224 protein-coding genes, 4 riboswitches and 3 other annotated features (2 of these 231 cut by a window edge) are annotated in these 230,686 nt (G+C 36.8%); of the genes, 149 read left to right on the top strand and 75 right to left on the bottom strand.

All coding sequences use genetic code 11. The features are described from left to right. The 7 genes in view from priA to AAG186_RS05290 are tightly spaced (at most 31 nt apart) and all read left to right on the top strand, a layout consistent with a single transcriptional unit that may run on beyond the window. A protein-coding gene (priA, locus tag AAG186_RS05320) for a primosomal protein N' (protein ID WP_342621357.1) crosses the window boundary here: on the top strand, positions 1–871 show its 3' portion. 1,280 nt of this gene lie to the left of the window's left edge; only the last 871 of its 2,151 coding nucleotides appear in the window; its start codon lies beyond the left edge, outside the window; the stop codon is at positions 869–871. A gap of 2 nt (positions 872–873) precedes the next feature. Beyond that, the gene (locus AAG186_RS05315) at positions 874–2,088 is read left to right on the top strand and encodes a transcription antitermination factor NusB (RefSeq protein ID WP_125164370.1); all 1,215 of its coding nucleotides are present in this window, start codon (positions 874–876) and stop codon (positions 2,086–2,088) included. Between the two features lie 31 nt (positions 2,089–2,119). Beyond that, positions 2,120–2,851 carry a protein phosphatase 2C domain-containing protein gene (locus AAG186_RS05310; RefSeq protein WP_200549032.1) on the top strand — a complete coding sequence of 244 codons (732 nt, stop codon included), beginning with the start codon at positions 2,120–2,122 and terminating at the stop codon, positions 2,849–2,851. Continuing rightward, positions 2,844–4,595, top strand: a complete 1,752-nt coding sequence (gene pknB, locus AAG186_RS05305; RefSeq protein ID WP_200549034.1) for a Stk1 family PASTA domain-containing Ser/Thr kinase — start codon at positions 2,844–2,846, stop codon at positions 4,593–4,595. The genes AAG186_RS05310 and pknB overlap by 8 nt, the downstream gene beginning before the upstream one ends. Further along, a complete protein-coding gene (gene rsgA, locus AAG186_RS05300; protein ID WP_125164373.1) occupies positions 4,595–5,449 on the top strand; it encodes a ribosome small subunit-dependent GTPase A in 855 nt (284 codons plus the stop codon). The genes pknB and rsgA overlap by 1 nt, the downstream gene beginning before the upstream one ends. Further along, positions 5,446–6,096: a ribulose-phosphate 3-epimerase gene (gene rpe / locus AAG186_RS05295; RefSeq protein WP_125164374.1), complete on the top strand. Its 651-nt coding sequence runs from the start codon at positions 5,446–5,448 to the stop codon at positions 6,094–6,096. Before rsgA ends, rpe begins: the two co-directional genes overlap by 4 nt. Further along, entirely contained in the window at positions 6,093–6,686 is a 594-nt protein-coding gene (locus tag AAG186_RS05290) for a thiamine diphosphokinase (protein WP_161637515.1), read from the top strand. Before rpe ends, AAG186_RS05290 begins: the two co-directional genes overlap by 4 nt. A 30-nt stretch (positions 6,687–6,716) precedes the next feature. On the opposite strand, the gene rpmB is transcribed toward AAG186_RS05290, so the two are convergent. After that, positions 6,717–6,908 carry a 50S ribosomal protein L28 gene (gene rpmB / locus AAG186_RS05285; protein ID WP_013853067.1) on the bottom strand — a complete coding sequence of 64 codons (192 nt, stop codon included), beginning with the start codon at positions 6,906–6,908 and terminating at the stop codon, positions 6,717–6,719. A 202-nt stretch (positions 6,909–7,110) separates the two neighbouring features. Between rpmB and AAG186_RS05280 the strand changes: the two genes are divergently transcribed. From AAG186_RS05280 to AAG186_RS05175, 22 genes are all read left to right on the top strand, one after another. Continuing rightward, positions 7,111–8,346, top strand: coding sequence for a cell division protein FtsA (locus AAG186_RS05280; protein ID WP_161637516.1), 1,236 nt, complete (start codon positions 7,111–7,113; stop codon positions 8,344–8,346). An 18-nt stretch (positions 8,347–8,364) separates the two neighbouring features. Then, the gene (gene ftsZ / locus AAG186_RS05275) at positions 8,365–9,441 is read left to right on the top strand and encodes a cell division protein FtsZ (RefSeq protein ID WP_161637517.1); all 1,077 of its coding nucleotides are present in this window, start codon (positions 8,365–8,367) and stop codon (positions 9,439–9,441) included. A gap of 198 nt (positions 9,442–9,639) precedes the next feature. Next, a complete protein-coding gene (radC, locus tag AAG186_RS05270; RefSeq protein WP_342621352.1) occupies positions 9,640–10,347 on the top strand; it encodes a DNA repair protein RadC in 708 nt (235 codons plus the stop codon). A 68-nt stretch (positions 10,348–10,415) separates the two neighbouring features. Beyond that, positions 10,416–11,255, top strand: a complete 840-nt coding sequence (gene mreC / locus AAG186_RS05265) for a rod shape-determining protein MreC (protein ID WP_161637519.1) — start codon at positions 10,416–10,418, stop codon at positions 11,253–11,255. A gap of 14 nt (positions 11,256–11,269) precedes the next feature. Then, a complete protein-coding gene (locus AAG186_RS05260) occupies positions 11,270–11,782 on the top strand; it encodes a hypothetical protein (protein ID WP_228410222.1) in 513 nt (170 codons plus the stop codon). A 25-nt stretch (positions 11,783–11,807) separates the two neighbouring features. Continuing rightward, positions 11,808–12,902, top strand: coding sequence for an AI-2E family transporter (locus AAG186_RS05255; protein ID WP_125164381.1), 1,095 nt, complete (start codon positions 11,808–11,810; stop codon positions 12,900–12,902). Between the two features lie 30 nt (positions 12,903–12,932). After that, positions 12,933–13,895, top strand: coding sequence for a zinc ABC transporter substrate-binding protein (locus tag AAG186_RS05250; protein WP_161637520.1), 963 nt, complete (start codon positions 12,933–12,935; stop codon positions 13,893–13,895). Between the two features lie 36 nt (positions 13,896–13,931). Further along, positions 13,932–16,433 (top strand): DNA polymerase I, encoded by a 2,502-nt coding sequence (gene polA / locus AAG186_RS05245; RefSeq protein ID WP_342621350.1) that lies wholly within the window; start codon positions 13,932–13,934, stop codon positions 16,431–16,433. Positions 16,434–16,435: 2 nt separating this feature from the next. Next, the gene (mutM, locus tag AAG186_RS05240; protein ID WP_342621349.1) at positions 16,436–17,257 is read left to right on the top strand and encodes a bifunctional DNA-formamidopyrimidine glycosylase/DNA-(apurinic or apyrimidinic site) lyase; all 822 of its coding nucleotides are present in this window, start codon (positions 16,436–16,438) and stop codon (positions 17,255–17,257) included. Next, entirely contained in the window at positions 17,254–17,859 is a 606-nt protein-coding gene (gene coaE / locus AAG186_RS05235) for a dephospho-CoA kinase (RefSeq protein WP_161637522.1), read from the top strand. The genes mutM and coaE overlap by 4 nt, the downstream gene beginning before the upstream one ends. After that, positions 17,840–19,000, top strand: coding sequence for a DnaD domain protein (locus AAG186_RS05230; RefSeq protein ID WP_161637523.1), 1,161 nt, complete (start codon positions 17,840–17,842; stop codon positions 18,998–19,000). Before coaE ends, AAG186_RS05230 begins: the two co-directional genes overlap by 20 nt. Next, positions 19,001–19,921 (top strand): ATP-binding protein, encoded by a 921-nt coding sequence (locus AAG186_RS05225; RefSeq protein WP_161637524.1) that lies wholly within the window; start codon positions 19,001–19,003, stop codon positions 19,919–19,921. Positions 19,922–19,984: 63 nt separating this feature from the next. Next, positions 19,985–20,944, top strand: coding sequence for a 6-phosphofructokinase (gene pfkA, locus AAG186_RS05220; RefSeq protein ID WP_123171370.1), 960 nt, complete (start codon positions 19,985–19,987; stop codon positions 20,942–20,944). 13 nt (positions 20,945–20,957) lie between these two features. Beyond that, positions 20,958–22,385, top strand: a complete 1,428-nt coding sequence (pyk, locus tag AAG186_RS05215; protein WP_161637525.1) for a pyruvate kinase — start codon at positions 20,958–20,960, stop codon at positions 22,383–22,385. Positions 22,386–22,395: 10 nt separating this feature from the next. Continuing rightward, positions 22,396–23,310 (top strand): ROK family protein, encoded by a 915-nt coding sequence (locus AAG186_RS05210; RefSeq protein WP_125164389.1) that lies wholly within the window; start codon positions 22,396–22,398, stop codon positions 23,308–23,310. Continuing rightward, entirely contained in the window at positions 23,310–24,539 is a 1,230-nt protein-coding gene (locus AAG186_RS05205) for an aminopeptidase (RefSeq protein ID WP_161637526.1), read from the top strand. Before AAG186_RS05210 ends, AAG186_RS05205 begins: the two co-directional genes overlap by 1 nt. A 33-nt stretch (positions 24,540–24,572) precedes the next feature. Further along, positions 24,573–24,770 (top strand) — a binding site (T-box leader). A gap of 39 nt (positions 24,771–24,809) precedes the next feature. After that, a complete protein-coding gene (gene thrS / locus AAG186_RS05200; RefSeq protein WP_342621348.1) occupies positions 24,810–26,564 on the top strand; it encodes a threonine--tRNA ligase in 1,755 nt (584 codons plus the stop codon). A gap of 210 nt (positions 26,565–26,774) precedes the next feature. After that, positions 26,775–27,875, top strand: a complete 1,101-nt coding sequence (locus AAG186_RS05195; RefSeq protein ID WP_125164391.1) for a BMP family ABC transporter substrate-binding protein — start codon at positions 26,775–26,777, stop codon at positions 27,873–27,875. Between the two features lie 105 nt (positions 27,876–27,980). Further along, on the top strand, positions 27,981–29,072 hold the full coding sequence (locus tag AAG186_RS05190) for a BMP family ABC transporter substrate-binding protein (protein ID WP_342621347.1): 1,092 nt from the start codon (positions 27,981–27,983) through the stop codon (positions 29,070–29,072). Between the two features lie 337 nt (positions 29,073–29,409). Then, positions 29,410–30,945: an ABC transporter ATP-binding protein gene (locus AAG186_RS05185; RefSeq protein ID WP_200542826.1), complete on the top strand. Its 1,536-nt coding sequence runs from the start codon at positions 29,410–29,412 to the stop codon at positions 30,943–30,945. After that, positions 30,932–32,038 (top strand): ABC transporter permease, encoded by a 1,107-nt coding sequence (locus tag AAG186_RS05180; protein WP_342621346.1) that lies wholly within the window; start codon positions 30,932–30,934, stop codon positions 32,036–32,038. The genes AAG186_RS05185 and AAG186_RS05180 overlap by 14 nt, the downstream gene beginning before the upstream one ends. Then, positions 32,038–32,991, top strand: coding sequence for an ABC transporter permease (locus AAG186_RS05175; protein ID WP_125164394.1), 954 nt, complete (start codon positions 32,038–32,040; stop codon positions 32,989–32,991). The genes AAG186_RS05180 and AAG186_RS05175 overlap by 1 nt, the downstream gene beginning before the upstream one ends. A 102-nt stretch (positions 32,992–33,093) precedes the next feature. Here the strand turns inward: AAG186_RS05175 and AAG186_RS05170 are convergent, their stop codons facing one another. Next, positions 33,094–34,542 (bottom strand): nicotinate phosphoribosyltransferase, encoded by a 1,449-nt coding sequence (locus tag AAG186_RS05170; protein WP_161636356.1) that lies wholly within the window; start codon positions 34,540–34,542, stop codon positions 33,094–33,096. 77 nt (positions 34,543–34,619) lie between these two features. On the opposite strand from AAG186_RS05170, the gene AAG186_RS05165 reads away from it, so the two are divergent. The 13 genes from AAG186_RS05165 to deoC all read left to right on the top strand — a co-directional run bounded on the left by AAG186_RS05165 (position 34,620) and on the right by deoC (position 45,740). Further along, a complete protein-coding gene (locus AAG186_RS05165; protein ID WP_342621345.1) occupies positions 34,620–35,846 on the top strand; it encodes an insulinase family protein in 1,227 nt (408 codons plus the stop codon). Then, positions 35,833–37,089 (top strand): pitrilysin family protein, encoded by a 1,257-nt coding sequence (locus AAG186_RS05160; RefSeq protein ID WP_342621344.1) that lies wholly within the window; start codon positions 35,833–35,835, stop codon positions 37,087–37,089. Before AAG186_RS05165 ends, AAG186_RS05160 begins: the two co-directional genes overlap by 14 nt. A 121-nt stretch (positions 37,090–37,210) precedes the next feature. Continuing rightward, a complete protein-coding gene (locus AAG186_RS05155) occupies positions 37,211–37,516 on the top strand; it encodes a single-stranded DNA-binding protein (protein WP_125164397.1) in 306 nt (101 codons plus the stop codon). Between the two features lie 31 nt (positions 37,517–37,547). Then, on the top strand, positions 37,548–38,417 hold the full coding sequence (thyA, locus tag AAG186_RS05150) for a thymidylate synthase (RefSeq protein WP_342621343.1): 870 nt from the start codon (positions 37,548–37,550) through the stop codon (positions 38,415–38,417). Then, the gene (locus AAG186_RS05145) at positions 38,417–38,869 is read left to right on the top strand and encodes a dihydrofolate reductase (RefSeq protein WP_125164399.1); all 453 of its coding nucleotides are present in this window, start codon (positions 38,417–38,419) and stop codon (positions 38,867–38,869) included. The genes thyA and AAG186_RS05145 overlap by 1 nt, the downstream gene beginning before the upstream one ends. A 2-nt stretch (positions 38,870–38,871) precedes the next feature. Then, the gene (locus AAG186_RS05140; protein ID WP_161636360.1) at positions 38,872–40,170 is read left to right on the top strand and encodes a pyrimidine-nucleoside phosphorylase; all 1,299 of its coding nucleotides are present in this window, start codon (positions 38,872–38,874) and stop codon (positions 40,168–40,170) included. A 22-nt stretch (positions 40,171–40,192) separates the two neighbouring features. Beyond that, positions 40,193–40,918 (top strand): segregation/condensation protein A, encoded by a 726-nt coding sequence (locus AAG186_RS05135; RefSeq protein ID WP_342621342.1) that lies wholly within the window; start codon positions 40,193–40,195, stop codon positions 40,916–40,918. Beyond that, a complete protein-coding gene (scpB, locus tag AAG186_RS05130; protein WP_125164401.1) occupies positions 40,918–41,454 on the top strand; it encodes an SMC-Scp complex subunit ScpB in 537 nt (178 codons plus the stop codon). Before AAG186_RS05135 ends, scpB begins: the two co-directional genes overlap by 1 nt. Further along, complete coding sequence (locus tag AAG186_RS05125; RefSeq protein WP_161636362.1) at positions 41,438–42,178, top strand: pseudouridine synthase; 741 nt, start codon at positions 41,438–41,440, stop codon at positions 42,176–42,178. The genes scpB and AAG186_RS05125 overlap by 17 nt, the downstream gene beginning before the upstream one ends. After that, positions 42,178–42,879, top strand: coding sequence for an RsmE family RNA methyltransferase (locus AAG186_RS05120; RefSeq protein ID WP_342621341.1), 702 nt, complete (start codon positions 42,178–42,180; stop codon positions 42,877–42,879). Before AAG186_RS05125 ends, AAG186_RS05120 begins: the two co-directional genes overlap by 1 nt. Then, positions 42,876–43,622, top strand: a complete 747-nt coding sequence (locus tag AAG186_RS05115; protein ID WP_161636364.1) for a hypothetical protein — start codon at positions 42,876–42,878, stop codon at positions 43,620–43,622. Before AAG186_RS05120 ends, AAG186_RS05115 begins: the two co-directional genes overlap by 4 nt. Before the next feature lie 2 nt (positions 43,623–43,624). Then, entirely contained in the window at positions 43,625–45,091 is a 1,467-nt protein-coding gene (locus AAG186_RS05110; protein ID WP_161636365.1) for a UDP-N-acetylmuramoyl-L-alanyl-D-glutamate--2,6-diaminopimelate ligase, read from the top strand. Next, a complete protein-coding gene (gene deoC, locus AAG186_RS05105) occupies positions 45,078–45,740 on the top strand; it encodes a deoxyribose-phosphate aldolase (RefSeq protein ID WP_342621340.1) in 663 nt (220 codons plus the stop codon). The genes AAG186_RS05110 and deoC overlap by 14 nt, the downstream gene beginning before the upstream one ends. Before the next feature lie 63 nt (positions 45,741–45,803). Here the strand turns inward: deoC and AAG186_RS05100 are convergent, their stop codons facing one another. Both AAG186_RS05100 and AAG186_RS05095 read right to left on the bottom strand, forming a co-directional pair. After that, the gene (locus AAG186_RS05100) at positions 45,804–46,586 is read right to left on the bottom strand and encodes an ABC transporter permease (protein WP_125164406.1); all 783 of its coding nucleotides are present in this window, start codon (positions 46,584–46,586) and stop codon (positions 45,804–45,806) included. Then, entirely contained in the window at positions 46,579–47,214 is a 636-nt protein-coding gene (locus AAG186_RS05095) for an ATP-binding cassette domain-containing protein (RefSeq protein WP_342621339.1), read from the bottom strand. The genes AAG186_RS05100 and AAG186_RS05095 overlap by 8 nt, the downstream gene beginning before the upstream one ends. Positions 47,215–47,378: 164 nt before the next feature. Between AAG186_RS05095 and AAG186_RS05090 the strand changes: the two genes are divergently transcribed. The 38 genes from AAG186_RS05090 (at position 47,379) to AAG186_RS04905 (ending at position 79,804) form a co-directional block, all read left to right on the top strand. Continuing rightward, on the top strand, positions 47,379–48,809 hold the full coding sequence (locus AAG186_RS05090) for a DEAD/DEAH box helicase (protein WP_342621338.1): 1,431 nt from the start codon (positions 47,379–47,381) through the stop codon (positions 48,807–48,809). Positions 48,810–48,994: 185 nt separating this feature from the next. Next, the gene (gene rpsU / locus AAG186_RS05085; RefSeq protein ID WP_003773874.1) at positions 48,995–49,180 is read left to right on the top strand and encodes a 30S ribosomal protein S21; all 186 of its coding nucleotides are present in this window, start codon (positions 48,995–48,997) and stop codon (positions 49,178–49,180) included. A gap of 83 nt (positions 49,181–49,263) precedes the next feature. Next, positions 49,264–50,247: a PhoH family protein gene (locus tag AAG186_RS05080; RefSeq protein WP_125164409.1), complete on the top strand. Its 984-nt coding sequence runs from the start codon at positions 49,264–49,266 to the stop codon at positions 50,245–50,247. Next, a complete protein-coding gene (locus AAG186_RS05075; protein ID WP_161636370.1) occupies positions 50,216–50,890 on the top strand; it encodes a response regulator transcription factor in 675 nt (224 codons plus the stop codon). Before AAG186_RS05080 ends, AAG186_RS05075 begins: the two co-directional genes overlap by 32 nt. Next, complete coding sequence (locus tag AAG186_RS05070; RefSeq protein ID WP_125164411.1) at positions 50,871–52,082, top strand: ATP-binding protein; 1,212 nt, start codon at positions 50,871–50,873, stop codon at positions 52,080–52,082. The genes AAG186_RS05075 and AAG186_RS05070 overlap by 20 nt, the downstream gene beginning before the upstream one ends. A gap of 73 nt (positions 52,083–52,155) precedes the next feature. Further along, entirely contained in the window at positions 52,156–53,058 is a 903-nt protein-coding gene (locus tag AAG186_RS05065) for a substrate-binding domain-containing protein (protein WP_342621337.1), read from the top strand. Then, complete coding sequence (gene pstC / locus AAG186_RS05060) at positions 53,055–54,008, top strand: phosphate ABC transporter permease subunit PstC (protein WP_342621336.1); 954 nt, start codon at positions 53,055–53,057, stop codon at positions 54,006–54,008. The genes AAG186_RS05065 and pstC overlap by 4 nt, the downstream gene beginning before the upstream one ends. After that, the gene (gene pstA / locus AAG186_RS05055) at positions 54,005–55,228 is read left to right on the top strand and encodes a phosphate ABC transporter permease PstA (RefSeq protein ID WP_342621335.1); all 1,224 of its coding nucleotides are present in this window, start codon (positions 54,005–54,007) and stop codon (positions 55,226–55,228) included. The genes pstC and pstA overlap by 4 nt, the downstream gene beginning before the upstream one ends. Positions 55,229–55,230: 2 nt before the next feature. Next, the gene (gene pstB, locus AAG186_RS05050; protein ID WP_125164415.1) at positions 55,231–55,983 is read left to right on the top strand and encodes a phosphate ABC transporter ATP-binding protein PstB; all 753 of its coding nucleotides are present in this window, start codon (positions 55,231–55,233) and stop codon (positions 55,981–55,983) included. 8 nt (positions 55,984–55,991) lie between these two features. Continuing rightward, a complete protein-coding gene (gene phoU, locus AAG186_RS05045) occupies positions 55,992–56,624 on the top strand; it encodes a phosphate signaling complex protein PhoU (RefSeq protein ID WP_161636374.1) in 633 nt (210 codons plus the stop codon). Positions 56,625–56,688: 64 nt separating this feature from the next. After that, a complete protein-coding gene (gene ybeY / locus AAG186_RS05040) occupies positions 56,689–57,132 on the top strand; it encodes an rRNA maturation RNase YbeY (RefSeq protein ID WP_125164417.1) in 444 nt (147 codons plus the stop codon). Next, the gene (locus AAG186_RS05035) at positions 57,107–57,475 is read left to right on the top strand and encodes a diacylglycerol kinase family protein (RefSeq protein WP_125164418.1); all 369 of its coding nucleotides are present in this window, start codon (positions 57,107–57,109) and stop codon (positions 57,473–57,475) included. The genes ybeY and AAG186_RS05035 overlap by 26 nt, the downstream gene beginning before the upstream one ends. Further along, positions 57,472–57,873: a cytidine deaminase gene (gene cdd / locus AAG186_RS05030; RefSeq protein WP_125164419.1), complete on the top strand. Its 402-nt coding sequence runs from the start codon at positions 57,472–57,474 to the stop codon at positions 57,871–57,873. The genes AAG186_RS05035 and cdd overlap by 4 nt, the downstream gene beginning before the upstream one ends. Continuing rightward, positions 57,863–58,759 (top strand): GTPase Era, encoded by an 897-nt coding sequence (gene era, locus AAG186_RS05025; protein WP_161636375.1) that lies wholly within the window; start codon positions 57,863–57,865, stop codon positions 58,757–58,759. The genes cdd and era overlap by 11 nt, the downstream gene beginning before the upstream one ends. Further along, positions 58,749–59,447, top strand: a complete 699-nt coding sequence (gene recO, locus AAG186_RS05020) for a DNA repair protein RecO (protein WP_342621331.1) — start codon at positions 58,749–58,751, stop codon at positions 59,445–59,447. The genes era and recO overlap by 11 nt, the downstream gene beginning before the upstream one ends. A gap of 29 nt (positions 59,448–59,476) precedes the next feature. Next, positions 59,477–60,850 carry a glycine--tRNA ligase gene (locus AAG186_RS05015; RefSeq protein ID WP_161636376.1) on the top strand — a complete coding sequence of 458 codons (1,374 nt, stop codon included), beginning with the start codon at positions 59,477–59,479 and terminating at the stop codon, positions 60,848–60,850. 18 nt (positions 60,851–60,868) lie between these two features. Further along, positions 60,869–62,632, top strand: coding sequence for a DNA primase (dnaG, locus tag AAG186_RS05010; RefSeq protein WP_342621330.1), 1,764 nt, complete (start codon positions 60,869–60,871; stop codon positions 62,630–62,632). Further along, positions 62,632–64,014, top strand: coding sequence for an RNA polymerase sigma factor RpoD (rpoD, locus tag AAG186_RS05005; RefSeq protein WP_125164423.1), 1,383 nt, complete (start codon positions 62,632–62,634; stop codon positions 64,012–64,014). The genes dnaG and rpoD overlap by 1 nt, the downstream gene beginning before the upstream one ends. A gap of 1 nt (position 64,015) precedes the next feature. Then, positions 64,016–64,669: a class I SAM-dependent methyltransferase gene (locus tag AAG186_RS05000; protein ID WP_342621329.1), complete on the top strand. Its 654-nt coding sequence runs from the start codon at positions 64,016–64,018 to the stop codon at positions 64,667–64,669. Between the two features lies 1 nt (position 64,670). Next, positions 64,671–66,011: a DEAD/DEAH box helicase gene (locus AAG186_RS04995; protein ID WP_161636380.1), complete on the top strand. Its 1,341-nt coding sequence runs from the start codon at positions 64,671–64,673 to the stop codon at positions 66,009–66,011. Between the two features lie 20 nt (positions 66,012–66,031). Beyond that, positions 66,032–68,068, top strand: a complete 2,037-nt coding sequence (locus AAG186_RS04990; protein ID WP_342621328.1) for a penicillin-binding protein 2 — start codon at positions 66,032–66,034, stop codon at positions 68,066–68,068. A 60-nt stretch (positions 68,069–68,128) separates the two neighbouring features. Then, positions 68,129–68,278, top strand: coding sequence for a 50S ribosomal protein L33 (gene rpmG / locus AAG186_RS04985; protein ID WP_125164426.1), 150 nt, complete (start codon positions 68,129–68,131; stop codon positions 68,276–68,278). A gap of 33 nt (positions 68,279–68,311) precedes the next feature. Continuing rightward, positions 68,312–68,941 carry an MBL fold metallo-hydrolase gene (locus AAG186_RS04980; protein ID WP_161636382.1) on the top strand — a complete coding sequence of 210 codons (630 nt, stop codon included), beginning with the start codon at positions 68,312–68,314 and terminating at the stop codon, positions 68,939–68,941. Between the two features lie 36 nt (positions 68,942–68,977). Next, positions 68,978–69,883 (top strand): ATPase, T2SS/T4P/T4SS family, encoded by a 906-nt coding sequence (locus AAG186_RS04975; RefSeq protein ID WP_342621327.1) that lies wholly within the window; start codon positions 68,978–68,980, stop codon positions 69,881–69,883. Then, complete coding sequence (locus AAG186_RS04970) at positions 69,807–70,787, top strand: hypothetical protein (protein WP_342621326.1); 981 nt, start codon at positions 69,807–69,809, stop codon at positions 70,785–70,787. The genes AAG186_RS04975 and AAG186_RS04970 overlap by 77 nt, the downstream gene beginning before the upstream one ends. After that, entirely contained in the window at positions 70,784–71,071 is a 288-nt protein-coding gene (gene comGC / locus AAG186_RS04965; protein ID WP_125164428.1) for a competence type IV pilus major pilin ComGC, read from the top strand. Before AAG186_RS04970 ends, comGC begins: the two co-directional genes overlap by 4 nt. Before the next feature lie 31 nt (positions 71,072–71,102). Beyond that, on the top strand, positions 71,103–71,339 hold the full coding sequence (locus AAG186_RS04960; RefSeq protein WP_342621325.1) for a competence protein ComGD: 237 nt from the start codon (positions 71,103–71,105) through the stop codon (positions 71,337–71,339). Positions 71,340–71,413: 74 nt separating this feature from the next. Further along, complete coding sequence (locus tag AAG186_RS04955; RefSeq protein WP_342621324.1) at positions 71,414–71,785, top strand: hypothetical protein; 372 nt, start codon at positions 71,414–71,416, stop codon at positions 71,783–71,785. Continuing rightward, positions 71,751–72,101: a hypothetical protein gene (locus AAG186_RS04950; RefSeq protein WP_342621323.1), complete on the top strand. Its 351-nt coding sequence runs from the start codon at positions 71,751–71,753 to the stop codon at positions 72,099–72,101. Before AAG186_RS04955 ends, AAG186_RS04950 begins: the two co-directional genes overlap by 35 nt. Before the next feature lie 2 nt (positions 72,102–72,103). Continuing rightward, entirely contained in the window at positions 72,104–72,661 is a 558-nt protein-coding gene (gene efp / locus AAG186_RS04945) for an elongation factor P (protein ID WP_161636386.1), read from the top strand. A gap of 108 nt (positions 72,662–72,769) precedes the next feature. After that, a riboswitch (FMN riboswitch) is annotated at positions 72,770–72,884 on the top strand. Positions 72,885–72,928: 44 nt separating this feature from the next. Continuing rightward, on the top strand, positions 72,929–73,456 hold the full coding sequence (locus AAG186_RS04940) for an ECF transporter S component (protein ID WP_161636387.1): 528 nt from the start codon (positions 72,929–72,931) through the stop codon (positions 73,454–73,456). Positions 73,457–73,491: 35 nt separating this feature from the next. Further along, complete coding sequence (locus AAG186_RS04935) at positions 73,492–74,469, top strand: hypothetical protein (RefSeq protein WP_125164434.1); 978 nt, start codon at positions 73,492–73,494, stop codon at positions 74,467–74,469. A 10-nt stretch (positions 74,470–74,479) separates the two neighbouring features. Then, complete coding sequence (gene cmk, locus AAG186_RS04930) at positions 74,480–75,142, top strand: (d)CMP kinase (RefSeq protein WP_342621322.1); 663 nt, start codon at positions 74,480–74,482, stop codon at positions 75,140–75,142. Continuing rightward, a complete protein-coding gene (gene der / locus AAG186_RS04925) occupies positions 75,135–76,445 on the top strand; it encodes a ribosome biogenesis GTPase Der (protein ID WP_200542814.1) in 1,311 nt (436 codons plus the stop codon). The genes cmk and der overlap by 8 nt, the downstream gene beginning before the upstream one ends. Then, positions 76,445–77,443: an NAD(P)H-dependent glycerol-3-phosphate dehydrogenase gene (locus AAG186_RS04920; RefSeq protein WP_161636391.1), complete on the top strand. Its 999-nt coding sequence runs from the start codon at positions 76,445–76,447 to the stop codon at positions 77,441–77,443. Before der ends, AAG186_RS04920 begins: the two co-directional genes overlap by 1 nt. 55 nt (positions 77,444–77,498) lie before the next feature. Beyond that, the gene (locus tag AAG186_RS04915) at positions 77,499–77,783 is read left to right on the top strand and encodes an HU family DNA-binding protein (protein ID WP_003773810.1); all 285 of its coding nucleotides are present in this window, start codon (positions 77,499–77,501) and stop codon (positions 77,781–77,783) included. A 52-nt stretch (positions 77,784–77,835) separates the two neighbouring features. Further along, the gene (locus AAG186_RS04910) at positions 77,836–78,519 is read left to right on the top strand and encodes a zinc metallopeptidase (RefSeq protein WP_200549057.1); all 684 of its coding nucleotides are present in this window, start codon (positions 77,836–77,838) and stop codon (positions 78,517–78,519) included. Positions 78,520–78,586: 67 nt separating this feature from the next. Continuing rightward, complete coding sequence (locus AAG186_RS04905) at positions 78,587–79,804, top strand: DUF5011 domain-containing protein (protein WP_244660803.1); 1,218 nt, start codon at positions 78,587–78,589, stop codon at positions 79,802–79,804. 36 nt (positions 79,805–79,840) lie between these two features. Here AAG186_RS04905 and AAG186_RS04900 read toward each other — a convergent pair whose 3' ends face one another. Then, complete coding sequence (locus AAG186_RS04900) at positions 79,841–81,190, bottom strand: FAD-dependent oxidoreductase (RefSeq protein WP_161636393.1); 1,350 nt, start codon at positions 81,188–81,190, stop codon at positions 79,841–79,843. A gap of 198 nt (positions 81,191–81,388) precedes the next feature. Here AAG186_RS04900 and AAG186_RS04895 point away from each other — a divergent pair, with 198 nt between their 5' ends. The 6 genes from AAG186_RS04895 to AAG186_RS04870 all read left to right on the top strand — a co-directional run bounded on the left by AAG186_RS04895 (position 81,389) and on the right by AAG186_RS04870 (position 87,739). Continuing rightward, positions 81,389–82,066 (top strand): metal ABC transporter ATP-binding protein, encoded by a 678-nt coding sequence (locus AAG186_RS04895; protein ID WP_161636394.1) that lies wholly within the window; start codon positions 81,389–81,391, stop codon positions 82,064–82,066. Continuing rightward, positions 82,059–82,856 carry a metal ABC transporter permease gene (locus tag AAG186_RS04890; protein ID WP_342621321.1) on the top strand — a complete coding sequence of 266 codons (798 nt, stop codon included), beginning with the start codon at positions 82,059–82,061 and terminating at the stop codon, positions 82,854–82,856. The genes AAG186_RS04895 and AAG186_RS04890 overlap by 8 nt, the downstream gene beginning before the upstream one ends. A 39-nt stretch (positions 82,857–82,895) precedes the next feature. Next, positions 82,896–83,091, top strand: a binding site (T-box leader). A gap of 34 nt (positions 83,092–83,125) precedes the next feature. Then, positions 83,126–84,157: a phenylalanine--tRNA ligase subunit alpha gene (gene pheS, locus AAG186_RS04885; protein ID WP_342621320.1), complete on the top strand. Its 1,032-nt coding sequence runs from the start codon at positions 83,126–83,128 to the stop codon at positions 84,155–84,157. A gap of 9 nt (positions 84,158–84,166) precedes the next feature. Next, on the top strand, positions 84,167–86,542 hold the full coding sequence (pheT, locus tag AAG186_RS04880) for a phenylalanine--tRNA ligase subunit beta (RefSeq protein WP_342621319.1): 2,376 nt from the start codon (positions 84,167–84,169) through the stop codon (positions 86,540–86,542). An 18-nt stretch (positions 86,543–86,560) separates the two neighbouring features. Further along, positions 86,561–87,283, top strand: a complete 723-nt coding sequence (locus tag AAG186_RS04875; RefSeq protein ID WP_161636397.1) for a YebC/PmpR family DNA-binding transcriptional regulator — start codon at positions 86,561–86,563, stop codon at positions 87,281–87,283. A 138-nt stretch (positions 87,284–87,421) separates the two neighbouring features. Further along, the gene (locus tag AAG186_RS04870) at positions 87,422–87,739 is read left to right on the top strand and encodes a YtxH domain-containing protein (protein ID WP_161636398.1); all 318 of its coding nucleotides are present in this window, start codon (positions 87,422–87,424) and stop codon (positions 87,737–87,739) included. Positions 87,740–87,831: 92 nt separating this feature from the next. Here the strand turns inward: AAG186_RS04870 and AAG186_RS04865 are convergent, their stop codons facing one another. From AAG186_RS04865 to plsY, 3 genes are all read right to left on the bottom strand, one after another. After that, on the bottom strand, positions 87,832–89,529 hold the full coding sequence (locus tag AAG186_RS04865; protein WP_342621318.1) for a hypothetical protein: 1,698 nt from the start codon (positions 89,527–89,529) through the stop codon (positions 87,832–87,834). After that, positions 89,526–90,242 carry an ABC transporter ATP-binding protein gene (locus tag AAG186_RS04860; RefSeq protein ID WP_161636400.1) on the bottom strand — a complete coding sequence of 239 codons (717 nt, stop codon included), beginning with the start codon at positions 90,240–90,242 and terminating at the stop codon, positions 89,526–89,528. The genes AAG186_RS04865 and AAG186_RS04860 overlap by 4 nt, the downstream gene beginning before the upstream one ends. A gap of 98 nt (positions 90,243–90,340) precedes the next feature. Beyond that, positions 90,341–90,943: a glycerol-3-phosphate 1-O-acyltransferase PlsY gene (plsY, locus tag AAG186_RS04855; RefSeq protein ID WP_342621317.1), complete on the bottom strand. Its 603-nt coding sequence runs from the start codon at positions 90,941–90,943 to the stop codon at positions 90,341–90,343. 130 nt (positions 90,944–91,073) lie between these two features. Between plsY and parE the strand changes: the two genes are divergently transcribed. The 9 genes from parE (at position 91,074) to AAG186_RS04810 (ending at position 100,807) form a co-directional block, all read left to right on the top strand. Continuing rightward, positions 91,074–92,984 carry a DNA topoisomerase IV subunit B gene (gene parE / locus AAG186_RS04850; protein WP_125164448.1) on the top strand — a complete coding sequence of 637 codons (1,911 nt, stop codon included), beginning with the start codon at positions 91,074–91,076 and terminating at the stop codon, positions 92,982–92,984. Continuing rightward, positions 92,974–95,442 (top strand): DNA topoisomerase IV subunit A, encoded by a 2,469-nt coding sequence (parC, locus tag AAG186_RS04845; protein ID WP_342621316.1) that lies wholly within the window; start codon positions 92,974–92,976, stop codon positions 95,440–95,442. The genes parE and parC overlap by 11 nt, the downstream gene beginning before the upstream one ends. A gap of 100 nt (positions 95,443–95,542) precedes the next feature. Further along, the gene (gene purB, locus AAG186_RS04840; RefSeq protein WP_342621315.1) at positions 95,543–96,847 is read left to right on the top strand and encodes an adenylosuccinate lyase; all 1,305 of its coding nucleotides are present in this window, start codon (positions 95,543–95,545) and stop codon (positions 96,845–96,847) included. Beyond that, a complete protein-coding gene (locus AAG186_RS04835) occupies positions 96,837–97,859 on the top strand; it encodes a GTPase (protein WP_342621314.1) in 1,023 nt (340 codons plus the stop codon). Before purB ends, AAG186_RS04835 begins: the two co-directional genes overlap by 11 nt. Continuing rightward, on the top strand, positions 97,859–98,143 hold the full coding sequence (locus AAG186_RS04830; RefSeq protein ID WP_125164452.1) for a YhbY family RNA-binding protein: 285 nt from the start codon (positions 97,859–97,861) through the stop codon (positions 98,141–98,143). The genes AAG186_RS04835 and AAG186_RS04830 overlap by 1 nt, the downstream gene beginning before the upstream one ends. Further along, the gene (gene nadD / locus AAG186_RS04825) at positions 98,140–99,150 is read left to right on the top strand and encodes a nicotinate (nicotinamide) nucleotide adenylyltransferase (RefSeq protein ID WP_161636405.1); all 1,011 of its coding nucleotides are present in this window, start codon (positions 98,140–98,142) and stop codon (positions 99,148–99,150) included. Before AAG186_RS04830 ends, nadD begins: the two co-directional genes overlap by 4 nt. Then, positions 99,143–99,481, top strand: a complete 339-nt coding sequence (gene rsfS / locus AAG186_RS04820; RefSeq protein WP_161636406.1) for a ribosome silencing factor — start codon at positions 99,143–99,145, stop codon at positions 99,479–99,481. Before nadD ends, rsfS begins: the two co-directional genes overlap by 8 nt. Further along, on the top strand, positions 99,462–100,133 hold the full coding sequence (locus AAG186_RS04815; RefSeq protein WP_125164455.1) for a class I SAM-dependent methyltransferase: 672 nt from the start codon (positions 99,462–99,464) through the stop codon (positions 100,131–100,133). Before rsfS ends, AAG186_RS04815 begins: the two co-directional genes overlap by 20 nt. After that, positions 100,130–100,807 carry a 5'-methylthioadenosine/adenosylhomocysteine nucleosidase gene (locus AAG186_RS04810; protein WP_161636407.1) on the top strand — a complete coding sequence of 226 codons (678 nt, stop codon included), beginning with the start codon at positions 100,130–100,132 and terminating at the stop codon, positions 100,805–100,807. Before AAG186_RS04815 ends, AAG186_RS04810 begins: the two co-directional genes overlap by 4 nt. 52 nt (positions 100,808–100,859) lie before the next feature. On the opposite strand, the gene AAG186_RS04805 is transcribed toward AAG186_RS04810, so the two are convergent. Beyond that, complete coding sequence (locus AAG186_RS04805) at positions 100,860–101,384, bottom strand: hypothetical protein (protein ID WP_342621313.1); 525 nt, start codon at positions 101,382–101,384, stop codon at positions 100,860–100,862. Positions 101,385–101,508: 124 nt separating this feature from the next. Here AAG186_RS04805 and AAG186_RS04800 point away from each other — a divergent pair, with 124 nt between their 5' ends. The 8 genes from AAG186_RS04800 (at position 101,509) to AAG186_RS04765 (ending at position 112,988) form a co-directional block, all read left to right on the top strand. Continuing rightward, entirely contained in the window at positions 101,509–104,433 is a 2,925-nt protein-coding gene (locus AAG186_RS04800; RefSeq protein WP_161636409.1) for an AAA family ATPase, read from the top strand. Then, a complete protein-coding gene (ftsY, locus tag AAG186_RS04795) occupies positions 104,433–105,392 on the top strand; it encodes a signal recognition particle-docking protein FtsY (protein ID WP_161636410.1) in 960 nt (319 codons plus the stop codon). Before AAG186_RS04800 ends, ftsY begins: the two co-directional genes overlap by 1 nt. After that, positions 105,373–105,699, top strand: a complete 327-nt coding sequence (gene ylxM / locus AAG186_RS04790) for a YlxM family DNA-binding protein (RefSeq protein WP_342621312.1) — start codon at positions 105,373–105,375, stop codon at positions 105,697–105,699. The genes ftsY and ylxM overlap by 20 nt, the downstream gene beginning before the upstream one ends. Next, positions 105,692–106,894 carry an acetate kinase gene (locus AAG186_RS04785; protein ID WP_161636411.1) on the top strand — a complete coding sequence of 401 codons (1,203 nt, stop codon included), beginning with the start codon at positions 105,692–105,694 and terminating at the stop codon, positions 106,892–106,894. The genes ylxM and AAG186_RS04785 overlap by 8 nt, the downstream gene beginning before the upstream one ends. After that, a complete protein-coding gene (locus AAG186_RS04780) occupies positions 106,881–107,804 on the top strand; it encodes a bifunctional oligoribonuclease/PAP phosphatase NrnA (RefSeq protein ID WP_342621311.1) in 924 nt (307 codons plus the stop codon). The genes AAG186_RS04785 and AAG186_RS04780 overlap by 14 nt, the downstream gene beginning before the upstream one ends. Before the next feature lie 39 nt (positions 107,805–107,843). Continuing rightward, on the top strand, positions 107,844–110,909 hold the full coding sequence (locus AAG186_RS04775) for a DNA polymerase III subunit alpha (protein ID WP_342621310.1): 3,066 nt from the start codon (positions 107,844–107,846) through the stop codon (positions 110,907–110,909). A 20-nt stretch (positions 110,910–110,929) separates the two neighbouring features. Then, positions 110,930–111,598 (top strand): response regulator transcription factor, encoded by a 669-nt coding sequence (locus AAG186_RS04770; protein ID WP_003773749.1) that lies wholly within the window; start codon positions 110,930–110,932, stop codon positions 111,596–111,598. A 127-nt stretch (positions 111,599–111,725) separates the two neighbouring features. After that, entirely contained in the window at positions 111,726–112,988 is a 1,263-nt protein-coding gene (locus tag AAG186_RS04765) for a HAMP domain-containing sensor histidine kinase (RefSeq protein ID WP_244660359.1), read from the top strand. Between the two features lie 37 nt (positions 112,989–113,025). On the opposite strand, the gene AAG186_RS04760 is transcribed toward AAG186_RS04765, so the two are convergent. Beyond that, positions 113,026–114,396 (bottom strand): polysaccharide deacetylase family protein, encoded by a 1,371-nt coding sequence (locus tag AAG186_RS04760; protein WP_342621309.1) that lies wholly within the window; start codon positions 114,394–114,396, stop codon positions 113,026–113,028. A 369-nt stretch (positions 114,397–114,765) separates the two neighbouring features. Beyond that, positions 114,766–114,836 (top strand) — a sequence feature (ribosomal protein L21 leader region). A gap of 18 nt (positions 114,837–114,854) precedes the next feature. Here AAG186_RS04760 and rplU point away from each other — a divergent pair. The 19 genes from rplU (at position 114,855) to rbfA (ending at position 134,597) form a co-directional block, all read left to right on the top strand. Further along, the gene (gene rplU / locus AAG186_RS04755; protein ID WP_125164464.1) at positions 114,855–115,169 is read left to right on the top strand and encodes a 50S ribosomal protein L21; all 315 of its coding nucleotides are present in this window, start codon (positions 114,855–114,857) and stop codon (positions 115,167–115,169) included. A gap of 4 nt (positions 115,170–115,173) precedes the next feature. Then, a complete protein-coding gene (locus AAG186_RS04750) occupies positions 115,174–115,494 on the top strand; it encodes a ribosomal-processing cysteine protease Prp (RefSeq protein WP_125164465.1) in 321 nt (106 codons plus the stop codon). After that, entirely contained in the window at positions 115,491–115,775 is a 285-nt protein-coding gene (rpmA, locus tag AAG186_RS04745) for a 50S ribosomal protein L27 (protein WP_003773744.1), read from the top strand. The genes AAG186_RS04750 and rpmA overlap by 4 nt, the downstream gene beginning before the upstream one ends. A gap of 53 nt (positions 115,776–115,828) precedes the next feature. Beyond that, complete coding sequence (gene obgE, locus AAG186_RS04740; protein WP_342621306.1) at positions 115,829–117,112, top strand: GTPase ObgE; 1,284 nt, start codon at positions 115,829–115,831, stop codon at positions 117,110–117,112. A gap of 14 nt (positions 117,113–117,126) precedes the next feature. Continuing rightward, entirely contained in the window at positions 117,127–117,714 is a 588-nt protein-coding gene (gene ruvA / locus AAG186_RS04735; RefSeq protein ID WP_200549476.1) for a Holliday junction branch migration protein RuvA, read from the top strand. Then, the gene (gene ruvB, locus AAG186_RS04730) at positions 117,715–118,725 is read left to right on the top strand and encodes a Holliday junction branch migration DNA helicase RuvB (RefSeq protein WP_161636417.1); all 1,011 of its coding nucleotides are present in this window, start codon (positions 117,715–117,717) and stop codon (positions 118,723–118,725) included. Between the two features lie 9 nt (positions 118,726–118,734). After that, complete coding sequence (gene murG, locus AAG186_RS04725) at positions 118,735–119,826, top strand: undecaprenyldiphospho-muramoylpentapeptide beta-N-acetylglucosaminyltransferase (protein ID WP_342621305.1); 1,092 nt, start codon at positions 118,735–118,737, stop codon at positions 119,824–119,826. Beyond that, complete coding sequence (locus AAG186_RS04720; RefSeq protein ID WP_161636419.1) at positions 119,810–120,622, top strand: cell division protein DivIB; 813 nt, start codon at positions 119,810–119,812, stop codon at positions 120,620–120,622. Before murG ends, AAG186_RS04720 begins: the two co-directional genes overlap by 17 nt. 32 nt (positions 120,623–120,654) lie before the next feature. Continuing rightward, positions 120,655–121,014: an Asp23/Gls24 family envelope stress response protein gene (locus tag AAG186_RS04715; RefSeq protein ID WP_016357183.1), complete on the top strand. Its 360-nt coding sequence runs from the start codon at positions 120,655–120,657 to the stop codon at positions 121,012–121,014. Continuing rightward, complete coding sequence (locus AAG186_RS04710; protein WP_342621304.1) at positions 121,014–122,639, top strand: DAK2 domain-containing protein; 1,626 nt, start codon at positions 121,014–121,016, stop codon at positions 122,637–122,639. Before AAG186_RS04715 ends, AAG186_RS04710 begins: the two co-directional genes overlap by 1 nt. Before the next feature lie 25 nt (positions 122,640–122,664). Then, the gene (locus AAG186_RS04705; protein ID WP_342621303.1) at positions 122,665–124,623 is read left to right on the top strand and encodes an ATP-dependent DNA helicase RecG; all 1,959 of its coding nucleotides are present in this window, start codon (positions 122,665–122,667) and stop codon (positions 124,621–124,623) included. 27 nt (positions 124,624–124,650) lie between these two features. Continuing rightward, entirely contained in the window at positions 124,651–125,331 is a 681-nt protein-coding gene (rnc, locus tag AAG186_RS04700) for a ribonuclease III (protein ID WP_003773729.1), read from the top strand. A gap of 16 nt (positions 125,332–125,347) precedes the next feature. Then, positions 125,348–129,649, top strand: coding sequence for a PolC-type DNA polymerase III (locus AAG186_RS04695; protein ID WP_342621302.1), 4,302 nt, complete (start codon positions 125,348–125,350; stop codon positions 129,647–129,649). A 149-nt stretch (positions 129,650–129,798) separates the two neighbouring features. After that, a complete protein-coding gene (locus AAG186_RS04690) occupies positions 129,799–130,230 on the top strand; it encodes a ribosome assembly cofactor RimP (RefSeq protein ID WP_125164473.1) in 432 nt (143 codons plus the stop codon). Between the two features lie 12 nt (positions 130,231–130,242). Then, positions 130,243–131,808, top strand: a complete 1,566-nt coding sequence (nusA, locus tag AAG186_RS04685) for a transcription termination factor NusA (RefSeq protein ID WP_342621301.1) — start codon at positions 130,243–130,245, stop codon at positions 131,806–131,808. A 16-nt stretch (positions 131,809–131,824) separates the two neighbouring features. Continuing rightward, positions 131,825–132,079, top strand: a complete 255-nt coding sequence (locus AAG186_RS04680; RefSeq protein ID WP_125164475.1) for a YlxR family protein — start codon at positions 131,825–131,827, stop codon at positions 132,077–132,079. Further along, entirely contained in the window at positions 132,069–132,395 is a 327-nt protein-coding gene (locus AAG186_RS04675) for a ribosomal L7Ae/L30e/S12e/Gadd45 family protein (RefSeq protein ID WP_125164476.1), read from the top strand. The genes AAG186_RS04680 and AAG186_RS04675 overlap by 11 nt, the downstream gene beginning before the upstream one ends. Then, positions 132,388–134,244: a translation initiation factor IF-2 gene (gene infB / locus AAG186_RS04670; RefSeq protein WP_342621300.1), complete on the top strand. Its 1,857-nt coding sequence runs from the start codon at positions 132,388–132,390 to the stop codon at positions 134,242–134,244. The genes AAG186_RS04675 and infB overlap by 8 nt, the downstream gene beginning before the upstream one ends. Before the next feature lie 17 nt (positions 134,245–134,261). Further along, entirely contained in the window at positions 134,262–134,597 is a 336-nt protein-coding gene (gene rbfA / locus AAG186_RS04665) for a 30S ribosome-binding factor RbfA (protein ID WP_125164478.1), read from the top strand. 85 nt (positions 134,598–134,682) lie between these two features. Here rbfA and AAG186_RS04660 read toward each other — a convergent pair whose 3' ends face one another. Together AAG186_RS04660 and AAG186_RS04655 are read right to left on the bottom strand one after the other, a co-directional pair. Next, the gene (locus AAG186_RS04660) at positions 134,683–135,417 is read right to left on the bottom strand and encodes an amino acid ABC transporter ATP-binding protein (RefSeq protein ID WP_125164479.1); all 735 of its coding nucleotides are present in this window, start codon (positions 135,415–135,417) and stop codon (positions 134,683–134,685) included. A 2-nt stretch (positions 135,418–135,419) separates the two neighbouring features. Beyond that, positions 135,420–137,033, bottom strand: coding sequence for an ABC transporter permease subunit (locus tag AAG186_RS04655; protein ID WP_342621299.1), 1,614 nt, complete (start codon positions 137,031–137,033; stop codon positions 135,420–135,422). Between the two features lie 61 nt (positions 137,034–137,094). After that, positions 137,095–137,261: riboswitch (Lysine riboswitch) on the bottom strand. Between the two features lie 100 nt (positions 137,262–137,361). Here AAG186_RS04655 and truB point away from each other — a divergent pair. The 20 genes from truB to AAG186_RS04555 all read left to right on the top strand — a co-directional run bounded on the left by truB (position 137,362) and on the right by AAG186_RS04555 (position 157,669). Beyond that, complete coding sequence (gene truB, locus AAG186_RS04650; protein ID WP_342621298.1) at positions 137,362–138,195, top strand: tRNA pseudouridine(55) synthase TruB; 834 nt, start codon at positions 137,362–137,364, stop codon at positions 138,193–138,195. Next, positions 138,195–139,133 (top strand): bifunctional riboflavin kinase/FAD synthetase, encoded by a 939-nt coding sequence (locus AAG186_RS04645; protein ID WP_342621297.1) that lies wholly within the window; start codon positions 138,195–138,197, stop codon positions 139,131–139,133. The genes truB and AAG186_RS04645 overlap by 1 nt, the downstream gene beginning before the upstream one ends. Further along, complete coding sequence (locus tag AAG186_RS04640; RefSeq protein WP_342621296.1) at positions 139,117–140,412, top strand: RsmF rRNA methyltransferase first C-terminal domain-containing protein; 1,296 nt, start codon at positions 139,117–139,119, stop codon at positions 140,410–140,412. Before AAG186_RS04645 ends, AAG186_RS04640 begins: the two co-directional genes overlap by 17 nt. Before the next feature lie 15 nt (positions 140,413–140,427). Further along, on the top strand, positions 140,428–140,946 hold the full coding sequence (locus AAG186_RS04635) for a DUF4303 domain-containing protein (RefSeq protein WP_342621294.1): 519 nt from the start codon (positions 140,428–140,430) through the stop codon (positions 140,944–140,946). Between the two features lie 90 nt (positions 140,947–141,036). Continuing rightward, a complete protein-coding gene (locus AAG186_RS04630) occupies positions 141,037–141,366 on the top strand; it encodes an Asp23/Gls24 family envelope stress response protein (RefSeq protein ID WP_003773701.1) in 330 nt (109 codons plus the stop codon). Positions 141,367–141,404: 38 nt separating this feature from the next. Further along, the gene (locus tag AAG186_RS04625; RefSeq protein ID WP_125164486.1) at positions 141,405–141,809 is read left to right on the top strand and encodes a transcription antitermination protein NusB; all 405 of its coding nucleotides are present in this window, start codon (positions 141,405–141,407) and stop codon (positions 141,807–141,809) included. After that, the gene (gene xseA, locus AAG186_RS04620) at positions 141,806–143,296 is read left to right on the top strand and encodes an exodeoxyribonuclease VII large subunit (RefSeq protein WP_331835959.1); all 1,491 of its coding nucleotides are present in this window, start codon (positions 141,806–141,808) and stop codon (positions 143,294–143,296) included. The genes AAG186_RS04625 and xseA overlap by 4 nt, the downstream gene beginning before the upstream one ends. Further along, a complete protein-coding gene (gene xseB / locus AAG186_RS04615; protein ID WP_123171450.1) occupies positions 143,289–143,498 on the top strand; it encodes an exodeoxyribonuclease VII small subunit in 210 nt (69 codons plus the stop codon). The genes xseA and xseB overlap by 8 nt, the downstream gene beginning before the upstream one ends. Beyond that, positions 143,491–144,330 carry a polyprenyl synthetase family protein gene (locus tag AAG186_RS04610; RefSeq protein ID WP_200549125.1) on the top strand — a complete coding sequence of 280 codons (840 nt, stop codon included), beginning with the start codon at positions 143,491–143,493 and terminating at the stop codon, positions 144,328–144,330. Before xseB ends, AAG186_RS04610 begins: the two co-directional genes overlap by 8 nt. 12 nt (positions 144,331–144,342) lie before the next feature. Next, positions 144,343–146,121, top strand: a complete 1,779-nt coding sequence (locus AAG186_RS04605) for a 1-deoxy-D-xylulose-5-phosphate synthase N-terminal domain-containing protein (RefSeq protein ID WP_342621293.1) — start codon at positions 144,343–144,345, stop codon at positions 146,119–146,121. 15 nt (positions 146,122–146,136) lie between these two features. Next, positions 146,137–147,792: a DNA repair protein RecN gene (gene recN / locus AAG186_RS04600; protein ID WP_342621292.1), complete on the top strand. Its 1,656-nt coding sequence runs from the start codon at positions 146,137–146,139 to the stop codon at positions 147,790–147,792. Beyond that, positions 147,780–148,961 carry a DNA polymerase IV gene (dinB, locus tag AAG186_RS04595; protein WP_342621291.1) on the top strand — a complete coding sequence of 394 codons (1,182 nt, stop codon included), beginning with the start codon at positions 147,780–147,782 and terminating at the stop codon, positions 148,959–148,961. The genes recN and dinB overlap by 13 nt, the downstream gene beginning before the upstream one ends. Next, positions 148,942–149,856 (top strand): tyrosine-type recombinase/integrase, encoded by a 915-nt coding sequence (locus tag AAG186_RS04590; protein ID WP_161636437.1) that lies wholly within the window; start codon positions 148,942–148,944, stop codon positions 149,854–149,856. Before dinB ends, AAG186_RS04590 begins: the two co-directional genes overlap by 20 nt. Beyond that, positions 149,843–151,030 carry a phosphopentomutase gene (locus AAG186_RS04585; protein ID WP_161636438.1) on the top strand — a complete coding sequence of 396 codons (1,188 nt, stop codon included), beginning with the start codon at positions 149,843–149,845 and terminating at the stop codon, positions 151,028–151,030. Before AAG186_RS04590 ends, AAG186_RS04585 begins: the two co-directional genes overlap by 14 nt. A gap of 42 nt (positions 151,031–151,072) precedes the next feature. Then, complete coding sequence (locus AAG186_RS04580; protein WP_161636439.1) at positions 151,073–151,984, top strand: tetratricopeptide repeat protein; 912 nt, start codon at positions 151,073–151,075, stop codon at positions 151,982–151,984. Between the two features lie 67 nt (positions 151,985–152,051). Beyond that, positions 152,052–152,154: riboswitch (purine riboswitch) on the top strand. Between the two features lie 25 nt (positions 152,155–152,179). Then, a riboswitch (purine riboswitch) is annotated at positions 152,180–152,277 on the top strand. Positions 152,278–152,327: 50 nt separating this feature from the next. After that, on the top strand, positions 152,328–153,161 hold the full coding sequence (locus tag AAG186_RS04575) for an ABC transporter permease (protein ID WP_342621290.1): 834 nt from the start codon (positions 152,328–152,330) through the stop codon (positions 153,159–153,161). Beyond that, a complete protein-coding gene (locus AAG186_RS04570) occupies positions 153,154–153,936 on the top strand; it encodes an ABC transporter permease (RefSeq protein WP_200542424.1) in 783 nt (260 codons plus the stop codon). The genes AAG186_RS04575 and AAG186_RS04570 overlap by 8 nt, the downstream gene beginning before the upstream one ends. Beyond that, a complete protein-coding gene (locus AAG186_RS04565; RefSeq protein ID WP_161636442.1) occupies positions 153,936–154,940 on the top strand; it encodes an ABC transporter ATP-binding protein in 1,005 nt (334 codons plus the stop codon). Before AAG186_RS04570 ends, AAG186_RS04565 begins: the two co-directional genes overlap by 1 nt. A 9-nt stretch (positions 154,941–154,949) precedes the next feature. Continuing rightward, the gene (locus AAG186_RS04560; protein ID WP_161636443.1) at positions 154,950–155,978 is read left to right on the top strand and encodes an ABC transporter substrate-binding protein; all 1,029 of its coding nucleotides are present in this window, start codon (positions 154,950–154,952) and stop codon (positions 155,976–155,978) included. Next, complete coding sequence (locus tag AAG186_RS04555) at positions 155,978–157,669, top strand: adenine deaminase C-terminal domain-containing protein (protein ID WP_342621289.1); 1,692 nt, start codon at positions 155,978–155,980, stop codon at positions 157,667–157,669. The genes AAG186_RS04560 and AAG186_RS04555 overlap by 1 nt, the downstream gene beginning before the upstream one ends. Before the next feature lie 74 nt (positions 157,670–157,743). Here AAG186_RS04555 and AAG186_RS04550 read toward each other — a convergent pair whose 3' ends face one another. From AAG186_RS04550 to AAG186_RS04445, 22 genes are all read right to left on the bottom strand, one after another. Beyond that, complete coding sequence (locus tag AAG186_RS04550; protein WP_342621288.1) at positions 157,744–158,061, bottom strand: DsrE family protein; 318 nt, start codon at positions 158,059–158,061, stop codon at positions 157,744–157,746. A 10-nt stretch (positions 158,062–158,071) separates the two neighbouring features. Then, positions 158,072–158,437, bottom strand: a complete 366-nt coding sequence (locus AAG186_RS04545) for a PaaI family thioesterase (RefSeq protein ID WP_342621287.1) — start codon at positions 158,435–158,437, stop codon at positions 158,072–158,074. 12 nt (positions 158,438–158,449) lie between these two features. Beyond that, complete coding sequence (locus AAG186_RS04540; protein ID WP_342621286.1) at positions 158,450–159,808, bottom strand: PFL family protein; 1,359 nt, start codon at positions 159,806–159,808, stop codon at positions 158,450–158,452. Positions 159,809–159,816: 8 nt separating this feature from the next. Then, positions 159,817–160,086, bottom strand: a complete 270-nt coding sequence (locus AAG186_RS04535; RefSeq protein ID WP_161636448.1) for an ACT domain-containing protein — start codon at positions 160,084–160,086, stop codon at positions 159,817–159,819. A gap of 130 nt (positions 160,087–160,216) precedes the next feature. After that, the gene (gene eutH, locus AAG186_RS04530) at positions 160,217–161,410 is read right to left on the bottom strand and encodes an ethanolamine utilization protein EutH (RefSeq protein WP_342621285.1); all 1,194 of its coding nucleotides are present in this window, start codon (positions 161,408–161,410) and stop codon (positions 160,217–160,219) included. Continuing rightward, on the bottom strand, positions 161,397–163,154 hold the full coding sequence (locus AAG186_RS04525; RefSeq protein WP_331835976.1) for a phosphotransferase: 1,758 nt from the start codon (positions 163,152–163,154) through the stop codon (positions 161,397–161,399). Before AAG186_RS04525 ends, eutH begins: the two co-directional genes overlap by 14 nt. Before the next feature lie 112 nt (positions 163,155–163,266). Further along, positions 163,267–164,205: a DMT family transporter gene (locus tag AAG186_RS04520; protein WP_342621284.1), complete on the bottom strand. Its 939-nt coding sequence runs from the start codon at positions 164,203–164,205 to the stop codon at positions 163,267–163,269. Beyond that, positions 164,195–165,031 carry a LicD family protein gene (locus AAG186_RS04515; protein ID WP_161636452.1) on the bottom strand — a complete coding sequence of 279 codons (837 nt, stop codon included), beginning with the start codon at positions 165,029–165,031 and terminating at the stop codon, positions 164,195–164,197. The genes AAG186_RS04520 and AAG186_RS04515 overlap by 11 nt, the downstream gene beginning before the upstream one ends. Then, positions 165,032–166,777, bottom strand: a complete 1,746-nt coding sequence (locus tag AAG186_RS04510) for an NTP transferase domain-containing protein (protein WP_342621282.1) — start codon at positions 166,775–166,777, stop codon at positions 165,032–165,034. Positions 166,778–166,835: 58 nt separating this feature from the next. Further along, positions 166,836–168,008: a glycosyltransferase gene (locus AAG186_RS04505; RefSeq protein ID WP_342621281.1), complete on the bottom strand. Its 1,173-nt coding sequence runs from the start codon at positions 168,006–168,008 to the stop codon at positions 166,836–166,838. After that, on the bottom strand, positions 168,008–169,132 hold the full coding sequence (gene wecB / locus AAG186_RS04500; RefSeq protein WP_200542414.1) for a UDP-N-acetylglucosamine 2-epimerase (non-hydrolyzing): 1,125 nt from the start codon (positions 169,130–169,132) through the stop codon (positions 168,008–168,010). The genes AAG186_RS04505 and wecB overlap by 1 nt, the downstream gene beginning before the upstream one ends. Next, a complete protein-coding gene (locus tag AAG186_RS04495; RefSeq protein ID WP_342621280.1) occupies positions 169,133–170,242 on the bottom strand; it encodes an NAD-dependent epimerase/dehydratase family protein in 1,110 nt (369 codons plus the stop codon). Beyond that, positions 170,243–171,256: a polysaccharide biosynthesis protein gene (locus tag AAG186_RS04490; protein WP_125164503.1), complete on the bottom strand. Its 1,014-nt coding sequence runs from the start codon at positions 171,254–171,256 to the stop codon at positions 170,243–170,245. A 5-nt stretch (positions 171,257–171,261) separates the two neighbouring features. Then, entirely contained in the window at positions 171,262–172,467 is a 1,206-nt protein-coding gene (locus tag AAG186_RS04485; RefSeq protein ID WP_342621279.1) for a glycosyltransferase family 4 protein, read from the bottom strand. Positions 172,468–172,476: 9 nt separating this feature from the next. Further along, complete coding sequence (locus tag AAG186_RS04480; RefSeq protein ID WP_342621278.1) at positions 172,477–174,249, bottom strand: EpsG family protein; 1,773 nt, start codon at positions 174,247–174,249, stop codon at positions 172,477–172,479. Between the two features lie 51 nt (positions 174,250–174,300). Further along, positions 174,301–175,647 (bottom strand): exopolysaccharide biosynthesis polyprenyl glycosylphosphotransferase, encoded by a 1,347-nt coding sequence (locus AAG186_RS04475; protein ID WP_342621277.1) that lies wholly within the window; start codon positions 175,645–175,647, stop codon positions 174,301–174,303. Between the two features lie 274 nt (positions 175,648–175,921). Next, positions 175,922–177,088 carry an anhydro-N-acetylmuramic acid kinase AnmK gene (anmK, locus tag AAG186_RS04470; RefSeq protein ID WP_342621276.1) on the bottom strand — a complete coding sequence of 389 codons (1,167 nt, stop codon included), beginning with the start codon at positions 177,086–177,088 and terminating at the stop codon, positions 175,922–175,924. Between the two features lie 10 nt (positions 177,089–177,098). Then, positions 177,099–178,001 carry an N-acetylmuramic acid 6-phosphate etherase gene (gene murQ / locus AAG186_RS04465; RefSeq protein WP_342621275.1) on the bottom strand — a complete coding sequence of 301 codons (903 nt, stop codon included), beginning with the start codon at positions 177,999–178,001 and terminating at the stop codon, positions 177,099–177,101. A gap of 84 nt (positions 178,002–178,085) precedes the next feature. Then, complete coding sequence (locus AAG186_RS04460) at positions 178,086–178,928, bottom strand: MurR/RpiR family transcriptional regulator (protein ID WP_342621274.1); 843 nt, start codon at positions 178,926–178,928, stop codon at positions 178,086–178,088. 21 nt (positions 178,929–178,949) lie between these two features. Continuing rightward, complete coding sequence (locus tag AAG186_RS04455) at positions 178,950–180,122, bottom strand: PTS transporter subunit EIIC (protein WP_342621273.1); 1,173 nt, start codon at positions 180,120–180,122, stop codon at positions 178,950–178,952. A gap of 67 nt (positions 180,123–180,189) precedes the next feature. Then, positions 180,190–181,227 carry a MupG family TIM beta-alpha barrel fold protein gene (locus AAG186_RS04450; RefSeq protein WP_200549107.1) on the bottom strand — a complete coding sequence of 346 codons (1,038 nt, stop codon included), beginning with the start codon at positions 181,225–181,227 and terminating at the stop codon, positions 180,190–180,192. Positions 181,228–181,230: 3 nt separating this feature from the next. Beyond that, positions 181,231–182,532: a PTS transporter subunit EIIC gene (locus AAG186_RS04445; protein WP_342621272.1), complete on the bottom strand. Its 1,302-nt coding sequence runs from the start codon at positions 182,530–182,532 to the stop codon at positions 181,231–181,233. Between the two features lie 171 nt (positions 182,533–182,703). Here AAG186_RS04445 and AAG186_RS04440 point away from each other — a divergent pair, with 171 nt between their 5' ends. Beyond that, positions 182,704–182,934: a hypothetical protein gene (locus tag AAG186_RS04440; RefSeq protein ID WP_125164513.1), complete on the top strand. Its 231-nt coding sequence runs from the start codon at positions 182,704–182,706 to the stop codon at positions 182,932–182,934. 73 nt (positions 182,935–183,007) lie between these two features. Here AAG186_RS04440 and AAG186_RS04435 read toward each other — a convergent pair whose 3' ends face one another. From AAG186_RS04435 to AAG186_RS04425, 3 genes are all read right to left on the bottom strand, one after another. Continuing rightward, on the bottom strand, positions 183,008–184,171 hold the full coding sequence (locus AAG186_RS04435; protein WP_342621271.1) for a VanZ family protein: 1,164 nt from the start codon (positions 184,169–184,171) through the stop codon (positions 183,008–183,010). Positions 184,172–184,185: 14 nt separating this feature from the next. After that, positions 184,186–185,769, bottom strand: coding sequence for an ATP-binding cassette domain-containing protein (locus AAG186_RS04430; protein WP_161636463.1), 1,584 nt, complete (start codon positions 185,767–185,769; stop codon positions 184,186–184,188). A gap of 158 nt (positions 185,770–185,927) precedes the next feature. After that, positions 185,928–186,473: a carbonic anhydrase gene (locus AAG186_RS04425; RefSeq protein WP_342621270.1), complete on the bottom strand. Its 546-nt coding sequence runs from the start codon at positions 186,471–186,473 to the stop codon at positions 185,928–185,930. A gap of 173 nt (positions 186,474–186,646) precedes the next feature. Between AAG186_RS04425 and AAG186_RS04420 the strand changes: the two genes are divergently transcribed. The 3 genes from AAG186_RS04420 to brnQ all read left to right on the top strand — a co-directional run bounded on the left by AAG186_RS04420 (position 186,647) and on the right by brnQ (position 190,087). Continuing rightward, a complete protein-coding gene (locus AAG186_RS04420) occupies positions 186,647–187,894 on the top strand; it encodes a competence/damage-inducible protein A (protein WP_161636464.1) in 1,248 nt (415 codons plus the stop codon). A 324-nt stretch (positions 187,895–188,218) separates the two neighbouring features. Continuing rightward, positions 188,219–188,731, top strand: coding sequence for a hypothetical protein (locus tag AAG186_RS04415; protein ID WP_342621268.1), 513 nt, complete (start codon positions 188,219–188,221; stop codon positions 188,729–188,731). A 63-nt stretch (positions 188,732–188,794) separates the two neighbouring features. After that, positions 188,795–190,087, top strand: a complete 1,293-nt coding sequence (gene brnQ / locus AAG186_RS04410; protein WP_342621266.1) for a branched-chain amino acid transport system II carrier protein — start codon at positions 188,795–188,797, stop codon at positions 190,085–190,087. A gap of 24 nt (positions 190,088–190,111) precedes the next feature. On the opposite strand, the gene AAG186_RS04405 is transcribed toward brnQ, so the two are convergent. From AAG186_RS04405 to AAG186_RS04390, 4 genes are all read right to left on the bottom strand, one after another. Further along, on the bottom strand, positions 190,112–192,256 hold the full coding sequence (locus AAG186_RS04405; protein ID WP_342621265.1) for a hypothetical protein: 2,145 nt from the start codon (positions 192,254–192,256) through the stop codon (positions 190,112–190,114). After that, positions 192,246–194,354 carry an MMPL family transporter gene (locus AAG186_RS04400; RefSeq protein ID WP_161636468.1) on the bottom strand — a complete coding sequence of 703 codons (2,109 nt, stop codon included), beginning with the start codon at positions 194,352–194,354 and terminating at the stop codon, positions 192,246–192,248. Before AAG186_RS04400 ends, AAG186_RS04405 begins: the two co-directional genes overlap by 11 nt. A 4-nt stretch (positions 194,355–194,358) precedes the next feature. Further along, positions 194,359–194,946, bottom strand: coding sequence for a TetR/AcrR family transcriptional regulator (locus AAG186_RS04395; protein ID WP_161636469.1), 588 nt, complete (start codon positions 194,944–194,946; stop codon positions 194,359–194,361). Positions 194,947–195,113: 167 nt separating this feature from the next. Next, positions 195,114–195,491 carry a cytidine deaminase gene (locus AAG186_RS04390; protein ID WP_125164520.1) on the bottom strand — a complete coding sequence of 126 codons (378 nt, stop codon included), beginning with the start codon at positions 195,489–195,491 and terminating at the stop codon, positions 195,114–195,116. A 279-nt stretch (positions 195,492–195,770) separates the two neighbouring features. Between AAG186_RS04390 and AAG186_RS04385 the strand changes: the two genes are divergently transcribed. Next, positions 195,771–197,843, top strand: coding sequence for a glutamine synthetase III (locus AAG186_RS04385; RefSeq protein ID WP_342621264.1), 2,073 nt, complete (start codon positions 195,771–195,773; stop codon positions 197,841–197,843). A 36-nt stretch (positions 197,844–197,879) separates the two neighbouring features. On the opposite strand, the gene AAG186_RS04380 is transcribed toward AAG186_RS04385, so the two are convergent. The 16 genes from AAG186_RS04380 to AAG186_RS04305 all read right to left on the bottom strand — a co-directional run bounded on the left by AAG186_RS04380 (position 197,880) and on the right by AAG186_RS04305 (position 212,649). Then, positions 197,880–199,712, bottom strand: coding sequence for a hypothetical protein (locus AAG186_RS04380; protein ID WP_342621263.1), 1,833 nt, complete (start codon positions 199,710–199,712; stop codon positions 197,880–197,882). 1 nt (position 199,713) lies between these two features. Then, positions 199,714–200,025 (bottom strand): DUF192 domain-containing protein, encoded by a 312-nt coding sequence (locus tag AAG186_RS04375; RefSeq protein WP_125164523.1) that lies wholly within the window; start codon positions 200,023–200,025, stop codon positions 199,714–199,716. Then, on the bottom strand, positions 200,025–200,945 hold the full coding sequence (locus AAG186_RS04370; protein WP_161636472.1) for a type II secretion system F family protein: 921 nt from the start codon (positions 200,943–200,945) through the stop codon (positions 200,025–200,027). Before AAG186_RS04370 ends, AAG186_RS04375 begins: the two co-directional genes overlap by 1 nt. 9 nt (positions 200,946–200,954) lie before the next feature. Then, the gene (locus tag AAG186_RS04365; protein ID WP_228410252.1) at positions 200,955–201,890 is read right to left on the bottom strand and encodes a type II secretion system F family protein; all 936 of its coding nucleotides are present in this window, start codon (positions 201,888–201,890) and stop codon (positions 200,955–200,957) included. Next, a complete protein-coding gene (locus tag AAG186_RS04360) occupies positions 201,890–203,254 on the bottom strand; it encodes a CpaF family protein (protein ID WP_161636473.1) in 1,365 nt (454 codons plus the stop codon). The genes AAG186_RS04365 and AAG186_RS04360 overlap by 1 nt, the downstream gene beginning before the upstream one ends. Continuing rightward, on the bottom strand, positions 203,254–204,492 hold the full coding sequence (locus AAG186_RS04355; RefSeq protein WP_161636474.1) for a P-loop NTPase: 1,239 nt from the start codon (positions 204,490–204,492) through the stop codon (positions 203,254–203,256). Before AAG186_RS04355 ends, AAG186_RS04360 begins: the two co-directional genes overlap by 1 nt. Before the next feature lie 14 nt (positions 204,493–204,506). Beyond that, complete coding sequence (gene cpaB / locus AAG186_RS04350) at positions 204,507–205,316, bottom strand: Flp pilus assembly protein CpaB (protein WP_125164526.1); 810 nt, start codon at positions 205,314–205,316, stop codon at positions 204,507–204,509. 21 nt (positions 205,317–205,337) lie between these two features. Further along, on the bottom strand, positions 205,338–205,826 hold the full coding sequence (tadF, locus tag AAG186_RS04345; RefSeq protein ID WP_003773572.1) for a tight adherence pilus pseudopilin TadF: 489 nt from the start codon (positions 205,824–205,826) through the stop codon (positions 205,338–205,340). Next, on the bottom strand, positions 205,820–206,389 hold the full coding sequence (locus AAG186_RS04340) for a pilus assembly protein (RefSeq protein WP_275163591.1): 570 nt from the start codon (positions 206,387–206,389) through the stop codon (positions 205,820–205,822). The genes tadF and AAG186_RS04340 overlap by 7 nt, the downstream gene beginning before the upstream one ends. Beyond that, entirely contained in the window at positions 206,370–206,909 is a 540-nt protein-coding gene (locus AAG186_RS04335; RefSeq protein WP_161636476.1) for a TadE/TadG family type IV pilus assembly protein, read from the bottom strand. Before AAG186_RS04335 ends, AAG186_RS04340 begins: the two co-directional genes overlap by 20 nt. A 140-nt stretch (positions 206,910–207,049) precedes the next feature. Next, positions 207,050–207,220 carry a Flp family type IVb pilin gene (locus tag AAG186_RS04330; protein WP_018579164.1) on the bottom strand — a complete coding sequence of 57 codons (171 nt, stop codon included), beginning with the start codon at positions 207,218–207,220 and terminating at the stop codon, positions 207,050–207,052. A 23-nt stretch (positions 207,221–207,243) separates the two neighbouring features. Continuing rightward, positions 207,244–207,417, bottom strand: coding sequence for a Flp family type IVb pilin (locus AAG186_RS04325; protein WP_125164531.1), 174 nt, complete (start codon positions 207,415–207,417; stop codon positions 207,244–207,246). Between the two features lie 9 nt (positions 207,418–207,426). Next, entirely contained in the window at positions 207,427–208,122 is a 696-nt protein-coding gene (locus AAG186_RS04320) for a prepilin peptidase (protein ID WP_161636477.1), read from the bottom strand. Positions 208,123–208,321: 199 nt separating this feature from the next. Then, on the bottom strand, positions 208,322–210,724 hold the full coding sequence (locus AAG186_RS04315) for a helix-turn-helix domain-containing protein (RefSeq protein WP_161636478.1): 2,403 nt from the start codon (positions 210,722–210,724) through the stop codon (positions 208,322–208,324). 284 nt (positions 210,725–211,008) lie between these two features. Beyond that, the gene (locus AAG186_RS04310) at positions 211,009–212,064 is read right to left on the bottom strand and encodes a VanZ family protein (RefSeq protein ID WP_342622097.1); all 1,056 of its coding nucleotides are present in this window, start codon (positions 212,062–212,064) and stop codon (positions 211,009–211,011) included. A gap of 39 nt (positions 212,065–212,103) precedes the next feature. Further along, a complete protein-coding gene (locus tag AAG186_RS04305; protein ID WP_342622096.1) occupies positions 212,104–212,649 on the bottom strand; it encodes a hypothetical protein in 546 nt (181 codons plus the stop codon). A gap of 178 nt (positions 212,650–212,827) precedes the next feature. Between AAG186_RS04305 and AAG186_RS04300 the strand changes: the two genes are divergently transcribed. Further along, entirely contained in the window at positions 212,828–214,351 is a 1,524-nt protein-coding gene (locus tag AAG186_RS04300) for an ABC-F family ATP-binding cassette domain-containing protein (protein ID WP_342622095.1), read from the top strand. 34 nt (positions 214,352–214,385) lie between these two features. Here the strand turns inward: AAG186_RS04300 and AAG186_RS04295 are convergent, their stop codons facing one another. The 9 genes from AAG186_RS04295 to AAG186_RS04255 all read right to left on the bottom strand — a co-directional run bounded on the left by AAG186_RS04295 (position 214,386) and on the right by AAG186_RS04255 (position 222,000). Continuing rightward, entirely contained in the window at positions 214,386–215,324 is a 939-nt protein-coding gene (locus tag AAG186_RS04295; protein ID WP_342621592.1) for an IS30-like element ISErh4 family transposase, read from the bottom strand. A gap of 117 nt (positions 215,325–215,441) precedes the next feature. Continuing rightward, a complete protein-coding gene (locus AAG186_RS04290) occupies positions 215,442–216,101 on the bottom strand; it encodes a GntR family transcriptional regulator (RefSeq protein WP_161636482.1) in 660 nt (219 codons plus the stop codon). A 54-nt stretch (positions 216,102–216,155) separates the two neighbouring features. Further along, entirely contained in the window at positions 216,156–217,244 is a 1,089-nt protein-coding gene (locus AAG186_RS04285) for a MupG family TIM beta-alpha barrel fold protein (RefSeq protein ID WP_342622094.1), read from the bottom strand. A gap of 14 nt (positions 217,245–217,258) precedes the next feature. Next, the gene (locus AAG186_RS04280) at positions 217,259–217,708 is read right to left on the bottom strand and encodes a DUF3284 domain-containing protein (protein ID WP_342622093.1); all 450 of its coding nucleotides are present in this window, start codon (positions 217,706–217,708) and stop codon (positions 217,259–217,261) included. Continuing rightward, a complete protein-coding gene (locus AAG186_RS04275; RefSeq protein WP_200542402.1) occupies positions 217,708–217,857 on the bottom strand; it encodes a hypothetical protein in 150 nt (49 codons plus the stop codon). Before AAG186_RS04275 ends, AAG186_RS04280 begins: the two co-directional genes overlap by 1 nt. A gap of 60 nt (positions 217,858–217,917) precedes the next feature. Next, positions 217,918–219,240 (bottom strand): PTS sugar transporter subunit IIC, encoded by a 1,323-nt coding sequence (locus AAG186_RS04270; protein ID WP_200542401.1) that lies wholly within the window; start codon positions 219,238–219,240, stop codon positions 217,918–217,920. 182 nt (positions 219,241–219,422) lie between these two features. Further along, complete coding sequence (locus tag AAG186_RS04265; protein WP_342622092.1) at positions 219,423–220,091, bottom strand: P-II family nitrogen regulator; 669 nt, start codon at positions 220,089–220,091, stop codon at positions 219,423–219,425. A gap of 3 nt (positions 220,092–220,094) precedes the next feature. Beyond that, a complete protein-coding gene (locus AAG186_RS04260) occupies positions 220,095–221,567 on the bottom strand; it encodes a DUF1538 domain-containing protein (RefSeq protein WP_161636487.1) in 1,473 nt (490 codons plus the stop codon). Positions 221,568–221,670: 103 nt separating this feature from the next. Further along, positions 221,671–222,000 carry a hypothetical protein gene (locus AAG186_RS04255; RefSeq protein WP_125164541.1) on the bottom strand — a complete coding sequence of 110 codons (330 nt, stop codon included), beginning with the start codon at positions 221,998–222,000 and terminating at the stop codon, positions 221,671–221,673. 183 nt (positions 222,001–222,183) lie between these two features. On the opposite strand from AAG186_RS04255, the gene AAG186_RS04250 reads away from it, so the two are divergent. Beyond that, positions 222,184–222,375, top strand: coding sequence for a helix-turn-helix transcriptional regulator (locus AAG186_RS04250; protein ID WP_125164542.1), 192 nt, complete (start codon positions 222,184–222,186; stop codon positions 222,373–222,375). 48 nt (positions 222,376–222,423) lie between these two features. Here the strand turns inward: AAG186_RS04250 and AAG186_RS04245 are convergent, their stop codons facing one another. From AAG186_RS04245 to AAG186_RS04205, 9 genes are all read right to left on the bottom strand, one after another. Beyond that, complete coding sequence (locus AAG186_RS04245) at positions 222,424–222,582, bottom strand: hypothetical protein (protein ID WP_200549079.1); 159 nt, start codon at positions 222,580–222,582, stop codon at positions 222,424–222,426. 10 nt (positions 222,583–222,592) lie between these two features. Further along, positions 222,593–224,131 carry a putative ABC exporter domain-containing protein gene (locus tag AAG186_RS04240; protein ID WP_342622091.1) on the bottom strand — a complete coding sequence of 513 codons (1,539 nt, stop codon included), beginning with the start codon at positions 224,129–224,131 and terminating at the stop codon, positions 222,593–222,595. A 1-nt stretch (position 224,132) separates the two neighbouring features. Continuing rightward, complete coding sequence (locus tag AAG186_RS04235; RefSeq protein WP_342622090.1) at positions 224,133–224,828, bottom strand: ABC transporter ATP-binding protein; 696 nt, start codon at positions 224,826–224,828, stop codon at positions 224,133–224,135. Positions 224,829–224,935: 107 nt separating this feature from the next. Then, positions 224,936–225,664 (bottom strand): LytTR family DNA-binding domain-containing protein, encoded by a 729-nt coding sequence (locus tag AAG186_RS04230; RefSeq protein ID WP_342622089.1) that lies wholly within the window; start codon positions 225,662–225,664, stop codon positions 224,936–224,938. Between the two features lies 1 nt (position 225,665). Continuing rightward, positions 225,666–227,483 carry a GHKL domain-containing protein gene (locus AAG186_RS04225; protein WP_342622088.1) on the bottom strand — a complete coding sequence of 606 codons (1,818 nt, stop codon included), beginning with the start codon at positions 227,481–227,483 and terminating at the stop codon, positions 225,666–225,668. A 36-nt stretch (positions 227,484–227,519) separates the two neighbouring features. Further along, positions 227,520–227,771 carry a penicillinase repressor gene (locus AAG186_RS04220; protein ID WP_161636493.1) on the bottom strand — a complete coding sequence of 84 codons (252 nt, stop codon included), beginning with the start codon at positions 227,769–227,771 and terminating at the stop codon, positions 227,520–227,522. Next, entirely contained in the window at positions 227,764–228,663 is a 900-nt protein-coding gene (locus AAG186_RS04215; protein WP_161636494.1) for a YegS/Rv2252/BmrU family lipid kinase, read from the bottom strand. The genes AAG186_RS04220 and AAG186_RS04215 overlap by 8 nt, the downstream gene beginning before the upstream one ends. A gap of 120 nt (positions 228,664–228,783) precedes the next feature. Continuing rightward, positions 228,784–229,638 carry a DegV family protein gene (locus AAG186_RS04210; protein WP_125164547.1) on the bottom strand — a complete coding sequence of 285 codons (855 nt, stop codon included), beginning with the start codon at positions 229,636–229,638 and terminating at the stop codon, positions 228,784–228,786. A gap of 143 nt (positions 229,639–229,781) precedes the next feature. Further along, on the bottom strand, positions 229,782–230,686 hold the 3' portion of the coding sequence (locus tag AAG186_RS04205) for a nucleoid-associated protein (RefSeq protein WP_342622087.1). It continues 64 nt past the right edge of the window; 905 of the gene's 969 nt are visible here — the last part of the coding sequence; its start codon lies beyond the right edge, outside the window — the gene reads right to left on this strand; its stop codon occupies positions 229,782–229,784.

The following is a 230,686-nucleotide window of genomic DNA, read 5'->3' as shown; positions in this document are numbered from 1 at the left end:
TCTGAAAAACGCTAATACAGATGAGGTATTGCTTTGCGAACATTGTGATGTTGCTTTAAATTATCATAAAGATGACCAAACAATTCGCTGTCATATGTGCGGAGAAATCTACCACCAATTACCACTGGTTGATGGAAGACCACCCAAAATAATCGGAAGTGGTGTTGGAACACAACGCTTGGTTGAGGAGTTGGAAAGTATTTTTCCTCAAGCACGCATTGCGCGGATGGATGCTGATACGACTTCAAAGAAAAATGCGCATCAACGCATCCTCAATGATTTTATTGATCATCAATCGGATATTCTTGTAGGAACACAGATGATTGCTAAGGGATTGGATGTCGAAAATGTAACGTTAGTCGGAATCGTTAATGCCGATGCAACACTTGCGTACGCTGACTATCGCTCAGTTGAGTTGACCTTCAATATGTTGTTACAAGCTTCAGGCCGAAGTGGTAGGGGTCAGTACCCAGGGGAAGTCATAATTCAAACAAGTAATCCAGATCATTATGCAATTGTGTGTGCAGTAAACCAAAAATATAAACATTTTTTCAAACAAGAAATGGAATACCGAAAAATTGCGGGCTACCCACCTTACAATTACTTAATTTCACTTGTTTTTTTAGATGAGGATCCTTTGAAATCGTGGCAAGCTGCCGAAGATTTCCAAAAATTATTAAGTGACCAAAAATTTCAAATATTAGGTCCAACTGAACTTCGAAAGCTTCAACGAAAATATCGAACGCGCATGATCCTAAAAGGAAAAGATTTAGATTCAATGATTAACATCTGTAATCAAGCATTGCAGTTATACCGAAAAATTAATGGAACAGGAGTTGTCGTGGACGTTAATCCCATGACGTTAGAATAAGTATGAGAAGATTAGAGACTTATAAAGTACTAAGTGAAGTGTATTTCAAAGGCAGACACGCACACCTTGTGCTCAAAGAACTGGATTTGCCAGTGCAAGATCAAGCATTTGTGAGTGCTTTTGTTTACGCTACGCTGCAGAATAGCTTATTTTTAGATTATCAATACGAAGATTTGGTGGATGCAAAGTTGCCTAAAGAAGTACGCCTTGTAATTAAAATGGGATGTGCTCAATATTTCAAAATGGATAAAATCCCTGATTACGCATTAGTGAGCGAGACGGTTGATCTTTGTAAAACCATTGGGAAACACCGTTACGCTGGTGTTGTTAATGCGGTTTTGAAAAAAGTGATTGCACGTAATGAACGCCCTTTATTGGGCAATGACCTTGAAGTCGCATCGATTCAATACAGTATGCCACTTTGGATCATGAAACTTCTCTCAAAACAATACAGTGAATCGTTTTCAATAGACTATGCGAAGTACTGTCAGGCGATAAAGCCAACCTACGTTCGTTTTAACACTTTAAAACCAACAACTGATGATTTATCAAATTATATCCTAAAGGATAATGAAACCATACAAGCAAAGCCAGCACTGTTTAAAAGTGAATATTTACAGGAAGGTTATGTTCTTGTTCAAGATCGAAACAGTCAAGAAGTGGTGCGTTGGATGGATTTAGAACCTTCGTTATCGGTACTTGATTGCTGTTGTGGTCCTGGAACGAAAACCGTTCAAATTGCTAATTATCTTGAGAATACAGGGTCAATTACAGGTGTTGAGCTTCATGAATCACGTGCGCAAGCAACAAAGTCTCTTTTAGAACGCTGTAATGTAATCAATACACAAGTTGTAACAAGTGATGTACTTGAATTTCAAACAAATCAAGAATATGATCGCATTCTTGTTGATGCACCTTGCTCAGGTTTAGGTGTTTTATCGCATAAGCATGACTTGCGCTATCATATATTTCCACAAGACTTGGATGAATTGGTTAAAATCCAACAAAAAATGTTAATTCATACGTCGCAATTCGTAAAAAAACAGGGACTTCTTGTCTATTCCACGTGCACCCTGAATCGAAAAGAAAATGAGAAACAAGTCCAAACATTCTTAGAAAATCACTCAAATTTTGAACTTGTTCAAGAAGTCACCCTTAACCCGGTTGAGACAAAGGGTGATGGGTTTTATATCGCCAAATTGAAGAGAACATGTTAATATAAATAAATAGAATAAGTGAGGTTTTCGCGTGAAGTATACAAGTATCAGTGAAATCGGATTAATCCGCAAAGAAAATCAAGACTACGTTGCTGTAGTTGAAAATGACAATGCACTTTTAGCTGTTGTATGTGATGGTATTGGGGGCGCGAATGCAGGATCTGTTGCAAGTCAAATGGTTGTAAAACTACTTCGTGAAGCTTTTATTGATAAGCGTGAATTTTCAAATCTAAAGGATATTCGTGCTTGGTTTGATAAATCAATTACATCCATTAATCGTGCGACATACCATGAATCTTTAGTCGTGCGCGAGTATTCGGGCATGGGAACGACACTTGTTGCAGTTGTTGTCTTGGGTGATGATGTGATTGGTTTCAATATTGGTGATAGCAGAATTTATAGTGTGAACCAAAATCAATTAACATGTTTGAGTCATGATCAAACGTATGCATATGAAATGTATAAACGTAATGAAATTTCGAAAGAAGAAATGTATAACCATCCTAAACGTAATATTTTAATGAATGCCGTTGGAATTGATGAAAATGTTGATTTTGAAGTCATTGACATAACGTCACAATGGGAATATTTATTGCTTTGTTCGGATGGACTTCATGGTTATGTTCCGCAAGAACACATTGAAGCAACCTTTAAAATTAATGGCCTTCTTGCTCAGCGGAATCATTTAATGGAAATGGCATATAAAGCGGGAGGATATGATAATATTTCAATTATTCTCCTCGAGGCAGATCGTCATGAATAGTAGTATTATTGGATCACGTTATCGTATTGTTAAGAAGATTGGTACCGGAGGGATGGCGGATGTCTACTTAGCACTCGATACTGTTTTAAATCGTGAGGTCGCACTCAAAGTTTTAAGAGGTGATTTATCACATGACCCGGTAGCGCTTTTGAGATTTCAACGAGAGGCAAATGCAGCCTCTGGATTGAATCATCCAAGTATTGTTGAGGTATATGATGTCGGTGAGGATGAAGGTCAACATTACATCGTCATGGAGATGATTCGAGGAACTACACTTAAACAACTCGTTCATCGCCGAGGTGCTTTAGATAAATATGAATCGGTAGCAATTATGCAACAACTCGCATCTGCATTACAACATGCTCATGCAGCACAGGTAATCCACCGAGATATTAAACCGCAAAATATTCTCGTTAAGGATGATGGAACGGTAAAAATTACGGATTTTGGTATCGCACTTGCCGGTGACGCAATCCAATTAACCAAATCAGATTCCGTATTAGGTTCAGTGCATTATATGGCTCCAGAGTGTTCTCGGGGTGAAGGTGCAGGAGAACAATCGGATGTGTATTCTCTTGGTGTTGTTTTTTATGAATTACTCACAGGGGATGTTCCTTATCGGGGAGAGACACCGGTTGAAATTGCTATGAAACATATGAGGGAACCATTTCCTTCTGTAATGAAGTTTAATCCTACACTGCCCAATTCAATTGCGAATATTATTGCACGTGCTACGCATAAAAACCGTACGCATCGTTATGCAAACATGAAAGAGTTTGTAGAGGATTTAGACACATGTCTCCTTGAATCTCGTGCGGATGAACCTTTATGGGAAGCAACGATGGAAAGTGATGATGGAACGAAATTAATTGAGAAACTTAATGGGGTAACGGAAACGGTCCCCAATCAAGACAAACCTAAAAAGAAAAAAACGATGATTATTGGTGCAAGTTTACTGGCAATTATTATTGTAATTTTTGGTATTTGGATGATCTTCGCCCCGAAAAAACCGAATGATGTAGAAATTCCAGACTTAGCAGGACTAAGTGTATCAGAAGCGAAAGAACATCTTGCAAGTTTAGGTCTTAATTATTCCCCGTCATATTTATACGAGATTTCCGATAAATATGAAGATGGCAAATTAATTGGTACAAAACCCGAAAAGGGAACGAGAGTTCTTAAAGGAGACCAAATTAAACTTATCGTATCGCAAGGAAAGATTTACACTGTAGAAGATTTTTCTGGGAAATCCGTAAATGATGTTAAGGCAATTTTATCTGATAAAAATATAAATATTAAAACGACTTCAGAATATTCAGCATCAGTTCCAACGGGTCATATTATCCGTCAGGAAGGATTGATGCCAGGTGATAAAATTAAGCCAGAACAACGTTATGATATTATTTTGGTTGTTAGTTCCGACAAAGAACTTGTGTTACCTGGGGACTTAATTGGTAAATCCATTGATGAAGCGAAAGCACAATTAGAAGAATTGGGTGTTGAGGTGACCACTTCAGAATTACCAACGCAAAACCTTAGTATTTCAGAGTTAAACAGTCTGAGCTTTGGCACGGTAATTCGGTCAAATCCAATGCCTGGAAGTTATTATATCCAAAATTCAGGGAATTCTGTGACATTGTATTACTATAGTGAGAGCAGTCGTCCCAAAGAAGAAGACGAAAAAGAAGAAAAGCCAAGTGATTCTGATGAGCAATCTGAAGGGAATCACGACAGGGAGGCATAATGAAAGAAGCTGTTATCACACGAATTGTATCCAACCGATATTCCGTTTATTTTGAAGGGGAGTTTATTATCGCGACTGCAATGGGGAAATTGAGGCTCGGTGATAAGCCGATTGTCGGAGATCATGTACATATCGAGGAGTTAGAGGGGAAATGGGTCATCCAACGCGTTCTTCCCCGCCGAAATCAATTGATTCGTCCACTTGTGGCAAATGTTGATCAAGCTCTTATTGTGATGTCTGCGAAAGAACCTGATTTTTCCTTTACTCTGGTCAATCGTCTTATTTTTCTTGTATCCCTTCAAAACATTAATCCTATTATTATAGTCTCAAAGAGTGATTTAGCGGATGAAGCACTCAAACAAAATATTCTTGATGAATATGAAAAATATGGTTATCAAGTCATCATGAGTGGAAGTAATTTACCAACCGATCCGCTTGAAGCGATTATGAAGGGAAAAATATCTGTCTTAGCAGGTCAAAGTGGTGTTGGGAAGTCAAGTATTCTCAATCGCATTAGCGACGATCTAGAACTTAATACACAAGAAATATCTAAGGCATTAGGACGGGGTAGACATACGACGCGCCACAATCAAATTTATCCTTTATGCGGTGGATGGATTGCGGACACACCGGGCTTTTCTTCATTAGATTTTAGTACTGTAGATCCGCTCGAGTTATCGCAAGCAATCCCTGATTTTGCGCCTTATATCGGAAATTGTAAGTACCGTGATTGTATGCATATAAAAGAACCGGGTTGCATTATTAAAGAAAACGTTGAAAGTGGAGCAATCTCAAAACAACGATATCAAGATTATCTTGATTGCTTAACATTAATTAAGGAGGAGTCACGATGAGTAAAATCGTATCACCATCTTTATTATCCTTGGATTTTAAAGATATGAAAACACAATTGAAACGTGTAGAAGTAGCAGGTGCAACGTGGTTGCATTACGATGTAATGGATGGAGTTTTTGTGGACAATATAAGTTTTGGTCCAGCAATCATGAAACAAATTGGTCAAGTTTCAGATTTATTGATGGATGTCCACCTTATGATTGTAAATCCTGAAAAGTACTTTGATATGTTTATTGAAAATGGCGCTGATGCAATAACCTTTCATACAGAATGTTATGGTGACCCAACTCAAGGCATTGAAGCTGTTAAGTATTTGAAGAAAAAGGGGATTAAGTCGGGTATTACATTAAGACCAGGAACAGATCTTGATAAAATTGTCCCTTACTTAAAACATGTAGATCTGGTTTTAGTGATGAGTGTTGAACCGGGATTTGGAGGACAAGCGTTTATGCCTGAAATGCTTGAACGAATCAAGCAACTTGATGAAATGCGAAAACTAAATAATTATGAATATCTTATTTCGGTAGATGGGGGCATTAATGGTGAAACCGGTCCTCGTGCACGTCTTGCGGGCGCAGATATCCTTGTTGCGGGTAGCTATGTATTTGGGGATGATATTGAAAAGGCGGTTTCGTCTTTACTATGAAAACCGTCACAATCGTTTTAGGAGAGCATCACGAAACTATTATAGGAGATGTCATTGGTGTGGATTTTGGTGCTTATGTATGTGCTCGCGATGGTGTAGCGATGACATTAGCCTGTGGCGATTTTGATTCTGTAACAACAGTGCAATTCAAGGAGATTGAGTTGCACTGTTCGCATATTCATAAATTAAACCCCATCAAAGATGAGACTGATTTTAAGTATGCATATTCTCTTTGTGATGATTATGATATTATTCGCGTTCTTGGCGGTTTGGGACGTCGAAAGGATCACGAGTTCATAAATATTATGACAGCGATGAAGGACTCAAGAATCGAGTTATATGATGGCTTAAACAAAATAAAACGATATGACTCAGGGAGCCATATCGTAGATAAGTTAAATTATAAGTATTTTTCGGTTGTTGTACTTAAACAAGGTTATATTACCCTGAAGGGTTTTAAATATCCTCTTACTCGACGAGAAATATTTCCTTTTGATGATTATCTCACTTCAAATGAAATGATTCATGATAAAGGAGAAATAATCCTCGAAGATGCAAGTGTTCTCGTTATTCAAGCATGCGATTCATAATAAAAAAAACGGTGTGAACCGTATTTTTTATTATTTTGCTTGTTGTGCTTTCAATGATTTTAGTGCACGGGCGGAAATACGGACACGAGTTGGTTTTCCATCCACCATAATTGTTGCATTTTGCAAGTTTACATTCCATTTACGACGAGTCGCACGAAGTGAATGTGAACGTTTGTTTCCTGATAGTGTTTTTTTACCGGATACGGAACATACTCTAGGCATACCGTAACCCCCTTTCTTATCTATTTCATAACGCTTGACTATAATATCATATAGATTTTGTTTAATCAAGTATCTCAGGGAAAAATTATCACCAAAAATTCTTGTGTGAAATAACAAGCAAAAATGCACTTAACACACCATCTATCACTTTGCTATTGGACTTTATTATGATATTATGATAATAGCACAAGGAGGTTCGCTGATGGAGAAACAAATAGTTGCAGCTTTAGAAATCGCGGATCATGAAGTGCGCTTATTAGTTGGACAATTTTTCAATGGCCGATTAAATATATTAAAGGTTGAACGAGTCCCACATTTAGGTGTGGCGGGCTATTCGATTATGAGCGAAACGCATGTGGTCGATTCAATTAAAAAAGCGATTGAAAATGCATCGCGTAATTTGGGGGTTGTAATAAAACAAGTACTATTACTTGTTCCTGGCGTCCATATGAAGCGAATCAATAAACAATTGCGCGTACCAATCACTGGGCGTATTTCTGAGAATGATGTAAAAAGAGCATATAAAGAATTATTAAACGTAAAAGCTCCTGAAGGACATATATTAACGAACGTATTAATGAGTAAGTATTTTGTGAACGGAAGTTCGACCCGTAAATTACCATTAAATGAACGATGTGAAAGTTTAACGATAGAAGCAGATTGCTACTTCGGGAAACAATCCATCATTTTCCCATATGTGTCATGTGTTGAAAAATCAGGATTAAAGATTATTGATATTGTTTTAGATGATATTGGTTTTGCAAAAGAGGCTTCATTATTTGAAGCGTCAATTGATAAACCAATTGTTTCTTTAACATTAGGTGAAAAACTAACAAAATTATCACTATTTAGTAAAGGTATTCTCTTATCTAATGATTATATCGATCGTGGATTTGATGTCTTTATGAAGAAAATCGAACGTACATTAAAAGTGCCAACGGATGTTGTGCATCGATTATTGTATTTTAATATCGATTTAAATAATGAAAATCCGAAAGATGACCCTATATTCATATGGTCAACTAAATCAACATCCCATACCTTATCTCAGGTAGATCTTATGGATTTAGTTGCAGAGGATATTCATAAATTTATTGTTGAAATATGTAATAGTTGTGAACCGATTTTTGAAAGTCTTGGGGAACCTCGTTTTATTATTAGTGGAGAAGCCGCAGAGATTTCAGGAATTACAAATTGTATTGAAAAAATAACAGAAGCGGAGGCGGTTACATACCGTTCTACAACATTTGGTGTAAAAGATTATGGTCTAACATCTCTTGTAGGGGCATTTTACTTTTATAAAGACCAAAGTATATTCCGTGATGTAACACTCTCAAGCGTTGATGAAGATGAGTTTAAGCGAGTTGTGTTACAATATGAAAAAGACGAAGATGACTCGATTACTCAAAAACTGAAGAGCATGTTCTTTGAACGTTAGATGGAGGAGTGAACAAATATGGATGCGAATTTTGAACAAGTAGCAAGAATTAAAGTAATAGGTGTCGGTGGCGCTGGATGTAATGCGGTTAATCGAATGGTTGATGAAGGCATGAAAGGTGTAGAATTTTATGTCGCAAATACAGATTTACAAGTGCTTAACTGTTCGCCTGTAGTTAATCGTATAGAATTAGGCCGTGAGGTGACGAAGGGTCTTGGGGCAGGTGCGAATCCAGAAATGGGACGTAAAGCTGCCGTTGAGAGTGAAAATGAAATTCGAGAAGCTGTAAAAGATGCTGATATGGTCTTTGTTACAGCTGGTTTAGGCGGTGGAACTGGTACAGGAGCATCACCACTTGTTGCGAAAATCGCGCAAGAAGAAGGTGCACTTGTTGTAGGGATCGTTACAAAACCATTTACATTCGAAGGACGTCGTCGTTCAAATCAGGCAATGTCTGGATTGGAAGAATTGAAGTCTTATGTTGACTCATTAATTATTGTAAGTAATAATCAATTACTTGAAGTGATTGGACGTATTCCATTCCAAGAAGCATTTAAAGAGGCAGATAATGTACTAAGACAAGGTGTTCAAACAATTACTGATCTGATTGCTGTTCCTGCAATGATTAACCTTGACTTTGCGGATGTTCGATCCGTTATGGCAGGACAGGGAAGTGCTTTAATTGGAATTGGTATGTCACAAGGTGAAAATAAATCAATTGAAGCGGCTCAAAAAGCGATTACTTCTCCACTTTTAGAAGCACAAATTGATGGTGCTCGTAATGCGATTGTAAACGTTACAGGTGGCGATTCAATTTCGATTCAAGATGCATCAGAGGCAGTAGATTATATTCGTGATGCAGCGGGAAATGATATTGATATTATCTTTGGAGTTGCGATTAATGAAAATATTGGTGATTCCATTATTGTAACCGTAATTGCGACTGGTTTTGATGGTGCGGAAGAACCTGCACCTGAAGTCCATGCTACGCGTACTGCGGCTGAAGCAAGACCCGCTTATCAAACGTCACATAACAATCAGGAAGAACGTCGTACTGAAAACAATGATATCCCTGAGTTCTTTAAAACGCGATAAGTCACATTGTTTGATCTTTTAAAAGATTAGAAGTAAAGAAAGAACACGTTTCTTTCTTTTTTTATGAAATTATTTCTGAAGTACATACATAGTAACGGAGGTGATTTATGCTTTCGTTATATATAACTGGATTGATTGTATTAATCGGATTGGCGGCGGTATACAAAATCCTAACAAGTAGTAGCGGCAGTTTATCTTATGGTAAAGCCAAAATTCAGTGGGGACGATGATGGTCGACAATATCACCTAATGCCGCGTGAGAAACTTTTAGCGCTCGGTCCTGAAAAACTTTCGGATGCGGAACTGATTGCAATCTTATTACGGACAGGAACACGCAATAAAAGTGTTACAGTCCTTGCTTCTGAAGTCATACAATCGATTGGCGGAATTCAGAATCTGATTACGATTCAATATGGGGAATTATCAAATATCAAGGGTATGAAAAAAGCTAAATGTTCAACTCTCATTGCGTTACATGAGTTGCTTCGAAGAATTGTCAAGCCAGTGCCTGGGGAAAAGATTCAACTAAGTTCGTGTCAACATATAGTGAGGTGGTTAAATCTTGAGATTGGGTTTGAGGAACAAGAACGCTTTCTTGTGCTTTTTCTTTCCACTCAGAACAGACTGATTCGCTACTTAAGTTTATTTAAAGGTACGGTTGATCAGAGTTTAGTTCATCCACGTGATGTCTTTAGAGAAGCGGTACGATGCAATGCATCTCGAATCGTACTCGTACACAATCATCCTGGAGGATCGCTCGCTGCCAGCGAAGCAGACATAGAGATGACTCAAGTTTTGATTAACTCTGGTTATATGATTGGAATTGAGGTGCTCGATCACATTATCGTCACCTCAACAGAGTCTGTTTCATTACGTAAATTGCAACCGGTTTTATTTGGAGAATAGGGGTTAAAACCCTTATTCTTTCATTTGTAAAAAGTTGGATTTGTAAGTATAATAAAGAAGGTGATTAAATGAAACGAAAGAATAATTTTAGACGTGTACTTATTTATTTATTAACAACAGTTATTGTTTGTCTTTTTGGAATGGGATTTGTAAAAAAATCGTCATTTTATGAATCATCAGATCGTAATTTCTTTAGTTTCATTTCGATGGTACGTTATGGGTTAATTGATTATCCAATTGAAACAATGAGCAATGTCGTAAAAGACACATCGACGATGTGGGATGTGCGTCATGAAAACGATAAGTTAAGAACACAATTAGAAACATCTCATCATTGGCAAACGCGATTAAATGAATTAGAGAGTGAAGTGGCTGAACTTAAAGCGCTGAATGAACTTAATTCAGTCTATTCAGAATTTACACAAGTTAACGCAACTGTAAAAAACCGTTCATCTGAAAAATGGGATTCCGTTATCACAATTGATAAAGGAAGTGAAGATGGTGTTGCTGTTGGCGACGGTGTTGTGGCTCCGAAAGGAATTATTGGTAAAGTATTAAGTGTTGATAAAAATCAATCATTGGTAGCACTTCTAATTGCTAATGATGAAAATTCGAATGCTACGGTGCAAATAGAGGTATCGAAAGGGAATTATGTTCAAGGAATTTTAAATTCGTATGATCATGAGAAGAAATTGTTTTCTGTCGTACTTCTTGAGTCTACTTCAACCATTGCCGCAGATATGCCTGTATCAACTGCAAGCATAAGTAGTGTCTATCCAAGTGGTTTGTTTGTTGGGAAAGTCGACTCTGTTAAAAATGTTGCAGATAGTGTTGGCGTGCTTGTGTATGTAAAACCTTCTGTAGATTATAATAATATTAAGTATGTTTCGGTGGTGAAAAAATCATGAGAATGATTCGCTGGATGCATTTTCTATATATTTTGGTTTTATTGGTTTTAGATTCAATTTTTAATGCTCTGTTTACGCAACTTGGTTTGAGTTCGATAACGTTTGTAAGCAGTTTGCATTTTCTTGGACTAATGCTATTAACGCAAAATGATTCTCAGACTGAATCGATTGTCAAAGCGATTCTTTTAGGGATATGGATGGATTTAAACCATATTGGATCGTTTCCAATGTTCTTTGTTAGTTATTCCGTCACAATAGCGATTTTAAGAGTTTGGGATCGTTATATTGGGACATCAACATTTGAGTTTCTAGTTCTAGCAGTTATTGGGTTGTTTATCAAAGAAATGTTAATTTTTGGAATGTTACCTCTTGTTAAAGGGGTATCGTATGGTTTAATTACTTTTATAAGTACTCGAACTTTATGGGTAATTATCGGTAATTTAATTCTGCTACCAATCGCTATGACGTTATATAAATTAATGCATCGTATGATTATGCAACGTGTTCAAAATTTATATATGCGTTAATAAAAACAGAGGGAGATATTGATTTATGAACATATTTCAACGCATTCAAAAATTTTTTGATGATCATTTCAGTTGGAAGCAACTTGTTCCTTTTATGTTATTTTTATTAAGTGTATTTTTATTGATGCAAACATGGGCTGTTTGGCAACATGCAATTGAGTTAGCAAAACGCATTCTACTACCATTTGTTATCGGTTTTGCGCTCGCATATATTGTTAGACCCATTGCTGTTTTCTTTGAAAAATACAATATTAAGCGGGCTATTAGTGTTCCCATCACGCTTGTATTGTTTGTGGTACTGATTGTACTTCTTTTTTCATCAATTTTACCATCACTCTATACAGATATATCACAATTAATTGGTAATAGTATGGATGGGATTCAACAGCTTTACAATTACTATAAAGAGATTAATCATAATAATCCTTCACCTTGGGCAGATGATATATTTAAGCAAGTTATGGGGATGCTCAATGGAATTGTCGGTCAGATACCAACATTGCCTGCTGCAGCATCACAGTTTTTATCAAAGATTTTTTCAACAATCACGACTGGAATTTTTTCATTTATTATTGGGATGTATTTTGTTTTTGATTATGAAAATTTCACGGGAAGTGTTTTACGAATTGCAAATAACATTTCACCTAAATTGGGGAACTCTATCATTGTTATTGATCATGCAGTTAGCCGTTATTTAGGGACGCTTGTAGTTATTATGACCATTACATGCATTGAGTACAGTTTGCTTTATCTAGCTGTCGGCCATAATTATGCATTTGTTCTCGGGGTGTTGACCGCATTTGGATTATTAATTCCATATATTGGACCAACTGTTGTGCATGTACTGGGGATTTTAACGGCATTAACGTTACCGTTACCACGTGTGCTTATTCTTACTATTGGTTTAGTTGTTTTGTCAAATGTAGATGGTTATGTGGTGTCACCGATGGTTTATTCAAAACGCGACAAAATCGAACCCCTATGGTCGTTATTCGCATTTTTTGCGTCGAGTGTTTTATTTGGATTTGTAGGGATTTTAATTTCCATGCCATTATACTTCTCGATACGTGCCTTATTTAACTTGAGAAAGAATAATTGGGTTATCCCTGAAGAAAATTAGTGTATAATAAAATGTGAAAAGAGGTTGTGTATGAAACGATTGATGAGTAAATTACTAGTGTTGGTTATCATACTGGGGACATTGTCGGGATGCGTTCCTAGAAGTCGGAATGTAATCGTTACAAATTATCCAATTCAGTTCTTAGTTGAGCGTCTTGCTGGTGAGCGTGTAAACGTTCAACGGATTGACACCGGTTTAATACCTCAACAGGCGACAGTCAAAGATGATTTTCAAGAAATCATCAAAAAAGCAGATACAATTTTTTATATTAATGAATTACAGCCCTACTGGCAACTTTACCTCGATGATCTTCAAAATTCTAAATTGCAGATGATCGATTTGTCGGAGCGATCAATGTTGTATCCATTTAAACGATATACAAATGTAGTAGTTGATGGCCAGTCCCATGCGATTGAATCTGCATATTATGAATCAGAAGCTTTTGCCGCTGTGGATCAATACGACAAAGATCCATTTTTATGGATGGATCCTTTAGCGATGACGTCCATGGCACGTACAATAAAAGATTGGTTGGTTCAAACGTATCCAGATGAGGAAGCTTATTTTACAGAACAGTTTGAAGTCTTAGAAGTTGAATTAACAGGACTTCAAGCGCAGTACCAGTTGTTGCGAGATTCAGAAAAAGGGATTAAGTTTGTTTCAATGACACCATCTTTTGGTAACTGGCAAAAGAGTTATAATATTGGTGTTTATCCCGCAACCTTGTCAAAATATGGAGTGTTGCCGGATGAAGAAATGTTGAATGCAATTAGATCACGCATTGCAAAAGATGGTGTTCAATATATTGCGTATGAAGAGAATATGCCAGAAGAATATGTAAAATTATTTAATCAATTAAAAACAGAGTTTAATTTAACACAAATTGAATTAAGCAATCTTTATAATCTATCAGATAAAGATATCGAAGCGAATTATGATTACATCGCGAAAATGAGACTTAATCTAGAAACCCTTGAGACGATTGCTAAGTAATCCCAAGGGTTTTACTTATTTAGAAAGTAGGAAAACATGAATAAATTATTATTAATCGATGGGAATTCAATGCTTTTTAGAGCATATTATGGAACACTTTCAAGGGGTTATATGAAATCCAGTTCAGGTGTAGTGACAAATGCAGTATATGGCTTCTCAACGATGCTTGCAAAGGCTATAGAAATTATCAATCCAACACATGTGCTCGTTGCATTTGATACAAAGGATAAGACGTTCCGTCATGATATGTTTGAAGCCTATAAAGGAACACGTAAAGACGTTGATGAAGAATTGGTGTCACAATTTGCTCTTGTACGTGAATTTTTAGATGCATATCCTATACAACGGTTTGAATTAAGTGGGTATGAAGCAGATGATATCATTGGAACGATGTCAAAAATGTATCCTGATTCGAAAGTTGAAATTCTGACAAGTGATCGTGATATGCTTCAATTAATTGATGATAATGTTGATGTTTTGTTAATGAAAAAGGGTCTTACAGACTTGCGTTTAATGGATAAAATGAGTCTTTTGGATGAGATGGGTATTGAACCAAAACAAATTGTCGATATGAAAGCTCTCATGGGTGACGCAAGCGATAATATTCCCGGTGTTCCTTCGATTGGAGAGAAAACAGCGCTTAAACTTCTCGGCCAATATGGTAGCTTTGAAAATCTTTATGAACACAAAGATGAAATCAAGGGGAAAATGGGCGAAAAAATTCGGGAATTTGAGGACCAAGCGAGAATGTCATATCAGTTGGCTGAAATCTATACTTCTGTACCACTTGATATTGATCTATCTTCCATTAAGTATGAAATTCCAAATGAATCTTTAAATGCATTCTACCGTAAGTATGATATGAATTCGCTTATTACAGATCATTATGATGTCGAAACAATTGAAAAAGAGAATATAAAGTTTATTCATTTGGATTCATCCTGGCAAAGATCAGCCATTGCAATTTCGATGGAGCTTGATAAAAAGGGAAATCTTCAGGGGTGTTTTATTTCTGATGGGAAGGAAAATATTTACCTCACACTTGGGGAAATGGTTGAAAACCCTGAATTTAGAGCTCTGATTGAGTCCGATATTTCAATTGTAGTAGATTCATCAAAATCGCTTTATCGTTTTTGTCTTGAGAACCATTTTGAAATTCAGCATCAGTTCGATGACCTTTTATTGCTTGCATTTATTGTAAACTCATCGATTACAACTATGGCACGATTAAAAGATGAATTTGCGCTATGGTTTCATGAATACGAAGGGATGGAGAAGGGTGCGGCTTTCACTCAAGCTATTCTTTCTCAATTTAAAACTTTAAGTGATGAAGCAAAACAAATTGATGTGCTTTCTGTCTATGAAGATATTGAAAAACCTCTTGTCCCTATCTTATCAAAATGTGAATTTAGGGGGATTAATGTCGATCGAAGCGTTCTTGATGATATTGCAAGTGCGACACACCAAAAAATTGAGACGTTGAGTAAACATGTTTATGACCTTGCAGGCATGGAATTTAATTTAAATTCACCGAAACAGTTAGCGGAGGTCTTGTTTGATCATTTAAAACTCCCAACGAAAAAGAAACGTTCAACTGCTGTAGATGTGCTTGAAGGTTTGATTGATGAGCATGAGATTATTGCACCTATTTTGGAGTATCGTAAGTATCAAAAACTCTATAGTACCTATGCCGTAGGATTGACCAAACATATTCACGCCGATGGGAAAATACATACTTCTTTTAACCAACACGCAACACAAACCGGTCGTTTATCGTCAAGTGATCCAAATTTACAAAATATCTCTGTTCGTGATGAAGAAACACGAATGATTCGAAAGGCTTTTGTAGCATCAGAAGGATGTACGTTAATGTCAATTGATTATTCTCAAATTGAACTTCGTGTCCTTTCTTATCTTGCTGATGAGAAGCGTATGATGGCGGCATTTAATGGTGGCCATGATATTCATGCTGAAACGGCGAAGGCAATTTTTGGAGTGGATGAAATTACCGATACCATGCGACGTCAAGCAAAAAGTGTTAACTTTGGAATTGTTTATGGTATGTCCGAATATGGATTGTCTAAACAGTTGGATATAACCATACCTGAGGCGCGTCATTTTATAACACGATATAATGAAATATATCCGAACATTACGAAGTATATGGATTCCGTAGTAGAAGATTGTACGCGTGATGGTTATGTTAAAACCCTATTTAATCGACGTCGATATATACCTGAAATCTATGATGCAAATCGAGCGGTAAAAGACTTCGGTAAGCGTGCTGCGATGAATGCACCCATTCAAGGGACTGCAGCAGACATCATTAAGATAGCTATGATCAAAGCAGATGAATTGCTTGTATCCAACAATTACAAATCTGCTATGATTTTGCAAGTTCATGATGAGCTTGTATTTGATGTTTATGATGATGAGCTTGAAGCGATTCAAAATCTTATGGTATCAGTTATGGAACACATTGTTTCTTGGCCGATTGATCTGAACGTTTCTGTGGATACCGGTAAGGATTGGTATTAATAATGCCTGAGTTACCAGAAGTTGAGACGATTGTACGGACCCTAGAGAAGTCACTGAAAGGAAAACGTATAATTTCAATTAATTTTATTTATCCAAAGCTACTTGAAACGCAATCAGAGTATCCACTGGAGGCATTAGAAGGAACATATTTTAAGGATTTCCATCGTCGAGGAAAATATTTGTGGTTTGAGATGTCGAATGGTTTACATTGGATTCTGCATTTGAGAATGGAAGGCAAATTTCACCTATACGACGAGGTAAAAGTGCCATCTAAACATACTCATTGCGTTATTAATTTTGATGGAGGAACGATTCACTATCTGGACACGCGGAAATTTTCGCGAATGGCTGTCGTATCGGATCCAATTCGATATTTAGAAACCAAAAATTTAGGATTTGAACCATTTGACCCTAATTTAAGTGGTGACTATCTATATCAGAAAATTCATCAATCCAATCGTGTTATGAAAACGATCTTACTAGACCAAAGTATTATTGCGGGAATTGGCAATATCTATGCAGATGAGATACTTTTTGAAGCACAAATTCATCCACTTACCACCGGATCAAAAATATCAAAAAAACAGTGTGATATGATTGTTGAGACGGCACAAGTTATTTTGATGAACGCAATCAAGGCGGGTGGAACAACTATTCGTTCTTACACGTCCTCGCTTAATGTTACTGGTCGTTTCCAAGTTAATTTGAATGCCTATGGGAAAGCGGGGGAACCGTGTTCACGATGTGGGAAGACCTTGGAGCGCATTGTAGTATCAGGACGATCAACTGTTTTTTGCAGAAAATGTCAGAAGGTGAGACGATGAAAATTGGAATAACAGGAACAATTGGGGCAGGTAAATCGAGTGTAAGTCAATATATAAGAGACTCCGGCTATCACGTTTATGATATGGATCGTTTGACGCATTCATTTTACGAACCCAATGGTATTTTATATGATTATATTATCGCGCTACTTGGTTCGCAAATTTTAGAATCAGATGGAACCGTGAATCGTCAGAAAATGTCTACCATTCTATTCAAAAATCCGGAAATGCTGGCGGAACTCGAACGAAACGTTTTTTCGGAAGTCAGAGTATTTATTGAGGAGATTATCGATAATGAAAAATCAATAATTTTCTTTGAAGTCCCACTTCTTTTTGAGGCAAATATGGAAGACTTGTTTGACAGCATCATCATGGTGAGTGCAGATTATAATACACGAATTCAAAGACTGTTGGCTCGAGGCATGAAAATGGAAGATATCAACCTTAGAATGAATCGACAGTATTCGGAAATAATCAAGGAAGAAAAATCAGATTATATTTTATATAATAATGGTACACTTTCCGAATTAAATTACGACACTGAGATATTGATACAAAGAATTAAAATGGAGGGTTTAAAAGATGCAAGAAGTCGTTTATAAAACAAATGTAGATTTTAAAATCGCGCCGGATCAGATGGAAGCGTTGGTACTTTTATATCAGCCACTGTTTTCTTATCCTGCATTAAGTCTTTATCTAACCCTTTATGAGTTTGGGCAATATGAATGCGAAGTACCGATTCAGACCTTAACGCATATGCTACAACTTGGAATTTCAGAAATAAACGATTATCGAAAAGAACTGGAACGGTTTGCACTTGTGCGAACCTTTGATACAGGCGTTTTAACGCTTGTCCTTGTACCGCCAATGAATCCACATGATTTTCTCCAACATCCTACTTTTGGAAGACTCTACGCGATTGTGAGAGGGAGCGAGTCATTCATCGAAGTTTGCACACGCTATCGTAAAGACGTTTGTGTCGAGGTGGATAATGAAATATCGGCGAGTTTCGATTTAACACGGCTATCGTCTTGGGATGAATCACTTGAGGAATCCTATACATCGAAGCGAACTGAAGGAGCGGACCTGAGCCGTAAGCACAAATTTGACGTTGAAGGGTTCTTTAAGTCTATTAGTAATGCGATGTATCCCCAAGCATTTCGAACGGATGATGTCCGAGAAAAAGTAGGTGTTTTTGGATCGTTTTATAACTTAAGTTATTTAGATATGAAATCGGTATTAATGGCATCTACAAATTTTGAAACAGGGACATTTGATTCAAAAAGGTTCCAACATCTTATTGAAAAAAATCATGGAACACAAAGTGTTGCGAGTGTTTCAGATCCATATGAACTTGATCCGATTAGTTTCCTCGCTTACAAACAAGAAGATACTTATATTATCGATGCCGATCGTAAGCTCTTAAAATCTTTGGAGCATAATTTTGGCTTTGATAATAAAGTTATAAATGTCCTCATAGAGTACATATTAGAAACAAATGATAAGAATTTAAATCGAGGGTTTGTTGAAAAGGTTGCATCATCATGGAAACGTCGTGGTGTGAAGACGCTCGAGGATGCCCTCAAAGAAAAAGAAACGCCAAGTCACACAAGCAATAAACGCATTGCGAAACCCAAAGTAGAAGTGGTGAGTCCGACATATTCGACTGATACTACCATTGATAAAGATGTTGATGCCCTGAAATCGCGATTAAAAGGGATGTTAAGTAAAGGAGAAATCTAGATGAGTATGCGCAATCTAAAATTCGAGTTAACTGATGAACAAGTTCAAAAACGTTTGGAGACGTTTGAGCGTTTACGTACATTGCCAGAAATAATTGATTTCATGGAACGTTTCGAATGCCCTGACGCTATCATTGAAGCAAATGCATTTCAATTTAAAAATTGGGTATTAAATAAACGGAAAGCAGAATCGTATACGCCTCAAGAACTTGAAAATGATCCGAGTTTAGGTCAATATGTAGACCTAATTTATGATCAATCAACAGGTATTTTGTCGGAACAGATTTATGAACTTCCAATTGTTCGTGAAATTGCTGAAGAAAATGCATATCTTAATCAATATGTCATTTTTGATTTGCCATTGAGTTTACATAATGCACTTTTTTCGAAAATTTCCATTGAACATGAGAATCCAAATTATTTAAATGTACTTGAAGATATGATTAATTTTGTTGAAAATGATAAGCCGGGATATTATCTCTATGGTAATTTAGGAATTGGAAAGAGTTACTTAAGTGCATGTGTTTCCAATGATTTTGCCAAGAGTGGACGTAATGTGGCGTTTATTCATGTTCCAAAACTCATGAGTCATTTAAAGCAATTATTTACACATCCGTCAGAGATGGAATATACGTTGAGGAAACTTAGAAAAGTACCTTTGCTCGTTTTAGATGATTTAGGAGCAGAACCGATAACGTCATGGAGTCGTGATGAAATTTTATTATCAATACTCAATGAACGCCTTGAGAATAAGAAGAAGACCATTATAACAAGTAATTACAGTCCGGATATGCTTGTAGACTTGTATAAACTTGATAATAAGGGAACTTCTGATGAGATTCGAGCTAAAAGATTGGTAGATCGTATCCATGCTTTAACAATCCCATATGAAATGGTGGGTCAAAATCGACGAAACAAGTAATTTCTCAACATTTTGTAGAGAAATAGCAATAAAATAGTGGTATGATTACAAGAGAGGTGAATTATGAAGAAGATTGGCATATTAACTTCAGGTGGTGATGCTCCGGGCATGAATGCAGCGATTCGTGCCGTTGTCCGTTCTGGTATTTCAGCAGGACTTGAAGTATTTGGTGTTTTTGACGGATACGAGGGCCTAGTTAACGATAATATTCGTAAACTAAGTCGTGGTGATGTTAGTGACATTATTATTCAAGGTGGAACAATTTTAGGGAGTGCACGTCTTGAGGACTTTAAGCTTCTTGAAGTTCGTGAAAAAGCTGTAGCGAACTTAGAGAAACACGGTATTGAAGGTTTGGTTGTCATAGGCGGTGATGGTAGTTACCGTGGTGCGATGGCACTTACAGAGATGGGGATTAACTGTATTGGAATTCCAGGTACCATTGACAATGATATTGCATCTACTGATTACACGATTGGTTTTGATACAGCATTAAACACAGTTATTCTTAATGTTGATAAACTCCGTGATACTTCGAGTTCACACCATCGTTGTTCAGTTGTAGAGGTTATGGGAAATCGATGTGGTGATTTAGCCCTCTATGCTGGATTAACAACAGGTGCTGAAGTAATTATTACAAAAGAAACAGGATATGATGAATCAGAAGTATTAGAACGCTTAAGCAGAATTGAAGAAGTGAAGAAAAAACGTCATGCTATTGTTATTATTAGCGAAAAAATAACGGATGTAGAGCTTCTAGCGCAAAAGATTTCAAGACATACTGGTTTTTCTGGCCGTTCAACTGTTTTAGGTCATATTCAACGTGGTGGATCACCGACGGCACGTGACCGTATTTTAGCAACACAATTCGGTGATAAAGCAGTAAGACTGCTTATCGCAGGTGATGGCGGTAAATGCGTCAGCATCTTAAACGAAGAAATAGTAGCAATTGATATTGATGAAGCATTGAAAATGCCTAAAAAATCAAGTAGAGCGCTGTTTGAATTACATGACAGATTGGTATAGGAGGATAAACAATATGCATGAAATGAAAAAAACTAAGATTATTTGTACTATCGGACCCGCTTCCGAATCACCAGAGATGATCGAAAAACTCGCAAATGAAGGAATGAATATCGTTCGTTTTAACTTCTCACATGATGTTCAAGAAAATCATTTACGTCGTATGAAAGTTGTTCGTGAGGTGAGTGATCGAATTGGTATTAACTTGGGAATTCTTTTAGATACAAAAGGACCTGAAATTCGTTGTGGCGATATGGAAAATGGCGCACTTGAATTTGCAGAAGGTGATATCGTTCGTGTAGGGTTTGATGCAGATTACGTAGGAAATAATGAGCGTTTTACTTTATTAGTACCAGAAGTTTACGAAGACGTTAAAGTAGATGACTACTTACTTATTGATGATGGTAAAATGAAACTAACCGTTATTGATAAAAAAGATGGAGATCTCGTTTGTCGTGTCGATAATCCAGGTCTAATCAAAACACGTAAAGGTGTTAACGTACCGAATGTTGTGTTAAGTATGCCATTCCTTTCAGAAAAAGATCGTGCAGATATCACATTTGGGGCAGTAAATGGAATTGATTATATTGCAGCATCTTTTGTAAGACGTGCACAAGATGTTTTAGATATTCGTGAAGTGATTGAAGCAGCTGGAAAACCAGACATCCAAATCATCGTTAAGATTGAAAACCAAGAAGGATTCGATAATATTGAAAGTATTCTTGAAGTTGCAGATGGCGTGATGGTTGCTCGTGGTGACTTAGGTGTTGAAGTAAGTACACATTTAGTTCCTATTTACCAAAAACAAATCATTAAGACAGCAAATAGAATGGGTAAACCAGTTGTAACAGCTACACATATGCTTGAATCAATGCAACAAAACCCACGTCCTACTCGTGCTGAAGCAAGTGATGTTGCGAATGCAATCTTAGATGGTACTGATGCAATTATGCTTTCAGGGGAATCAGCTGTTGGTGCCTATCCAGTAGAAGCTGTTCGTACAATGGCTGAAATTGCAATTGCTATGGAAGAAATTATTCCTTACCGCGATCGTTTGCGTCATTCAATTGAATCATCAAAACGTACAATTCAAGATTCAATCGGAATTTCTATTGCTGAAACAGCCTTAAACCTTGATGATGTAGCCGCAGTTATTGCATTTACTCAAAGTGGTTCAACAGCAAAACGTATTTCAAAATACCGTCCAAATGTTCCGGTAATCGCTGTTACTTTCACAAAAGAAGTTCAAAATCGTCTAGAAATCGTTTGGGGTGTAAAACCTGTGGTTTCCGATATTCGAAACGAAATGACAAATGATGATGAAATCGCAAATACAATTGCGAAAAACTTTGGTATTGAACCAGGTAAAAAAGTTATTATTGCAGCTGGATACCCAACAGGTACCGGTAATACAAATACAATGAAAATTATTGAAATTAAATAAGGAGATTGTTATGAATAAATATATCGGAGTTGATTTAGGCGGTACGAATGTACGTGTAGCTGTTATTGATGAAGATGGAAAGATTCATGAGCAAGTTAAAAGCGAATCATACGCACTTGAGGGACCGGAAGTTGTTTTAGATAACATCATCTCGATGATAAAAAATCTAAAACAATTTGATGAATGTGTTGGCATTGGACTGGGTTTACCCGGTCCAGTTAACACAGAACTCGGGTGCGTAACCTTATCTACAAACATGAAAGGGTTTACGGAATATCCGGTAATCGACTATCTCAAAAAACATATAGATTTACCAATCTATATGGATAATGATGCAAATGTAGCAGGTCTTGCGGAAGCACTTGTTGGTGCAGGTAAAGGCAATAATGTAGTCTATTATTTAACGCATTCCACTGGTATTGGAGGGGCACTTGTATTTAATGGACAAGTCCTTTCAGGTCATAAGGGTTATGCAGGAGAAGTAGGAAATATCGTAATTGACCGTGAACGCGTTCGTCGTTCGGACATCAACACACTTAATGCAGGTGCAGTTGAAAATGAAGCGAGCGGTTCAGCATTAGTTCGCAAAGCTCAAGAATTGATTGATCCAAAGATTCAGTCTGCTGAAGAAATCTTTACGCTCATGGAACAAGGAAATGAAAAAGCGATTCAACTTATTGATGAGATGTCATATGATTTCGCAATGATGCTCTCTTCAATTGCACATGTATGTAATCCACATATTTTTGTAATTGGTGGTGGTGTTACGAAGTCCAAAAACTTATATTGGGATCGCATGATTGGTTATTATCAGGATTTAGTTCACGAACAAATGAGAGATACTCAATTTGTAGAGGCTGAATTGGATGAACCCGGTGTAATTGGTGCTGCGATGTTGTGTTACTCGAAAGAAGGTCACAGATAATGAATGATTTATTAAAAAAATATGCTAAATTAGCGGTGCGTTCAGGTGTTAATGTTCAAGAAGGACAAACAGTTTTAGTAAATGTTAAAGCTGAACATTATGAATTTGCACGTTTAATTGTTGATGAAGCCTATGCAGCAGGGGCAAAAAAGGTTGTTGTTAAATTTGGTGATGACCACATTGCTAAAATGCATGTACAAAACCAAGATATGGATACTTTAACAGATATTCCTCAATGGCTTATTGATGAATATGACAGTTATTTGGAAGAAGATTTATGTCGTTTATCCATTTATGCACCATCACCAGGTCTTATGGCTGATGTTGATGGCGATAAACTTGCTGCACAAGCAAAGGCACAAGGACAAGCTCTAAAACGTATGCGTGAATATACAATGGCAAATCGAGGACAATGGTCACTTGTTTCACTTCCAACAAAAGAATGGGCACATGTTGTGTTCCCAAATTTAGAAATTGATGAAGCTTATGATAAATTGTTGGAAGCAATTCTCTATGCTGTTCGTATTAATGAAAATGATGATCCTGTGTTAGCATGGGAAAAACATAATGAAAAACTATCACATCAAAACAAAATTCTAAATGATTACAACTTCAAATCCTTGCACTTTAAAAATGGCAAGGGAACAGATATTGTCGTAGGTCTCGTGGATAATCATGTTTGGGCTGGCGGCGAAGAAGTCTCTGAACGCGGTTATACTTTTAATCCAAATATGCCAACAGAGGAATCATTTACGATGCCAGATCGCCTTAATGTGAATGGTATTGTCTATAGTACAAAACCTTTAAATTACAATGGTAAACTTATTGATGAATTTTGGTTGAAGTTTGTTGATGGAAAAGTTGTTGAGTTTGATGCGAAACAAGAACGTGAAACACTTGAACAGCTTTTAAACACGGATGAAGGAAGTCGACACATTGGTGAAATCGCATTGATTTCTCACAAATCACCAATTTCGGATTTAAATATCCTATTCTATAATACACTCTTTGATGAAAACGCATCTTGCCATATGGCTTTAGGACGTGCCTATCCAATGAATATCAAAGGTGGAACAGAAATGACCGACGAGGAATTACTTGCACATAATGCTAACGACTCATTAAATCATGAAGACTTTATGTTTGGTAGTGAAGATATGAGTGTTGTCGGAACAACACACGACGGCGAATCAATTATTGTGTTTAATGAAGGTAATTTTGTAATTTAGTTGATATTTCTTTACTATTGATGTATAAATAATATATAAACAGTGAAGAGGACAAAAATACGTTGTTTTGAACTAGAGAGTGAAGTGGTTGGTGAAAACTTCTCGTAGAATATGCGTATTTACCACCTCAGAGTTGGATTTTAGAAAAAATCCCGTATTCTGGCGTTAACAGTTTAAGTGCACAATTTAAATTGTGAATTAAAGGTGGTACCGCGTAAATTCGTCCTTTTGGATGGATTTACGTTTTTCTTTTTTATAGAGGAGGTTATTATGGTAAATATTAGAGAAGATGAACGTCTTAATATCTTGAATCACTCATCAGCACACTTACTTGCTCATGCTGTGAAACGTCTTTATCCTGAAGCAAAGTTCTGGGTAGGACCTGTAATTGAAGATGGTTTTTATTATGACATGGATTTAGGAGATCAAGTACTTACAGAAGAGGATCTACCTAAAATTGAATCAATGATGCGAAAAATTGCTAAAGAAGACAAGCGCATTACACGAGAAGTGTTAACAAAACAAGAAGCGTTAGAAATCTTTAAAGATGATTCGTATAAAATCGATATTATTAACAATCTTGAAGATGATGCAACAATAACTGCATATCGTCAAGCTGAATTCATCGATTTATGTCGTGGTCCCCATGTTGAGACGACAAAGAAAATGAAATATTTCAAATTATTAAAAGTTTCTGGAGCGTATTGGAAAGGGGATTCCAAGAATAAAATGCTTCAACGTGTATATGGAATTACATTTGAAACTGAAGAAGACCTTAATCAATACCTTGAATGGTTAGAAGCTGCGAAAGCACGCGACCACAAAAAACTTGGTAAAGAACTTGAACTCTTTATGATGAGTGAATTTGGGCCAGGATTCCCATTTTGGTTACCAAATGGTATGACATTACGTCATGCTTTAGATGAATACTACTATAACGCGCATATTAAACGTGGTTATGTGTTTACACAAACACCAACAATGCTGAATAAAGAGTTATGGGAAGTTTCAGGACACTGGGAAAACTACCGTGAAAACATGTATACCTCAACAATCGATGATCGCGAATTCGCAATCAAGCCGATGAATTGCCCAGGTGGAATGCTTGTCTATAAAAACGGCTTACATTCATACCGCGATTTACCGATTCGTCTTGCTGAAATGGGTCATGTGCATCGTCATGAAGCCAGTGGTGCGCTAAATGGTTTATTCCGTGTGCGTTCCTTTACACAAGATGATGCCCATCTATTTATGAGAGAAGATCAATTACAAGATGAAATCGTAGAAATATTAGATTTTATTGACGAGATTTATTCTACATTTGGTCTTTCATACTCAATCGAATTATCGACACGTCCTGAGGACAAGTATATTGGTGACATTGCGGTTTGGGACCGATCTGAACAAGCCCTCAAAGAGGCTTGTATGGCTGCTGGTGTCGACTTTAAAATTAATGAGGGAGATGGTGCGTTCTACGGTCCGAAACTCGACTTTAAAGTGCGAGATTCATTGAATCGTGTATGGCAATGCGGTACGGTTCAATTAGATATGAATCTTCCTGAACGTTTTGATCTTACATATGTCGCAGAAGATGGTAAGAAAAAACGACCTATTATGCTTCATCGTGCAATTTTCGGTTCAATTGAACGCTTTATCGGTATTCTTATTGAACACTTTGCAGGGGGATTCCCATTATGGATGGCTCCAAAACAGATCGAAATTATTCCTGTTAATACAGAGTTCCATATGGACTATGCCAATGAAGTTTGCGATCTTCTTTTAAATAAAGGAATTCGTGCACATGTCGATGGACGTAATGAAAAATTAGGCTATCGCTTACGTGAAGCGCAAAAGAATAAAATTCCACTTCAATTAATCATTGGAGATAAAGAAATCGAAGATCGTAGTGTCAATGTTCGCCGTTATGGTGAGCGTACACAAAACCCATTTGAACTTGATGCATTTATGCAATTAGTGGAAGCAGAAATTAAATCCCGTTATATTCATAAAATTGAGAAAGACTAGTTTTTAAGGCATTAAATCGATCATAAATCGAGCGTAAATACACCATTGTATTTACGCTCTTTTTCGATATGTCAGTCCTCAAAGTGAAGTTGAGGGGCACTTATCCCTACATATATGATACCGGTTACATTTATTTGTGACATTTCTATTGATTATCAATATAAAATTCGATACGATATAGATACAAGGAAACTTGTATGGAGGAAACAGATGAAAAAACTATTTTCTAGTGTTTTAGTTGTCTTGTTAGCTCTTTCTCTAACCGCTTGTTCAGGTGGCGAAAAAGCACAAGATGGTAAAGGCGCAGAAATCGCTTTGATTACTGACGTTGGTACAATTGATGACCGCTCATTTAACCAAGGTTCATATGAAGGCGTTAAACAGTATGGGGACGAAAATAAAGTCACATATACATACTATCGTCCCGTTGCAAAAGATGACGAGGCATACTTTAACGAAATCGAAAAAGCGATTACTGAAGGGGGCGCTAAGGTTGTCGTTATGCCAGGATTTTTATTCGCGAACGCAGCTTTTAGAGCACAAAAGGAATTCCCAGATGTTAACTTTATTTTTGTAGATGGTGCTCCTTCGGAAACACCACAGTCAGAGCCTGTAATTGGTCCTAATATGTATTCTGTTGTTTGGGAAGAACAACAAGCTGGATTCTTAGCAGGATACGCTGCAGTCAAAGATGGCTATACAAAACTAGGTTATATTGGTGGTATGAAAGTTCCAGCTGTTGAAAAATTCGGTTTAGGTTATGTTTACGGAGCGAATCATGCAGCTGAAGAATTAGGTATTACTGTTGATATGATGTACAAGTATTCAGGAACATTTGAAGCATCTCAAGAAGTTCAGATGTTAGCTTCAGGTTGGTATGCAGGGGGAACTGAAGTAATCTTTGTTTCTGCTGGTGGTGCTGGTCCTTCAGTATTTAAAGCTGCAGAGGATAAAGAAGCTAAGGTTATTGGTGTTGACGTTGACCAATCAGGCGAAAGTGAAACAATCATCACTTCTGCTTTAAAAGAACTCCAACTTGCTGTTTATGAAGGATTAAAAGCACACTATGATGGCAAATTCCCAGGTGGTACGCAACATGCTTACAATATCAATGACGACGGTGTCGGATTACCTAAGAATTTCGACCGTTTCAAAACCTTTAAACAAGAAGATTTAGAAAAAGTTATCGCTGATATGAAAGCGGATAAAGATGGTGTTACTTCAACGATTAAAAAACAACATGCTGATGACTTTACAGATGTTATCAGTGATCCAATCTTGAAAAATATCAACATCACATTTATTAAATAGTAATGTAAAACGGCTAATTAGCCGTTTTCTTTTGCATAAGTGGAAAAAGAAGTGTTTGAATCAACGTCCTTCACTTGATAAAGTAAAAGTGCAGGAGGGATGATTATGAAATCTAAATGGTTTATGATGCTTTTAAGTTTTGTGCTGCTTGGTGGATGTTCGACACAATCATCGCAGGAGCAAACAAAATCTGAAGTCGCACTGATTACAGATATCGGAACGATTGATGACCACTCATTTAATCAAGAGTCGTGGGAAGGGATTATCGATTTTTGTAAGGATCACAATGTCTCGTATAAGTATTACCGTCCTGAGAATAAAGATGATATTGCATTCTATAATGAAATTCAAAAAGCGATTGAAGAAGGGGGCGCAAAAGTTGTTGTATTACCAGGATTCTATTTTGAATCGACTGCAGCAAAAATTCAAGATGACTTCCCTAATGTCAAGTTCATATTGATCGATGCACTTCCAAAGGCCAATGAGGCCGGTGAGGTTGTGATTCGCGACAATCTTGTTCCCGTACTTTTTAGAGAAGAACAAGCAGCATATCTTGCAGGCTTTGTCACCGCACTTGAAGGATATACTAACGTAGGGTTTGTTGGCGGCGCAAAAATTCCAGCTGTAGAACGCTATGGAATGGGATTTGTGAAAGGTTTACAAGATGGTGCGAAAAGTAAGGATAAAGTTATTCATTTAAAGTATAAGTATTCAGGAACATTTGAACCATCCACGGAGATACAAATGTTAGGATCGAGTTGGTATAATGAGGGAACAGAAATTATTTTTGCCTCTGCAGGTGGTGCAGGACAATCAATTATTAAGGCAGCAGAAGATGCTGACAAGCGATTTATTGGGGTTGATGTGGACCAGTCATATATGAGCGATAAGGTTGCGTTTTCTGCAACAAAAGGGATTCGAAAAACGGTTAAAAATCTTCTCGAGGCAAACTATAAACAAGAATTTCCGGGTGGAAAACGTTTAATCGTAGATCTCTTGCATGATGGTGTTGGTCTCGCTTATAAAGAAGATCGATTGAAAGAAATCAATAAAAACCAGGTTGATACACTTTTTGAAAATACGATGCAATTGATCGAGTCCAAAGAACTGATTATCCAAGCGGAACATGATGAAAGCGGGGCTATTTTTTCAGATAAAAGTCAATTTTCAAATTTACAAATCGAATACTATCGCTGAGCATGAAGCTCAGCGATTCGTATGTATCCCATTATTGAAAGCGCTTGCTAAACTGTGTTGAAAATGCTAAAATTTAGGTGAACATCAATCATATTCTACCAAGGGGATCATTGAAGTTAGAACCCATCACAAAGGGTTAATTACCACACAAATGATACAATCTATGCGCTTCAATTGAGTAAAATATGATGGTTTAAAGTAAAAAAATAATATGGGGATGATGCTTATGAAAAATCGACAATCAAATATCAAGTCTGCTTGATATTTTTATTATTTAAATTTTACTGTTTTATAGGTCTTTTTTTGTGTATGATATGTTTAAGGAGTGTAAGGGAATATGAAAAATATTGTTGAAATGAATCATATCACCAAGACGTTTCCAGGCATTAGAGCCAATGATGACGTCACAATTTCACTTCGTGAAGGGGAAATTCTAGCGCTACTGGGTGAGAATGGCGCTGGTAAGTCAACGTTGATGTCTGTGTTGTTTGGAATGTATCAACCAGATTCAGGGGAGATTGTCATTCGTGACAAAGTAACCCAAATCAATAACCCTCATGAGGCTACCTACCATAAAATTGGAATGGTACATCAGCATTTTAAATTAGTAGATAACTTTACGGTTACAGAAAATATTATTTTAGGCGTTGAAACCGTTGAGCGCGGCATGGTCCGTCTTGCGGAAGCTCGAAAAGACATCATTGAGTTAAGTAATCGATACAATTTAAATGTTGATCCGGATGCGAAAATATCTGATATATCTGTTGGAATGCAACAACGTGTTGAAATTTTAAAATTACTTTACCGTGAGAGTGATGTCATGATTTTCGATGAACCAACGGCTGTTTTGACACCTCAAGAGATTCAAGAGTTAATGGCAATTATGAAACAACTTCGATCGGAAGGCAAATCAATTATTTTTATTACGCATAAATTAAATGAGATTAAAGAAGTTGCCGATCGTGTGTCAGTTTTACGTAAAGGAAAATTTATTGGGACTGTTAATGTTAAAGATGTGACCGTCGATGAAATGTCCGAAATGATGGTTGGTCGAAAAATAGATTTAAATATTGATATGAAACCACAAGAACGTGGTGAAGTTGTTTTAGAAGTTACAAATATTAATGTAGCTTCATCCCATGGAAATCATGATGCTGTAAAAGCAGCTTCTTTTGCATTGCATGAGGGTGAAATTGTAAGTATTGCAGGGATTGAAGGGAATGGGCAACATGAGTTGGTTTATGCAATTGCAGGGATGCTACCCATAACTCAAGGAGAGATTGTGCTCAAAGGGGAAAGTATTGAAGATAAATCGATACGATACCGAAATACACATGGTATCTCGCATATCCCTGAGGACCGTCACAAAGATGGCTTAGTCCTTGATTATAAATTAGATTATAATCTCGTCTTAAAACAATATTTTACAGATCGATTCCAAAAAAACGGGATGCTCCGATTTGATAAAATTGAAACATACGCTCGTAAAATGATTGAGAAATTTGATATTCGTAGCTCAAAAGGACCAAGTTCTGTTGTGCGCAGTATGTCGGGTGGAAATCAACAGAAAGCAATTCTTGCCCGTGAAATTGATATGGGTTCTGAGGTTCTGATGGCAGTTCAACCAACGCGAGGTTTGGATGTAGGAGCAATTGAATATATTCATAATCAGCTTGTGGCTCAACGTGATGCTGGAAAGTCAGTGCTTTTAGTATCTTATGAGTTATCTGAAATTATGAACATTAGTGACCGGATCCTCGTAATGTATAACGGAGAGTTTGTAGGTGAATTTAAGCCGGAAGATATTACGCAACAAGAACTGGGCTTATATATGGCTGGAGCAAAGCGGGGTACTCTAAATGGAAAAAACTAGTTTAATTGGAAAAAAAATTAAAGATTTTTTCGCAAATGAAGGCAATCATGCAGTAATTGCATCTTTTCTTGCAATCATCATTGGTTTGTTTGTTGGATTTTTAGTGATCCTTTTGACAACGCCACAATATTCACTCAGTGCATTTTGGATTATTCTTAAAGGTGGTTTCCATCATAATTTACGCGGTATGGGTAACGTTCTATTCCGTGCTGCGCCGATTATTCTAACGGGATTATCCGTCGGATTTGCATTTAAAACGGGTCTCTTTAATATCGGAGCCTCCGGACAATTCACGGTTGGTGCCTTTACTGCCGTATATATTGGTGTGAACTGGACATGGATGCCTGCTGGAACTGGTTGGATTGTCGGATTAATTGGTGGAGCACTTGCAGGAGCGCTATGGGGTGCGATTGTTGGTGTTTTAAAGGCTTATCGAAATGTGAATGAAGTTATTGCTTCGATTATGCTGAACTATATAGGAATGTATGCAGTAAATTATCTAATTACTAATACGGCATTTGATTCCGTTCATTCAAGAACCTTACCGCCTGTCAATGCATATTTACCGGTACTTGGTTTGAATAAAATTTTTCCAAGATCATCAGTAAATATTGGTATTGTTATTGCGATTGTTATGGCAATTCTAATCTACATTGTTTTAGAAAAAACGAAATTCGGATTTGAACTCAAGGCAGTAGGGTATAATCGCCATGCAAGTCGTTATGCAGGAATTAATGAAAAAAAATCAATTATTCTCTCGATGACAATTGCTGGAGCGCTTGCTGGCCTTGGAGGTGCAGTAATGTATCTTGCAAATGTTGGAAAATACATGGATGTCCTCAATGTTCTTTTAACAGAAGGTTTTGATGGTATTTCCGTCGCATTACTTGCACAAAGCAATCCGATTGGTATTATTCTTTCGGGTCTATTCATCGCACATATTACGTATGGTGGTAATAATCTTCAATTATTCGGTCTTGAACCTGAAATTATTTCTGTTATCACCGCAACAATTATTTATGTGAGCGCACTAACAATACTTCTTAAGGGATTTATTGCGAAAGTGACTAAAAATTCCGGAGGTGATAACTGATGAACACACTCGCATTTATTGTTCAACAGATGTTGTATGTTGCGATTCCATTATTGGTTGTTTCACTTGGAGGACTTTTCTCTGAACGTGGTGGAATTGTCAATATCGCTTTAGAAGGGATTATGGTTTTTGGTACCTTCTTTGGAGTTATCACTCTCTTTTTCCTTCAAAATCATATGTCAGGTCAATTGCTGTATATTGTTGCAATGTTAGCATCCATCCTTGCAGGACTTGCGATGGGAGCAGTTCATGCCTTCGCGGCAATTAATATGAATGCAGACCAAACCATTAGTGGGACTGCGATTAATATGTTTGCTCCGGCATTCACGGTATATATTGCGCGACTTTTATATTCTGTAAAAGAAATTCCTTTTAGAAATGAGTTCCTCATTCGAAAAGTACCATTCTTATCAGAAATCCCAATCGTTGGAAAACTGTTTTTTACAAACGCGTATATTTCTACCTATATTGGTATTGCAATACTTTTTATCGCAACTTTTGTTATCTATAAAACACGCTTTGGATTACGTTTACGATCTGCTGGAGAAAATCCTCATGCACTTGATGCTGCAGGTGGAAATGTAAAACGAATTCGCTGGGCGGGTGTTCTTATTTCTGGAGCATTGGCTGGTCTTGGTGGACTTATTATCACAGTTCCAATCAGTACTTCATTTACGGGAACAGCCAATGGATATGGGTTCCTTGCATTAGCAATTCTTATTTTCGGACAATGGAGACCGAAGACGATCTTCTTCTCATCGCTATTTTTCGCACTTGCGCTAACGCTTTCAAATGTTTATTCGGGAATACCGTTCTTGAATGGTCTTGGAATTCCTGATCAAGTATTTAAAATGTTGCCATATATTGCGACTTTAGTCGTACTTGTATTCACATCTAAGAAATCTGCCGCACCTAAAGCTGCGGGTCAACCTTATGATGCAGGGAAACGTTAAATTAGAATATTAAAAGAAAAAAGGTATGATTTTCTAGGAGAGAATCATACCTTTTTATGTGGAAATGTATTTTAAAACAGAAAACATTGAATTCCATAGAGTCTATTTATTTTCGCTAATATTGTGAAGAAGTTCTAATTTTAGGTCATAGAGTTTTTGCGACAAATCAACGTAGTAGCGGTGAGGGTAGTGAAGACGTTTAACCTCATCCCAAATTGTTTCCAATTCTTTTTGCGAATATAGAGCGATTTCTTCAAGATTGGGTAGTTCATAAACACATTTACCATTTTGATAAATGGGAACTTGTAATTCTCTGACTTGATAATCGGTAAGTGTTTTTTTCTTCCAAGGCGCTGATGGATCAAAGATTGTAATCGTATCTGTTGGAATAATCTCATCTGCAAGTGCAATGTAATCTGCAAGTGCCTTGTTTGTATGATTATCATAAAAACGATAGAGACGTTTATAACTTGGGTTTGTAATTTTTTCGATGTTTTCGCTGACTTTAATTTTAGGTGTCAGGGTTCCATCTGAATGTTCTTGGGCAACTAACTTGTAGACGCCTCCCAAGACTGGCTCAGATTTAGAAGTTATCAAATTTTCGCCAACACCAAATGAATCAATTTGTGCACCTTGGTAAATGAGGTCATCGATGAGATATTCATCAAGAGAGTTTGAAGCCATAATCTTACAATCTTCAAGTCCTGCCTCATCAAGCATTTTGCGCGCTTCCTTGGATAGGTAGGCGAGGTCACCGGAGTCGAGTCGGATGGCTTTAAGGCGGTATCCATTTGGAATTAGATATTCATGTGCAACACGTATTGCGTTAGGGATACCGGATCCTAATGTATCATAGGTATCAACTAGAAAAATTGCATTATCTGGATTAATTTCCGCAAAAGACATAAACGCTTCAAATTCAGAATCATGAAGTTGAATATACGAGTGTGCCATAGTTCCAGAAACATTGGCTCCGTATTGATAACCAGCAAGCGTGTGCGATGTCCCGATACATCCAGCGATGATTGCAGCACGTGCTCCATCGACCGAAGAATCATAACCATGTGCACGACGTGCGCCAAATTCAAGGACAGCACGTCCTCGGGCTGCATTTACAATGCGACTCGCTTTAGTTGTCACTAAAGTAGAATAGTTGATGGATAACAAGAGCAGTGTTTCGATAAGCTGTGCTTCGATCACGGTACCCCGCACCGTTACAAGGGGTTCATTTTGGAAGACTACAGTTCCATCTTCCACTGCCCAAATATCGAGATTTAATTCTAAGTTTAATAAATAATCAAGAAATTTCGGATCTGTAAAGCCTTGTTCATAAAGATAATCAATATGATCCTGTGTAAATTTAAAATTATTAATTGTTTCGATAAGTTTGCTTAAGCCATTGAAAATGAGATAGCCCCCTTGGTTTGGTATTTTACGGGTAAACATATCAAAATAAACAATTTCTTCATGTCGGTTTTGTTTGAAATATGTATAAGCCATCGTAAATTCATATAAGTCAGTCAAAAAGACTGCATCATTAGGTTTTATCATTCTGTCACCGTTCTTTCTATTTACATCATATTGATGTACAATGCTATTATATTGTATCATTTTTTGGAGGATGTATCATGAATGAAGAATTAATATTAAAAAATGGCATAAAGGTTTATCAAATTAATGAAGAAAAGTTTCATGAAGTGTATCTTTCGTTAAAAATTGTATTTAAGCTTGAATCACGAACAAATACGATTGCTAATTTATTAACACGTATGATGGGAGACCGATTGATAGAAAACCCTACAAAAACATCACTGGCACAGCGACACGATATGTTGTACGGGGCGAAGACCAGTGCTTTAACGTATACCCTTGGCACGTATCAAGTTATTGACCTTGGAATTAAAATGATTCATGAGCGATTCACAAATGAATCGTTGCTTGATCAACAAATTAAGTTGCTTAAGGATATGTATCTGTATCCACTTCTTTCTGAACAAACCCTTGAAGAGGCTAAGAAAAATTTACGTATTAGTCACATGCACATCAAAGAAAATGCATCCCAAAATGCTTTGGTTAAGAGTTTTAAGTATGCGGGCGATGGTCAATTATTTGGATTAAGTGCTTTTGGTGATTTAGAAGATTTGGACACCATTACCTTAGCAGAAATTCAAAATTTCCATACACGTTGCATTCAAGAATTTAATAAACAAATCTATTTAGTTGGAGGTATTGATCGTGAGTGTAATTTCGATGCATTTACAGTAGGTCATTCAATGCCCATAAATGAAGCGTTATTAAAAACCAAAATTACAAACGCGTATCTTGAGGAACGTTATAAAGGAAGTCAAAGTGAGCTGGTATGTGTTTATGAAACAAGCATCACACCTTATGACGATTTATATTATGCATATTTGGTATTTATCGCATATTTAGGTCAACTTCCAACATCACTTTTATTTCAAAATATTCGCGAGAAACATAGCTTATGTTATTCAATCTATGCATCGCGTCAAGTCTATGATGGAATTTTCTATATTGCGACAGGCGTAAGTGATAAAAATGTTGAGAAAGCAATATCATTGATTGACGAGCAATTTGACTTGATTCGTGAGGAGCCTTTAGATCTTAAAGCAGCGATTAATTACTTAGATCTTTCATTGGAAGGCAATACAGAACGAATTAAGAGTATTGCAGATCATACCTTTAGAAACAATATGTTAGAGGTGAATGAATCCATTGAATCAATGCAAGAAAAAATTCGTGCTGTAACAGAAGCGGATGTGAAAGCCGTACTAGAAAAAATTACAAAACCGTTTATCTTTGCGTATCGAGGTGAAACTAATGAAAACAATTAAGAACGATTTTAACGAAAAAGTGTATACATTTACGACACCCAGTGGTTTGAGCGTTACTGTAGTGCATCGACCTGGATTTAAGCGGTCCAGCGCAGTTTACGGAACGCCATTTGGTGCATTAAATCTCAAACAGAGTTTGAACGGAACTGTTGTTGAGCACAAGTCAGGGGTTGCACACTTCTTAGAACATAAACTTTTTGAAGATGAGAGCAAAGACATTTTGAGTCAGTTTGCGGAACTTGGTGCAAGCGGTAATGCTTTTACTTCTTATGAACAAACGATGTATTATTTTGGGCATAACGGTGATTTAGAAGCGCCATTACGCTTGTTGATTCAATTTGTGAGTAAGTTTAGTGTAAGTGAAGCCAGTGTTGAAAAAGAGAAGGGTATTATCATCGAAGAGATTAAAATGTATGAACAGATGCCGGATATGCGTTTATTAAACGAAACGTATGTAAATCTATTTCACCACTATCCCTTTATCTATGACATTGCGGGAACAGAACAAAGTGTGACAGAAACGACACGTGCTGATTTACTTAGAGCATTTGAAATGAATTATTCAGATCATCGTATGGCATTGACGATTGTAACGCCTATGGATCCACAAAAGGTGGCGGACATTGTACTTGAAGAAACTGAATGTCATCTTGCATCCGAGGAAGAAGTGGTTGATTTTTTTGATGAAGAACCGCATTGTGTAGCGATTAAAGAGCGCGAAATTCAAGGAGATGTTGAAGTTCCTAAGATGACTTATTCCTTTAAGTTTCCATATAACCGGAATCATAAGCTTAAAGATGAATTTTTAATTCGTATGTTATTGGAAATGAACTTTTCGGAAATGATTCCTGACTATCAGGTTTGGCTTGATGAAGGTATTGTTTCGAACTCATATGGTTATGATGTTGATATTCGTGAGTCCTTTGGAGTCATCTATTTTGTGAATGAAGGCCATAAACACGAAGCGTTTAAAGCGATTATCAAAGAACGCATGGCTCATATTAAACATGATGAAGCGTTATTTAATCAGTTAAAGAAGCGTTATTATGGTGAAATGATTATGTCATTAAGTAAAACTGATGAGCTCGCCATTACGTTGGGCCGAGCACACTTCGATGGGATTTCGTATTTTGAATATTTAGAAATGATTCGAGACTTATCCTATGATGCACTCGTAGAAATTGTGGGTGTGATTTTAGACAGTGACGATACGTTTTTACGAATGATTCATGCAAATAACTAAGTTAGATTCTCAAGAATCTAACTTTTTTGTTGTATTTACAAAAAAATATTTAGGATGTTTATAATTTGAAGTAAATTTATATTTGTGGGCAATTCCACACAAAAAATAAAAGGAGGATACTATGAATTTTGTCCAATTGGTTGGTCACATAGAAACTATGCCTGTGCCAATAGAAGATCACTCAAATGAGAGTTATGCATTGATGCACGTTAGTGTTACTTCAAATTTTAGAACTCCGACAGGGATTTTTAGAAAGGATACCTTCCCAATTCTACTTTGGCGGGGTGCAAGTGAGACGACGACAAACTCTTGTAAACCGGGGAGTTTAATCTCTGTAAAAGGTCGATTGGAAATTAATGATGATCAATTCATCTTAATTGCAGAACATCTTGAGTTCTTGTACCCGAAAGAGTACCCAAGAGAGTGATTTTTTTGTATAATAGAAAGTAGGTGATAAAATGAAAAATTATTTGGAAATGTGTCAATTTGTATTAGACCACGGTTCACTACGAGAAGATCGTACGGGAACGGGTACCAAGGGTGTTTTTGGCTATCAGATGCGTTTTGATTTAAGCAAGGGATTTCCCTTGCTTACTACTAAAAAAGTTCATTTTCCATCGTTAGCGAAAGAGCTACTGTGGTTTGTGAGTGGCGACACCAATATTAAATGGCTTGTCGAGAATAAAGTCCGAATTTGGAATGAATGGCCTTACGAACTTTATAAAAAATCTGAAGATTACAAGGGTGAATCGATGGATGAATTTATTCAACGCATTCTTGAAGATGATGTATTTGCGCAAAAACATGGGGAATTAGGACCCGTTTACGGCAAGCAATGGCGTGATTTTGGGGGCGTTGACCAATTAAATAATGTCATTGAAACAATAAAAACAAATCCATACTCACGTCGTATTATTATGAGTGCTTGGAACCCTACGGAGGTTGATCAAATGGCATTGCCACCGTGTCACGCATTTATGCAGTTTTATGTAAGCAATGACCAAAAATTATCATTGCAACTTTATCAGCGCAGTGCGGATGTGTTTTTAGGTGTTCCATTTAATATTGCTTCATATGCGTTGTTGTTACATATGATTGCTAAAGTGTGTGATTTGGAGGTAGGAGAGTTCGTTCATACCTTTGGAGATTTACATATCTATAACGATCACTATGATGCAGTTCAATTGCAACTAGCACGTGAACCAAAATCTTTACCACAACTGGTTATCCATGGAAACCAAGAGAAAATTACGGATTTCAAGTTTGAAGATTTTGATGTGGTTGGCTATGATCCACATCCACTAATTAAAGCTAAGGTGAGTGTGTGATGATAAAAATCATTGTTGCAATGAACCAACATCGTACGATTGGCTTGAATGGCTCAATGCCGTGGCATAATAAAGAGGATCTCCAACATTTTCGCAAAACAACTTTAAATCAAAAAGTGATTATGGGGCGAAAAACATTTGAAGGTCTTCCCAAGAAACTCGATAATCGAGAAATATATGTTGTAACACGTAACACTTTGATTGAAAATGCAATTCCAGATCTTAGGGCATTTTTAATTCAACATCAAAATTCCAAAGAAACTATTTTTATCGCAGGTGGCGGCGAAATTTATGCTCAAAGTTTACCTTTTGCTCACGAATTAATCATTTCGTATATACCAAATGATGTGATTGGTGATACATTTTTTCCAGATTTTTCTGATTTAGAATTCAAGATCAAGAATCAGGTTGAATATAGTACTTTTAAACAAGTTACTTACGAGAGGATATAATTATGACTATAGTAGAAATTATTGAAAAAAAACGTGATGGATTTGAGTTAAGCCAAGAAGAAATTAGTTTTTGGATTAACGGAGTTACTAAAGGTACGGTTAAAGATTATCAAACCAGTGCTTTACTCATGGCAATTGTGCTCAAAGGGATGAGTTTGGATGAAACAACTGCGCTAACGGATGCGATGATGCGTAGTGGTGATATCATTGATTTATCATCCATTGTAGGGAAAAAAGTTGATAAACATTCCACGGGTGGAGTTGGCGATAAAACAACAATTATCTTAAGCCCAATTGTAGCGGCAGCCGGTGCCAAAGTTGCGAAAATGAGTGGTAGAGGATTAGGACATACAGGTGGAACACTCGACAAATTAGAATCAATCCCTGGGTTTAATATTGAAGTGTCCAGTCAAGATTTTATTGATCAAGTAAATGCAATCAATCTAGCGGTTATTGGTCAGACTGGAAATTTAGTTTATGCAGATAAGGTCCTCTATGCGCTTCGCGATGTTACTGGAACGGTAAATGCAATTCCTTTAATTGCATCGTCAATTATGTCAAAAAAACTAGCAGGTGGAGCTGACTGTATTTTGCTAGATGTGAAATACGGTGAAGGTGCTTTTATGAAGACTGTAGAAGATGCTCGCGAATTAGCGGACACCATGATTACAATTGGTCGTAATCTTGGCCGAGAAGTCAATGCGATGCTCTCAAATATGAATCAACCATTGGGTCATTCAATTGGAAATGCTCTTGAAGTAAAAGAAGCAATTATGACTTTAAAAAATGAAGGTCCAAAGGACCTTGAAGAATTGTGTCTTGTTGCTTCTGGATACATGCTATTCCAAGCAGACCTTTCGGATTCCCCAGAAGCGGGCTACGAATTGGCTAAAGAAACATTGCAAAGCGGTGCTGCTTATGAAACCTTCTTAAAGTGGATTCAAGCACAAGGTGGCGATGTATCGGTTTTTGATAATTTAGATCATTTCACAAATGCAAAATATGAAGTTGAAGTGTTTGCAGAGCAGGATGGGTATCTCCATGATTTAAAAGCAATGGAACTGGGTATTGTGTCAATGCATTTAGGCGCAGGAAGACAAACGAAGGAAGATGTCATCGATTACAAAGCGGGTATTGTGCTTCGTAAAGAGATTGGAGATATCATTCATAAAGGTGATTTGTTAGCGACTTTATATAGTGATACACCCATTACAGATGATCACAAAAATAATACAGTATCGTGTTTTATCATGGGTCAAGAAGCAGTTGAAAAACCAAATTTAATTGCTGCCGTGCTATAATAGTTTAGATTGGAGAATAACCATGAATTTTGAAGTATCTATTGATCAATTTAATGGTCCATTGGATTTAATGCTTTATCTTATAAAAGATAAAAAGTTGGATCTTTTTGATTTGAATATTGATGACTTAGCGGACCAGTATATTGCGTTTATAGATAGCGTTCGAGATCAAAAACTTGAAGTAGCATCTGAATATCTAAGTGAACTTGCTGGTTTAATTGAGTATAAAAGCAAGCGTCTTTTGCCAAGAGATAAGAGTGAACTTGACGCTAAAGACGTTGAAGAGGATGAGAATGATCTTGTGAGACGACTCATCGAATATCAACGGTATAAAGAGGTCAGTATTGAATTAGCGGAGCGGTATGAGGAACGATCAAAACAATTCGCGAAACCAATCTCGTCGCGCTTATTTAAGGAAATTAAAACGAGTTTGCAAGATTCGGTTACCTACGAGCAAACACCTTATGACCTTATGAATGCAATGATGAAAGTGATGAGTCGTTTTAAGTTAGCCCATCCTCAGGATGTTTCAATTGAACGCGCTGAGCTTTCTGTAGATGATGTTGTAGAGGACTTAAGAAAAGTATTTCAAGGAGGGGTTGTTTTATCGCTTGATCATGTATTGTCACAAGCACCTAACTTGCAATATCTGCTTGTATCCTTCTTAGCCGTTTTAGATATGTTAAGAATGGGAGATTTAAAAATGAGCTATCAAGATGAAGCGGTCTATTTGAAAGGGGCGATTTAATGACTGATTTTGCAATCATAGAAGGCATTTTATTTGCCTTTGGCGAAGAAGGCGTTGATAAAGAACAATTAATGCTCGCTCTTGGGATCGAAAATGAAGCATTTGATAACAAAATAAATGATTATAAACAAAGTTTATTGGACTTAAATCGAGGTTTGGAATTGGTTGAATTCGGATCTGTTTATAAGTTGATAACAAAAAAAGAGCTACACGAAACAATTTCGGATATGCTTGAATTTAATAAAAATCGGCAATTATCTCAAGCCGCTTTGGAGACTCTCGCAATAATTGCCTATAAACAACCAATTACACGGTTAGAAATTGAAGAAATACGCGGTGTAAATAGTGATATGATGTGTCGAAGATTAGAGGCATTGGATTTAATTCAAGAATGTGGTCGTGCGGATTCTGTAGGGCGTCCAATTCTGTATGAAGTGACGAATTCGTTTATGGATGTCTTTAAGCTGACAAGTTTAAAAGAATTACCAGAAATTAAGATAGAAATGTTGGAAGAAAATAATGAACTCTTTAAATAATATTAGATTACAAAAATTTATTGCGATGAGCGGCTATTGTTCGCGTCGTAAGGCCGAAGTTTTAATAAACGAGGGTAAAGTAAAGGTTAATGGGATTAAAGTGACCGAACAAGGGATGAAGGTATCAACGGAAGACCGCGTCATGGTTAACGGCATCATTATTACCGTAGAAGAAAAAAAAGTGTATTACATTCTTAATAAACCTCGTGGCGTTGTTTCAAGTGCAAACGATGACAAAGAACGGGAAAGTGTTGTTGATTTAGTGCCTAATGATATTCGGGTATTTCCTGTAGGCCGTTTAGATCGTGAAACAACAGGTGCGCTCATCTTAACCAATGATGGCGATTTTGCATACTACATGACGCATCCAAAATTCGATTTATCGAAAATATATCGTGTGAGTGTGCAGGGGAGACTTTCTTATGAAGTAACCAATTCTCTTAAGGAAGGCGTCTCAATTGAAGGGGTCGATTATAAAGGTGTTGAAATTAGTCGCGTTAAATATGATGTGACGAAAGATAAGACACAATTCTCGATTACACTCCATGAAGGTAAGAATAGACAAATCCGTAAAATATTTGCCCACTTTGGTCTGCCGGTATTAAAGCTTCACCGTTATCAAATTGGATATCTCGATATTAACGATCTCAAAATTGGACAATATCGTGAATTAAAACCATTTGAGGTAAAAAAATTACTTCTAACCGCTAAAGGTGAAATCTAATGCAACAATTCTTCATTGAATCAATTGAAGACTTGCAACTCAGTGCAGATCAATTACATCAATGCCGAAAAGTACTTCGAATGCAGGAGGGTGATTCGATTCGACTGGTAGATCACATGGGAAACGGTGTCATCGCAACATTTTTGGACGATACCCTCACACAACTCAAAGTTCAAGAATCAATTGTTTGGGCAAAAAAGAAATATAAATTAAGAATTGTTGCTTCATTAATACGATCTGAGCGATTGGAGTGGATGATTCAAAAAGCGTGTGAATGTGGTGTTGATGAGATTGTGCTTTACCAAAGCCAACATGGTGTTGTTCGTGATTTTGGTAAACGATCTGAACGTAAAATGGAACGCTTAAATCTTATTGCGAAAGAGGCATCTGAACAATCTTATCGACAATATGAGGTGCCAGTCTTAGGGATTGCGACACTTAATGAATTACCACAGTATCAATCGGATTTAAATCTTTATGCGGATATCGGAAATCAACCGCATCTTATTCACGTTGTAGACGAAGCGACACCATCCATTACGGTTCTTGTTGGACCAGAAGGTGGCTTTAGTAACGATGAACGTGTTAAGTTTGAGGCCATGGGGTATCGTCAGGTCAGCCTTGGTGATAATGTGCTTAGAGCTGAAACTGCAAGTATCTATATTTGTAATATCGTTTCGGCGTGTGAGGTGATTAAGTGAATATATTGAATAAATATCATGACCAAAAACGACCGAAAAAAGAATTGAAACTGTTGATGGAAATGAATAAATATTATAATTTGGGAATGAGTCTTAAATCAGATTCTGATCTCTTTAAACTGGATATATTTAAACATAGTTTAGAAACTAAAAAAGCTTTTGAAAATGAATTTGAGCGTATTCGTAATGAACATTTTGATATGTGGGATAATCTGCTTTTTAATGAACGAAATTTCATTGTTCAATGCGACATCGCACCGATGAAGTCAAAATTAAAAGTATTCCAGATTGAAAATGAAAATAGAGTATACATTCCGTTTTTCGATCCTTTGTTAAATACACTTTATGATCGTGAAACCGCAATATTGGAATTACCTCAATACTTTAAACTCTATAGTGATTTTCAAGATCGATTAATTTCAAGTGATATCTATGGATTGAATCCGTATATCGCTAACATGAGTTCCGCACGTTTTATCGCGCGAAATGAGGAAGAAATCGTGTTATTTCGCAAAGATATCAATGTCTTTTATCGATTTAATTTAAAGGGGTGTGAATCATTTCCACTATGGATTGAAAAGCAACTCGACGCGAAACAAATTAAACAGGTCGCTGATTTGATTTTAACTTTGGATGAAACTAAATTATTAGATTATTGTATTGAAAATGAACTTATCAAACCGCGCTGCATTAAGAAAATTAATAAACAACGCGTTAAAGCAGAAAAAAAGAGTAGGAGATAAGTATGAAATTGAATAAACTTGTGAACACAGAATTTGATTGTGATATTGATCATTTAGTACTCGATTCTCGTGATCGTGTTAAGAATGGTATGTTCTTTTGTCTAAAGGGGTTGACTGTAGATGGTCATCAATTTGCCCAACAAGCGGTCGAAAATGGTGCTGTTGCCGTTGTGCACTCCGATGACATTGAACCGATTGAAGGTGTTATTTATATACGTGTCGAGGATGTCATGACTGAATTACATCGGATAACGGATCGATTCTATGACAGTCCATCAAAAAATATGTATGTGTATGGTATTACCGGTACGAATGGAAAAAGCACGACAATGCTCACGGTTCGCAATATTTTAAAACGATTTGGCGTGAATGCAGGGTATATCGGCACAATTTCTGTGGAATATAATGATCATAAATTTGCACCATCATTAACTACACCGGATATTGTTGAATTGCAGTCTTACCTTCATGATATGCGTTCGGAAGGTGTTGAAGAAGTATGTCTTGAGGTGTCAAGTCAAGGGTTAGCATTAAGAAGAGTCGAGTCTATAGATTTCGATAATGCTTCATTTACCAATCTTACCCATGATCATCTTGATTATCATAAAACGATGGAAAATTATTTTGAAGCTAAGAAAATGCTTTTTGATAATTTAAAACCATCAGGATTTATGGTCATCAATATTGATAATGAGTATGGAGAGACCCTACTAAAACAAGATTATTCTCATGTTGTGACCTATGGAATTGAAAATAAAAATGCAAATTATCGTGCTCAAAATATTGTTTTACATGATGACTTTACGGAATTTACACTTGTTCATGAAGGGAAATCCTACGATGTTGTTACCAATTTCGTTGCGATATTTAATGTATACAATATGCTTAATGTCATCGCCATCCTTCATCAACGTGGATACGAAATCGAAAAGATTATTCCAGAACTTAAAGATATTGAACATGTTGATGGTCGTCAAACAATGATTTCAAAGGGACAACCGTATCGAGTTATTGTCGACTTTGGACATGCGCCGGATAGTATGAAAAATGTTTATGAATTTGTTCGTGAAACACAACCTCAATCCGCTCGAATCATCACGGTTTTTGGGGCAGCGGGAGGCCGAGATACGGCTAAAAGACCGATTATGGGTCGCGTTGCTTCAACTTATTGCGACCATGTTATTATTACAGAACACGATAACCGTGATGAACGTGTCGTGGATATTACTGAAGATATCATTACTGGCATTGATGGCGATAATTATGAATTTGTACCCAATCGAATTGATGCAATTGAAAAGGCATTAAAAATGGCTCAACCAGGCGATACTGTTGTGTTAATTGGAAAAGGTGAAGAGAAATTTATTTACCGTGAGCATGGAACGAAAGAAAAGTGGATGGGTGATGAGGTTTGCGCATCACGTATCATTGAAAAACTATATGGAGGAAAAGAAAATGAAATTAAGTAAATACATTGATCATACATTACTAAAACAAAATGCTACTGAGGCTCAAATTCGTGTTTTATGCGATGAGGCAAAAACGTATGATTTTATGAGTGTGTGCATTAATCCAGGATTTGTTTCCCTTTGTAATGAACTATTAGAGGGTACTGACGTTAAAGTATGTACCGTTATCGGTTTTCCATTAGGCGCAAATACAACTGAAGTTAAAGTTTATGAAACACAAAACGCTTTAAATAACGGCGCGGATGAAATTGATATGGTTATTAATGTAAGTGCATTAAAAGATAAAAAATATGACTTAATTGAAAATGAAATTCGATCCATTAAATCCGTTTGTGGAGATAACATTCTTAAAGTTATTATTGAAACATGTCTTTTAGAAGATGATGAGATTGTGAAGGCTTGCGAACTTGCTGTTGCTGCGGGGGCGGATTTCGTAAAAACTTCAACAGGATTTAGTACAGGCGGAGCAACAGCTAAAGATGTGAAGTTAATGAAAGATACAGTCAAAGACCAAGCTTCCGTAAAAGCTTCTGGTGGCGTTCGAAGCCAAGAAGACATGGAGGCAATGATTCAAGCGGGTGCAACCCGTATTGGTACTTCTTCGGGTGTTGCATTAGTTAAAAACGAAGTGAGTCAATCCGATTATTAAAAAAAGGTATTTTAAGCCTTCAGATACACAAGATGTATTTGAAGGCGAAAATACCTTTTTTTTTTATTCATACCAATTAATTTGTTCGTTTTCATTGATTAAGGTTCGGTAACCAATTGAAAGAGATGTGAATGTTGTGAGTGCAACACCTGTGGTAATTGCTATCATAATTGCGGTTTGATACATTATGGCGGTGAGGGGCTCTGTACCCGAGATTATTTGTCCAGTCATCATGCCAGGTAATGAAATAATACCCATATTGAGCATATTGTTCAGCGTTGGTAAAAGTGCCATTTCGAGAGATTGATTCACAAACGGAATCATAATTCTTCTGGGTGTGACACCTAAATTTAAGAGTGTTTCGACTTTATTGCGCTCAAGATCCAATGTATCAGTAAGCGTCTTAATGCCTAAGCTTAAGCCATTCATGGCATTTCCAATAATCATACCACCAACGGGAATAGCATATTGAGGGTTAAAGACACTGGTTTTAACGATAACACCTACAAAAAATGCGACCACAAACAGTCCGGAGGCCATTAAACAAATAAAGATAACCCGCTTAAATTGTGGATTCAAACGTGGATTTTTCTTTAAAATTCTAAAAGTAGAAAAAAGGACCATCGACATTAAATATAAAATAACAAAAATAGGATGTGGATTGCCGAAAATATACGTTAGAATCAGTCCGGACAAATACAATTGCACCGACATTTTGATGCTTGCGGTAAATAAGAGTCGGGTCTGACTTATTTGTGCTCGTTTCATAATAAACAATACGACGAGTAATAGAAGATAGATTAAACTAAATTGAAGAATACTCAACTGTATAATGCCGCTATTCATGGCTTATGCCCTCCTTTAAATTTGAAATATGGACAATATCATCGGCATATTTTTCGGTCAACTGAGAATTATGACTCACAATAATTAAGGTTAATTGATTTTCATTGCAGTAAGATTTGATGTTATTTAATAGAATATCAGCAGTTGTATCATCAAGGGCAGAGGTGGGCTCATCAAACATAATCGCATGACGTGCCAAAGAAAGACAAATCGCAATATAGATTCGTTGACGTTCTCCACCGGACATTGAAGTTACTTGATCATCGAGATGTGCTGATGAGCATGCATAACTCAGAAATGTTTCCATCTGAGTATCCGATAATAATGCATTGTCTCTTAAACGATAAAACGCATGAAAATTCTCACGCACACTTAGTTCGAATAAAAAAACAGACTGGTCACATAAAATGTAGTCCCTGCGTCGTTGTATGCGATTATAGTCTTCTATCGCACCATCTTTCAATAAGATGGTACCATCAAGTGGATCAACCATGCCATTGATTAGTTTAAGAAGTATCGATTTTCCTGAACCGGAAGGGCCAGTGATAAATGTTGTCTTGCCTTCAATAATCTGAATTGAAGGGTAATACAATATATTCATAAAATTAAGATTTGTTAGTTCAATCATAAAATGCCTCCATAGAATTATCATAGCTTAAACATCAGGAATTGAAAGCAAAACTACACAATAATTTATTTTTGTTTACTTTGGGCTCATAAAACTATAAGATTAAACGGTTGATGTTCTGTCAAAGAACACAAAATGTATAAAAGAATTTAAGGAGCAATTATATGGAATTTAAAGACTTAGGAATAAATGAAAAAATACTACAAGCATTAACGGAGCAGGGATATCAAAAGCCAACTCCAATTCAAGAACAAGCAATCCCTGCATTGCTTAAACATCAAGACCTCATTGGACTTGCGCAAACCGGAACCGGTAAAACGGCTGCTTTTGCGGTTCCTACCTTACAAAATTTAAAACAAAAGGCATTTGACCGTAATGGGAAGCGTAAAATAAGAACGCTCGTGTTAACACCAACACGCGAACTTGCCATCCAAATTCAGGAAAATTTTGAAATGTATGGCAAATATATGGATTTACGATCAACTGTGATCTTTGGTGGCGTTGCTCAACGTTATCAAGTAAAAGCACTTCGTAATGGAGTCGATATTCTGATTGCAACACCGGGTCGTTTAGAAGATTTAATGAGTCAAGGTTATATAGACTTATCTCATATTGAGATTTTTATTCTTGATGAAGCGGATCGTATGTTGGATATGGGATTTATTAATGACGTGAAACGCATCATTAAAAAACTTCCTAAAAAGAAACAAACACTTCTTTTCTCAGCTACTATGCCATCAGAAATTTCAAGTATTGCGGAGATGCTTTTAAATAATCCCACAACGGTTGCGGTTACACCCGTATCCTCAACTGTTGAAACGGTAGATCAAAGTGTTTATTATGTCGATCAGCGCAATAAGACACAACTTCTGATTGATGTTTTGGAGAATAAGTCTTTTGATTCTGTTCTTGTGTTTACGCGTACAAAACGTGGTGCAGACCGTGTGGCACGTGATTTATGCCGTAGCAACATCAATGCAGTCGCAATTCACGGAGATAAATCACAAGGGGCACGTCAACGTGCTTTGAGTGGTTTTAAAGATGGAACCATTAATGTTATGGTAGCCACAGATATTGCGGCGCGTGGTATTGATATCAATGAATTGAAATATGTCGTAAACTATGAACTTCCAGAAGTTCCTGAAACTTATGTACATCGAATTGGACGTACGGGTCGTGCGGGGTTTAGTGGATCTGCGATTTCGTTTTGTAATTTTGAAGAAATCCCATTACTTAAAGATATTGAACGTGTGATTCGAATGCGTGTTCCTGTAGTCAAGTCACATAACTACCCATTGCTTGATAAAACAATTAAAGATGGGAAGATTAGTAAAAAGAAAAAAGCGAAGTTAGAACGAATAAAAGCTGAAGAATCCAAAACTAAGAAAAAACCAACTAAGCAAAAAGACTCTAAATCAAAAGGAAAACCTAAGAAAAAAGAAAAAGAACTCAATGGACCCTACGATTGGAGTAATCATGCTTCAAAAAAGGCAAAGAAACAATCACAAAAAGCAAAGAAGTCGAACAGTTCTCGTTTGCACGATAAAAAGCAAGAGCAGCAGTCAACACAGCGTCGTAAAAAGTCAGTTCGATAACCACATCATTTGGAGATCATTTTGAGAAAAACACACCAAAACGTGAGTGTGAGGGTGCTTAATGACGCGCTTTTTACGGTTTTAGCAATATATTAGCAATATATCGAAAAAATCCTAATTATATACTTGATTTTGATAGATGAAGTGTTATAATTAATTTGCTTGCATCAGAAGGGAGGTTAGTCATGTCGAGAATTGTAGTAAAAGAGAACGAAGGTTTGGATGACGCATTACGCAGATTCAAACGTCAAGTATCTCGTAATGGTACCCTTGCTGAGGCTCGCAAAAGAGAGTTTTATGTAAAACCTGGCGTACGACGCAAATTGAAGTCGGAAGCTGCTCAAAAAGCACGCCGTAAAAAACGTAGATAACAAAAACCAGAAGCGCTAAGCGCTTCTTTTTTATTGCATGTTTTTTATTTTGCGATATGATTAATACATAAGGAGGACTACTCTTGGTAACTCAAACAGTCAATTTAAACGAACTTGATATCTCACTCCAGCAACTTGTTGGTATTGAGAATAAAAATATTAATCTTATTGAAAAAAAATATGAAGTAAATATTCAAGCACGGGACGCTCATCTTTCAATTGAGGGTGCTGAGTCCAACGTTGAGGACACGGTTTCATTTATTCGACTTGCATCTTCTGTCATTAACCACTATGAACGACTCGATGTTCAAGAATTTGAGTATTTGTTTGACGTTGTCGCTCATCATCAAACCGACCGTTTTATCGAAATGTTGGACGAAGTCTTAACTCGATCCTATACAGGTAAACCCATTCGTCCAAAGACGTTAGGTCAGAAAGTATTTATTGATGCGTTCAAGCACCATGATTTAACGTTTGCGGTTGGACCTGCGGGGACCGGTAAAACGTTTTTAGCGGTGTGTTATGCAGTTGAGCTTTTAAAAAAAGGGGAAATACAAAAGATTATCCTTACGCGTCCTGCTGTTGAAGCAGGCGAGAATTTAGGGTTTCTTCCAGGAGACCTTAAAGAAAAAGTTGATCCCTATTTAAGACCTTTGTATGATGCATTGGATGATATGCTTTCTCCAGAACGTGTTCAACGCTATATGGATAAAGGTGTCATTGAAATTGCACCGTTAGCGTATATGCGCGGTCGTACCTTGGATGATGCAATGATTATTCTTGATGAGGCGCAAAATACGACAAAATCTCAAATGATGATGTTTTTGTCACGACTTGGTCGTAATTCAAAAATGATTGTGACCGGAGATATCGATCAAATCGATTTACCGCGTCATCAAGCTTCTGGGCTTCGTGTTGCGCAAGATTATTTATCCGATATTTCTGAAATTCAATTTGTGAATTTGTCGCACAGTGATGTGGTTCGTCACCCATTGGTGATTAAAATTCTTAAAAAGTTTGCGGAAGGAGATCGACGTGAGCAAGAAAATTCTAATAATCGAAGATGAGGAAGGAATACGTCGTCTGTTACGTTATGATTTAAAACAGATGGGTTTTGATGTTCATTCTGCTAAAGATGGCCGTGAAGGGCTTGAAATGGCTCTTGATGGCCAATTTGATGTCATTATTATTGATTGGATGTTACCGTATTACGACGGCATTGAACTTGTTTCAAAGTTTAGAGGTCGTGGTTTAAATGCTGTTTTAATTATGCTGACGGCTAAAGATGAAGAAGCGGATATTCTCGAAGCGTTTGAAGCGGGGGTTGATGATTATCTCTCAAAGCCTTTTTCACCTCGAGAGCTCTCGGCGCGTATTACTGCACATCTACGCCGGGTAGATATGAACCACGAATTACGAAGGATTGAAGTCGGGGATATTGTGATTAATTTGGATCAACATACCGTGATGGTTGCTGGTGAGAATGTTGAACTTACGAAAAAAGAATTCGACTTATTAATCTACCTTCTCCAAAATGAAAATATTGTCTTAACACGTGATCAAATTTTATCAGAGATTTGGCATTTTGATTATGATGGGGATACGCGAATTGTTGATGTCCATATTTTTAAATTAAGAACAAAACTTGAAGATTCAAATGTTAAAATTAATTCGCTGAGAGGAGTTGGATATGTTGCGAAAAGAGAATAAAATACAATTACTCGTTCTTGTACTTCTTTCGGTGATTGCGCTTTGGAGTCGCACCGTTGTTTCAATACTGTTTTTAAGTTTGGGGATGGCACTTTTATTTATCCTTGATACATTAAATACAAAAAATAAAGTTGAAACAATTAAAGAAGATGTTGAAATGGTAAAAAAAGAAGCAACGGTGCAAGCCGATTATGCGTTTGATCGTACTGTGCAGTTGATTAATGCAATACCGTCACCTTTGGTCTATATTGATCAACGTGGAGATTTTGAGGTGAGTAATCAATATTTTGATCAACTTATTCATGTTGATGCAAAGAGTGTATACGATGTAAAAATTGATTCGCCAATACGACAAACATTATTGGATGCGTTCCTAAATGAAAAACAATTTGTTCGTCAAGTCAGCTACCAAGATGTCGAATTTCAAGTGTTATCGATACCGTTCTTAACTGAAAAGCGTCGATACAATGGCTGCATGCTTATTTTTCAAGATGTTACCCGTATATTAGAGGGTGAAAAAATGCAAAAGCGCTTTATTGCTGATGCATCGCATGAGTTGCGTACACCTATAGCATCCATTAAAGGAATGGTTGAAATCTTAAATCGACCTGGATTCAATGATGTTGAAACGCTGCAAGAATTTTTAAAACAAATCGAAAAAGAAAATAACCGTCTTGATCACATTGTTGAGGATTTATTGCTTCAATCACGTCTCAAATCAAATACGGTCTATTTAGAGAAAACAGTCTTTAATCTCAAACAATTTTTTGATGGGTTAATCTATGAACGAAGACAAGAACTGCATCAAGCCAATATTAAGGTAGTTTTAAACTGTCCATCCAATATTACAGTTTACGCAGACCAGTTTCGCTTGTCACAAGTATTTCTTAACCTTTTCAATAACGCAATTAATTATGCGGAAAATGGCCGAATCAAAATTCAATGTGATACGGATGATGAGCATGTTCATATCAACTTCTCAGATAACGGAAAAGGCATGGAACCTGATTTAATTCCCCATATTTTCGAACGATTCTATCGAGGGGAAAAAGATCGCAGTCGTGAAAATGGAGGAAGTGGCCTGGGTCTTGCGATTTCGAAGTCGATTGTTGAGGCGCACGGGGGGACGATTAATGTCTCTAGTACCATTGATAAAGGAACAACCTTTACCATAAAGTTAACACAGAATTAACAGTTAATTGATTTTCTTTTAATGATGCATCGCTATACTTTCCGTAATGGTAGGAAAGGGAGCGTGTATTATTATGAGGAAATCTTTTATTTTGCTTTTTCTATTTTCATTCATTCTAAGTGGGTGTCATACTTCAAGTAATGAAAATGAAATTAAGGTTTATACACGAGACGGTTCATCGGGGACACGGGAAGCGTTCGAATCGATTGCTGGAATCAAATCGATTACACACAACAGTGCTGAAACAACAGGGAATGGCGATATGGCTACCCAAGTGGGGCAAGCACACAATGCAATTGGATATGTATCGTTAGCAACGGATTTTCAAAGTAATGGCATTAAACCACTACGTTATTTAGGTATTATGCCATCCATCGAATCAGTGAATGCAGGTACTTATCAACTTGCGCGTCCATTTAGTTTTGTAACGCGCGGTGAAGGGGATTTTGATTCAAATGAGAAACAAGCGTTGGTACTCGCGTTTCTGGATTACTTAAATAATTCGATTGAAGGTCAGGAAATTGTTTTGGCCTCAGGTGGAATTGTGGATATTTCGAAAGGCGTTTTATGGGAAGATTTGAAGGAACGTCATCCCATTGTGTCTAGAGATAATTCAGATCTAGTGCTTAAAACAGGTGGTTCGACTTCTGTTGAGCCGACCATTAAAGCTGCGGTTGAATCGTTTATTCCAATGGCTGGGAATTTTAAATATGAACCCAATCATACTGGATCGGGTGATGGCTACAAGCGCACATTGGGCAGCGAAAAGGATGGTGCCAATCATATTGACATTGGATTTGCGTCACGAAAATTCAAAAAAGAAGAACCTGTGGATAAGGGAATGATATCAGGAGTGTATTGTATGGATGCTGTAGTCGTGGTTGTTAATGAGGCGAATCCACTCGAAGATATTACTCCGGAACGCCTTCAAAAAATATTTAGCGGAGAACTCTCGCAATGGAAGGAACTTGTATGAGTTACAAACAGAATCGTTTCGGGGTTCACACTCCGGAAGGCTATCAACATCGAAAAAGAACAATTGATATTTGGGTTCAAAGCATTTTAAAACTGATGGGAATTCTTGCGGCATCGATGGTCGTTGTAATCTTTGTATTTATCTTTAAACGTGGTATTGCTGTTTTTCTTCCTTCATATGGTCCAAATCAAATTTCATTACTGGATTTTCTTACTGGATTTGTTTGGGAAGCGGACAAGAAGATATATGGTGTGCTTTTTATTGTGATTAATACGGTCATTACCGCATTTTTAGCAATGTTAATTGCGTTTCCAATTTCAGTGCTCACTGCATTGTTTATTTCTAAAATTGCACCCAAGAAATTATCCAAGCTACTCACAACGGTGATTGAGATGCTTGCGGCAGTTCCTTCTGTTGTTTATGGTGTTTTTGCTTCGGGTGTCATAGTGCCATTTGTCGATGAATTTGCAACCGTTTTTGGTTTTTCAACATTTGGTGGAAGATCAATGTTAGCGGTTGTAATCCTACTGGCGATAATGGTGTTACCAACCATGACTTCGCTTTCAATCGTTTCAATGAATGCGGTTGATAAAAATTTAGAACTTGGTTCGCTCGCGTTGGGCGCTTCATCGACTCAAACGAATTTTAAAGTGGTTTTAACGTCAGCGAAATCTGGAATAACTACGGGGCTCATCCTTGGGTTGGCACGGGCGTTTGGTGAGGCTACGGCCGTTTCGATGGTTGCAGGAAATAAACCGACCGGACCAACATGGAATCCATTTGATATCACGCGAACACTGACATCTACGATGCTCTCAGGAATGAAAGAAACATCGGGCGTTGATTATGATGTGCGATTTAGTGTCGGGATTGTGCTTATGGTTATTATTTTGATCTCAAACTTAGTGATTCATGCATTCAAAAAGAAAGTGGGGAATGACGGAAAATGACACGTAAACGTAAAATTCACGATCTGTTCCTAAATGGTATCACGTATCTCGCTTCTTTGCTTTCAGTTCTTGTTCTTATCGGCATTTTTAGTTTTGTGGTAATTCGGGGTAAGGATACACTCAGTTGGGATATGTTACGTTCAAATTATTGGTCGGAAAATTATTTGCTGGGTTTCCCAGATACAAAATCAGGAATGTTTGTTGAGCCTGAGAATTTAGATACTGCAGATGTTTTTAATGAAAACTATGGTATTGCCATTCGAGATCATCAAAATCATGAAGGGAAAAAGACGGTTATCGTATCGTATGTGGATGAAAAAAGTCCATTTAATGAAACGATTAACTTAACTGCTGGGCCACAATTTGAAAAGCATCACGTCATTCATAAAGGTGATGCAATTGAACGACTTACATTGCGTGACTCCAATGGAGAACGAATGATTTCTGGCCATGTCGCTGGGGATGATGCCCAGCAATTAAACATAAAGCTAAATGAAGCTCAAAGTTTGCAATCCATTTATTATAAAACACAAAGTGGGGGAATTTGGGGTTCTATTCTTGCAACCTTGCTTCTAATTGGGACATCGTTGCTCTTTGCATTACCCCTAGGAATCGGCGCAGCCCTTTATCTTACAGAGATTGCACCAGATACTGCGTTGACACGCATGTTAGAAAGCAGTATTGAAATGTTAGCAGGTGTTCCAAGTATTATCTTCGGGCTTTTAGGGATCGCTGTTCTCTTTCCCATCACCGCTTTCTTTAATGTATCGGGGTTAAGTATTCTTCTTGGCGGGATGACGATGGCCGTAATTTTATTACCAGTTATAATTCGATCGGTGAAAGAATCGTTGTTGGTTGTACCTGACGGTTTACGATCGGCATCGCTTTCACTTGGTGGAACCCAAACACAGACTATCTTTAAAGTGGTGCTCCCAAGTGCTTTACCTGGAATCTTATCAGCTGTGCTCTTATCAGTTAGTCGGATAATTGGGGAGTCGGCAGCTCTTATCTATACAATGGGAACGTTTGTGAACGATGCACCGGGTATCACTCAAGGAGGAACCTCACTTGCGGTACATATTTGGTCTGTTATGAGTCAAGAACAACCTAATTTTGAGTTAGCCAGTGCTATTTCAATTGTTATTTTAGGGCTTGTATTAATCTTAAATTTATCCGTCAAATATATTTCTAAGCAACTTCAAAAAAGGATGGGATATTAATCATGAATAGTTTCCAAGTTAAAAATTTAAATCTTTTCTACGGGGATCATCAGGCACTCAAAGATATATCTATTGACATAAAAAAACAAAAAGTTACTGCTTTTATTGGACCTTCAGGATGTGGTAAATCGACGTTTCTACGATGCTTTAATCGAATGAATGATTTAGTAGAAAGTTGTCGAATTGAGGGAAGTGTACTTTTTGAAAATGAGAACATCTATGGAAGGGATGTGGATGTGGTGGATTTAAGAACACGGGTAGGGATGGTGTTTCAACACCCAAATCCCTTTCCAATGAGCATCTATGATAATGTTGCGTATGGATTGCGATGCCAAGGTATCAAAGACAAACATGTTCTCGATGAAGCTGTTAAGACCGCACTGATTAAAGCGGCACTCTATGATGAGGTTTCGGATCGATTGGGTTCATCAGCACTCCGACTATCAGGAGGTCAACAACAACGTTTATGCATCGCGCGTGCAATTGCTTTAAAACCTGAAGTGATTTTGATGGATGAACCAACTTCAGCACTCGACCCAATTGCTACCGCAAAGATTGAAGAATTAATTCTTGATTTAAAAAAAGATTATACAATTATTATCGTAACGCACTCAATGCAACAAGCGGGGCGTATCAGTGATATGACTGCCTTTTTCTTAATGGGTGATATTGTTGAATATGAAACGACACGTAAACTCTTTCATACCCCTAAAGATAAGCGTACTGAAGACTATATTACAGGCCGATTTGGCTAGGAGGAACTATGCGATTAGAAGACAAAATGTTGGTGTTTGAAGCGGATTTATTAGCGATGGCAGATCGCGTTCGTAAGCAGATGGCAATGGCGATTCAAGCAATAGTTACGGAGGATAAAACACTTGCTTTAAATGTCATAGAGAAAGATGACTATATTAATGATTCGGATGAAAGCATAAATGATCAAGCGATTGAAATTCTTTCGTTAATGCAGCCGGTCGCGAAAGATTTGAGAATGGTCGTTGGCGGGATTAAGGTGTCCGCGGATTTGGAACGAATTGGTGACTATGCCAAAAATATGGGGCGATACGTTATTAAAAGTAAAGAATCTCAACCTGAGTATCAAAGTGATGTTGAGTTGTTGGGGGCTAAGTTCCTCGAAAATTTCGATGCAGTTGTATCGCTTTTGAAGAAACCGAATGTTAAAGATGCCTATGTTGTTGCGGAGATGGATGAAGCTTTAGATGAACTTTTTCAAGGGATTATGGCGCGATATGCTTCAGAGCCTATAGAAACAGATCGTATTCCAACTCAAACAATTGGAATCTTGCGTAATATTGAACGTGCAGGTGATCACGCGACGAATATTTGTGAGCATGTAATCTACATTGTGAAAGGACGTCATATCGATTTTGGGTAATATGTGATAAAAGGCTTAGATTTAAGCCTTTTTTTTGTGATATAATTAATGCGGAAGTGATAAAATGGAAATAAATTATATTAATCAATCAAATGATGACTTTTGGGACGCTTATGAGACGTATCTCAAGCCAATTTTGGAAGAGACTTTAAGCAAGACTGCTTTTGAGAAGGCAGTAGAAGTTAATGTTGTTTTAGTAGATGACCAAAGCATCCATAACTTTAATAAAGAATTCCGTAATATTGATCGACCTACAGATGTTTTAAGCTTTGAGGATGGTTCAATGGATGAGGAAGTTTTTATGATGGGGGATATTATTATCAGTGTTGATGCGATTCGCCGACAAGCAGAAGAATACGGGCACTCCCTTAAACGTGAGTTCTGTTTTCTCGTAGCACATGGGTACCTCCACTTATTAGGCTATGATCATCATACGCCGGAGGAGGAAGTCGTTATGTTTGGACTACAGAAAGAAATCTTGCATGATATCGCTCGCAAAGATTCTTAAACGTACCCGGAAAAAATTTAAGTCGGCATTTCAGGGTGTTAAGACCGGAGTGTTATACGATCATAGTATTCTGATACAACTGATTCTTGGATTCATTGCCATCATCGTTTTTGCGTTGATCGGGATTACTCCCGTTGAATGGATGTTTGTGGTGAGTGCAGTTTTTATGGTTCTGGTTACAGAATTTTTAAATTCAGCCGTAGAGGATATTTGTGATTTGCTTATTAAAAATTATAACTTGCATGTAAAAGAAATTAAGGACATTGCAGCAGGTGCAGTGTTGTTAGCAGCAATATATGCAATTATTATAGGAGTTATCGTGCTCACAAGGAGATTTATATGAAAGACGAACTCATTTCAAAAGCTTTTGAAGCAATGCGTAATGCCTATGCACCGTACTCGAATTACCATGTTGGCGCATGTCTTTTGACTCGCGATGGTAAGACGTTTGTAGGTGCAAATGTCGAAAATGCATCATATGGTGCAACAAACTGTGGTGAGCGAAGTGCTGTGTTTTCCGCTTATTCCCATGGATATCGACAAGCGGATATTGTTGGAATTGCAATCGTAACGGATGGCAGTCTTTTAGCAGGACCGTGTGGAATATGCAGACAAGTACTTTCAGAGTTGCTTGAACCGACAACACCGATCTATTTATCAAATGGCAACGAATCAATGACCACAAACATTGAAGAATTGATGCCATTAATGTTTGGAAAGAAGGACTTAAATGACATTTAAATCAGGATTTATTTCAATTGTTGGTCGTCCCAATGCTGGGAAATCAACATTAATTAATCAAATCGTTAAACAAAAAATAGCGATTGTTACAGAAAAAGCACAAACAACACGAGATGCGATTATCGGGGTTAAAACCGAAGAGGATTATCAACTTATTTTTATTGATACGCCTGGCATTCATAAACCAAAACATCAGTTGGGTGAACGAATGAATCGAACAGCCTATGCGCATTTTAAAGGCGTTGATTTGGTTTACTATATTATTGATGGTGCAGAACCATTTGGAACTGGTGATGAATTTGTCATTGAGCGATTAAGCAAATTGAAAATTCCCGTATTCCTAATTATTAATAAAGTTGATAAGATGAGCGAACAGGCTCTTTTAGAACGAATTGCTGCTTCGACTGATTTTAAATTTACGGAGATCATTCCAATTTCAGCTTTAGAAAACAATAATGTTGATCGATTATTGGATGTGACTCTAAGTTATATGGAAGAGGGTGTGATGTATTACCCTAAAGATCAAGTGAGTGCATACCCCGAACAATTTATTATGGCTGAAATTGTTCGTGAAAAAATTCTTGAGTTAACAGAAGAAGAAATACCTCACAGTGTAGCGGTTGCGATTGAGCGAATAGTTAAGAAGAAGAATGCGACAATCATTAGTGCTGTTATCCTCGTTGATCGACCTTCACAAAAAGGGATCATTATAGGTAAACAAGGGAGTATGATTAAGCAAATAGGGGAACGTGCTCGTGGAGAGTTGGAAACAGTTCTTGGAGAAAAAGTGTTTTTGGAAACCTATGTTCGTGTTGAAAAAAACTGGCGTAATCGTGCTCGAATGTTAAATCAGCTTGGATATATTGAAACTGAATATGAACAATAAAGATATTGGATTCATTGTGTCAATTGTTCCTTTTCGTGAACATGATGCAATGGTCCATTTTCTTGGTTATGAATATGGATTGATCCGGATGGTTTTGCCGGGTTATTACCGTGCAAAATCAAAACAAGGTCGATTGGGTTTAGAATTTTCAAAAGTTCAATATCGATTTAATTATCAAAATCAAAAATTAAATCGAATTATAGGTGGGGAATCAATCAATGCGTATTTACAAGTGCGACAAGATCTTGATTGGTTGATGTATATGTCGTTGGTATCGGAATTAACCGTCCGTTGTTATGATGCCAATACGCATGCTTCATTCTATAATTGGTTTGAAAATTGTATTGAATCCACAGATTTAAAAGTGCTTTGTATCAAGTATTTGGCATTTCTAATTCAATTACAGGGATTTACTCCAGATGTTGAAGGGTGTGTGGTGTGTGGGAATACTCACGTAAATGCATTCTCAATTGAACAGGGCGGTTATGTCTGTGCAACCCATGCGTACCATCAATTTAAAACGACGAAGTCATTAATGATTGCACTACTTGGAATTTTTTCAGATCGTGATGTCGATGCATATTTAGAGACAATCAATCAATATGAGTTGTTAAAAATATTGGTTGAATATTTAGAATTTCATGGGGATTATAAATTTAATAGTTGGAAACTCATTTCTGATGTATAATAGAGGGAAAGCAATTGGAAGGTGAAAGAATGAAAAAATATGAATTTGAAACGATAGTAAACCATGTTAGAACAAGTGGTTTCGTTTTTCAAGGTAGTGAGATTTATGGTGGTTTAGCAAATACTTGGGATTTTGGTCCTTTAGGAATTGAATTAAAGCAAAATGTTAAGAAATTATGGTGGGAGTCTTTTGTTTCTCGAAATCCCTATAACGTTGGGATTCAATCTGCTATTTTAATGAATCCATCAGTATGGCAAGCAAGTGGTCACTTAGACACTTTTAATGACCCTTTGATGGATTGTCGAAAATGTAATACGCGTCATCGCGCTGATAAACTTATTGAAGCGTTTTCGGAAACTGAAATTAATGCGGGTGTTATGAGCAATGACGAAATGGAATTGTATATTCAAGAACATCAAATTCCATGCCCTAATTGTGGTGGTCATGACTTTACAAACATTCGTCAATTTAATTTAATGTTTAAAACATTCCAAGGTGTTACGGAGGATAGTTCAAACGCAATCTATTTACGTCCTGAAACGGCACAGGGGATGTTTGTTAATTACCGTAATGTCCAACGTTCAATGCGTAAAAAACTACCATTTGGGATTGCGCAGATTGGTAAGTCATTTAGAAATGAAATTACACCAGGACAATTTATTTTTAGAACACGTGAGTTTGAACAAATGGAATTAGAATTCTTTGTGAAACCAGGTGAAGACCTTGAGTGGTATGAATATTGGAAGAAATTCGCAATGGATTGGTTAATTGGGCTTGGTATAAAACCTGAAAATCTACGTTTAAGAGAGCACGATGAAGATGAGTTATCACATTATTCTAAAGGAACAAGTGATATCGAATATCGTTTCCCATGGGGGTTTGATGAGTTGTGGGGCATTGCTGACCGTACTGATTATGACCTTAAACAACATCAAGAACACTCAAAAGTAAGTATGGAGTATTTAGATCCTGAGACAAATGAAAAATTTATCCCTTACTGTGTGGAACCATCTTTAGGGGTTGAACGATTAATGCTTGCGTTAATTTGTGAAGCCTATGATGAAGAAGAACTTGAAAATGATACACGTGTTGTAATGCATTTTTCACCAAAACTTGCGCCAACACAAGTGTGTGTGTTGCCGCTTTCCAAAAAATTAAGTGAACCGGCTCGTGAGGTTATGCATAAGCTAATGGGATCTTTTGCTTGTGATTTTGATGAGACGGCAAGTATTGGAAAACGATACCGTCGACAAGATGCAATCGGAACACCATTCTGTATTACATTTGATTTTGATTCTTTAGAAGATGAAAAGGTAACGTTACGCTATCGTGATTCAATGGAACAGGTTCGTGTAAGTGTGGACGAAGCGATTGCATTGATGCATGAAGAAATTAACAAATAAGAATAACGGGTGAGTGATATGAAGCGAATGCCAGAAGAATTGATCAATGACATTCGTGCTAAAACGGATATCGTTGATACCATTTCTCGATACATGACACTATCAAAAAAGGGCAAAAATTACTGGGGGGTTTGCCCTTTTCATGATGATAATAATCCATCTATGTCAGTCTCTCCAGATCGACAAATTTATAAATGCTTTGTTTGTGGAGCAGGCGGAAATGTTTTTTCTTTTGTAAAAGATTTTGAGAAAATTGGTTTCATTGATGCTGTCGTTAAAACTGCATCATTCATTGATGTTGATGTTTCAGAGTACGAACAGCAAAATATAGCACCGATAGATAATGAAAAATTAAAGTTATTTCAAGCACTTGATGAGACTCAAAAATTTACTGAATTTCAACTTTATACAAAGGCTGGTAAGGATGCATTAAGTAAACTTGAAGCACGTGGTTACAGTATGGAGTTGATAAAGAAATTTGGTATTGGCGTTGCATTTGGCGATAATCAATTATCAAAATATTTGTTAGCAAAAGGTTTTAACGATAAAGAACTTGTGGATGCGGATTTAGTTCGGGTCTCCGAGCGTGGGGTTGAAGATGTGTTTTATCAGCGTATCATGTTTCCAATCTATGATCGACATGGGCGCGTAATTGCTTTTAGTGCACGGGCTCTAAATGATGATAATAAAGTTAAATATATCAATACTTCCGAAACGCGTTTATATACCAAAGGATTGACAGTTTATAATATCCACAATGCAAAAGATGCAGCACGTAAACAAGATTTTATTCTGGTAGCTGAAGGTGTTACCGACACAATTGCTTTTACCAAATCAGGCTTTGATAATACCGTTTCTTTACTGGGTGTCGCTTGTACCAATGAACAAATTCAAATGTTGAAACAGTGCAGTTCAAATATTGTTTTGGCTTTCGATGGTGATCGTGCCGGACTTGAAGCGACATATCAAGTTGGTTTGAAGTTACGTAAAGCACATTGTACAGTTACAGTATGGTATAATGATACGGGATTAGATCCAGATGAATGTATTCGTGAATTTGGAATTGAACGTGTTCAAAAAGGTGTTGCTGACCGTATTAATTGGCTAGATTTTTTAATGAGTTATGGAATTGGAAACTATGGTTTGGATTCATTTGATAATCGTAAACGAGTTGTTCAATTTATGATTGATCATTTAAAAGATGAAGACGAGTTGGAACAGAGCTATTACCTCAAGAAACTTTCTGACAAAACAAATTTTGAATATAGTGTGTTATCACAACAACTCAATGCGCGTAGTCTTTCGCTTGAACGTGATACCCACCGAATTCCGAATAATGTTGATCATGCGATGGAGTTTAATGTAAAAATTCCTGAAAGAGCAATTTTGAGACAAATGCTGATTTCTAAAGAAGCAGCATACCTATATCGAGATCAATTAGGATTCTTAGTGTCCGATTTGGCAACTGATTTTGCACTAATAATTCTCGATTGTTATCGTAATCAAGAAGTTATTGAAATTGCAGATATTTTATCTTTAAACATATCTGAAAAAATGAAAAAATTTGCTATCGATATCGAATCAAGCGACTTATTGCATGGCTATAATCGAGCAAGTATGGAACAAAATATTAATTTGATTCGGGATCATCTTGTCGTCATGGGAGTCCATGATATGAAGGGTCGGGTGCTTCAACAAGATAAGATTGATGATCAAGCAGCACTACTCGAAGAAGCAATAAAACAATTAAGAAATAAAAATAAGAGAGAAGGAGAACATTGATGGCAGCTAAAAAATTAAAAACATTAGAAGAAGTTAAAGAGAGTTTTCTAAAACAATATGAGAAAAAGCGTGTTCTATTAAATGATGATGTAGAAAAGGCGATTGATCACCTTAATTTGAGTGATGATGATTCTGAAGAGCTTTTTGAGTGGTTTACAGAAAAAGGCATTATTCTCAGTGATGATGAAGATGATATTGATGAGGAGGTAATGCTTGAAGCTGGTGAGCCGGATGTCGATGATGATTTTATTAGCGATGAGTCAGAAGAGGAAGATGAAATCTTTGACGATTCACTGAATAAAGTTGACCTTAGCTCATACGAAAATGAATTAACCAGTGCCAACATGGTTCGCATTAATGACCCTGTTAAGATGTATCTCAAGGAAATTGGTCGAGTTAATCTTTTAGATGCTAAAGATGAACCTGAAATTGCACGCCGACTTCAAGAAGGGGAGCAAGCTAAAGAATTTATCATTAATAAGTATAAAGAAATTGTGGATCCAGCAATTACGGATGAGGAACTTGCGGAGCGTCTAACGGAAAACCAAATTGGGTACTTTTTTGATGATTTCGAAGCGTACCTTACGGATAACGGTGATGAGGAAAATCTTGCCTTTTTAACTAACTGGGTTGCAACTTATTACGATGGGTTGGAGGCGCGACGCATCCTAATCTCTGCAAACCTTCGTTTGGTTGTTTCAATCGCTAAAAAATATGTAGGTCGTGGAATGTTATTCTTAGACTTAATTCAAGAAGGAAACATGGGTCTTGTTAAAGCAGTTGAAAAGTTTGACTATACAAAAGGCTTTAAATTTTCAACATATGCAACATGGTGGATTCGCCAGGCCATTACTCGAGCAATTGCAGACCAAGCACGTACGATTCGAATCCCAGTACACATGGTCGAAACAATTAATAAATTAACCCGAATTCAAAGATCACTAGTTCAAACGCTTGGTCGTGAACCAACAGCTGAAGAAATTGCAGCTGAAATGGAAAACATTACCCCTGAAAAAGTGCGTGAAATTCAGAAAATTGCTTTAGATCCAGTTTCATTAGAGACACCGATTGGTGAAGAAGATGATTCGCATCTTGGTGATTTTATTGAAGATAAAGATGCATTATCACCAGATGAGTATGCGAACAATCAACTTCTTAAAGAAGAGATTAAAATGGTTCTTGAAGGGTTAACGGAACGGGAAGAAAAAGTCTTACGACTCAGATTCGGTTTAGAAGATGGACGTACTCGTACGTTAGAAGAGGTCGGGAAAGAGTTTAACGTTACACGTGAACGTATTCGTCAGATTGAAGCCAAAGCACTTCGTAAGTTGAAACATCCTACACGATCAAAACGCTTAAGAGACTTTGTAGACAAACGATAATATGAAGCTTTCGAATCGACTTACAGAGATTTTTAATTTAATTCCTGATCAAGCACGTGTTGCTGATGTGGGAACAGACCACGGATTACTTCTTATCAAAGCGATCCAAGAGCATAAAGCGTCTTTTGGTTATGGTCTTGATATTGCAGAAAAGCCATTACAACAGGCACGTGAAAATGTCGATCGTTTTGGATTAAAAGATAAAATTGAACTTCAGTTAGGTAATGGTCTTGAAGGGTTTCAGGGTGACGCTAATTGCTATGTTATTGCGGGAATGGGCGCTGAAACAATATGGTCTATAATTTCTAATTATAAATTTAATGAGAATGATACAATTATCATTCAATCAAATACAAAAAATGCTTGGCTGCGTCAAACCGTTAGTGAGCATGGATTTGCACTTATTGATGAACGATTTATTTTAGAGCGAGAAATTCCAGTATTTATTATGGTAATCAAGGTCTCGACGTCAAACCAGAGTGCATTAACACAGGAAGATGTGTTGATTGGTCCTGTGTTAAAAAAACAACTTAATGAAGATTATCGAATCTATTTAACCAATCGCGCAAATCATCTATATTCTATTAAGAAGCATAATGTTGCTTTCGAAGAAGAATATAACACCATAAAGAATATTTTAGAAAAGGAGTGTTAATATGATGAATAATATTAATAAAAGATTTTTTGAACTGAATAAATTTAAAGATCTTACATCAGTTCAAGAAAAAGTTCTTAAAGAAATTAAGACTAAGCGTGATTTGATTGTTAAATCGGATACCGGTACAGGGAAAACGCATGCGTTCTTATTCGCTATTTTGGAACTTATTGATCCAACGGTAGAACAAACACAGGCTTTAATTCTTGCACCAACGCGTGAATTAGCGATGCAAATCCAGAGCTTTGCACGTGAAATTACTACTTTAGATGAACGCATTACGACCGAACTTGCAATTGGTGGTATGGACAATAGCCGTCTTAAAAAGAAAATTGAAAAACAACCGATGATTTTAATCACGACACCTGGGAAATTTATTGATATTTTAGGTTGGAGTGTTCTAAGACTCGATTTCATCAAGACTTTTGTTATAGACGAAACAGATATGATGTTAGACTATGGATTTATCAATGAAGTTGATACGATTGCATCAAGATTATCGAATGATACAATTTTTATGCTTTACAGTGCGACAATTCCAAGTGGGCTTCGTGCATTCATTAAAAAGTATCTAAAACACCCTATTGAAATCGTTTCAACAGAAGAAAAATTGAAACCAAGAATTGATCATATTCTCATTAATCAACGTCATCGTGATATGAATGAAGCAGTCCTTGACGTTTTATCAGCAATCAATCCATTACTTGCTGTTGTTTTCGCCAACACTAAAGTACAAGCAGGGGAAATTGCTCGATATCTTCGTGATTATGGAATTGAGTGTGTAGAGTTACATGGTGACGTTAGTGACCGTGGCCGTAAACAGGTATTGAATCAAATTAACAGCAAACGTGTTCAGTACATTGTTGCGACTGATTTGGCTGCTCGAGGTATTGATTTACCTGAAATCAGTCATGTCATTAATGCAGGGTTACCAAACCATGATTTAGATTTCTATACGCACCGATCAGGCCGAACTGGTCGAAGTGGTCGACAAGGATACAGTATTAGTATTGTTACCCAAAAAGATCAGGGTGCGGTAACGCGATTGATGAAAAAAGGTTTACGTTTTGAGTATAAACGCGTTAAAGATGGAGGTCTTGAAGATGTCCGTCCTTGGTTTAACCTCGAAAAACGTACCAAACAACTCGATCCAGAAATTGTCCAGGTGCTTCATCGTAAAAACGTGAAGGTTAAGCCTGGTTATAAAGTTAAGCGTAAACGAGAAATTGAACGTTTAACAAATAAGAAAAAACGTAATATGATTCAACAAGAAATTCGAGAACAGAAAAAAGAACGTGCAAAAGCAAAACAACGCGAACGTGCACTCGACACTGAGAAGTAGTGACTTAACGGGAGGTTTTGATGGGTATTTTTAAGCGACGTAAAAAAACTGACAATTATACAGGAAGCAGTGAACATTTAAAACAAGGATTAGATCTTGATAAGATGATTAATAATCGTCTGAAAATCTTTGTTGTTATTTTAATCGCCATCGCTGGGGGTCTTGTTTTTAGATTGTATAAGATTCAAATTGTAGGTCAGAATCATTATGAAGATTTACTAGCTAAATACTCATCGCCACCAGTTCGAATGCCAACAATGCGTGGTGAGTTTTTGGATTCGAAGGGACGTATTATCGTTTCAAATAAAGCTGTAAATTCAATAACCTATTATCCGTCAAAAATGCCTGAAGGCATGAAAGAGGAAGAAGTAGCGCTTAAGTTTGCAAAGCAGTTTGAAGTTAAAGATGAGTTGAATGAAGATGATTTAAAAGTATTATGGCTGAGAAAAAACAATCTTGGTGAAAGTCTTTTAACAGAAGAAGATCGCAAAACAATTAAAGAAACGGACATGGATCAGAGTGCCGTCGAGTCGTTAAAGAAAAGTAAAATTACGAAAGAGATGACTGATTCCCTTTCAAAAGATGATCGCCTTGCTTTTCAAGTGCAAGTTAAAATGGGAAACATTCAAATGGGGCAACCCTCAATTATTCTAGAGGAAGCCACGAATGAACAAATTTCGTATTTAGCGGAACATGCTGCTGAATTTCCCGGCTTCTCACGTACGACATCTTGGAAACGTGAACCCAATAAAGAAGTGGATTTAATGTCACTTATTGGTGATTTAGGGGATGTTCCATATGAAAAACGGGATTATTATGTTGCTGAGGGATATGAACTCAGCGAGCAGGTAGGAGCCTATGGATTAGAATACCAATATGAACAATTCCTTTCGGGTTATAATAGTGAATATGAACGAACCTCGGGAAGTAAGTTTAAACTTCAAAAAGATGGACGCAAAGGTAATGATATACGTTTGACTATCGACATGGATTTACAAAAAGAAATGGAAAAGATTGTTAAAGAGCGTCTTGATTATCAAAAAAGCATTGGTGAGCGTACAAAGATTAACAATCAAATTCATGTTGTAGCAACCGATCCTCAGACCGGCGACATTTTAGGTATTGTAGCAATGGTCCGTGGTAAAGACGGTAAATACTATAATGATCCTCAGTTAACGATGCTTCAAGGGTATCCTGTTGGGTCAACGATTAAAGGGGCGACAGTATACATGGGGTTGGATCAAGGGGTTATGAAACCCGGTGAGACCGTCAATGATACGCCTATGTATATTGAAGGGACACCACCAAGACATTCATGGCGTAATCTTGGAATTGTTGATGATCAGACGGCATTACAACATTCTTCAAATATTTACATGTTTAATGTTGCAATACGTCTTGGTGGATCTTCATATGTACCCAATGGACCACTTGTATTTTCGGATGCTGAAAAAACCTTTGCACTTATGCGAAATTACTACAGTCAATTTGGTTTAGGGGTTCGTACTCAAGTAGATTATCCGCGAGAAGAAATTGGTTATAAAGGCGGAACAAGCAATTCAGGTTCACTACTAGAATTTGCGATCGGTCAATTTGATAACTACAATGCAATGCAACTCAGTCAATACATCACGACAGTTGCTAATGGCGGATATCGATTACAACCTCATTTTGTAAAAGAAGCGTTAAATCATGATACGCACCGTCCTGTCTATCAAAACAATGTTAATATTCTTAATTCCATTGAAAATAAAGAAATGTTAGAGCGAGTTCGTTCCGGTATGCGTTTGTGTGCTTCCTCAAATATGTGTGGGGATCTTATCGCAACCGTACCATATAGTGCTGCAGCAAAAACTGGGACAGCGCAAGCGTATGATCCAGAGATTGGTTCCTATATCAATAATACATATGTTGCATTTGCTCCATATGAGCAGCCCAAAATAGCTGTAGCATGTATTGCACCGCTTGCTTATACTGAAGATTTATCGAATCCTGTTACAAATATTTGTACTTCAACAGGAGATCGAATTGTTGATGCTTATATGAATTTAAAATAATATATGCAATTAAAATAATATATGATATAATGAGTTGGCTAATAAATATTGGAGGTAACTATGAGAACTCAAGCGATTTTAGTTTGCACAGAATGTGGCGATGAAAACTATCACACAAGTAGAAACAAAAAAGTTCAATTAGAACGTATGGAAGTTACAAAATACTGCCCACGTGAGCGCAAACATACATTACATAAGGAAAAAAAATAAGCCTCTTTTGGCTTTTTTTTCTAGGTGAAAACGATGAAAGTAACATACAAGACATTAGGCTATGCAGCCACAAATACATATTACTTAAGTGATGGGAACCAAATGCTTATCATTGATCCATGTTTAGATCCACATCAAAATACTACCAATCTTTTAAAACCAACAGAGGGTTTTGAGGTTCTTGGCGTGCTCTTGACACACGGCCATTTTGATCATATATCGGGTGTTGACGTTATCGTGGATACATTTAAGTGTCCGGTATACATGTATCATGAAGAAATTCACTATCTAAAAGATATGTCGTATAATTTATCAAATCAAACACCGGAGCCTTTTACGATCAATGCGAATCCGATTGCAATTGATTTGGAACCGTTAACAATCGGTCCTTTTGAATGTGATGTTGTTAAGACAGCAGGTCATACCAGTGGCTCTATTTCTTTTGTTTTTGATGATTTTATATTCGATGGTGATTTTATATTTGAACAAAGTATTGGAAGAACAGATTTACCTACTGGCAATATGAACGTCATGAATGCATCACTAAGAAGTTTTATAGCGGATTTTGGTGATATTGATTATATACTTTATCCTGGGCATGGGTCACCAACATCACTTTATAAAGAAATTGAAACCAATCCATATTTAAAACCTAATCTATAGATTAGGTTTTTTTTATCTATTCTCGTAATTTAAGGTATGGAATATATTGATAAGAAATTACATGATTTATTAAAGATGGCACTTTCACAATCAATTACAGATATCCATTTCGACATTACGGAAATCTTTCAAGTGATTCGCATGAGACGCCATAAAAAAACGATTAGAGTAATCCATGATCCAGGATTGAGCAAACTCTATGAACACTTAAAATATATATCACGTTTTGATTTAAGTTTAACAGACATTCCACAAACGGGGACGTTTAGTATGATTTTTGATCGAAAGTATTATTTTAGATTTGCTGCAATTGAAACGTTTGAAAGAAAAAATGGTGTTGTTCGGATTTTGAATATTGTATTGATTCATTCTGCCTACGAATGTATATCGAATAAGCGAATTGTAAAATCACTTTTAAAATCTTTTGAAGTAAACTCCGGTTTAATTCTATTTTCGGGTGTAACCGGGTCAGGTAAGTCTACAACCATGTTCAATGTTCTTAAGGAAATTACGACAGCATCCATTTACAGTGTTGAGAGTCCAATTGAGCATTTCTATAGCCATATTATCCAACTCGAGCCCATTAAATCACGACTTACTCAAGAAGATATTTTGAACCAACTTTTAAGGATGGATGCTGACATCATTGTGTTTGGTGAAATACGTACACGACAGGATTTAAGTCTATGTATTCGAGCTGTGAATATGGGGCATCGTGTATGTGCTACGATTCATGCGAGAAGTTCTTTTCATACAATCGATCGTCTCTTTGATCTTGGCGCAACGCGCTATGAAATTGAAACAGGATTAAACGGTATTTTATACCATTATCTGAAAAATACAAAAGGAGGGGCTATTTTTAAACATGAATTTTCAGATAAACTTCAAATTTATGACTACCTTAATCAAACATGTAAAAACGAACCTGTTGTCGATCTCTGAAACGGATAAATCAGTTTTAAGGCTTCTTGTCGTTGGTCTTTCTTTTCAAGAAATTAAATTTTACCTAAACATAAAAGATCAATCTTTCGATGCATACCTTCATCGAATCCTTCCAATCAATCTCTATGCACTTTATCCTCAAGTATCTGGAATTACACTTCTAAAGTTATACGATGAACTTAAAACACGAAAAGCTTATCGTTTCAAATTATTATGTCAATCGCTCGGATATTGGATTTTTCTTCACGCAGTCGTTTTATTTATGTTTGTATTTTACCGGAATCTATTGTATCCCGCTGTCGCCAAAGAACTTGAAGTATTTTCAAATAATCAGATTTATTCAAATGTTTCTCAAATATTGAGTCGAATTCTTTTGTATTTACAAATGTTGTTTCTAATACTTTTTATTTTAGCACTAAGTGTTTGTAGTCATAAAAAAATACGAATGATGATTGGTGCGGTGATCAATGGAATTTGGAAAGATAATTTGCTTGTTTTGTATCTATCGGAACAATTTTGTTTATTCTTCTCGATGATTTATCCTGAAACTAAAACAACACGTTTAACGCTTAAGTGTCTTCGAACTTCACTTTCTAAAACACTATCTGGTTCAATTGCATTTGAAATTGAACGTCTTTTGGAACAGGGTCAAGACATTTCAGATGCGTTATCACAGGCTTCGCTCCATAGTTTAATTAAAAGCAATATGCGTGAGGGATTTCTATTTAATAATTTAGAATCGGTTTTCGGCACATGTTTAAATCTTACAGATATTCTTATATTGCACAATCTTACAAAAGTCATTCGAACATATAGGATGTTCGTCTCGATAAACATAATTATGATTGTGGTTATCTACTATGAACTAGTTATGATTCCACTTAAACTTATGGAGGGATTATGAAGCAAGGGTTTACGCTAATTGAAATGGTACTTGTGATGACGATTGTTGCAATTATCTTTATGTTGACACTACCAAACATTCAAAAGACGATCACGATGGTAAATCGGAAAGGGTGTGATGCTCAGAAGAAAATCGTAGATGCAGCAATTATGCAATATAAAATAAATTATGATGAATTACCAACAACAATAGATCAACTGATTAATGCAGGTTATTTAAGAGCAAATCAATCTAAATGTTTCAACGGTGAGGGCATCCACATTGAAAATGGTCAAGCTGTATAATATACGTTTTAGCCTGTGTGAATTTCTTCTTATGGTATTTGTTGTGAGTGCATCGATTCCAATATTTCTTTCGTTTCAAATTGAGATGAAGCACGAACCCAATTTGCTTGAGTATCAATTAAGTGCAATGGAAGATCTCGAAGTGGTTCCAATTCATGATAATCATTGGTTTAATGCGAATGGAAACATCAATAAAGGAGGGACAATTCAAATTGACGAGTACCGTTGTGTCATTCAACTTGGTTTTGGACGGTATCGCTGTGATTAACTGCTTTACTTATATAGAGGTGATGTATTGTTTATTTATTTTAAGTTTGATGACTTATTTATTGTGTCTGTTTTATGCATAGAGCTTATTCGTTAATTGAGTATCTCTTGTGTTTAGCAATTACACCTTTGTTAATGCTTGTTTTAAATCAGGCTCTTGAACGGAGTTACATGCTTTTGGCTGAGGCACCGAGAATTAAACAGAATGCTGTTTTTGAACTTCAGGTGCAACAGCTTTTAATTCGGAGTCGACGCGTAAAATGTGAAGCCAATCGGATATACTTTGAAAGAAACAATTTAGTTAATGAAATCAGTTTTAATGGGAAATATATTATTAAAAAACCAGGTTATGAGATTCTCTTGCATAATGTTACAGACTTTTCATGTGAAGGAAGTAGGGTGACTTATACGTTTGAAGCGAAAGAATACGAGTTTTATGGATGGTAACCTTGTCGGTTGCGCCAATGTCGTTTTTGTTATTTTATGTTTTTCAATTATTAAAGCATCAACACTCTATGTAAAGTATTATCGAATGAAGCAGACCATTAATAATATACAACAACGGATCGAATTGGAACGACTGGTGATTGACCATTTTTGTTTTGAGGATGAGGATTTCATGTACGAAGATGCTAACTTTGAAGTTTTTGCACAAAAAAAAGATCAAAAAGTTTATGTTTCTATAAATGGTATTAGGTCATATCGGTTTTCTTATGATATAATTGATGATGGAAGTTTTAACTTAACTAAAATGGAGGATTAATTATGATTCAATCAAATGATTTAAGAGCTGGGATGTCAATTATCTATGAAGACAACTTATACCAAGTGTTGGATACATCGCATAATAAAACAGCGCAACGACAAATGATTATCAAAGCTAAAGTTCGTAACATGCGTTCAGGTTCTGTTACGGAACTAACAATGATCGGTGGCGATAAAGTTGAGCAAGCACATATTGATAAACGTGTAATGCAATATCTATATGATGCTGGCGAAGAACTTGTTTTCATGGATGGTGAAACATACGAGCAACTCGAAATTTCAAAATCCCGTCTTGAATGGGAAATGAACTTTATGAAAGAAAATCAAGATATTACTGTTGTTTTCTATGAGTCTGAAGTACTTGGTGTTAATTTACCAGAAAAAATCGCTTTAAAAGTTACTCAAGCTGAGCCAGCTGTTAAAGGTGATACAGCAACGAATGCTCAAAAAAACGCTGTTGTTGAAACAGGTTTAGAAATCCGCGTTCCGTTATTTATCAGCGAAGGTGAGATTGTACTTGTAAATACTACAGATGGTAAATATTCAGGTCGTGCATAAATCTATTATCAAATAACCACAAGCAAATTCATTGTTAAATCGTGAATTTGCTTTTTATTTATCAGTACAATTATTGGACATTAGGTACAACTTTACTTATAATAAACGTGTATACTTCAGGGCAGGGTGAAATTCCCGATCGGCGGTAAACCCCGCGAACCAATTGGTTGAACTTGTGAAATTCAAGTGGCGACAGTTAAAGTCTGGATGGAAGAAGTTTTTTTCATGTTCGCCTTGAGTATTAATATTTTTTACAAGGAGGCTAATATGAAAAAATATAATACTCGCACAATGGTTAATATAGCAATGCTGACTACAGTATCCGTGATTCTCTACATGTTTGAATTTTATGTACTTCCGGGATCACCGTTACAAGCAGATTTAAGTGATTTACCGGTTATTATCGGTGGTTACCTTCTCGGCACAGGTCCAGGACTTATGATTGCTTTTTTAAAGAATATATTGCATATGTTCTTTTTATCAAAAAATGCAGGACCGGTTGGAGAGATTGCGAATTTTAGTTATGCAGTCTTAATCATGCTACCCATTGCATGCTATAAACCTACTACAAAAACCAAACGTAGTGGATTATATGTTTTTACAGTATGTGCGAGTGCACTTTTAATGAATCTTATTAATTATTTTATAACATTCCCATTATATGGAATGAGCCAAGAAGGCGCGTGGAACTTGCTCTTTGCGGTGTTTTTACCATTTAATTTAGCAAAAGGGACGCTCTTAATCGTTTTCTTTAGCGTTTTACGTCCCCATTTACATAGAATCACAGGACATTAATGTGATATAATTACCTCAAGGAGTGATTGGATATTATGAAATCTCGAGTGAATAAATATCAAGACTTACATGAGCAAATTGCATTGGACTCTGAAAGTAATATTGAAAATTCAGATCTCTCACATTTTGCGAATCGATTGAATCAAATTGATAATCAATTTGATAAAATGGATGTCGTTGCAAGGGAAGATCGTGAGCCAACACATGCACGCCAAATTGAAGAGGTTCAAGAAGAACATTCGATTGATGAAGAACCGAAAGTAGAACCTCAATTTGATACGTTTGAGAGTGCATATCTCAAAGATTTTTTGGATGAAGTAAAAGAGTATAATGTTCGCAAAGGTTATCGTGATCTTGAGAATACCGATGCAAATATTTTAAGCGAGTTAAATAAATCGTCAGAAATTGCGAAGCCATTTAATGACGATGAAATGACAACGGTCTTACATGCGATTGATCCTGAACTGTCAACGATGGATGCAGATGATTTTATTGAGGATGAAACGGAAGAAGATGTGAATCTTGATGAATTACCCAATCTTGATGAGACAATAGTATTCAAATCTGTAGAACATAATTCAGTTGATGCGTATGAAGCAGAGGATGAGCTTGAAAAGACAATTGCGATGGCAGTTCAAGAAATGGTTGATGATGAAGAAACTGTAGTAGATATTAACAACCAAGAAGCATTATCTGATGTCGAGTTTGAATTAGATTCTGATGAATTTGACAATATTTTGTCTGAGGAAGACGATTCAATATTTGAAATGCAAGCGCAATTAGAGGCGATGGAAGATTATTCAGACAGTGATTTTGACTCGGATAAATTCCGCAGTGAATTACTCGCTCAAACACAAACATTACAACATAAGATTATTGATCAAGAACAAAATATTGATCAAATGAATGAAACGATGGTACGAACGAATAGAATGTTAAACGTTGTGTTATCATTACTCATTCTTGCGATTATTGTTGTATTGTTATTGATTGTAGCGCAATTTAGGAAGTAGGAATGTTTTTGTGTTTAATATAGCAATTGATGGACCGAGTGCATCGGGTAAAAGTACCATCGCTAAGCAATTAGCAAAAAAATTAGGATTTGTCCATATTGATACGGGAGCAATGTATCGTGCAGTAGCACTAATTTGTTTAAATCAAGATATTGATTTGAATGATGAAGAATCTTGCTTTAATATCGTTAAAGATTTAGTTATTGAATTACCAGAAGAAAATATGATTTTGGTTAATGGAGAAGATGTGTCACTTCTTATTCGAAATGACCGTGTATCCAAAGCAGCTTCACAGGTTTCTAAGCATAAATCGGTTCGAGATGTATTGGTATCCATTCAACGCGACATAGCTTCGAAAAAAGGATTTGTATTGGATGGACGTGATATTACATCGGTTGTTCTTCCAGATGCAGAAGTGAAGATTTTTCAAACAGCGGATGCAGGGGTTCGTGCGCGTAGACGTTTTAATGAGTTGGTTAAAAATGGAATTGAAACGACCTATGAAGCAGTTCATGCAGATTTGCTTGAACGTGATGCGCGCGATATGAATCGTCAAGAATCACCACTCATTAAGGTTGAAGATGCCATTGAAATAAATACAACATCAATGTCAATTGAAGATGTTGTATCACAAATAATAAATATTATAGAGAGTAGGAATTTGAATGATTGATGGAGTAGTAGCAATCGTTGGCCGTCCTAATGTAGGGAAATCATCTCTGTTTAATCGAATTATGGGCGAGAGAATTTCTATTGTTCATGATGAAGCAGGGGTTACGCGTGATCGTCTTTATGGAAAGACCACATGGTTAACAAAAGATTTAAGATTTATTGATACGGGTGGAATTCAGATGGAAGGTCAACCGTTTCAAGAAGAAATAAAGATGCAAGTTGATATTGCAATTGATGAAGCAGATATGATTATTTTTGTAGTGAGTGCCAAAGATGGTTTGACTACGGATGATGAGTTTATTGCACGTCTTTTAAGACAAACCAATAAACCAGTTATTATTGCTGCAAATAAGGTTGATGATGTTCAATTTGTTTCAGATATATATGAATTTTATGCACTTGGTTATGATGAACCGTTTGCGGTTTCCTGTGAACATGGTATTGGTTTAGGGGATCTCCTTGATGAAGTCATCAAAAAATTACCACAAGATGGTATCACAATGTATGAAGATGAACTTAGTTTCTGTGCAATTGGTCGTCCTAATGTAGGGAAAAGTTCATTGGTCAATGCAATATTAAACCAAGATCGTGTTATTGTTTCCAATATTGAAGGTACCACACGTGATGCAATCGATACGCCTTTTAGAATGAATGACCGTGATTACGTAATCATTGATACTGCTGGGATTCGAAAGCGTGGAAAAATATATGAAGACGTTGAAAAATATTCCGTTCTTCGTGCAATGAGCGCGATTGATCGAAGCGACGTTGTTCTATTTTTAATTGACGGTGAAGCCGGTATTCGTGCTCAAGATAAACACGTAGTTGGTTTTGCGCATGAAGCAGGAAAACCAATTATTATCGTTTACAATAAATGGGATGTCGTAGATAAAGAAGAAACGGCAATGGAAGATGTTAAAAAAATCATTCGTAGTGAGTTTATGTACTTATCCTATGCTCCAATTGTATTTGTATCCGCATTAACACGTAAACGTGTTCATACATTGATTCCCTTAATCGAAGATGTTCACGCAAATAGCATCAAACGTATTAGCACCAGTGTTATTAATGAAGTTATTCATGATGCTGTAATGCTTACGCCACCGCCATCACACAATGGAAAGCGTTTAAAAGTATTTTATGCATCACAAGTAAGTACGGTGCCACCAACTTTTGTAATTTTTGTGAATGATCCTGAGTTGTGTCACTTCTCTTATAAGCGATACTTGGAAAATGCTCTGAGAAATGCTTTTGATTTCACAGGGACACCGATTCGAATACTTATTAGAAAGAGGGGAGCTTAATGAAAATCGGAATTGTAGGTTCTGGTAGTTGGGGAACTGCTTTGGGGCAAGTCTTAGCGGATAATGGCCATGAAGTTATGATGTGGGGACGTAAGTTGGACCAGGTTGTTGATGTTCATTTATATCATTTAAATGAGGAATTCTTCCCAGGGGTAAAGCTTAACGAACGATTAGATGCTACACAAAATTTCGAGGATATTTTAGACTCTCAAATCATACTGCTTGCGGTGCCAACTGGAGCCGTCGAAGAAGTATGCATCGAGCTTAATGCTCATTTAGATCACCCTGTCATCATTATTAATGTCGCGAAAGGACTCCATCCTACAACGCATGAGTTGCTTGATCACGTTATTAAGCGTGTTATCGATTCCGATAAACTCACAGGTGTTGTTAGTCTCATTGGTCCTTCTCATGCGGAAGAAGTTGTTTTACGTAAAATTACAACTATTAATGCCGTGTCGGATGATATGGAACTCGCGGAACAAATTCAATTACTTTTCTCTAATGAATATTTTAGAGTTTACACCAATGATGATGTGATTGGATCTCAATATGGAGTTGCTATCAAAAATGTAATTGCACTTGCAAGTGGAATTGCTGCGGGGTTAGACGCAGGTGATAATGCACGTGCAGCATTAATTACACGTGGTTTGACAGAAATGCAACGATTTGGTGTACACATGGGTGGACAGCCGGAAACCTATCTTGGACTTTGTGGTGTCGGTGATCTCGTCGTAACTGCGACATCGGTACATTCGCGCAATTACCAAGCGGGTATGGAAATTGGTCAAAAGAATTCAGCTGATGGATTTTTAGATCATAACACAAAAACTGTTGAAGGCGTTTTTGCTGCAAAGGTAGTTTATGAAATTGCAGTGGAAGAAGGCATTGAGATGCCAATAACTGAACAAATTTATAAAATTATTTACGAAGAAAAACGCCCTTCTGAAGCCATAAGTGAATTAATGGTGAGAGATTTGAAACCTGAGCGTATTTAACTTGTCAGACAGCAGTTATAATGCTATTATTTGATTATGAAATGGAGGTTTCAATATGAGTGAAACATACAACAAGAAATTATTAAGCGAGTCAATCGCTGGCAAATTAGACATTAGTAAAAAACAAGCAAATGAATTTATCGAAACATTCCTAGACGAGGTAAAAGAAATTCTCGAAAACAAGGGAACAGTCGATTTAGCTGGTTTTGGAAAATTTGAGGTTCGTCATCGTGCAGAGCGTGATGGTTTTAATCCTCAAACAAAAGAAAAAATCCGCATTGCCGCATCACACAGTGTTGGATTCAAACCTGCGAAAGCTCTTAAAGACGCAGTTAAATAATTAATGATTTTAAAAAAGGAGCTCGTCTCCTTTTTCTATAGTGGAGGTTAGTATGGGTTTAATGGGTGTCGGCTATGGATTTGTAATCCTTGCCGCTATAATATCTTTTGCTGCACAGATTTATGTCCAGTCTGCCTACAGCAAATACAGCCAAGTTGATACATTTGAGCATCTGACGGGTGCACAAGTTGCACGTCGTATTTTGGAGTTAAAAAATATTGATGATGTTCAAGTAGTTGAATCAAATGGTGGTGAATTGAGTGATCATTACGATCCAACCAACAAAGTTGTTGCACTTTCACCTAAAGTTTATCACGAGACAAGCATTGCTTCGGTTTCAGTTGCTGCTCATGAATGTGGTCATGCAATTCAACACGCTGAAAATTATGGTTTTATTGCTTTACGTAATAAAGTTTTACCGTTTGCAATCGTTGCAAGTAAATTTAGTATGATTCCAATTATGATTGGTTTATTTGGAAGTCCACAATTTTTAAAAATTGGAATTATCTTATTATGTGTTATTGCAGTTTTCCAACTCGTAACACTTCCTGTTGAGTTTGATGCGTCCTTACGAGCCGTCAAAATATTAGAACAAGAGTCTTTACTTGACTCAGGGGAACTTCAAGGTTCTAAGAAGATGTTAACGGCTGCAGCGTTGACTTATGTTGCAGCATTGGTTGGAACACTATTGAGTATTCTACGTTATATTGCGATTTATAATCGAAGAAACGATTAAGACACCAAGTGTGTCTTTTTTTTATGCACCTAATTCCCTATAGCTTATTTAAAGAGGGGGGATTTAGATGCATATCAATTTTATATTTTTTTGCTTATTCATGATGTTCTTTACGACAGCGGTATCATGTGAATACATCGATGATCGCCAACGGGTTCCAAGTGAACTTCTCGAAGTTAGCTTTGATAAAGGCGAACTCTCTTTAAGGGGATGGGCTTTCATGAGAAGCTACATTAATTATTACGGTTCTACGACCCATTCGTTCAGTTTAAATATAAAAGGTCGTACCCATAAGGTTTTACCTCTTGAGTTGGATTCAGTGGATTTAACGAGGATCATGTCTTATCGAGGCAATAAGCAATGTCGTGATAATCAAAAGCGAACCCAATCGTGTAATCATATTTATCAAAATGTTGGATTTAAGGGGTCGATACCGCTTCAAGAGCTCCAAGAAGGCGATTACGATCTAACACTTGTAATTCATCATAAAGATACGGAACATCGAGTGGAAGTGCCTTTATATTTGACGAGTATGCGTTCATTGTCGCATTACCATGAAGGACTAGAATATGTCGTGGATTCTGTTTTCAAGCAAGGCGGCCTTACGGTGTATTATCACACACTTATAGCAACCGCAACACCATCTCCATCTTATGAGGGAAGGGTTGTGGAGTATGGTCAAACGTGTTCCAGTGCACATGGAAATACTGCATTTTACCGGAAAGGGGCAACATTTCATAACATAATGGACGTGTCTCGATACAAAGATCTCGTTTCGTATTTCAAGGTTCGTGCGAAACAATCTGGGTGTTTTGACGGACGCCAACGATTGGTAGAGGGCAATGAAGTCACAGTGCATATTCCAAGTACGTATGTAAATTATACTGGAGGGAGGATGAAGCTGAAAATTCGTCAAAAACTGCCTAAACTTGATGCACAACCATTAAAAATCAAACAGTATCAAACTTATGATGCATTTGAAAAGGTAACTGCATTTGATCATAGACAAATGAATATTTCCAATCGTATTAACATTTCATCTAATAATGTTAATGAGAGGATTCCTGGAGTTTATCAAACATGTTATGTAATTACAGACTCGTGGAAACGGAGTGCGCGTTCATGCCGTAAAGTTATCGTGGAGAAGATTCCGACTTATTCTAGGTATATGAGTGAAAATAGTTTTTCTAGAGCTCAATTAAAACTTTGGAATCAAATTGAACTGAAACGTGTGATTCAAGATGCATTCTTGCGTAGAAAGCGGTACATAAAAAAATCGTATTGATGAAATATATGGAGTTCATCAATACGATATATTTAATTATTTTTTTGCTTCTTTTTCTACAGCAGCTTGTGCAAGGATATTTAAGTAATTCCAAGGACGGTCAAAATGAGGTTGGAAGAAGAAATCAACATATGCTAAATCTTCAATCGTCATTTTATTTTGAACAGCAAGTGAAAGTGTGTTTGCGGATTGAGTAATATCATATTTTGATATGACTTGACCACCAACAATGCGATGTGTGTCTTTTTCATAGACAAGTTTCATCATTACTTCTTCTGTTGTTGGCATAAACTCAGGGCGGTAGTTATCTTTAACAAGTACAGAGTCTACATCTAACCCAAAGAATGGCGCTGAATTCACCGTAACACCGGTGGATCCAATATTATAGCCAAAGAGATAAAGACCTGATGTACCTTGTGTTCCACGATACTTAACTTTGTTTTCAACAATATTTTTTCCTACAAGAGTTCCCATTCTTACAGCGTTGGTTGCAAGTGGAATATAAGCGTGATCGCCCGTTGGATTGTAGTGAACTGCGACATTATCACCCGCAGCATAAATTTCTGGACGGCTTGTTTGCATATACTCGTTAACTTTGATCGCGCCATTTGGTAGTGTTTCAACCTTATCTTTAATTAATTCTGTACTTGGTCTAAATCCAACACACATAATTACAAGGTCTGCATCGAAACTACCTGCGGATGTGACAACTTGGCTTACATTTCCATTATCATCGGCTTTAAATTCTTGAACAGTTTGGTTCAATGCAAGCTTGATACCACGGTTTGTTAAGTCAGCTTCTAGAACATCCGTAAACTCAGGATCTAAATACTTATTAAGGATTCGATCGAGGCCATCAACTAATGTTACATCCTTGCCTGATTCACCAAATGCTTCAACGAGCTCGATTCCAATATAACCACCACCAACAATAACAACTTTTTCAGCTTTATCTTTACGTGCGATGATTTCTTGAGCTTGATTATAGTTTTTACACAACATAATATTTTCAGATTCAATACCTGGAATTGGCGGAACAATTGGCCAAGAACCTGTTGTTAAGACTAATTTATCATAGGTTTCTTCAAAAGTTTCATTTGTAAGTAAATTTGTAACAGAAACGCGTTTTGCATCAACATCGATATCTGTAACATTATGTTCCATATGAACGTCTGCACCTAATGATGCGAGTTCCTTAGGACTTGAATAAAATAGGCTTTGTGCGTCTTTCACAACACCACCGATATATAAAGCAATACCGCATGACAAAAATGAAACATTATCATTACGTTCGAAAACCTTAACCTCAGCAGTTGGGTCTTCATTAATTATTGCTTTAACTGCGGATGTACCTGCATGTGTACAACCAATAACTACAACTTTCATACATAATCCTCCTTAATGTATACGCTTATTATACCAATGTTTAAAATGAAATTTGAGTGATATGACCGTAAACGAATAACTGTTGTTGACACAGAATCGAATCAAACATATAATAATTGTTGCGAACCATTTGCAAATGGTTTAAACGTACACATTAACATTGAATAATTATAAAAATATAAAATAAAAGGAGAGGACATGCAAGCTATACTTACGGTAGAGAATATGAGTTTTTCTTACTCCAAAAATAATATTTTAGAGTCTGTGTCCTTTGCGATTCATGAAGGAGATTTCGTAGCGCTCATTGGCGCTAATGGTTCTGGAAAATCGACACTTCTAAAGGTTGTATTGGGATTTGAGCGGGCAAAAGAAGGTGCGGTAACACTTCTTGGAGAGCCAATTGATCGATTTAGTCAATTTGATTCCATTGGATATGTCCCACAAGGTGGGTTATTGGGAGTTGCGGATTTTCCGGCAACCGCGTTGGAAATTGTAATGCTTAGAATTTCCAAGGGTAGTTTTTTTAATTTTTATTCCAAATCCCGTAAAAAACGTGCACTTGAAGCTTTAAAACGTGTGGGTATGGAAGCATATGCTGATGAAATGATAAATAATCTTTCGGGTGGGCAATTGCAACGCGTTTTAATCGCACGTGAATTAATTGTAGAACCGAAAGTACTGTTTTTAGATGAACCGACCAATGGTTTAGACCAAGATGCGATACAAAATCTTTATCAGTTACTTGAAATTCTTAACCAAGAACATAAAATGACAGTAATTATGGTAACACATAACCTCGATCATGATGTTCAGAAGATTAATCGTATTTTTGAAGTGAAAGATCGTACAGTTCAAGAGGTGACTGCACATGTTTAAATATGAATTTATGCGAACCGCTTTTCTTGTCGGTGGTTTATTAGCCATTATTATTCCTTTGATTGGCGTCGTTGTTGTTTTTAAACGCATGTCAATGATTGGAGACGCACTTTCGCATGTTTCTTTAAGTGGCATTACAATTGGTCTGATTTTAGGATTTAATCCAATTGTTGGTGCCATTGCTCTAAGTTTGGTGGCTGCATTAAGCATTGAATTTATACAAAAACGATTTGGAAAATATCAAGAATTAGCCATCGCAATTATTATGTCGTTTGGAATCGGTTTATCGGGCGTTTTATTGGGGTTTGTTAAAAACCCAGCGAATTTTAACAGTTTTCTATTTGGCAGTATCGTAGCGATTGGTGGGAGCGACAATTGGTTGGCAATTTTATTGAGTCTTATCGTTATTATTGTATCGATTCGATATTATCGAGAGTTTTTCTACCTTGCATTCGATGAGAAATCAGCGATGTTATCGGGTATTGATACAAATCGCATCTCGTTAATCTTTACCATCTTGACTGCAATCACCGTATCGGTTGCATCACGCATTGTCGGTGCACTCATTGTTTCATCGCTCATGGTAATTCCCACAGCATGTGCAATGCAAGTATCAAAAAGTTATCGATCAACAATGCTTTATGCAATTGGATTTTCATTAACATTCGTTTGGGCAGGATTAGCACTCTCGTACAGTCTTAATCTTGCACCCGGTGGCACCATTGTGCTTTTGGGTGTCGCAATATTAGTTTTACTCATTCTAATAAAAACTGTATTAAAGCGAGGGTAATCTTGAATTTACCTTCGCTTTTAGTTATAATATAGAAGATAAAAATCATTGAAGAGAATAAGTAACAGGACATATCTTTTATAGAAACAATAGGGTTGATGGAACTATTGATTGATATCCTGCGAATTCATCTTGGAGAGAAGCTAATCACTTACGTGTCGTTTGCGTTAAAAACGAAGAGATGTATACATTATTTTGTATAAATCAGGATGGTACCGCGCTTGACGTTCCTGGACGTGCGGTTTTTTTTATGTTTAAGGAGGATTTAGATGGACTTAAAAGAAATTATGAATCAAGGGCTTGAAGCAATCAAATCTGCTCAATCACTTGAGCATTTAAATGATGTTCGTATTGAATATCTAAGTAAGAAAGGTCTTCTAACAAAAGTTATGGGCCAAATGAAAGATTTATCCAATGAAGAGAAACCTTTATTTGGTAAAAGTGTTAATGAAGCAAAACAGAGCATTGAGTCAGCACTTAAAGAAAAACAAGCAGACTTAGAAGCAATAAAATTAGAGCAAGATATGGCTCGTGATGCGATTGATGTGACGTTACCTGGAACGCAGTTTAAACAAGGAAGTCAAAATCCATTAATTCTAATGCGTCGCGAAATGGAAGATTTCTTTAGAGAAATGGGATATAAAGTCGTGGAAGGGGATGAAGTTGAACTTGATTTATACAACTTTGAACGTGCCAATATTCCGCAAGATCATCCTGCTCGTGAGATGCAAGATACATTTTTTATTGATGAACATACTTTACTTAGAACCCATACAACGGCAATCCAAATGCGTGCATTAGAAGAATATGCGCCTTCGGTTCCAGTTAAAGTTATTTGTCCTGGAAAAGTTTACCGTCGTGATGATGATGATGCGACACACTCCCATCAATTTGTACAGATGGAAGGTTTAGTACTGGGTCATGGCATTACGTTATCGGATTTAAAAGGGACTTTAAACCTTTTTGCGAAGAGGATGTTTGGAGAGAGTCGAGAAATTCGATTTAGACCAAGCTATTTCCAATTTACCGAGCCTAGTGTTGAGATTGATGTAACATGTCATCTTTGTGGTGGCAAGGGCTGCAACATTTGTAAGGATACTGGCTGGATTGAAATTCTGGGTGGTGGTATGGTTCACCCAAACGTCTTGCGTGCAGCGGGTTATGATGACCCAACGCTTTCAGGATTTGCCTTTGGAATTGGTGTCGAACGCATTGCAATGCTTAAATACGGAATTGATGATATTCGATCATTTTATACAAATGATAAACGATTCATTGATCAATTTAAGCGGTTTGAGTAGGAGGTTAGAATGTTAGTTAGTAGAAAATTATTAAATAGATATGTGGATATTGCTGATATCGACACATTAACACTTGCGGATACCCTCACAAACGCAGGTTTAGAAGTAGAAGGTATTGAACCGCTCATTCATGGTACCAATTTAACCGTTGGTCATGTATTAGAATGTGTTCCACATGAAGACAGTGACCACTTGAATGTATGTCAGGTAGACTTAGGTGATCGCGTAGAACAAATTGTTTGTGGGGCATCAAATATTAAAACCGGCTTATATGTCTGTGTTGCTCAAGTCGGTGCAGTGTTACCGGGAGATTTTAATATTAAAGCATCAAAAGTACGTGGTGTAGAATCAAATGGAATGATTTGCTCTCTCAATGAACTTGGTGTAGCTGAAAAATTCCAAACTGAAGAACAAAAAACGGGGATTGTCGTTTTACCAAAAGCAGAGCCGGGAAGTAATCCTGCCGTTGCATTAGGATTAGATGATGAAATTCTTGATATTTCACAAACGCCGAATCGTTCTGATTTTATGTCAATAATCTCAATTGCGCATGAAGTGAGTGCGCTGTTTGGTCGTAAACTGACATTACCGCAATTTGAAGGTGTAGCGAACATCGGTAGTGAGACCAAGCTTCAAATTCAATCATATACTGAAAAGTCACCACTTTTTTTAGGTAAAGTAATTGGTAATGTGACAATTGGGACATCACCAAGTTGGATTCGTGAAGCCTTGATTGGTTCTGGAATTAAACCAATTAATAATGTTGTCGATATATCAAATCTTGTCATGCTTGAAACCGGTCATCCAATGCATTTTTACGATATTGACTTCCTAAGTCATCAAAACTTGTCAGTTCATGATGATTTTGAAGGTACAGTAGAAGCGCTTGATGGTCAAATGTATAAACTCGAAAAAAATGATCTTGTTATTATGAATGGTGAGGTTCCAGTGGGGATTGCAGGGATTATGGGTCTTGGTAATTCGATGATTCAACCAAATTCTAAGGGACTCGTAATTGAGGTCGCACGTTTTAATCATGTGTCTGTTCGTAAAACAGCAACACGTTTAGGGTTAAGCAGCGAGTCATCTACACGTTACACAAAGCCAATGGATAATAATGCATCCAAACAGGCGATGGATCGTGCAGTTCAACTTTTAATCGAGTATGCAGATGCAACAAATATTGAAGAAACTGTTCAGTGGGGCGCGCTTGATAGCACTCCTGTCGAGGTTTCAATCACGGTTGATCGTATCAATCAATATCTTGGAACTTCTTTAGAAGAAGCTGTCATTATGGATGTATTTGAACGTCTCAATTTTAAACCGCGTCACGTTGAGGGAATGATTACATGTACAATTCCTTCATATCGTAAAGATATTTCGATTGAAGAGGATCTCATTGAAGAAGTCATCCGAATCGTTGGTTATGATGTCATGGATGAGACATTACCGTTTATGGATTTAACACTGGGTAATTTAAATAATCAACAACTTAAGACACGCATGATTGAAGATGTATTATTAGGCTTTGGTGCAGACCAAATTCTATCCTATACACTTGTAGATGAAGCGAAAACAGTTGGCTCAGAGTCATTGGGTACTCCAATTCGTCTAGCCAATCCTATCAGCGATAAACGAGCTTTCTTAAGAACGCATTTATTACCATCGATGGTGGAAGTCTTGGCGTATAATAATGCTCACAAAATTTCCGATGTTCTCTTTTTTGAACAGTCTTCAGTTTATGCCGAAGGTGTTAAATCAAATCGTTTAGGAATTATTGGTCAAGGTTCGCTCTTTAATAAGAATTGGACTAAAACAGAAATTCCTTTAGACTTCTTCACACTTAAGGGAATGGCGATGGAATTATTTGATAAATTAGGATTTAGTGAAAAACGCTTCCAATTCAAACAAAGCGGTTTTGATGATACAAAATTCCATCCATTCAAGAGTGCAGAAATTCTATTTGACCGTAAGCACCTGGGGGTCATTGGACAGCTTCATCCGACCTATGCGAAAGAACATGATTTGAAAGATCCTATTTATTTAGAAATTGATTTGGATTCTCTTTTAGGTCAAAAAGCAGGGGCCATCAAAGCAACTTCGGTCGCAAAATATCCAATCATGACACGAGATCTCGCAATTCTTTGCGATAACAATCTATCGGTAAGTGATTTAATCCAATCGATTGAAAAAGTATCACGAAAATATTTGGTAGACTTAAACGTCTTTGATGTGTTTACATCTGAAAAACTAGGGGATAAAAAATCTATTGCATTCCAGTTGTCTTTTGGGCAAGACCGTACCTTAGAGGTCGAGGAAATTAATGATATAATGGAAGCAGTAGTTGAAGAATTGAAAAAACGTTTCAACGTTGAAGTGCGATAACATTAGGAGGTAAAAAATATGGGTAGAGCATTTGAAGTTCGTAAGGCGTCGATGCAAAAGACAGCGGCAGCTAAAACGAAGGTATATTCACGATATGGAAAAGAGATTTATATGGCGGCTAAGGCTGGTATTCCTGATCCTGAGATGAATGTGGGTTTAAAGCGTATTATCGATGAAGCAAGAACAAAACAAGTTCCTGCAGATGTCATTAAACGTGCGATTGAAAAAGCTAAGGGGGGTTCTGAAGAGAACTACCATGCGGTACGTTATGAAGGATTTGGACCCGGTGCATCGTCATTTATTGTTGAATGTTTGACAGACAACGATAACCGAACATACAGTGAAGTTCGAAATTGCTTTACAAAATCTAAAGGGAAAATTGGTGTGAATGGTTCGGTTGTTCATGGTTATGAACACGTTGGTTTATTATCATTTGAATCCAATGATGAAGAAGCAATCATGGAAATTCTTCTTGAAAACGATGTTGAATTGATCGATATTGAACAAGAAGAGGGTCATATGACAGTTACTGTTGATACGACAAGCTTACATAAAGCGAAAGAAGCACTTGAAAGCAAATTGGGCGAAATTCAATTTGATGTCCTTGAGATTACTTATTTACCGAATGAATATGTAACCGTCGAAGGTGAAGATGCCGATAACTTTAAAAAAATTCAAGCGATGTTTGATGAAGTTGAAGATATTCAAGAAGTCTATCACAACGTTAAGTTTGAAGATTAAGATTGTAAACCTCTAGAATTATTACTAGAGGTTTTTTTGTGAACCTTTGATGAAGAATGTATGGATTAAGTCAAAAGCTTTGATTGGTCTGTACTATGTACGATATAATCAACATATACAAAAGGGAGGCTTTAAAATATGGGAAATTTATTAGACAAAGCAAAAGAACTTGCAGCAAAAGCAAAGAGCTCTGCTGATGATTTGGGTGTCAAAGCCAAAGAAACCGCCGAAGATCTTGGTGAAAAAACTGAGTCGGTCACAAAAGAAGCATCTGAAAAGATGAATGAATTTGGAGAAAAAGCGAAAGAAACTGCCGAAGATGTATTGGAAAAGGGTCGTGATATGACCGCCGATGCTGTAACAAAAGGTAAGCAAGTCGCTGAAGATTTATCGGAAAAGGCTAAAGAAACCGCTGAAGACTTAACCGATAAAGCGAAAGACATTTTTAATAAATAATTTAACGTGTTAAATGGATAAAAAAACCTTAAGATATCGAAAGGAACCGACCTAGTTCCAAATGAAGATTTCAATCTTAAGGTTTTTTTGTGTTAAAGTGTTTCAATAATTTGTGGAAGTCTCTTTTTAACGAGTTTTTTAATGACCTGATACAGGATAAAACTGAGTAAAATGAGTAGAATTCCAAATGTATAAATAACATGAATCGGGTTAAAATTCATCGCTGCGTAAACAAATCCTCCAATAATCAAAAACGAAGAGAAAAGTGGGATTACAGCGAGAAAGTTTTGTTTAATGGCTTGGGTTTCATTGTCCCATACTAATTTTGGTGAGAAAACGTCTAAGACGATTGCACTCGTGTTTGAAAGGATTGACCCTAAAAATGCACTAAGCACAAAAAGAATGATATACCCAAAATTAAGATTCAAGAAAATCGCGAGCAGGATTCCAATAATCCATGTTGGAATAACCGTTATCAGAGATCCGATCAGAATCTTTGCATGGACCAAGGTCATAAAATCGAGAGGCATTGCTTGAAACTGTTGTAGGGTACGCCCTTCACGCGATATTGATGTCGCGGTAATCATTCCAACATTCGCCATGAAATAAGATATTACAAGACCAATAATAAAAACGAGCGCAAATTTAACCGACAAGGGTTGAGTGTAAAATTGTAATGTCATGATTTCTTGAACGGTCTGATTTATTTCCGACAAGGATACTGGGGACTTGGAGACCCCAATTACAAATGGAATCACAAATGATACCGGTATAATAATCAAACCTGCGAAATAGTTTGTTGTGAATGTTGGGGTTCGAAGAATATTTCGAATGTCGTATCTCATGATGGCACTGAGTGCAGAACGTTTCTTTGTTGATTTATTAAACGCTTTAGTTGTGAGTGCTGTCTTTTTCGAACTTGCTTCATCAATTCCAATAACGCCTTTAAAATATAGTTTTTGCACAAGCGTAACACAGAGGAAAGGACTGAGTATTGAAATTAAGATTCCAAGAAACAACTTTCCATAATCTGCATAAACAACACCTTGTGAGAGCAGTGGTATTGTAGGGAAAATGCCATTCATGACTTTAAGTAAGGCGTTATCACCCGATGCAATACTGGTCATGATTTTTGATAAGAAGTCGGCACCGCCGGTTCCGGATGTTTGACCAAGAAAGGCCATACCAAGCCCCAATACAATACCGAGCAACGTTGAGACATAGGTATAAACGTCTTTATTTTTGAAAAATGGAATAAAGGTCAAGACGAGAATCATAAAGATCAACGATAGTGTAAATGGAATTATCGGAATCATCAGTGAACTCACGATAAATCGGATTATAAATAAGAAATCTGGTTTAACATTTACCATATACGCAATTGCGAAAGGAATAAAAATAACTGCAGCGCTGAGATACATCGTGATCAAACTCGCGATAAATTTTGAAAAAAGAATATCGGCAGCGCGAACGGGTAGCACTAAATAGCGCTCAATATCTTTTGAAAAATAAAATATCCCTGGAACGATGAGAATGCCCATAATTAAGATATAAATACTAGCACTCGCAAATAATGTATGGATTGCTATTCCAGGCTGTCCTAACGAAACTGCAGATTTAATAAGTGCATTCCAAAGAAAGAATACAATTCCACCGAGATAAATGAAAAGAAAGCCAAATAAGAGAAACATATATTTTGAATTTTTTTTCTTTTTGGTTGAGAGTTGCTGCGTAAAATCATAAGTCGTTGTCTTCAACATTATTTTTGTTAGTGTGAGAATTCGACTCATTTTGTAAGCTCCAAGAAGATTTCTTCAAGTGAAAGTTGATTGTAGTTAGATTTCAGTGACTCAAGGGTACCTGTATAGACAATCTTACCGTGATTGATGATAACGACTTTATCGCATAATTTTTCCGCAACTTCAAGAACATGGGTTGAAAAAAATACCGCGCCACCGTGTTGAGCATGTTCACGCATGGCTTCTTTTAAAATATAAGAAGATTGTGGATCAAGTCCGGTTAGGGGTTCATCCAGGATGAGTAAGTAAGGATTGTGTAGAAGAACGCCAATCACCATAATTTTTTGTCGCATTCCATGTGAGTAGGATAGAAGTTTATCATTCAACGCCTGTTCCATCCCCAATAGGTGAGTATAGTTTTGGATTCGTTGTTGGCGATCTGTTTCATTGATGTTGTAAATGTCGGCAATAAAATTGAGATATTCAATCCCTTTCAGTTTTAAAAAAGCATTGGGATCATCAGAAACATATCCAAACTGTTGTTTTGCTTCAATCGGTTGTTCGCGGATGTTTAAATCGTTGAGTGTAATCGAACCCGAGTCCGGTGCCAAAATGCCTGTAAGCATTTTAATTGTCGTTGTTTTGCCGGCGCCGTTTGGTCCAATAAATCCAACAATTTCTCCAGAATTAATCTGAATAGATACATCATCAACAGCTTTATGAGACCCATTATAAGTCTTTGTGACGTTCTTTATATTTATCATAATCTTCTCCTTAATCATAAGATGTATTAATTATATCACTATTTTCACTATTTTCAATATCTTCACCAAAGCGGATAAAAATAGAGGGAATCATCCCTCTACATCCATGTAATTTTTCGTTCGGTTCCGTCTTTAATTCTTTGAATATTCGAACGATGACGGTAAATAACAATTATTGCAATAATTGCGAACGCAATGGTTACTTGAATGTTATCTTGTGAAATACCAAGAATAACAACTGCAGTAATAATTGAAATCATCGCGGATAGTGAAACCATTTTAGATAAGTACAGTACTGCAAAGAAGATGAGTACAGGTACGATAAAATGCAGTACAGGTCTTTTTGTCACAAGAATTGAAATCCCCAATAAAAATCCCATCGCGGTTGAAACGGCTTTTCCACCTTTAAACTTAGCGAATATTGGAAAACAATGACCCAATGTTGCAAAAAATCCAGCGTAAATCGTTGCATCTGGGAATAAGAAATTGGTGATAACCATTGCGATGGTTGCTTTTAAAACATCTAAGACCGCAACGGCAACACCAGCTTTCGCGCCCAAAGTTCGGCCAGCATTTGTTCCCCCAAGATTTCCAGAACCGTGTTCACGGATATCGGTATTAAAAAAAAGTTTTCCAATGACTAATGCATTTGGAATGGATCCTAAAAGATATCCAAGCACACTTGCTAATAATATTTCCATAAATTCACCTCAAAATCATTTTACCATGTTCAATGGCAAAGTTAAAAGAACTTTTCATGCTGGTTGAACTTTTAATACTCAAATAATCATTATGTCATGATATAATACACGTTGAGAGGAGTTGGAGAGCTTGAGTACACAAAATTATTCAGCTTCAAGTATTGAAATTTTAGAAGGTCTTGAAGCTGTAAGAAAACGCCCTGGGATGTACATTGGATCTACCGATTCACGTGGTTTGCATCATTTAGTATGGGAAATTATGGATAATGCGATTGACGAAGCGCTTAATGGTTTCGGAACGACAATCCGTTTAAATATAGAAGATGATATGACTGTTTCGATCCGAGATGAGGGTCGAGGAATGCCGATTGAAACTCACACAAGTGGTGTTAGTGCATTGCAGGTCATTTTTACTGTGCTTCATGCCGGCGGAAAATTTTCAGAGGCAGGTGGATACAAAACAAGTGGAGGACTTCACGGAGTTGGTGCATCTGTTGTAAATGCGTTGAGTGAAGAAGTTAATGTAAGTGTATTCCGTAAAGACGGAACTTATAATATGACGTTTAGAAATGGTGGTAAAGAAATCGAACCCCTTAAAAAAACAAGTGATCGGGGTCCGATTGGAAGTCGCGTTCGTTTTAAAGCTGATCCAACTATTTTTAAAAATTCAAAATTTAGTTTTGATACCATTTGTGAACGTGTTCAAGAGAGCGCATTTTTACTACAAGGGATTCAGTTTATTGTTACAGACGAGCGTGTCAATATCACACGAGAATATCGTTATGAAAAAGGACTTGAGGCTTTTATGGAGTATATTCATGAAGATCAAGAAGTATTAAATGATGTTATTTTACTAAATGGTTCTGATCAAGGAATTTCAGTTCAAATTGCATTGCAATATAATGAAGGCTATAACGAAGACACCTATTCATACGTTAACTTGGTTCGAACCCATGATGGAGGGACTCATGTTGCAGGTTTTCGTTCTGGATTTACGAAAGTCATCAATGAATGGGCTCGTAAACATAACCTTTTAAAGGAAAAAGAAAAGAATTTTGAAGGAAATGATGTTCGTGAAGGGCTTTCTGTCATTCTATCAGTAAGTATTCCTGAGAATCTTCTTCAATTTGAAGGACAAACAAAAGGGAAATTAGGAACGCCTGCCGCAAAAGGTGTTGTTGATGCGGTAATCTCAGAGCAGTTACCTTACTACTTGGATGTTCATCATGAAGAAGCTACAAAGATCATCACTAAAATTCAAAAAGCTTCGCATGCCCGTTTAGCGGCTCGTAAAGCACGTGAACAGGCACGAAATGGAAAACGAAATAAGATTGAACGTATTTTGTCAGGAAAACTTGCGAATGCTCAAACGCGAAATAAAAACAAGAATGAATTGTATTTAGTCGAAGGGGATTCAGCGGGTGGTAGTGCTAAGCAAGGACGTGATAGTAAATTCCAAGCGATTCTACCGTTGCGTGGTAAGGTTTTAAATACGCAAAAGGCAAAATTTGAAGATATTCTCAAAAATGAAGAATTAAATACAATTATTCATTGTGTGGGTGCTGGTGTTGGAAAAGATTTTGAGTTAAAAGATTGTAACTATAATAAAATCATTATTATGACCGATGCGGATACAGATGGTGCTCATATTCAAGTGCTGCTTTTAACCTTTTTCTTTAGACACATGCGTCCGCTTGTTGAGGCAGGGTATGTTTATATTGCGCAACCGCCGCTTTACCGTGTTAAATCCGGTAAAAATGTCCATTACGCTTATACTGAAGAGGAATTGGATGCATACCGTAAACAGTATGGTAAGGTTGAACTTCAACGCTATAAAGGACTCGGGGAAATGAATGCGGATCAACTTTGGGAAACCACGATGGATCCAGCGAGCCGTTCGTTAATTCAAGTTCAAATCGATGACTTTTTAGTCGCTGATAAACGTGTCTCCGTACTTATGGGTGACAAGGTTGATGTTCGTCGCGATTGGATAGAACAAAATGTCGCATTTACGTTAGAGGAGGATCCACATGTCGCATGATTCATTAATTAAATTACCGATCGAAGACATCGTTGGTGAACGCTTTGGCCGGTATTCTAAATACATTATTCAAGAACGTGCGCTCCCAGATGTGCGTGATGGATTAAAACCTGTACAACGTCGTATTTTATATGCGATGTATCATGATAAAAACTTCTATGATAAACCATATCGAAAATCCGCAAAAACAGTGGGTCTTGTTATTGGTAATTATCATCCTCATGGAGATAGTTCAGTTTATGAAGCAATGGTTCGAATGTCTCAATCATGGAAGATGAATATGCCCTTGATTGATATGCAAGGAAATAATGGTAGTATTGATGATGATCCCGCAGCTGCGATGCGATATACAGAAGCTCGTATTTCAAAATTGTCTCAAAAACTTCTTGAAAACATTGATGAAGACGTCGTCCCTTTTGTACTAAACTTTGATGATATGACGACTGAGCCTTCCGTTTTACCAGCACGATATCCAAACCTTCTTGTGAATGGTTCGACAGGGATTGCGGCTGGATATGCAACCAATATACCGCCATTCAACCTTAATGAAATTATGGATGCTTCAATTTATCGCTTACATAATCCAGAGTGCGGTGTAGATGAAATCATGACTATGGTTCAAGGTCCTGATTTTCCAACTGGTGCCATTATTCAGGGTAGAGATGGAATTGAAGATATAATTCGTAAAGGAAAAGGACGCATTGTAGTTCGCGCTAAGGCAGATATCGTAGAAAATAAAAGCATGAAGCAAATTGTTATTACCGAATTACCTTATGAAGTGATTAAGTCTAATGTTGTTCGTAAAATTGACGAATTGCGTTTTACTAAAGCCAGTGAGGGATTTGGTGATGTGATGGATGTCCGTGATGAATCCGATCGTACAGGGTTACGGATCGTCATTGACTGTAAACGTGATGCTAATGTAGAAAGCATTCTCAATCTTTTCTATAAATACACGGAATTACAAGTTTATTACAATGCGAATATGGTTGCGATTGTTGATCAACGTCCACAGGTTTGTGGTCTTTTAGAAATTCTTGATGCCTACTTAAAATTTAGACAAGAAGTTGTGCTTAACCGTAGTAAATATCGTTATGAACAAAAAGAAAAACGATTACATATTCTTGAAGGGTTAATGAAAGCAACATCAATACTTGATGAGATTATTGCAGTCATTCGTCGTTCAAATAACCGCTCTGAATCACGCAATAATATCATGGCCGAGTTTGGATTTACCGAAGCGCAAGCAACCGCAATCGTTGATTTACAACTGTATCGTTTATCTTCAACGGACATTAATGCCCTTCGCGATGAATTCGCAAAACTGGCAAATGAATTAGAATATCTCGATTTAGTCATTAACAATATCGATATGTTAAACAATCTTATTGTTAAAGAATTCATGGAAATCAAAGAAACTTTTGATACGCCGCGCAAATCATCAATAGAAGCGGAGATTTCAGAACTTGAGGTCGATCACCTCAGTCTTATTACAAATGAAGCGGTTATGGTTACCGTCTCGCGTGATGGATATCTCAAGAAAGTATCATTACGTTCATACGGTTCAAGTCAAAAAGATGTGATAGCACTTATGGATGAAGACATGCCAGTATTTAGTTCAGAAGTAGAAACAACCGATTATCTCGTCTTTGTAACGTCTAAAGGTCGATATGGCATGATTCTTGTGCATGAAATTGATGAGGCTCGTTGGCGTGATACGGGTTCACACATTAACCAATACATGAAATGTGATCCAAATGAAAAAATCATCAGTGTCTTTACATTAAAATCGTTTGATACCTATCAATTTATCGTGACATCAACAGCATCGGGTATGGTGAAGAAAACAGCCATTTCAGAACTTGAAGTTAAGCGTACAAATCGACTTTACGATGTCATGAAGTTAGGGAAACATGATGAGTTGGTGGGTGCTGTCATTACTTCGAATGAAGATCATTTACTACTTGTAAGTAAAGAAGGACAATGCATGCGCCTTGATCTCTCAGAAATTAATCCAATTGGTTTGCGTGCTAAGGGTGTTATTGGAATGAAACTCAAATTAAATGATCGCATTGTCTCGACAATAGGATTATCGGATGAAAGTGACGTTGTTTTCGTATCAGATCGATTCCAAATGAAACGTATTAAGGCGCAAGATATTGCAATCAATAACCGTGCAACTCAAGGGACTTCAATTGTGAAAACGGTTAAGAGCAATCCGCACTATTTAGGTGAAGTTTTTGTGGGTAATATACAAGATCATATCTTAATATATAATGACCATACATCAATTATTTCAATTAAAGATGTGCCTCTTATGTCATCAGATGCAACATTCTCAACGGTTACGGATGAAAAAGATTTCTCAATACTGAGACCGCTTGTTCATGTTGTAAAGGTTGCGTTTCCTAAATCAGAGGCGAAAAGCATTGATGAACCTTTGAAACTTGATTTATAATTATGTATAATTGTAGGGTAGAGTTATTACGTTCGACCTTACAAAACCAAGTCTGGCGGTTGTATACTTCCAGACTTTATTATTTCAATTAGGAGGTTTTATGATTAATCGGTATTCAAGAGATGTAATGAAAACAATATTTAATGATCAATTTCGTTTTGAAGCGTGGCTAAAAGTTGAGATCCATGCTGCAGAGGCATTCAATCAATTGGGCGTTGTTCCTGATAATGATTTAAAAGCATTACAAGAAAATGCTTCCTTTGATATCAATCGAATTTATGAAATTGAAGCGGAAACACGTCATGATGTTGTCGCATTTACCAGAGCCGTAAGTGAGACACTGGGTGATGAAAAACGATGGGTTCATTACGGCTTAACGAGTACTGATGTTGTTGATACGGCATATGGATATATTTATAAGCAAGCAAATGATATCCTGGAACAAGGTCTTATTGATTTTATTGAGGTGTTAAGACAACAAGCCATTCGCTATAAAGATACTCCATGCATAGGACGTACGCATGGAATTCATGCTGATATTACAAGTTTTGGCTTAAAGTTTGCGCTTTGGTATGATGAGATGAATCGAAATTTAACGCGCTTTCAAAGTGCACGTAAAGATTTAGAAGCAGGTAAAATTAGTGGTGCTGTTGGAAATTTTGCGAATACAGATCCTTATGTACAAGATTATGTATGTGCGCAATTAGGCATTACGTCCACAAATATATCAACCCAGGTACTTCAGCGAGATCGCCATGCATTCTATATGTCGACACTGGCATTAATTGCGACAAGCATTGAAAAAATTGCAACAGAAATCCGACACCTTCAACGAACAGAAGTCGGTGAATTGGAAGAATTCTTTAATAAAGGTCAAAAAGGATCTTCTGCGATGCCTCATAAACGAAATCCAATCAGCAGTGAAAACATGGCGGGTTGTGCACGTGTGATACGTGGCTATATGATGACATCCTTCGAAAACGTCGCATTATGGCATGAGCGTGATATTTCACATTCCAGTGCGGAACGTATCATTTTCCCGGATGCAATCACCTTATTGGATTATATGTTGCATCGATTTACACGAATTGTTGCGAATTTAGTTGTTTATGAAGACAAAATGATGGCTAATATCAACTTGACACACGGTGTTATTTTTGCACAACGTGTAATGACAACATTGATTGATAGCGAGGGATTAAGTCGAGAAGCGGCGTATGATTTAATACAGCCACTTGCAATGGAAGCATACAATACGCATACATCGTTTTTGGATGTGCTTCTTAAAAATGAGAATGTTTTAACATTGATGACTGAAGATCAATTAAAAGAGTGTTTTGATTTAAACTACTTCTTAAGAAGAGTTGATACCATTTTTGAAAGGGTAAATATATATGGAAAATAAAAAATGCGTTGGTTGTGGTTCAGTCTTACAAACTGAAGATACAATGGGACGTGGTTACGCGAAATCAATTGAGAATGATTATTGTCAATCATGTTTTCGTTTAAAGCATTATCGCGATTTTAAACGTGTTAAAGCTGATGTTAATGATGGAACGACGCTTGAGTTTATTGAGCGTTTTGATGGCCATATTCTATGGGTTTTAGATATTATGCATTTAAATCAAAGTATGCACACAGGGTTGCTTCGTGCATTAAGAAATAAAAGTGTTGTGCTTGTCGTGAATAAGCGTGATCTTTTACCGAAGTCTGTTTCAAACAACAAACTTACAAATGCAATTATGCGTGCACTGAAAAATGAAGATGTATCGTTGATGGATGTTGTTTATGTTTCAGCCTTGAAAAAGAATACACTTGAAGCGTTGACACCATACTTGGAGGATGCTCCGTGTGCGTTTGTAGGATGTGTCAATGCAGGGAAGTCTTCTTTACTCAATGCATTAATGGGAAAAAACGATTTATCGGTATCGCCGGTTGCATCCACAACTGCGGATGTGTTACATATTGAAACGGAACATTACGATGTTTACGACACACCGGGATTAAGCAATGAAACTGAATTGCTCTCTAAGTTTACAGATGAGAACTTGGTGATGTTAGCGCCACAAAAAACACTGAAACCTGCTGTATATCAATTATATGAAAAACAAACGATTTTACTGGGGAATCTTGGGGCAATCACGGTTACTCCTAGGTCACACGTTCACGTTGTTTCATATCTTCCATTCGAGCTGAAACGGATAAAACCGGAACGGTTGGAAGCAAATTTTGAATTGGACCATGATTTTATGATTCAAAATCCTTCATACCGTAAGAAAAAATGGCCGATAACGGATAAGCACATTGATATTGAAATTTTCGATGTTGGATTTATCAGTATTCAAGGTGAGTTAAAAGAATTAGAGACTCGTTTCGATAAAGAAGCGGAAGTCGTAATCAGAAAGGCGATCATTTAATGTTAAGTAAAGATCAAAAAAAAGAATTAAAACGTATTTCTCATGAAGAAAAAACAACTGTATTTATTGGAAAAAATGGATTAACTGAAACTGTTTATGAAACGTTTGAGACATCCATGTTAGCTCACAATCTTGTGAAGGTAAGTATTCAAAAAAATTCAGATGTTACAATTTTAGAAGCAATTGAAGCATTTGAAGATCGATTTAGTTGTGATTTAGTAAGTAAAATAGGGCGCGTTGCAGTTTTCTATCGTTACAGTAAAAACGGACGAATTAAAGTTTGAGAAAAATAATCTTGTTTGGCGGGAGTTTTGACCCCATTCATGATGGCCATTTAACGATGGCGAAGCACGCCCTAAAACAACGTAATGCGGATGAGCTTTGGTTTATTGTCAGTGCACAAAATCCGTTTAAAGAAGGAAGTTCCGCATTCCATCATCGATTTGAGATGGTGAAGTTGATGACTCGACCTTTTAAAAAAATGAAGGTTCTTGATCTAGAATCGAGAATGCCTTTACCCTCGTACTCAATCGATACCGTAAGGGTATTAAAAGCCCAGTATAATGATTGTGAATTTGAGTGGTTAATTGGTTCAGATCAACTGCCGACTTTAAATCAATGGAAGGCATTTGACGAACTACGTCAACAGGTACAATTCGTCATTTATTCACGCGATTCAAATGTTGATACGCAATTTCCACGTGTCATCGGTCCAGTTCTACCGATAAGTTCGACTGAAATTCGAAAAGGTTTCATTACCAAGACGGCACCATGCGTCCTTCAATACATGACCGAACGTGGTTTATATCTCGACGAAATTTTACGGAATCGTGTGTCAATGCGACGATATGAACATGTATTAAGAGTAAAAGATCTCGCATTAGAAATTGCAGCTGTACATCATGTTGATGCGCATCGCGTTGCGCTCGCATGTATGATTCATGATTTGTGTAAAGAAGATTCTGATGAAATCTTACTTAACATCATGAAGGCAACGTTTCCCCATCATATCGATTTGCATTCTGCATTTTACCATGGTTTTGCGGCAGCGTCAGAATTATCAAAAAAATACTATGTGCGAGATAAACAAGTATTAAATGCTATTAGAGGACATGTTAATGGTGCTTCGACTCATAAAATTGGAATGATTTTATATATTGCTGATAAATGTGAGCGAGGCAGAGGCTATGACAGTGAACCTTTAATATCTTTATCAAAACGTAATTTAGTTGAAGGATTTCAAGAAGTGAAAAGGGCACAAGGTGCCTATCTAAGGAGAAATAATGAATAATTTATTAGATGTAATTGTGAAAACAATTGACGAAAAAAAAGCAAATGACATTGTTACAGTTGATTTTAAACGAGAAAATCCATTATGTGACTATTTTGTAATTGCGGATGCACCAAGCGTTCGCCAACTTAATGCTATTGCTGAGTTTGTTGAAGAAGCGATTGAAAAAGAAGGATATAAAATTCGCAGTATTGAACGTCAACATGGTTCAACCTGGATTCTTATTGATGCATACGATGTAGTAGTTCACCTGTTTTTAACTGAGGAACGTGGCCACTACAACTTAGAAAAACTCTATCAGGACTATATTGATGAAAACGTATTACGATAGTCTTTTTTCCTCAAAAGAAGGTACTCAGTTATACAAAGCGTTTGTTCAAAAACATGCTGTTGGTAATACCCTTTTAGAAATGGCATGTGGAACGGGTGATTTGCTTCATGAACTTGATGATTATTTTGATGTTAAGGGTGTTGACCTCGATGATTCCATGCTCGCGTTAGGGTATGAAAAGTATCCTGAATTAGCCAATAAAATGGTTCAAGGTGATTTTCTTACGTATGAAGATCAAAAAACGTATGACACACTTATTTGTGTTGGAGACAGTCTTAATTACATATTAACTGAAGAAGATTTATTAAACTTTGTTGAGCGAAGTGTTGCTTTATCATCCAATATTATTTTGGATTGTCACCATCCCTATCGCTTAAATGAATTTGCCGATGATTACTATGAAGAAGGGTCAACCGATACCTTTGATTATGCATACCAAATTGAAGTGGATGGATCTCATTTAGTTCATGTCATTAATTTTTTAGATGGAACCTTTGACAGTGTTTATCAATGGGTATTTGATCCACAAATTTTAATTGATGCGTATGAAAAACATGGTTATTCTGTAAAAATATATACGGACTTTAATCACAAGGGGATTTGTGATGAGGGTGAGAAAGTAATGCTTGTCATTACAAAGGAGCGCTTATGATTCTCATTATTGGTGCGATGCAAGAAGAAGTTCAAGCATTGACGTCACTTATGTCGGGGGTAACATCGAGCAATGTTGCCGGTATTGATGTTTATATGGGTGTCTTGTCTCGTCAAGAAGTGGTTGTTGCACAAAGTGGTGTTGGTAAGGTTAATGCTGCTTACACTGCTTCTTGTTTGATAGGCATATACAATCCGCATCTTGTCTTGAATATTGGAAGTGCCGGTGGATTAAAAGCTGATCAAAAGCATGGTGATATGGTTGTGGCAACACATCTTCAATATCACGATTTGGATATTGGACCGGGAACCGACACGGACCCACGCTTTATTTTTAAAACAGATTCAAATCTTTTCCAAATTGCAAAACAAACTCTTGAAAGCATGGGAAAACGTTTCCATGTTGGATTAATCGTTTCGGGAGATCAATTCGTGACAAAATCATCACAAGCTTTCCTTAACATCCAAAAACATTTCTCAGATGCAATTTGTGTCGAAATGGAAGCGACTGCGATTGCTCATGTGTGTTATCGAAGTCAAACACCATTTATCGTTTTAAGAGGGCTCTCTGATGTTACACATGATCCTGAAAACGATCTCGATTTTGAACAGTACTTACCTCTTGCAAGTAAAGTGAGTGCGATGTTGTGCCAACAATTTATTCTGAATTTGTAAAAGAAAAAGTACGAGATCATCTCGTACTTTTTGATTGCTATCGTAAGATAGTTTATGATTTTTTGCTTTCGATTCCATAAGGACCAGTCCAAAGACCGTTATCGAAGAACCATGTTTTTAAATCATCGCTTGTAAAGGGATTATCTTGTTTAAATACAAGTGTTGACTTAACATCAACTTTATCCTTTTTAGCTTCAATTACGACAAATGCAGGATATTTCTCAACACCCAATAATTGTTTTAAGCGTGTTACTGAGATGTTTTGAGCATCAGACATATCAATCGTTGTAATTTCAGGTGTGGGACGTACTTCTTGTTCTGTTGTTAAAGGGGCAAGTAATGCATCTTCAACATAATCAGAGTCGGAATTACCATCTTTTAGTAAGAATACGTGTTGTCCTGGATTATCATTTAAAAATGTCTGAATTTCATTAAGTTTAATAACCGCTTCGCTTTTAGGCATACCGGTACTCAGCGTTAGAGCACTTGTTTTTGGTTTGAATTGATCGTATAAAACGACAAATAATGAAACGAGTGCAACTGCAGTAAACGCAATTAGAATAATTCGTTTTCGCATATTTCCTCCTAACGTAGCCAATAAAAGAATAGCACTTTGTTCAGAGAAAATCAAATTGTAGGATACATCTTTCATGTTTCATCATATTACGGTATAATAAGTTCATATGAGAATGGGGGTTTCTATGTTCCTCAAAAAGATAGAAATGCAGGGTTTTAAATCCTTTGCGGATAAAGTAGTTATAAATTTTGATGATGCCGTTACGGGTATTGTAGGTCCAAATGGATGTGGTAAAAGTAACATTAGTGATGCGATACGTTGGGTTTTAGGCGAACAGTCCGTAAAATCAATGCGTGGCTCGAGTATGACTGATGTTATTTTTAATGGGTCTGAAACGCGCCGGAAGGTCAATCTTGCGGAAGTTACTTTAGTCTTCGATAATGAAGCACGGCCTTTAAACAGTGATTATGAAGAATTAGAAGTAACACGAAGACTCTATCGGGATACTCGTGAGTCTGAATATTTAATCAATAAAGTTCCATGTCGATTACGCGATGTTCATGATTTAGTAATGGATACGGGTTTGGGTAGAGATTCATTATCCATCATCTCGCAAGGGACAATTAGTTATTTTGCCGAAGCAAAACCTATTGAACGTCGTGTGATTTTTGAAGAGGCAGCTGGTGTCTCTAAATATAAAAAACGTAAAATTGAATCCATCAATAAACTTGAACGGACAAAAGAAAATGTTGATCGTATGCAAGATATTGTGGATGAGATAACACGTCAGGTTAGTTCATTGAAACGTGCTGCTAAAAAGGCAGAACAATATAAAGAAAAAAAAGCGTTGCTTGAATCGATTGAAGTTTCAGTTATCTGTCGAGAGATCAAAGAACTGGAAGAACTTATTAACTCAAATAAAAACGATACCTATCGTTTAGAATCGGAGATTGCAACCTTAGAAACAAATATTGGCGTCTATGATCATGAACTCCAAGAGAAACGTCAAGAAATTTTTAAGATGGATCAAGATATCGTTAAAGGGCAAGAAAAGGTTATGCAATTTGTCCGTGAGATTGGTATCTTAGAAACGCGAAAAGTTGAAATTGATGAACGCCGTAAGTACACATTGGAAGTCGGCGATAAACAAGCAAAGGCACAAGAACTCTTTGCTGCTATGAATGATGCGAAGTTGGAATATGATGAACGTAAAGAACGTCATCAGAAACTAAATGCTGAAGTGGAATTGTTAACTGAAACAACGTATGAAAAAAATCGAGAACTTGCAGATAAACAACAATCCCTGAATACGTTGTTGTCATCTCTAAACCAATTAAAAAACAGATTGGAACTTGTGGTGCATCGATTGGAACGCCCTTTTGAATCTCAAGCAGGTGTTCAAGCTGTTATGAATAACAAAGCATCGCTTTTTGGGGTTCTTGATGCTGTGGGGAATGTTTTTACCCCTAAAGAGGGTTTGGAAGTCGCCATCACAACGGCTTTGGCTGGTTCGATGGTTCATATTGTTACTGAGAATGATAAAGCGGCAGTGAATGCGATTAACTTTTTAAAGAAAAATATGTCAGGGAGAGCAACTTTTATTCCTCTTACATCATGTAAATCACGTTCTGTTGCGGACGATGCCTTAACGGTTTGTGAACATGCTCCAGGATTTATGGGTGTTGCTTCAGATTTTGTATCCAATGATCCGGTATTTGAAATCTTAAAAGAGAGTTTGCTGGGCAATGTTCTTGTCGTATCCACAATTGAAGATGCTAACCGTCTTGCGAAACAATTACACCATTCCTATAAAATTGTCACGCTTGATGGGGATGTTATGCATCGTGGTGGAACAATGTCGGGAGGTAAGACTAGAAATAACCAACAGTCCATGTTGACGCTTAAACGTGACAAGGAATCTTTAGAAGAAGAAATCACAAAGCTTAAAGATCGAATTGTATTCTCGGAAAACGAAGTGCGAATGTTGCAAACAACGATCAAAGAAACGAACGACATCTTAATGCAACGCCGAATTGCTTTAGCGCAATTGGAACCATTGCTTGATGTCAAACGATCGAAGTATGAGCGTTTACAACAAGAGTATGAAGAAATAAATCCAAATGATGAGTTTATGACCGAGGATGTTGTTGACGAAGTTGTAGGAAAGCTTAATCGTGCTTATATGGAGCGTGATGAGTTAAGTTCTAATCTTGCCTTGATTCGCGAACGTCGTTTGGCACTTGGGAATGATGTTCAACGTAAAGAAGTCTTGATGCGTCAATATCGAAGTGAGTTAAATAAATTGACGCAAGAAAAACATGAAGTGAATTTGAGTGATACCAAGAATGCAACACGACTTGAATCAAATCTTGAACGTTTATCAAGTGAGTATCAAATGACCTTTGAATATGCGCTTGAAAATATTTATGATGAATCGGCTGCAAACGGTCGTGATGAAGTTCTTAAGCTGCGCGGCGAAATTGCTGCATTGGGAAATGTTAACCTTGAAGCCCCAGAAGAATATCAAGAAGCGTTTGAACGTCATGAATTTCTAACGAAACAGCTCGATGATCTTATTTCTTCTCGTGATAAACTTCTTAGTGTCATCGAAGAGATGGATCAAATCATGGTTAAACAATTTAAAGAAATGTTTGATAAGATTAACGGGGAGTTGGGTTCAGTATTTGGTGCTTTGTTTGGTGGAGGGAAGGCGAAACTTGTGTTGGAAGATGAAGATGATCTTCTAAATACCGGAATCGATATTGATGTACAGCCACCAGGGAAATCGGTTCAAAACATTCGTCTGTTTTCAGGAGGCGAAAAGAGTTTAATCGCAATTTCAGTTTTGTTTGCGATATTAAAAGCACGACATGTCCCATTATGTATTTTTGATGAGGTTGAAGCTGCGCTGGACCAAGCAAATGTTGAGCGTCTTGCAAACTACATCAAAGATTTCAGTGATGACACCCAATTCTTAGTAATTACGCATAGATCGGGAACGATGGCACAATGTGATGTCTTGTATGGTGTAACCATGCCGACACGTGGTGTTTCATCCATGTTGCGTGTACGTTTGGATGAGGCAATTGAATTAAAGGAGGAAGTATAATGGGATTTTTTGATATGTTTAAAAAATCAAATAAAAAAGATCAAAAAGAACAAGCACTTTATTCCACCGGGTTGGATTCAACCAAAGCATCTTTTGGTAATAAGCTTAAACAAATGTTTACAGGTAAACCTAAGTTTGATGATGCTTGGTATGATCATCTTTTAGCGGTTTTGATTCAAAGTGATGTATCTTTAAAAAGCGCTCAAAAAATTATTAAAACATTTCGAAAAAATGTGAAAACTTCGATGAGTGAAGAAGAAGCTTTGGAAACGCTTGTGGAAGTGATTTTAAGACAGTATGGGGATAATTTGGAACCATATGCCATTGAACCAGGACGCCTCAATGCAATTCTTGTTGTGGGTGTGAATGGTTCGGGAAAAACGACGACTTGCGCAAAATTGGCGTATAACTATCAACAAGAAGGTCATAAAGTATTGTTGGTAGGTGGAGATACTTTTAGAGCAGCTGGAAGTAACCAACTAAAAGTATGGGCTGATGAGCTTGGTGTTGATTTTATTGGCGGTAAGGATAATCAAGATCCGGCATCGGTCTATGTTGATGCAGCGCGGTATGCCAAAGAACATGATTTTGATGTCATGATTTGTGATAGTGCAGGTCGCTTACAAAATAAAGTAAACCTTATGAAAGAACTCGAAAAAATGAAGCGTGTTTTAGAGCGTGAAGTGGGAAGTATTGATCATACCTACCTAGTGATTGATGGTAATACCGGACAAAATGGACTATCTCAAGCGAAAATGTTTACTGAGGTCACGCCCGTTGATTCCTTAATCGTTACGAAACTGGATGGTTCACCTAAAGGTGGGGTTCTGCTAAGTATCAAAGATGAATTGGATTTAAAGGTAAGTCATATTGGTTTGGGTGAATCGGTCAGCGATTTAAGAGCGTTCGATATCGAGAGTTATCTCTATCATCTTGTGAATGATAACCATGAGCATTGAGAAAGCAATCGAATTAAATCGGCTTTTTGATTACTACGAAAGTTTGTTAACAGAAAAACAAATACAAGTTTTTCAATATTATTACCAAGATGACTTGTCATATCAAGAAATTGCGGATATCCTTAATATTAGTCGTTCGGCTGTTTATGATAACTTAAATCGAACAACCAAATTACTCGAAGAGTATGAGCAGAAGTTGGGAGTTGCGACATCCTATCAAAAATTATTTGATAAACTTTATGCCCTAGGGGATGGGGAAGTCAATAGAATCTTAGATGATTTCAATAGAGGAGGAAATTATGAGTAAAGTTTTAGCGGTAAATGCCGGAAGTAGTTCATTGAAATTTCAATTATTAGAAATGCCAGAAGCAGAAGTGCTTACAAGTGGTATTGTTGAGCGTATTGGTTTAAATGATGGAATTATCACATTTAAATATAACGATCAAAAAGATACAGATACTTTAGATATTCCAGATCACCATGTAGCGGTAGATCTTGTATTAAAAGGTCTTGTCGAAAAAAATATTGTTTCTGATTTATCAGAAATCGTTGCAGCGGGTCACCGTGTTGTTCATGGTGGTGAGTATTTCCAAGGGAGTGCATTATGTGATGAAGTGTCTGTAGCGCAAGTTGAAGAACTTGCTGATTTAGCTCCTTTACATAATCCAGCAAACCTTATTGGTTATCGCGCATTTAAAGAAGCGTTACCAAATGCTACACATATTTTCGCATTTGATACAGCATTCCACCAAACAATGCCTGAAGAAGTGTTTATGTATGCATTACCATACGAATACTACAGCGATTTAGCGGTTCGTCGTTATGGTGCACATGGTATTTCTCATGAATATGTTGCACAACGCACAGCAGAATTAATGGGTAAAAACGTTGAAGATGTTAACTTAATTACACTTCACTTAGGTAATGGTGCTTCGATTTCTGCAGTTGAAGGCGGAAAATGTGTTAATACATCAATGGGTTTCACACCATTAGCAGGACTCATGATGGGTACACGTACAGGTGATTTAGATCCTGCAATCGTGACTTATTTAATGCGTAAGCTTGATATTACAGCCGAAGAAGTTTTAGATATTTTCAACAAAAAATCTGGAATGGCTGGAATTAGTGGGATTTCAAGTGATGCTCGTGATATCGAAAACGGTATTGATGACGGCAATGAACGTGCAATTTTAACACGTAAGATGTATGCACAACGTGTATTACAATATGTGGGTGCTTATGCACTTCAATTAGGTCATGTTGATGGTCTTGTCTTTACAGCGGGTCTTGGAGAAAACGATACAGGAACACGTGAAGCAATTTTAGATGTGTTACAACCAGGATTAAAACTTGATTATGACCGTGAATTAAATAGTAAAACACGTGGTAAGGAAGTTAAATTGAGTACCGATGCTTCTTCAATGGATATTTGGGTTTGTCCAACAAATGAAGAACTCGTAATCGCAACAGACGCTTACCGAATTCATAATGAACAAAACTAAATTTCAAGAATATGTCGAATCTTATGATAAGATTTGCTTATTTCGCCATGTCCAACCAGATGGGGATGCTTTAGGTTCCCAGGTTGGTCTGGCAAAATGGTTGAAGTTAAACTATCCTGATAAGGAAATCTTAATGTTAGGAAGCGATCTCCATAATTTTACGATTTATGAACCCATGGATCAGGTAGAAAATCTTGGCTCGTTTTTAGCGATTGTTTTAGATAGCGCAAATCAAGAACGTATCGATGATCAACGTTTTCAAGAGGCAAAAGCGATTATTAAGATTGATCACCATCCAGAAGTAGATATTTATGGTGATTTACAAATCGTGGATTCGAGTCGAGGCAGCGTTTGTGAAATTGTCGCGGATTTATTGCGAGAACTTCAGATGAACATGGATGAAACGATTGCTAATACGCTTCTTTCGGGTATTTTGACCGACACACAAAAGTTCTCAATTGAAACAACTTCTTCTAAAACACTCCGTGCAGCAGCTTGGCTTATGGATGAAGGGGCAAACATTACAAAACTTAATCATGCGCTTTTCCTGCGTACGCGCAGAAATTTTGAAATCAATCGCGAGATTCAAAATCATATCCAAGTAAAAGATGCTTTTGCATATGTTATCATTGACCAAGCATTGCTTGATCAAATGGGAATTACTGAGTCTGATGCGAAAATGTTTACAGGTTCAATGGCAGGTGTGCGTGAGTTTAAGATTTGGGGATTGTTTATCCAAACTGAAGATGGAACGTTTAAAGCATCGTTAAGATCTCAAAATAATACAATTAATACCATTGCACAACGCTATAACGGTGGTGGACATCGTCTTGCTTGTGGTATTAAAGGTTTGACCTATCAAACGATGGAATCACTTATTCAAGAATTGGCAGAAACATCGCTATTATAGCGATGTTTTTTCATGTATAATAATGATAGAGGTGGCAAAATGGCGACACATTTAATGGTTCGCAGTCATTATTCGCTCTTAAAAGGAATGATGTCTGTAGACTTAATCTGCGAAAAAACAAAAGAATTTGGTATGAAGAGCATCGCCTTGACTGATCGGCATGTTCTTTTTGGTGCACTTGATTTTTATGTAGAAGCACAAAAACGTAATCTTAAACCGATTTTCGGTATGGAAATTACGATTGATGCTGATGATTTTCAATATGATTCACTCGTTCTCGCACGTACGAATGAGGGGTATCAAGGGCTTATTCACTTATCCTATCTTCTTTCACAACAAGAATGTGTATCGGAGGCGGATGTGATTCCTTTTCAATCCGATTTAGTGTTCATTGCATACTCCGAACAAGGGCCCTTTGAAAAAGGGATGCTCGGTAAAGATTTGGATGCTGTTGCAATCGTAATGGAACGACTCAACGCTTCGTTTTCGCATTTCTATATTGGATTATCACATCAAGAGTCCGGTTTTTTTGCAACTGTTAACGATCAACTTCGTCAAATGGCGGCTTTAAGAGGGATTGAATGTGTTGCGCTTCCGAAAGTATATTACGAAAATAAAGATGATGAGGAAGCGTTTCGAGCTTTGCAAGCAATCGATAAAGGAACTTATTTAGAAGATAAAACGCTTGTTTCTTCCCCGAATCGGCATTTTACGACGTGTGATGATTTTACGGTGCTTTATCAGGAATCTGAAATTGAACTTACTAATGCCATCGCGGAAATGTGTCATGTATCGATCCTTGATTTGACAACAGAATTACCGGAGTTTGAAACGCATCAAGATGTAAGTAATAAGATATATTTAGAACAGTTGAGTCATTTTGGCTTGAAGCGCAGATTAAATCAATCTGTACCTGTGAAATACCAGGAACGTTTGGACTATGAGTTGAAAATTATCAATGACATGAATTTTACAGATTACTTCTTAATCGTCTATGACGTGATTCGCTATGCGAAAAAAGAGGGGATTTATGTAGGACCAGGTCGTGGGAGTTCTGCGGGTTCCCTTGTTGCCTATTGTTTAGGTATCGTTGAAATTGATCCGATTGAGTATGATTTGTTATTTGAACGATTTTTAAACCCTGAACGTGTATCAATGCCCGACATTGATATAGATTTTCCAGATGATAAGCGGCAATTTGTAATTGATTACGTAAGGGAAAAATATGGTGATAATTATGTTGCTCATATTGTGACATTTGGGACCCTCAAGGCGCGGCAAGCGTTTCGGGATACAGCTCGAGTATTGCAAGTTCCAATTCGTAAGGTTGATCAAGTTTCAAAACTTATTGATCCACTTTTAGATTTGCGTCAAAATTACAATCAGAACAGTCGATTTAAATCGCTTCTACAATCTGAGAATATCTTAACCAAAACGTTTGAGCTTGCGTGTAGTCTTGAAGGTATGCCACGACATACGTCGACCCATGCTGCTGGAATTGTGTTGAGTAAAAAACCACTTGAAAATGTGGTCCCTATTATTCAATTAGACTCAGAGACCAAAGCGGTCCAATATGATATGAGTCGTCTTGAGTCAATTGGTCTTGTGAAGATAGATTTTCTGGGACTCAGAAATTTGACGATTATTGACAATATCAGTCGTCAAATTAATGAACAGGAGCCATTTGACATTATGGCAATTCCTCTTGACGATAAAAAAACTTACGATTTAATTTCACGGGCAGAAACGGTTGGGGTGTTTCAACTTGAATCCGATGGGATGAAAGCATTGTTAAAAAAAGTGAAACCGTATAAGTTTAGTGATATTGTGGATACCATTGCACTGTTTAGACCGGGCCCTATGGAAAATATTCCATTGTACCTCGAAAATCGTGCGCATCCCCAAAATGTCAAGTATATTCATGAGGACTTAAAAAAAATTACGGAAAGTACCAATGGGATTCTGATTTATCAAGAGCAGATTATGCAAGTTGCTCAAATTATGGCGGGATTCAGTTTAGCTCGAGCGGATATTTTACGTAAAGCAATGAGTAAGAAAGATGCTAAAGAACTTGATGGTTTAAAAGCGGAGTTTGTTCAAGGATGTATCGATAAAGGTCATAGTAATGTTTTTGCGCAAGAGCTTTTTGCGCTTATCTATAAATTTGCGAATTATGGATTTAATAAATCTCATTCGGTTGCATATGGTTTAATCGCCTATCAATTGTCTTATTTAAAAGCAAATTATCCGCATTTATTCTATACTTATTTACTCACCAGTGTGATTGGAAGTGAGGTTAAAACACGACAATATATTGATGAATGTCGTCGTAGGAAGGTTGAGTTACGACCGGTTAACTTGGAACAAAGCACTAATCATTATACACTTGAGGGATTTGCGATTCGCTTGCCATTTACCGTTATTAAAGGTATTAGTAAAAGTATCGGGGCTAGAATAAGCACTGAAGTAAATAAAAATGGGCCATATTTGAGTTACTACAACGCAATTAGCAGACTCAATTTAGTGGGCATCAAGAAAAATCAGTTTGAGTTATTGATTCAAGCAGGTGCGTTTGACTATTTAAATCCTGATCGTTTGAGTATGATTGCATCTCTTGAAGAAGCGTTACGCTATGCGAACATCATTCGAGTTGAGAAAGATGGTCAATCATCCTTGAATATGGATTTAATCAGTGAACCAATCTTTACAATGGTAACTGAAAATCGGCGACAGGTTCTCAATGATGAACTGCTTGTTTTGGGCTTTTACTTTAGTGAGCATCCAACATTACGCTTAAAACAGAAACATGAAGCGGACTCAGTCATTGATGTTAAAGTTCGTGATAAATATTTCAGAATCATCGCAATGGTTGATCGGATAAAGCTCCATCGAACCAAAAAAGGGGACCAAATGGCCTTTATTCAATTAAGTGATGATACAGGTTTGATTGATGGAGTGGTATTTCCGTCAGTATATGATAAAATAAAAGTGAACCTAGAAATAGGAGCACTTGTCTTAGTGAAGGGGCAGATGCGTGAACCGGGCTCTTTGATCATAATGGATATGTACCGATTTGATTCAAATCCGGAATTTCACGAATCATAAAATGAAAGAGGTGAATTCACATGGTTAGATTTTTGATTGTAGATGATGAAGAGAAAATTAGAGAAGTTGCCAAGGAATATGCAAAGGCGACGGGGTTATTATGTGATGAGGCGTCCGATGGAGCTGAAGCAATAGAAATGGTCAAAAGCAATGACTATGATGTTGTTGTATTGGACATCATGATGCCAAATCTTGATGGTTTTACTGCATGTCGTGAAATAAAGAAAATCAAAGATGTTCCGATAATTATGTTATCTGCACGTCAAGAGGAGTTCGATAAGCTTCTTGGTTTTGAATTGGGAATTGATGACTATGTCACCAAACCGTTTTCGCCAAAGGAATTAATGGCTCGAATCAAAGCGGTAAGTGAACGCGCTAAAGGAATGAAACACAGTGTTTATTCATTTGGTGGTCTTGAAGTGGATATTACAGGCCGTAACTTAATTATCGATGGTGAACGAATTAATGTCACCCCTAAAGAGTTTGACCTATTAGTCTTTCTCATTCAGCACAAAGATCAAGCGCTTTCGCGTGATGTATTGTTAGACAAAGTATGGAATTATAATTATTATGGTGACTATCGTACCGTCGATACTCATATTAAAATGTTAAGACAAAACTTAGGTCCGTATCGTGACTATATCGTAACGGTACGTGGAACAGGCTACAAGTTTGAAATCAACAACTAAAAATATGGCCTTTCGTATTTGGTTCTACTTCCTATTATTAACAGGAATTATGCTGTTATTTTTATGGATGTTACAGATTTCATTTATAGGACCATATTACGAGCGTAATCGATCTCAGACAATCCAAATGAAGGTCACAGAGATTGAACGGTTGTTAGAACGATCGGATATTTCGATAGTCGAAGAAGCAACAGGAAAAATTCTTGCAACTGAAAACATGTGTATTAGTATTTATAACGATCTTGGGGTTCGTACTTATATTGGTGAGAACCCCAATATTCCTTGTCAGTTAAACAATCTAAAAAATTCTACGATGAAAGAGTATATGATTATGGCTGATAATGCTTCTACACATGATTTTTCGATTAATTTTAATAATGGAATCCATGAGCAAGGGATGTATTTTTATGGGAGAAGTACACTCATAAATGGGAAACCGAATTACATTTTTGTTATTTCTCCGATAAAACTTTTAGATTCAACGGTATTTGTTTTAAAAAGACAATTTGGATTGCTAGCACTTGTAGTATTTAGCGTTGCGACAATTGTTGCTTTTATCTTATCGAAGCGACTATCAAGTCCAATTACAAAAATTACCAACAGTGCTAAAAAGTTGGCGGATGGCGATTTATCAGTAGATTTTGAAGGGGATGATTATTCTGAAGTTGAAACTTTGGCAAGCACATTGAATTATGCAACCCAAGAGTTTCGTAAAACCGATGAATTACGAAGAGACCTAGTCGCCAATGTCTCTCATGATATCAAAACACCTTTAACCATGATAAAAGCATATGCAGAGATGATTCAAGATATCTCCGGCGATAATCCAGAGATGCGTGAACAGCATCTTCATGTTATTGTGGATGAGGTTAATCATTTGGAACGTCTTGTAAATGATATGTTAACCTTGTCAAAATATGAAGCCAATGTATTCGATATTAAAGAAACTGAGTATTTTATGTTACAACAAATTCGCAGCACCACCCATTTGTTTTTAGCAATGGATTTACAATTTGAAGTTCATTGTGATCCTAACTTAATGGTGATAGCGGATGAAATTAAAATGGGTCAGGTTCTCTATAATTATATTAATAACGCTACCAAATATGTTGGTGAAGATAATTTAATCATCATTAAAGCAGAAGTTGAAGGGGATTTTGTTGTCGTTTCCGTTACAGATCACGGAATTGGAATTAGCCCTGATATTATTGATCATATTTGGGATCGGTACTATAAGATTGATAAAAACTACCAACGTAGTGGATCAAGCAGTGGGCTGGGTTTATCCATCGTTAAAGCGATTTGTGATGCCAGTGGATCAAAATATTGGGTTGAATCGGAATTGGGTTCGGGAACTTCGTTCTATTATTCTGTAAAAAAAGCAAATTAAAAAGTTAGGTTTAACCCTAACTTTTTTTGACTTCAATTTATTGAATTGGATCAGCATTAAAATAAATAGCATTTGTTTTAACGCTGTCATTGCGAGATTCAAGTAATTCTTTGACCGTTACAAATTTATAGCCTTGATCATGCAGTTTTTTTGCTGCACATTTAAAGCCTTCGTAACTGGATTCATAAATATCATGGAGTAAAATAATTGCACCATCATGTTTATATTTATCGATGGTATTACAAATCTGTTGAGAATCTCGAGATACCCAATCTTCACTGTCTACAGACCAGTTTACAAATGTTACGGGTGCTCCCTCGCGAACCGCTGCATTTGCATTTCCATAAGGTGGACGTACCATAAATGGACCTTTTAATCCTGAAGCTTTATACAGTGCATCGTCGGTATCTTTGATCTCCTTATTTACATCCTTAATATCCATTGAATTAAAATCCGGGTGTGTATAAGAGTGATTTGCAATTTGATGTCCTCGACGAACAATCTCTTTTACAACTGACGGATTTTGGTTAACCCGCTCGCCAAGCATAAAGAATGTTGCTTGACCTTCATATTTATCCATTTCATCCATAATTAACTTCGAATTACGATGATGTGGACCATCATCAAAAGTAAATGCAACCAATTTTTCTTTTGGATTAATACCACGATCGAGGTAGACAGGTGGAATTTCGCCATCTGTTTTTTCATACGAACCGATCGAATGGGAGAAGTAATCTGTAATTTTAGATAGATCAAATGAAACGGGATCTTTAAATCCGTCGATTGTAAAGACTACACTTGAATCCGATAATGAAATCGACGCATTTTCGTCAAGTGATGTTGCCTTGAGATAGCTAAGTCGATCCATTTCTTTGGGTTTGGTAAGTGTTGCTCTTACATCGCTGATGAGTTTCTTTCGACCAAGATCATTAAATAAGTCAGTTGCTTTGACAAATTCTCCAGTTTCAATATCGTAGGTTCTAGAGATTTGATCTGTAATTTCGTTATTTAATAATGTTTTAATATCTACAGTTACATATTTATCATGGACTTGATAAATTGAGTAATCTTGGAATATTTCAGATTTCTTTCCATCTTTATTTGATAATCCTTTCGAACGCTCTTTGCTTTGAGCGGTAATCGCTTCAATCCAAGTGTTTACTTTTTCATTATTGAGTGTTGGATAATGTAAAACCATGACGTTATCATCGGTTGCTTCTTTGATGACTTCATGATGACCAATTTTTTTATACTCGTTTGAAACACGGGTCATGTATCTCGGATACTTTGAGAAAGGATTAAATATCAAAGTCACGATGATTGTTACAACAACGAGTAGGGCGGCGATAATTGACGCCACTGCCTTCATATTGAGTTTGCGTACCTTAATGCTTCGTTTAGCTTTCATAGACGCACCCACAAAATAAAAATGCTTTCATCCCAAATCCACCTTTCGTTAAGATTTTAACATATAAACAGTGGAAATTAATGATATTATCGGAAACTTAAGAAGAATTTAAGGAATAAAAATCGAAAATGATTTGTAATTCAAAAAAAGAGCTTCTTAACTAGATTTTAAACGCAAAAAATCGCTTAATGATTGTATAAATAGCCTTTTGATTTTATTGGGCTTATATTAAAATTTTTCTTTAAACAAAGCGGTGTTTGAGCTGAAAATAGAGAATTGTCAATATATTAAATAATTTCGATATAGACTAGACATTATATTGGGACTGTTATATAATGTTAAGGCATTTAAAGGCGTAGTTGCATGTCTCTGGACGTACAACCGCACACTGTAAGGTTTAAGTGATTCGTCCACCTTACTTGGCGAGTCTTATGGCAAAAAATTGAAGGAGGTGTACTATGTACGCAATTATTGAAACAGGTGGAAAACAAGTTTTAGTTGAGAAGGATCAAACAATTTTTGTAGAAAAATTGGATGTTCAAGAAGGTGAAGAAGTTGTTTTTGAAACAGTTGTTGCTGTTAAAAACCGCACACTTAAAGTTGGTACTCCATACGTTAAAGGTGCTACTGTAACTGCTAAAGTTGAAAAACATGGAAAAGGTAAGAAAATTACTATCTTCAAGTATAAAGCTAAAAAAGGTTCAACACGTAAAAAACAAGGTCATCGTCAACCGTATACTAAGTTAGTTGTAACTGACATTAACGCAGGATAGTTCGATGATACATGTATCTGTTTTAATTAGTGAAGGCATCTATAAAAAAATGACCGTAACAGGTCATGCTGGTTCAGGTGAACACGGATTTGATCTTGTGTGTGCGGGAGTTAGTTCCATAATGGTTGGTGCTCTCAATGGTTTTGATTCATTGGATGATTCAGTAGAATTGGTCATGACTCAAGAACCACTAATTGAAATCGAAATTAAACATAGTAATGAACTAAATCAAAAACTATTTGAGTTTGTCTTGTTGCAACTTAAAACAATGGAACAAACTCAATCTAAATATATCGAAATAAATGAAAAGGAGGTTACTTCATGAAATTCGTATTAGATATCCAATTATTTGCTTCTAAAAAAGGTGTTGGTTCGACAAAAAACGGTCGTGACTCACATTCAAAACGTTTAGGCTCAAAGCGCGCAGATGGTGAATTCTGTACAGCAGGTTCAATCTTATACCGCCAACGTGGTACAAAGATTCATCCAGGTGTTAACGTAGGCCGTGGTGGCGACGACACTTTATTCGCTAAAGTGGATGGTGTTGTTAAATTCGAACGCATTAGCAAAACTCGCAAATGTGTTTCAGTTTATCCAGTAGCTTAATCTGAAGCCCCCTTAAATAGGGGGTTTTTAATTGAAATGGAAAGGGTGATTTAATGTTTGTAGATCGCGTTAATATAAAAGTAGTAGCCGGAAACGGTGGCGATGGAATGACATCATTCCGTCGCGAAGCATTTGTTCCACTTGGAGGACCTTATGGCGGTGATGGTGGAAAAGGCGGCGATATTGTTTTTGTTGCCGATTCGAATAAATCAACATTGCTTGATTTAAGATATAATCGTGTTATCAAGGCTTCACATGGTACACCGGGTAAGAATAAAAAAATGCACGGAGCAGGCGCAGAAGATGTAGTTTTAAGAGTTCCTGTAGGCACTATGGTTATTGATAACGAAAAAGGTATTGTTATTGCTGACTTGACAGAAGTAGGCCAACGTGAGGTTGTAGCGCATGGCGGACGCGGTGGTAGAGGTAATGCTCGATTTGCAACAGCAAATAACCCTGCACCGACTTTTTCAGAAAAAGGTGAATTAGGTCAAGAACTTGATATCACAATTGAGTTGAAACTGCTGGCTGATGTAGGAATAATTGGTTATCCTTCAGTTGGGAAATCAACATTACTTTCTGTGATTTCAAGAGCCAAACCAGAAGTTGCTGATTATCATTTCACAACAATTGCGCCAAATCTTGGGATTTCAAGCAGTCCAGATGGACGATCATTTGCGGTAGCCGATTTACCAGGTCTTATCGAAGATGCCCATCTTGGAAAAGGTCTTGGTCATGTATTCTTGAAGCACATTGAACGATGCCGTGTTTTAGTCCATGTTGTCGATATGGGTGCAGAAGATGGACGTGATCCGATTGAAGACTATAAAGTTATTAATAATGAATTGGAAAAATACAATGAATCGTTATTGAAAAAACCGATGGTTGTGGTCGCCAATAAGATGGATTTAGATGTTGCGCCTTCAAATTTAGAGAAGTTTAAAGTAGCATATCCCGATTTAGAAATTTTTGAACTTGTAACGATGGTTGGGGAAGGGATTGATTCGCTTCTTTACCGCCTTGCAGATATTCTTGACGAACATGTTGAAGAGCGCATTGAAGAACAAAGTGAATCCGTTGTCTATAAATATGAAGCTCCAAAACGTAATTTTGATATTGAACAAATCAATCAAACAAAATGGCGTGTTACGGGTGATATTATTGATCGTCAGCTCCGTCAATATGAATTTGATACAGAAGAATCTGCCATCCAATTTGGCCTTGCTATGAAGCGTTTAGGTGTTGATCAAGCACTTCGTGATGCTGGCGTAAAAGATGGAGATATTGTAATTGTTGCAGATATTCAATTTGTTTTTGAAGAAGGTATGGTAGAATAATAATAGGTGATAATATGATTGCATTTATTTCAGGTGTTGCAGTGGATCGAGGAATCGATTATGTTGTGGTCGATAACCATGGTATTGGTTATCAAGTTTTTTGTGGGAATCCAGAAATGGTTACATTAAATGAGAGCATAATATTTCACACTTACCAGCATGTGAGAGAAGATGCAATCATTTTATATGGATTTGTCGATAAACGTGAGTTGGATATTTTTCGCCAATTAATTACGGTTAAAGGCGTCGGACCTAAAACGGGGATTACAATTTTAAGCCGTTTTAGTGGTGAGGATATCATTCGCGCGATTGACCAAGAAGATATGGCTTTCCTTAAGAAACTGCCAGGTGTGGGTCCTAAGATGGCTTCTCAAATGATGTTAGATCTTAAAGGGAAATTTGTCGCATCCGATACACCGTCAACAAAACATGTGGCAATGCCACTTGTTGATGAAGCGTTGGATGCACTGGCTGATCTTGGATTTAAAAAAGCAGAGTTAAACAATATAAAGCAGGAGTTGTCGCTTCTAAATCTTGATTCCGTTGACGAGATGATTAAAGAAGGCTTAAAACTCTTACATTCAAGAAAGAGGGGATTGTAGATGGAAGAACGTCTTATGTCGGGTGAAGCAGTTTTATCCGGTCAAGATTACGAAGAAAGTTTACGTCCCCAAACACTTTCTGCTTATGTTGGTCAAGAGGGATTGAAAGAAAACTTAAAGATTTTTATCGAGGCTGCGAAGTCACGGAATGAAGCACTTGATCATCTCTTGTTTTACGGTCCTCCGGGATTGGGTAAGACTACCATAGCGCATGTTATTGCAAATGAGATGCAGACCGGTATCAAGGTTACAAGTGGACCAAGTATTGAACGAAGTGGTGACCTTGCTGCTATTTTATCAAGTTTGGAACCAGGAGATGTGCTATTTATCGATGAGATTCATCGAATGCCAAAAGCTGTCGAGGAGGTTTTATATCCAGCGATGGAAGATTTTACTTTGGATCTTGTTGTTGGTAAGGATTCATCAACAAGAAGCATTCAAATTGATTTACCACCCTTTACACTTATTGGAGCGACGACGCGAGCGGGGGATCTGTCCTCTCCATTACGTGATCGTTTCGGCATTATTTCTAAGCTCGAATATTACAGTCAAGAAGAACTTGAAACCATTGTTGCCCGAACCAGTCGAGTTTTAAATACGGTTATTGACCGTGAAGGTGTCAGTGAAATTGCAAAACGTTCTCGTGGAACACCTCGAATTGCCAATCGTTTATTTCGTCGTGTTCGTGATTTTGCTCAAGTCTTAAACGATAATGTTGTTGATATTTCAATCACAAAACTTGCGCTCGATAAGTTGAAAGTTGATAATTTAGGGCTTGATGATGTCGATTTACGGTATCTGCGTGGGATTATTGAGCGATTTGATGGTGGACCGGTTGGAATTGAGGCTATAGCCGCTTCAATATCCGAAGAAACAATGACGCTTGAAGATGTATATGAACCCTACTTATTACAACTGGGTTTTATAAATCGCACTCCCCGAGGTCGTGTTGTTACGACAAAAGCATATGAACATCTTAAAATTGATGTTAATCAAAGGCTATTTGAATAGAGGTAAAGTATGAAAGTTTGTATAGTTACAGGTGGTAGTGGCGGTCATATTTACCCCGCAATTACTTATGCTGATTTCATTAAGAAAAATCGAAATAGTGAAGTTGTTTTCATTGGAAATGACCATAAAATGGAATCATGGATTGTTCCAGAAGCGGGATATCCGTTTTTTGCGATTCATAACCAAGGACTACAAGGCTCTGTTTTGGATAAAATTAAAGCTGTATTTTCTCAGTTTGGTGCATATCGTTCAGCAAAAAAACATCTTAAAACAATTCAACCAGATGTTGTATTTGCTTTTGGAGGTTATGTATGTGGACCGGTTACTTTTGCGGCAAAATCCCTTAACATTCCCATTGTTTTACATGAGCAAAATGCTTATCCTGGAAAAGCAAATAAGATGATTGCGGATTCTGCGAAAGCGATTGTTACATGTTATGAGGAAGCATTTTCGGGTAGAGATCATGTATATTATCTTGGCAATCCGCGTGCTTCGCTTATTCATGAAGATATCGATAGCTCTGATGAGGTCAAACGGCTTAATTTAGATTTAAATTTAAATACAGTTCTCATGGTTATGGGGTCTCAAGGTTCGACTGCTATGAACAAGAAATTCGTGGATTTTGTAAAACAATACGATGACGCATCGACACAAGTCATCATCGTGACGGGACCACTCCATATTGAGGAATTCAAGAAAACAGTTGGTGAGGTTCATCAAAATATCCGACTGGAAGGGTTTGTTGATCAAAAAGCATTGCTACCAGTCATAGATTTAATTGTATGCAGATCTGGTGCATCAACGGTCGCTGAAATTGAATCATTTGGGCTTCCTTCACTACTTATTCCCAGCCCTTATGTGGCTAATAATCATCAATTCTACAATGCTAAATCGTTATTTGATAAAGGTGCATGTGATATGCTATTAGAGGAAGATATCCATGATAATATCTTAAATAAGCATGTTTTTGAACTGATTCGTAATAAACAACGATTGATTGAATTAGGACGCAATGCGCATAAACGTGCAACGCCTGATGCGGTTTCAAATATTGCTGATTTAGTTGAAAAGGTGGTGGGGGAAAATGACACGTCGCAATAATCCTGAATTAAACGATGAACGGGAACCAATTGATAAAATTAAGGCCTCGATAGACCTTAAAAAGAAGACAATTCGCCGTAATAAACGCAAACGAAGACTTATCAAATCGATCCAAATTTTAGTTGTAATTGGAGCTCTTTTAGGGATTTACTATTTTGATAAAAGTGATGCTTCACGAATTCACAACGTAAGAGTAAATGGGAATGTGATTCTCAGTGATGACGAAATCAAAGATGCGCTTAACATTCATGAAAATCAACGGATATATTTAACGTTTAGACCTTTTATAAATCAAAAAGGAAAAAAAGTTAAGGGGATTGACAATGTTGATGCTAATGTATATTATCGTCAAGGTATCGTGAATTTAAACGTAACTGAAAAAAAAGCTGTAGGATACACATTAGAACCAACGATACGTATTTATTTTGAAGATGGATATTATAAAGAATTCGAATCGATAGATCCTGCGACAGTTGAACGCTTGCCGTTACTTGTTGGTTTTACGGAAGAATCGATGACTGAATCTTTATTAGCAGCTTTAGCCACCATTGATGATGGCTCGATGGCTTCAGTTTCCGAAATTCATTTTGAACCAACTAAAGTTGAACCAGACTATATGAGGATTGTAATGAATAATGACTATTTTGTTTTTACAAATGTAGAAACTTTACCACAACTGAATAAATATGCTACTATTATAAGTGGGGCTGATCCGAATGCTCGTTGTATCGAGTTTATCGAGTACGGTCCAACTGAAGAAACACAGTCTGCTGTTGTAAAGGCATGTGGATCATAAAAATATAAAAATATGAAAGAGGAGGAGAAATGATGGCGATTGAAAAAACCAATGAATTTGGAAAAATCAATGTTTCAAACGAAGCAATCGCAATGCTAGCTGGCGGTGTCGTGACAGAATGTTATGGTGTTGTTGGTATGGCCTCTCAGCAAGTCTTTAAAGATGGCCTTGCAGAATTGTTAAAAGGTGAAAATTATTCCAAAGGTGTTATTGTGCGTAAAGGGGATAATGGATTTGATTTAGATTTATATATTATTGTGAGTTATAACGTTAAGATTTCAGAAGTAGTACTCGAAGTTCAAAAGAAAGCGAAATACATGTTAGAAAAAACACTTCAACAAAACTTTAATACGATTAATGTTTATGTTCAAGGTATTAAGGTTGTTCAATAATGAATACGATTAATGGCGATATCTTTTTGAAGATGCTTCAAAGTGGTGCCAACAATCTAACAAATAAGCATCATGAAATCAATGCTCTTAACGTTTTCCCAGTTCCAGATGGCGATACTGGAACTAATATGAATCTTACGTTTACAAGTGGTCTAACAGATTCTAAAAAAGCTGTTACATCTCATTTGGGTCAATTATCCAAAACATTATCTCGTGGTTTATTAATGGGCGCACGTGGAAACTCAGGTGTTATCCTTTCTCAAATCTTCCGAGGTTTTGCTCAATCCGTAGAACATTTGCAAGAAGCAAGTGTAATGGATCTCGCAGAAGCGTTCCAAAAAGGGAAAGAAGTTGCATATAAAGCAGTTATGCGTCCTGTTGAAGGAACAATTCTAACTGTTTTACGTGAAAGTTCACAAGCAACATATGAATTCGTTCTTAAAAACCCGGAAATTTCAGTTATTGAATTTTTTGAGTGTTTAGTATCCGAAGCCAATATTTCTTTAGATGGAACACCAGAACTTTTACCTGTTTTAAAAGAAGTTGGTGTTGTCGATAGTGGTGGTAAAGGTTATGTTACCGTTCTTGAAGGGTTCTTAGCTGAATTAAAAGGCAATCCAATTGAACTTGAAGAGGGTGATGAGTCCAATCATGCTGCTGCATCTGATTTCGAGCATGATGAGTTTGGTTACTGTACTGAATTTATCGTACGTCTCGATGAAGCGTCAATCAACCGTTATAATGAAGATAAATTTAGAGCGCAATTAGAAGCGCTTGGTAATTCTTTGGTTGTTGTTACAGATGAAGATTTGGTCAAAGTTCATGTTCATACATTGAAGCCAGGTAATGCTTTAAACTTAGCGCAACGTTATGGTGAATTTGTTAAACTCAAGATTGAAAATATGTCAGAACAACATAATACGATTTTGGATGCAGAATCAAATGCAACTAAAAATCAAAAACAACATAGTAAATATGCGATTGTCGCGGTTGCTGCAGGATCAGGTGTTGTTGATATGTTTAAAGAACTCCGTGCAGAATATATTATTAGCGGGGGTCAAACGATGAATCCTTCAACTGAAGACTTTGTTGCATTAATTAATAACATTGATGCAGATCACATTTTTATTTTACCGAATAACTCAAATATCATTATGGCTGCGAAACAAGCTCAAGATATTTGTGAAGATAAAGATATTCACGTTATTGAAACCAAGACAATACCTCAAGGTTTATCAGCGTGTGTTATGTTTAATCCAGATGTCGACGTTGAGGATAACTTAAGTGAAATGCTTGAAGCTGTCGCAAATACAAAGACAGGTCAAGTTACATACGCAATTAAAGATACAATGTTTGAATCCATTGAAATTAAACAAAATGATTTCATGGGTATTCTTGAAAAAGACATTGTTGTAACCAACCCAAATCGTTTAGAAACAACAAAAGCACTTTGTGCGAAGTTAATCGATGATGAGAGTGAACTTGTTACCTTAATCACGGGTGAAGATGTATCTAATGAAGAAGCGGATACGGTTGTTGATTTTATTGAATCTACCTATGACGTAGAAGTAGAATCACATCGTGGTGAACAACCTGTTTATTCATACATCATTGGAGTAGAGTAAAAGGGCTTAGCCCTTTTATTTTTATATGAAAATCACGGACAAGCAGTTAAAAATCATTGAAACTTACGGTGCGGATTCGCCCGAAAGTTTTTTAATGGTTTTTCCTTATCGATATGAGCGTCTTGAAGCGAAACCATTCGATGCCTGGCGTTCAGGGGATACCGTTGTTTTTTCGGGACGATTATTGGGTGGTTTTAAAAATTTTACATTTCGTAAGAATCAATCTGTAACAAATTTTAAAGTTGTCTATCAGGATGAAATTGTACCCGTCGCGATTTTTAATCGACGTTATCTAAACACGCGTCACTATGAACAAGGAATCGTTGTCGTGGGTGTCGTTGGGAATGATGGCAAAATTACAGCTAAAACGGTAAGTAATAAAGATATTCGTGATATTATCGGGATTAAGCCAATCTACAGTCAAAAATCTGGAATTAAGCAATATGAGATTGAACGTTTGATTGGGAAGATTATTGAAAACGTATCGTTAGCCAATATCATCCCTTCTGAATTTCAGACGCGTTATAAGTTGATGGACCGTTTTGATGCAGTGAAGGCCATTCATATGCCCCAAAGCGAAGTTGAACTTCACCATGGTTTAAGAACTCTTAAATATGAAGAGTTTTTGGCATATCATTTATCCATTAGCTTAAATAACAGTGATCGCGAATATGGTATTTCAAAGGTATTTGATGAAGATCGAATTGCGGCAATGGTCAACGAGCTTCCTTTTAAGTTAACGGTCGACCAAGTTCAGTCGTTAAATGATATTCTTGATGATTTAAAAGAGACTAAAAAAATGAATCGTTTGCTTCAAGGTGATGTTGGTAGTGGTAAGACAATTGTTGCATTTCTTTCTGCATTTGCGTGTTATTTAGCTGGTTATCAAGTAGCAATCATGGTACCGACGGAATTACTCTTAATGCAGCATGTGAGAGCATTTCAAAAACTTTTTCCACATGTAGACTGTGTGGTATTGTCGCAAGGGGTTGATCAGCGGGATCAAGTGCTTCAAGCAATTGCTACAGGAAAGGTTCTTGTTGTTTTTGGTACCCATGCTCTTTTCCAAAAAGATGTTATTTTTGATAATTTGGGATTCGTGATTATTGATGAGCAACACCGATTTGGTGTTGAACAACGGCGCGCACTCATTGCGAAAGGAAATCACATTGATACCTTAATGCTTTCTGCTACGCCGATTCCACGAACTTTAGCCGCAAGTCTATATTTTGATTTAGACGTGTCAACGATTTCGACTTATCCAAGTCATCGAAAGCAAATCGAAACTCATTGGATTCGTGAAAATTCCCTTCGCAGTATCATGGAACCAATTCAAAAACGATTAAACAATCACGAGCAAATCTATATCGTTTGTGCAGCGATTGATGAAGGGGAACGAGCGGGTGTTAAAAACGTTCACACATTATTGGGTAATTTAAAACCTGTGTTTGCTAATTATAACGTTGATATTGTCCATGGAAAAATGCCGAGTGACTTAAAGAATGCGAAAATGCAGGCATTTGTTTCAGGCGAGATTGACATTCTCATTAGTACAAGTGTTATCGAAGTTGGATTGGATGTTCATAATGCCAATATGATGATTATCTATAATGCTGAGCAATTTGGATTGGCGACCCTCCATCAGCTTCGGGGTCGTGTTGGCCGTGGAAATATCCAAGGCGTATGTTATCTACTGAGTGGTAATGAAAGTGATGAAACGGCTCAACGTATGAATGCGTTGGTTTCTTCACATGATGGATTTGAACTCTCGGTGATTGATATGAGACTTAGAGGATTTGGTGATGTGCTAGGCCAACGTCAATCTGGGCTTCCAAACTTCATACTGGGTGATATCATTAAGGATGAAAATATTTTAAAACAAGCTAAGATTGATGCACTTACCATTGCTCACGATTTAAATAATAAGGATTATGCAGAAATAATTGCGGATGTCGACCGCCGACAGTATTTTAAAACGACATAATGGTGTATAATATTATAAGGTGATAACATGACAAAATGGGATTTATTGGATTCTATGAAGATTCCATACTTTAATAAAGATTTAATTAATAATGCGTTCATTCATTCTTCATATGTAAATGAAGCAGAAGAATTATTGGAAGATAATGAGCGTCTTGAGTTTATGGGCGATGCAGTTTTACAAATTTGTGTATCAGAGCGTCTTTTTAAGCATCAAGATCATTTTAATGAAGGTGATATGACGCTTTATCGCGCAAAATTAGTTTGTGAGGATGCGCTTGCGCAGTACAGTTTAAAACTTAAACTCAATGACTATTTAATGTTGGGAATGGGTGAGGAGAAAAATGGTGGTAGGGTTCGTGTATCCATTATCGCTGACTTGTTTGAAAGTTTTATTGGTGCCCTCTATTTAGACAGTGGTATTGATAGCGTCAATCGAGTGCTTGATTCTGTAATGAATGATGCGTTTAATGAACTTGAATCGTTGAGCATTACGGATTACAAAACAAAGTTACAGGAATATATCCAATCCGATTCACGTAAGTCTGTGAGTTATGAGGTTATTAATGTTGTGGGTCCTTCCAATGCCCCTGAATTTGAAGTCGTTGTAAAGTTGGATGAACTTATTTTTGGCCAAGGAAAAGGCTTATCAAAAAAGAAAGCAGAACAGATGGCTGCAAAGGATGCTTTTGAAAAATTAGTAAAATAATAAAGGAGATGATATCGTGACCGAAATTTTTGACAAACTTGGAATTAATAAAAATTATTCGTTTCATTTTGAGGATGCGGACATTATCTCATGTAAGTATAATCCAGAACAAAAGAAATTGATTCTAAACTTGAAGGTAATGAAAGCATTACCTTTTTCAGTCTATCGAGAGGTAGAAAAGAAATTAAAATTATATACCAAAACGGATGTTGAAATTAAGGTTGAATCTGAGCAATGTGACTTGGACTTTTTAAACATCAGTCAGTACACTGACATGATTGTTAGGGTAAATAATTTATCGGCAGTCAAAGAAGCGTCATTGCAACTTATGAATCAAGAACTTAAGTTACTCTGTATTGATTCTCGTCATCAAGAGGCAACATCGCGTGAATGCGCCATGTTGTGTGATGCTTTGAAATCATATGGCATCCATCTTGATGTTTGTGCAGAAATCTCAGTTGAAAATCTTGCAGATGAAATTTCAGAAATGCCTAAGGTTGATAAAGTTGAGGTCATAGACCGTAAAGTTGTATCAAGAGTACCAAAACGACGAAATGGTAAAGGGAATTATAATCCAATTAAGATGAGTTTGCTTACGGATGAAGCCCGTGATGTTTCGGTTGCTGGGAAGGTGTTTGATGTTGAGGTTCGCGAAACGCGTACAGGGAAATTTATCGCGAAGTATTATTTAAGTGATGGGGAGTCAGCAATTTGTGTTGTTGATTTTGCAGATACTGAAGACGAAATCATTTCAAAAGGAATTTGTATTCGAGTCTTTGGGACCTACGTGTTCGATGCGAAATATGAACGTGATTACATTTTTAAAATGGATCGCTATGAAGAAATCGACAATATTTTCCGCCGTTTTGATACTGCTGATGAAAAACGTGTCGAGTTCCATTTACACACGAAATATTCTGAAATGGACGGTATTAACGATGCTTCAGAATATATGGCTCAAGCTTTTGAATGGGGCCATCCCGGAATGATCATAACGGATCATACGGGTGTTCAAGGTTTTCCTAAAGCGTATGGTAATCTCAAGAAATTACGTTCAAAATATCCAGATCACGCATTTAAACTGGGTTACGGCGTTGAAATGAATATGGTTGATGGTGAACTTAAAATTGTTTCAAATGCACATGGTGAACCACTCCAAACAGGATCATATGTTTCTTTTGACTTGGAAACTACGGGACTTTCAAATTATTATGACCACATTATTGAATTTGGTGGTGTTTTAATTGAGAATGGACGTGTTGTTAAGAAGATGCAAACGTTTATCAAAGCACCAGTTCCGGTTCGACCATTTATTCAAGAATTAACCAATATTACGGATGCTGACTTAATGAGTGCACCTACAATCGAAGAAGCAATGGATGAAATTTTAGAGTTTTTAGGGGACCATGTTCTGGTTGCTCATAACGCCCAATTTGATATTGATTTTATTCAAGAAACTCTTCGCCGAATGGGAAGAGCACCAATTCAAAATGCAGTTATTGATACTCTAGATTTATCGCGTGCTCTTTTTGATAATCGTCGTTCATACCGATTAGGTAGTATTGCGCGATTTATGCGAATCGGTTATGACGAAGGGGTTGCTCACCGGGCAGATTATGATGCGGAAGTATTGTCTCTTGTATTTTTAGAAATGTTGCGCTTAGAGCAATTAAGTTCAATGCAAACGATTGATGAATTACAATCCTTAAATAATGAATCAAGTTTTAAGAAATTACGTAAAAGTCATTGTACAGTAATAGCCAAAACACAATCAAGTATTAAGGATTTATATCAATTAATAACGTTATCTCATACCAAATACCTTGCGTTCTTCGGTAAAACATCGAAAGGTGATGCAGTTATGGCAGAACCGAGAATTCTAAGGAGTGAATTAACGCGTTTTCGCGAGAATTTATTAATTGGGGCAGGATGTACTAATTCAGAACTCTTTGAGATTGCGATGAATAAAAGTCAAGAAGCGCTGGAGCGTTGTATTTCGTTTTATGATTATGTAGAGATTATGCCTTTAGATTTATATGCGCCTTTGTTGGAGAGTCAAGCCATTGAAAGTGAGGACCGTTTAGTTGATATTATTAATCGTATTATTACGACAGCGAATAAACTAAATAAACCGATCTTAGCAGTTGGGAATGTTCATTACAATCATCCAAGTGAAAAAGTCATTCGTGATGTCTATATTCACTCACAAGGGATTGGAGGTTCACGTCATCCGCTCTATATCTTTAATGAGCAACGTCGTATGGCTTTTGAAGCACCCGATCAACATTTTAGAAGTACAACCGAGATGTTGGATGCTTTCGCCTTTTTAGGTCCAGATAAAGCATATGAGTACGTCGTGAAAAATCCCGTGAAATTATTGGATCAAATTGAAGATATCGCACCAAAGAAAAAAGAATTGTTTACCCCGCATTTAGAGAACAGTGATGAGCTCCTTAAGGAAATTGTGTATCGCAATGCCCATAACCTTTACGGAAATCCGCTTCCTGAAATTGTTGAGGCGCGCATTGATCGTGAGCTAAAATCAATTTTTGGTAATGGATATGGAGTTATTTACTATATCTCACATCTTCTTGTAAAGAAATCATTGGATGATGGATATCTTGTCGGATCTCGAGGCTCAGTTGGTTCTTCACTTGTTGCGACCATGGCAGAAATAACCGAAGTTAATCCCTTGGCACCTCATTATGTATGTGACAATTGTCATTATAATGAGTTCTTCCTTGGTGGTGAATACTCTTCAGGATTTGACTTGGACCCGAAAGATTGTCCGAATTGTGGTAAAGCACTGCATTGTGAGGGACAAGATATTCCTTTTGAGACCTTTTTAGGTTTTGAAGGTGATAAAGTACCTGATATTGATTTAAACTTCTCGGGTGATTATCAGGAATTTGCACATGCTTATACGAAAGAAATATTCGGTGAAGAATATGTTTATCGTGCTGGAACAATTTCAACAGTGGCTCAAAAAACTGCTTTTGGTTATGTTCTTGGTTACCATGAAAGTATGAATATTACCAACAGTAATAATGCATGGAATACATATCTTGCGGTTGGTGCCGAAGGGGTTAAACGAACGACTGGACAGCATCCAGGTGGAATTATTGTTGTTCCAGATTACATGGATGTTCATGACTTTACACCCATTCAATATCCTGCGAATAATCCTGATTCGTCGTGGTATACGACGCATTTCGAATTCCATGATATTGATGACAACGTGTTAAAACTTGATATTTTAGGCCATGTCGATCCTACGGCGATGAAGATGTTAGAGCGCCTTACGGGTGTTGACATTCATGATGTGCCGATGAACGATAAAAAAACGTTATCCCTTTTTGGGTCTACAGAAGCATTGGAAGTTGATGAGCGTAAATATCATGAAGTAACAGGGGGACTGGGATTGCCTGAGTTTGGTACTCCATTTGTTCGTGGCATGCTTGAAGCGACACGTCCTAATAAATTCTCTGACTTAGTTCGAATTTCAGGATTATCACACGGAACAGATGTTTGGCGAAATAATGCAGAAGAATTAATAAAACAAGGACTAGCGTTTGATAAGGTAATTGGTTGTCGTGACGATATTATGGTTGACTTGATGCATTATGGCCTTGAAGCAAAAGAAGCATTCACCATTATGGAAAGTGTTCGTAAAGGACGCGGACTCACGGATGATTGGATTGCTTCGATGAAAAAAAATAATGTGCCTGAGTGGTATATCGATTCGTGTTTAAAAATCAAGTACATGTTCCCGAAAGCCCATGCGGTTGCATATGTTATGATGGCGATACGGGTTGCTTGGTTTAAAGTTTACTATGCGCGTGCATATTACGCGGTGTATTTTACATTGCGAGTAAACGCTTATGAGATCGAAACGATGTGTGCTTCACAAGAAATCGTTGCCAGTCGTTTAAACTCAATTAATATGCGCCTAAAGAGTTTCGATACAAAGAAAGACGTTTCGATAAAAGAAAAAAACTTGATTGATACACTTGAAGTAACGCTTGAACTTCAAAGTAGGGGATATAAGGTAAGTCCAATTGATTTAGAATTGTCGAAGGCAACTGAGTTTAGTTTGGATCCGCGCGACGATAAAGCGATTTTACCGCCATTCAATGTTGTTGATGGGTTAGGTGATAATGTTGCCCGTCAGCTTGTGAAGGCGCGAGAAGAGCAACCGTTTATTTCGAAAAAAGATTTAATGACTCGTGGCGGAATCAGCTCAACTTCAGTCAAGAAATTAGACGAGTTGGGTGTTACGACACATCTACAAGATAGTAATCAGATGAGTTTGTTTTAAAAGATTAGATGCTAAAAATTAATCTATTTTTAACTGCTGAAACTGGATGCATAAATTTGCTTTTACCACGGTTTAAGTGTATAATATGCATATACTTTGAAACAGAGGAGTGGTTAAGCCACTCCTTATATATTGTCTAAGGAGCGAATATGGAAAAGTATTTAGAGAAAATTAAACCAACTGCAGAGGCGCTGGGACTTGATATTATTGATGCAGAACTCATTGGCAACGATTTGCTTGAATTGAGTATTGCACGTAAAGACTTCACACCTGTGGACTTAGAAATCTGTGCGAAGGCTGGTGAAGCATTTGGTGAAGCATTGGATTTTGAGATTGGTCTGGATGTAGGTTCTGCTGGTGCAGAACGTGTCATTCTTGAAGAAGATTATGAAAATGTTGTTGATCAATATGTATTAATTAAATTTAAAAATCCAATACAAGGTGCTGACTATGTAGAAGGAACAGTAATATCCGTAGACGAAAACGAGGTTGTTGTATCTTATAGACAAAAAACAGCATTAAAGAAAATTGCAATTGAACGTTTAAATATTAAAATGCTAAGATTAGCGGTTAAAGTTTAAGGAGATAGTGAAATGAACGTTAAGAATGTTATATTAGCGATGCAAGAGATTGAAGATAATCGCAATATTTCAAAAGAGATTATTATTGATGCATTGCAAGACTCATTGATTAAAGCATATCGCAAACAAATCGGGGTTCCGGATGCACTTGTCGATGTAATCATTGATGAAAGAACTCAAGAAATGAAATTATTCCATAAATTCCTTGTGGTTGAAGAAGTAATGGATGACGAATTAGAAGTTGGAATTACAGAACTTCCTGAAGGTGCAGAAGGCCTTCAAGTAGGGGAGTACTACATGATCGAAGAACCAATTGTGGAGTTAGGACGTGCCGCAGCGACGCTTGCGAAAAATGTGATCAAACAAAAAATTCGTGAAGCTGAAAAGCAAGCTGTTTATGATGAATACATTGATCAACTGGGTGAGATGATTATGGCCATGGTTGAAAGTGTTGAAGAAAAATTTGTGGTTCTAAACCTCGGTAAGTCATTGGCAGTCATGCCACGTGCAGCACAAATTGAAGGTGAAACATACCGTGAAGGACAAACACTTAAAGTTGTTATTACGGATGTAAACCGTGATACTAAAGGTGCTCAAATCTTGGTATCGCGTGCTGATGCAATGCTTGTGCGTCGTTTATTTGAAAATGAAGTTCCTGAAATTTTTGAAGGACAAGTTGAGATTAAAGCAATTGCACGTGAAGCAGGTGAACGTACTAAAATCGCCGTATATTCCCATGATTCTGATATTGATCCAATTGGAGCATGTATTGGACCACGTGGAAGTCGTGTTCAAGCCATTATTGAAGAACTTAAAGGTGAAAAAATTGACATCTTTGAGTGGAGTGATAATATGGTTGAGCTCATCAACAATGCACTTGCTCCTGCAGAAGTAATTGCAGTTTATCCAAATGCGGATAATAAGGGCCTTGTGGTTATCGTTGATGACAACCAGCTATCCTTAGCGATTGGTAAACGCGGTAAAAATGCGCGTTTAGCAGTTCGTCTGACAAAACAACGCATTGATATTAAGTCTGTATCTGAAGCGCAAGCAGAAGGTATTGATTATGTTTCCTTAATGGCAGCATATGAAGCAGAAATTCGTTCAAAACAAGTTCGAGACGAAATTGTTGAAGAAATCGAAGACCACGATGAAGTAGTAGAAACAGTCGAAGTTGAAGAATCTACTGATGAAGTAATTCAAGAAGTGGAACAAGACGTTGTCGAAGACGTGACTGAAGAAGAAACTCAACCGGAAGAAGTTGAAGAAACGATTAAAATTGACCGTAAAGATGTTTTCAAACCACGAACAGATTATGTGTCAAAATTCGAACAACTTGCTGATGCATCACGTAAAGAAGAAAGTGATTTACGCCGTCGTAGACGTAAACCAGAACGTGAAGAAGAGAAGCCAGTAAACACAAGCGAACTTCTTAAAGAAAAAGAATATGAAATTCTTCCTGAGTATTCACCTGAAGAACTCAAACAAATTGAGAAACAACAGGCTGCCGAATCGAATTCATGGTTAGAAGAAGAAATTGACTTCGATGAATTTGATGAGTACTACGACGCCGAATAATCTTAGGAGGTGTGTCATGAAGAAAGTACCATTGCGCAAATGTATTGTAACGGGAGAACAACATCCAAAAGCGGATTTGCTTCGCGTTGTATTAACACCCGAGGATACAATTGAAATCGACCCAAGTGGGCGAAAAAACGGGCGTGGAGCATATTTATATGTGACGGAAGAGACCATTGAGAAAGCTCAGAAGTCTCGTGCTCTCGAACGTGCACTGAAAACTAAAGTTCCGGTTGAAATTTATGAGGAGCTTAAGAACTATGTTCGATAAACAAAAAATGTTAAATACGCTTGGTTTATGTCAACGTGGACGAAAGTTAGTTTACGGAGATGAATTGCTTCCAGCAATCACAAAAAACAAAGTGTATGCAGTCGTTTTAGCGGATAATGCATCCGATCGAACACGAAAACAAATCCAAGATAAGTGTAATACAGCGGGAATTCCTGTTATTGGAGGAATTACACGTGAAGAATTGTCGTGGTCAATTGGCATGACAAATCGTGTTGCTGTTGGAGTAAGTGATCGAGGATTTAGTAAAGTATTTAAATCTTACTTAGTAGAAAGAGGTGACGTAGTAAGTGAGTAATAAAAAAAGACAAAGAAATAATAAAAACAAACAGAATCGTAATAATAAGCGTCCCGCTCAGGACAACTTTAAACCGAAAGATAACGTCGTAATTTCGGAGATTGAGTATACTGATGGTATTACGGTTAAGGAATTATCTGAGAAAATTAATAAAAGCCCTGCTGAAGTAATTAAACTTTTATTTATGATGGGAACGATGGTTACGATCAATACGTCTTTAGATGATGATACGGTACAGTTAATCTGTATGGAATATGAAATTGAAGCAACACGTGTTGAGCCTGTTGATGAATTAACATTGGATGATGAAGAAAAAGATGATCCATCAACTTTAGAACAACGTCCTCCAATTGTTACAATTATGGGACATGTTGACCACGGTAAGACAACAACATTGGATACAATTCGTAATACGGATGTCGTTGCGGATGAGTTCGGTGGTATTACCCAACATATTGGGGCTTACCAAATTACTCATAAAGGCAAAAAAATTACCTTTTTAGATACTCCGGGTCATGAGGCTTTTACAGCAATGCGTGCTCGTGGTGCGAGTGTAACCGATATTGTTATTGTTGTCGTTGCTGCGGATGATGGTGTGATGCCACAAACACGTGAGGCAGTTGATCACGCTCGTGCAGCGAACGTTCCACTTATCGTCGCAATTAATAAAATCGATAAACCGAATATTAATATTGATCGTGTATATTCAGAATTTAGTGATCTTGGAGTTATGCCAGAAGAATGGGGTGGAGACACTGTATTCGTTAAAATCTCGGCAAAATCTGGCGAAGGAATTGAAGAATTGCTCGAAACAGTTCTTGTAGCTTCTGAGCTAGAGGAATTGACAGCAAATCCAAATCGCTTGGCGTTTGGTACTGTTATTGAGGCTAAACTTGATAAAAGTCGTGGTCCCGTCGCAACCCTTCTTGTTCAAAAAGGAACATTACGTCAAGGGGATCCAGTTGTAGTAGGAACTACATTTGGTCGAATTCGTAAAATGGTTGATAACCGTGGTCGCGAGTTACAAGAAGCACTACCTTCAATGCCTGTGGAGATTATTGGTCTAAGTGATGTTCCAATTGCAGGGGACTCATTCAGAGCGTTTGATGATGAAAAGAGTTCACGTGCCGTTGCGGATAAACGTAATCAAGCTCGAATTCTAGCAGATCGTAATCAAACAAGTGCATTAAGTCTTGATGATTTATCACAACAAATTGCTGATGGTGAAATTCAAGATATTAATGTTATTCTTAAAACGGATGTTCAAGGTTCAGCAGAAGCGGTTAAAGCAGCGCTGGAACGTATTGAAGTTGGTGATGGACATGATGTTCGTGTAAATGTTATTCGTGCTACTGTAGGTGGTATTACAGAGAATGATATCATGTTAGCATCTGCATCAAATGCTATTATTATTGGATTTAATATCCGACCTACTGCAGCAATTCGAAAGAAAGCTGAAGAAGAAGGAATTGAAATTCGTCTTTACAATATTATCTATAAAGCAATTGAAGCTATGGAAGCAGCGATGAAGGGTATGTTAGCACCTGTGTTTGAAGAAAAAATCTTTGGACAAGCTGAAGTACGTGAAATCTATAAAGTTTCTAAAGTTGGTACAATTGCTGGATGTATGGTTACAGATGGTAAAATGCTTAAAGAATCCGGTGTACGTCTAATGCGTGATGGTGTTGTTATCTATGAAGGACAAATGGCTTCATTAAAACGATTCCAAAATGATGCAAAAGAAGTATCGCAAGGATTTGAATGTGGTATTACAATTGAAAACTTTAATGATATTAAAGATGGTGACGTTATCGAGTCATTTGGTGAAATTGAAGTTGAACAAAAGTAGAACAGAGGTAATTTAATATGACAGTTAAAAAAGAACGTATTGAATCTATCATTAAGCGTGAACTTGCTCCAGTGATTCAAAATCGCTTGAACGATCCAAGTTTAAAGTTTGTCAGCATAACAGAGGTCGATGTTACTAACGATTTCTCGTTTGCGACAATTTATGTTAGTTTTTTAGAAGATGCTAAGAAAAAACCAGGTATGGATGCTTTAAATAAAGCAAAAGGTATGCTTCGTTCAGAAGTGAGTAAGGCATTAAGTATTCGCCGAACTCCTGAGTTAATTTTTAAACTTGATGAATCATCTGAGTATGGTGCTAAGATCGACGGTATCTTAGAATCACTTAAAAAATAATAAAAAAGGCTTGGACTATAAATCCAAGCTTTTTTTATGGGAGTATAAAAAAACGGCATTTACTTGCCGTTTTTTTTGGGTTTAATCATACCTTCATGAATCGTGTTAAGAACTGTTTCGTACGCTCCTCCTTAGGATTCAAGAATAATTCCTCAGGGGATCCTTCTTCCAAAATAATTCCGCTATCCATGAATAAGATGCGGTCACTGACTTCTCGAGCAAAATCCATTTCATGAGTAACAATAAACATGGTATAGCCTTCTTTGGCTAAGCTTTTAATCACTTCAAGTACATCTCCGACCATTTCAGGGTCTAGGGCTGATGTGGGCTCGTCTAAGAGGAGAAATTCGGGTTTCATACATAATGCACGCGCAATCGCAATACGCTGTTTTTGACCTCCAGAAAGCTGTTTAACGCTTTGGTCTTTAAACTCAACCATGCCAACGCGTTCAAGATTTTTAATGGCTTCTGCCTCTGCTTCTTTTGGATCCACTTTTAATACTTTAATCGGGGCAAGCGTACAATTTTCTAATACAGATTTATTGTTAAAAAGATTAAATGACTGAAAGATCATACCAACTTGTGAACGGTATTGATTAATATCCATTCCATGATCCGTTACATCTTCATTGTTAAACGTGATTGTTCCGTTGTCAAACGTTTCAAGAAGGTTAATACAACGTAAAAGTGTTGATTTACCACTACCACTTGAACCAATACACGAAACAACTTCACCTTTTTTTATTTCAAGATTGATGTCTTTCAAAACTTGCAATTCACCAAATGATTTATTTAAATGTGATATGGATAAGAAACTCATTGTTAATTACCTCCTTCTTTTTTATCAAAGTGAACTCTATGGGTTACTGATGCGGGATAACTCCCTTTTGGTGCATCCATTCGTTTTTCAATCATATTTAAGATTTGAGTTGAGCATATTGTTAGGACAAGGTAGATAAGCGAAACAATAAAGAATGGCTCCATTTGTCGGTAATAGATACCGGTTAATCGGTTACCTTGGAAGAACAGTTCTGATACTGTAATCACATTTAATACCGATGAATCTTTAATATTTACAACAAATTCATTCCCAATTGCAGGGATTGCATTACGAATGGCTTGCGGTAAGATAACATAACGTAATGTTTGTGCCTCAGTCATGCCAAGTGAACGTGCAGCTTCATTTTGCCCTTTATCTATCGCTTGAATTCCGGCACGAATGATTTCAGACATATAAGCAGAGGTATTAATCGAAATAATGATGATCCCTGCTGTAAGAGGGGAGATGGCAACTTCTAAACCACGTAAACCATAATAGATTAAGATTCCTTGAACCATCATTGGAGTTCCACGTAAATATTGAACATAGGCTGTGACAATAACATTCATTAAGCGTTTTAAAAGACGGGTAATCCCTTTATCGCGCTCGCTGATTTTAATTTGACGAAGCCCTGCAATAACAAGACCAATAATCAAACCGAATGTTGTCCCAGTCAAGGCAATTAAGAGGGTAATTCCCAATCCATTTAAAAATAATTTCCAGTTGTTTTGAATAAGGAATCCAACACCGGCAAAGAATCCAGATGGCATTAATTTAGTTTGGTCTTCACTCGAACTTGGTTGACGCTTAATGGCTTCGGACATCATGGCGTCACGTTGTTCAGGTGATAGTTTACTTAATGCAGCGTTAACGTCATCAAGAAGCTTGTCATTACCTTTAGCAAGCCCAATTGAAACAGTTACTTCCTCTGCATCGACGATAAATCCGCTATTACCTTCAAACTCAACAATCGCTAAGTTTGGATTACTGCTTGTAATCGCAAGTGCAACGGGTTTTTCAGATACAAATGCATCAATGGCATTATTATTAACGGCGGTTGTTAAGAAAGGAAAGGACTCAAGGGGAACACCATGATTAACTGATGGAATTTGATCTACAAGCTGATCATGCATGGTTCCAATTTGTGCTGAAACATGCGCTCCGGAAAAATCGCTTAATGCGGTTGCATTTGCATAAGGACTGTCTTTTTTAGTAACTAAAACCATCTCACTTGTATAATAAACATCGGTGAAGTCAACTTCTTGACGACGTTCTTCTGTATTGGTCATCCCAGCAATAATGAGATCAATATCTCCAACTTTTGCGGATTCCAATAGACCTTTAAATACTGCGTGTTCTTTGATTACAAGATTGCGATTGAGTTCGTTCGCGATGTGACGTGCCATCTGAACATCATAACCATCACAATAGCTATGTCCATCTGATAAAGGTTCTGTAAATTCAGTTTCTATCGACTGTGTCCAATTAAATGGGGCATAATTGCATTCCATTCCAACGACTAAATCATCCTGTCGCTGTGACGAGTTCGTACAACCGGTAATGGTTAGTAGAACGAAAAATATAAGTAATACTTTTTTCATGTTTTTGCTCTGCATAACATGTCTCCTCCTAAAATAAACAAAAAAAGACCCACGCTAGAGGTCCATATTGAAATAAGGATAGTCTAGCTCCACTTCACTAAGGAAGGAGTGTTATAGGTATTTCCTATAACCCCACAGTAAAAATTTGCGGTTTTTACCGTTCGGCGATGGTTGCCTTTTTGTATCTTCAAAGCCTGCAAGCTCCAATACATACTTATCTGCATCGCTACCTCTAATATTGTCTTTTAATAGACTTATCATATCACTCAGTGAAATTAAGTCAAGTTTGCTTTTGACTAATTGTGAAAAACCTATATAATTTATAGGTAGAAATGAGGTTCTTATGGACGGTATCTTATGTATTAATAAACCACAAGAAATGACATCATTTGATGTGGTAGCGAAAGTACGAAAATTATTAAAAGTTAAAGTAGGCCACAGCGGGACGTTGGATCCAATGGCTACCGGTGTTTTAGTGTTAGCCGTGAATCAAGCAACTAAAGCACTTCCTTATTTAGGGTTGAACGATAAAACGTATCGCGGTAAGTGTAAATTAGGATTACGAACATCGACTGGAGATGTTTGGGGAGATGTCGAAGAACATGCGGATATCCCTGAAGTTTCTGAAACAAACGTATTAGCATGTTTTGAAACGTTAACGGGACCTCAAACACAACGTGTTCCTAAAGTTTCAGCAAAAAAAATAAATGGAAAAAAATCATACGAGTATGTATTTAACGATGAAGAAGTGAAACAACTTTATACAGATATAACAATTTATAAATTAGAACTTATTGCCATTGAAGGGGATGAAATTGAGTTTAGAGCTTTTGTGTCCAATGGTACATATATACGTACGCTTTGTGAAGATATCGGTGTTTTATTAGGGACTTTGGGAACGATGTCTGCTTTGGAACGTGAACAAGTCGGACCGTATAGACTTGAAGATGCTATAACATTAGAAGCATTAACACCCGAAGTTGAGTTGATATCGGTTAAAGATACAATTGCACTGCCTAAGATTGTTAATCCTCGCATGGAGGATTATGTTAAAAATGGAAAGAGACTTAAATTAGATATTGTTGAAGATCAAGTGCTTATCGATACAGGAGCATATTATGCTGTCTATGAGCGTGAACATGATACAATATTTAAATCAGTAAGAGGACTTTGGTAATGAAGCAAATTACAATACGAGACTATTTACAACTTCACCGTAATAACCATCAACTTGCAGCGTGTATTGGTTATTTTGATGGATTGCATCGAGGGCATCAAATATTAATTAATGAAGCAAAAAACATCGCACAACAATTCAATTATGAGACTGCGCTGATTACCTTCGATCCCGATCCATGGACCGTTCTTCATAATAAATCACATGTTAAACATTTAACACCGATCAAGGAAAAGGTACGTATTGCGGAATCATTAGGTATTGATTATCTGATTACGATAGAGTTTACAAAAGATTTATCAAAACTTTCACCCCTTGAATTTATTGAGAAAATTCTCGTTCCACTCAATATTAAGACCTTAATTTGTGGTGCAGATTATAAATTTGGTTATCGTGGTGTGGGAACCGTTGAAGACTTAAATGAGATGGGTCACTATTACTTTGATACCCACGTTGTTCCATTGGACCATGTTAATGAGCAAAAAATTGGTACAACAGCCATAACGCAAGCAATTTTAAATGGTGATGTCGAACAAGCTAATGACTTATTAGGACGTTTGTATGCGATTAGTGGATTTGTAGTAGGTGGTCAACATCGTGGCCGTGAGATTGGCTTTCCAACGGCGAACATGGATGTTGTCGATGAATATGTAATACCGAAGCAAGGCGTTTATGCTGGGTTTGTAGAAGTTAAAGGGAAAACCTATCAATCTGTTATTAATATTGGTCATAATCCAACATTTAATACGACTGAACACCTATCCCTTGAGACTTATATTCTTGATTTTGATGAGGATATTTATGGTGAGGTGATCAAACAATCTTTTGTGAAGCGACTACGTGATGAATTAAAATTTGAATCAATTGATGCACTTGTGACACAAATGCATTGCGATGTAAAAGAAGCGAGATTAATTTTAGATGAAATTGACCGCTGATTATAAAGAGATGCTCATCGAATCTTTTGGTGAGGCACAGTTTCAAAAAATAGTTGAAGCGTATCAGATGGATTCTGTCCATGGTTTACGATTGAACCCTTTAAAGCCGTGTACCTTACCGTTTAGTGGAACCGAATCCTTAATCAATCACCAAATCCTTATTCCGGATGACTATGCGAAGACGGTAACACATCCACTAAGTCATGCCGGTTGTTATTACATTCAAGATCCAACCGCAACGACACCGGTTACAGCGCTTCATGTAGAACCTCATGATATTATTTTAGATTTATGTGCAGCACCAGGAGGAAAAACGACGCAAATTCTCAGTACATTGACGACCGGATTTCTAATCAGTAATGAAATTGACTCAAAGCGTAATATCAAACTTCAGCACAATTACGATCGTTGGGGATCAGAGCGGGGTGTTGTGACCCAGATGGATACGGATGATCTTGTGCACATACTTGCGAATACATTTGATAAGGTTTTATTGGATGCGCCATGTAGTGGTGAAGGCCTCTATCGCCGTACCCCTGATTTTGCGCTTGAATATAAAAAAAGCGAAGCGTTACGTTTTAGCGTGCTACAAAAACATTTACTTGAGAATGCTTTTACCGCATGTATTGATGGTGGTGTTATCGTATATTCGACATGCACCTTGAATTTTCATGAAAACGAACATGTGATTCTTTCTTTTCTGGAAGAACATCCAGAATGTCAGTTAGAGGTTGTTGATCTTCCAGAAAAAAACGATGGTTATCTTGGTTTGGGAAATAAGGTTTCGCGCTATTTTCCATCAAAAGATGGTGAAGGACATTTTATAGCTCGAATTCGAGTATCTAAATCCAATAAAGAACGTCATCAATTAAAGTTTGGGAAACATAAGCCCACACCCTTTGACTGCTTTGATCGAACCCTTGTCGGTAATATTAAAGAACGTGCTGGCAAGCTCTATGGGCTGAGACATCGAGGTTTTCTTGAAGAACCACTTCATATAACCCGAGATGGTGTTTTTATGGGGGAAATCAAGAAAAATCGAATTGAATACAGCCATACACTTGCGCAATCGTTAAATTTTACCGATGCATTTGAACATCTTGAATTGGACCTAGAATCTGCATACCGCTACTTATACGGGCACCCTGTAAGGACACCGATTAAAGGCATGCATTGTGTTACCTATAAAGGACATGTTCTGGGTTTTGTTAAAGGTGATGGTAAGAAAGGGAACAATCGTTATCCCAAGGGATTACGAAATAACTTTGAGTTTTATTAAGAGGAGGTGGGGAACATGGTTGTAAGTAAACGAACAGCTATTACGAATATTAAAAAAGAAACGGCTTCATTTCTTGAAGAAAATATGAGACATTTTATCATTGATAATGCAGCCATGGAATTTTATGCAATGGCGATCGATGTAAATCCGCAAAACGGTATGTTAAGCATTTCGTTAAATACTGATTTTGATTTTAATAAAAAATTGCATCAATATCGCATTCAAAGTAATAACAACCGTTATAATGAACGTGAAGCCATTGAAACACTAAAATTCACAACCAATGAATGGCATTATCAAGCATTCGCATCATCTTGTCCCATTAGCCAAGAGCTCTATGATCACTATTTCAGACAAAATTTTGAAGCTTATCTTGAAATTATTACATCATGTTTAGTTGAATTTAAAACGACTGCAGTCTATGACGAAATTTCGAAATGTGATTGTTTTACAATTCTATGCAAAGCGGAAGGAGAACCTTATGCTATATCACTGGGACGCACCCAGCGCATAGAGGAGAAAATGTCGATTTAACACGGGTTCAGTGATAATTCGTAAACCTTTTGAGTTCTTTCTTTTGTTTAGATTTTTTTTCTGTTATAATTAGTTTAGTAGGTGATAAATATGTCAAATGAATATGTCTTAATTCAAAATGAGAAGACTGGTCTTGGTCAAATTGCAATTTCGAACAATGTTATTAATCATATTGTTCAGATTACAGTGAATGAAAATGATGCTATCTTTTTTGAAGATGGATCAGGAAAAAAATCATTGATCGTTTCAAACGAAAATGGTCACGTTAATGTAGACCTTAAAGTACGCGTTAAATATGGTAAAGATGTTGAACGTGTATGTCGTGCATTACAAAATGATTTGCAACGCAACATTGAATTGATGGTTGATTTCAGTAATACATCAATCAATATTAATGTTGTCGGATTTAAGTTTAATTAGAAGCAGGATTCTGCTTCTTTTACTGTGGAGGTTTTTTTATGGTAATGTCGCGATATAACGAACGACAAAATGCAATGTCAGCAATCTATATTCATCTCTTAAGAGAGCAAACTATGCAAGAAGTTCTTGAGGATAATCGTTTTGTTTCAGAAGTAGGGACGTTTATTCAAGATTTTAATTTGCAAGATGAGATGCTTCAAGTTGTGATGAATGTCGAAGCACGTAAAGATATTTATTCGCGAGCAATCGATCATTATTTAACGAAATGGCGTTTTGACCGTCTCGGTTTTATTGAACAAGCAATTCTTTTAATGGCTTGTGCTGAATTGGAACTCGGTTATCAAGATAAAGTTGTTATTGTTAATGAAGCGGTTAATCTCGCTAAAGATTTTTCAGATGAAGAGTCTTATAAATTAATTAATGGAGTCATTGATGCACTATGATAACTCAGGATGTAATTACGGTTACAGAATTTGTTCATGAATTAAAAGGTGTTATTGATCAACATCCTTCTTTTAAGAATGTCGCATTAGTCGGTGAGCTTTCGAATTTTAAAGCACATCATAGTGGGCATTTTTATTTTTCCCTAAAGGATGATAAAAGTAGAGTTACGTGCGCTATGTTCCGTCGCAGTGCAAGTAAAGTTTTATTTAAGCCAAAAGACGGTGATAAGGTTGTTATTTTTGGTCGCTGTGAAGTGTACACGGATACCGGTACGGTGCAAATTTATGCAGATCGTATGAATTTAGATGGTTTGGGTGATTTGTATATCCAGTTTGAGAAATTAAAAAAAGATTTTGAAAATCGAGGTTATTTTGATCCCAAGCATCGAAAGCCAATTCCTAAGTATCCTCAACGTATCGGCGTTATTGTAGGGGAGAACAGCGCCGCTTATGCCGATATATCCCGTACACTTCAAGAGCGTTGGCCACTGGCACAACAAATTGATCTCTTGGCTTATGTACAAGGGGAGCATGCCTCTAACAGTTTGGTTCAACAAATCAAAACAGCACATCTTCAAAATATCGATACCATCATTTTAGGTCGGGGTGGGGGATCGATTGAAGACCTATGGGCATTTAATACACCCGAAGTTGTTGAAGCAATCTTCTCTAGTGAAATTCCAATTATTTCAGGTATTGGTCATGAAAGTGATGTTACATTATCAGATTTTGTTGCAGATTATCGTGCTGCGACACCCACTGCTGCAGCCGTTGCTGCAACACCGAATTGGGTTGAGATGAACACCATGATTCGTGATTATAAAAACCAGTATTATCTTGCAGTTCGAAATAAGTATCTTAGACGGATGGGTGACTTTACATCCTTGATTCAAAGCAGTGCATTAAAAGATCCAATTCTTTTAGTCGAACGAAAACAACAAAAGTTAGATACGTTGACAGTCCGAATTACACATCAACAGACTTTATTTGATGAATCAAAGCGGCTGCTTACACTGTTTACGAATCGAATGGAAAATTCGTTGCAGATAAAACAAAATAATTCACACCATGCGATTAACCAGTTTATGAGTTTAAGTACCACTACAATTCAACAGAAATTGAATCAATCATTACAAAAGTTCAATATGATGGAAAATCGATATGTCTTCTATTCGCAATATATTGAACGTAACATTAAACAAAATCAGCTCATGATTCAACAATATAATGGTCGCTTTCAGTCACTTGTGGAGCGGGACTTAAACTTGAAAAAAGAGCGTTTAAACGATATACTTAAGTCACTTAAGTATCGTTCACCCTTGGAGGTAATTCAACGAAATCTTAACCAAGGGTATGTGATTCCACGCAAGAACGATACGCATGTTTTAAGTGTTGATGCACTGAATCTTAACGATCACATTCAGTTAGAATTTAAAGATGGATTTGTGGTGACACAGGTCATCAGTAAGGAGTCTAAAGATGAATAAAGATTTTAATTTTGAAATTGCAATGGCGCGTCTTGCGGAAATTGCAAATGAGTTGGAAAAAGACAGTCTTCCCTTGGATCAAGCAATTGTTCTCTTTGAAGAAGGTTTGAATTTATCCAAGCAATGTCAAGAACGTTTAAGCGGATATGAAAACCAAGTTAAAGCTTTAGTTCAAAAACATCAAGGGGAACAAAATGATTAAAGACATCGATAAACAATTATTAACAATTTTAGCGTATTACCCCGAGACCTCTGTTGTTAAAGAAGCCATGTCGTACTCACTAATGAGTGGAGGAAAGCGTTTAAGACCTCAACTCTTATTGGCGATGCTTCAAGATTTTGGTTGTGATTACCAAATTGGTCTATATCCTGCATGTGCACTTGAAATGGTTCATACCTATTCTTTAGTACACGATGATCTTCCTGCGATGGATGATGATGATATGCGACGTTTTAAACCAACCAATCACAAAGTGTTTGGTGAAGGTGTTGCAATTCTTGCAGGAGATGCACTTTTGACAGGGGCTTTTACAGCTTTGTCACAGGCGTCTTTAGATGCAGATGTTCTCGGAAAGTGTTTTGAAATTCTAGCGCGTAATGCTGGAAGTAATGGGATGATTTTAGGTCAAGAATTGGATATCGATGATCAAATCCAGCATATTGATGATCTCGTTGCGTGCTACAATCTTAAAACCGGTTGCTTATTTGCAGCGGCATTTGAAATGGCAGCCGTAATTGCAGGGCAGGATGCGTACCAAAAATTAGCTCATGAGTTGGGCTTATCCTTGGGCGTTGCTTTTCAATTCCAAGATGATCTTCTTGAAGTTACAAAATCTTCAGAGGAAATCGGGAAGAGCAATCAAAGCGATGCAGAACGCGATAAAACAACTGTTGTGAGTTTATTGGGTCTTGAACAAGCTCGCACCTTAACGGAATCGTATTTTTCAAGTATTAAAGATTTATTAAGAAAAATGAATATTGAAAATGGAAATCTGAAACAGATTATTGATGAAATGATGAGTCGCGAATTATAGGAGGCACGTCTCTTGTTTGAACAATTTAGCAAATCGTATGATATTAAATCTTTAACCGTTGATGAATTAGAAAAACTCAGTGATGAAATCGCTGTTTTTCTTGCGTCTAAAACGCGATATGAAGTGGATACTATTATTGAAAATATCAATGTTCTTGAAACCACTCTTGCGCTCCATCATGTATTTGATCTGACTTGTGATAACGTAATTTTTGATGGTGGCAAGCAGGTAATGGTACATAAAATACTTACAGGCAGATCACAGGAGTTGATGCTTCGAAATTCAGGTTCGATGTACCTTGATGATCAAAATACGATGGATCGTTATAGTGGTGGAAAGCCAGGTGAAGGGTTGGGAGTTGCCTTGGCTTATGCTATTGAAAATCCGGATGTTCATAATGTAATTGTTCTGAATGACTACGCATTGAATTACGGTATTACGTACGAATCATTGGTTCAAATTAGTCGTTTTAAGCCAAATTTAACCATCATTTTAATTGATGAACAGCAGTCGCTTTTAAGACATTATACCTCGATGGATGCGTTAATTAAGTCAATTCGTATTAGCAAAACGTATACGGGTCTAAAAAAAGATGTTAAATCGATTTTAGATTCAAATCCAATCAGTAGACCCATACTTGCCACACTGACAAAGATAAGGGATGCAGTCAAAGAAACTGTCTTAGAACCAACTATTTTTAAGCAATTTGGGGTGGATTATCAAGGGCCAATCGATGGTCAAAATCTCAAGGAGTTAATCCGAGTATTTGAATTGTCAAAAAAATATAAAGGTCCGCATGTTATCCATGTGCAGACGCGTTTAAAAAATAAAAAACAACGGAAACTTGAATTTCCAACTTTTAAAACTGATCATGACCGTGCGGAAAATTATCATACTTATCTAGAAGCGATTGATTATCAATTAACAGATATTGCGCAAGATGACCCCGATTTATATGTGCTTTCGGATGCCTATAAACTTAAGGATTATTTGCCAACATTTGCGCTTACACGACCAGATCACTTTATGACGACGTCCGGATCAACACAAGCCTTAATCTCGATAGCACATGGACTTGTTCGTGAAGGAAAACATGTCCTTATATCAATTCATGCCTCCCAGCTTGAAGGTATTGTGATGCAACTACGTAATCAATTTTCAATCAAACAATGTCCCATTACAATTATTGTAAATGATTCTGGACTTAATCCAGAAGGTGATACGTATCGTCAAGGAATTTTTGATATAGGAATCTTTGCAAATCTTACACATTTTAAAGTGTATATGGGAAAATCAATTGTAGATACGATTTCAATTTTAGAACGGGTAATCCAAGAACCTCAAATTAGTGTGATCAGAATTCCGTCAGGTCTTGAGTATGTTGCCCCGAATACCGAATTAAAACCAGTAAAGGGATGGCATCTTGAACATGATTTTTCATTTGATAGCTCTGGGGTAATTCTTTCTTTTGGACCCTCTATTAATGCACTTAAACAACGAATTCAATCCAACGACTTGGATATAGGATTAATTAATTGTACTGAAATTATGTATGTGGATCCTACTCTATTAGATGAAATAATTAGATGCAACCTTAAAATTGTAGTCTACGATGTTGAAAGTACGAAAAGCGTTCTTTATCAGAATGTTCTTCAAAGCCTTTATCAGCGTGGTGCAAATAATGAGTGCATCGATTTACATGTTTCATGTATTCATTTAAATAAAACTTCAAAAGATGCGAAATCATCTCAAAAAATACATATTAATAATGTTTTTGATTATTTTCAGTAGTAAAGGAGGAATACCATGCTAACTCATTTGACGATTGACAATTTTGTACTGATTCACCATATTTCGGTGGATTTTTCAGATCATTTTAATGTTTTCACAGGTGAGACGGGAGCGGGTAAGTCTCTATTGGTCGATGCGTTAAATTTCGTTTCGGGACAACGAAGCAGCGCTTCGGTAGTTGGCAAAAATGGGAAAAGTGCTCGTGTCGAGGTCGCTTTTAATCTTGAAAAAGCACAGAATCTTACCAATAAACTTAAAGATTTTGATTTGTATGATGATGCGGATGAATATGCAGTCATTTCGAGAGAGATGAATTTGGAAGGACGCAGTATTTGTAGAATTAATCATCGTGTCGTTAACTTGTCGACGGTGAAGTCATGCTTGGATGGTGTTCTCGATATTCATTCACAGCATGAAACGCAATATCTTTTAAACCCGAAGAATCACTTGAAACTACTGGATGAGTTTGCTCAAAATGAAACAGTTCGTTCACAGTATCAAGAATTGTTTCATCTCTATCAAGCCACTGAAGCACGCTTAAACAATCTTGAAAACAGTAATATTAATCCCGATGAGATTGAATTCGCAAATTTTCAGCTTAATGAGATTAATGATCTCAATCCGAGCCTTGATGATTACCATCAAACGAAACAAGATTTAGAAATGTTGTCCAATTTTGAGAAAACAAAAACATTTACGAACGCATTAGAGGATATTTTGGATGGTGACGAGGGTGTTGTAGGGAAACTCTATGAGTTTTTAGATCGTATTGATGTCCTTCGAGATGAAACGCTTCAAGAGCGGTTTAAAAATGTTTATTTTGAAGCTGAAGATCTTCGAGATGAGTTGGTACGATATAACAGTGGTTTGGTTTTTGATGAGTATGAATTTAATCGTCTACAAGATCGTGTCTATCAATATGATCAATTAATTCGGAAATATGGTTCAATCGATGGTGTATTAAAAAAACAAGAAGCATTGATTCAACAGATTGAGCAAGCAGAACATTTTGATGATTTTAAGATTGATTTAGAGAATGAATTGAGAGCCGTACAGCTTCAATTGAGTGAAGCAGCGCAATATTTATCACAATCACGTTTTAAAGCTAAAGCGGATCTAGAAGCTGCAGTGATTGCACAACTTGATGATCTCTTGTTGGAAAATGCGCAATTTGTAATTGACCTTAAAAACTCAAGTTTAACGTTAGATGGTGCGGAGACTGCACATTTTCTTGTATCGATGAATAAAGGGATTCAACCTTCTCCATTAGAGCGTGTAGCAAGTGGTGGAGAACTTTCTCGCTTAATGTTGGGTTTAAAAACGATTTTCAGTTCAATTTATGGCGTATCTACACTTATTTTCGATGAAATCGATACGGGAGTTAGTGGTCGAGTTGCGCTCAAAATTGGTTCTAAAATGAGTAAAATTTCTCAAACATCTCAAGTTTTGACGATTTCGCATCTCGCTGCAGTTGCAGCTTGTGCAGATCATCATTTCTTGATTTCTAAAAATGAAGTCAATGATGAAATTGTCACGGATATTCAAGAAATTACTGAAGATGACCGGATTCATCAAATGGCACTCATCATGTCAGGAAATGTCACGGAAGCCGCTCTATATTCTGCCAAAGAACTTCTTAAAGAAGGGCAACACTTACGATGGCACAAGTAATCTTTCATATTGATATCAATGCATTTTATGCCAGTGCTCATTTAATTGCGGATGCAAGTTTGTATGGAAAACCGGTAGTCGTATGTAGTAACCACAGAGGATCCGTGATTACAACTGCCTCTTATGAAGCACGTTCATTTGGAGTGAAATCGGCTATGCCGCTGGCTCATGCCAAGCGGTTATGTCCCAATTTAGTGGTTATTGAAGTAGATTTTGAACTCTATCAAGATTTATCGGTTAAGTTTATGAATCTTATCCGCAGTTATTCAAGCCTAATGCAACCTGCTAGTATCGATGAATGTTATGTTGATATGACGGAAGTAATTAAAAACTATGAGAAACCACTCGATCTTGCAGTTGAAATCCAACAAAAAGTTTGGGATGAATTAAAACTTCCGATTTCAATTGGCGTCGCACCCAATAAATTCTTAGCTAAAATGGCGAGTGATATGCAGAAGCCACGAGGCATCACGGTTTTAAGAATTCGCGAAGTGCCACAAAAATTGTGGCCTTTACCCATTGAACTCATGCATGGAATTGGGAATAAAACAGTTCCTCGATTAAAAAAAATAGGTATTGAATCCATTGGTGATCTTGCGAATCAGAATGCAGACCATTTAAAAAATATTTTGGGAATTAATGCTCACAATTTTGTTCAAAAAGCAAATGGATATGATCATTCAAAGATTGATACTGATGTAACGATGAAGTCAATTGGTCAATCAAAAACTTTTAAAGATGCTATGTCTGATCTCGATGAAATTCGAAATGCAATTTTAAACGAACTGGCTGAAGTTATCCGGCGTATGGAACTTCAAAATGTAGTAGGGAAGACCGTATCTTTTTCAATTCGACTTGATGATTTCAAAACCGCCACACGTTCATTTACATTTGATGAATACACAAGTGATCAAAATTTATTATTTGAGCGTTTGATGAGCTTGTACGATGAATTTGATGGTCTTGGAGGTGTATCATTTATTTCTGTCACCATGACCAATTTAATGCCCAGAGATGAAATCATAGAGCAACTGAATATTTTTGATGATTTGGAGGAAGTTACGGTCAATGACATTATTCATCGGTTAAATAAACAGCTCAATCAAAATCTTTTTAAAACGACTCGTTCAGTTTTAAAGGAGGCAGCTTATGAAAAGCCAAGCGAATGATTTTATACATTATCTTCAATATATTGATCCTAAAGCTGCTTTAACCGTCACGTCCTATCAAAATGATTTAAACCACTATATTGATTATCTAGAAAGCGACGGTTTGACATCTTTACAAGAGGTTGATGCGGAAATAATTCGAAAGTATATTGATCGTATTCACGATGACTATGCGGCTTCAACACTTCAACATAAGATCGTCGTAATTCGGCAATTTCATCAATATCTACTCAATAGTGGTCAGCTTCACCATGATCCGACAGCTTTCATTTCGGTCAAAAATAAAGGTTCACGCATTCCACTCAGTGTATCGGAGGATGTAATCCGAAAGCTTTTTTCTTTTGATCGTGTTACCGGTAAAGATTATTTGGATTATGCGATTTTAATGCTCCTTTATCGATGTGGTCTACGTGTATCGGAGTGTGTTCATTTAGAGTTTTCACACGTTTATATTGACCAACAGTGGTTGCGAATTCTTGGGAAAGGGAACAAGGAGCGGATGATTCCCTTATCAGAAGATGCAATTGATAGTCTGAATGATTATCTGAATGACATTAGGCCGCAGTGGCTGATTCAATCATCAGATCGAATATTTATTAACGCAAAAGGCAAGGGAATCTCAAGACAATATATCGATTCTATGATAAAATCTAGATGTAAAGAAATGGGAATTACAACTCCGATTTCAGCGCATACTTTGCGACATAGTTTCGCAACAGCTATCTTAGACACAGGCGTAGACTTGCGTATTATTCAAGAACTCCTCGGTCATCAAGATATCTCAACAACCCAGATTTATACTCACGTAAATAAGAAGACATTGAAGCGAGAGTATGATCAGTATTTAAAAGGTGGTTTTTCGAATCAAGGAGGGAATAGAGATGAAGAAATTTGATCGAATTATTACAGTAGTAATGGACTCAGTTGGTGCCGGTGCAGCACATGATGCAGCGAAGTTTGGTGATGTTGGCACAGATACGTTAGGCCATATTGCAGAGGCAATGGATGGGCTTAACATGCCAAATTTGGAAAAACTTGGTCTTGGTAATTTACATAATATTAAAGGTGTATCTCAAGTTGAGGAACCTCAAGCATACTATACAAAAATGATTGAAGCTTCTAATGGTAAGGATACGATGACAGGACATTGGGAAATGATGGGTCTTTATATTGAAAATCCTTTTATCACGTTTACCGAGACAGGATTCCCTAAAGAACTCTTAGATGAGCTTGAAAAGCGTACCGGTTATGGCATTATTGGAAATAAGGCAGCAAGCGGAACTGAAATATTGGACGAGTTGGGTGAAGAGCACATGGCGACAAAGAAAATGATCGTCTATACTTCAGCGGATTCAGTGCTTCAAATTGCAGCACACGAAGAGGTGTTTGGTCTAGATGAACTTTATCGATGCTGTGAAATTGCCCGTGAGTTAACCATGAAAGATGAATGGAAAGTAGGTCGTGTTATTGCTCGCCCATTTGTTGGTGAGGGTAAAGGCGCATTTAAACGTACTTCAAACCGTCACGACTATGCTTTAAAACCATTTGGAAAAACGGCACTTGACTCGTTAAAAGAGAATGGTAACGATGTGATTAGTGTCGGAAAAATTGCAGATATTTTTGATGGAGAAGGTATTACCGAAGCTTATCGAACCAAGAGTAATGAGCACGGAATGGAAGAAACAATTCGTATTACTCGAGATCATAAGTTCAACGGATTTATGTTTGTGAATCTTGTAGATTTTGATGCAATGTATGGTCATCGTCGCGATCCAATTGGTTATGGAAAGGCTTTAGAAGCATTTGATGTTCAACTTGGAACGCTCCTTCAATATATTGGTGATCGTGATTTACTCATTATAACGGCTGATCACGGAAATGATCCAACGCACACAGGTTCAGACCATACTCGTGAAGAAGTACCTGTACTTTATTACTCACCATCCTTAGAAGGAAAAGGTCTCTTGAAAAAAAATAATACGTTCTCTGATTTAGGTGCAACAATCGTGGATAACTTTGATGCAAAGCCGACTGAATATGGAACGTCGGTTCTTGAACAGTTAAAATAATTTAAGCACCAGATTTCTGGTGCTTTTCTAAAAGGAGGATCTATGAATTTTATAGAATTTTGTGATGCGGTTCGTGTTATAAAAGGTTATGTACTCTACGATCCACTTCAAAATTTACGCGAACAAGCCTATAATCCCGATTCGGTTGTAACGCTTATTCGGGAAGGGGAACGTATTTTCGTTGCGGATTTAAATGTAACCGAACGCTATACCTTAAACTCTAACCTATCATACCTTTACCGCCTTAATCATCAGTATAAAGATGCGCTTTACTATACGGAAAAGTGTATTGATTATGCTTATGGGACGCCCCATAATGAAATTCAGCTCATGAATCTCATTGATAAGGCAATAATTTTAAAATGTTTAAAATATTATGAAATTGCGATTGAACTCTTTGATTCACTTGAAACCCATGAACATTTGGATGAAATTCCACATGTTTTAGATCGAATCTATCATGAACGGGGTAAGTGTTTGCTTGAAATGAATGAATTTACGCTCGCAGAGTCTTATTTTAAGAAAGCACTCGAGCTGCGTCTTTTATCTGAAAATGAAGACTTAATCAATGAGACTGAAGAGGCTTTAGAGTACACGCAATCAATCGAATTCAAATTAATTAATGGTCATGAGTATCCCATTTATATGGATGATTTGGTCCTTGTAGATGCATACTATGTACCTAGGGATACTGTACAATCGTATATCAAAGACCGTGAATTTTTTGCGATGAAGGCTCAAGATGTTTTCGCTACATTTTGTGCACGCGTCGAACGGAAATGGGAGAATACCGAGGAGGGGGAAGCGATTGTTGGTTATGATGAGCATAACACGATTGTTGCTTTGGTCCATCTAAATCCAAAGGGGATTGAACAGATGCTTCATGCTTATCAAAATCATGATTTAGAGTCCTATTTATTGAAACTGAATCAACTCAGCAGACAAATACAATAACAAGATATCATAATCTTGTTTTTTTTATTTTTCAAAATTCACTTGATTAAATAAAGTGACATGCTATAATATCCATGTTTTTACGAATCGTATATCATCACTAATATGGAGTGATAGTTTCTAGCCGATACCAATGAAAAGATCGGACTACGATAGGAAAAGTTCTTTTTCCTATTGGTAAAAACTTTTTTTATATTAAAATAGAATCTTTTTTATCATATATGTGTCTAATAAGGGGACACGTTTCTACCTGATACCGTAAATATCAGACTATGATAGAAAGTGTTTTTTAGCTTTCTATCATTATGTTGATAGAAAGCTTTTATTTTGTTAGGAGGCGTTCATGAAACGTTTTAAAAATTCGGTGTATCTTTTTCCGGGATTATTACTCGTCGTTGTTTTTATGATAATTCCACTTGTGATTACCATTATGCCCACATTCATCAATAATGGTATTACATTTACAAACTATACATCTGTCCTTACGGATCCGTTTTATCAAAGTATTTTGATAAGAACCATCCGTATTGGTCTGGTTACGACATTAATATGCCTTGTATTGGGATTTCCAACAGCCTATTTTATCGTAACCGGATCTGAATTGCGTCGGAAATTAACCATGGCACTCGTGTTATTTCCCTTATTTACAAACGCAGTAATTCGTGGGTTTGCCTGGATTACGATTCTCGGTAAGAACGGTTTTTTGAATCAAACACTCTTAAATTTTAATTTGATCCAAGAACCGATAGGATTTATGTATACAGAGTTTTCAATTATCATTGGATCTGTTTATTTATTTCTTCCCGTTATGGTTAATACGTTGGTCTCCGTTTTATCGAAGGTTGATGGGAAATTAGTCGAGGCCGCACAGACTTTAGGTGCGAAAAGTGGTGCAATATTTAAAGAAATTGTATTGCCACTCACATTCCCAGGAATTGTCTTGGGTTCGGTACTTGTTTTCACCGGAACAATAAGTGCCTATGTTACACCATCATTACTTGGTGGAAACAAGAATATGATGCTTTCTACGCTTTTGTATCAGCAGTCCAATGAGCTCATGAATTGGCAATCGGCAAGTGTCTTCGCATTTATCATGATTCTTCTTTCTGCAGGCATTATGAAATTAATGACCTACTTAAGTCATAAAGTTGATCAAAGGGGGATGTCTAATGAATAAAAGTCGTTTTCTCGATTGCATTGCTTATCTTGCGATAAGTTTTATTGGAATTCCTTTGATAATCATAACGGTGACAGCTTTTGGAGAAGCTCCGATTATTCAATTTCCAATTCAAGGATTTACGTTAACTTGGTTCTCTAAAGTGTTTCAATCTCAAGTATTTATGGATAGTTTTGTATTAAGTTTGAAAATATCTGTATTGGCTACGATTTTATGTATGGTGATTGCAATTCCAGCATCGTATGCACTCGTGGTGAATAAAGGGAAGTGGAGTGAGCGAATTAACTCAATTTTTCTCGCACCATCATTAATACCTTCAATTGTACTCGCTTATGCACTTTTTCAATACTTAGTGATTCAGCTTCATTTGAGTTTGAATATCGCTTTAATTATTGGTCATATGTTGATTGTATTTCCTTATACGATTCGAATAATTTGTGCCTCACTTCATGAATTTGACTTAAGCATTCATGAGGCAGCTGTTGTATTGGGCTGTGGTCAATTGGAAGGCTTTGTGAAAGTTGTACTTCCAAATATCAAAGATGCATTAGTATCGGCAAGCATCATGGGATTTATTAATTCGTTTAATAATTTACCCGTTTCGATGTTTCTAAAAGGTCCGGGAATGAATACATTACCTGGGGCGCTCATGAATCATATTGAGTATAATTTTGATCCAGTAGTGAGTGCATTATCTGTTATTCTTATGGCATTTACAATGGTACTGATGTTTGTCATGGACAAAGGATTGAGTAAAAAAGGAGCGAATGTTTAATGAATTTTGCGGTATTAGATCAAATTAGTGTTTCTTATGATGGCAAACACAATGTGCTTCAAGATTTAGATTTAGAGATAAGAGAAGGGGAACTTTTATCTCTACTTGGACCATCAGGGTGCGGTAAATCTACAACGTTACGTACCATTGCAGGATTTAATGCAATTCGGACGGGAACATTTTATGTAGAAGATAAAAGAATGAATGAGGTTAAAACAAATGAACGAGATTTTGGAATGGTGTTTCAAAGTTATGCGTTATTTCCTCATTTAAGCATTCGTGAAAATATTGCCTTTGGGTTAAAACAACGAAAGGTAAATCGTGGCATGATTGCAAGTGAGGTTGAAGGAATGGCCCGTATTTGCGGTTTAACAGAACTGCTCGATCGTTATCCAGGTCAATTATCCGGAGGCCAGCAACAGCGTGTTGCACTCGCCCGAGCCCTTGTTATTAAGCCGAAGTTATTACTGCTTGATGAGCCCTTGAGTAATCTTGATGCTCAACTTAGAATTCAAATGCGGGAGGAAATACGACGAATACAACAAGAACTGAAGATTACTACTGTATTTGTGACCCATGATCAAGATGAGTGTTTTGCGATAAGTGATCGTGTTGCAATTATGAATAACGGTAAAATTGAACAACTGGACACACCTGAAGTGATTTATTCAAGTCCTCAAACACATTATGTGGCGGAATTTGTTGGATTTGAAAACATAAAACCAATCGAAGATTTCAAGTTTTTAAATAATGGACAAGGTCTCATTGCTTCAAAAGATTATGCGTCGTCAAAATCGTTTGGTATTAGACCTTCAGACCTCATGCTCGGTTCGGGAATTAATGAAATGTCAGGACTCATTAGTTCTGTTGCATACCTAGGGAGTTGTTATCAATATCAATTAGAGACTGAATGTGGTGCATTTAAATTATGCACACAAGAAAAACTTCAGATTCATTCAGTCGTATCGTTTAGAATAGATCCAGAATCAATTGTCTTTATTTAGGAGGAAAATATGAAAAAGAAAATTGCATTAGCGCTTGTATTATTAATGGTAAGTGGATGTTCTCAAAAAAAAGAGACTCAAGAATTAGTTGTATCCTCATGGGGACTCAGTGAAGAAGTCTTAAGAAATGAGGTTTTTAAACCGTTTGAAGAAATGCATAATGTAAAGATTGTCTTAGACAGCGGTAGTACTTCAGAACGTTTTGCGAAATTCAGTAGTGGGGACAACAGTAACATTGATGTTATTGAGTTATCACAAAAAGCAGCAGATGATGGTTATCAAGCGGATTTATTTGAGAAAATAGACCTTAATAAATTGGAAAATGGATCAGCCCTCATTGATGCAGCTCAAGAAGTAACACGACGTGGTTATGGTGTACCTTATACAATAAATAGTATTGGTATCGTTTATAATACTGAAACTGTTAAGGAGCCAATCGCATCATGGAAAGACTTATGGCGTGAAGATCTTGTTGGAAAAGTAGCAATCCCTGAAATTGCTTCTACATTTGGTCCTGCAATGATTCAAATGGCAAATGATTACAGTGGAGGCGATTTAAGCAGTGATAACGGTGAGAGAGCATTTGAAGGGCTAGAAGCGTTGAAACCAAATATTAAAAAGACTTATAAAAAATCCTCAGATCTCTCTGTCATGATGAGTACTGGAGAAATCGATGTTGCTGTTGTGGGTGATTTTGGTTTTGATGTCATAAAGAAATCTGTACCAACGGCTGAACTTGTATTCCCAGAATCTGGTACCTATGCAAACTTTAATACCATTGAAATTAATAAGAACTCAAAAAATAAAGAGCTTGCCTACAAATTTGTTGATTGGCGTTTAAGTCAAGTGCTACAAGAGAAAACTGCTGCAACACTGAATGAGGCGCCTGTTAATAAAAATGTTGTGCTTAATGACGAGGTTGCATTAAACAAAACCTATGGACCTATCGCTGAAAATGCGAAAACACTAAATTACGAAGTAATGAATCCTCTAATGCCTGAGTGGATTGACCGTTACAATCGTTTGATGAACCAATAATGATTACAAAATTTACAGGTGCTTTCCTTTACAACACGGCACAACGACAATTTGAAAAAGGAGACTTCTACATTCAAGATTCAATGATTTACCATATTGGGGAGGCAAAAATCAATTCGGATCATGAAATTAATGTAGAAGGCAAATGGATTATTCCTGGTCTTATCGATATTCACATGCATATTGAAAGTTCCATGACAAATCCAAATGAGTTCTCAAACACCGTGCTTCCAATGGGTACAACGACTCTTGTAGCGGATGCACATGAAATTGGTAATGTGTTTGGAACCGAAGGGTTGATTGATTTTATGGACATCGATACGAACCTTGATATCTTTTATGCAATTCCTTCTTCCGTTCCATCCACAAACCCATTTCTAGAGACTACAGGTGGGATTATTGATGAATCAGCGATTAGAACGCTCTGTAAACACCCTAAAGTGATTGCATTGGGTGAGATTATGAATTTCAAAGATGTCATTTCTGATGAAGATACCATGACTCGTAGAATTATTGAAACATTTAAAGAATGCAAACCTGGATCACCAATTGAAGGCCATATTCCAAGAATAACAGGGCTTGAATTATCACGTTTTATTCAGCGAGGGATTGGTTCAGATCATACATTGCAAACTCCAGAATCAATCCTTGAACGTACACGTATGGGTGTTTTAGTTCAAATGCAGGAAAAATCACTCAGTAGGGAAACAATCGCGACGCTTTGTGAGTATAAGCTCCACGGAAGCTTCTGTTTAGTAACCGATGATGTTATGCCCGATGACTTAATTCACAAAGGACATATGAACCATCTTATTCAATTGTGCATCAAATATGGGATGCGCGCAGAAGATGCAATTTATGCAGCAACGCTAGTCCCATCACAGCGGATGCAACTGAATGATCGAGGTGTTTTATCTCCTGGAAAACTGGCAGACTTTATAATCCTTGATGATTTAGATGCTTTTGCGATCCAATCCGTATATAAAAAAGGGATTAACGTCCAAAATCTTGAGCATGAACACTTTCTTTTCGATGATGACTCAATATTTAATACTATCAAGCGAAATCCGATTACTGAAGCAGATATTGTATCTTCAATTTCAAAAATTAAAGGTGACGAAGCAACAATAAGAATTATGCACCGTGAAGTTACCAATACATTTACCGAAGAACAAATTCAATCCATTCCTGTGAGGGAAGGGGTCTTACAGTGGCAGGATGCAGGACTCACAATGATTGCGGTAATTGAACGCTATGGACATCAAACTCCAATTGCAATTGGTTTTACCGATAATGGTTTTACAGAGAAGGGGGCAGTTGCTACTTCTTGGACCCATGATCATCACAACATACTCGTTATGGGAACGGATGTACAAGATATGGTCAATGCCGTAAATCACTTAATTGATAAGCAAGGTGGTATTGTTTCCATCATCAACAAGAACATTCATTTCGTTCCTTTATCGTATGGTGGCATTGTCTCTACACAATCAATGGAATCTCTCGCACTTGATGTATCACAGATAAGACATGACTTAAGAACATTGGGTTATGAGGCTCAAAATGAATTAATGAGCTTTTCGGTTTTAGGCTTAATCGTATCACCAAGCTTAAAAATATCCGATAAAGGTTATGTCGATGTGAGAACTCAAGAAATCAAGCCATTATTTATAAATCCAAATATTACATAATATACATTATACGAAGTTGTATATAAATAATAAAAAAAGACCGATATTAGTGTATTTGGTCTTTTTTTATGAAATTAAGGTTTAATATAGGCATAACCTTCGTGTTGTTTTTCAATGAGTTCATAAACGCCAGTAGAAACGATGCGTATGTCGTCCAGTAACTGATCAGAATCAATCTGATGTGCATTTAATGAATTTTGACATGCAACAACATCAATCTGCTGGTCTAATAACTGTTTAATTAAACTTTGATCGTCTGCTATTAAAATCTTAATGGCATCGCCATTGATTAACAGTTCTATTGTTTCAACGGGTTTTACGTTTAAATTTCGAATATTTGAGACACAGTGATTTAATCGATCAATTTGATTTAAATGAAAAATAACCTTCATAGGATACTCCTTAGATTATATGGTACATCGTAAACGTACCGGTATCACACAATTCATCACTATCGTTATATATTTTGATATCAACAACACAGGTTTTACGGGTTCGACTTAATACCGTACCAATACATGTAATGGTCCCAGATTGAATTCCAGACATATAATTGATATTAGCATTCAATGTCACATAATTTTCACCACGACTGCTCGCGGTATAACCTGCTGTTGAATCTGCCAGACCAAAATAAAGACCACCATGAACATAACCATAATAATTCATAGAAGCTTCGGTGACATGAACGATGCACTTCGCATAATCTTCCTTAACTTCAACACATTCTATCTGATTCACAGACATAAAATCTAATTTTTGATTCATTATAAACTCCTACTAATTTTTAAAACTATGAATGGGTGCCGGAATACGTCCGCCTCGATTAATAAAGGATTCACAGCTAAAAGGATTTACCTTCATGATAGGAGCATAACCCAATAATCCACCAAATTCAACCGTTTCGCCTACCCCTTTTCCATAAGCAGGAATAATACGTATAGCGGTCGTTTTATTATTTATCATACCAATGGCTGCCTCATCACCAATAATACCTGAGATTGTCGTTGCAGGTGTATCTCCTGGGATCGCGACCATATCCAAACCAACAGAACAAACACAAGTCATTGCTTCAAGTTTTTCAAGTGTGAGTGCCCCCTTTTCAACGGCTGATATCATTACATGATCTTCACTAACGGGAATAAACGCTCCACTTAGTCCGCCGACGTACGAGGAAGCCATAACGCCACCCTTCTTCACATTATCATTGAGTAATGCTAATGCAAGCGTGGTTCCGGGCGCACCAGGCTCTTCAAGACCCATCTCTTGGAAAATTTCGCCAATACTGTCGCCAATAGCTGGTGTAGGGGCTAACGAAAGATCGATAATACCAAAAGGATAACCGAGTCGTCTTGATGCCTCTTGAGCAATTAATTGGCCTACTCGTGTTATTTTAAAGGCGGTCTTTTTAATGGTCTCACAGAGTGTCTCAAAGTCTTGTCCATGTGCAGACTCAAGTGCACATTTTACGACTCCAGGACCGCTTACGCCCACATTAATAACTGTATCAGCTTCACCGACTCCGTGATATGCTCCTGCCATAAAAGGATTGTCCTCGACTGAATTACAGAATACAACAAGTTTCGCACATCCGATCGACTCACGCTCACCGGTAAGCTTCGCACAATCAAGAATTGTCTGACCAAGTTGTTTAACCACGTCCATATTGATACCACTTCTGCTTGTACCAACATTGACACTCGCACAGACGCGATCTGTTACCGCCAAGGCCTCTGGAATGCTTTGAATTAACACTTCATCCGCGGGCGTACACCCTTTTTGAACAAGTGCACTAAAACCACCAATAAAATCAACACCGACTTCTTTTGCCGCTTTATCAAGGATTTTCGCTGTTGATACAAAAGATGTCGCATTACATCCTGAAGCCGCAATCGCTATGGGTGTTATGGAAATCCGTTTATTAACAACTGGAATTCCGTATTCATGAGCAATCTCATCACCAATACGAACTAAGTCTTTAGCGCGTGATGTAATTTTATTATAAATTTTTTTATTGAAACGATCCAAATCAGAATCAGCGCAATCCAAAAGACTGATGCCCATGGTGATGGTACGAACATCTAAATTTTGATTGGCAATCATTGCTTGTGTTTCTTGAATTTCAAATTGATTAAGCATGGAACCTCCTAAATGCGATGCATCGAGGAAAAAATATCCTCGCGTTGCATTGTAATAACAACACCAAGTGTGTTTGCGACTGTTTGAAGTTGAAGCGAGACTTCATCAAAAGGGTTTAAACATTGTGATAAATCCACAATCATAAGCATATTAAAATATGCATCCACAATGGTTTGATTAATATCCAAAACATTAATATTTTCTTGTGCTAAATAATTGCATACACCTGAGATAATCCCAACGTTATCTTTACCTACTACTGTAATAATTGCTTTCATAATTCACCTCTCGGAATAATAATATCACATCCAAAATGTATTGTGGACGTCCAAACGGCTAATTCGTGTATAAAGCGTATTTTTTAAGTAAAAAAAAGCTTTCTCGTAGAAGAAAGCTTAATTGAAAGGTTTAAAGTGTGTTATTTATTGAGGTTTTAGATGTTACTTTGAGTGCAATCCAAACTGCAAGAAGTCCTGCAGTAAGTTTTCCAATCATTAACGGAAGGATTAACTGTGGTTGGAAATTAGCGGTGAATGCGAGATGGTCACCAATAACAAATGCACCACAAACTGAAAATGCTGTAATGGCAATCATTTCACGATCACTCATAGTATCATCAATCATTGCAAATGCTGCGATGACATTTGCAGAACTCGCAAGGATACCGGTCGCAATTTTTCGAGAGATACCTAATTTGTCAGAAAGATTTTCAATGGGTTTTTTAAGTTTCGTTTCAATTAAATAGACCATTGGTAATGCTCCACTTAACATTAAACCAATATACCCTGCAACTTCGAGGGCACGCTCAATATCGATACTGTCCGCAATAATGGGATCAAGAATATAACCACCCAATAAATTGGTAAAGATATGTGTGAAATGTTCGAGAATACTGATTGTAAGAATGACTTTTGTAAAAATCTCAATAAATTTTGAAAAATACTGAAATCCTTTAATCATAAGTTCTGATTTTTTCCAAAGACCTATTGCCATCAAGAGGCAAATGATGATCAGTGGAAGCAAATTTTTAACCAGAATCATCAGTGTCATGTTTAAAAGGATTTGGGGTGCATTGGGATCTGATGATACGATAGTGCGAACCATTGGATTAAATATCATGATAAGAACATTGGTGATGAATACACCTATTGGTATGGTAATAAACCCAATCATTGTACCAACTGAGAGTTGACGGTGGTATTTAACATCAATGATTTTTGTGGCAATGGGAATACTAAATACAATGGTTGCACCTGCCATATAACCAACGGTCATTGAAATAATCCAGGCTTCGTGGGTTTGTGCTAAAGCCGCTGCAAGTTGATACCCACCCATATCGACAGCGAGTAAAGATGTTGCTGCCATTGCAGCATCAGCACCAAAAACGGTAAACAGTGGTGCAATAAATTTAGAAATAAAGATATTGAGGATGGGCAATGCTGCCATAATTCCAGCAATTGGTATAAAAAGACCTCCAATTGCTTCAATTCCTGCAGTAAATTGTTGACCCAATTCGGATTCACTATCTTTAATTGAATAGAAACATCCAATGACAGCACAGGCCATGATGATGTAGATTACAATATCACTAATGATTTTCATAGGTTCCCTCATAGAGCGCTAAGGCTTTGTTTCCATAAGATTTTGAGTTATTATACCAGATTGTAAGATATTCACCTACCGCTGCGCCATTCGATTCTTGGAAAATGGCCCAAACAAACCAATAGTATGATGCAATCGCAATATATGCGATAAAATGACGTTGCATTAAAGGATCCATCGGTGCTTTGTTATAAAGATTGAGGACTTTCATTGCTTCCTCATAAGTGTAGTCGGAGCATGCAATAAAGGTACCAATATCAACCCCTGGATCATCAACGCCTGCATATTCCCAATCAATTAGGTATAATGAATTACCTGAAAATAGGATATTAGGGTCGTAGAAATCACAATGACATAGACGCAATGGAACCTTATCGTTATCAGCATATGCTTTAACGGATTCAACCATCTCGAATAATGCATCAAAATCATCGAAGGCGTTGCGATCTTCGATTGAGAGTTTTTCAATAAAGTCACATGATTTTTGCCATATATTAAATTCGAATTCACCTTCAAGTTGTTGGTCATGCATGTCTTTAATCATTTCGAGTGCTTGTTTTACTTCATCCCATTGATGATAATCAAGTTTTCGTGCTTGTTCAATAAAAAATGAGAGTTTCCAGCCCTTTTCGGGATCCATATAAATATATGAATCATCAAATCCTAATTCTTTTGCTTTATGCTGTGCAAAAAACTCTGATTTACGATTGATGTATTCATCGGTTCCAACACCTGGATGACGGTAGATATAGGATTTTCCATCATATTCAAATTTGAGCGATAGATTGGTGAGACCATCTTTAATCGGTACAATCCCGGTAATATCTGAAACGTTACAGTGAAGGACAGATATAATATTATTGAAAATTTCACTATCTTTTATATCTAAATAGGAGGCATCAAAAGTTTGCAGTTCTTCCAGTGAATCAAACTCTTTTATAATATCTGGGGAGTATACTTCCGCATACATTTCGAATTGATTCATATGTTCAACATATACTTTTTCCCAAAGTTTTGCTTTTGTTTCTTCTTTTGGATACTCTTGTTTAAGAAGTTCACTAAAATCGTGTGAGAACGTTCGATCAAAGAAAACGTGACCGACCATACAGTAATAAGAACCGGATCCGATTCCAATTTTAGTAATGAGCCCTTCATCGGTAAAATCCGCATAATATTCCCCCGTTTCATGGGATGCATGCATTTGAACGGGATATGTTGTTTTATATTCATATTGATTGAATACATTTTCTACGAAGTAGTTATCGGATGAACAAATGTATGTATTTTTCAATTGATCCAATACGAGCATTAATGTGGATGTGTTATTGTAACGATAATAATCATCATTCACTACAAATTTAACTTGATACTTATCCTCTAAGTAATAAAATTGTTCTTTCATATAACCCAGTACAATTGTAATATCAGCAATGCCTCGTTCATGTAATTGACGAATTTGTCTTTCAATCAGGACTTCACCGTGAACTTTTAAAAGTCCTTTAGGACGCTCATATGAGAGTGGTGCAAAGCGTGATGACATACCCGCAGCCATAATGATTGCATTGTCAACGCGGTAAGATTCCATTGCTTGGGATCCCTTTGCCGTCACCTTACCGTCTTGGTCAAGGTAGTTCATCGTTTCAAGGGATTCCTGTGCCATTTTCATTGCTCCATTGAACATTTCTGGTGAGTGTTCAATGCCTGATAAACACTCACGTAATAATTTAAATTGATAGATATTCATGAAATTCTCCTTTTAGTAATTTTATCATCTATGTTCAATAAAGACAATATTATAAAGAAAATGAACATAATAAAAAACAGCATGATTCGATGCTGTTTTGGTTATTTTTATACTATTTTTTGCGCTTAAAAAGTTCTACCAATTCACCCGGATTTTCGGAGGAAAGAATCGAACCCATCATGATAAAAATTACAAGTATGAATTGCTTAAAATTAAAGGTCTGATCAACCATAAACTGAAAGAAAAATGCCCATGCTGGATAACTGATATTTAAACCCATTGCTTTACTTGGACCGATTAATGAAATGGATTTATAGTAGAACGAATAGGAAATTGAACCAATAATACCACTGATTACAACCATCAAAAATATTGGGTTCATTACGCTGATGTTTTGAAGCTGATGATATCCGATTATCGGCATAATAACTAGTCCATAAGTTATAAAAGATACAAACTGACGAATTGTTAGCGCAATATGTGATGGGACGTCTTGTTTGAGTGCTGTACTAATTATTACAGCTTCACTCCCCCATCCAATAACACAAATACTGATGAAGACAAGACCGAGTTTTAAGTTTGAAATTCCCATGCTCCCTGTAAAACCCATCAGGATAATAGCGGTGATTGCGATAAATAAACCCAAAATGGTTCGCTTGTTCGGTTTCTCTTTTAGGATAATAAAACTCAAGAGTGCTCCGAAGAGCGGATAGATTGCTGAAATACTTGCTGAGATTGCGGGTCCAAGATGGTTAATGGATAAAATATATGCCCCCATTCCTAGAGGTCCACCCAGAAGGGCCGCGATTGCAATTATCAACCCTGATTTTGAGCATAAAACCTTAATGAAATCTTTCAATTGATTTTGAAAAATCAGCAGCATCAGTAAAAAGATAAATGACGCTCCATCATGGATAAAGGTCGATATAAGGGGTGCGTTAGACCCAAATGCGATAAACATTGCCGAAGCGAGAACAACACCAATCATTACAGTATCAAGTCCCCAGAATAGTCCTGAGAATAGACCTGTAACTGTTCCTTTATGATGCATTTCGATGATCCTTTAATACTACCTCATGATTTGAAACACGTTCTGACTCTGGCGGTAACTGCATATAGTCTCCGTAGTTTAATGTAAGAATTTCATCATATTCCGTTGGAATTAAAAATTGATGATTTTCAAAGACACCTGCAGTCACGGAGTCTAAGATCGCATTACGAATGAAAGTTGCCTGATAGATTGCGTCATTAAAATTGAATACCAACATATTTGCATACTCCGTTTTATCATTATTGTATTTTTCAATCCAAACCTGACGTTTTTTATAGAGCGTTGGGAGTAAGAAATTAACACGATAAAAGATTCGATTTAAGTGATAGAATGTGCTTTTAATTAAACGTTTTTTCCCTAAATCTTCATCAGTTACAAATGTATATACAAATAGTGAGATCAACTTATTGTAGAAACTAACTTTTTTCTTTTGCTCGTTACGAAGTTCTAAATCATCTGGAATATTATCATAAGGAAAGATATCAATCCAGACACCATGATTAATATTGAGATAGTCTGTAGATTTCTCTACAAGTTCTACTTTGTTACTTCGAATTTTGCTAAAAGCATGATAGTGATCTTTTTCAGTTTTAAATGATTGGTAAAAAAAATCTTGATTCAATTCTTCAGCTACAACCTGTTCAAATCGGTTAAATTCACTGCGGGACATATTTACATCGATATCATCATCCCATGGAATAAAGCCTTGGTGACGAATCGCCCCCAGTAATGTTCCAGATGACAACGAATAGATTATGTTGTGTTTTTTACAGATCCGATCAAATTCAATGAGAATATTCAACTCTTCTTGCTGTAGTTTGTTCATTTAGTCCTCCATAGCTAACGCTAAGCGTGCATATTTATGTGCGTAATGGTATTGATCTAATGCATAACTTCCAAACGATTCACCCCTTGCTTGTTTAAATTGAGCCCAAAGTGCCCATAAGTATCCTGACAAACTCACATACATATATAAGATTTTCGTTTCTTGTTTTGTAGGTTTTCGTTCAAGATAGATTTCTATTAATTCTAAAATTCGTGTTTCTTGATGACCAGAGTAGATTGCATGCATGGCAATATCTAAAATAGGATCACTCATACCGGCATATTCCCAGTCTAAAAGCCTTAAGGAACCATCATACAGTTTCACGAAATTTGACTCAACAGGATCAATATGACATAAAACTTTCGGACGATCTAGTTGTTTCAAATATTCTATTTCTTCTTCAATCAGTTTTGAAACTTCATTGATATCATCAAATAAAATTGCGTTTGAATCTTTACATAACATCATATAATAAGCAATGCGTTCTTCAAGATCGAACGTATGATCCACGGATATACCACTTGTATGTAACGTTCGCAATATTTTAAATGCTTGGGGAATATCGTCGTGATTGATTGATTCACAATGCTCATAGTACCGTGAAATTTTATACCCATTATCTGGGTTTATATAATAAAGTTTATCTGATATTTTTAAAGGATTTATCGTCTGATATACTTCTGCTTCTTGGCGACGGTTAATGAGTTGCTCAGTTCCTTTTCCAGGGGCCCTAAACACGTATGACTTATTGTTGACTCTAAATATAAATGAATCATTGGTCATCCCCTTTTTCATGGATTCAATACCACTGATGTCTTGGGAAGAAACACCAAAAACATCACAAATAATTGTAATCATTTCATTTTTAGTTTCAGTTAAGTACGATGTATCATAAACACGCAATTCCTCGATGCTTTCAAATTCAAAGATGGAATCCCTTTTGACCTCATTTGAAAAGATTTGAATCTTGTTAATTCGATCAAGCCAACAGTTCTCCCAGTAATATTGTTCTTTTCCTGCAATTTTAATATCACGATTCACAGCCTCGATGATTTCTTTTGACGTCTTGGCATCAAAGAACGTTGGTCCATAGAGGCCTACAACATCCTTACCGCCAATTTCCATATCTGTAATGAGACCGTTAGGAGCTGTGTGTACCGTCCATTCATCCGTTTCCCCTTCGAAATACGTCGTAGCGTACCATGACTTATATTCATACTTATGAAACATATTTTCTGTAATATAAATGTCTGAGGGCATGATTAAAGTGTTTTTCATAACATCTTGGGCATGATATAGGGTTGAAATATTATTGAATCGATGATAATCGGGATTATGAATCAGTTCAACACCATACTTTAAAACAAGATATTCAAATTTTTCTTTCAGATAGCCAACGGCGACATATATTTTTTTTATTCCAACTTCTTGAAGTTGCTTGATTAAGCGTTCAACCATGCGCTCACCGTGAACTTCCATAAGACCTTTGGGAGTATCATAGGTATAAGGTACAAACCGTGAACCAAATCCTGCTGCCATGATAATGGCATTATCGACTTCATATTCTTCAAGGAATCGAAGTCCCTCTTGAGTAATCTTGAAATTATTTACATATCCTCGATTGATGCAATCATTTAAGAGTGAATTAACCTTCCCTAAGGAAAAATTTGTGTGTTTACTTAATTCACGCTGTGATGAAATTTCTTGCTCAAGTAACGTTCTGAGTATATAAAATTTCGAAAACATTAAAAACCTCCGTTCAAATTTGCTACCACATTGTAACATTTGAACAGAGGTTTATCAATTACCTTTGGTATAACTTAAGAGTGTTTGCGACAAAAGTATGTGAATCATGTATCAAGTCGTCAAACGCATCAAAAGATACGGTTTGATTTGATTCCAGCGTCTCCACAATCGCATCCAAATCACCTTGTTTGACAATAGTCATAAAAGGATGATCAGCAACCTCTTTATTCCCACCCGTATCGTAAGCGATAACCGGTGTTTGGCAACATAAGGCTTCAATATTTGTAGTTGGATAATTATCCTCGTAAGTTGGGTTTATAAAACGATAAGAGAGCGTGTAATATGCGGCCAGTTGCTCAGCACTATCGGTTCTTAAAACACCATCAATTGAAGCGGGTAATGCCTTCTTTTGCTCCTCTGTTAAACCAATCAGGACAATTTTGTAATCCTCAGAAATCATCGTACTCAATTTAATGAAATCATTTAAACCTTTCCGTTGTTCCCAAATGCTTGCTACACCCAGTAATACGCGTTTTCCTTCGTATTTTTGGCTTAATTCTTGATCATAAGTCGGTTTGAATAGGTCTGTATTAATACCGTTATGAATCACTTCACATGGATATTGCGAAAGAAAACTTTTTGAGAGTAAGTTCTTAAGCCAATATGAAGGCGTAATTAAGGTTAAATTATCAAGTCCGCTAAATGCATTCTTTTTCCATAAGAAATTCTTTTTTTGACGTTTGAAAAGCAATGCCTCTGGATAATCGCGTGTTGAATTGCATTCGACACATCCCTCATCCCACATTTTACATCCATGAAAGTCAAAATATGCACTACTACCACTTATTGGCCAACAATCATGGAATGTCCAATAAATCTTCCCTTTATAGGACTTAAGCGCTTCAAATAACATTTCAACATTTAAGTAATAGCCGTGAAGGTTATGCAAGTGAATTACATCGGGTTGGTAGGATTCAATTTTTTGAATCAGTTTTTGAGTCGCACGGTTTGAATGAAGACCGTGACGGTTAAAGAGTCGAGTCATAAGAACATGGTTATATGTAGAGCGTTTATCGCCAATATAAAAAGTGTCTGTTTTGTCCTTGACATCATGACGTCCATAACTGATTAAAACCTCATGGCCTTCTTTTTTTAATCCATTTGCGAGATCGCGTACAATTTTACCAGTACTGCCATAATCACATACCGAATTAATAAATAGAACCTTCATTATTTGCTCCAAACAGTACGATTGATGTAGTCAACATATGAAATGATTATGCGTAATACCTTTTCGGATACATTTGGCATACTGTAATCCGCAACATGGCGCAACGTATTGGGTTCTTGCGTTTCTAATACCGCTAACCCTTGTAGAATACGTTCTTTTTCAAGACCTACCATCATGACCGATGCTTCTTCCATTGCTTCTGGACGTTCGTGTGCTTCACGTAGATTAAGCGCTTTAAATCTCAGAATTGAAGACTCTTCACTAATTGTACCACTATCACTGAGTGTCGCTTTCGATTCCATTTGAAGTTTAACATAATCGTTAAATCCCATTGGTTTCATGATTTTTACAAGCGGATGGAAGGATACACCCTTCGCATCAATCATATTTTTTGTTCGAGGATGTGTGCTCACAATGATTGGCATCTGATATTTTTCAGCAATCGCATTGAGACTATCAACAAGATTTAAGAAATTCTTCTCTGAGTTAATATTCTCATCACGATGAGCGGAAACGACAAAATATTCACCTTTCGTGAGATTAAGTGTTTCTAGAATGTTACTTGCAGCAATATCATCATGACGCGATTGGATTACCTCAAACATTGGGCTTCCAGTTTTAATGACGCGATCTGCGGATAAACCTTCACGCAATAAATACTCACGTGCAATATCGCTGTATGTAAGGTTAATATCAGAAATATGATCAACAATTTTACGGTTTGTTTCTTCAGGAACGCGTTGATCAAAACAACGATTTCCAGCTTCCATGTGAAATATTGGAATCTGTTTTCGCTTTGCAGCAATTGCGCAAAGACAACTGTTTGTATCGCCAAGCACTAAAAATGCATCGGGATTCACTTCTTCTAAAACAGGTTCAATATTGATAAGAATATTACCAATGGTTCCCACTGGTTTTCCCGTTGCGGTTTCTAAAAAATAATCTGGTTTTCGAAGCTTAAAATCGTTAAAAAAGACTTCATTTAATTCATAATCGTAGTTTTGACCTGTATGAACCAGCACGTGGTCAATTGCATCACTTGATTCTAGACGATTTATCACAGCGGATAATCGAATTATTTCGGGGCGTGTTCCCACGACAGTCATAACTTTTAGTTTTTTCATCTAAACCTCCAAATAGTGTGTATCGGGTGTTTCGGGATTGAACGGTTCATTCACCCACATCACCGTAATTAAATCCGTAGTACCCGTGTTAATGATATTGTGCGTATATCCAGTAGGTATATCGATAACTTCGAGTTTATCCCCAGATACATGATATTCTATAATTTCTGTTTCAAAGATATCTCTAAATTGGATACACCCTTGACCCGAAACAACAAGAAATTTTTCGTTTTTACTGTGATGCCAATGATTCCCCTTTGTAATTCCGGGTTTCGATATATTAATACTTACCTGACCACGATCAGGAGATTTTAAAAATTCTGTGAAGGATCCACGATCATCACATTTCATATCGAGGAAATAATTAAATTTATCTTTGGGTAGAAAGGCTAAATAAGTACTGTATAGTTTTTTCTCGAATCCATCCTTAAGATTCGGTACAAAAAGGGAATCACGTGACGCTTTAAAAGCATATAATAAGTCAGCAATTTCACCTAAAGTCACATCATAAGATGTTGGAACAGTACAATAGATTTCCTCCACAATGGTAGGCGTTCCATTTATTGCACGTATAAGCTCTAAGACAACATCATCAATATACATAAGATTTAATGAAACATTGGGATCATTAATCTGTATGGGTTCATTTCGTGATATCGCATGACACCATGTTGCAATGACCGTATTGTAATGTGGTCGCGACCATTTTCCAAATAAATTTGAAAAACGATAGATCCAAACAGGTGCTCCGGTTTGTTCCATATGGTTTATCAAAACGGACTCCCCTTCACGTTTGCTTCGCCCATATTCATTATCCAATACTGCTTGAATGCTTGAAGAAACAAGAATGGGCGCTTTATTTTTATTTTTTTCAAGAGCATTACAAAGGTGTTCTGTAAAACCTACATTTCCCTTCTGAAATTCTTCGGGGTCTGTCGGACGATTAATGCCTGCAAGGTGAACGACAACATCTGCTTGAGCACAGTAATCGTCAAGTTCAGAAAGGGTATTATTGCGATCATAAGCAAGGACGTTGTGTCCAAGATAATCTAATGTCGCAATCAGATTTTTTCCAACAAAACCTGATGCACCGGTAACCAGAATTTTCATCTACATCATACCCTTTAGCTCATCTTTAATTTCGTAAAGATCGACTAACTTAGCCTTAATTTCTTCTACATTTAGGCGATATGTATTATGAGAGTTATATTCTTGTTCTTCATGAATTTCCTCGCCTTCCATGAAATATTTATCGTAGTTGAGATCGCGTTGATCCATCGGTACACGATAATAATCTGTAAGGTCTTCAGCTTTTTCAAACTCTTCTTTTGTTAGAAGGGTTTCATAGAGTTTTTCTCCATGACGTGTACCAATGATACGTGTTCCTTTTTGATATCCTGTGAGCTCGACAATCGCTTGGGTTAAATCTTCGATTGTACTTGCAGGTGATTTTTGTACAAAGAGATCGCCCGGTTCGCCATGTTCAAAGGCAAATAATACCAATTCGACTGCTTCGTCAAGACTCATCAAGAAACGGGTCATGTGGGGATTTGTGATGGTTAATTCTTTACCCATACGAATTTGTTCTAAGAATAATGGAATTACAGATCCGCGTGAAGCCATGACATTTCCATATCGCGTTCCACAGATAACGGTATTGGTTTCTTTCGCAATCCGAGCCTTCGCAACAAATGTTTTTTCCATCATCGCTTTTGAAATTCCCATAGCATTAATTGGATATGCAGCTTTATCTGTTGAAAGACATACAACACGTTCTACGCCACAGTCAATAGCAGTTTCTAATACATTATCGGTTCCAATAACGTTTGTTTTAACGGCTTCAATTGGGAAAAACTCGCATGAAGGAACTTGCTTAAGCGCAGCTGCATGGAAGATGTAGTCAACACCACGAACTGCATGAATCAAGGATTCTTTCTGACGAACATCTCCAATATAGAACTTTAAGCGATCATCATTGAAAAACTTACGCATATCATCTTGTTTTTTCTCATCGCGCGATAAAATGCGGATTTCCTTAATATCTTCTTTTAAGAGTCGACGTACTACGGCATTTCCAAATGAACCGGTACCGCCTGTAATGAGTAATACTTTATTTTCAAACATAATTTTTACGCTCCCATGTGTTTTATAATTATTTCGTATGCATGTGCAACAGTATAATGATTCATTAAATAATCATGTCCGTTTGCACCCATTTTTTTTCTTAAATCTTGATTTGATACAAGCGTGTCAATTGCTTGATACCATGCATCAACATCAGTACTTTCAATTCCGAATCCATACTCATTTGACATTGCAATGGTTCCAATATCTGTAGCAGTGTCTGTTGCACAAACAACGGGCTTTGAAGCCTCAAGATAGGTTAAAAGGCGTTGTGGGTAATTAGGAATTGTAAAACGATGATCTAAGAAAATTAAACCAACATCACATTGACTTACAAGACTATTATATACCCTACTTTCAAGTTGCCCTAGGAAAAGTGTATTGGATATATTTTTTTCTTTAATAAATGAGGTAATAAGATCTTCTTTAGCACCCGATCCTGCAATTAAGAAAACAATACGTTCATCATTTTTAATACGATCAATACACTCAATAACAAATGGGATTGCTTGCGGAGCTCCTAAATTACCTCCGTACAAAAGAATTGTTTGATCATCTCGAATCGCATAGGCTTCACGGATAGAAATGCTGTCATGTGCCGTATTGTTTTCATTAATATCCAAAGCATTTGGTAAAATTTCAAGCCGCCCAATTGTAGAAGGATGGTGAATTTCCATGTATTTTAGGTTTGCGGGTGACATGGTACCAATTACATCAAACATTCTATAGAGCGCCTTTTCTTTATGAGCGAAGAAACGATGAATAAGTCCGTTCGCTTTCATAAAACCAAGGTCAACTGCATTTTGTGGAAATATATCCTTAAGCATGAGATAGCATAATGCATTGGGATTTTTTGATTTAAGATAGTTAACTGTTTTGAGTAACGTAATGGGTGGAGTCGAATAGAGAATTAAGTCAAACGATTCATGACCTAAATGCTTCTTAAGTGCGCTTCTAAATTGTGAATCAATTCTAAGCGTTGCGATACCTTTATCGATTAGGTTACTATTTTTCGTTAAATTTCCTGTTTTAATACCAAGATAGTGCATGCCAAATTGTTCATAATACTCGGTTTCTTGGTCTAAACGTTTTTCACGGGCATAAGCAATGGTAACATCATGACCTTCTTTTTGGAACTCAGAAAGCAAATCAAAGTAAATACTGTGACGATGCATCCCTGAATTGGTAGAACTCAAATAAAGTACTTTCATAGGACCTCCTTAATATTGCCACAATAAAGAACCATCTTTATTGTAAAGGCGTTGACGACAATACGTATCTACAGTGATCACACCATCGGGTGCAATTCGATAAAAATCGTTACTTAAAACGGGGACAATTGGTTCAAACGACTCATTAACATAAAGAAAGAAATGATAATCGATGTACTCCAAATCAAGAATTTTATAGGTATAAGGTTTATCAAATTCCACATATTTAACGCTGATAATTTCATCTCTATAAGGGAACATATTAAGAATGCTTTCCGGTAAATTCTCAACATCATAAGATTTTACTTCAAGTGGTTGTGTAGTAATTTCTTGACGTTCGGAAGCGTCATTTGTTAATGCTGACTGAATCCGTTCTTCAGTCACCTCAGCGCCGGTTAAATCGAGATATTCAGTCGATTTAAAAGCTTGTTTTAAGTCATCATTAGGTGTATATGCAACAAGTGATCCATAGACTGTGGGTTTTCGTTTAAAGCTTGGTTCAACAATCCATGTGCGATCAGTCCCTAAGATTCCATAAAGCTCTGACTCATGATCCCACATTGCATAATAAGATAAATCCTCACGATAATTCGATGAAATCGGTAATGAAGCCTGTGCATCTAAAAGTTCATCACGTTCGTCATTACAATCACGTCGAATAGTGAGATAAGCAAAGCGATTATCATAATCATCATAATTTGGACGATTGAAAATGGTATTAAAACGTAAGAGTTTGTTTGTTCCTCGATAATTAGATTGATGCATATAAGCATTGATATCTTTGTAAAGAAATAACCCCGTGAAGCATGCAAGTCCTGTATAAATGAAGCCATTCAAAATCCGGGAGTCTTTCAAGAAATAGTAATCGAGAATGTATTTAAACACAACAATGCAGAGGATAAAGGTATAAATCGTCGTACGACCAGCAATTAATTCGGAAAATTTGAGGCAGAAATAGACACCGAAGCCCAGCAATGTCGCATCCACAAGATATTTTTTAAATACGGTATCTGTGATTTTATCGTAGTGATAAAGAATTATTGCGGAAAAACCAATGCGGACGATCCCAGCGAAATTTAATACCTGTGTTTTCGCATCAATGTATCCCATTATTTTCTTCGAACCGGGAATAAATGGAAGATGCGCTAAAACACGTTGCCATGGAATAAATGCAAAGAGGAACGAAACACCTAAAAGAATAAGAAGGTTTTTCTTATTCCATTGAACATTACGCGCTAAATAAATTACTGGAATATAGAACAATACGGATATATGGAATAATGCAAGCACAGCGATTAATAACAGCGATTGCTTCTTCGACAAATGCTTCTGTGGATTAAAAAAGTAATACGATGCGACGGCCATAACAAGTCCTTGTCGTATTGCACTCAAATTCCAAACAAAGAAAAACATCCCAATAAAGAGTATTAAGGACACAAGTGACGCATCTGTTGTATCATCGATCCATTTTACAAAAAAACCAAGTGTAACTGCACCAAAGAATCCAATAAAAAATTGGAATGGAAGTCCGATAGATTTAAAGATAAAAATAAAAATTCGGAACCCGAGTTCAATGTTGCTTTGGTGGTCTAACATTTTTCCAAATGTTGAAACATTTTGAAGATTATAGAGATATTCATAGGAAAAATAATCCGTTCCTACCCCTACTCTAAAAATAACAATAATGAAAAGCGGAACTGTTGCCAAATAAAATTTTTGCTTGTTTGTCAATCTAGGTAAAAAACTGAGAATAAAAGGAAAAATCAGTGCGAAATAGTACATAATTACCTCCAATAAAATAATATAAAATAATAAGTCTTAAAGATACATTCTCTAAGACTTATTCGAGCTTGAAAATCCTTCAGTACTGTCTTTTTTAAATATCACGACGACGGTGCGTAGAATTAATTTAAAGTCAGTCCAAATTGAATAGTTTTCAATATACATAAGATCCATAAGAAGTTTATCTTTTGGAGATGTATTGTACTTACCTTCGATTTGAGCAAGACCTGTTAAGCCCGCTTTCACCTTGAGACGGTAAGCAAATTCCGGTAAAACTTTTTGATACGAATCGACATTTTCAAGCATTTCAGGACGCGGTCCGACAATGCTCATTTCCCCTTTTAATATATTAATAAGTTGTGGAAGTTCATCCATTCGAATTTTTCGAAGTACTTTCCCAACAGACGTAATCCGATCGTCGTGTTCTGTAGCTGAATAATTTTCAACGTTTTCTTTCATCGTACGGAATTTATAAACATCAAAAATACGGCCATCGATTGTTGCTCTTTTTTGTTTGAAAAGAATGGTACCCCCGTCATTAAGTTTGATTGCAATTGCCGCAATAATCCAGATTGGTGACGAGACTATCGCTCCGATTACCGCAACAAAAATATCTAAAATACGTTTCAATACCCGTTGTTCAAAGGATAAGCCTTGTATGTTAACTTCAACCATCGCCTTATCATCTACAACCATCGAAAATCCTGAAAGCTCCACAATATCTGAAATTGATGGCGCAAACATAAAATTCAATTGATGTTTATAGCATAGATCAACGAGACGTTTCCGCTCACTTACAGGTGTTTCTAAGATCACAACGTAATCAACATTGAAAAGCATCGCTTCTAAATTTGGATCATCAACAGTAATACACCCCAAAATATCATACTGAAGCTTAAAACGTTCCAAATAGTGATTAACCTTCGGTAAACTTTCCTGATCGTTTTTATCATAGACTATAATCGTTCGTGATGGCTTATACATTTTAAAATAGATGTAGTTACCTAAATAAGCGAAGACCACAATGCCTACAATTTGAATAATCATGGTATAAAAAAGTAAATCCAATTGTTCAATTTTAAAAGATTGATTGTTGTTTGGATTTGTATTCATAACCATTAATTGAAAAAACGTTGCTAAATCTGTCAAGATAATCGCAATCGTAGAATTATAGATAATTGGTTTGCTTTTCTTAATACCAATTTCAAAAGGTCCGTAAACCTTAAGCATTAAAATTCCAATCAAGATAAAGGTTGATCCGGTAATGACCGCTGTTCTTGACCAATTTTGTAGCGCAATATTTTCTTTTCCAAAGAGATAAAAGAATACCGCTGCTAAAAACACAAAGATAAATCCCTTTAGAGCCACAATTACTAATGACTTTAGATTTTTACTCATATTTTCTCCTAATTATTAACTACTACCCGTAAAACACAAATTCGTTTTCATATAGAAACATTTTTATATTTTTAGTAATCAAATACGTTATAGATAAAGTGTTTTCACAATAAATTCCATTGAATGGGTTGAATCAAGTTTCAATGGAATAATTTTGTATAAAACACAGTAGATAACCTATTTATCCTTGTCAATTATACCATTTTGACGTGTTAGATTCAATATTGTAGGGCTGTCTTCATTAATTGTTAAGAAAGAATTCAAAAAAACAGAATCAATTTGATTCTGTTTCAGTTGGCCAGGGATTCGGACAAATTTGCCCAAGGATCATACGTTCGTTTGAGGCTGTTGCCGAAGGAACATTACTTGGTTTTCCTGCTAATGTTTCATTCCCCAATATGGCAAACGCAATGGCTTCTTTCGCATCGCTTGAAAACCCTAAATCTTCTTGAGTACAAACTTGAATCTCTTTTGGTAACATTAAACGAATTTCTTCAAGTAATACTGGATTATAAGCGCCCCCACCGCCAATAATTACTTTATGTATCGTGTGTTTAGGCATAATATATTGTTTATATGCATTTGTAATCGAGTAGGCAGTAAATTTCGTCAAGGTGTAAATTACATCATCTGGATCATAACCTTCTTTATAGAATTCAGAGACCATTCGTTCACCAAACATTTCACGCCCTGTGGATTTGGGCGGTTCGATCTTAAGGTAGGGATGATTTATCAGTGTTTGATAGAGTTCGTCGATTAACAAACCTCTGCGGGCATGGGTGCCATTTTCATCGTAGAGTTCTTGATAATAATGAGCCGTAGCCGCATTCATCATCATATTACCCGGACCTGTATCAAAGGCAAAGACATCATCGAGATGTGCATTTGCTGGAATTACGGTAACGTTCCCAATTCCACCAATATTTTGAAGCAAGACGGTCTGTGTTTTTTCACGATAAATTAAAAACTCAGGATATGGAACCAGTGGGGCTCCGTCCCCTCCAGCCACAATATCCATGACTCTAAAATTAAAAACAACTGGCACTTTATGATGAAAAGCAATCATTGATGGATCCCCAATTTGTAGCGTTGATTTCAAAAAATGATTCTGTGGGATTGGAAGGTGGTAAAGTGTTTGACCATGAGACGCTACAAAGTCTAATGAACCTTTAAAGTTACTCTCACTTAACACCTTCGTTGTAGCTTCGTTATAGAGCACTCCCAATTCAAAATTAAGTGAACAAATTTCATCAATTCGTGATGTCTCAGGAACACTGGCATCTAAAATACGTTGACGTAATTGTTCCGGTATTTCAAGGGTTACAAAATGGATTAATTTGCATGTAGTATCAATACCAGAACCTTGAATTTTAACTAAAGCTGCATCAATGCCATCAAGTGATGTCCCCGACATCAGACCAACCGCATATTTAGTTTCCATATTTTTCACGCTACTTATTTTCTAGAGCACGTGCAATATGACCTTGATTTTGATTTAAAAGTTGCACAGCATCTTCAACCTCAAGGTTACAAAGTTCCATAACAATTGCGACTTTAACACTCTGGTCGCTTAAATCTAACAAGTCTGTTGCACGGTCATAAGTACAACCGGTCGCATTCATAATAATACTACGCGCACGCTCAATAAGTTTTGCATTGGTTGCTTTTACATCGACCATAAGATTACCGTAGACCTTGCCCAGTTTAATCATCGCTCCGGTTGAAATCATGTTTAATACCATTTTAGTTGCAGAACCAGATTTCATGCGTGTAGAACCCGTAATGACTTCTTGACCAACTACCACTTCAATGGGATGATCTGCATATTCAGCGAGTTTACTTTCTGAAACGCATGCAACAGAAATGGTTTGTGCCCCAAGTTCTTTAGCGTATTTAAGTCCGCCGATACAATAGGGCGTACGTCCTGACGCACCGATTGCACATAAGATATCATTTTTAGAAAAATTAAGGGCTTTTAGATCTTCAACACCACGCATTTCATCATCTTCAGCCGCTTCAACTGGATGCCTTAATGCAGTATCTCCACCAGCAATAATACCAACCACAGATTCCTCACCAACACCAAAAGTTGGAAGACATTCTGATGCATCAAGAACACCAAGACGACCGGATGTACCTGCACCCATATAGACAAGGCGTCCACCTTGAGCAATAGCCTCATAGGTTGCATCTATTGCAGCTGCAATTTCGTGAGTCTGTTCACCCACTGCATCAATGACACGTTGATCTTCATTGTTAATCAAAGCTACCATCTCAACGGTATCGAGTCGATCGATATTTTTAGTATTTGGATTTTGAAGTTCAGTTCCAATTTTTGATAAATCGATTTTCATATATCTGTCCTCATTTCATTGTATATCTATTATACCTTTTTTGAAATGATATTTCAATTTATTTCACTAATGCTTGAAATAAATTTAAATATTCCGGATTGACTTGATCGTATCCCGTGTATTTACGATCTTACGACGTGTTTCTTCAATATTATTTTTGGCGACGCCTAAGTAAAGTAAATCCGAAATTGCGAGCATCGAAAAACGTGAAGCTATTGATCCCAAACGCACTTCTGACTCCTCTTTCGGTATATTAATGACGAAATCGGAATTCTTTGCAAGCTCATTACGACCGACTTGAGTAATTGCAATCGTTGTCGCACCTTTTTCTTGTGCAAGTTTTTGAGCCATAATAATTTCACGGGTTTGACCTGAATACGATAATGCAACCGTGACATCATTTTCAGTTATATGAGTTAATGACGACATTTCTAAATGGAAATCATCAAAATACACAACATCCGCATCAATCCGCACAAATTTGTGATAAAGGTCCTGACATACAATCCCTGAACCACCAATACCCAATAAATAGATACGACGTGCATTGCTAATTGCCGCAATCGCTTCATCCAACACTTCTAAATTTAAGAGTTTGTAAGTATTATCAAATGTTCGGTGATTGCTATAGTGTGATTTTCGTACCATTGTTTCAATCGTATCTTCTTCTTTAATGAGTTTATCGAACGATTGTTCTTCTTCACTATGATCTCGAGCAAGCTCTACTTTTAGGTGAGTAAATCCGTTATACCCTATTTTTTTGGAAAAACGAACGATGGCAGCCGCTGACGAATTAATTTCTTTCGCAAAATGCTGAGACGAAAAATTAACGACCTCATTTTTATTTTCGAGTATATACTCAGCGATGCGCTTTTCTGTATCAGTATAAGTGTGCATATTCTCTTTTATCCTATAAATACAACTCATCTAAAATCCTCCTATGATATTTTAATTATCCTGTTCTTGTTTAACCAACGATTGATCATACTTTCTAAAAAACGGGAAATAAACTGCTGTCGTAATCACAATTAAGAGTAATGATAAGACAAGTGATCGTACATCACCAAGGGTTGAAATAAATAAACCTAATGGCATTGGTATCACCCATGGCGCAACAATACTTGGGATTGTTACAAAACCCAACTTCATTGACCAATACGCAACAGAACCGGTGATTATGGGTGCCACGAAAAACGGTATTCTGAAGTATTGATTTTCAACGATCGGTGTTCCAAAAATAATATTTTCGTTAATATTGAATATATTTGAAACAACGCTGTCGCTTCCAAGTTGCTTAAGATGACGACTTTTCGCAAAGATTAGGTTAACGGTTAAACCTAAAGTACAACCCGAACCACCGATCCAAACACACCATCCTAAGAACGCTTCAGTTCCGATATACACCGGTAAATACCCTGAAACAATCATAAAGCCATTCACAAGCATCATATGGAACCAAAAAGGTCGCATTAATGTTCCAATAACACCGACACCATGAATCCCTAAAATCCAAAACATACAAATAATCATGATGAGTGAAAGCATTACAATAAATCCACTCAAAACATTGGTTATACTTATAATAACATTAGCTAGGCCTAGAAAGAAATGGTTAAAAACAAATATAAAAATAAAAAGACATAGCATGAGGACGAACGTTGGCCATAATCGATTATAGTAATCGGTAACTGCTTGGGGAACATGTTTCCCTTTAACCTTAAATTGATCCAGTCGATTAATAAAATATGATATCACTACCACAACAATCATCGTAACGATTGGAAAAGCTGTTACGTAGCCCTTTGGAACCAAAACAATCCCAGGTAACAGAGATAGAAATACAGCACTCATTCGAAAACTTACATCAATGTCTGCATTGAGGGTTTCACTCGCAATAAGATAAGCCAATGAAACAGCGAGCATAATGCAATACAATTGGTAGAACAAGACCGCCTGGGTACGAATTGAATCAGTAATCCCCCCAATCTGATCAAACTGATAAAAGATAAATATACAAACACCTAAAATTATATTGATATAAGCCATTTTATTAATTGCATTTTTAACTGCATTTAAGGAACGACTTCCCTGTACCAATGTAACGAACTTTTCTAAAAACATAATCAACTTCCTCTTCTAATTACTCATAATACCAATAATATTTTAAAAAAGAAGGATTGAATCCTTCTTAGTCAATGCGTACAAATTTAATTTTAGTATAACGATCAATGGAACATACAAGATCAACATAGTCTGGATGTATAAATCCGATTACATTTGTTCGAGCATCCATTGGAAATGCTTTCTTACAAATTTGCATTTCACCACTGTAACGTCCAGATAATTCGTTTTCGATGGTAATGGCTCCACGAACCCGTGCGCCATTATCCATTACAGGAATTCCCGGAATCCGTGGTGTTAACATACGAATAACATGTTCCGATAAATCCTTACGAACTTCAAACGTTTTATCATACATTGAAGGTGCATGCTTACTAAAAAATGCAGGTATATGCATGATTGAGTCTTTCATATACGATTCAATATAAAATAATGTTTCAAGGTGTGCTTTACTATCACCAATTAAAATATCTGTGATACCACAATCATGCATGAGCTCTACAGCTGCAAGATATGGATTACATTGACGATGTTTCTCAACCGTTGGTAAGCCTTCGTAAAGTGGGAATCGTTTTAGCGCATCCCCTGGAACAAATGCCATAATTTTAATTTTATGTCGAATAAACACTTCATTAATTTTTTTAAAATAATCTAATGAAAGTCCCGTCTCTGTTTTAGGATAAAAGTTATGTAAAACAGAAATGTTATTAAAATCGACACCCGCTTCCAAAGCATCGAGAATATACGGTTCATTTACAACACTTGCATTTAACATTAAGTCAAAATCTTTTTGAAGTGCTTTAACGATTTCAAAATCATCAAATCCGTAATCCAAACGCAATGACGTAAATCCAAGTTCTTTTAATGCTTGATAGTCATTGGGCTTAATGCCTAATTTCTCAAACGTTGCGGGTGAGATATCAGGTACCAATTCAAGACCCAATCGTTTTACTTCTGCTAAGAATTTTGGCATTTCTTGATCCAGTTTCGACAAATCTTCTTCTGGGATATGGAGTGAAGTAAATAAATACTTCACTCCAATGGCAGCAGCAGCTTCCAAATACCCATAATCTAAATCTTTAAAATAACTCGAAATACCTAACATAATTTAATTTTCTTTCGCTTCTTCTACAGCAGCCATTTCAGCAAGGTCATTTTTCTCCATTGCTTTAACAAATGGATAGAAGCAGAGGAACATAAATACCCATCCAACAAGGACGAATACGGTTGCAGGAATACTTCCAGCTGTCGCTAAATAAGTTTTAATTGGTGCAGGTGTAATCCAAGAAATCATTAATGCCGGTACAGGAATCACACCAATCGTTGTTAGAATAATTGCAGCAAGTGCAAGTACTAAGTAGCTTAAGATAAATGGAATCATCATCAGTGGATTCAACATAATTGGTAATCCAAAGATAAGTGGTTCCCCGATATTGAATAACGATGCTGCTAAAGCAAGTTTACCCAGACCGCTTAAACGTGGCGATTTAGACATAATTAAGCAAAGTGATAATGGGAACAATCCTGTCCAAATATAGTTATCCATAAATACGGATGTATAAGTATGTGGTAAATTTGCAAGACTTCCGGTAGCTTCAAATGCAGCAAGGTTTAATTGTGACATTTGACCCCAGAATGTTCCACCAACTGAGTTTACAATGTTTGAACCATGAATACCAACAGCCCATAAGATTCGGTTTAAAAGTGTTGCGATCATCACAACGATTGGTGAATCACCAACAGCTACTAATGGTTTGAACACACCAGCAATTAATTCTGGAATGTTTAATTGGAAAACATGACCGAGTAACCACCAGAATAAAATGACAAAGAAACTTGGAATTAGAGCGATAAATGATTGAGATACCATTGGTGGAACCCCTTCAGGCATTTTAATAACAAGTTTTTTATTAACAACGAAACGATAGATTTCAACAGTAATAATTGCCACAATCAGTGCCGCAAATACTCCAAGAGCTCCCATATACGTTGATGGAACCCCTGTAAACTTACCTTCAACACCATCAACCATTGTTGTAACAGTTTGTGCAGGATTTAAAAGTAAGAATGATGCAACCGCAAGAATCATTGGTTGAACAATATCATGATTTTCTCCGCGTTGTTTGTTGTAGTACTCTACTAAACCATAAGATGTCGTGATAACAGTATATAAAGCAATAAATCCAGTACCGACTCCAGAAGCTGCCGCAATAACCCAGCGATTATCTCCTAAAAAATCAGTCCATGCTTTAACTGGGAATGATGCAACAAGTAAAAATACAGAACCAATAACTAATAAAGACATGATTCCAAGTCCAGTACGTTGCATTACTTGAACGTATTTCAATTGAGAAAATTTAATTAATGGTGGGGCAATCTTCTCTTCTATAAATTGTGTTAACTTCTCCATATTAACTCCCTTTCTTGCACTTGTTAGTGCTTACATATGAATAGTAACCGATTTCAAAATATATTTCAACCTTTCTTTGTAAATATTGGAATAATATTTCAATATATTCGTTTTTTATTGTAATCGGTTCCATATTTTGCTAATATGATTTTGTAGAAAGAGGTATAAATTATGAATACAATTATTATTAATAGTCCTATTATGCAAAAGCAAATTCAAAAAATTGTTGAAGGAATGACAGATCCTAAATGTACATTTATTAAGAAAGATGGAATCAAGCTCTACTTTGAAACGGATATGGAAGACAAAGATGAAGCTTGCAAACGCATTAAAGCTGAAATTAAAAAGGATCCAATGGCGGGTGCAATTATGTTCACCGTTAAAGCAGATGAATACATTTAAATAAAAAGAAAAGAAAAGAAAACGTTCACGGATGCAGTGAACGTTTTTTTATACAAGATATCATGTTTTAATATTACCCGTCTATGTTGTGATCGGGGTATGTACTGACCATTTGTGTCTTAGAAATGCGTTCATAAAACATTCGATAATTCCTATGAAACATCGTTGATAGAACATGTATCATCATAAAAATCCAATAACCCATAATAATTAAAAGATAGAGCACTGAAGTGAGCGTATCGATGTATGGATTTGATGTCGAGAGCCCTTTAACGAGTAAACCACTTAGATCGCCAAATCGTATCATAAAGACATATACAAGAAGGCAACGCATCAAAATACCTTTAACTCTGGATTGTGATTCATCTACTTCAATTCGAATTTGCACGATAGACATTCCTAAGGTTGACCCTTGATGTGAAAGAGGCCATACAAAAAAGAAAAACATAAATCCCATAAAATGAGTCACGGACTCAAATGCTGGATATTGAGGAACCCCCGGCATTACCGCACGCATTCCAAGTGTAAAGATTGAAATCGCAAGCGTCATGATGACGCTATCTATTAGATATGCAATAAGACGTCTCACATACGTTACCGTTACAGATTTTTCCGCAGATTCGAGATCTAAAGCCTCGCGTGTAGGAAAGAAATAGGTCATTGCGGGTGCAATTGCATAACCTATTAATCCACCCATACTGTTTAAAATCAAATCATCAACATCAAACAATCGATAAGGTCCTGGATAAATCCCATAGAGACCAGTAATTTGTGTAAGTTCAAAAAACAGCGACAAGCTAAAACTTAAAATCAATGTTTTTTTCAAGTCACACTTAAAGTAATAACGAAGGTAAATCCCAAAGGGTAGTGTCATCACAATATTAAATACAGGTTGTGTGAACACCCCTTCGCGCAATCCGACAACAAGTGATCTTGGATCTGAGAAACGCATGGATGTTTCACGGATAAAGTCTGAAACAAACGTAAATGGAATGAGTTGAATCATCTCACGCCAATGTGTATGAACATGTTCACGCTCAGGTAACGGTAAAATCACAAGGTAAAATGCACAGAGCAAATAGAATATAAAACTGTAAACTACAAACGCACGCCACTTCGATACCGACCCATGTTTATGATAGTCATACATTAAATATGGAACTAGAATTGCGAATGCAATGAATGGAAAACTGATTAAAGCAGTTCGTATTGGATAGAGATAGGTTTGCATCATCATTTAACCTTTCAAATTTATTTGCGTTCTAAATATTCTTCGTAGGTTCCAAGATAATCAACGAGAGTACCATCTTCTTTAAATTCCATAATGCGTGTTGCCGTTGTTTCAATAATTTGATGATCATGTGAGGCAAGAAGAATTGTTCCTGGAAATTTAATAAGTGCATTATTAAGTGCGGTGATTGACTCCATATCAAGGTGGTTTGTTGGTTCATCAAGAATCAACACATTTTTACCCATGATCATCATTTTAGACATCATACAACGTACCTTTTCACCACCGGATAAAACATTAAGTTTTTTTAATGCGTCATCCCCCGCAAAAATCATTCGACCTAAAAAGCCGCGAACATAGGTCTCGTCTTTTTCGTCAGAAAATTCCATCAACCAATCAACAATTCGTGCGTCATTTTCAAAATCTTCATCAAAGTTTTTATTAAAATAACCATAATCAACGCTTGAACCCCAATGAACTGATCCTGCATCCGGTTGAACACGTTCCGTAATGATATCAAAAAAGCGTGATTTTGTGATTTCTTGATCACCCACAAAGGCTACCTTTTCACCATTTCCAATGGTGAAACTTAAATTAGTGAAAAGTTGTTTTCCTTCAAGGCTCGCACTTAGATCACTTACTTCCAATACGGAACTACCAAGATTACGTTTTGGTTTAAATTCAATAAATGGATAGCGACGTTTTGAAGGTACCATTTCATCGAGTTTAATTTTTGAGAGTGCTTGTTTACGTGATGTTGCTTGTTTTGATTTCGAAGCATTGGCACTGAAGCGGTCAATAAAATCTTGAAGTTCTTTAATTTTTTCTTCTTTTTTCTTATTTGCGTCTTTCATTTGACGAAGCATTAATTGACTGGATTCATACCAGAAGTCATAATTCCCAACAAATAATTGAATTTTACCAAAATCAATATCAGCAATATGTGTACACGTTTTATTTAAAAAGTGACGGTCATGTGATACAAGAATAACGGTGCTTTCAAAATTAATTAAAAATTCTTCAAGCCATTGAATTGCTTCAAGGTCAAGGTGGTTGGTAGGCTCATCAAGTAAAAGAATATCGGGATTACCAAAAATTGCTTGAGCTAATAAGACCTTAACTTTGTCCGAACCTGGGAGTTGTTCCATCTTGGCTTCATGGTATTGACGATCAACACCTAAACCATTTAAAAGTGTAAAAACCTCTGCTTCCGCATTCCAACCATCCATATCCGCAAATTGTTCTTCCAATTCTCCTGCGCGAATACCATCCGCTTCCGAGAAATCTTCCTTTGCGTAAATAACCTCTTTTTCTTTCATAATTTCATAAAGTTTTTCATTCCCCATGATAACTGTCTCTAAAACCGTATAATCATCAAATGCAAAGTGATCTTGCTTTAGAAATGAAAGACGTTTGCCACTTGGAATGGAGATGTGACCGCTTGTGGGTTCAAGTTCTCCCGATAAGAGTTTAAGGAAGGTTGATTTCCCTGCACCATTGGCTCCGATTACACCATAACAATTCCCTTCAGTAAATGTTATTGATACCTCTTCGAATAATGCCTTGCCATCAAACATTAACGATAAATTATTTGTACTAATCACTGATATTCTCCTTTAAATTCATTCAAACTCCTATTATAGAGTAAATTTATAAATAAACAATAAAAACAAGACAGATTTGTCTTGGTTTTTACATTACTTATCTGCATACTAGTATAGCAAATATTTGTGAATTTAGTACTCAAATGATATTAAAGCCATTATAGCCATGACACATTGCCGGTAGTGATGTCATAAAATGCACTGATAACTTTTACATCATGGCGTTGAATCGAGGAATTTTCCGCAATTTTAAGAGCTGTTTTTCGTGCGTGATTTGCTGAAGAAATGTCAATCCCTTCTTGCACTACATGCGCCTGAATCTGATCAACAATCGTTTTCAAATTCCCTTTTAAGGACAGTTGATGATAAGCAGCATTAATTGCGCCACATTGACTGTGCCCTAAAACAACAACCAAAGGTGTTTTAAGATTTTCAACCGCATATTCAATGCTTCCTAACACCGAAGCATCCGTAACATTCCCAGCATTTTGAATTAAAAACAAATCTCCCAACTTACAATCAAAAATAATATCAGGGGATACCCGTGAATCCGAACAACTTAGGATAATTGCATAAGGATTTTGTCCCTCCCCTAAGTCTTGCATGTCATGTTGTGAATGATGTGAATTTTTAACGGTTTGGTGGGTAAACCGAACATTACCAACCTTTAATAAATGAAGTGAATTTTCCCATTGATGCTTCATAAACGATTCTCCTCTTGCAATCTTTTAAATTAAACGATTTTCTGTGTTTTATTATAAAGTGAATCCACATCGAAACAAACGACTGTCATGAAACCTTCACAAAATGTCATTAAGAATTCTTCTCGTGTATTTAAGGTAAGAGTGCTATGATATTAAAAGAATGGAGCTGAATTATGAAAGCAGAAATTATTTGTGTAGGAACGGAATTGTTGTTAGGGGATGTTGTGAATACAAATGCGACATACATCGCGCAACAACTTGCAAGCAATGGAATCTTTTGTTATCACCAAAGTGTTGTTGGTGATAATCCAAACCGTCTGGAAGAGACGTTTAAAGAGGCGTTGAAACGAAGCGAACTCATTATTTTCACTGGAGGATTGGGCCCGACTTATGATGACTTAACCAAAGAAGTGATTGCAGAGGTCTTAGAACGCCCCCTTACCCTTCATCAACCTTCAATGAACAAACTTGAAGCATATTTTAAAACCACCGGCAGATCAATGACCGAAAATAATATCAAGCAAGCAATGATTCCACAAGGTGCCCATGTTTTTGAAAATTTATGCGGTACAGCTCCTGGAGTTTGTATTGAAACTAAGAATCATACCGTGATAATGTTGCCCGGTCCACCCCGTGAAATGACGATGATGTTTGAAACATCTGTGAACGATTATCTAAGCCAAAAGACTAACTTAGTACTTGTATCTCATAAACTCTATTTATTTGGAATTGGGGAATCAAAAGTTGAATCGATTTTAAAAGATAAAATGATCGATTATCAAAACCCTACCATCGCCCCCTATGTAGCGGATGGTAGTGTGATGTTGCGTGTTACAGCCAGTGGCAAAACCTACCAAGAAGCAGATGCACTCATTAAACCAGTTCTTGAAGAAATAAAAGACTTATTCTACGATTTTTATTACAGTACTGATATTCCCGCTTTGGAATCGGTGATCGTTCCCTTACTTGCAAGTAAAAATATGACGGTTGCAACTGCAGAAAGTTGTACCGGTGGGTTAATCAGTTCTCGAATAACGCGTGTATCCGGGAGCTCCCAAGTATTTAATTTAGGTGTGACAACATACTCAAATGAACAAAAACATAAAATTTTAAACATACCTCAAGCGTATTTTGAAACCGTGGGTGCTGTTTCACCTGAAGTGGCAGCGCAAATGGCCACAAACGTTCGATTATTGGCTGAATCGGATCTTGGAGTTGGGATAACCGGCATCGCTGGACCAACAGGCGGTTCTGATGAAAAACCTGTTGGTTTGGTTTATGTGGCTATAGCCACTGCGGAACGTGTATCTGTTAAAAGATTACAATTAGGACGAAATCATGCGAATGAGCGCATTCATATTCAAGAAATGGCAACGAACCATGCTTTGAAATTGATTTTAGACGAAGTTAAAAACAAATAAAAAAAACGATGTAGCTAAACGACAAAAGGCTACATCGTTTTCATGTCGAAATATATTCAAGGAGAAGTGCGAATATATTTTTCGGTCCAATGTATCGGGCATACATTTCCCCCCAGACCGTTCGACAAAGATAATAATAAGATCTAATTCTTAATATCACCTTAACTAAAACTTAAATCGATTTAAGGTCCCGAGACCACAATTCAAAATTCTTAAACAACACCTTCATTCAACAGAAAAATTCAAATCAAAGCGAAAGATATCCATTAATCAATAAAACAGTGTATAATCCTTATTATAGTGCATGAGCGGGGGATCAATATTATGAATAAAAAGAATCTCATAACCTACTTTCTATTAATATCGGTGTGTATTGGTTTGTTTATGTATTCATCTTTAAATCCATTTATGAAACACACACGTTTTTATAAATGCGGTAATGAATTGGAATCTCAACTCATTTTAACGCATACTGGATCTTACGTTATTCTCAATCAAGATGGAACCTTTTATAAAGATAATTATCATCGCACATTTTTAAGATCGTTTCGTTTAACAGACCATAAAGATGTACGGATTGCCTCTTTAAATAAATCCATTCGATTTAAATCGCGAAGTCATGGAGATATGGTCTGTCAACAGAACTACCTCAATGATGAACTCAAAAGCACTGACCGTATGGCACAATTAATTCGGAATCATCACAATCACTTGATTGAATTGAGTGACCTTATTAAGAATAAGGCGAATAATACCAGTCCTTTAATTACCTATAATACGATAGACTACCAAATAACTTTATTTGAAAAAAACTTCGACCATATTCTCGGTAATTAAGTTAATTTCACTTAAAATCCATCTTCACACTATAAACTAAAATTCTAGAAATTGGGGTCTGTTATGAATAAATTATCACGCCTTGAGATTCTCTCTCTCGGTATTACTGTTTTTTCCATGTTTTTTGGAGCGGGAAACCTTATTTTCCCATCCATGATCGGTTACCAATCGGGATACAACCTTCCGATATCGATTTTTTTCTTTTCTTTGTCCGCAGTATTTTTAACCTTTTTAGGAATCTGTGCAGTTGCGAAAGCAGAAGGATTTTATCCAATCGGATCAAAGGTTCATCCTTACTTCGCTACAGCTTTTACAGTTGTCATCTATATATCAATAGGCCCCGGCTTAGCGATCCCGCGTGCGGGTACAATGCCTTTTGAAATCGCAATAAAACCGATGTTGGCTGAGTCGCATTTAGGAATTGGTATGTTTGTTTATACGCTTGTATTCTTTGGTCTAGCTGGTTGGTTGTCAATGAAACCAAGTAAATTGGTGGATCGCATGGGAAAAGTTCTAACACCGATTCTTTTGAGTCTTTTAGTGCTTACTTCGATTTTAATTTTTTCAAATCATACGCAAATTATCCTCCCACCGCAAGATCCTTATCGTCTCCACCCTGCAACCGCGGCCTTTGTCGACGGATATATGACGATGGATGCGATTGGATCGCTTACCGTTGGGCTTGTCCTTTCGATGATTATTCGTGATTTCGGGGTTACAGACAAAAAAGTTATTCGCAAAACAACATATCGTGTTGGAGCAATTGCCGCAGTTTTATTATTTCTTGTATACATCCTTTTAGCGCTTTTAGGCTCTCATATCGCGCCAAGTTTACCCAATGCCACAAACGGTGCGGAAGTACTCATTGCGGTGTCATATGCCGCCTATGGCACTTATGGACCCATTGTACTTGGGATTATCTTTACCCTTGCATGCTTAACAACCTGTGTCGGTCTCATTACCTCATGCAGTAAATATTTCTCAGAGCTACTCAAAATTCTCAATTATGAAAAATTTGTCGTTTTACTTTCGAGTATAAGTTTAGTAATTGGAAACTTCGGACTCAATCAAATATTAGCCATCAGTTCACCAATACTGAGTGCAATCTATCCAATTGCGATTACATTGATACTCCTTACATTGATTGGGAACATCCCGGATATAACCTTTAAAATTACGACCATTGTTGTCGGAAGTATAAGCGTTATGTCAAGCATTAACCATGCTCAGAATACATTCTTTAAAATTGTAAGTGAACTTCCTTTACATCAACTTAAATTATCATGGGTAATTCCTGGAATTATCATTGCAATTGTCACGACGCTTTATGCAAACCTCACTCAAATTGAGGCGTAAAAAAAACGACCGAAGTCGTTTTTTTTATTTGCCGATCTTTTCTTTGATCCATGCAAAGAATCCTTTATGTTCTTTGACTGTTTCTTCAATTACTTTTGTTTCTTTCTCTTTTTTTATGGCTTCAGTTCTCATAATCATTTTCGAACTTCCTTCCATATCGGAGCCAAGACCACTTATTGTTGTGTTGCTTTCAGCAATTTCAATAAGCCCATCTTTCACATCCAGCACGCGAGTTAAATCATCAAGACTTATTTCATCATGTGACTTAGCTTCAGCGAGGCCTTCAGAAACCTTGTTGTTTAATTCCATTGAACCTTCAGCCAGTTTTGAGGATCCTGATTCAAGTTGAGAGCCGGCTACATATGCCTGAGTGGTTCCACTTGCAAGTGCATCGAGACCTTCTTTGACAGAACTTGATCCATCATTAAGTTGGTTCATTCCATTGGATAATTCCGTAGCACCTGAAGCAAGTTTTGATGATCCTTCCAATAAAAGCTTACTTCCTTCAAACGCCTCTTTTGATTTAGCATCAAGAACCATAGCGCCTTCGTTAAGTTTTTTTGCGTTTTCATTCAGTAACATCGAAACATTATCAAATTGTTCCAAACCGTTGTCCAGTTGGCCAAGACCCGTTAAAACAGCTTTTTGATTTGTATTCACAGTTTCAAGTCCTTGTTTCACGGCTTCACTACCCTCTACAAGTTTTGGAAGTTGTGAGTCGATTTGGCCATAAATTGAATTTACAGCTGCATTCGATTGTTCAAGGGCATGAACCGTTTTAACGAGTGCTTCGTATTCTTGTTGAATTTCTGTACGGTCTTTTTCTTCTGGAATGAGTGCAATTGCCTTTTCAAGTACAGACATTTGATCTTTCAATGATGCAATGGTTTGTGTAGATTGATTAATTTGATTTAATCCCATTGTATTAGCACCTTGAACTCCCGTTACACCGGTGACAACTTGATCAGTGCCTTCGGTAAGTTGTTGTGTTCCTGCATCAATTTGGGCCATACCTGAATTGAGTTTTGAAACTGAACCTTTAACTGGTTTCAATGCTTCAGAAGCCTTAACAAAACCATCACTTAACTGTGTTGCTTTTGACGCATACTGTGTCACACCTTCACTTAAAGCCATGTACCCATGACTTAACTGTGCAGCTTTTTCACCAAACAGCGAGGTATTGTCAGCAAGGGATTGTGCACCAACTGAACTGCGATAGATTCCATCGAAGAAAACACCTGCTCCAGATGAAAGTTCATGCGATCCATCGTTAATCTTACCAACTGCATTTACATAGTCAGTAATACCACTATTTAATTGATTTGAACCCTCCGATAATTGTTGTGTTCCATCAGCAAGTTGGTTGGCAGCATCTTTTAATGTATCAATGCTTCTTGCGATATCGTCAACACGATCGAAATGGTCTAATGCATCTAAATCAGGAATGTTTGAAGTTGCGGTAAAAACAATTGGACTCATTTCAAAATCTACAACATTCGCTTGGACTTCAATATGGTTATCAAGACCAAATAAGTCTTTAGTAATACCTAAATTCTCTTTCATCCCTGGAAGCACTGCAAAGGTTGCGATTTGATTGTTTCCATCTTGAATTAACTTACCCGTATTCACAGTAACATCTTTAAAGACGTCTGATGATAAGTTCATGACCGTTGCAACCAAATAAGGTGCATAGCCGTTCTTAGTACCTCCATTTTTTAATTTAATAGTGCGTGGATCGTTATTTTTAATGTCAATTGAAATTTTCAATCGACCACTTTGTCCTAGAATTTCTTCAGGACGAACCGTTTTACCATCTAAGGTATAGTGAATGGTTGTCTCAATTGGTAGAGCTTGTTCAAGATCACCTTGATAATACACATCTTTTTGATCGGTATTCCAAAGTACTGTATTTCCAGCAATTCCCGGTTGATCATCTGTTTTAACATTTACAATATTTTTTAGATTGGATTGATCCGTTACTGTTTTTAGTGCTTTATCTGAATGCAAGTGTACACTCGATACTTTATGGATGACCCGACCATCACTATCTAAATTTACAAATACAGTTTCATCTTTTTTTATGGGTTCATCTGCACTAACTGGTATAACTGCAACCATACTTATCGCAATTGCTCCACTGAGTGCACGGATTGAATTTTTAGTCTTCATTCGTTCTTACATCTCCTTTATTACGTTTGATCCATCCGCGTGTTGTTTTACTAATAATGCCTTCACAGCCAAGTAAAATACCCGGAAGGATAAATAAAATAACCAGCGTAGAAATGATCGCACCGCGTGCAATCATGCCACTTAAACTTGATACCAGTTCCATCTCCGAAATCATAGCGACGCCAACTGTTGAACCGAAAAACGCTAATCCGCTTGTTGTAATTGACTTAGCAGACTCTTTAACAGCGATTTCCATCGCATCATGTTTTTCTAAACCATTTCCACACTCTTCTTTAAATCGCGTAGTAAGCAGTATGGCGTAATCGACTGTAGCACCTAATTGGATAGAACCAATTACAATACCGGCGATAAAAGGTATTGATGATCCCATATAGAATGGAACACTCATGTTTATAAAGATGGCAAGCATAATTGCGGCGATTAGAAGAACCGGAATCGATACAGACATAAAGACAAGGGCAATAATGATAAATACTGCCGCAAAGCTTAGCGTATTAACACGAGCAAAGTCTTCGTCCGCAATATCAATGAGGTCTTTCGTTAATACCCCTTCTCCAGTTAATAATGCGTTGTCATCGTAACGTTTCATAATTGAAGAAATTGCTTCAATTTGTTGATTTTCTTCATCCGTAGCGGATTTAAATGAAGAATTAATAATTAAACGTTTGTAATCACCTTTTTCAAAGATTGAAACAACTTTTTCTGGTAAGAATGATTCTGGGATTGTTGGTCCTACATATTTTTGATATGAAATAACATTTTCAATGCCATCTAACGCTTCGATTTCTTTAATCATTCGGGTGATTTCGAAATCAGGAACCGTATTCGGAATAACAGCGAAATGTGTTGTTTGCATATTATAATCATCTTTAAGTTTTGTAAGTGCAACCATGGATGTCATATCTTTGGGTAAAGATTCATCAAGGTTATAGTAAACATCATTATTACTTTGGCCAATGTATGCCGGTACAAAAAGGATTGCACCAATTAATACAAAGGTTTTCGCATGACGTGTTACCAATTTAGATAGATGATCAAATTCTGGTAATATGGTGCGATGGCGCCATTTATGAATCGGACCATCGAAGATAAGAATTAATGAAGGTAAGACTGTCAATACAGATAAAACACCTAAGACAACACCTTTAGCCATTACAAATCCAATATCTTTACCAATGGTTAGATTCATAGCACCGATAGCTAAAAATCCTGCAACGGTTGTTAACGAACTCCCTACAATTGACGATGCGGTTGAAGCGATTGCAGAACCCATTGCGTGTTCTTTATTTGGATTTTTACGTAATTCTTCTTCATAACGATGCAATAAGAAAATTGAATAATCCAAAGTAACGCCCAATTGAAGTACTGCGGCTAAGGATTTGGTTATATATGATATTTGACCAAATATCACGTTTGTTCCAAAGTTATATGCGATTGCATAGCCTATACTTAATAGAATAATAAAGGGTATAATTGTTGACTCTAACGTCATTGCAAGCACTAAAGTAGCAAGTAGAACTGCAAGTCCCACATAAATGGGTGTTTGAGCATCAGCAAGCTCCTTCGTGTCTTTAAGTAATGCCGACATCCCACTCAGAAATGAATGGTCATCAAGCATTGATCGTATCTCACCAATTGCTTCATGGGTAAGCGGTGCTGCGTTTCCTTCTTCAAACTTAACGATCAGTAATGTTGAGTTTTCACGGAATAACAAGGATTGAACATCTTCCGGTAGCATTGTTGAGGGAACTGATGTATCTACGAGATCATCAACCCAAATAACATCTTCAACACCCTTAACCATTTTAATTTTTTCTTTGGTCTTTACGACATCTTTGTTTGTCATATTTTCTATGACTAACATTCCTGTAGAAGCACCACCAAATTCTCGGTCTAATATTTCTTGACCTTTAACCGACTCAGAATCTTTGGGAAGATAAGTTAAAATATCATAATTTATCTTCGTAGAAACTGTGCCGTAAAGCGATGGGATCAATAACAAGGTCGCAATGATTAAAATTATTTTGCGATGTTTTGCAATTGCATCTCCAAACGCTTGGGTAAAACCTTTCTTCACGAAATCATCTCCTAATAATACGTTTTATGGTATCAAACAGGAAAGGTTTCATGGTTTCTAAACTTGAAGGTTCCTCAAGAATGATTGTATTATACGCAATCGAACCGGTAAGTTCGATTACGATGTAAATCGTATGATCGATTTCCGCATCGGATATCCCTACATCTTTTAGGCCTTTCGTAAACATATGATAGATTAGGTTAATCTCTTCATAGTCTTCTTTTGCTCTTTTAAGAACCCCCCATGATAAATTCTTATGAATAAGCTTAAGCAGTAAACGATCTTTTTCTAAAAAATCAAGAATCACGTTTATAAAGAAGATTACTTCATCTTCAAAATGTTCAAATACATTTAAGTGTGTTTCATTTACTGCATAGACTAAGACATCGGAGCTTTTTTTAAAGATAATGCGATCTAAAATATCATACTTATCTTTGAAATAAAGATAAAACGTTCCTTTGCCAACACCTGCATGCTTCGCAATATCGCTGATTGATGTTTCATTAATACCATGACTTGTAAATAAATCATACGCTGCGTTATACAACTTGTTTTCTTTAAGTAACTTGTTTTTCTCAAGTTTAGATACCATATTTCCCTCCTCCGATACAAACTGACCATTGGTCATTATGTCAGCCGTTTTCTAGTTTAACACCAAACTGACCATTGGTCAACTTATTTAATTTGATTGTATCGTTTTTATTTTCTCTCAATCTATTATCGCATTATTCGCGCAATAAAAAAACACGGTTTCCCGTGTTAACATGCTGTGTAAGGCAAAAGTTGATCAAGAATTACTAAGTGATCTTTAGAAACCATGATCTCGCATTGTTTATTTTCAGAATTGATTTGTGCAAGCAAGTCACGTGTCTGACCTGAAGGTGCAATAATATCGCCCTTGCTGTTTACGGTCACCATCTTAATAAAATGTGATTGACCGGACTTTAAAGCTTCAGCAATGGCACTCACGCCTGAATTGCAACCTGCCTGAGTTACACTTTGTACTGAAATTCCGGTAAATACGGTTCCATCTTTTGATAGCATTGCAGTAGACTCACCATCTAATGATGCGTTGTCGGATAGCGCTACACATCTTGAATTTTGTAGTGCGATTTCAATTAATTCACTGTATTTCATACTTATCTCTCCTATTTCTTCGTAATTCTATCACAACAATTACACAATTAAAAGTGTTTTTGTTAAAATAAATATACATTTTAAAATCCATGAGTTTGTCAATTATTTTAAACGTTTTATTAAGTATACATTAAAATAATTCGTTTTCAATTCCTTACTAAAAACTCCAAAAATTTTATGAATTTTCCATTTTTTTTTAAAATAACCCAACAAACTAAAAAAAATCTTTACATTCATCCCAAAATATTTTATATTTGACAAGAAAAAAGGAGAAATACAATGAAGAAACCTTACGAAGATTTTGGATGTAAACTCTTCACAAAAGATGTGATGAGTGAATATTTACCACGTCCTGTTTTTGAACGCTGGCTGAGTGCAATCCAATATAAAGAGAAAATGGATATGGCAAATGCCGAAGCCATTGCTCATGCGATGAAAGTCTGGGCATTGGAGCATGGGGCAACTCATTATTCGCATTGGTTTCATCCCATGACCGGATCGAGCGCTGAGAAACATGATGCCTTCATCGAACCGGATCGAAATGGTAAGCCAATTACGCGATTCTCTGGCAAAACATTAATTAAAGGCGAAACGGATGGATCATCGTTTCCAAATGGCGGTTTAAGACAAACATTTGAAGCACGTGGCTATACCTATTGGGATGTAACCTCACCCGCATTTATCCGCGGTCATGTCCTGTTTATCCCTTCAATTTTTATTTCCTATCACGGTGAATCTTTAGATGAGAAAGCCCCTCTTTTAAAATCCATGGAGGCCTTAAGTAAGCAAGCCACACGTATCGTCAATCTCTTAGGTGATAAAAGTGTTACAAGTGTTGATGCCATGATTGGACTTGAACAAGAATATTTTTTGGTCAATGCGAAGCATTTTGAAAAACGCGAAGACTTAATATTTACTGGACGTACACTTTTAGGCGAAAATGCTCCGAAAGGTCAGGATTTAGTGGGACACTACTATGGGAATATTCCTTCAAATGTAGTTCATTATATGGAAGATGTGAATGATGAACTTTGGAAATTAGGTGTCTATAGTAAAGTAGAACATAATGAAGTTGCTCCAGCTCAATTTGAAATTGTAACCCACTTTGATAAAGCAAACATTGCGCTCGATCAAAACATGATTGTTATGGAAACATTGCAACGTGTTGCCAAAAAGCATCATTTATCTGCACTTTTACATGAAAAACCATTCAAAAATATCAATGGTTCAGGTAAACATAATAACTGGTCGTTGGTAACCAATACCGGGCATAATCTCTTTGAACCTGGAGAGCGTCCTCATGAAAATATTCGTTTCCTTGTATTCGTATGTGCGCTTGTGGAGGCAGTTGACTCGCACGCAGAATTACTACGCTTTGCAGCCTCCTCTGCAGGAAATGATCATCGTCTCGGCGCATCCGAAGCACCACCCGCAATAATTTCACTCTTTGTAGGTTCTGTTCTTGAGGAAATATTTAAGCAATTGGCCACCTCAAAGAAAATTAATATTGAAAAAGAAGTTCAATATTTTACTCCTCTTACAACACTGAGCGCTGTAACGAAAGATTACTCTGATCGTAACCGTACGTCACCTTTCGCATTTACTGGAAATAAGTTTGAGTTTAGAATGCCTGGTTCCTCGATTTGTAGTGCTTTTGTGAATACTGTATTGTGTTCAATTATGGCTGAATCGCTTGAACGTATTGCGAATGACTTAGAACAATTCAAGTATATTCAAGATATTCGCGAACATGCCCTTGGACACTGTCAGCGGATCATTAAGGCTCACCATCGAATTATTTTTGATGGCGATGCTTATCACGATAATTGGAAAGAAGAGGCATTACAACGTGGTTTACCAAATCTTGAGCACTATGTAGATTCTATCGCTTCAATGCTCTATCCCAATACAATTGCGCTATTTAAAAATACGGATGTTCTGAGTGAGCGTGAATTAGAAGCGCGTACCATCATCGTGCAGACACGCTTTATCAAAACCATCAACACCGAAGCAAACACATTACTTAAGATGGTAAAACAAGATATTATGCCTGCAATTGTCACCGCTATTAATCACCTATCAACCTCAGACAGTCAAAGCAGTTATATCCAACGTCAAATCACAAACCTTGAATCAAATCTTGACGCTCTGGATGCGGCCATAATAACGCTTGAAGACAAAATACTATTTGTTCATCAAATCACAGATTTAGAAGAAAAGGCATACGCAATGCATCATCAAATTCGACCAGAATTTGAGACGATACGAACCCTTGTTGATCAAATGGAACGAGTCATCGCAAAATCGCATTATCCCTTCCCTACCTACACTCAATTACTGTTTGAACTTTAACAAAAAAAGGTATTCAATTTGAATACCTTTTTCTTATTATGAATTGTACTTATAATGATCCATAAATGCATCTAACGTTTCTCTTTGAGCTTCAATTTGCTTATAAATTCGAGCAATCTCTTCTTCAAAGTCATTCTTAGTTGCAGTAGTTTCAGTAACCTTTGGAGTTGGTGCAAAGTTTGCGATCGGATCAACAACAGGATCTTGAATATTCATATGTTGAATACGAGTCCGTTCTTGCAAGGCATCATGAGATGGGTTTGTAAAATTAACACGTCCCATTAATGCTTCCATTTCTTTTTGCATATTCTGTAGTTTCTGAAAGAGTTGATTGATTTGGGTGTCTTTTTCATCGATAATCCGTTCAAAGTCTTGTCTGGGTTGCCCTTGAAACGTTTGTGTATCTAATCGTTCTTTAAGACGACGCACCTCATCGTTCAATCCTTTACGAACCTGATATTTGTCAATCATTTCTTGCTTAAGTTCTTCTTGCAATTGTGCAATTTCTTGTTTTAAAAGTGCACGTTCTTGATCGAATGTAAAAGATGGAGCATTGTTTACTTCTGCTTCCAAACGATTAATGATCATATCTTTCTTTTGCAGTAATTGATCATATTGTGTACGGATATCTTCTACACGTTGCATAATATTTGGTTGTAATTGAACTTGTTCAAGTTGTTGTGTTAAATTTTGAATTTTTTCTTGCAACAACATTACGGTCTCATCTTTTTCAGATGTCATCAGTTCAAGTTTTTTACTTAAAAATTCAACTTCATTGGTTAATGTTTCAACTGCCAAATCATCTTGATTGTTCATCGCTTCCACAGCATCATTAAGTTCTTGGATTTTGGCTTCAAGAGTCTTAATTTCCTCTTCTTTCTCATCAAGGACATATTGTGTATGTTCAATTGATTCCTGTTGCTCATCAATAGTACCTTGTTGATCCATGAGTCGGGCTTCAAATGCTTCGCGTTGCGTTTCAAGTGATTCGACCATACGAGCAGCTTCTTGTAGTGCATTATTGCGTTCAAGAATCATATCTTCTTTTTGATCGATTAAAGCCATAAAGTTTTCTTCTTGAGCTTGATACTCTTCTAAAATTTTCATGGTACGCGCAATTTCTGAATCTTTTTCAGCCAGTTTTGTTTCCATAACTAACATTTGCTCACGTAATTCATGGACTTCCGCATTGCTTGTCTCAAGTTCAATTTCTTTTTGTTTTAAAAGACGAACACTTTCTTCAAGTGCACGGTTCTTTTCTTGAAGACTTGCTTCAAGTTGATCAAGATATTGTTCAACTTTGATATTCTCTTCTTCATTTTCTTTCACTTGTTGGGTTAAAACGGATACTTCACCATGTGCACGTTCTAACTGTTCCTGGAGTGATTGATAGTGAGAAGATATTTTATCTAACTCTTCTTGTAATTCTCCACTAACGGCTTTATATTGATTTAATTCAGTTGAGAATTGTTGTTCTTGATGTTTAATATTCTCAGCTAATTCTTCATTTAAACCTTTAATGCGTTTGTACTCTTCTTCAATTTCAATCATTTTCGATTCCGCATCGGTAAATTGTGATTTAAGTAATGCGTTTTCTTGTGAAAGTGACGCTTTTTCAAGCAACATTTCTTTAATTTGAAATTCGAGGTTTCCTTGCATTTGTGAAACATTCTGTTCAATTTGTTCTACATATGCTTCTACACTACCGCGTGTATAGCCTCCGAAAAGTGTCTTTTTGAATTTATTTGATGATTCTTCGAGCTCATCATCTTCATCATCCTCGATGTCATTTGACGCATCAAATGTCGGCATGGCAAAGTCGTTTGATTTTGAATCATCACCAAAACTCATATCAAAAAAATCGTTCATCTTATCCCTCCTTCATAATTAATTCATGGAATGTAATATCACTTAGTGACGTTACAATTTCAGGTGACGCTTCAATTAGATGACGTGCACCCTTTACTTTTCTACCCAGACGCCAAGGTTTTATTATTTCATGGTCAATAATATTAAAGTCTTTATCTAAGTAGATTACGCAAATGTCAAACTTCATAAAACAAGTGTGAACACGAGCACAATGAAGAAATAACATCCCTTGATCTTCATTGATTTCTTTTCTTAACATCAAACCTTTAAAACGTGTTCCAAAGTTTGATGCAATCTCGAGGTTTTTTATCATTAGCGGCCTCCCAATGCTTCAATAATCGTCGGCACAGCAGGACCGAGCAGAATAATAAAGATAACAGGGAAAATAAAGAGCACCATTGGAATCAAAATCTTAACTGGAATTTTCGCAGCACGCTCTTCAACATCTTGACGATGTGAAGTACGAATCATTTGCGATTGACTCATCAATACATTTTGAAGTGAGATCCCAAGTTCGTCCGCTTGAATGATTGCGTTGGTAAAGGCTTTTACCTCTTCAATTTCAGTTCGTTCGGATAGTCGGTTTAATGCCTCTTTACGAGGTTTCCCCAACATAATTTCACGCTGACATATACGAAACTCATCAATCAACGGTCCTTCAGCTTTGGTTGTAACATGTCCGAGTGCTTGGTCAAAACTCAAACCAGCAACAACCGAAACACTTAAAATATCCATAACTTCAGGCAATTGTCCTTTGATAACTTTTTTACGTTTTGTTATCTTTCCCTCTAGTGAATAACGACGATATACGTATCCACCAGCCATTCCCATCAACATATACATAATTCGAGAAAATCCGCGTTGATGGGATGTAATTGCGAAATAAAGTCCTACCACCCCAAAACCGACAATAATGATTACGTTCATTGCCCGATAATCTTTTGGGTTGGTGGTAATTCCCGCTTTAAGCAAACGATCTGCGAGTTTTAGCTGCGATTCTGCTTTAACCGGTAACATTGTTGATACGGCATGAACCAATTTATCAACAATAGGTTGTAAGAAACGTTCTTGGAACGTTTTATCTAAAATGTCATCAGAACCATGTTTTTGTGTACTTGAATTCTTTGTTTCGTCGAGTCGCTTTTTAATCACAAGTGCTTTACCTGTTAATACACTCATTACGAAATCTACGAAGACATACGCAAAGATTGCTCCCGTAATAGCTTTTATCATGAATTCCTCCTACATCTCAATATTTGTTATTTTTTTGATCATAGCATAACCCATAATTTCAAGGGTTGCACTAACACCGAGCAGTGCATAACCAAACGGCGTGGTAAACACAGGCTCCATATATTCTTTATTAACCATCGAAATTAAGACTAAAACAACAATCGGAAGTCCCGCAATAACTTTTGCAGATGCATCCCCTTGTGCAGTAAGCGCCTTAATATTTTTTTGAATGGTAATACGTTCTCGAATTGCTTCACCGATATTATCCAAAACATCCGCAAGGTTTCCCCCTACTTGACGCTGAATGCTAACGGCGGTATTCATCAATTTCATTTCTTCAGATTCCATGCGTGTCGAAACTGCGGCAAGTGATTTTTCAATGTTCTCGCCCAATTCAACTTCACGGCAAACTTTTAGAAATTCAGGTCCAATTGGATCTGGTAAATCTTTTGCTATACTTGCAAGAGCTTGTTCAAAGGTAAATCCGGCACGCAAACTGTTTGAGAGAATCAATAAGGCATCCCCTAACTGTTGGCTAAATTTACCGATACGTTGTTTACGTTTCACCTTGATATACATTGGCGGACCTACAAGAGCAGCTACAAATGCAAAGAGCGTCACAATCATTCCTTTATCTAATGCAACACATATAACAACTGAAAACGCAGCGAGACCCAACCACATCTTTAGAAATTCATCAGGTCGTAAGTTAATTCCAGCCATTAAAAGATTATCTTTTAACTTTTCAGGAACTTCAATACTGATGGATTGTTTCTCTTTCTTTTGATCTTTTTTTGATTTTTTTGAATATCCGTATAAACTTTGTTTTTCAATTAAGTCAAGACGGTCTTTCAACATAATGAAGCGATGATAAATCAAATTTAATACAAACTGCAAGACAACAAGCGTAATATAACTAAGGCATGCTGCCATAATGATCCACATTATTTTTGGAACCACTCATCTTTCACAAGGATACCATTCGCTTCTAATGTATCAATGATGTATGGACGAATTCCTGTTGGCATAAATTTACCTTTAACTTTACCAGCAGCATCATAGCCCTCTTGTTTGAAAACAAAGATGTCTTGAAGGGTTACAATTTCTCCCTCCATCCCTGTAACTTCGGTGATCGATACAACTTTACGTGATCCATCACGAAGACGCGTTTGTTGAACAATAATATTAATCGCAGAAGCAATTTGTTCACGAATCGCTTTAATCGGCAAGTCCATTCCCGACATCATAACCATGGTTTCAAGACGTGAAACCATATCACGAGGTGTATTGGCGTGACCTGTCGCTAAAGAACCATCATGACCAGTATTCATCGCTTGTAACATGTCCAAGGCTTCTCCCGAACGAACCTCACCGATAATAATACGGTCAGGACGCATCCGTAAGGAGTTCTTTACCATGTCACGAATCGTTACCGCACCTTTACCTTCAACGTTAGCAGGGCGTGCTTCAAGGGTAATAACATGATTTTGCATCAACTGAATTTCAGCCGCATCTTCAATGGTTACGATACGTTCCGTTTCAGGAATAAAACTGGATAAAACGTTCAATAATGTGGTTTTCCCAGAACCAGTACCTCCAGAAACCACAACATTACAACGTCCCTTAACACAGGCTTCTAGAAATGCAGCCATCCCAAATGATATTGAATTAAAACCAATTAAGTCACTAATTTGAAGTGGTGTCGAATTAAACTTACGAATCGTAATTGTAGGGCCACTTAGCGCTACCGGAGGTACAATGGCATTAACACGGGAACCATCCGGTAACCGCGCATCTACCATTGGGTTTGCTTCATCACAACGTCGACCCAAGGGTGAAACAATCCGGTTAATAATTTGAGCTACGTGAGCATCATCTCTAAAGAAGACGTTGGATAACTCAAGACGACCCTTACGTTCAATATAAACGGTATTTGGACCGTTAACCATGATTTCAGAAATATCTTCATCCCGAATCAAAACTTCTAAAGGTCCCAACCCAGTAACATCATCAAATATTTCTTGAATAAGCTGTTCGCGTTTTGCTTTAGTCATGGCTTCTGCACGTTGGGTTAAACATTCTGTAATTATTTCACGAACATCAATGCCTTCTTTATCGCCGTGATTATCTTGAATGCGTGCATTATACGCATCAATAGTTTCACGGTGAATAATAGCTTTTAAATCTTTAAATTGGTCAACTTGAGGTTCGGCATCAACTTCAAATACACCAGGCATAAACGCTAGTCCATCACCGGAGCCGCCACCTTCAGTTGCTTTAGCACGTTCTAAGCGTTCTGATAACTTCATTATTTACCACCTTTTTTTCGTTTACCTTTTTTTGCTTTAGCAGGTTTTTCTTTAGGTTTTGGTAAGAATTTCGCAAGCAGTCCAGCAGGTCCCGCTTCTTGTTCATCAGGTGAATCAGATTGATCAATTTCATCCGCCATAACTTGATATGCCTTTGCGACACCCGATAATGGAGAATCAATCGCGATCGGTTTCCCTTGATTCAGTGCATCGATGGATGATTTTAAATCATAAGGAACGGTGTGCCATAATGGGAACTCCAAGACGCGTGAAACATCTTTAGGTTTTACACGACCCGGTTCTTCTTTTGCGACTACCAATTTAATTTTTTCATTACCTGCTAGTGAGGTTACAATCGACAAGCCTTTTTTCGTTCGTCGTAATGTTGGAATATCCATTCCGGTTACATAAATAATTGTTGATGAGAGATCAAAACATGACAAGTTAATGTTGTTAAATCCCATACTTGTATCAATAATCAAGTAATCATAATAGGAACGAAGTGAAGATACGATTTTTTCAATTTGAGAAACTGAAATGTTATCCGCAAATTCAGGACTGTTCGGTGCCGCAAGCACATTCACACCGGAAGGGTGAACAGCCATATATTTTCGGATGGTATCAACGTTTGGACTCGCCTGTTCTTGTAACAATTCTGCAAGGGTGTCTTTGGTCTCGATACGCATTGCTGTAGCGACTTCACCAAATTCTAGATCAAAGTCTAAAATCGCTACTTTTAATTTCTTTTGCGCAAGTTTAACCGCTAAGTTCATGGCAACGGTTGTACGACCAACACCACCCTTTGAACTGAATACTGTAATAACTTTTGATTTCCAGTTATTGGTTGAACTGTTCTCAAGCGCAATCAGTCGAGATGACTCATTACTGTGAATTCCTTTTAATTGCTGTATTAACGTTGAACGATCAATTTGCATTGGCAGGATATAATGAACACCTGTTTGCATTACCTTTTGCATCGTTTCACTTGTATATTCTTGAGTAAGAACTACAGGTACAGATTTAGGACGTAATAAATATATTTGTTGACAAACACGTTGCAGAATACTTTCATGAGAAGAATAAATTAGAACAATATCTGGTTTTGTTTTTGAGATATCATCTAAGACTTTGTTCTCATCGTTTGATTTACCTACGATGCGGATTTCGTCATCTTGTAGCATTGGAAAGAGTCGTTGAGCGACACTATCTTCAGCAAATACTAAAACTTTTAACTCCATCTAATTCTCCTTCTCTATTTCAATAAATCGCCTGTAATAACACCAGGAACTTTATCAACCTTGTCATGATCATGACTTCTTAAGATTGCACGGTTTGTACCTACGGATTCCGAAACCGCCAATTTCAACGCATCTTCTGCTGAAACAGCAAGTGTTACCGTCGTATACATTTTATCCGCTACTTTTTTATCATCAGGTAAGGTTTCTTGATCAATCGCAAGAACTTCCTTATTTTGTAAAAGGAGCACTGCTTTTTTCTCTTTTAAACCAAGTACAGGAATGCGTTCTTTACCATCAACTGCAGTCTCAACTGATCCAGCATACAACTGAGGATAGTTTTTCTTCAAATAATCATATTTTTGAAGTGTATCTTCTGGCAAGTCACTATCTAATACAGTGATAATATCAATTTTATTTCCGACACGGATTAATCCTTGCATCCCATATTGACCCTCAAGTTTAACAGTATAAGCACGCATATTGTCCGTAAGAACAGTACTTAACCCACTTGATCCTTGACCTACAACTTCAACCTTTTCTCCGGTAAACATATCGCCAACAGACATCTTCGTCGTTGTAACTTTTCCTACAACACGTTCCGCATCCGCAAAAGCACCTTCAGGTGCAGCGTCTTTATGAACATTTTTAACTTCTACCATATCTTGAGTAATACGAGTTTGTGCTGTAAGGGGTTTAAGCGCTACAACAACTTGCGTTAAATCTTTCTTCGGTATTTCCTTTTTTAAACCTTGGATTGGGTTCATTAACGCTAAAAGAAATACACCTGCAGCTACAACCACAGAAATTAATTTATTCTTATCCAAAGTAATTCCTCTTTCTTAATATTAATAAACACCATTAATGGTTGGAGTACGACCATCCCAAATCGGTTGTTGATCTGTAAAGTTTTGCCATACAGGTAATTCAACTTTGATTGGGAACTCATCAATTCCAAGGGCTTTTAAAGTTGTCGTTTTATAAACATCACGCAATATAATTGTCCCTGTAAGACTAATCATATAGTTACCATTGGGTGACATACCACGTTGCTCATTCCAAACCAACTCAAATTGACTTGGATCAATACCATTTCTCTTTAAGATTTCATGTGCATTATCCAATGCAATTTGTTGTCCTTGTTGTGAGTGTAACATTTCTTCAGTAATATCCAGTCGCGCTTCACGCACTAAATATGCTACTTCTGTTAATTTATCTTTCTTATTCATTGCTAAAACAACATCTGTTGAAAGCGCAACAAATCCCAATAGAAACATTAAAATAAATGCAAACATTATAAGAATATTTCCATCTTCTTCATTTTTAAAATTTACCATTGCTGATTCTTACCCCCTACTAACTCAATTCTTCTAATTTTATAAAGATTATTTTTTAATTCAACACCATCTTTGAGAAATGGCTTTGAGAAAGGAGTAATCGGGTAGACTTTGTATTTTACATCCGACGCTATTTCCATTGTCGTTGTTTTAAATTTACTGTTCGCACGGTCTTTATCCGTACCATCTGGGACACCATAATTAAATTCACGTTTTCCAGCAAGAACGGCAATCCGACTGTTTTCAATCGTTACACGACTTACATCAATCGGTGCACCCATTTCTTCAATATTTTTTTCATACATATCACGAATATGGGTGTTTGCCCAACCCCCGTCAACAATATAACTTTGGTTAGTATGTAATGCATGTTTTTGTTGAGGACCGAGATCCAATTGAATCGCCATTTTACGTAACGAATAGTCAAATTGAACTTTATTGTAAACAACCCAGCTCACATCAATTAAAAAACAAACAATCAATAGAAAAAGTGGCAGCACAATCGCAAATTCTACCATTGCCTGACCTTTTTCTTTTTTTGATTTATTGACCAACTTTGACATTAGCATCACCATCGCCTCCTAAGTACATTAAACCACTGTACGTTTCAGTTAGACGAAGTGTCTCACCCATTACCTGTTTTGTAATATACATTGAGAAAGGAACATCATAAGTAGTTGTTACGGTTACATAACGTATATCAGTTCTGTTTTTATGTCCGATAAAGCCACCATCATTTGCACTCCAAATTTTCCGTGTAAAATCACGATGTTCAATATCCGATAAATCAATTTCATATTTTAAGCGTTTAGGGTCAAGTGTACCGTTATTGTTAATAAGTGTTTCAATCGTCTTTTCTTTACTGCTAAATCGGGATTGATCTTTTACACCACCCGTTGCACCACCTTCGTCGTACAATACCGCAACCTTTTGAATTTCACTGGTTAGATATTGTAAATTGACCTTTGCATGCACCGCTTTACCAACGTCCATGATCAAAGCAAGCATAATTATAAGAATAGGAAGGATTAAAGCAAATTCCGTAACACTTTGACCACTTTCACCTTTAAGTTTTTTTATCATATTCACTCCTTAAAGCGACAAATAAAGGGGATGAAAAATCATCCCCTCGGAACTATCCAAGCCGGATAGAGATTATAAACTATTTAAAGTTAAAGTATCACTTGCGCGATACTTTAACAATTTATAAATGCGTGTAAAGACTAAGCGCCTTTACCTGCTTGTAATTCTTTACCTACGTTTTCGAAGATTCCTTTTAGGTTTGTACCTAAAGTTTTCATAACAACGATAACTACTACTGAAACAAGAACTAAGATAAGTCCGTATTCAACCATACCTTGTCCTGATTCTTCATTTAATAACCAGTTTTTCATAATTTTCTCCTCATTTTTCTTCCCTAGTTTATTTTAGGGACTAGATCAGCGACTGTTTCAAACATCGTTTTTACATAACCACTCCCAATGGATTGGAGTACCACTACAGTAACTACCGAAACCAATACAAGAATAAGTCCGTATTCAACCATGCCTTGTCCAGACTCCTCGTCCATAAATTCATTTACGGTTATCATAACTATCTCCTAACATCCTAACAGAACACTGCAAATCAACATACTGATGACTGGGTAATACAGCGCGAATAAAGCACCGCCCATTAATTGTGTACACATGGGGAATGTACTACCGATGTACATCGTTTTAGTATAAAAACCAATAACAATGTAAATTAACAAGCAAAGTACGATACCTATTAGAAATGTTAGAATATTAGGTAATCCCAACATAAATGATAATGCAATTGCAAGCTTTATATCGCCTGCTCCCACACCGAGACTTCCAGAGAATGCTTTTGTCAAGAAGGCTGTAGCAAAGAACAGAATACCTGTTAATAGCATTGCTATAAGTCCAGTTGACAATCCATGAAATCCATTTGATGCAAACTGATAAACAACTCCAATAACAAGGACACTAAGGACCATCTCATTTGGAATTATTCGAATACGTTGATCGATTCGAATACCATAAACTGCTAAGAAAGCAATTATGGAAATAACAGTTGCTTCAAAGAATCCGAATGATGTATATGCAACTAAAGTAGCTGCACCGACATAAATGCCATTCATCAATGCGTCATGCGCATCTTCTGGACGAAAGACCTTATAGATCTTATTGTTACGATTTTGTTTCCAAGCAACTGTATCTTTCACAAATCTTGAAATGTTGTATCCTAGTGTAAAAAATAAAGCTGTTAGAACAATATAAACAATAATATTCACTATAGAATCTCCTCATCACCGACATAGATAGTATATGACGATACGCGCACGCTATCTACCAATATTTTGACGTGAATTTCACAAAATTTTAACCATTTACCCATCTTTGTTGTAGAGTACGCATTATTTGTCATGCTATTTGTAAATAATTGTATTAAATGTGAAAAAAGTAAAAAAGATACCGTAATTTGGTATCTTTTTATATCTTATTTAACTTAATGAGACTTATATTCAACAAACTCTGATTGAATGTGTAATCTAATTCACCGTCAAGTTCCAAATATTTAACCTTCATTCTTGGATTTGACTGTTGGCGTATGTAATCACGTTCTTCTGGCGTGAGATTTGAAATCCCTGTATCCTCAATCCAGTTCTGACAGAAATAAGCATTCTTATAATCTAAATAACGTTCCGTCATCTTGTAACGACCGTTTATGCTTTCAATTTTAAAATTAACCTTGCGCTCATAATCAGAACCACTGTTTCGATCCTTTGCGTCAACACGTCGATAAGACTCATAATAATTTGAATATACAATAATGGCGTAATCGTGATGATTTCGAGTGACGATATACCCCTCTCCATAATCAACCACCGTACCAAATAATTCTTGAAGGAATTTAAGCACGTAAAATGGCATCCGCTCAACACCGAGATGGTTGTAGAAACTTGAGTAGGACATCGGAAGCATTTCTTGCTGCGTTCTCCCAAGGATATTCCAAGATGAAAAGTAAAAATCCCCTAAACTTAGCTGAAGTAAAATAGGCAGGAACAAAAGATTATAGAACGGGTTATCAAAAGAATCGTTCCATCGGTAATCATCGTCTACCGCATAATTAAATGACGCCGCAACAATATGACGTCCTAATCGGTCTGCTGGTAAATTACTTCGAATCGCTTGATTAATCTCACGAATGTCATTAAGAATTTTCGGTAGTAATTGATCACTGCCAAAATCATTATTCGTAAAATTTAAATCGCACGTGTAAAATGCTGGATCAATATTCATACCTGCAATCATTTCAAGATACTCATGATGAATTTCTCGCGTATCATTATCGAAGCTCCCCAGATACAAACCCCAACGGACTTTTTCTTGGTCAAACTTTTCTTGAAGTACATTTACAAAAGAATGGATGCATTCTTTAAACATTGGTCTTCGTTCATGATCACTTACAGCATCATTGATTGTAGGAAAGTACAATTCATAACCCCATTCACGAAGTTTTGAATTACTAATAATTAATGATGCTTCATCCAATGCCTTTTGCATTCCAACGACTGCGTGACTCATTTCGTTTAAACTCGCTCCTTCTTGCAACAAAGCATTAAAGGTTACGAAATCAAGTCTTAAAACGGGAACAATATCAAATTCCGAAAAAACAGTAAAGATATTGTAGATTTCAAACGAGGAAAAGTCACGAAGTGCTCCAGATTTCGTTTGCAACTTAAATACACCATCTAAGAATGCAAGTTTAATCTTGACTGTCTTAAATTTAAAATGTCCCAACGTTTCACGCAATTCTGCAATACTCAAGAAATCACGATCAACAACACAATCCAAATCCACAACGACTCCCCATGCATTCCGGAAATGACCTTTAATAAAATTTGGATTAATTCGCGCTTCTAACGCCTTAATCGGTTCGTTTTCCAATTGACTGGGTCCTTTCGTCCCCACCTCTAAGAAATAACGCACCTTCGAATCTGCTGCATATGGATACTCTAAAGATGTAATATAATCCGTTGTATACTGTTTTCTAAATTGAGTTGGTGATAAGCCGAAAACTTTTTGGAAATCTCGACCCAATGCTTTGATGTCTAAAAACCCACAATGATTTGAAATCTCTGTCATTGTTAAATCTGTATTGATAAGACAGTCAACAGCGTAATTGATACGATTTACTCTAAAGTACTCACTAACATTAACACCTGTAATCTTCTTAAACATTCTTGATAGATAAGCACCGCTGACATTATATTCATCCGCAAGTCCTTCTAACGTAATTTTTTCATTCTTCGCATCTGCATATTTTTCAGTAATATCAATAACGATTGATTCAATTGAATCTGTTGTCTGAATGGTTCGCTTTTGATTCATTACAAACAGTTTGATGGAATCAACGACTTCTTTAACGGCATGATAGCTATTTTCAAACGTTACTTCACCGGCATCTTTTTGACCGTATAAGTGACGAATGGATTCGATAAGACGCACTTTATTTCTTTGGTCTTTAAGGGTACTATCAATACTTACCTTTTGCGATAAGTTAAAGTGTTCTTCTGCAAACGACGCATCAATTTGTGTTACAAGAATTAGATTATCGCGACTGTTTGCATAAAAGCAATGCGCTCGATTCGGCTCAAGAATATAAACATCACCCTCATTTAGATTTAAATACGAACCCTTAACGCGAAGCCCAATCATGCCCTTAACAACATAAATGACCTCAAACGCCTTGTTCGCCTCAAATTCCTTACCATCGATTTGTTTCAAAAACGTACGGTACGGTAAATTTCTTCTAACAACAACTACTCCATTATTCATAGCAATACCTGCGAGTGAGCAGGATTCTGATTTTTTGATATGTATAGTATTCATGGTATGGTTCTCCCTTGCACATTGTCATCAAAAAGAATCACAATACATCCCTAGAATGCTTGTGATTACCTCTTTCTTTGATAAGCATTACCCATACTTATTCAACTCAAAGATCGTATTTTTGTTTATATCTTTTCTTGATCGAATACAACATGTAAGATTTTAACACATTTCAACAAAATTTCACATAGAATTTGCATATTTGGTATGTTTCTACGCAAAATATGTCTTTTTTGTGCACTTTTCCGTACTATTTCGCAAAATAAAAAGAAGGTTTCCCTTCTTTATGGATTTGTGATGTGTGCTTCTCCAACTTTTCGTGCCGTGGCAATTTTTGACTCAGTAATAAAATAAAAATGATTCCCAGGATGGTCAACTGTCCATCCCATTGTAAAGAAACGGTCATCACCTTCATCTTGATGGGCATTTAAATGCATGGGACCAACCTCATATTTACCGTATGAATAATCTAAGAAAAGCACTTTTTGTTTTAACTCGATTGTTGGGTTATCAGAGTGAAACCCTTCAAAATCATCGCGTTTTAATTTCATATACCCTTCCATCGAAACTGTATTGTGTTCAAAAGTATAGTACTTTCGATTTGCCTTGCCATTTGAAATCATATTCCGCATATTCAAGCGATATGTAATTACATCATTCGCAGATACTTCCAAATAAATACTGGACATCATAAAGAGAACAAGTAAGACGACCGACAACACATTAAACCCTTTACGCTGTAACCAATGTCCCTCTTTTTGATCGACATAGTTGAGTAAATGACGAATAACGCCATAATAAAAACAAAAACCGAGAAATCCACCAAGTGTATTGGTAATTAAATCTGTCACATCAAAATGCCAAAGAATCACACCGAACGCAAGCGTCAACAGTAATTCAAGACATTCAATTAACAACGAAATAAAAAATGTAACAAATACCGTATATTTAATATTCCGAAGCCGTTTAAAGAATACGGGTAAAAATACCCCCATCGGAACCATCATCAAAACATTCAACAACGGTTCTTTTAAATTTTTGAGACTCAACCCACTCCGAAACGGCATTAAATTATAATAATCGATAGACGCATTCTCAAGCGAAAAATGAATGGCCGCATTTTGAATTTCTTTTTGATTTAATGGTAGTGGAAATAACGTAAGATCAAGAACCTTACCGAGATATAAAATGAATAAAAGACCGAGTATTTTATTTTTAATTGTGGTTTTACGATATTTCACTAAAAAAAACATCGCAATGAGAATATATACGATGATCCCAGAATTGATCGATACCCCTTGTGTATTCTTAATTATTGGACCTAAATAACGTTCAAACATGTAAAACTCCATTCTATACCCAAATTTTACATGATTCCCTTATTGTTGTCGAGAATTCTGGAGATTAATATGTTTAATTTCATCGATTGGCGATTCTTTAACAAATTTACGTGGTTTTTCTGTTTTAACGATGACATCATCGTGATAAATAATCCGTGTCCGAATTTCCATAATCCCATTTTCTCCAGATACTGGATGCATCATGTCGATTTTATTTGGATCAATATAAATTGTTTTAAACGGAATTTCGAGATACTCAACAACCTCATCGTATGTTACTTTTTTACACACTGCATAAACCGTCATGTCTTTATAAACCCTGATTCTATTTTCGGATATTGCATGATTATCAAAGGACCACCCTTTGAAAAGAACCGCTTGTTCCGCATCAAATAAATGTTTCTTCGGCAATTCAAAAACAGTATTTTTACGAACAACATGGATTGTTTTGGTAAACGCTTGAAATGGCATGGATTCTGATTTTAAAACTACAAACGCATAATTATTTTTAAATACAATAAATGACATTACACAGATACAAACTGAAACTAGAAAAACATACCTTATTCGTTTATTTTGATTCATAAATACCTCTCTATAACTTATCATAAAACTAAGTTTATTTACGAAAATCGTTATTTAAGACAAAACCATTCCTATTTAGTACAAAAATGAACGCTTAAAAAGATTTATGTTATAATGTTTCAAGATATTTTAGTGAAGGATTGTAGAGTTTAACCTTCATGATGAAAGAAGGTTAATAATGCCCTATCTAGAAATTAAAAACCTAACGCACACTTTTGTGGAGCGTCAGTTGTATAGTAATGCCGAGTTTCTCCTCCATAAGGGAGATCATATTGGTCTTGTAGGATTAAATGGCGCTGGTAAAAGTACATTAATTCGATTTATGACTGGTGACTTATCGCCAGACTTTGGAACCGTTGTCTGGCAAGATAAAATTGAACTTGCCTTTATGGATCAATATGTTCGTGTTGACCCGAATTTAACCATCCATGGTTACCTATCAACAACCTATAAAGATTTATTTGAGCTTGAGGATCGTATGAATGCATATTACCTCCAATCGATGGAAGATGATGATGCACTTCGTAAAGCTTCAAACATTCAAGAACGTTTATTACAAGCCGATTTTTATACAATCGAAACTGAAATTCAAAAGGTAATTCAAGGGCTTGGATTACACCTTTTGGGCGCGGATACAAAAATTGAACATCTTTCCGGTGGACAGCGCGCTAAAGTCATATTAGGAAAATTGTTGCTTTCTGAAGCAGATGTATTGTTACTGGATGAGCCGACCAACTTCTTAGACGTTGACCATATTGAATGGCTTGCGAACTACCTTAACGCATACCCTAAAAGTTTTATTGTTGTTTCACATGATGATTCATTTATAAACCGTGTTGCGAATGTGATTGTTGATATTGATTTCCAAAAAATAACACGCTACAACGGAAACTACGATGCTTTCTTAAAACAGAAAGAACATAATCGAATGGAACAGCTCAGCCTTTATACCAAACAACAAGCTTATATTGACAAAACGGAAGCATTTATTCGTAAAAACAAAGCAGGTGGTAATGCGAAAATGGCACGTGGACGTCAAAAACAATTAAACCGACTCGACCGTGTGCATGCACCCCTTGCTCATGCAAAACAAAACTACGCCTTTAAAACACTTTCTCAAGCTAATGTTCGGGTTCTTGAAACCCTTGAACTTGCAATTGGTTATGATTCTGTATTAATTGACGGATTTAATATGAAAATTTACGGTGGTGAACGCTTTGCGATTACAGGATTTAATGGTATTGGTAAATCCACACTAATTAAAACCATCATGGGTCAGCTTCACCCTTTAGAGGGGAGCATCTACCTTAATGATGACCTCCAAATCGGATACTTTGAACAAAGCCTCAATTGGGAAGATGATACGTTGACACCACTTCAAATTGTTAGTCAAACATATCCAAAGTTTTCTCAAGGGGAAGTACGTAAAACCCTTGCTTCCGTAGGAATGAAAGAAGAACACTGGAGTCGCAGCATTAAAACATTAAGTGGTGGCGAACAAACTAAAGTAAAACTTTGCCTTCTGATGAACCGATATACCAACATGCTCGTACTTGACGAACCAACCAACCATCTCGATATTGAGAGTAAAAATGCCTTAAAATACGCATTACAGGCTTATACAGGAACCATCATTCTTGTATCTCATGAAGCCAGTTTTTATGAGGATTGGGTTGATCAAATCATCAGTATCGAAAAATAAAAACTTAGACTCTATGAGCCTAAGTTTTCTTTTATCAAATCTCAACCGCACCACTTTTACTTTTATTAAAGTCTATCTCATAGGCCGTTTTGAAGTCAAATATTTTTCGCGGCATTGAGTTAATTTTGAAGCAAATATCATCAAGATATTGTTGCGCTATATCATACATTGATTTTCCTTTTGGTATAAACCTTCTCACGATTGCATTCGCTCTTTCATTGGTTCCACGTTGAAAAGAACAGTATGGATCACACTTATATAGTTTCACACCCAACCGCTTGGCTGTAATGCCTAATGTTTTAAATTCAAGTCCATTATCGACTGTTATCGATTTCGTGGTTATATTATTCTCTTCAATAAATTTTCGAATTAAGTTTGATGTGTAATAGTCATATCGATATTCTGCTTTAATAAGCCAGGTCATTCTTGAGCAGCGGTCTACAATGGATATAATCGCTGCAGATTCATGTTTCTTACCGATTATAGAGTCGATTTCGAGATGGCCAATCTCGTTACGTTCCTCAATGTATTTAGGTCTAAGGCTAATTGGAAGTACTGTTTTCTCTTCCAAGTTCCATTTCAAGTGATTCATCATTCCACTAATTCTCTTTTTACGTTTTCGACGTTTATAGCACATTCTATTTGGTTTTATATCAAGTTTACCTTGATTAATCCAGTTATAGACTTGCTGCGATGAAACACACGGTTTATATGGATGATATCGTTTATAGTTACTCAAGCATACTTCTACCGAATGAACTTTAGGATCATAATGAGAATGCAGATATTCGATTAAGTGGGAATATTTTTCTCGAATATCAATCGTTCGTTTCTTATAGACATTATTTTTATATCTAGAAATCGTAGAATGAGATATATTGAGTTTACGTGCTGCCTTGCGCATAGAGTAGCCGATGCTTAATAGAATATCAATTTGGTCTTTCATTTTTTTATCTAATTGTTTATACTTCATATGGGAGCTCCTTTTAGTCGGGTGGGCTCCTTTTATTATACAAAAACAACCGCACCTTGGGTGGTGCGGTTGAGATTTGAATTTAGGAAAACTTAGACTCTATGAGCCTAAGTTTTTTTAGTCTGTAATTTCTATGGAACGGTGCTCAGGATGATTAAAACTTTTAATAAAAACAAGTGGACTCCCGTCATTTTTATAAATAATGGATTCAATAACTAAAATAGGACTTTCAAGTTTAACACCCAGTAAATTCGCGTACTTAATGGGAACATGCATAGGGATCACCGTAAACGATGCACTTCCTCGATTGAAAAACGCATTAAAATTTTCGAGTTTTGGGAGATCATTGAACGCGTCATCGGATAACTGATTTCGAGCAATATAAACTTCTTCAATCGCAATATTAACATTATTCATGGACAAAATACGAATAAAACGAACAACTGAAGTGTCTTGCGTAATGTTTAACTTTGAACTTACATCCGCACCACATGACGCCTTCACATCAAAATATAAGATCGTATGCTTATCAAATTCAGGGGTTAATAACGAATTCTTTTTAATCAATCGCTTATCAGAGACAAAGGTTCCGCGATTTGCATCACGGTATAGATAACCTTCATCAACCAATTCATTAATCGCTTTACGAACCGTCATCCGACTTGCCTGAAAATGATCAGTAAAATCACGTTCACTAGGAATTGAGGCATTGGGCTCCATCATATCGATCATCTTAATGATCTTATCTTTAATTTGCTGATAAAGTGGAATTTTCATCCATACACCTCCAATATATACCTATTATAAAATAATCTATAAAACATTCAACGATTATTTGATGAATGCGAAAGGACGCCAAGGTTTGATGTAATCAAGAAGCATCATTTCTGAGTTTGGGATGTGACCGATTTTATTCTTGTTTCCCTCATTTGGCATGGGTTCAAGAACAATATGTAATTCCCCTTTATATCGACCGTATGCGTCATTTAATATAACAACATCACCACGCTCTAAATCTACGGTATTCTTGGGTAAAATCACTTCATTTGCATAGGTAAGACGCGGCATCGTTGAACGCGCCATATACGCACTCATATCCCCACGCACAAAATGATAATGATCATAAATAATTTGCGCTTCAACCTCAGAGAGTTCAACATCCAAGTCTACTTTAAATTGTAACTTCCCTAATGCTATCTTGGCACACGCCTCCAACTCTTCATCTGACGCGTATGCATTTCCAATAAGAATATCATCAATCATCTCAGTCGCGATTAATTCACGAATTTGCACATCAATCGGTAAATCACGATGATGTTCAAGGGTACACAATCCTTCATAAACAGGCCAGGGTCCAAACGTTCCACTATTCTGACTGGATACAAATGCAGCGCTTTGCAGGCCAAGTTTACGAATCTTTTGATTACAAAAATCAAAATGCGCTTTACTTAGACCCGTAAATCGTTGTGGATAAAAATTATGACATGTAATCAATGCATTTTTATTGGGATAAAAAGTCATGACATTCTCAATATAGTTATTTCCTTGACTTGAGTTTAATTCAATTTTTAAGTCGTATTGGTTAAACGTCATTTCACTTTCAAATGCTCCATTAAACCCTTCATCCAAACGGATACCATCGACCCCAATTTCCTTAAAAAACACTAAATTAGAATGCTTGATTTCAAATGCCTTAAATACTGCAGGTGCCACATCTACAATAACTTCCATCCCACGCTGATGCGCTGCATCCGTAATGGAGCGATAATCCTGAATGAGTTTCTTTTGATTGCTTGAATCAGTTTGAAGTAAACTCATAAAAATACGCTTAAACCCACAGTCTGCCGCTTTATTTATGTATGTGATATCCTGTTCCATCGTCGAATTTTCTGGATAAATTGATATTCCTAATCGTGCCATAATATGCTCCTTTTCTACGCCTTGACGCTGCGTTCATTCAAGATTGTTTGAATTTGATCTAACAGGAGATTAATTCGTTTTTGACTGCCTTTACGATAAAAGCGTTCCATTAATTTGAAATTCAACATCTTTCGCTTCTTAATTGAATGATATGACTCGGCGTATGTTAGCTTAAATTGAGAATCATCAAGAGGTTCTAGATGATATTCAAGGGTGTTAATCCCTTGAGCACTCTCAAAGCGTACCGAGTATGTATTCGGTCGTTTAAGTTCTAAAAGGGTTACCGTAACACTGCCAGAATTACCCATGCGACCTCTTAGTTGTTTTTGATATTGATATCCTTCGTGAATTTCATCTTCCGTAAGGTTATGACCTGTACTTGTCGCAAGATCCATAAGCAGTGATTCGATTAACAAATCATAACACTGTTCCGGTGTGCCTTGCATCGTTCTATATACTTCCATTAATTTCGCCCCTTTCGATAAAAGAGTATCATCGCAATGACAATGAGCATGATACCCGAAATCAAGATACCAAACCCTTGATCTACCGTACTGGATAGTAAGACCAAAAGCGTTCCAATTGCGAATATAAAAACAATCCACTGTTTCATAATTAACCTCCACTAAAACAAATATTAGGAGCAGTTAAGCCCCTAATATCTCAATAAATATTATTCTTGTGTTTCAGTATAATCAATCTTATTTGCTACCATTACAAATACGGCCCAAATTGCTGTACCAATAACCAAGTTAATCAATGCTAGCATGGCTGCTGTAAATGAGAATCCGGTTGCCATCCATGCATAAAGAATTGGTGGCATAACCCATGGAACTTCTAAGAATACAGGTGGAACGATTCCAGCTGATGTTGCAAGATATGCAATCGTAACAAGAATTGTTGGTACTAAAATCCAAGGGATTAAGTAAATTGGATTTAAAACAATTGGTAATCCAAAAATCACTGGCTCGTTAATATTAAACAATCCCATTGGCGCACTTAACTTCGCCACTGCACGATTTTCTTCACGTTTCGAGAAAATAAGAAGCGCAATAATGAGTCCTAACGTACAACCAGCGCCACCCATCCACGCAAAGGCATCAAATGATCCACGCGTCCATAAATAGGGTAAATTTTCTGCAGATAAGGCTGCATTATATGCGTTTGTATTTGCAGTTAAAGCTACTTTATACACACCATCAAGGGCTGGTGCTAATACATTGGTACCGTGAAGTCCAAAGAACCAGAATACCGAGACTGACATTGTTACAAAAATAACTGACCCAAGACCTTGTGAAACATTTAAGAAAGGCATTTGGACATATTTAAGAATTAAATCCCCAACCGAAGCATCAAAGAATGTTGATGTAAGGTATGCAAGCGTTCCAACAGCATATAAAGCCACACAACCTGGAATAATTGAAGCAAATGCGCGGGAAACTGCCGGTGGGACTTGATCCGGTAACTTAATTGTAATGTTCTTATTCATAAGTTTTGCATAGATTATTGTTGCAATAAACCCTACAATTAAAGCCGTAAAAAGACCCTTAGCATCCATATAGCCAATGCCAATGAATCCCCAGCCCACTACAGGTTCTGCTAACCCAGCCACATCGATGGATGCAACTTGTGGTGTCACAACAATAAATGAAGCGAGTGAAATAAGACCACCCGCAAGTGGATCCACATCATAGGCTTTCGATAATTGATAACCGATTGCAAATGCAAACACTAACGCTAAAATTGCCAGTGTTCCAAACCAAATGTTTCCGTTGATACCAATAAGCCAACTAAATGCATCGGTAATGCCATCTGCACCAAATTTAGCGGGTAAATCACGTACAAGTGCATTTAATAATACCGCGACAGACCCAGCCATCGTGATTGGCATGATGCTTATAAATGCATCACGAATTGCCACTAAATGCTTTTGTGAACCAATTTTAATTGCAATTGGGACGAAATGCTCTTCCATCCATGAAGTTAATTTCTCCATATATATCTTCTCCTTTACTACGGCTCATACCGGTTATTTTAAGTGGTATATACCATGTAGTTAATCTTAATATAACACACTCATATCGAGATGCAAGCGTTATCATCAGACTTTCACAAAAATAACACGAACTCAAGACCAACTTGATTCCACAAAAAAAACAGGTTTATGAAACCTGTTTTTTATTCTTGATCTAAAAGTCCAAGTGTGCGCGATGTCTCGACAACAAAGATTACGCCATGTCCTGGTTTATCAATTTCAAACGATGTATTGAGCGCATGAACGATGGCATCCGTCATATCCATTTGCGATAGGATGAGGATTACTTCTTTCTCAGGCTCAATATCCATATTAAACAATTTTTCATGCTCATGAGTTCCAGACCCTCGTGCATGAATAATGGTTCCCCCTGTTGCACCATGTTCTTTTGCAACATGCATTACATCTTGGGCAAATCCATCATCGACAATAATAAAAATAGCATCGATACCCACGTTTCGCTCACCTTCCTTTAACGTTTTAATATGACTTGGTAATTTTTGAATCCCAAGAACACTTTTAAGCGGGACTGAAAAAATTACGCCTGAATCGGGTTTTTTAAAATTTGTGTGCTTTTGAATGTGATCATAGAAATCTTTCTCAAGCAATTCCGGCATAATTGTAAGACATACCTCTTTACGACGTTCTTCAATCCCAAGAAGATTGAGCAGACGGTCTCTGACACATCCACGTCCTTGAAACACAGTTCCACCGGTAGCACCGACTTCGCGCGAAATTGATAGAATATGCGAACCGCGTTCACGTTCCACAATTGAGCAAACCATGATAAGATTTGAAATTTGAAAAGGCATAAACTACCCCCCTCTTTTTTTTGTTTTTAGTCCATATAAGACACCTAAAATTTGAATTGCGATAATTGGCATCATCGCAATCATCGCGATGACACCAAATCCATCGGTCATAACATTTGCTGTTGGAATTGCAGTTGCCGCACCTTGTGCAAACGCTAAGACAAAGGTTGCAGTCATGGGTCCAGAAGCAACGCCCCCGGAATCATAAGCAATCCCTACAAAAATGTTGGGTACCTTAAACGACAGCATCGATGCGAGCATAAAACCAGGTAAGAGCATATGCCAAAGTTTAAGGTGCTCTGAAGTAATGCGAAGCATCGACAACATAACCGCAAAGGCAATACCAATTGAGAGTGTAACTAAAATTGACTTTTTCTTAATATGACCAGAAGTAACTTCCTCAACTTGTTCTGTTAGAACATAGACCGCTGGCTCTGCCAAAACAACAACCATCCCCATTAGAAATCCTACGACTAATAAAAGGGCCCGATTTGGTACCAACGCCACACCCTGTCCTAAAATTCGACCCGCATCCATAAAACCCGCTTGTACGCCCGTCATAAAGATTGAAAGACCGAAGAATGTATAGAAAAGACCTTTAAAAATTTTGTCTCGACGAATTCGAGTAAGTTTAAATTTCCAGACGTCAAACACGATAAAGAGGATGGTAAGTGGTAAAAGTGAAAGCAATGACTCTTTGAACATTGTAGGCAATATCTGAATAAAAGGCAAGAGAATCCCCTGTGATTCAAGAATCACGGCACTTTCACCTTCAATCCCACCCAAACCTCTGATCAAACTTAAGATCATAACCATAAAAATGGGACCCGCAGACGCTAAGCCAACCATACCAAAGCTGTCCTCTTCCGCATGTTTCCCACCTTTTAACTGAGAAACACCATAACCTAAAGCAAGAATAAACGGTGTGGTCATCGCACCCGTTGTAGCTCCTGAGGCATCAACGGAGATTGCAAGAAACTCTTCCGAAACGAAGATCCCTAAAACCATAATCCCAAAATACGTTACCGCAAAAAGTTTATTGAGAGGTTTATTAAATAAAATCCTTAAAAGACCGATGGCAACCATAAGACCAACACCCATCGACACAACACTTACAATTAATGTTGCGGATAACGTTCCACCCGAAGCCATATTCACTTCATTCGCAAGAATTTGCAGATCCGGCTCTGCAAAGGTAATTAAGAACCCAAGGATAACCCCTAAAAGTGCAACAATGCTTACTTTATTCGTTCTTGCAATGGATTTTCCCATGAGCGTTCCAATTGGAACAATTCCAAGTTCTGCTCCAAAGAGAAAAATCCCCAGACCAACAATCACAAACAACGCACCCATTAAAAAACGTACCAAAACTTCCGTTTCTAAAGGCACAATCAGCAGATGCATTAAAAGCACTAAAACTGTAATGGGTAACACAGAAAAAGATACTTCTTTAAATTTACTCAATAAGATATTCAAATAACCCCTCCTAACTCACTGTTTTTAATATAACATGAATCAACGTTCATAATCTATTTATGTGGAACATCACATAAAAAAATCTAACCGAAGTTAGATTTTTTTAGTACTTATCAATATGACGTTTCGCCTCTGAAAGCGACATTCCTGTTTTCTCAATCAACATTTTGATGGCTAGAATCTTTTTGCCAGATTGTACGAGATTCCGAATTTCCGTTTCAGAATACTCACTGACACGTGTAGACGTATTGGGTGTTGTTTTACTCCCAAATTCTAGTTTATGGTGATGAACTTCTGCTTCCGTATAGGGTCTTGATTTTCGTTCCGCTTCAAATACATCGTATTCTGTTGTTCGTTCTTGAATTCGAGCAATGCTTAAACCGATAATCAGCACAACAAGAATAATAATTAAACCTACAAGTACTTGTTCCATAATAATCACCTTCTTTCTCTTATCATATCTTATCTGCTCATTAATTAAAACAATTAGTAGTAAATACGATGTTTTTTTAAGCTTTTAATCACATTTAAAGAACTTTTTGCTATACTATAACCAACTAATCATAGGTTAAGGGGATACTAAGATTAACTCATCATATCGGAAAGGTACGATGAAATGAAAAATAAAATTAAAGAAAAGCGTAAAGCATTAAAATTGACACAACAAGAACTCGCAGATCAAACCGGGGTTACCCGGCAAACGATTTTAGCCGTTGAGCACAACAAGTATGTGCCATCATTACAACTTGCTTTCAATATTGCGAAAGCACTTAAGACTGACTTACAAGATGTTTTTATTGATGAGTAGTCCCCAAATCACAAATTAGTTTACAGGCTTATGCCTGTTTTTTTATGATTAATCGTCGATCGAATCCAAGTAGCTTCCAACACAAACTCCAACGCTGCATCCAAGACCCAAGCCCAATACTAATTTATCAAGGATAAGTCCGACAACCAAGCCGACACCGACTCCAATCGGAATCCAGGTTGCAAGTGCATTTTTTTCCTGTTTCATAAAACCCTCCTTAAAATTCGGTTCCTTTAAGTATGGGTGCCACCCACACAAATCCAGCCCCTGCAAGTGCATAAGCAACTAGACTGGCTGTTATTCCTAGCGATAGGATATTGGCTTCAATATCAATGCCTAGAAGCCCTGACATCGTCAATACGACTCCAATAGGCAACAAACAAAGAATCATACGAATCAACATATCGACAATTTGATTGTTTCGTGATTTCATAATACGAATTGTAAGAATTGACGAAACATTGATCAAGGCAACATAACTCGATACAAAAACACACGCAACCACAATATCCACAACACCTGCCTGTGTAAGCACACCGGATACCAGCGTAAAGCAGAACGTGATGGCTAACGATTTAAGGAATGGAAGTTTAACGGTATTAAAAAGCTTACGCAACGGCGCATCCGGAATCAGATATAAATGGTATTGACTCAAATCATCCTTTAACGTATCTACATTTGCCTGATTGAAGAGTGCAATAATAATAAACATAACATACCCTTGAAGCGGGAGTTTCATCACAAATCCCATGACACTATATATGAGATAGAGCAAAACATCCTTCAGCCCAATCATCCGTCGTTGTTTTTTTAATAACAAGACGTTTTTGTCATGGATTGCGCGTGCACCAGCACCATACTTAATCTCAACATGTTTCATTTTATCGGTATCGATTTCTTGTTTGCCTGCTTTTGCACGGGCATAAAATTCTGAAAAATCCTCGGCATCGAGCATCGCCTGTTCAAAAAAATCACCCTTTGTGTTCGCAAAAACGTAGACGGCCAGAATGTGGAATAGAATCATAAGGCCAAATCCCAGGGTTAATTGCCCTAGATTTGATGATACAAATCCAACAAGTCCGAGTTTTGCCCATCCGAATAAAGGAATCCAAAAGAATGCATCTTGGGTTACAAATGCCATTAGAGATCCCATGAAATCAAAACCGTTTTTGTAAAACTGCAAACCAAAGATAACCAAAGCACTCAGAATGAACCCTGCAAAAAGAATTCGTGGTCCTTTGCTCTTTGTTTTATTGATAATTCCTTTTAAGTAAAACCATTCCATGATGAGTGAAAAGGCACTAATTAACAGTGTCGTCATGAAAAAAGTAATGAGGACAAGTTTGAACGGCATTACAAAATGAAGACTAAACTGAAATGCACAGAGAAATGATGCCAATATCGCTAAGAGCATACTTCCCCAGACATTTTCAAAGGGTAGTAGACTTAAAATTTGCTTTCGATTAAAAGGTCCAATAAACATGAAATAGGAGTCTTCTAAAAAGAAGAGACTTTGATGTTTGGATAAAACCATCGACAACATAAAAAATGCACTAATGCCTAAGACAATCATTATATAGGCTTGCATCAACTCTGGCGGCATGATCATTTTCCCTTCATGTCGAAACATGGGAATCAGCATCGAACCATAAAGTACAATTGCCCCTAAAGTAACCAGCGCCGAGGTTGGTTTCTTAAATATATTTCTTATTTTCGCAAAGCGTTTGAGTATAGATAATTTAAGCAAGATGACCATATTATTGACCATCCTTGCCGACTTCAAAGTAAATTTCTTTTAGACTTCTATCTTGAATATCTTTACGTAATACTTCACAAATAACATGACCGTTTTTCATAATATAAGCACGGTCCCATACATCACTTACAATATCGATAACATGTGTGCTTAGAAGGACACTTGTCCCTTTATTTTTAAGACTTGTAAGGAGTTTAAGGGTATCCTCAATACTTTGCGGATCGAGTCCCATCATAGGCTCATCAACGAGAATTGCTTTAGGTTCTGTAATTAAAGCAAGAATCATTGAAAGTTTTTGACGCATCCCCTTTGATAATTCTTTCGCAATGGTATCGCGCTTATCATCAAGTCTAAATAAATTCAAATATTCCGTCGCGTTATGTTCATAATCTTTGACTTCATAAGCATGACCGATAAAATCAATGTGTTCTTGAACTGTAAGCAAATCATACAAAACAGGAACTTCAGGAATGTACCCAAAACGCTTTTTAGCTTCGACACTGCGATTATCATAACCGCAAATTGAAATTTCGCCATCATAGTCTAATAATCCAATGATGGACTTAATTGTTGTGGATTTTCCGGCTCCATTTTCCCCAAGTAATACGGTAATCTCCCCTGGATTCGCAATTAATGAAACATTATTGGCCGCTACTTTGGTACCGTATTTCTTTGTCATATTCTTTACATGAATCATACTCAATCTCCTTTAATGGTAATTAAATGGTATCATGTACAATTGAATTTACGTTTTAAACGACCTAAATGACCCTATTTCTTGGCTAAACGACAAAAAAGAAGGCCTTAGCCTTCAAGTGTTTTCCGTCCTTTTCGTGACATCGGAATGATTTCTCCGTTGTCCAATTCAATTTCAGAATTACCGCGATCAACCCGTTTTATGCGTTTTTCATTCACAACATAGGATCGATGTACACGTACAAACGTCTTCCCCAAATCAAGATCAATTTTTGATAAATTCCCAACAAAATCCAATAAATCGCGATCCGCATGAATAATAATGCGGTGTTTTTCTTGTGATGTTTCAAAATAGAGAATCTCACTTACTGGAATATGATAAAGATCATCAAAAATTTTGATCGTATAATACTCCCCTATTTCCATTTGCTCTTTAATGACACGGTTAATGGTTTCATCGATACAATGGCGAATGCGAATATCCACTTGACTCATATCATCTTTAAGAATATAATCCATAGCTTCCAAACGCATCTTAAAGGTTTCTAATAACAATTCATCATGTGTTGTGATAAAAACGAGATACCCACGCGGATCACGCTCTCGAATCACTTTTGCGAGCTCGAACCCATTCATTGCATCCGGTCCTAAATCAACATCAAGAAAATATAGACCGCGTACATTCTCAGCTGCACCTATTTCCAAAATGGTTTCGGGATTGTCAGTTGCGCAAAGTACTTTCATGTCATAATTCTCAATAATAATATGTTTCTCAATAACATCTTTGATATGATTTCGAATCCTTGTCTCATCTTCTACGATATATACAGGTATCATGTTAAGCCTCCACTCTTAGTTCTTGTTTAAATTTTTGATGTGTGCAGGATGTATGTCCCACTGCATTTCGATATTTATTTAAAATACTACGGTAACTTTGTAGCCCCAGACCGCGTCCGCTGCCTTTCGAACTGTAGTCAGAATTAAAGATTTTATTAATTGCAATGGGTTCATGAATCGTATTTTCAATGATGACTTTAAGGTAAGTATCTTCTTGGTAGAGGAGCACGTTAATATATCCAGTCGGATACCCTTCTACAGCCTCAATTGCATTATCGATGAGAATGCCAAGCGCACGAATAAAATCGTTGGAATGCATTGAAATGGTTTTAATGGGATTCATGCATTCAAACACATAGTCAATCCCCTTCGCTTGCATTTCAATAAACTTACCCAAAAGCAAACTTTTTATTTCCATGATTTCGATGTTGGCAAGTTGTGCCGTTTGTTTAACTTCCTTCTCAAGCTGATGATCGAGGGCTAATGTATTGGTTCTTAAATACTCACGTCCTCCATTAAGCCCACTGGCTTCAATTTGATGGGCAAGTTGATTAAAGGTATCACGATAGATTTTTTGACTCTGTCGGACCCCTTCTTGAAGCTTAAAAAGTGAATGAAGATAGTAATTTTGCTCCGCAATATAAGCATTGGTCGCATCAATACGCTTGGATACAGATTCAAACGAGAGAAAGACCACACTTCCAATCGCAAGACAAGACAGGATTAAGATGAGATGAACACGATTACTTTCAAGATACTGATAAATTTCTAAGTTTTTGCCATTCACTTCAAGCAAGACAATCCCACCAAGCACCAAAATCATTGAAATTCCAAACCCATAACGAAGTTCATACAACGTATTCAAAATTACCTCAACAAAACCAGTATCGTTTGGCGTCTGAGTAACTTGAATGGGTTCAGGATGATCAATATGGTCCATGTAACGTTCTGTTTGATCAAGAATGCGTTGTACCGATTCATCCCCTTCATCAAAAGACAGATAAATACTTGAAAACAAATTTTTAAAATCATGTCTCAACATACGTACTTCCTGAGTTAATCGTTCCAAAGATTGTGCCTGTTGAACTTGTTGAAGGTAGTGAACCCGCTGTGTATGGAGAACCAATCGTTGATGTTCTAATACTGAAATCACCAAAATAATCAAGATGACTTCAAACACCACGATCACTCCAAGAATAAAGGACGTATTACTGTAACTCTTGCTACCGTAGACATAAATGATCCGGAAAATATCTTTAATGCACCAAAAGATAAATGTCACCAAAAGCGACTTTCGCCGTGAGGTAAACAGTTTTGAAAAATAATCACTAAAATTTGAAATTCGAAAAAGTATTGAAACTAAATATGCAACACAGGCAGTGAGAATGTATCCCCCCAAGATTGTCCACGAAATGAATTGAGGATAAGGTGATAGAATTTGATACAACATCGTAGTCACAACCGTAAAAAGACTCCCCGTAATAAAGTAACTGAATAAACTGGAAGACAAAGCATGGAGGTATGTGATATGGGCATCTCGAGCTAGAATTACAGATAAAACAAGGGCTTGAATGGCAAAAACAGGACCTTCAACTAAATACATGAGATTACGATTCAAGAGATTGGCTACCAACCCCGGTGTAAATTCTAAAATGTAATTATTAAGAACTTGGATTAGAATAAATAATGTTATGAATTTGAAAAATGTTTGTTTACGATGATGTAGTGCAATCATTTCACGATTCAAAAAAAACCAAGAAATTCCATAAAAAAACGATATTAAAATCGCAATGACTGTAATCATTAAAAAATATGTCATGATTCCTCCTGGTAAGTGATCTGAATGAATATGCGATTAGCGCTTAAATTTAAAACCACGCTTGATTGAACACGTACGCTCATGCTGTGAGCGCATAACATTTCGTTCATGAAGTAACGGTGTTACAAGGCGTTGAAAACTCTTGGAACGGACATGCACATCATCCCAATCGATTTCTTGATACAATTCTAAAGCCAAAACCTTTGCTTGTTTAGGACTTAAAACTGATTGAATTTCAATGGCTTCCGCAAGCTTATCCAAGCGAAATTGTTCTAATTGACTAATCATCAGATTTCACCCCTTTATAATCCATTAACGTTAAGATTTCCTTATGGTTGGTTGCCTTAAACGATGACATATCACCCGCGAACTCACCATCGATATTCATCGACATCATGGTATCCGATTCAATTTCAACTTCACGACACTGACGAATAATGAACATTTCATTATCGTATTCACGACTCATCATGCCTTTAAGTATTTGTCGAATTTGCGAAACATTTTTGGGTTTACGAATTAACATTACCTCAAACAAACCATCTGAAAGTTCAATATCATTTTCATCATAGTGGAAAATGCCGCCAACCGACTTGGAATTTGTAATCCCGCCAAAAACAAAACTTCCCGAAAACAAGGTATCATCAATTCGAACCTTTAAACCATATGCATGAATGCGACGAAACGTGAGAAAACCATAAATCAAATATGCACGATAACCTAGCCAATTTTTAAGGTTTTGAGGTGTTTTATAAGTAACCTCCGTAAAATTCCCAAATGTGAGGGCAAACGTAAAACAATCCGTTTCATTTAACACACCCAAATCAACTGGACGTTCCGTTAAATTTTCAAGGTTACTGAGTATATCTGTAATATGTGCAACATTCCCTAAATTCTTGGAAATCTCATTTGCCGTTCCAATAGGTAGAATAATGAGAGGTTTTTGGATCTTGTGATTATATAATCCCTGAACCATCTGACTAACCGTTCCATCACCACCCGCAATAATATAACCTTCATATGTGTGTTCCACTTCATCCATAATCTCTACTGGACCATAATTAAGATCCGTCAGAAATAAATCAAACCGAATTTTACTTTGATTTAGACAGTGGATGAACTCATTCAGTTCATTACGTTGCGAGACGCCCGCTTTTGGATTATAAATAAACAAATACATACCATCACCTCGATTTGTAAATATTATACCACAGGATGTCATCGCTTCGCATATTCAAACTACAATCCTTAGGATAAAAAAAACCATTGGCGTTTTCGCGAATGGTTTTAAGATTGTTTGTTATATTTTATAGCACCATTGAAGCGCTAAAGTACCAATACCCGCATGGGTTGCGACTGCGGCGGGTAGATTCACAATTCTAACTGTGAACGGACCTAGTGATTCTGTGAGGAAATCTTGGAACCGTTTTAAAGTATCTAACCCTTCACTGTGGAGCAGATAGATATCATGCGTATCCGGTTTCACTTCATGGTGAATCAAATCATTGACCAATAAGGAAAAAATTCTACGTTCCGAGCGGGCAACACCCAGTTTTTCAATGGATTGACCTTTATTTTCCAAATACAAAACCGGCTTAATTTTGAGTAAACTCGCAACTTTCGCAGCCGTTTTGGAAACCCGACCGCTTGCAATCACTTGATCAAGCGACTGAGGATAGATGTAGGACACTTGGTTTGAGAAGAAATGATCCAGGTAAACTTCAATTTGTTCAACCGTGTAATTTTCTTCATTCATCTTACGAATCGCACGCACCGCTTGTTGAACCGGACCCGTGATGGAATACGTATTGATAACAGTCATATTTGTAATCTTTAAATCTTGTTTCACCATTTCCATCGAACTATAGGTTCCGGATAAAGCCGTTCCAATGCTTAAAGCAAAAATATGATCATAATCTTTGCCCATTACGTTTTCAAACAGTTCATAAATCGTCCCAAGGTTGGGTTGAGACGTTTTTACGACTTCATGATTTCGTAATAAATCATTTACTTCTTGTTCCGTGATAGTAACTTGATCAATGTATACAGTGTTATTATGGATAATGGTCAATGGTGCAATATATACGTCAAATGCTTCAATTTCAGCTTGCGTAAATGACACTGATGAATCACATATTATGGCTATTTTTTTCATAATGCCCCTCCGTTATAGATAGAGTATATCGAAGTGCATGCACCGTGTCAAAGTATATTTAAGAGAAAACGAAATTATCTGAAATTTCACTCAATTCCCTCGTCAAATACCTTTTTAAAATAGGCTATAGAGGATAAATTGTTCTACAGAATTTTCCCAATATCTTTAAGCTCAATCGACACCTTCCCGTTAATATCTGTAGAGATATTAACAATGTCACTGATATCTAAAATATCGAGGGGTAAAATAATCTCAATCCCCGACTCCGTAACAATACGATGTTTCTTTGCTGCCTGTGTACGATTAACCATTTTTAAATTGATCATATCGTGAACATGTTCGTGCTCAAACGTCTCATCGATTAAACGTTCCTCTTCCTCTGAAAAGGTGTCAAATACTTCTTTTAAAATTTGTTTAGGCTCTATTTCATCAAAAAAATCAACATTATCGGTAATCACTTGCTTCGCTTTAACGATATTTTCAAAATGAGAATCGTCTCGAACTTCTGAGATGGTACTTACAAGTGTATCCACAACTTGAAAACTCGTCTTAGAATTCGCAATAATCTGACAATCTAAAAGTGATTCCAGAAGTTCTCGATAACGAATATCTTGAAATTTAACCAAAGTTTCCCCAGTTGTGAGGTTAACCATAAATGCATTTTTGACACTCGCAAACGTTTCCGGAAGAATCGCTTGATTATGCACTAAAGCATTTTCTAATCCGTGCTCATTTTGCGTAATTTTGATATAACCGTTTTTGCTTAACACTTCAAACATTGCAAGTGAAACAAAATCACCCATATCAACCATAGCAAACAAGAGATTTGTACTCTCAACCGTCATCGCTGCAATATGATGGTCAAACCAACGTTTTGCAAGTTTTTGAGTTTCTTCCATAAAATTAATTGGCGTACCAATAAGACTTAAAAAAGGACTTCCTGGGTTTAGTTTTGCTTTTGAAGCTGTTGGGCTTGTTTGAAATGCTTTCGCGAGTTTCGCAATAAAAGGCTCCACATCTTTTGATGTATTAAAATTTAAGGGTTTTT

The organism is Erysipelothrix sp. P66, assembly GCF_038682365.1.
GTDB classification, from domain to species: Bacteria; Bacillota_I; Bacilli_A; order Erysipelotrichales; family Erysipelotrichaceae; genus Erysipelothrix; species Erysipelothrix piscisicarius.
The sequence above is the reverse complement of the archived record's forward strand: the minus strand, read 5'-3'. Positions and strand labels throughout refer to the sequence as shown.

Excerpts from the sequence above, each read along its gene's own strand:
- thrS (WP_342621348.1), top strand. The coding sequence starts at position 24,810 with ATGGTAAATATTAGAGAAGATGAACGTCTTAATATCTTGAATCACTCA.
- AAG186_RS04475 (WP_342621277.1), bottom strand. The coding sequence starts at position 175,647 with ATGAGTAAAAATCTAAAGTCATTAGTAATTGTGGCTCTAAAGGGATTT.
- AAG186_RS05170 (WP_161636356.1), bottom strand. The coding sequence starts at position 34,542 with ATGATAAAACCTAATGATGCAGTCTTTTTGACTGACTTATATGAATTT.
- xseB (WP_123171450.1), top strand. The coding sequence starts at position 143,289 with ATGAATAAAGATTTTAATTTTGAAATTGCAATGGCGCGTCTTGCGGAA.
- ybeY (WP_125164417.1), top strand. The coding sequence starts at position 56,689 with ATGGAAATAAATTATATTAATCAATCAAATGATGACTTTTGGGACGCT.
- mreC (WP_161637519.1), top strand. The coding sequence starts at position 10,416 with ATGAAACGAAAGAATAATTTTAGACGTGTACTTATTTATTTATTAACA.
- AAG186_RS04215 (WP_161636494.1), bottom strand. The coding sequence starts at position 228,663 with ATGTATTTGTTTATTTATAATCCAAAAGCGGGCGTCTCGCAACGTAAT.
- eutH (WP_342621285.1), bottom strand. The coding sequence starts at position 161,410 with ATGAAAATCATTAGTGATATTGTAATCTACATCATCATGGCCTGTGCT.
- AAG186_RS05145 (WP_125164399.1), top strand. The coding sequence starts at position 38,417 with ATGATAAAAATCATTGTTGCAATGAACCAACATCGTACGATTGGCTTG.
- AAG186_RS04970 (WP_342621326.1), top strand. The coding sequence starts at position 69,807 with ATGAATTTTCAGATAAACTTCAAATTTATGACTACCTTAATCAAACAT.
- AAG186_RS04325 (WP_125164531.1), bottom strand. The coding sequence starts at position 207,417 with ATGATAACCGTAAATGAATTTATGGACGAGGAGTCTGGACAAGGCATG.
- radC (WP_342621352.1), top strand. The coding sequence starts at position 9,640 with ATGGTAAAGCCAAAATTCAGTGGGGACGATGATGGTCGACAATATCAC.
- AAG186_RS04330 (WP_018579164.1), bottom strand. The coding sequence starts at position 207,220 with ATGAAAAACTGGTTATTAAATGAAGAATCAGGACAAGGTATGGTTGAA.
- AAG186_RS04720 (WP_161636419.1), top strand. The coding sequence starts at position 119,810 with ATGACACGTCGCAATAATCCTGAATTAAACGATGAACGGGAACCAATT.
- AAG186_RS05015 (WP_161636376.1), top strand. The coding sequence starts at position 59,477 with ATGAAAAAATATGAATTTGAAACGATAGTAAACCATGTTAGAACAAGT.
- AAG186_RS04315 (WP_161636478.1), bottom strand. The coding sequence starts at position 210,724 with ATGAATACTATACATATCAAAAAATCAGAATCCTGCTCACTCGCAGGT.
- AAG186_RS04340 (WP_275163591.1), bottom strand. The coding sequence starts at position 206,389 with ATGTCAAAGTTGGTCAATAAATCAAAAAAAGAAAAAGGTCAGGCAATG.
- AAG186_RS05155 (WP_125164397.1), top strand. The coding sequence starts at position 37,211 with ATGAATTTTGTCCAATTGGTTGGTCACATAGAAACTATGCCTGTGCCA.
- AAG186_RS04920 (WP_161636391.1), top strand. The coding sequence starts at position 76,445 with ATGAAAATCGGAATTGTAGGTTCTGGTAGTTGGGGAACTGCTTTGGGG.
- era (WP_161636375.1), top strand. The coding sequence starts at position 57,863 with ATGACATTTAAATCAGGATTTATTTCAATTGTTGGTCGTCCCAATGCT.
- AAG186_RS04220 (WP_161636493.1), bottom strand. The coding sequence starts at position 227,771 with ATGATTAGTCAATTAGAACAATTTCGCTTGGATAAGCTTGCGGAAGCC.
- AAG186_RS04210 (WP_125164547.1), bottom strand. The coding sequence starts at position 229,638 with ATGAAAAAAATAGCCATAATATGTGATTCATCAGTGTCATTTACGCAA.
- AAG186_RS04375 (WP_125164523.1), bottom strand. The coding sequence starts at position 200,025 with ATGATAAAAAACCTCGAGATTGCATCAAACTTTGGAACACGTTTTAAA.
- AAG186_RS04300 (WP_342622095.1), top strand. The coding sequence starts at position 212,828 with ATGCCCTATCTAGAAATTAAAAACCTAACGCACACTTTTGTGGAGCGT.
- AAG186_RS04955 (WP_342621324.1), top strand. The coding sequence starts at position 71,414 with ATGCATAGAGCTTATTCGTTAATTGAGTATCTCTTGTGTTTAGCAATT.
- AAG186_RS04775 (WP_342621310.1), top strand. The coding sequence starts at position 107,844 with ATGGCGACACATTTAATGGTTCGCAGTCATTATTCGCTCTTAAAAGGA.
- rsfS (WP_161636406.1), top strand. The coding sequence starts at position 99,143 with ATGAATAATTTATTAGATGTAATTGTGAAAACAATTGACGAAAAAAAA.
- AAG186_RS04770 (WP_003773749.1), top strand. The coding sequence starts at position 110,930 with ATGGTTAGATTTTTGATTGTAGATGATGAAGAGAAAATTAGAGAAGTT.
- cdd (WP_125164419.1), top strand. The coding sequence starts at position 57,472 with ATGAAAGACGAACTCATTTCAAAAGCTTTTGAAGCAATGCGTAATGCC.
- AAG186_RS04255 (WP_125164541.1), bottom strand. The coding sequence starts at position 222,000 with ATGGAACAAGTACTTGTAGGTTTAATTATTATTCTTGTTGTGCTGATT.
- brnQ (WP_342621266.1), top strand. The coding sequence starts at position 188,795 with ATGAATAAATTATCACGCCTTGAGATTCTCTCTCTCGGTATTACTGTT.
- AAG186_RS05165 (WP_342621345.1), top strand. The coding sequence starts at position 34,620 with ATGAATGAAGAATTAATATTAAAAAATGGCATAAAGGTTTATCAAATT.
- AAG186_RS04515 (WP_161636452.1), bottom strand. The coding sequence starts at position 165,031 with ATGAACAAACTACAGCAAGAAGAGTTGAATATTCTCATTGAATTTGAT.
- AAG186_RS04480 (WP_342621278.1), bottom strand. The coding sequence starts at position 174,249 with ATGTACTATTTCGCACTGATTTTTCCTTTTATTCTCAGTTTTTTACCT.
- AAG186_RS04610 (WP_200549125.1), top strand. The coding sequence starts at position 143,491 with ATGATTAAAGACATCGATAAACAATTATTAACAATTTTAGCGTATTAC.
- AAG186_RS05190 (WP_342621347.1), top strand. The coding sequence starts at position 27,981 with ATGAAATCTAAATGGTTTATGATGCTTTTAAGTTTTGTGCTGCTTGGT.
- AAG186_RS04495 (WP_342621280.1), bottom strand. The coding sequence starts at position 170,242 with ATGAAAATTCTGGTTACCGGTGCATCAGGTTTTGTTGGAAAAAATCTG.
- AAG186_RS04940 (WP_161636387.1), top strand. The coding sequence starts at position 72,929 with ATGAAAAAATATAATACTCGCACAATGGTTAATATAGCAATGCTGACT.
- AAG186_RS04980 (WP_161636382.1), top strand. The coding sequence starts at position 68,312 with ATGAAAGTAACATACAAGACATTAGGCTATGCAGCCACAAATACATAT.
- AAG186_RS04230 (WP_342622089.1), bottom strand. The coding sequence starts at position 225,664 with ATGATACCTGTATATATCGTAGAAGATGAGACAAGGATTCGAAATCAT.
- rpmG (WP_125164426.1), top strand. The coding sequence starts at position 68,129 with ATGAGAACTCAAGCGATTTTAGTTTGCACAGAATGTGGCGATGAAAAC.
- AAG186_RS04440 (WP_125164513.1), top strand. The coding sequence starts at position 182,704 with ATGAATACAATTATTATTAATAGTCCTATTATGCAAAAGCAAATTCAA.
- comGC (WP_125164428.1), top strand. The coding sequence starts at position 70,784 with ATGAAGCAAGGGTTTACGCTAATTGAAATGGTACTTGTGATGACGATT.
- AAG186_RS04550 (WP_342621288.1), bottom strand. The coding sequence starts at position 158,061 with ATGAAGGTTATTTTTCATTTAAATCAAATTGATCGATTAAATCACTGT.
- AAG186_RS04905 (WP_244660803.1), top strand. The coding sequence starts at position 78,587 with ATGCATATCAATTTTATATTTTTTTGCTTATTCATGATGTTCTTTACG.
- AAG186_RS04385 (WP_342621264.1), top strand. The coding sequence starts at position 195,771 with ATGAAGAAACCTTACGAAGATTTTGGATGTAAACTCTTCACAAAAGAT.
- AAG186_RS04390 (WP_125164520.1), bottom strand. The coding sequence starts at position 195,491 with ATGAAATACAGTGAATTAATTGAAATCGCACTACAAAATTCAAGATGT.
- obgE (WP_342621306.1), top strand. The coding sequence starts at position 115,829 with ATGTTTGTAGATCGCGTTAATATAAAAGTAGTAGCCGGAAACGGTGGC.
- tadF (WP_003773572.1), bottom strand. The coding sequence starts at position 205,826 with ATGGTAAATTTTAAAAATGAAGAAGATGGAAATATTCTTATAATGTTT.
- rpe (WP_125164374.1), top strand. The coding sequence starts at position 5,446 with ATGAGTAAAATCGTATCACCATCTTTATTATCCTTGGATTTTAAAGAT.
- AAG186_RS04290 (WP_161636482.1), bottom strand. The coding sequence starts at position 216,101 with ATGAAAATTCCACTTTATCAGCAAATTAAAGATAAGATCATTAAGATG.
- AAG186_RS04360 (WP_161636473.1), bottom strand. The coding sequence starts at position 203,254 with ATGAAGTTATCAGAACGCTTAGAACGTGCTAAAGCAACTGAAGGTGGC.
- rpsU (WP_003773874.1), top strand. The coding sequence starts at position 48,995 with ATGTCGAGAATTGTAGTAAAAGAGAACGAAGGTTTGGATGACGCATTA.
- murG (WP_342621305.1), top strand. The coding sequence starts at position 118,735 with ATGAAAGTTTGTATAGTTACAGGTGGTAGTGGCGGTCATATTTACCCC.
- rpoD (WP_125164423.1), top strand. The coding sequence starts at position 62,632 with ATGGCAGCTAAAAAATTAAAAACATTAGAAGAAGTTAAAGAGAGTTTT.
- AAG186_RS05225 (WP_161637524.1), top strand. The coding sequence starts at position 19,001 with ATGAGTATGCGCAATCTAAAATTCGAGTTAACTGATGAACAAGTTCAA.
- AAG186_RS04675 (WP_125164476.1), top strand. The coding sequence starts at position 132,069 with ATGTTCGATAAACAAAAAATGTTAAATACGCTTGGTTTATGTCAACGT.
- AAG186_RS04575 (WP_342621290.1), top strand. The coding sequence starts at position 152,328 with ATGAAACGTTTTAAAAATTCGGTGTATCTTTTTCCGGGATTATTACTC.
- AAG186_RS04625 (WP_125164486.1), top strand. The coding sequence starts at position 141,405 with ATGGTAATGTCGCGATATAACGAACGACAAAATGCAATGTCAGCAATC.
- AAG186_RS04655 (WP_342621299.1), bottom strand. The coding sequence starts at position 137,033 with ATGCAGAGCAAAAACATGAAAAAAGTATTACTTATATTTTTCGTTCTA.
- ftsZ (WP_161637517.1), top strand. The coding sequence starts at position 8,365 with ATGGATGCGAATTTTGAACAAGTAGCAAGAATTAAAGTAATAGGTGTC.
- AAG186_RS05090 (WP_342621338.1), top strand. The coding sequence starts at position 47,379 with ATGGAATTTAAAGACTTAGGAATAAATGAAAAAATACTACAAGCATTA.
- AAG186_RS04505 (WP_342621281.1), bottom strand. The coding sequence starts at position 168,008 with ATGAAGGTTCTATTTATTAATTCGGTATGTGATTATGGCAGTACTGGT.
- AAG186_RS05255 (WP_125164381.1), top strand. The coding sequence starts at position 11,808 with ATGAACATATTTCAACGCATTCAAAAATTTTTTGATGATCATTTCAGT.
- AAG186_RS05000 (WP_342621329.1), top strand. The coding sequence starts at position 64,016 with ATGAAGCTTTCGAATCGACTTACAGAGATTTTTAATTTAATTCCTGAT.
- AAG186_RS04395 (WP_161636469.1), bottom strand. The coding sequence starts at position 194,946 with ATGGTATCTAAACTTGAGAAAAACAAGTTACTTAAAGAAAACAAGTTG.
- ruvA (WP_200549476.1), top strand. The coding sequence starts at position 117,127 with ATGATTGCATTTATTTCAGGTGTTGCAGTGGATCGAGGAATCGATTAT.
- AAG186_RS04630 (WP_003773701.1), top strand. The coding sequence starts at position 141,037 with ATGTCAAATGAATATGTCTTAATTCAAAATGAGAAGACTGGTCTTGGT.
- AAG186_RS04995 (WP_161636380.1), top strand. The coding sequence starts at position 64,671 with ATGATGAATAATATTAATAAAAGATTTTTTGAACTGAATAAATTTAAA.
- AAG186_RS04660 (WP_125164479.1), bottom strand. The coding sequence starts at position 135,417 with ATGAGTTTCTTATCCATATCACATTTAAATAAATCATTTGGTGAATTG.
- AAG186_RS04890 (WP_342621321.1), top strand. The coding sequence starts at position 82,059 with ATGTTTAAATATGAATTTATGCGAACCGCTTTTCTTGTCGGTGGTTTA.
- AAG186_RS04580 (WP_161636439.1), top strand. The coding sequence starts at position 151,073 with ATGAATTTTATAGAATTTTGTGATGCGGTTCGTGTTATAAAAGGTTAT.
- dnaG (WP_342621330.1), top strand. The coding sequence starts at position 60,869 with ATGAAGCGAATGCCAGAAGAATTGATCAATGACATTCGTGCTAAAACG.
- mutM (WP_342621349.1), top strand. The coding sequence starts at position 16,436 with ATGCCTGAGTTACCAGAAGTTGAGACGATTGTACGGACCCTAGAGAAG.
- AAG186_RS04780 (WP_342621311.1), top strand. The coding sequence starts at position 106,881 with ATGAACAAAACTAAATTTCAAGAATATGTCGAATCTTATGATAAGATT.
- AAG186_RS04415 (WP_342621268.1), top strand. The coding sequence starts at position 188,219 with ATGAATAAAAAGAATCTCATAACCTACTTTCTATTAATATCGGTGTGT.
- AAG186_RS04435 (WP_342621271.1), bottom strand. The coding sequence starts at position 184,171 with ATGATGATGCAAACCTATCTCTATCCAATACGAACTGCTTTAATCAGT.
- AAG186_RS04990 (WP_342621328.1), top strand. The coding sequence starts at position 66,032 with ATGGGTATTTTTAAGCGACGTAAAAAAACTGACAATTATACAGGAAGC.
- pstC (WP_342621336.1), top strand. The coding sequence starts at position 53,055 with ATGAGTTACAAACAGAATCGTTTCGGGGTTCACACTCCGGAAGGCTAT.
- AAG186_RS04635 (WP_342621294.1), top strand. The coding sequence starts at position 140,428 with ATGGTTGTAAGTAAACGAACAGCTATTACGAATATTAAAAAAGAAACG.
- AAG186_RS05035 (WP_125164418.1), top strand. The coding sequence starts at position 57,107 with ATGATATCGCTCGCAAAGATTCTTAAACGTACCCGGAAAAAATTTAAG.
- rpmB (WP_013853067.1), bottom strand. The coding sequence starts at position 6,908 with ATGCCTAGAGTATGTTCCGTATCCGGTAAAAAAACACTATCAGGAAAC.
- rplU (WP_125164464.1), top strand. The coding sequence starts at position 114,855 with ATGTACGCAATTATTGAAACAGGTGGAAAACAAGTTTTAGTTGAGAAG.
- AAG186_RS05280 (WP_161637516.1), top strand. The coding sequence starts at position 7,111 with ATGGAGAAACAAATAGTTGCAGCTTTAGAAATCGCGGATCATGAAGTG.
- AAG186_RS04560 (WP_161636443.1), top strand. The coding sequence starts at position 154,950 with ATGAAAAAGAAAATTGCATTAGCGCTTGTATTATTAATGGTAAGTGGA.
- pstA (WP_342621335.1), top strand. The coding sequence starts at position 54,005 with ATGACACGTAAACGTAAAATTCACGATCTGTTCCTAAATGGTATCACG.
- AAG186_RS04860 (WP_161636400.1), bottom strand. The coding sequence starts at position 90,242 with ATGATAAATATAAAGAACGTCACAAAGACTTATAATGGGTCTCATAAA.
- AAG186_RS04975 (WP_342621327.1), top strand. The coding sequence starts at position 68,978 with ATGGAATATATTGATAAGAAATTACATGATTTATTAAAGATGGCACTT.
- AAG186_RS05120 (WP_342621341.1), top strand. The coding sequence starts at position 42,178 with ATGCAACAATTCTTCATTGAATCAATTGAAGACTTGCAACTCAGTGCA.
- AAG186_RS04405 (WP_342621265.1), bottom strand. The coding sequence starts at position 192,256 with ATGAAGACTAAAAATTCAATCCGTGCACTCAGTGGAGCAATTGCGATA.
- AAG186_RS05070 (WP_125164411.1), top strand. The coding sequence starts at position 50,871 with ATGTTGCGAAAAGAGAATAAAATACAATTACTCGTTCTTGTACTTCTT.
- scpB (WP_125164401.1), top strand. The coding sequence starts at position 40,918 with ATGACTGATTTTGCAATCATAGAAGGCATTTTATTTGCCTTTGGCGAA.
- AAG186_RS04835 (WP_342621314.1), top strand. The coding sequence starts at position 96,837 with ATGGAAAATAAAAAATGCGTTGGTTGTGGTTCAGTCTTACAAACTGAA.
- AAG186_RS04225 (WP_342622088.1), bottom strand. The coding sequence starts at position 227,483 with ATGACATATTTTTTAATGATTACAGTCATTGCGATTTTAATATCGTTT.
- AAG186_RS04870 (WP_161636398.1), top strand. The coding sequence starts at position 87,422 with ATGGGAAATTTATTAGACAAAGCAAAAGAACTTGCAGCAAAAGCAAAG.
- AAG186_RS04830 (WP_125164452.1), top strand. The coding sequence starts at position 97,859 with ATGTTAAGTAAAGATCAAAAAAAAGAATTAAAACGTATTTCTCATGAA.
- AAG186_RS04295 (WP_342621592.1), bottom strand. The coding sequence starts at position 215,324 with ATGAAGTATAAACAATTAGATAAAAAAATGAAAGACCAAATTGATATT.
- rnc (WP_003773729.1), top strand. The coding sequence starts at position 124,651 with ATGACAAAATGGGATTTATTGGATTCTATGAAGATTCCATACTTTAAT.
- AAG186_RS04570 (WP_200542424.1), top strand. The coding sequence starts at position 153,154 with ATGAATAAAAGTCGTTTTCTCGATTGCATTGCTTATCTTGCGATAAGT.
- AAG186_RS04265 (WP_342622092.1), bottom strand. The coding sequence starts at position 220,091 with ATGCCTTTTCAAATTTCAAATCTTATCATGGTTTGCTCAATTGTGGAA.
- parC (WP_342621316.1), top strand. The coding sequence starts at position 92,974 with ATGTCGCATGATTCATTAATTAAATTACCGATCGAAGACATCGTTGGT.
- pyk (WP_161637525.1), top strand. The coding sequence starts at position 20,958 with ATGCATGAAATGAAAAAAACTAAGATTATTTGTACTATCGGACCCGCT.
- AAG186_RS04250 (WP_125164542.1), top strand. The coding sequence starts at position 222,184 with ATGAAAAATAAAATTAAAGAAAAGCGTAAAGCATTAAAATTGACACAA.
- AAG186_RS04455 (WP_342621273.1), bottom strand. The coding sequence starts at position 180,122 with ATGTTTTTAGAAAAGTTCGTTACATTGGTACAGGGAAGTCGTTCCTTA.
- rsgA (WP_125164373.1), top strand. The coding sequence starts at position 4,595 with ATGAAAGAAGCTGTTATCACACGAATTGTATCCAACCGATATTCCGTT.
- AAG186_RS05205 (WP_161637526.1), top strand. The coding sequence starts at position 23,310 with ATGAATGATTTATTAAAAAAATATGCTAAATTAGCGGTGCGTTCAGGT.
- AAG186_RS04715 (WP_016357183.1), top strand. The coding sequence starts at position 120,655 with ATGGCGATTGAAAAAACCAATGAATTTGGAAAAATCAATGTTTCAAAC.
- AAG186_RS04380 (WP_342621263.1), bottom strand. The coding sequence starts at position 199,712 with ATGAACGATTTTTTTGATATGAGTTTTGGTGATGATTCAAAATCAAAC.
- AAG186_RS04900 (WP_161636393.1), bottom strand. The coding sequence starts at position 81,190 with ATGAAAGTTGTAGTTATTGGTTGTACACATGCAGGTACATCCGCAGTT.
- AAG186_RS04915 (WP_003773810.1), top strand. The coding sequence starts at position 77,499 with ATGAGTGAAACATACAACAAGAAATTATTAAGCGAGTCAATCGCTGGC.
- AAG186_RS04760 (WP_342621309.1), bottom strand. The coding sequence starts at position 114,396 with ATGAAAGCTAAACGAAGCATTAAGGTACGCAAACTCAATATGAAGGCA.
- plsY (WP_342621317.1), bottom strand. The coding sequence starts at position 90,943 with ATGGAAATATTATTAGCAAGTGTGCTTGGATATCTTTTAGGATCCATT.
- AAG186_RS04590 (WP_161636437.1), top strand. The coding sequence starts at position 148,942 with ATGAAAAGCCAAGCGAATGATTTTATACATTATCTTCAATATATTGAT.
- AAG186_RS04525 (WP_331835976.1), bottom strand. The coding sequence starts at position 163,154 with ATGAATATCTATCAATTTAAATTATTACGTGAGTGTTTATCAGGCATT.
- AAG186_RS05230 (WP_161637523.1), top strand. The coding sequence starts at position 17,840 with ATGCAAGAAGTCGTTTATAAAACAAATGTAGATTTTAAAATCGCGCCG.
- dinB (WP_342621291.1), top strand. The coding sequence starts at position 147,780 with ATGGCACAAGTAATCTTTCATATTGATATCAATGCATTTTATGCCAGT.
- AAG186_RS04355 (WP_161636474.1), bottom strand. The coding sequence starts at position 204,492 with ATGGAGTTAAAAGTTTTAGTATTTGCTGAAGATAGTGTCGCTCAACGA.
- AAG186_RS05110 (WP_161636365.1), top strand. The coding sequence starts at position 43,625 with ATGAAATTGAATAAACTTGTGAACACAGAATTTGATTGTGATATTGAT.
- AAG186_RS05180 (WP_342621346.1), top strand. The coding sequence starts at position 30,932 with ATGGAAAAAACTAGTTTAATTGGAAAAAAAATTAAAGATTTTTTCGCA.
- wecB (WP_200542414.1), bottom strand. The coding sequence starts at position 169,132 with ATGAAAAAACTAAAAGTTATGACTGTCGTGGGAACACGCCCCGAAATA.
- AAG186_RS04865 (WP_342621318.1), bottom strand. The coding sequence starts at position 89,529 with ATGAGTCGAATTCTCACACTAACAAAAATAATGTTGAAGACAACGACT.
- anmK (WP_342621276.1), bottom strand. The coding sequence starts at position 177,088 with ATGGAAACTAAATATGCGGTTGGTCTGATGTCGGGGACATCACTTGAT.
- AAG186_RS05290 (WP_161637515.1), top strand. The coding sequence starts at position 6,093 with ATGAAAACCGTCACAATCGTTTTAGGAGAGCATCACGAAACTATTATA.
- pheS (WP_342621320.1), top strand. The coding sequence starts at position 83,126 with ATGGACTTAAAAGAAATTATGAATCAAGGGCTTGAAGCAATCAAATCT.
- AAG186_RS05100 (WP_125164406.1), bottom strand. The coding sequence starts at position 46,586 with ATGAATAGCGGCATTATACAGTTGAGTATTCTTCAATTTAGTTTAATC.
- purB (WP_342621315.1), top strand. The coding sequence starts at position 95,543 with ATGATTAATCGGTATTCAAGAGATGTAATGAAAACAATATTTAATGAT.
- AAG186_RS04545 (WP_342621287.1), bottom strand. The coding sequence starts at position 158,437 with ATGAATCAAAAATTAGATTTTATGTCTGTGAATCAGATAGAATGTGTT.
- AAG186_RS04815 (WP_125164455.1), top strand. The coding sequence starts at position 99,462 with ATGAAAACGTATTACGATAGTCTTTTTTCCTCAAAAGAAGGTACTCAG.
- rbfA (WP_125164478.1), top strand. The coding sequence starts at position 134,262 with ATGACAGTTAAAAAAGAACGTATTGAATCTATCATTAAGCGTGAACTT.
- AAG186_RS04310 (WP_342622097.1), bottom strand. The coding sequence starts at position 212,064 with ATGTTTGAACGTTATTTAGGTCCAATAATTAAGAATACACAAGGGGTA.
- der (WP_200542814.1), top strand. The coding sequence starts at position 75,135 with ATGATTGATGGAGTAGTAGCAATCGTTGGCCGTCCTAATGTAGGGAAA.
- coaE (WP_161637522.1), top strand. The coding sequence starts at position 17,254 with ATGAAAATTGGAATAACAGGAACAATTGGGGCAGGTAAATCGAGTGTA.
- AAG186_RS04370 (WP_161636472.1), bottom strand. The coding sequence starts at position 200,945 with ATGATAAAAGCTATTACGGGAGCAATCTTTGCGTATGTCTTCGTAGAT.
- AAG186_RS04270 (WP_200542401.1), bottom strand. The coding sequence starts at position 219,240 with ATGGAGAAATTAACTTCATGGATGGAAGAGCATTTCGTCCCAATTGCA.
- AAG186_RS05135 (WP_342621342.1), top strand. The coding sequence starts at position 40,193 with ATGAATTTTGAAGTATCTATTGATCAATTTAATGGTCCATTGGATTTA.
- AAG186_RS04810 (WP_161636407.1), top strand. The coding sequence starts at position 100,130 with ATGATTCTCATTATTGGTGCGATGCAAGAAGAAGTTCAAGCATTGACG.
- AAG186_RS04365 (WP_228410252.1), bottom strand. The coding sequence starts at position 201,890 with ATGTGGATCATTATGGCAGCATGCCTTAGTTATATTACGCTTGTTGTC.
- AAG186_RS04800 (WP_161636409.1), top strand. The coding sequence starts at position 101,509 with ATGTTCCTCAAAAAGATAGAAATGCAGGGTTTTAAATCCTTTGCGGAT.
- AAG186_RS04690 (WP_125164473.1), top strand. The coding sequence starts at position 129,799 with ATGGAAAAGTATTTAGAGAAAATTAAACCAACTGCAGAGGCGCTGGGA.
- AAG186_RS04425 (WP_342621270.1), bottom strand. The coding sequence starts at position 186,473 with ATGAAGCATCAATGGGAAAATTCACTTCATTTATTAAAGGTTGGTAAT.
- AAG186_RS04705 (WP_342621303.1), top strand. The coding sequence starts at position 122,665 with ATGAAAATCACGGACAAGCAGTTAAAAATCATTGAAACTTACGGTGCG.
- AAG186_RS04585 (WP_161636438.1), top strand. The coding sequence starts at position 149,843 with ATGAAGAAATTTGATCGAATTATTACAGTAGTAATGGACTCAGTTGGT.
- AAG186_RS04245 (WP_200549079.1), bottom strand. The coding sequence starts at position 222,582 with ATGAAACAGGAAAAAAATGCACTTGCAACCTGGATTCCGATTGGAGTC.
- AAG186_RS05125 (WP_161636362.1), top strand. The coding sequence starts at position 41,438 with ATGAACTCTTTAAATAATATTAGATTACAAAAATTTATTGCGATGAGC.
- AAG186_RS04490 (WP_125164503.1), bottom strand. The coding sequence starts at position 171,256 with ATGTTTGAAAATAAAGTATTACTCATTACAGGCGGTACCGGTTCATTT.
- truB (WP_342621298.1), top strand. The coding sequence starts at position 137,362 with ATGGACGGTATCTTATGTATTAATAAACCACAAGAAATGACATCATTT.
- AAG186_RS04235 (WP_342622090.1), bottom strand. The coding sequence starts at position 224,828 with ATGATTCATGTAAAGAATATGACAAAGAAATACGGTACCAAAGTAGCG.
- AAG186_RS04805 (WP_342621313.1), bottom strand. The coding sequence starts at position 101,384 with ATGCGAAAACGAATTATTCTAATTGCGTTTACTGCAGTTGCACTCGTT.
- AAG186_RS04420 (WP_161636464.1), top strand. The coding sequence starts at position 186,647 with ATGAAAGCAGAAATTATTTGTGTAGGAACGGAATTGTTGTTAGGGGAT.
- AAG186_RS05210 (WP_125164389.1), top strand. The coding sequence starts at position 22,396 with ATGAATAAATATATCGGAGTTGATTTAGGCGGTACGAATGTACGTGTA.
- AAG186_RS04450 (WP_200549107.1), bottom strand. The coding sequence starts at position 181,227 with ATGTTAGGTATTTCGAGTTATTTTAAAGATTTAGATTATGGGTATTTG.
- thyA (WP_342621343.1), top strand. The coding sequence starts at position 37,548 with ATGAAAAATTATTTGGAAATGTGTCAATTTGTATTAGACCACGGTTCA.
- AAG186_RS05315 (WP_125164370.1), top strand. The coding sequence starts at position 874 with ATGAGAAGATTAGAGACTTATAAAGTACTAAGTGAAGTGTATTTCAAA.
- AAG186_RS04640 (WP_342621296.1), top strand. The coding sequence starts at position 139,117 with ATGAAATTGACCGCTGATTATAAAGAGATGCTCATCGAATCTTTTGGT.
- AAG186_RS05065 (WP_342621337.1), top strand. The coding sequence starts at position 52,156 with ATGAGGAAATCTTTTATTTTGCTTTTTCTATTTTCATTCATTCTAAGT.
- AAG186_RS04555 (WP_342621289.1), top strand. The coding sequence starts at position 155,978 with ATGATTACAAAATTTACAGGTGCTTTCCTTTACAACACGGCACAACGA.
- AAG186_RS04565 (WP_161636442.1), top strand. The coding sequence starts at position 153,936 with ATGAATTTTGCGGTATTAGATCAAATTAGTGTTTCTTATGATGGCAAA.
- AAG186_RS04285 (WP_342622094.1), bottom strand. The coding sequence starts at position 217,244 with ATGGCACGATTAGGAATATCAATTTATCCAGAAAATTCGACGATGGAA.
- AAG186_RS05250 (WP_161637520.1), top strand. The coding sequence starts at position 12,933 with ATGAAACGATTGATGAGTAAATTACTAGTGTTGGTTATCATACTGGGG.
- AAG186_RS04645 (WP_342621297.1), top strand. The coding sequence starts at position 138,195 with ATGAAGCAAATTACAATACGAGACTATTTACAACTTCACCGTAATAAC.
- phoU (WP_161636374.1), top strand. The coding sequence starts at position 55,992 with ATGCGATTAGAAGACAAAATGTTGGTGTTTGAAGCGGATTTATTAGCG.
- AAG186_RS04535 (WP_161636448.1), bottom strand. The coding sequence starts at position 160,086 with ATGAAAGCAATTATTACAGTAGTAGGTAAAGATAACGTTGGGATTATC.
- nusA (WP_342621301.1), top strand. The coding sequence starts at position 130,243 with ATGAACGTTAAGAATGTTATATTAGCGATGCAAGAGATTGAAGATAAT.
- AAG186_RS04510 (WP_342621282.1), bottom strand. The coding sequence starts at position 166,777 with ATGTTTTCGAAATTTTATATACTCAGAACGTTACTTGAGCAAGAAATT.
- AAG186_RS04335 (WP_161636476.1), bottom strand. The coding sequence starts at position 206,909 with ATGATAAAAAAACTTAAAGGTGAAAGTGGTCAAAGTGTTACGGAATTT.
- AAG186_RS04680 (WP_125164475.1), top strand. The coding sequence starts at position 131,825 with ATGAAGAAAGTACCATTGCGCAAATGTATTGTAACGGGAGAACAACAT.
- AAG186_RS04460 (WP_342621274.1), bottom strand. The coding sequence starts at position 178,928 with ATGAGTTGTATTTATAGGATAAAAGAGAATATGCACACTTATACTGAT.
- AAG186_RS04750 (WP_125164465.1), top strand. The coding sequence starts at position 115,174 with ATGATACATGTATCTGTTTTAATTAGTGAAGGCATCTATAAAAAAATG.
- AAG186_RS04280 (WP_342622093.1), bottom strand. The coding sequence starts at position 217,708 with ATGGAAGTATATAGAACGATGCAAGGCACACCGGAACAGTGTTATGAT.
- AAG186_RS04895 (WP_161636394.1), top strand. The coding sequence starts at position 81,389 with ATGCAAGCTATACTTACGGTAGAGAATATGAGTTTTTCTTACTCCAAA.
- pknB (WP_200549034.1), top strand. The coding sequence starts at position 2,844 with ATGAATAGTAGTATTATTGGATCACGTTATCGTATTGTTAAGAAGATT.
- pheT (WP_342621319.1), top strand. The coding sequence starts at position 84,167 with ATGTTAGTTAGTAGAAAATTATTAAATAGATATGTGGATATTGCTGAT.
- AAG186_RS04765 (WP_244660359.1), top strand. The coding sequence starts at position 111,726 with ATGAAGGTCACAGAGATTGAACGGTTGTTAGAACGATCGGATATTTCG.
- ruvB (WP_161636417.1), top strand. The coding sequence starts at position 117,715 with ATGGAAGAACGTCTTATGTCGGGTGAAGCAGTTTTATCCGGTCAAGAT.
- AAG186_RS04710 (WP_342621304.1), top strand. The coding sequence starts at position 121,014 with ATGAATACGATTAATGGCGATATCTTTTTGAAGATGCTTCAAAGTGGT.
- AAG186_RS05260 (WP_228410222.1), top strand. The coding sequence starts at position 11,270 with ATGCATTTTCTATATATTTTGGTTTTATTGGTTTTAGATTCAATTTTT.
- AAG186_RS04935 (WP_125164434.1), top strand. The coding sequence starts at position 73,492 with ATGAAATCTCGAGTGAATAAATATCAAGACTTACATGAGCAAATTGCA.
- AAG186_RS04275 (WP_200542402.1), bottom strand. The coding sequence starts at position 217,857 with ATGAAACAGTGGATTGTTTTTATATTCGCAATTGGAACGCTTTTGGTC.
- AAG186_RS05140 (WP_161636360.1), top strand. The coding sequence starts at position 38,872 with ATGACTATAGTAGAAATTATTGAAAAAAAACGTGATGGATTTGAGTTA.
- AAG186_RS04875 (WP_161636397.1), top strand. The coding sequence starts at position 86,561 with ATGGGTAGAGCATTTGAAGTTCGTAAGGCGTCGATGCAAAAGACAGCG.
- recN (WP_342621292.1), top strand. The coding sequence starts at position 146,137 with ATGCTAACTCATTTGACGATTGACAATTTTGTACTGATTCACCATATT.
- AAG186_RS04785 (WP_161636411.1), top strand. The coding sequence starts at position 105,692 with ATGAGTAAAGTTTTAGCGGTAAATGCCGGAAGTAGTTCATTGAAATTT.
- rpmA (WP_003773744.1), top strand. The coding sequence starts at position 115,491 with ATGAAATTCGTATTAGATATCCAATTATTTGCTTCTAAAAAAGGTGTT.
- AAG186_RS04910 (WP_200549057.1), top strand. The coding sequence starts at position 77,836 with ATGGGTTTAATGGGTGTCGGCTATGGATTTGTAATCCTTGCCGCTATA.
- AAG186_RS04540 (WP_342621286.1), bottom strand. The coding sequence starts at position 159,808 with ATGCTTAATCAATTTGAAATTCAAGAAACACAAGCAATGATTGCCAAT.
- AAG186_RS04485 (WP_342621279.1), bottom strand. The coding sequence starts at position 172,467 with ATGAAAGTACTTTATTTGAGTTCTACCAATTCAGGGATGCATCGTCAC.
- AAG186_RS04240 (WP_342622091.1), bottom strand. The coding sequence starts at position 224,131 with ATGGTCATCTTGCTTAAATTATCTATACTCAAACGCTTTGCGAAAATA.
- efp (WP_161636386.1), top strand. The coding sequence starts at position 72,104 with ATGATTCAATCAAATGATTTAAGAGCTGGGATGTCAATTATCTATGAA.
- pstB (WP_125164415.1), top strand. The coding sequence starts at position 55,231 with ATGAATAGTTTCCAAGTTAAAAATTTAAATCTTTTCTACGGGGATCAT.
- murQ (WP_342621275.1), bottom strand. The coding sequence starts at position 178,001 with ATGAAAATCGATTTATCAAAAATTGGAACTGAACTTCAAAATCCAAAT.
- deoC (WP_342621340.1), top strand. The coding sequence starts at position 45,078 with ATGAAATTAAGTAAATACATTGATCATACATTACTAAAACAAAATGCT.
- AAG186_RS04305 (WP_342622096.1), bottom strand. The coding sequence starts at position 212,649 with ATGAATCAAAATAAACGAATAAGGTATGTTTTTCTAGTTTCAGTTTGT.
- AAG186_RS05095 (WP_342621339.1), bottom strand. The coding sequence starts at position 47,214 with ATGATTGAACTAACAAATCTTAATTTTATGAATATATTGTATTACCCT.
- recO (WP_342621331.1), top strand. The coding sequence starts at position 58,749 with ATGAACAATAAAGATATTGGATTCATTGTGTCAATTGTTCCTTTTCGT.
- AAG186_RS04960 (WP_342621325.1), top strand. The coding sequence starts at position 71,103 with ATGGTATTTGTTGTGAGTGCATCGATTCCAATATTTCTTTCGTTTCAA.
- AAG186_RS04520 (WP_342621284.1), bottom strand. The coding sequence starts at position 164,205 with ATGCATCATAAAGGAACAGTTACAGGTCTATTCTCAGGACTATTCTGG.
- xseA (WP_331835959.1), top strand. The coding sequence starts at position 141,806 with ATGATAACTCAGGATGTAATTACGGTTACAGAATTTGTTCATGAATTA.
- AAG186_RS05160 (WP_342621344.1), top strand. The coding sequence starts at position 35,833 with ATGAAAACAATTAAGAACGATTTTAACGAAAAAGTGTATACATTTACG.
- AAG186_RS05175 (WP_125164394.1), top strand. The coding sequence starts at position 32,038 with ATGAACACACTCGCATTTATTGTTCAACAGATGTTGTATGTTGCGATT.
- AAG186_RS05185 (WP_200542826.1), top strand. The coding sequence starts at position 29,410 with ATGAAAAATATTGTTGAAATGAATCATATCACCAAGACGTTTCCAGGC.
- AAG186_RS04445 (WP_342621272.1), bottom strand. The coding sequence starts at position 182,532 with ATGGAGAAGTTAACACAATTTATAGAAGAGAAGATTGCCCCACCATTA.
- ylxM (WP_342621312.1), top strand. The coding sequence starts at position 105,373 with ATGATAACCATGAGCATTGAGAAAGCAATCGAATTAAATCGGCTTTTT.
- polA (WP_342621350.1), top strand. The coding sequence starts at position 13,932 with ATGAATAAATTATTATTAATCGATGGGAATTCAATGCTTTTTAGAGCA.
- pfkA (WP_123171370.1), top strand. The coding sequence starts at position 19,985 with ATGAAGAAGATTGGCATATTAACTTCAGGTGGTGATGCTCCGGGCATG.
- AAG186_RS05195 (WP_125164391.1), top strand. The coding sequence starts at position 26,775 with ATGAAAAAACTATTTTCTAGTGTTTTAGTTGTCTTGTTAGCTCTTTCT.
- ftsY (WP_161636410.1), top strand. The coding sequence starts at position 104,433 with ATGGGATTTTTTGATATGTTTAAAAAATCAAATAAAAAAGATCAAAAA.